222 protein-coding genes, 1 other RNA gene, 1 pseudogene, 3 riboswitches and 5 other annotated features (2 of these 232 only partly in view) are annotated in these 230,686 nt (G+C 32.3%); of the genes and pseudogenes, 180 read left to right on the plus strand and 44 right to left on the minus strand.

The window, feature by feature from the left end:
* Nucleotides 1-542 carry the 3' portion of an alpha/beta hydrolase family protein gene (locus tag LQ598_RS00435; protein WP_182475367.1) on the plus strand. It extends 223 nt beyond the left edge of the window, so only the last 542 of its 765 coding nucleotides appear in the window; its start codon lies off the left edge, out of view; its stop codon occupies nt 540-542.
* A gap of 96 nt (nt 543-638) precedes the next feature.
* On the opposite strand, the gene pckA is transcribed toward LQ598_RS00435, so the two are convergent.
* A complete protein-coding gene (pckA, locus tag LQ598_RS00440) occupies nt 639-2,237 on the minus strand; it encodes a phosphoenolpyruvate carboxykinase (ATP) (RefSeq protein ID WP_016912168.1) in 1,599 nt (532 codons plus the stop codon).
* Between the two features lie 181 nt (nt 2,238-2,418).
* Nucleotides 2,419-2,532, plus strand: a riboswitch (SAM riboswitch).
* Nucleotides 2,533-2,635: 103 nt separating this feature from the next.
* Here pckA and metK point away from each other — a divergent pair.
* The 4 genes from metK to LQ598_RS00460 all read left to right on the plus strand — a co-directional run bounded on the left by metK (nt 2,636) and on the right by LQ598_RS00460 (nt 7,272).
* A complete protein-coding gene (gene metK / locus LQ598_RS00445) occupies nt 2,636-3,829 on the plus strand; it encodes a methionine adenosyltransferase (RefSeq protein ID WP_107557141.1) in 1,194 nt (397 codons plus the stop codon).
* 215 nt (nt 3,830-4,044) lie between these two features.
* The gene (locus tag LQ598_RS00450) at nt 4,045-4,956 is read left to right on the plus strand and encodes a nuclease-related domain-containing protein (protein ID WP_016912166.1); all 912 of its coding nucleotides are present in this window, start codon (nt 4,045-4,047) and stop codon (nt 4,954-4,956) included.
* Between the two features lie 60 nt (nt 4,957-5,016).
* The gene (locus tag LQ598_RS00455) at nt 5,017-6,399 is read left to right on the plus strand and encodes an NAD-dependent succinate-semialdehyde dehydrogenase (RefSeq protein ID WP_107557142.1); all 1,383 of its coding nucleotides are present in this window, start codon (nt 5,017-5,019) and stop codon (nt 6,397-6,399) included.
* A gap of 30 nt (nt 6,400-6,429) precedes the next feature.
* Nucleotides 6,430-7,272, plus strand: coding sequence for an aldo/keto reductase (locus LQ598_RS00460; protein WP_107557143.1), 843 nt, complete (start codon nt 6,430-6,432; stop codon nt 7,270-7,272).
* Nucleotides 7,273-7,532: 260 nt separating this feature from the next.
* Here LQ598_RS00460 and LQ598_RS00465 read toward each other — a convergent pair whose 3' ends face one another.
* The 4 genes from LQ598_RS00465 to LQ598_RS00480 are packed head-to-tail and all read right to left on the minus strand — an operon-like array spanning nt 7,533 to nt 9,483.
* Complete coding sequence (locus LQ598_RS00465; protein ID WP_107557144.1) at nt 7,533-7,880, minus strand: fluoride efflux transporter FluC; 348 nt, start codon at nt 7,878-7,880, stop codon at nt 7,533-7,535.
* A complete protein-coding gene (crcB, locus tag LQ598_RS00470) occupies nt 7,877-8,242 on the minus strand; it encodes a fluoride efflux transporter CrcB (protein ID WP_016913121.1) in 366 nt (121 codons plus the stop codon). The genes LQ598_RS00465 and crcB overlap by 4 nt, the downstream gene beginning before the upstream one ends.
* Nucleotides 8,243-8,285: 43 nt before the next feature.
* On the minus strand, nt 8,286-8,588 hold the full coding sequence (locus LQ598_RS00475; RefSeq protein ID WP_016913120.1) for a hypothetical protein: 303 nt from the start codon (nt 8,586-8,588) through the stop codon (nt 8,286-8,288).
* A 46-nt stretch (nt 8,589-8,634) separates the two neighbouring features.
* Entirely contained in the window at nt 8,635-9,483 is an 849-nt protein-coding gene (locus LQ598_RS00480) for an MBL fold metallo-hydrolase (RefSeq protein ID WP_016913119.1), read from the minus strand.
* A 196-nt stretch (nt 9,484-9,679) separates the two neighbouring features.
* Between LQ598_RS00480 and LQ598_RS00485 the strand changes: the two genes are divergently transcribed.
* From LQ598_RS00485 to LQ598_RS00495, 3 genes are all read left to right on the plus strand, one after another.
* Nucleotides 9,680-10,390, plus strand: a complete 711-nt coding sequence (locus LQ598_RS00485; RefSeq protein ID WP_016913118.1) for a transaldolase — start codon at nt 9,680-9,682, stop codon at nt 10,388-10,390.
* 179 nt (nt 10,391-10,569) lie between these two features.
* Nucleotides 10,570-11,427 carry a cation diffusion facilitator family transporter gene (locus LQ598_RS00490; protein WP_016913117.1) on the plus strand — a complete coding sequence of 286 codons (858 nt, stop codon included), beginning with the start codon at nt 10,570-10,572 and terminating at the stop codon, nt 11,425-11,427.
* A 96-nt stretch (nt 11,428-11,523) separates the two neighbouring features.
* A complete protein-coding gene (locus LQ598_RS00495) occupies nt 11,524-11,688 on the plus strand; it encodes a hypothetical protein (protein ID WP_016913116.1) in 165 nt (54 codons plus the stop codon).
* A 480-nt stretch (nt 11,689-12,168) separates the two neighbouring features.
* Here the strand turns inward: LQ598_RS00495 and LQ598_RS00500 are convergent, their stop codons facing one another.
* Nucleotides 12,169-13,512 carry a PepSY-associated TM helix domain-containing protein gene (locus LQ598_RS00500; protein WP_107557406.1) on the minus strand — a complete coding sequence of 448 codons (1,344 nt, stop codon included), beginning with the start codon at nt 13,510-13,512 and terminating at the stop codon, nt 12,169-12,171.
* 212 nt (nt 13,513-13,724) lie between these two features.
* On the opposite strand from LQ598_RS00500, the gene LQ598_RS00505 reads away from it, so the two are divergent.
* On the plus strand, nt 13,725-14,114 hold the full coding sequence (locus LQ598_RS00505; RefSeq protein WP_103323488.1) for a hypothetical protein: 390 nt from the start codon (nt 13,725-13,727) through the stop codon (nt 14,112-14,114).
* A 54-nt stretch (nt 14,115-14,168) separates the two neighbouring features.
* Nucleotides 14,169-14,801 (plus strand): HAD-IA family hydrolase, encoded by a 633-nt coding sequence (locus tag LQ598_RS00510; protein WP_107557407.1) that lies wholly within the window; start codon nt 14,169-14,171, stop codon nt 14,799-14,801.
* Here LQ598_RS00510 and LQ598_RS00515 read toward each other — a convergent pair.
* The gene (locus LQ598_RS00515; protein ID WP_107557408.1) at nt 14,792-15,478 is read right to left on the minus strand and encodes a helix-turn-helix domain-containing protein; all 687 of its coding nucleotides are present in this window, start codon (nt 15,476-15,478) and stop codon (nt 14,792-14,794) included. The genes LQ598_RS00510 and LQ598_RS00515 overlap by 10 nt on opposite strands.
* Nucleotides 15,479-15,576: 98 nt before the next feature.
* Here LQ598_RS00515 and LQ598_RS00520 point away from each other — a divergent pair, with 98 nt between their 5' ends.
* Nucleotides 15,577-16,032 (plus strand): hypothetical protein, encoded by a 456-nt coding sequence (locus LQ598_RS00520; RefSeq protein ID WP_016913081.1) that lies wholly within the window; start codon nt 15,577-15,579, stop codon nt 16,030-16,032.
* 21 nt (nt 16,033-16,053) lie between these two features.
* The gene (locus LQ598_RS00525) at nt 16,054-16,887 is read left to right on the plus strand and encodes a DUF5996 family protein (RefSeq protein WP_107557409.1); all 834 of its coding nucleotides are present in this window, start codon (nt 16,054-16,056) and stop codon (nt 16,885-16,887) included.
* Nucleotides 16,888-17,105: 218 nt separating this feature from the next.
* Here the strand turns inward: LQ598_RS00525 and LQ598_RS00530 are convergent, their stop codons facing one another.
* Nucleotides 17,106-17,504 (minus strand): competence protein ComK, encoded by a 399-nt coding sequence (locus LQ598_RS00530; RefSeq protein WP_239745110.1) that lies wholly within the window; start codon nt 17,502-17,504, stop codon nt 17,106-17,108.
* A 115-nt stretch (nt 17,505-17,619) separates the two neighbouring features.
* Entirely contained in the window at nt 17,620-18,024 is a 405-nt protein-coding gene (locus LQ598_RS00535) for a sigma-70 family RNA polymerase sigma factor (protein WP_239745111.1), read from the minus strand.
* Between the two features lie 317 nt (nt 18,025-18,341).
* Between LQ598_RS00535 and LQ598_RS00540 the strand changes: the two genes are divergently transcribed.
* Entirely contained in the window at nt 18,342-18,563 is a 222-nt protein-coding gene (locus LQ598_RS00540) for a hypothetical protein (protein ID WP_016912412.1), read from the plus strand.
* A gap of 186 nt (nt 18,564-18,749) precedes the next feature.
* A complete protein-coding gene (gene sagB / locus LQ598_RS00545) occupies nt 18,750-19,688 on the plus strand; it encodes a peptidoglycan release complex glucosaminidase SagB (protein WP_107559447.1) in 939 nt (312 codons plus the stop codon).
* Between the two features lie 67 nt (nt 19,689-19,755).
* On the opposite strand, the gene LQ598_RS00550 is transcribed toward sagB, so the two are convergent.
* The 5 genes from LQ598_RS00550 to LQ598_RS00570 form a co-directional block, all read right to left on the minus strand.
* Nucleotides 19,756-20,574: a DUF6612 family protein gene (locus tag LQ598_RS00550; protein WP_016912410.1), complete on the minus strand. Its 819-nt coding sequence runs from the start codon at nt 20,572-20,574 to the stop codon at nt 19,756-19,758.
* 169 nt (nt 20,575-20,743) lie between these two features.
* Nucleotides 20,744-21,433: an ABC transporter permease gene (locus tag LQ598_RS00555; RefSeq protein ID WP_107557009.1), complete on the minus strand. Its 690-nt coding sequence runs from the start codon at nt 21,431-21,433 to the stop codon at nt 20,744-20,746.
* Nucleotides 21,433-22,386, minus strand: coding sequence for an osmoprotectant ABC transporter substrate-binding protein (locus tag LQ598_RS00560; RefSeq protein WP_107557008.1), 954 nt, complete (start codon nt 22,384-22,386; stop codon nt 21,433-21,435). Before LQ598_RS00560 ends, LQ598_RS00555 begins: the two co-directional genes overlap by 1 nt.
* 15 nt (nt 22,387-22,401) lie before the next feature.
* A complete protein-coding gene (locus LQ598_RS00565; RefSeq protein ID WP_016912407.1) occupies nt 22,402-23,037 on the minus strand; it encodes an ABC transporter permease in 636 nt (211 codons plus the stop codon).
* 13 nt (nt 23,038-23,050) lie between these two features.
* Nucleotides 23,051-24,199, minus strand: a complete 1,149-nt coding sequence (locus LQ598_RS00570) for a betaine/proline/choline family ABC transporter ATP-binding protein (protein ID WP_107557007.1) — start codon at nt 24,197-24,199, stop codon at nt 23,051-23,053.
* A gap of 257 nt (nt 24,200-24,456) precedes the next feature.
* Here LQ598_RS00570 and LQ598_RS00575 point away from each other — a divergent pair, with 257 nt between their 5' ends.
* From LQ598_RS00575 to ribH, 5 genes are all read left to right on the plus strand, one after another.
* A complete protein-coding gene (locus LQ598_RS00575) occupies nt 24,457-25,971 on the plus strand; it encodes an FAD/NAD(P)-binding protein (RefSeq protein ID WP_107557006.1) in 1,515 nt (504 codons plus the stop codon).
* Nucleotides 25,972-26,057: 86 nt separating this feature from the next.
* Nucleotides 26,058-26,190, plus strand: a riboswitch (FMN riboswitch).
* A 146-nt stretch (nt 26,191-26,336) separates the two neighbouring features.
* The gene (gene ribD / locus LQ598_RS00580) at nt 26,337-27,383 is read left to right on the plus strand and encodes a bifunctional diaminohydroxyphosphoribosylaminopyrimidine deaminase/5-amino-6-(5-phosphoribosylamino)uracil reductase RibD (protein WP_107559114.1); all 1,047 of its coding nucleotides are present in this window, start codon (nt 26,337-26,339) and stop codon (nt 27,381-27,383) included.
* Nucleotides 27,384-27,387: 4 nt separating this feature from the next.
* The gene (locus LQ598_RS00585; protein ID WP_103323317.1) at nt 27,388-28,020 is read left to right on the plus strand and encodes a riboflavin synthase; all 633 of its coding nucleotides are present in this window, start codon (nt 27,388-27,390) and stop codon (nt 28,018-28,020) included.
* Nucleotides 28,021-28,028: 8 nt separating this feature from the next.
* Entirely contained in the window at nt 28,029-29,204 is a 1,176-nt protein-coding gene (gene ribB, locus LQ598_RS00590; RefSeq protein ID WP_275068113.1) for a 3,4-dihydroxy-2-butanone-4-phosphate synthase, read from the plus strand.
* Nucleotides 29,205-29,224: 20 nt separating this feature from the next.
* A complete protein-coding gene (ribH, locus tag LQ598_RS00595; RefSeq protein ID WP_107559113.1) occupies nt 29,225-29,695 on the plus strand; it encodes a 6,7-dimethyl-8-ribityllumazine synthase in 471 nt (156 codons plus the stop codon).
* A gap of 40 nt (nt 29,696-29,735) precedes the next feature.
* Here ribH and LQ598_RS00600 read toward each other — a convergent pair whose 3' ends face one another.
* A complete protein-coding gene (locus LQ598_RS00600) occupies nt 29,736-30,740 on the minus strand; it encodes a proline dehydrogenase family protein (RefSeq protein WP_107559112.1) in 1,005 nt (334 codons plus the stop codon).
* Between the two features lie 471 nt (nt 30,741-31,211).
* On the opposite strand from LQ598_RS00600, the gene LQ598_RS00605 reads away from it, so the two are divergent.
* On the plus strand, nt 31,212-31,547 hold the full coding sequence (locus LQ598_RS00605) for a hypothetical protein (protein ID WP_103322726.1): 336 nt from the start codon (nt 31,212-31,214) through the stop codon (nt 31,545-31,547).
* A 58-nt stretch (nt 31,548-31,605) separates the two neighbouring features.
* On the opposite strand, the gene LQ598_RS00610 is transcribed toward LQ598_RS00605, so the two are convergent.
* Nucleotides 31,606-32,112: a gamma carbonic anhydrase gene (locus LQ598_RS00610; protein ID WP_016911970.1), complete on the minus strand. Its 507-nt coding sequence runs from the start codon at nt 32,110-32,112 to the stop codon at nt 31,606-31,608.
* An 84-nt stretch (nt 32,113-32,196) separates the two neighbouring features.
* Here LQ598_RS00610 and LQ598_RS00615 point away from each other — a divergent pair, with 84 nt between their 5' ends.
* Together LQ598_RS00615 and LQ598_RS00620 are read left to right on the plus strand one after the other, a co-directional pair.
* Complete coding sequence (locus LQ598_RS00615) at nt 32,197-33,012, plus strand: alpha/beta fold hydrolase (protein ID WP_016911971.1); 816 nt, start codon at nt 32,197-32,199, stop codon at nt 33,010-33,012.
* Nucleotides 33,013-33,093: 81 nt separating this feature from the next.
* Nucleotides 33,094-33,501, plus strand: coding sequence for a transcriptional regulator, SarA/Rot family (locus LQ598_RS00620; protein ID WP_016911972.1), 408 nt, complete (start codon nt 33,094-33,096; stop codon nt 33,499-33,501).
* A gap of 54 nt (nt 33,502-33,555) precedes the next feature.
* Here LQ598_RS00620 and mnmM read toward each other — a convergent pair whose 3' ends face one another.
* Together mnmM and mnmL are read right to left on the minus strand one after the other, a co-directional pair.
* Nucleotides 33,556-34,113: a tRNA 5-(aminomethyl)-2-thiouridylate-methyltransferase MnmM gene (gene mnmM / locus LQ598_RS00625; protein WP_016911973.1), complete on the minus strand. Its 558-nt coding sequence runs from the start codon at nt 34,111-34,113 to the stop codon at nt 33,556-33,558.
* Nucleotides 34,110-35,069, minus strand: coding sequence for a tRNA modification radical SAM protein MnmL/YtqA (mnmL, locus tag LQ598_RS00630; protein WP_107556999.1), 960 nt, complete (start codon nt 35,067-35,069; stop codon nt 34,110-34,112). The genes mnmM and mnmL overlap by 4 nt, the downstream gene beginning before the upstream one ends.
* Before the next feature lie 120 nt (nt 35,070-35,189).
* Here mnmL and LQ598_RS00635 point away from each other — a divergent pair, with 120 nt between their 5' ends.
* The 3 genes from LQ598_RS00635 to LQ598_RS00645 all read left to right on the plus strand — a co-directional run bounded on the left by LQ598_RS00635 (nt 35,190) and on the right by LQ598_RS00645 (nt 39,374).
* Nucleotides 35,190-36,368 (plus strand): MDR family MFS transporter, encoded by a 1,179-nt coding sequence (locus LQ598_RS00635; protein WP_107556998.1) that lies wholly within the window; start codon nt 35,190-35,192, stop codon nt 36,366-36,368.
* 288 nt (nt 36,369-36,656) lie between these two features.
* Nucleotides 36,657-39,041, plus strand: a complete 2,385-nt coding sequence (gene leuS / locus LQ598_RS00640; protein WP_107556997.1) for a leucine--tRNA ligase — start codon at nt 36,657-36,659, stop codon at nt 39,039-39,041.
* Nucleotides 39,042-39,062: 21 nt separating this feature from the next.
* Entirely contained in the window at nt 39,063-39,374 is a 312-nt protein-coding gene (locus LQ598_RS00645; RefSeq protein WP_016911977.1) for a rhodanese-like domain-containing protein, read from the plus strand.
* 66 nt (nt 39,375-39,440) lie between these two features.
* Here the strand turns inward: LQ598_RS00645 and LQ598_RS00650 are convergent, their stop codons facing one another.
* The gene (locus LQ598_RS00650; RefSeq protein ID WP_103322719.1) at nt 39,441-40,697 is read right to left on the minus strand and encodes a BaiN/RdsA family NAD(P)/FAD-dependent oxidoreductase; all 1,257 of its coding nucleotides are present in this window, start codon (nt 40,695-40,697) and stop codon (nt 39,441-39,443) included.
* A 122-nt stretch (nt 40,698-40,819) separates the two neighbouring features.
* On the opposite strand from LQ598_RS00650, the gene LQ598_RS00655 reads away from it, so the two are divergent.
* The 10 genes from LQ598_RS00655 to LQ598_RS00700 all read left to right on the plus strand — a co-directional run bounded on the left by LQ598_RS00655 (nt 40,820) and on the right by LQ598_RS00700 (nt 51,143).
* Nucleotides 40,820-42,454, plus strand: a complete 1,635-nt coding sequence (locus LQ598_RS00655) for a putative polysaccharide biosynthesis protein (protein WP_016911979.1) — start codon at nt 40,820-40,822, stop codon at nt 42,452-42,454.
* A 3-nt stretch (nt 42,455-42,457) separates the two neighbouring features.
* On the plus strand, nt 42,458-43,159 hold the full coding sequence (locus LQ598_RS00660) for a pseudouridine synthase (RefSeq protein ID WP_026023226.1): 702 nt from the start codon (nt 42,458-42,460) through the stop codon (nt 43,157-43,159).
* Between the two features lie 69 nt (nt 43,160-43,228).
* On the plus strand, nt 43,229-43,654 hold the full coding sequence (locus tag LQ598_RS00665; protein WP_016911981.1) for a YtxH domain-containing protein: 426 nt from the start codon (nt 43,229-43,231) through the stop codon (nt 43,652-43,654).
* Nucleotides 43,655-43,988: 334 nt separating this feature from the next.
* On the plus strand, nt 43,989-45,404 hold the full coding sequence (gene pepV, locus LQ598_RS00670) for a dipeptidase PepV (RefSeq protein ID WP_239745112.1): 1,416 nt from the start codon (nt 43,989-43,991) through the stop codon (nt 45,402-45,404).
* The gene (dat, locus tag LQ598_RS00675; RefSeq protein WP_107556995.1) at nt 45,404-46,252 is read left to right on the plus strand and encodes a D-amino-acid transaminase; all 849 of its coding nucleotides are present in this window, start codon (nt 45,404-45,406) and stop codon (nt 46,250-46,252) included. Before pepV ends, dat begins: the two co-directional genes overlap by 1 nt.
* A 256-nt stretch (nt 46,253-46,508) precedes the next feature.
* Nucleotides 46,509-47,300, plus strand: a complete 792-nt coding sequence (locus LQ598_RS00680) for a phosphotransferase family protein (protein WP_239745113.1) — start codon at nt 46,509-46,511, stop codon at nt 47,298-47,300.
* 13 nt (nt 47,301-47,313) lie between these two features.
* A complete protein-coding gene (gene trmB / locus LQ598_RS00685; RefSeq protein ID WP_016911985.1) occupies nt 47,314-47,949 on the plus strand; it encodes a tRNA (guanosine(46)-N7)-methyltransferase TrmB in 636 nt (211 codons plus the stop codon).
* A 102-nt stretch (nt 47,950-48,051) separates the two neighbouring features.
* The gene (locus LQ598_RS00690; protein ID WP_107559109.1) at nt 48,052-48,933 is read left to right on the plus strand and encodes a nuclease-related domain-containing protein; all 882 of its coding nucleotides are present in this window, start codon (nt 48,052-48,054) and stop codon (nt 48,931-48,933) included.
* A 181-nt stretch (nt 48,934-49,114) separates the two neighbouring features.
* Complete coding sequence (locus LQ598_RS00695; RefSeq protein WP_107556992.1) at nt 49,115-49,957, plus strand: YtnP family quorum-quenching lactonase; 843 nt, start codon at nt 49,115-49,117, stop codon at nt 49,955-49,957.
* Complete coding sequence (locus tag LQ598_RS00700) at nt 49,947-51,143, plus strand: MalY/PatB family protein (protein ID WP_103322713.1); 1,197 nt, start codon at nt 49,947-49,949, stop codon at nt 51,141-51,143. The genes LQ598_RS00695 and LQ598_RS00700 overlap by 11 nt, the downstream gene beginning before the upstream one ends.
* Before the next feature lie 45 nt (nt 51,144-51,188).
* Here LQ598_RS00700 and LQ598_RS00705 read toward each other — a convergent pair whose 3' ends face one another.
* A complete protein-coding gene (locus LQ598_RS00705) occupies nt 51,189-51,503 on the minus strand; it encodes a hypothetical protein (protein ID WP_016912067.1) in 315 nt (104 codons plus the stop codon).
* A gap of 79 nt (nt 51,504-51,582) precedes the next feature.
* Here LQ598_RS00705 and LQ598_RS00710 point away from each other — a divergent pair, with 79 nt between their 5' ends.
* From LQ598_RS00710 to ccpA, 14 genes are all read left to right on the plus strand, one after another.
* A complete protein-coding gene (locus LQ598_RS00710; protein WP_016912068.1) occupies nt 51,583-52,659 on the plus strand; it encodes a M42 family metallopeptidase in 1,077 nt (358 codons plus the stop codon).
* A gap of 87 nt (nt 52,660-52,746) precedes the next feature.
* Complete coding sequence (locus tag LQ598_RS00715) at nt 52,747-53,529, plus strand: amino acid ABC transporter substrate-binding protein (protein WP_016912069.1); 783 nt, start codon at nt 52,747-52,749, stop codon at nt 53,527-53,529.
* Nucleotides 53,510-54,229 carry an amino acid ABC transporter permease gene (locus tag LQ598_RS00720; RefSeq protein ID WP_016912070.1) on the plus strand — a complete coding sequence of 240 codons (720 nt, stop codon included), beginning with the start codon at nt 53,510-53,512 and terminating at the stop codon, nt 54,227-54,229. The genes LQ598_RS00715 and LQ598_RS00720 overlap by 20 nt, the downstream gene beginning before the upstream one ends.
* Nucleotides 54,226-54,954 carry an amino acid ABC transporter ATP-binding protein gene (locus LQ598_RS00725; RefSeq protein WP_016912071.1) on the plus strand — a complete coding sequence of 243 codons (729 nt, stop codon included), beginning with the start codon at nt 54,226-54,228 and terminating at the stop codon, nt 54,952-54,954. The genes LQ598_RS00720 and LQ598_RS00725 overlap by 4 nt, the downstream gene beginning before the upstream one ends.
* 90 nt (nt 54,955-55,044) lie before the next feature.
* Nucleotides 55,045-56,061: a PTS sugar transporter subunit IIC gene (locus tag LQ598_RS00730; RefSeq protein WP_016912072.1), complete on the plus strand. Its 1,017-nt coding sequence runs from the start codon at nt 55,045-55,047 to the stop codon at nt 56,059-56,061.
* A complete protein-coding gene (locus LQ598_RS00735) occupies nt 56,058-56,372 on the plus strand; it encodes a thioredoxin family protein (RefSeq protein ID WP_107559108.1) in 315 nt (104 codons plus the stop codon). Before LQ598_RS00730 ends, LQ598_RS00735 begins: the two co-directional genes overlap by 4 nt.
* 156 nt (nt 56,373-56,528) lie before the next feature.
* Nucleotides 56,529-57,401 (plus strand): DUF1444 domain-containing protein, encoded by an 873-nt coding sequence (locus LQ598_RS00740; RefSeq protein WP_016912074.1) that lies wholly within the window; start codon nt 56,529-56,531, stop codon nt 57,399-57,401.
* A 29-nt stretch (nt 57,402-57,430) separates the two neighbouring features.
* Nucleotides 57,431-58,036 (plus strand): YtpR family tRNA-binding protein, encoded by a 606-nt coding sequence (gene ytpR / locus LQ598_RS00745; RefSeq protein WP_107536883.1) that lies wholly within the window; start codon nt 57,431-57,433, stop codon nt 58,034-58,036.
* Nucleotides 58,037-58,043: 7 nt separating this feature from the next.
* Nucleotides 58,044-61,349 carry a DNA translocase FtsK gene (locus tag LQ598_RS00750; RefSeq protein ID WP_142396870.1) on the plus strand — a complete coding sequence of 1,102 codons (3,306 nt, stop codon included), beginning with the start codon at nt 58,044-58,046 and terminating at the stop codon, nt 61,347-61,349.
* A 22-nt stretch (nt 61,350-61,371) separates the two neighbouring features.
* Complete coding sequence (gene murC / locus LQ598_RS00755; protein WP_016912077.1) at nt 61,372-62,679, plus strand: UDP-N-acetylmuramate--L-alanine ligase; 1,308 nt, start codon at nt 61,372-61,374, stop codon at nt 62,677-62,679.
* Nucleotides 62,680-62,769: 90 nt separating this feature from the next.
* A complete protein-coding gene (locus LQ598_RS00760; RefSeq protein WP_016912078.1) occupies nt 62,770-63,321 on the plus strand; it encodes a DUF948 domain-containing protein in 552 nt (183 codons plus the stop codon).
* 64 nt (nt 63,322-63,385) lie between these two features.
* Nucleotides 63,386-63,961, plus strand: coding sequence for a YtxH domain-containing protein (locus LQ598_RS00765; protein WP_016912079.1), 576 nt, complete (start codon nt 63,386-63,388; stop codon nt 63,959-63,961).
* A gap of 289 nt (nt 63,962-64,250) precedes the next feature.
* Nucleotides 64,251-65,330 (plus strand): bifunctional 3-deoxy-7-phosphoheptulonate synthase/chorismate mutase, encoded by a 1,080-nt coding sequence (locus LQ598_RS00770; protein ID WP_016912080.1) that lies wholly within the window; start codon nt 64,251-64,253, stop codon nt 65,328-65,330.
* 328 nt (nt 65,331-65,658) lie between these two features.
* Nucleotides 65,659-66,648 carry a catabolite control protein A gene (gene ccpA / locus LQ598_RS00775; RefSeq protein ID WP_016912081.1) on the plus strand — a complete coding sequence of 330 codons (990 nt, stop codon included), beginning with the start codon at nt 65,659-65,661 and terminating at the stop codon, nt 66,646-66,648.
* A gap of 282 nt (nt 66,649-66,930) precedes the next feature.
* Here the strand turns inward: ccpA and LQ598_RS00780 are convergent, their stop codons facing one another.
* From LQ598_RS00780 to LQ598_RS00790, 3 genes are read right to left on the minus strand one after another with little or no spacing between them, the layout of a single operon-like run.
* Nucleotides 66,931-68,079, minus strand: coding sequence for an acetoin utilization protein AcuC (locus tag LQ598_RS00780; protein ID WP_107559106.1), 1,149 nt, complete (start codon nt 68,077-68,079; stop codon nt 66,931-66,933).
* Entirely contained in the window at nt 68,072-68,716 is a 645-nt protein-coding gene (locus tag LQ598_RS00785) for a CBS and ACT domain-containing protein (RefSeq protein ID WP_016912535.1), read from the minus strand. The genes LQ598_RS00780 and LQ598_RS00785 overlap by 8 nt, the downstream gene beginning before the upstream one ends.
* Nucleotides 68,717-68,729: 13 nt before the next feature.
* Nucleotides 68,730-69,365, minus strand: coding sequence for a GNAT family N-acetyltransferase (locus LQ598_RS00790; protein ID WP_107537042.1), 636 nt, complete (start codon nt 69,363-69,365; stop codon nt 68,730-68,732).
* A gap of 148 nt (nt 69,366-69,513) precedes the next feature.
* On the opposite strand from LQ598_RS00790, the gene acsA reads away from it, so the two are divergent.
* Nucleotides 69,514-71,226 (plus strand): acetate--CoA ligase, encoded by a 1,713-nt coding sequence (gene acsA / locus LQ598_RS00795; protein WP_016912533.1) that lies wholly within the window; start codon nt 69,514-69,516, stop codon nt 71,224-71,226.
* 175 nt (nt 71,227-71,401) lie between these two features.
* Nucleotides 71,402-73,069 carry a formate--tetrahydrofolate ligase gene (locus tag LQ598_RS00800; RefSeq protein ID WP_107556988.1) on the plus strand — a complete coding sequence of 556 codons (1,668 nt, stop codon included), beginning with the start codon at nt 71,402-71,404 and terminating at the stop codon, nt 73,067-73,069.
* Nucleotides 73,070-73,147: 78 nt separating this feature from the next.
* Here the strand turns inward: LQ598_RS00800 and LQ598_RS00805 are convergent, their stop codons facing one another.
* Nucleotides 73,148-75,592, minus strand: a complete 2,445-nt coding sequence (locus LQ598_RS00805) for a transglycosylase domain-containing protein (protein WP_107559105.1) — start codon at nt 75,590-75,592, stop codon at nt 73,148-73,150.
* Between the two features lie 100 nt (nt 75,593-75,692).
* Nucleotides 75,693-75,880: a binding site (T-box leader), on the plus strand.
* A gap of 52 nt (nt 75,881-75,932) precedes the next feature.
* Between LQ598_RS00805 and tyrS the strand changes: the two genes are divergently transcribed.
* The 3 genes from tyrS (at nt 75,933) to LQ598_RS00820 (ending at nt 78,919) form a co-directional block, all read left to right on the plus strand.
* The gene (tyrS, locus tag LQ598_RS00810; RefSeq protein WP_107592744.1) at nt 75,933-77,195 is read left to right on the plus strand and encodes a tyrosine--tRNA ligase; all 1,263 of its coding nucleotides are present in this window, start codon (nt 75,933-75,935) and stop codon (nt 77,193-77,195) included.
* 303 nt (nt 77,196-77,498) lie between these two features.
* Nucleotides 77,499-78,077: a LemA family protein gene (locus LQ598_RS00815; protein ID WP_016912195.1), complete on the plus strand. Its 579-nt coding sequence runs from the start codon at nt 77,499-77,501 to the stop codon at nt 78,075-78,077.
* A complete protein-coding gene (locus tag LQ598_RS00820) occupies nt 78,077-78,919 on the plus strand; it encodes a TPM domain-containing protein (RefSeq protein WP_107559103.1) in 843 nt (280 codons plus the stop codon). Before LQ598_RS00815 ends, LQ598_RS00820 begins: the two co-directional genes overlap by 1 nt.
* 112 nt (nt 78,920-79,031) lie before the next feature.
* On the opposite strand, the gene LQ598_RS00825 is transcribed toward LQ598_RS00820, so the two are convergent.
* Nucleotides 79,032-80,285 (minus strand): S1C family serine protease, encoded by a 1,254-nt coding sequence (locus LQ598_RS00825; RefSeq protein WP_107559102.1) that lies wholly within the window; start codon nt 80,283-80,285, stop codon nt 79,032-79,034.
* A gap of 167 nt (nt 80,286-80,452) precedes the next feature.
* Here LQ598_RS00825 and LQ598_RS00830 point away from each other — a divergent pair, with 167 nt between their 5' ends.
* Together LQ598_RS00830 and LQ598_RS00835 are read left to right on the plus strand one after the other, a co-directional pair.
* Nucleotides 80,453-81,091, plus strand: a complete 639-nt coding sequence (locus LQ598_RS00830) for a lysophospholipid acyltransferase family protein (protein WP_107556985.1) — start codon at nt 80,453-80,455, stop codon at nt 81,089-81,091.
* Between the two features lie 167 nt (nt 81,092-81,258).
* Nucleotides 81,259-82,374, plus strand: coding sequence for an HAD family hydrolase (locus LQ598_RS00835; RefSeq protein ID WP_107559101.1), 1,116 nt, complete (start codon nt 81,259-81,261; stop codon nt 82,372-82,374).
* Nucleotides 82,375-82,549: 175 nt separating this feature from the next.
* On the opposite strand, the gene serA is transcribed toward LQ598_RS00835, so the two are convergent.
* The 3 genes from serA to LQ598_RS00850 form a co-directional block, all read right to left on the minus strand.
* Entirely contained in the window at nt 82,550-84,145 is a 1,596-nt protein-coding gene (serA, locus tag LQ598_RS00840; RefSeq protein ID WP_016912200.1) for a phosphoglycerate dehydrogenase, read from the minus strand.
* The gene (locus tag LQ598_RS00845) at nt 84,138-85,295 is read right to left on the minus strand and encodes a pyridoxal-phosphate-dependent aminotransferase family protein (RefSeq protein WP_016912201.1); all 1,158 of its coding nucleotides are present in this window, start codon (nt 85,293-85,295) and stop codon (nt 84,138-84,140) included. The genes serA and LQ598_RS00845 overlap by 8 nt, the downstream gene beginning before the upstream one ends.
* Nucleotides 85,296-85,406: 111 nt before the next feature.
* Complete coding sequence (locus tag LQ598_RS00850) at nt 85,407-85,850, minus strand: SACOL1771 family peroxiredoxin (RefSeq protein ID WP_016912202.1); 444 nt, start codon at nt 85,848-85,850, stop codon at nt 85,407-85,409.
* 73 nt (nt 85,851-85,923) lie between these two features.
* Between LQ598_RS00850 and LQ598_RS00855 the strand changes: the two genes are divergently transcribed.
* Nucleotides 85,924-86,676, plus strand: coding sequence for a glycerophosphodiester phosphodiesterase (locus LQ598_RS00855; RefSeq protein ID WP_107559100.1), 753 nt, complete (start codon nt 85,924-85,926; stop codon nt 86,674-86,676).
* 109 nt (nt 86,677-86,785) lie between these two features.
* Here the strand turns inward: LQ598_RS00855 and rpsD are convergent, their stop codons facing one another.
* Nucleotides 86,786-87,388 carry a 30S ribosomal protein S4 gene (rpsD, locus tag LQ598_RS00860; protein WP_107559099.1) on the minus strand — a complete coding sequence of 201 codons (603 nt, stop codon included), beginning with the start codon at nt 87,386-87,388 and terminating at the stop codon, nt 86,786-86,788.
* 225 nt (nt 87,389-87,613) lie between these two features.
* Nucleotides 87,614-88,078, minus strand: a complete 465-nt coding sequence (locus LQ598_RS00865) for a GAF domain-containing protein (RefSeq protein WP_103322694.1) — start codon at nt 88,076-88,078, stop codon at nt 87,614-87,616.
* Between the two features lie 137 nt (nt 88,079-88,215).
* Between LQ598_RS00865 and ezrA the strand changes: the two genes are divergently transcribed.
* The 4 genes from ezrA to LQ598_RS00885 all read left to right on the plus strand — a co-directional run bounded on the left by ezrA (nt 88,216) and on the right by LQ598_RS00885 (nt 93,382).
* The gene (ezrA, locus tag LQ598_RS00870; protein WP_016912206.1) at nt 88,216-89,910 is read left to right on the plus strand and encodes a septation ring formation regulator EzrA; all 1,695 of its coding nucleotides are present in this window, start codon (nt 88,216-88,218) and stop codon (nt 89,908-89,910) included.
* A 299-nt stretch (nt 89,911-90,209) separates the two neighbouring features.
* Nucleotides 90,210-91,355, plus strand: coding sequence for a cysteine desulfurase family protein (locus tag LQ598_RS00875; RefSeq protein ID WP_016912207.1), 1,146 nt, complete (start codon nt 90,210-90,212; stop codon nt 91,353-91,355).
* On the plus strand, nt 91,345-92,562 hold the full coding sequence (gene thiI / locus LQ598_RS00880; RefSeq protein ID WP_016912208.1) for a tRNA uracil 4-sulfurtransferase ThiI: 1,218 nt from the start codon (nt 91,345-91,347) through the stop codon (nt 92,560-92,562). The genes LQ598_RS00875 and thiI overlap by 11 nt, the downstream gene beginning before the upstream one ends.
* Before the next feature lie 46 nt (nt 92,563-92,608).
* Nucleotides 92,609-93,382 (plus strand): sulfite exporter TauE/SafE family protein, encoded by a 774-nt coding sequence (locus LQ598_RS00885; RefSeq protein ID WP_103322691.1) that lies wholly within the window; start codon nt 92,609-92,611, stop codon nt 93,380-93,382.
* A 506-nt stretch (nt 93,383-93,888) separates the two neighbouring features.
* Here LQ598_RS00885 and LQ598_RS00890 read toward each other — a convergent pair.
* On the minus strand, nt 93,889-94,692 hold the full coding sequence (locus LQ598_RS00890; RefSeq protein ID WP_016912744.1) for an NAD kinase: 804 nt from the start codon (nt 94,690-94,692) through the stop codon (nt 93,889-93,891).
* A gap of 85 nt (nt 94,693-94,777) precedes the next feature.
* On the opposite strand from LQ598_RS00890, the gene sppA reads away from it, so the two are divergent.
* The 6 genes from sppA (at nt 94,778) to LQ598_RS13745 (ending at nt 99,425) form a co-directional block, all read left to right on the plus strand.
* Nucleotides 94,778-95,773: a signal peptide peptidase SppA gene (gene sppA / locus LQ598_RS00895; RefSeq protein ID WP_016912743.1), complete on the plus strand. Its 996-nt coding sequence runs from the start codon at nt 94,778-94,780 to the stop codon at nt 95,771-95,773.
* A gap of 13 nt (nt 95,774-95,786) precedes the next feature.
* On the plus strand, nt 95,787-96,338 hold the full coding sequence (locus LQ598_RS00900; protein WP_016912742.1) for an RDD family protein: 552 nt from the start codon (nt 95,787-95,789) through the stop codon (nt 96,336-96,338).
* Between the two features lie 80 nt (nt 96,339-96,418).
* Nucleotides 96,419-96,919, plus strand: coding sequence for a thiol peroxidase (gene tpx, locus LQ598_RS00905; RefSeq protein ID WP_103322690.1), 501 nt, complete (start codon nt 96,419-96,421; stop codon nt 96,917-96,919).
* A 61-nt stretch (nt 96,920-96,980) separates the two neighbouring features.
* Nucleotides 96,981-97,925 carry a class I SAM-dependent methyltransferase gene (locus LQ598_RS00910; protein WP_107559334.1) on the plus strand — a complete coding sequence of 315 codons (945 nt, stop codon included), beginning with the start codon at nt 96,981-96,983 and terminating at the stop codon, nt 97,923-97,925.
* Nucleotides 97,926-98,000: 75 nt separating this feature from the next.
* The gene (locus tag LQ598_RS00915) at nt 98,001-99,197 is read left to right on the plus strand and encodes an acetate kinase (protein WP_016912739.1); all 1,197 of its coding nucleotides are present in this window, start codon (nt 98,001-98,003) and stop codon (nt 99,195-99,197) included.
* Between the two features lie 99 nt (nt 99,198-99,296).
* Nucleotides 99,297-99,425, plus strand: coding sequence for a hypothetical protein (locus tag LQ598_RS13745; RefSeq protein ID WP_016912738.1), 129 nt, complete (start codon nt 99,297-99,299; stop codon nt 99,423-99,425).
* 63 nt (nt 99,426-99,488) lie between these two features.
* Here LQ598_RS13745 and LQ598_RS00920 read toward each other — a convergent pair whose 3' ends face one another.
* Nucleotides 99,489-99,995 (minus strand): universal stress protein, encoded by a 507-nt coding sequence (locus tag LQ598_RS00920; RefSeq protein ID WP_016912737.1) that lies wholly within the window; start codon nt 99,993-99,995, stop codon nt 99,489-99,491.
* 233 nt (nt 99,996-100,228) lie between these two features.
* On the opposite strand from LQ598_RS00920, the gene ald reads away from it, so the two are divergent.
* Nucleotides 100,229-101,341 carry an alanine dehydrogenase gene (gene ald, locus LQ598_RS00925; protein WP_016912736.1) on the plus strand — a complete coding sequence of 371 codons (1,113 nt, stop codon included), beginning with the start codon at nt 100,229-100,231 and terminating at the stop codon, nt 101,339-101,341.
* Between the two features lie 309 nt (nt 101,342-101,650).
* On the opposite strand, the gene LQ598_RS00930 is transcribed toward ald, so the two are convergent.
* On the minus strand, nt 101,651-102,280 hold the full coding sequence (locus LQ598_RS00930; protein WP_107536620.1) for a copper homeostasis protein CutC: 630 nt from the start codon (nt 102,278-102,280) through the stop codon (nt 101,651-101,653).
* Nucleotides 102,277-103,332 carry a M24 family metallopeptidase gene (locus LQ598_RS00935; RefSeq protein WP_107559333.1) on the minus strand — a complete coding sequence of 352 codons (1,056 nt, stop codon included), beginning with the start codon at nt 103,330-103,332 and terminating at the stop codon, nt 102,277-102,279. The genes LQ598_RS00930 and LQ598_RS00935 overlap by 4 nt, the downstream gene beginning before the upstream one ends.
* A 111-nt stretch (nt 103,333-103,443) precedes the next feature.
* On the opposite strand from LQ598_RS00935, the gene LQ598_RS00940 reads away from it, so the two are divergent.
* Both LQ598_RS00940 and LQ598_RS00945 read left to right on the plus strand, forming a co-directional pair.
* Nucleotides 103,444-104,133: a metal-dependent hydrolase gene (locus tag LQ598_RS00940; RefSeq protein WP_107559332.1), complete on the plus strand. Its 690-nt coding sequence runs from the start codon at nt 103,444-103,446 to the stop codon at nt 104,131-104,133.
* A gap of 121 nt (nt 104,134-104,254) precedes the next feature.
* A complete protein-coding gene (locus LQ598_RS00945) occupies nt 104,255-105,550 on the plus strand; it encodes a DRTGG domain-containing protein (protein ID WP_239745114.1) in 1,296 nt (431 codons plus the stop codon).
* 30 nt (nt 105,551-105,580) lie between these two features.
* Here the strand turns inward: LQ598_RS00945 and LQ598_RS00950 are convergent, their stop codons facing one another.
* Nucleotides 105,581-105,931, minus strand: a complete 351-nt coding sequence (locus LQ598_RS00950) for a YtpI family protein (RefSeq protein WP_107559331.1) — start codon at nt 105,929-105,931, stop codon at nt 105,581-105,583.
* A 74-nt stretch (nt 105,932-106,005) separates the two neighbouring features.
* On the opposite strand from LQ598_RS00950, the gene LQ598_RS00955 reads away from it, so the two are divergent.
* From LQ598_RS00955 to pyk, 8 genes are all read left to right on the plus strand, one after another.
* On the plus strand, nt 106,006-106,932 hold the full coding sequence (locus tag LQ598_RS00955) for a DHH family phosphoesterase (RefSeq protein WP_107559330.1): 927 nt from the start codon (nt 106,006-106,008) through the stop codon (nt 106,930-106,932).
* A 12-nt stretch (nt 106,933-106,944) separates the two neighbouring features.
* Nucleotides 106,945-110,136 (plus strand): DNA polymerase III subunit alpha, encoded by a 3,192-nt coding sequence (locus LQ598_RS00960; protein ID WP_107559329.1) that lies wholly within the window; start codon nt 106,945-106,947, stop codon nt 110,134-110,136.
* Nucleotides 110,137-110,270: 134 nt separating this feature from the next.
* Complete coding sequence (gene ystJ, locus LQ598_RS00965; RefSeq protein WP_107559328.1) at nt 110,271-111,500, plus strand: NADP-dependent malic enzyme; 1,230 nt, start codon at nt 110,271-110,273, stop codon at nt 111,498-111,500.
* Nucleotides 111,501-111,520: 20 nt separating this feature from the next.
* A complete protein-coding gene (locus LQ598_RS00970) occupies nt 111,521-111,976 on the plus strand; it encodes a FadR/GntR family transcriptional regulator (protein WP_016910928.1) in 456 nt (151 codons plus the stop codon).
* Nucleotides 111,977-111,994: 18 nt separating this feature from the next.
* The gene (accD, locus tag LQ598_RS00975) at nt 111,995-112,864 is read left to right on the plus strand and encodes an acetyl-CoA carboxylase, carboxyltransferase subunit beta (protein WP_016910927.1); all 870 of its coding nucleotides are present in this window, start codon (nt 111,995-111,997) and stop codon (nt 112,862-112,864) included.
* Nucleotides 112,857-113,801: an acetyl-CoA carboxylase carboxyltransferase subunit alpha gene (locus tag LQ598_RS00980; protein ID WP_016910926.1), complete on the plus strand. Its 945-nt coding sequence runs from the start codon at nt 112,857-112,859 to the stop codon at nt 113,799-113,801. The genes accD and LQ598_RS00980 overlap by 8 nt, the downstream gene beginning before the upstream one ends.
* A gap of 240 nt (nt 113,802-114,041) precedes the next feature.
* A complete protein-coding gene (pfkA, locus tag LQ598_RS00985) occupies nt 114,042-115,007 on the plus strand; it encodes a 6-phosphofructokinase (RefSeq protein WP_016910925.1) in 966 nt (321 codons plus the stop codon).
* Nucleotides 115,008-115,037: 30 nt separating this feature from the next.
* On the plus strand, nt 115,038-116,798 hold the full coding sequence (pyk, locus tag LQ598_RS00990; protein WP_016910924.1) for a pyruvate kinase: 1,761 nt from the start codon (nt 115,038-115,040) through the stop codon (nt 116,796-116,798).
* Nucleotides 116,799-117,028: 230 nt separating this feature from the next.
* Here the strand turns inward: pyk and LQ598_RS00995 are convergent, their stop codons facing one another.
* Nucleotides 117,029-118,390 (minus strand): amino acid permease, encoded by a 1,362-nt coding sequence (locus LQ598_RS00995; protein ID WP_016910923.1) that lies wholly within the window; start codon nt 118,388-118,390, stop codon nt 117,029-117,031.
* Nucleotides 118,391-118,818: 428 nt separating this feature from the next.
* On the opposite strand from LQ598_RS00995, the gene LQ598_RS01000 reads away from it, so the two are divergent.
* From LQ598_RS01000 to LQ598_RS01180, 37 genes are all read left to right on the plus strand, one after another.
* Nucleotides 118,819-119,937: a citrate synthase gene (locus tag LQ598_RS01000; RefSeq protein ID WP_103322800.1), complete on the plus strand. Its 1,119-nt coding sequence runs from the start codon at nt 118,819-118,821 to the stop codon at nt 119,935-119,937.
* 48 nt (nt 119,938-119,985) lie between these two features.
* On the plus strand, nt 119,986-121,254 hold the full coding sequence (icd, locus tag LQ598_RS01005; RefSeq protein ID WP_016910921.1) for an NADP-dependent isocitrate dehydrogenase: 1,269 nt from the start codon (nt 119,986-119,988) through the stop codon (nt 121,252-121,254).
* Between the two features lie 61 nt (nt 121,255-121,315).
* A complete protein-coding gene (mdh, locus tag LQ598_RS01010; RefSeq protein ID WP_199183088.1) occupies nt 121,316-122,248 on the plus strand; it encodes a malate dehydrogenase in 933 nt (310 codons plus the stop codon).
* 142 nt (nt 122,249-122,390) lie between these two features.
* Complete coding sequence (locus tag LQ598_RS01015; RefSeq protein ID WP_016910919.1) at nt 122,391-123,101, plus strand: response regulator transcription factor; 711 nt, start codon at nt 122,391-122,393, stop codon at nt 123,099-123,101.
* Nucleotides 123,094-124,800, plus strand: a complete 1,707-nt coding sequence (gene pnpS, locus LQ598_RS01020) for a two-component system histidine kinase PnpS (protein WP_016910918.1) — start codon at nt 123,094-123,096, stop codon at nt 124,798-124,800. The genes LQ598_RS01015 and pnpS overlap by 8 nt, the downstream gene beginning before the upstream one ends.
* 191 nt (nt 124,801-124,991) lie before the next feature.
* Entirely contained in the window at nt 124,992-127,613 is a 2,622-nt protein-coding gene (gene polA, locus LQ598_RS01025; RefSeq protein WP_107592808.1) for a DNA polymerase I, read from the plus strand.
* 21 nt (nt 127,614-127,634) lie between these two features.
* The gene (mutM, locus tag LQ598_RS01030) at nt 127,635-128,507 is read left to right on the plus strand and encodes a bifunctional DNA-formamidopyrimidine glycosylase/DNA-(apurinic or apyrimidinic site) lyase (protein WP_107536690.1); all 873 of its coding nucleotides are present in this window, start codon (nt 127,635-127,637) and stop codon (nt 128,505-128,507) included.
* Nucleotides 128,508-128,515: 8 nt separating this feature from the next.
* A complete protein-coding gene (gene coaE / locus LQ598_RS01035; protein WP_107559253.1) occupies nt 128,516-129,106 on the plus strand; it encodes a dephospho-CoA kinase in 591 nt (196 codons plus the stop codon).
* Nucleotides 129,107-129,336: 230 nt separating this feature from the next.
* On the plus strand, nt 129,337-130,371 hold the full coding sequence (locus LQ598_RS01040; RefSeq protein ID WP_016910914.1) for a glyceraldehyde-3-phosphate dehydrogenase: 1,035 nt from the start codon (nt 129,337-129,339) through the stop codon (nt 130,369-130,371).
* A gap of 192 nt (nt 130,372-130,563) precedes the next feature.
* Nucleotides 130,564-131,022 (plus strand): transcriptional regulator NrdR, encoded by a 459-nt coding sequence (gene nrdR, locus LQ598_RS01045; protein ID WP_016910913.1) that lies wholly within the window; start codon nt 130,564-130,566, stop codon nt 131,020-131,022.
* An 11-nt stretch (nt 131,023-131,033) separates the two neighbouring features.
* A complete protein-coding gene (locus LQ598_RS01050; protein ID WP_107556780.1) occupies nt 131,034-132,413 on the plus strand; it encodes a replicative helicase loading/DNA remodeling protein DnaB in 1,380 nt (459 codons plus the stop codon).
* Entirely contained in the window at nt 132,413-133,333 is a 921-nt protein-coding gene (dnaI, locus tag LQ598_RS01055) for a primosomal protein DnaI (protein ID WP_016910911.1), read from the plus strand. The genes LQ598_RS01050 and dnaI overlap by 1 nt, the downstream gene beginning before the upstream one ends.
* Before the next feature lie 313 nt (nt 133,334-133,646).
* Nucleotides 133,647-135,575 (plus strand): threonine--tRNA ligase, encoded by a 1,929-nt coding sequence (gene thrS, locus LQ598_RS01060; RefSeq protein WP_239745115.1) that lies wholly within the window; start codon nt 133,647-133,649, stop codon nt 135,573-135,575.
* A 68-nt stretch (nt 135,576-135,643) separates the two neighbouring features.
* Nucleotides 135,644-135,816, plus strand: a riboswitch (Lysine riboswitch).
* A gap of 87 nt (nt 135,817-135,903) precedes the next feature.
* Nucleotides 135,904-137,397: an amino acid permease gene (locus LQ598_RS01065; RefSeq protein WP_016910909.1), complete on the plus strand. Its 1,494-nt coding sequence runs from the start codon at nt 135,904-135,906 to the stop codon at nt 137,395-137,397.
* Nucleotides 137,398-137,449: 52 nt separating this feature from the next.
* Nucleotides 137,450-137,575, plus strand: a sequence feature (ribosomal protein L20 leader region).
* Between the two features lie 24 nt (nt 137,576-137,599).
* The gene (infC, locus tag LQ598_RS01070; protein ID WP_016910908.1) at nt 137,600-138,130 is read left to right on the plus strand and encodes a translation initiation factor IF-3; all 531 of its coding nucleotides are present in this window, start codon (nt 137,600-137,602) and stop codon (nt 138,128-138,130) included.
* A 25-nt stretch (nt 138,131-138,155) separates the two neighbouring features.
* A complete protein-coding gene (gene rpmI, locus LQ598_RS01075; RefSeq protein ID WP_016910907.1) occupies nt 138,156-138,356 on the plus strand; it encodes a 50S ribosomal protein L35 in 201 nt (66 codons plus the stop codon).
* Nucleotides 138,357-138,398: 42 nt separating this feature from the next.
* The gene (gene rplT / locus LQ598_RS01080) at nt 138,399-138,758 is read left to right on the plus strand and encodes a 50S ribosomal protein L20 (protein ID WP_016910906.1); all 360 of its coding nucleotides are present in this window, start codon (nt 138,399-138,401) and stop codon (nt 138,756-138,758) included.
* A 151-nt stretch (nt 138,759-138,909) separates the two neighbouring features.
* Nucleotides 138,910-139,533, plus strand: a complete 624-nt coding sequence (locus tag LQ598_RS01085) for an NUDIX domain-containing protein (RefSeq protein ID WP_239745116.1) — start codon at nt 138,910-138,912, stop codon at nt 139,531-139,533.
* Between the two features lie 2 nt (nt 139,534-139,535).
* Nucleotides 139,536-140,462, plus strand: coding sequence for a hypothetical protein (locus tag LQ598_RS01090; protein WP_107556782.1), 927 nt, complete (start codon nt 139,536-139,538; stop codon nt 140,460-140,462).
* 96 nt (nt 140,463-140,558) lie between these two features.
* Nucleotides 140,559-141,839 carry a trigger factor gene (tig, locus tag LQ598_RS01095; RefSeq protein ID WP_016910903.1) on the plus strand — a complete coding sequence of 427 codons (1,281 nt, stop codon included), beginning with the start codon at nt 140,559-140,561 and terminating at the stop codon, nt 141,837-141,839.
* A gap of 124 nt (nt 141,840-141,963) precedes the next feature.
* Nucleotides 141,964-143,226 (plus strand): ATP-dependent Clp protease ATP-binding subunit ClpX, encoded by a 1,263-nt coding sequence (gene clpX, locus LQ598_RS01100; RefSeq protein WP_016910902.1) that lies wholly within the window; start codon nt 141,964-141,966, stop codon nt 143,224-143,226.
* A 178-nt stretch (nt 143,227-143,404) separates the two neighbouring features.
* Nucleotides 143,405-143,992, plus strand: a complete 588-nt coding sequence (gene yihA / locus LQ598_RS01105; RefSeq protein ID WP_016910901.1) for a ribosome biogenesis GTP-binding protein YihA/YsxC — start codon at nt 143,405-143,407, stop codon at nt 143,990-143,992.
* Nucleotides 143,993-144,066: 74 nt separating this feature from the next.
* Nucleotides 144,067-145,404, plus strand: coding sequence for a glutamyl-tRNA reductase (hemA, locus tag LQ598_RS01110; protein WP_016910900.1), 1,338 nt, complete (start codon nt 144,067-144,069; stop codon nt 145,402-145,404).
* 185 nt (nt 145,405-145,589) lie between these two features.
* A complete protein-coding gene (locus LQ598_RS01115) occupies nt 145,590-146,258 on the plus strand; it encodes a cytochrome C assembly family protein (RefSeq protein ID WP_237715657.1) in 669 nt (222 codons plus the stop codon).
* Between the two features lie 18 nt (nt 146,259-146,276).
* Entirely contained in the window at nt 146,277-147,200 is a 924-nt protein-coding gene (gene hemC, locus LQ598_RS01120; protein WP_107556783.1) for a hydroxymethylbilane synthase, read from the plus strand.
* Nucleotides 147,201-147,215: 15 nt separating this feature from the next.
* Nucleotides 147,216-147,899, plus strand: coding sequence for a uroporphyrinogen-III synthase (locus LQ598_RS01125; protein WP_107536683.1), 684 nt, complete (start codon nt 147,216-147,218; stop codon nt 147,897-147,899).
* The gene (gene hemB, locus LQ598_RS01130) at nt 147,896-148,879 is read left to right on the plus strand and encodes a porphobilinogen synthase (RefSeq protein ID WP_016910896.1); all 984 of its coding nucleotides are present in this window, start codon (nt 147,896-147,898) and stop codon (nt 148,877-148,879) included. The genes LQ598_RS01125 and hemB overlap by 4 nt, the downstream gene beginning before the upstream one ends.
* Before the next feature lies 1 nt (nt 148,880).
* Nucleotides 148,881-150,170 (plus strand): glutamate-1-semialdehyde 2,1-aminomutase, encoded by a 1,290-nt coding sequence (gene hemL / locus LQ598_RS01135; RefSeq protein ID WP_107536682.1) that lies wholly within the window; start codon nt 148,881-148,883, stop codon nt 150,168-150,170.
* A gap of 56 nt (nt 150,171-150,226) precedes the next feature.
* Nucleotides 150,227-151,297, plus strand: a complete 1,071-nt coding sequence (locus LQ598_RS01140) for an AbrB family transcriptional regulator (protein WP_107559256.1) — start codon at nt 150,227-150,229, stop codon at nt 151,295-151,297.
* A 48-nt stretch (nt 151,298-151,345) separates the two neighbouring features.
* Nucleotides 151,346-151,558, plus strand: a binding site (T-box leader).
* A gap of 43 nt (nt 151,559-151,601) precedes the next feature.
* Nucleotides 151,602-154,232 carry a valine--tRNA ligase gene (locus LQ598_RS01145; protein WP_107537363.1) on the plus strand — a complete coding sequence of 877 codons (2,631 nt, stop codon included), beginning with the start codon at nt 151,602-151,604 and terminating at the stop codon, nt 154,230-154,232.
* A gap of 8 nt (nt 154,233-154,240) precedes the next feature.
* Complete coding sequence (locus LQ598_RS01150) at nt 154,241-155,503, plus strand: bifunctional folylpolyglutamate synthase/dihydrofolate synthase (protein WP_107556784.1); 1,263 nt, start codon at nt 154,241-154,243, stop codon at nt 155,501-155,503.
* A gap of 542 nt (nt 155,504-156,045) precedes the next feature.
* Nucleotides 156,046-157,443 (plus strand): YfcC family protein, encoded by a 1,398-nt coding sequence (locus LQ598_RS01155; protein ID WP_239745117.1) that lies wholly within the window; start codon nt 156,046-156,048, stop codon nt 157,441-157,443.
* 177 nt (nt 157,444-157,620) lie between these two features.
* A complete protein-coding gene (locus LQ598_RS01160) occupies nt 157,621-158,346 on the plus strand; it encodes a prepilin peptidase (protein ID WP_107556786.1) in 726 nt (241 codons plus the stop codon).
* The gene (gene radC, locus LQ598_RS01165; protein WP_239745118.1) at nt 158,336-158,899 is read left to right on the plus strand and encodes a RadC family protein; all 564 of its coding nucleotides are present in this window, start codon (nt 158,336-158,338) and stop codon (nt 158,897-158,899) included. Before LQ598_RS01160 ends, radC begins: the two co-directional genes overlap by 11 nt.
* Before the next feature lie 113 nt (nt 158,900-159,012).
* Complete coding sequence (locus tag LQ598_RS01170; protein WP_000867971.1) at nt 159,013-160,098, plus strand: tyrosine-type recombinase/integrase; 1,086 nt, start codon at nt 159,013-159,015, stop codon at nt 160,096-160,098.
* A gap of 2 nt (nt 160,099-160,100) precedes the next feature.
* Nucleotides 160,101-162,014, plus strand: a complete 1,914-nt coding sequence (locus tag LQ598_RS01175; RefSeq protein ID WP_029658482.1) for a tyrosine-type recombinase/integrase — start codon at nt 160,101-160,103, stop codon at nt 162,012-162,014.
* Nucleotide 162,015: 1 nt separating this feature from the next.
* Nucleotides 162,016-162,381, plus strand: coding sequence for a DUF6262 family protein (locus LQ598_RS01180; protein ID WP_000619629.1), 366 nt, complete (start codon nt 162,016-162,018; stop codon nt 162,379-162,381).
* 282 nt (nt 162,382-162,663) lie between these two features.
* Here LQ598_RS01180 and LQ598_RS01185 read toward each other — a convergent pair whose 3' ends face one another.
* From LQ598_RS01185 to LQ598_RS01195, 3 genes are all read right to left on the minus strand, one after another.
* Nucleotides 162,664-163,080 carry an NAD(P)H-dependent oxidoreductase gene (locus LQ598_RS01185; protein WP_000855243.1) on the minus strand — a complete coding sequence of 139 codons (417 nt, stop codon included), beginning with the start codon at nt 163,078-163,080 and terminating at the stop codon, nt 162,664-162,666.
* Nucleotides 163,081-163,257: 177 nt separating this feature from the next.
* Entirely contained in the window at nt 163,258-164,685 is a 1,428-nt protein-coding gene (gene fexA, locus LQ598_RS01190) for a chloramphenicol/florfenicol efflux MFS transporter FexA (RefSeq protein ID WP_031795084.1), read from the minus strand.
* Between the two features lie 253 nt (nt 164,686-164,938).
* Complete coding sequence (locus LQ598_RS01195) at nt 164,939-165,082, minus strand: hypothetical protein (protein WP_002360221.1); 144 nt, start codon at nt 165,080-165,082, stop codon at nt 164,939-164,941.
* 450 nt (nt 165,083-165,532) lie between these two features.
* Between LQ598_RS01195 and LQ598_RS01200 the strand changes: the two are divergent.
* Together LQ598_RS01200 and LQ598_RS01205 are read left to right on the plus strand one after the other, a co-directional pair.
* A pseudogene (locus LQ598_RS01200) lies at nt 165,533-165,697 on the plus strand (JAB domain-containing protein); the annotation flags it as partial.
* Between the two features lie 44 nt (nt 165,698-165,741).
* Entirely contained in the window at nt 165,742-166,020 is a 279-nt protein-coding gene (locus tag LQ598_RS01205) for a hypothetical protein (RefSeq protein ID WP_103323231.1), read from the plus strand.
* A gap of 74 nt (nt 166,021-166,094) precedes the next feature.
* Here the strand turns inward: LQ598_RS01205 and LQ598_RS01210 are convergent, their stop codons facing one another.
* The gene (locus LQ598_RS01210; RefSeq protein WP_016911513.1) at nt 166,095-166,241 is read right to left on the minus strand and encodes a hypothetical protein; all 147 of its coding nucleotides are present in this window, start codon (nt 166,239-166,241) and stop codon (nt 166,095-166,097) included.
* A 133-nt stretch (nt 166,242-166,374) separates the two neighbouring features.
* Here LQ598_RS01210 and LQ598_RS01215 point away from each other — a divergent pair, with 133 nt between their 5' ends.
* The 24 genes from LQ598_RS01215 (at nt 166,375) to LQ598_RS01330 (ending at nt 189,407) form a co-directional block, all read left to right on the plus strand.
* A complete protein-coding gene (locus LQ598_RS01215) occupies nt 166,375-166,830 on the plus strand; it encodes a DUF4930 family protein (RefSeq protein ID WP_239745120.1) in 456 nt (151 codons plus the stop codon).
* Nucleotides 166,831-166,931: 101 nt separating this feature from the next.
* On the plus strand, nt 166,932-167,789 hold the full coding sequence (gene mreC / locus LQ598_RS01220) for a rod shape-determining protein MreC (protein ID WP_016911515.1): 858 nt from the start codon (nt 166,932-166,934) through the stop codon (nt 167,787-167,789).
* Nucleotides 167,789-168,292 carry a rod shape-determining protein MreD gene (gene mreD / locus LQ598_RS01225; protein WP_016911516.1) on the plus strand — a complete coding sequence of 168 codons (504 nt, stop codon included), beginning with the start codon at nt 167,789-167,791 and terminating at the stop codon, nt 168,290-168,292. The genes mreC and mreD overlap by 1 nt, the downstream gene beginning before the upstream one ends.
* Nucleotides 168,293-168,351: 59 nt before the next feature.
* Nucleotides 168,352-168,426, plus strand: a sequence feature (ribosomal protein L21 leader region).
* Nucleotides 168,427-168,438: 12 nt separating this feature from the next.
* Entirely contained in the window at nt 168,439-168,747 is a 309-nt protein-coding gene (rplU, locus tag LQ598_RS01230; RefSeq protein WP_016911517.1) for a 50S ribosomal protein L21, read from the plus strand.
* 3 nt (nt 168,748-168,750) lie between these two features.
* Nucleotides 168,751-169,071 carry a ribosomal-processing cysteine protease Prp gene (locus LQ598_RS01235; protein WP_016911518.1) on the plus strand — a complete coding sequence of 107 codons (321 nt, stop codon included), beginning with the start codon at nt 168,751-168,753 and terminating at the stop codon, nt 169,069-169,071.
* A 10-nt stretch (nt 169,072-169,081) separates the two neighbouring features.
* On the plus strand, nt 169,082-169,366 hold the full coding sequence (rpmA, locus tag LQ598_RS01240) for a 50S ribosomal protein L27 (RefSeq protein WP_016911519.1): 285 nt from the start codon (nt 169,082-169,084) through the stop codon (nt 169,364-169,366).
* Between the two features lie 78 nt (nt 169,367-169,444).
* On the plus strand, nt 169,445-170,002 hold the full coding sequence (locus LQ598_RS01245) for a Spo0B domain-containing protein (RefSeq protein ID WP_239745121.1): 558 nt from the start codon (nt 169,445-169,447) through the stop codon (nt 170,000-170,002).
* Between the two features lie 2 nt (nt 170,003-170,004).
* Complete coding sequence (gene obgE / locus LQ598_RS01250) at nt 170,005-171,294, plus strand: GTPase ObgE (protein WP_016911521.1); 1,290 nt, start codon at nt 170,005-170,007, stop codon at nt 171,292-171,294.
* Between the two features lie 12 nt (nt 171,295-171,306).
* Entirely contained in the window at nt 171,307-171,768 is a 462-nt protein-coding gene (locus tag LQ598_RS01255; protein ID WP_016911522.1) for an ACT domain-containing protein, read from the plus strand.
* A 14-nt stretch (nt 171,769-171,782) separates the two neighbouring features.
* The gene (gene ruvA / locus LQ598_RS01260) at nt 171,783-172,373 is read left to right on the plus strand and encodes a Holliday junction branch migration protein RuvA (protein ID WP_016911523.1); all 591 of its coding nucleotides are present in this window, start codon (nt 171,783-171,785) and stop codon (nt 172,371-172,373) included.
* Between the two features lie 28 nt (nt 172,374-172,401).
* Nucleotides 172,402-173,382: a Holliday junction branch migration DNA helicase RuvB gene (ruvB, locus tag LQ598_RS01265; RefSeq protein WP_371868264.1), complete on the plus strand. Its 981-nt coding sequence runs from the start codon at nt 172,402-172,404 to the stop codon at nt 173,380-173,382.
* 16 nt (nt 173,383-173,398) lie between these two features.
* Nucleotides 173,399-174,424 (plus strand): tRNA preQ1(34) S-adenosylmethionine ribosyltransferase-isomerase QueA, encoded by a 1,026-nt coding sequence (gene queA / locus LQ598_RS01270; RefSeq protein ID WP_016911525.1) that lies wholly within the window; start codon nt 173,399-173,401, stop codon nt 174,422-174,424.
* Nucleotides 174,425-174,439: 15 nt separating this feature from the next.
* Nucleotides 174,440-175,579, plus strand: a complete 1,140-nt coding sequence (gene tgt, locus LQ598_RS01275; protein WP_016911526.1) for a tRNA guanosine(34) transglycosylase Tgt — start codon at nt 174,440-174,442, stop codon at nt 175,577-175,579.
* Nucleotides 175,580-175,591: 12 nt separating this feature from the next.
* Nucleotides 175,592-175,855, plus strand: coding sequence for a preprotein translocase subunit YajC (gene yajC, locus LQ598_RS01280; protein WP_016911527.1), 264 nt, complete (start codon nt 175,592-175,594; stop codon nt 175,853-175,855).
* A gap of 168 nt (nt 175,856-176,023) precedes the next feature.
* Nucleotides 176,024-178,315: a protein translocase subunit SecDF gene (gene secDF / locus LQ598_RS01285; protein WP_107556789.1), complete on the plus strand. Its 2,292-nt coding sequence runs from the start codon at nt 176,024-176,026 to the stop codon at nt 178,313-178,315.
* A gap of 180 nt (nt 178,316-178,495) precedes the next feature.
* Nucleotides 178,496-180,790 (plus strand): single-stranded-DNA-specific exonuclease RecJ, encoded by a 2,295-nt coding sequence (recJ, locus tag LQ598_RS01290; RefSeq protein WP_107556790.1) that lies wholly within the window; start codon nt 178,496-178,498, stop codon nt 180,788-180,790.
* On the plus strand, nt 180,790-181,308 hold the full coding sequence (locus LQ598_RS01295; protein ID WP_016911530.1) for an adenine phosphoribosyltransferase: 519 nt from the start codon (nt 180,790-180,792) through the stop codon (nt 181,306-181,308). The genes recJ and LQ598_RS01295 overlap by 1 nt, the downstream gene beginning before the upstream one ends.
* A gap of 143 nt (nt 181,309-181,451) precedes the next feature.
* On the plus strand, nt 181,452-183,641 hold the full coding sequence (locus LQ598_RS01300) for a RelA/SpoT family protein (protein ID WP_107536705.1): 2,190 nt from the start codon (nt 181,452-181,454) through the stop codon (nt 183,639-183,641).
* Between the two features lie 13 nt (nt 183,642-183,654).
* Nucleotides 183,655-184,107 carry a D-aminoacyl-tRNA deacylase gene (gene dtd, locus LQ598_RS01305; protein WP_016911532.1) on the plus strand — a complete coding sequence of 151 codons (453 nt, stop codon included), beginning with the start codon at nt 183,655-183,657 and terminating at the stop codon, nt 184,105-184,107.
* Nucleotides 184,104-184,976, plus strand: coding sequence for an N-acetylmuramoyl-L-alanine amidase family protein (locus tag LQ598_RS01310; protein WP_016911533.1), 873 nt, complete (start codon nt 184,104-184,106; stop codon nt 184,974-184,976). Before dtd ends, LQ598_RS01310 begins: the two co-directional genes overlap by 4 nt.
* A gap of 320 nt (nt 184,977-185,296) precedes the next feature.
* Nucleotides 185,297-186,562, plus strand: a complete 1,266-nt coding sequence (gene hisS, locus LQ598_RS01315; RefSeq protein ID WP_107559168.1) for a histidine--tRNA ligase — start codon at nt 185,297-185,299, stop codon at nt 186,560-186,562.
* Complete coding sequence (gene aspS, locus LQ598_RS01320; protein WP_107536703.1) at nt 186,562-188,334, plus strand: aspartate--tRNA ligase; 1,773 nt, start codon at nt 186,562-186,564, stop codon at nt 188,332-188,334. The genes hisS and aspS overlap by 1 nt, the downstream gene beginning before the upstream one ends.
* Before the next feature lie 57 nt (nt 188,335-188,391).
* Nucleotides 188,392-188,584: non-coding RNA, 6S RNA (ssrS, locus tag LQ598_RS01325), on the plus strand.
* A 55-nt stretch (nt 188,585-188,639) separates the two neighbouring features.
* A complete protein-coding gene (locus LQ598_RS01330; protein WP_016911537.1) occupies nt 188,640-189,407 on the plus strand; it encodes a tRNA threonylcarbamoyladenosine dehydratase in 768 nt (255 codons plus the stop codon).
* Between the two features lie 42 nt (nt 189,408-189,449).
* On the opposite strand, the gene LQ598_RS01335 is transcribed toward LQ598_RS01330, so the two are convergent.
* Nucleotides 189,450-190,712, minus strand: coding sequence for a replication-associated recombination protein A (locus LQ598_RS01335; RefSeq protein WP_103323218.1), 1,263 nt, complete (start codon nt 190,710-190,712; stop codon nt 189,450-189,452).
* 90 nt (nt 190,713-190,802) lie between these two features.
* Here LQ598_RS01335 and cymR point away from each other — a divergent pair, with 90 nt between their 5' ends.
* Entirely contained in the window at nt 190,803-191,222 is a 420-nt protein-coding gene (gene cymR, locus LQ598_RS01340; RefSeq protein WP_016911539.1) for a cysteine metabolism transcriptional regulator CymR, read from the plus strand.
* 234 nt (nt 191,223-191,456) lie between these two features.
* The gene (locus tag LQ598_RS01345; RefSeq protein ID WP_016911540.1) at nt 191,457-192,191 is read left to right on the plus strand and encodes a trypsin-like serine peptidase; all 735 of its coding nucleotides are present in this window, start codon (nt 191,457-191,459) and stop codon (nt 192,189-192,191) included.
* 308 nt (nt 192,192-192,499) lie between these two features.
* Here LQ598_RS01345 and LQ598_RS01350 read toward each other — a convergent pair whose 3' ends face one another.
* Nucleotides 192,500-193,507, minus strand: coding sequence for an LLM class flavin-dependent oxidoreductase (locus LQ598_RS01350; RefSeq protein ID WP_016910815.1), 1,008 nt, complete (start codon nt 193,505-193,507; stop codon nt 192,500-192,502).
* Nucleotides 193,508-193,821: 314 nt separating this feature from the next.
* Here LQ598_RS01350 and sal point away from each other — a divergent pair, with 314 nt between their 5' ends.
* The 33 genes from sal to LQ598_RS01515 all read left to right on the plus strand — a co-directional run bounded on the left by sal (nt 193,822) and on the right by LQ598_RS01515 (nt 225,394).
* On the plus strand, nt 193,822-195,447 hold the full coding sequence (sal, locus tag LQ598_RS01355) for a Sal family ABC-F type ribosomal protection protein (RefSeq protein ID WP_239745122.1): 1,626 nt from the start codon (nt 193,822-193,824) through the stop codon (nt 195,445-195,447).
* A gap of 59 nt (nt 195,448-195,506) precedes the next feature.
* Nucleotides 195,507-196,655: a cysteine desulfurase family protein gene (locus LQ598_RS01360; RefSeq protein ID WP_103323215.1), complete on the plus strand. Its 1,149-nt coding sequence runs from the start codon at nt 195,507-195,509 to the stop codon at nt 196,653-196,655.
* A complete protein-coding gene (gene mnmA / locus LQ598_RS01365) occupies nt 196,648-197,757 on the plus strand; it encodes a tRNA 2-thiouridine(34) synthase MnmA (RefSeq protein WP_107556792.1) in 1,110 nt (369 codons plus the stop codon). Before LQ598_RS01360 ends, mnmA begins: the two co-directional genes overlap by 8 nt.
* A gap of 84 nt (nt 197,758-197,841) precedes the next feature.
* Nucleotides 197,842-198,510, plus strand: coding sequence for a tetratricopeptide repeat protein (locus LQ598_RS01370; RefSeq protein WP_016910819.1), 669 nt, complete (start codon nt 197,842-197,844; stop codon nt 198,508-198,510).
* Nucleotides 198,511-198,512: 2 nt separating this feature from the next.
* Nucleotides 198,513-200,891: an SF1B family DNA helicase RecD2 gene (recD2, locus tag LQ598_RS01375; RefSeq protein WP_016910820.1), complete on the plus strand. Its 2,379-nt coding sequence runs from the start codon at nt 198,513-198,515 to the stop codon at nt 200,889-200,891.
* Between the two features lie 40 nt (nt 200,892-200,931).
* Nucleotides 200,932-201,098: a binding site (T-box leader), on the plus strand.
* Nucleotides 201,099-201,141: 43 nt separating this feature from the next.
* Nucleotides 201,142-203,772 carry an alanine--tRNA ligase gene (gene alaS, locus LQ598_RS01380; protein ID WP_239745123.1) on the plus strand — a complete coding sequence of 877 codons (2,631 nt, stop codon included), beginning with the start codon at nt 201,142-201,144 and terminating at the stop codon, nt 203,770-203,772.
* Between the two features lie 67 nt (nt 203,773-203,839).
* Nucleotides 203,840-204,109 carry an IreB family regulatory phosphoprotein gene (locus LQ598_RS01385; RefSeq protein ID WP_103323211.1) on the plus strand — a complete coding sequence of 90 codons (270 nt, stop codon included), beginning with the start codon at nt 203,840-203,842 and terminating at the stop codon, nt 204,107-204,109.
* The gene (ruvX, locus tag LQ598_RS01390; RefSeq protein WP_016910823.1) at nt 204,102-204,530 is read left to right on the plus strand and encodes a Holliday junction resolvase RuvX; all 429 of its coding nucleotides are present in this window, start codon (nt 204,102-204,104) and stop codon (nt 204,528-204,530) included. Before LQ598_RS01385 ends, ruvX begins: the two co-directional genes overlap by 8 nt.
* 18 nt (nt 204,531-204,548) lie before the next feature.
* Entirely contained in the window at nt 204,549-204,854 is a 306-nt protein-coding gene (locus tag LQ598_RS01395) for a DUF1292 domain-containing protein (RefSeq protein WP_016910824.1), read from the plus strand.
* A 79-nt stretch (nt 204,855-204,933) separates the two neighbouring features.
* Complete coding sequence (gene mltG / locus LQ598_RS01400; protein ID WP_107592810.1) at nt 204,934-206,049, plus strand: endolytic transglycosylase MltG; 1,116 nt, start codon at nt 204,934-204,936, stop codon at nt 206,047-206,049.
* Between the two features lie 193 nt (nt 206,050-206,242).
* Entirely contained in the window at nt 206,243-206,887 is a 645-nt protein-coding gene (locus LQ598_RS01405; RefSeq protein WP_016910826.1) for an O-methyltransferase, read from the plus strand.
* Nucleotides 206,884-207,807, plus strand: coding sequence for a peptidase U32 family protein (locus tag LQ598_RS01410; RefSeq protein ID WP_103323210.1), 924 nt, complete (start codon nt 206,884-206,886; stop codon nt 207,805-207,807). The genes LQ598_RS01405 and LQ598_RS01410 overlap by 4 nt, the downstream gene beginning before the upstream one ends.
* A 23-nt stretch (nt 207,808-207,830) precedes the next feature.
* Entirely contained in the window at nt 207,831-209,099 is a 1,269-nt protein-coding gene (locus tag LQ598_RS01415; protein ID WP_103323209.1) for a peptidase U32 family protein, read from the plus strand.
* A complete protein-coding gene (udk, locus tag LQ598_RS01420) occupies nt 209,099-209,722 on the plus strand; it encodes a uridine kinase (protein ID WP_016910829.1) in 624 nt (207 codons plus the stop codon). Before LQ598_RS01415 ends, udk begins: the two co-directional genes overlap by 1 nt.
* A 29-nt stretch (nt 209,723-209,751) precedes the next feature.
* Complete coding sequence (gene greA, locus LQ598_RS01425; protein ID WP_016910830.1) at nt 209,752-210,228, plus strand: transcription elongation factor GreA; 477 nt, start codon at nt 209,752-209,754, stop codon at nt 210,226-210,228.
* A 152-nt stretch (nt 210,229-210,380) separates the two neighbouring features.
* Nucleotides 210,381-211,106, plus strand: coding sequence for a 5-oxoprolinase subunit PxpB (gene pxpB / locus LQ598_RS01430; protein WP_016910831.1), 726 nt, complete (start codon nt 210,381-210,383; stop codon nt 211,104-211,106).
* Complete coding sequence (locus tag LQ598_RS01435; protein WP_107556794.1) at nt 211,103-212,104, plus strand: 5-oxoprolinase subunit C family protein; 1,002 nt, start codon at nt 211,103-211,105, stop codon at nt 212,102-212,104. Before pxpB ends, LQ598_RS01435 begins: the two co-directional genes overlap by 4 nt.
* A gap of 3 nt (nt 212,105-212,107) precedes the next feature.
* Entirely contained in the window at nt 212,108-212,527 is a 420-nt protein-coding gene (locus LQ598_RS01440; RefSeq protein ID WP_107536992.1) for an acetyl-CoA carboxylase biotin carboxyl carrier protein, read from the plus strand.
* Nucleotides 212,528-212,540: 13 nt separating this feature from the next.
* Nucleotides 212,541-213,881: an acetyl-CoA carboxylase biotin carboxylase subunit gene (locus LQ598_RS01445; protein WP_107559165.1), complete on the plus strand. Its 1,341-nt coding sequence runs from the start codon at nt 212,541-212,543 to the stop codon at nt 213,879-213,881.
* Nucleotides 213,882-213,893: 12 nt separating this feature from the next.
* Nucleotides 213,894-214,652 carry a 5-oxoprolinase subunit PxpA gene (gene pxpA / locus LQ598_RS01450; protein WP_107559164.1) on the plus strand — a complete coding sequence of 253 codons (759 nt, stop codon included), beginning with the start codon at nt 213,894-213,896 and terminating at the stop codon, nt 214,650-214,652.
* Nucleotides 214,653-214,663: 11 nt separating this feature from the next.
* The gene (locus LQ598_RS01455) at nt 214,664-215,902 is read left to right on the plus strand and encodes an NRAMP family divalent metal transporter (protein WP_016910836.1); all 1,239 of its coding nucleotides are present in this window, start codon (nt 214,664-214,666) and stop codon (nt 215,900-215,902) included.
* Nucleotides 215,903-215,969: 67 nt separating this feature from the next.
* Nucleotides 215,970-216,659, plus strand: coding sequence for a 5'-methylthioadenosine/adenosylhomocysteine nucleosidase (locus tag LQ598_RS01460; RefSeq protein WP_107536996.1), 690 nt, complete (start codon nt 215,970-215,972; stop codon nt 216,657-216,659).
* Between the two features lie 231 nt (nt 216,660-216,890).
* Nucleotides 216,891-217,415 (plus strand): YqeG family HAD IIIA-type phosphatase, encoded by a 525-nt coding sequence (locus tag LQ598_RS01465; protein WP_016910839.1) that lies wholly within the window; start codon nt 216,891-216,893, stop codon nt 217,413-217,415.
* A 2-nt stretch (nt 217,416-217,417) separates the two neighbouring features.
* Nucleotides 217,418-218,518 (plus strand): ribosome biogenesis GTPase YqeH, encoded by a 1,101-nt coding sequence (yqeH, locus tag LQ598_RS01470; RefSeq protein ID WP_016910840.1) that lies wholly within the window; start codon nt 217,418-217,420, stop codon nt 218,516-218,518.
* 12 nt (nt 218,519-218,530) lie between these two features.
* Nucleotides 218,531-219,340: a shikimate dehydrogenase gene (gene aroE, locus LQ598_RS01475; RefSeq protein ID WP_239745124.1), complete on the plus strand. Its 810-nt coding sequence runs from the start codon at nt 218,531-218,533 to the stop codon at nt 219,338-219,340.
* A 2-nt stretch (nt 219,341-219,342) separates the two neighbouring features.
* Nucleotides 219,343-219,633: a ribosome assembly RNA-binding protein YhbY gene (gene yhbY / locus LQ598_RS01480; RefSeq protein ID WP_016910842.1), complete on the plus strand. Its 291-nt coding sequence runs from the start codon at nt 219,343-219,345 to the stop codon at nt 219,631-219,633.
* Nucleotides 219,634-219,637: 4 nt separating this feature from the next.
* The gene (gene nadD / locus LQ598_RS01485) at nt 219,638-220,210 is read left to right on the plus strand and encodes a nicotinate (nicotinamide) nucleotide adenylyltransferase (protein WP_107536998.1); all 573 of its coding nucleotides are present in this window, start codon (nt 219,638-219,640) and stop codon (nt 220,208-220,210) included.
* On the plus strand, nt 220,200-220,772 hold the full coding sequence (gene yqeK, locus LQ598_RS01490; protein ID WP_103323241.1) for a bis(5'-nucleosyl)-tetraphosphatase (symmetrical) YqeK: 573 nt from the start codon (nt 220,200-220,202) through the stop codon (nt 220,770-220,772). The genes nadD and yqeK overlap by 11 nt, the downstream gene beginning before the upstream one ends.
* A 12-nt stretch (nt 220,773-220,784) precedes the next feature.
* Nucleotides 220,785-221,138 (plus strand): ribosome silencing factor, encoded by a 354-nt coding sequence (gene rsfS, locus LQ598_RS01495; RefSeq protein WP_016910845.1) that lies wholly within the window; start codon nt 220,785-220,787, stop codon nt 221,136-221,138.
* Nucleotides 221,139-221,855: a class I SAM-dependent DNA methyltransferase gene (locus LQ598_RS01500; RefSeq protein ID WP_016910846.1), complete on the plus strand. Its 717-nt coding sequence runs from the start codon at nt 221,139-221,141 to the stop codon at nt 221,853-221,855.
* Between the two features lie 46 nt (nt 221,856-221,901).
* Nucleotides 221,902-222,549 carry a helix-hairpin-helix domain-containing protein gene (locus LQ598_RS01505; protein WP_107559163.1) on the plus strand — a complete coding sequence of 216 codons (648 nt, stop codon included), beginning with the start codon at nt 221,902-221,904 and terminating at the stop codon, nt 222,547-222,549.
* A gap of 61 nt (nt 222,550-222,610) precedes the next feature.
* Complete coding sequence (locus LQ598_RS01510) at nt 222,611-223,066, plus strand: ComE operon protein 2 (RefSeq protein WP_016910848.1); 456 nt, start codon at nt 222,611-222,613, stop codon at nt 223,064-223,066.
* 114 nt (nt 223,067-223,180) lie between these two features.
* The gene (locus tag LQ598_RS01515; RefSeq protein ID WP_237727772.1) at nt 223,181-225,394 is read left to right on the plus strand and encodes a DNA internalization-related competence protein ComEC/Rec2; all 2,214 of its coding nucleotides are present in this window, start codon (nt 223,181-223,183) and stop codon (nt 225,392-225,394) included.
* 41 nt (nt 225,395-225,435) lie between these two features.
* Here LQ598_RS01515 and LQ598_RS01520 read toward each other — a convergent pair whose 3' ends face one another.
* Entirely contained in the window at nt 225,436-225,573 is a 138-nt protein-coding gene (locus LQ598_RS01520) for a YqzM family protein (protein WP_016910850.1), read from the minus strand.
* Between the two features lie 91 nt (nt 225,574-225,664).
* Here LQ598_RS01520 and holA point away from each other — a divergent pair, with 91 nt between their 5' ends.
* The gene (gene holA, locus LQ598_RS01525) at nt 225,665-226,639 is read left to right on the plus strand and encodes a DNA polymerase III subunit delta (protein ID WP_016910851.1); all 975 of its coding nucleotides are present in this window, start codon (nt 225,665-225,667) and stop codon (nt 226,637-226,639) included.
* A 38-nt stretch (nt 226,640-226,677) separates the two neighbouring features.
* On the opposite strand, the gene rpsT is transcribed toward holA, so the two are convergent.
* Entirely contained in the window at nt 226,678-226,929 is a 252-nt protein-coding gene (gene rpsT / locus LQ598_RS01530; protein ID WP_016910852.1) for a 30S ribosomal protein S20, read from the minus strand.
* 234 nt (nt 226,930-227,163) lie between these two features.
* Between rpsT and lepA the strand changes: the two genes are divergently transcribed.
* The 3 genes from lepA to hrcA form a co-directional block, all read left to right on the plus strand.
* Nucleotides 227,164-228,987: a translation elongation factor 4 gene (gene lepA / locus LQ598_RS01535; RefSeq protein WP_016910853.1), complete on the plus strand. Its 1,824-nt coding sequence runs from the start codon at nt 227,164-227,166 to the stop codon at nt 228,985-228,987.
* A gap of 54 nt (nt 228,988-229,041) precedes the next feature.
* Nucleotides 229,042-230,160, plus strand: a complete 1,119-nt coding sequence (gene hemW, locus LQ598_RS01540; protein ID WP_107559160.1) for a radical SAM family heme chaperone HemW — start codon at nt 229,042-229,044, stop codon at nt 230,158-230,160.
* Between the two features lie 113 nt (nt 230,161-230,273).
* Nucleotides 230,274-230,686, plus strand: partial view of a heat-inducible transcriptional repressor HrcA gene (gene hrcA / locus LQ598_RS01545; protein ID WP_107559159.1) — the start only. The gene runs 562 nt beyond the window's last position; only the first 413 of its 975 coding nucleotides appear in the window; it begins with the start codon at nt 230,274-230,276; its stop codon lies beyond the right edge, outside the window.

The following is a 230,686-nucleotide window of genomic DNA, read 5'->3' on the forward strand; positions in this document are numbered from 1 at the left end:
CGCCATATTATCGGGGAAGCAACGGAAGTGAAGGTAGAGATCGTTTTTGTGGAGACGATTTAAATGATGTTGTTGTAGGTATAAATATATTAAAAGCGTTATATCCAGAAATACCGGTTCACATTGTAGGATTTTCTAGAGGTGGTATACAAGGTTTACTCACTTACCAATCAGTAAATGCAACGAGTTATATAATTTGGGGTGGGGTAACAGACTTGTTAATGATGTATGAAGAAAGAATTGATTTAAGAAATATGTTAAAAAGAATGATTGGACATCCAAAAAAGCAATCTGAAGAATATGAACAGAGAAATGCATTGAAACATATTCATAGTGATAGTCCGCCTATATTAATTGTCCATGGAGATCAAGATAAACAAGTTAATATTAATATGGCATATCATTTAGAAGAACATTTAAAAAAAGAACAAGTTAAATATAGAACGATTTATGAAAAAGGTGAAGGGCATGTTTTTAGGCCGAAAATAGAGCAACAAACATTGATTAAAATTAAAAATTGGATGTATGAATGCGAAAAATAAAAACATTTTTTAATCAAAAAGAAGCATATCACGCTATTTACTGAGTGAAATCAGTAGTGTGATATGCTTCTTTATTTGATGTTCTCAACTGTTTACTTAATGATTATAAGTAAATCCGCCTTCTTCTTGAATGTGTTCTGAAGATGCTCCGAACTTACTGAAGTTCTCTTTGAAGTCTTTAGCTAATTGTTTTGCTTTTTCATCGTATGCATCTGTTGATACCCATGTATTACGTGGATATAATACTTCTGAAGGTACGCCAGATACATGTTTTGGTATATTGAGACCGAATATATCATCTTTAATGAATTCAGAGTTTTTAATTTCTCCGCTTATTGCGCGACGAATCATTGAGCGTGTATGTTTTAAGTCCATTCTAGAACCTACGCCGTATTCGCCGCCAGTCCAACCAGTGTTTACTAAATAAACATCTACATCATGTTTGTCGATTAATTGACCGAGTAATTCAGCATATTCTGTTGCATGTAATGGTAAGAATGGTGAACCGAAACAAGTTGAGAATACAGGTTGTGGACTTGTTACGCCTCTTTCTGTACCTGCTAATTTAGATGTGAACCCACTTAAGAAGTGATACATCGCTTGTGATTTATTCAATTTTGATATAGGAGGTAAGACTCCGAAAGCATCTGCTGTTAAGAAGATAATCGTATTAGGATGACCAGCTATTGATGGTGTTACAATATTATCTATAAACTCAATTGGATAAGCTGCTCTAGTATTTTCTGTTAATGAAGTGTCGTCATAATCAACTGTACCACATGATTTAACGCCTACATTTTCTAATACTGTACCATATCGGATAGCATCATAAATTTGAGGTTCTTTTTCACGGCTGAGGCTTACAGTTTTGGCGTAGCAACCACCTTCAATGTTGAATACACCGTTTTCGTTCCAACCATGTTCGTCGTCTCCGATAAGTTTTCTGTTTGGGTCTGCAGATAAAGTTGTCTTTCCTGTTCCTGATAAACCGAAGAACAAAGCAACATCTTTATTATAGCCAACGTTTGCTGAGCAATGCATACTCATAATACCTTTTTTAGGTAATAAATAATTCATGACAGAGAAGATACCTTTTTTCATTTCACCAGCGTATTCTGTTCCACCAATTAATATCACGCGGTGTTTGAATGAAGTAATAATGAACGTTTCAGAATTTGTTCCATCCTTTTCTGGGTTCGCTTTAAATCCAGGAGCACTTATAACAGTGAAGTTAGGATTAATATTAAGTGCTTCTTCTTTCGTTTCTGGGCGAATAAACATGTTTTGGGCAAATAGGTTATGCCAAGGTAATTCATTGATTACACGTAAATCTAAACGTGAAGATTTATCTGCACCTGCATAGCCATTAAAGACATAAAGTTGTGATTTTTGGTTTAAATAGTCAATAACTTGATCATATAAATTTAAAAAGCTACTCTCTGAAATAGGTTGATTGACTGATCCCCAATCAATGTCTTGTTCAGTATCTGCTTCTTCAACAATGAATTTGTCTTTAGGTGAGCGTCCGGTATACTTTCCTGTTTCCATTCTGATAGCTCCAGATTCAGTTAGTACACCTTCGCCTGATTCTAGAATGTGTCTGTATAATTCAGTTCTAGAAAGTTGTTTGTGCGTAGTTTCTTTGTTAAGAAGATTAGAAAGTTCGATTGATTCTGTAATTGACTGTATTGCCATAAATGACGACCCCCATGTCTAATATTTAAATTGTAAGCATTTTCATGGAATTAGTATAACACATTAAAATATATAGTCTATACTAATCAGAAAATTTATTTAAAAAAATTATGACTTTTGAAATATATTCCGTTGCATTGACATAATCTGAAAACTCTAGTATCATCATTTTTGACGGATTCTCTTATCCTGAGTGGTGGAGGGACATGGACCCAATGAAACCCAGCAACCTCTTTCTATTTTGAAAGAAAGGTGCCAAACCGTTTGCAGACCAATATTGTCTGAACGATAAGAGCGAATGGACGAGTGTGCCTTCTCTCTATATGTTTATTGAGAGTGGGCACTTTTTATTTGCGCTGAGGAAGAGACCGTACAACTTTATTTAAAGGAGATTTTTTATGTTTAAGAATAGAAGACTCTTCACATCTGAATCAGTAACAGAAGGGCATCCAGATAAGATTGCGGATCAAATTTCTGACGCAATTTTGGACGAATTATTAAAAGGTGACCCTAAAGCTAGAGTCGCTTGCGAAACAACAGTAACAACAGGTATGGCACTAATTGCTGGTGAAATATCAACATCAACATATGTTGATATTCCAAAAGTAGTAAGACAAACTGTAAAAGATATAGGATATACGAGAGCGAAATATGGTTATGACTTTCAAACGATGGCAATTTTAACGGCTATTGATGAACAATCTCCAGATATAGCTCAAGGAGTAGATTGTGCTTTAGAAGATAGAGATGATTTAACAGATCATGAAATAGAATCTATTGGAGCAGGAGACCAAGGTCTTATGTTCGGGTATGCAACAAATGAAACTGAAACTTATATGCCTTTACCTGGTTATTTAGCACATCAATTAGCTAAAAGATTAACTGATGTACGTAAAGATGGTACGTTAGATTACTTACGTCCAGATGGTAAGACACAAGTGACAGTTGAATATGATGAGAATGAAAAACCTGTAAGAGTTGATACAATTGTTATTTCTTCACAACATCATGAAAAAATAGAGCTTGAAAAAATTCAACAAGATATTAAGGATCATGTAATTTACCCAATCGTTCCTAAAGAGTTGTTAGACGATGAAACTAAATTCTTTATTAATCCAACTGGTAGATTTGTTATTGGTGGACCACAAGGTGATGCAGGCTTAACTGGAAGAAAAATTATCGTAGATACATACGGCGGTTATGCAAGACATGGCGGTGGATGTTTCAGTGGTAAAGATCCAACAAAAGTTGATAGATCAGGCGCTTATGCAGCTCGTTATGTAGCGAAAAATATCGTTGCTAGTGGACTTGCAAATAAATGTGAAGTTCAATTAGCATATGCTATTGGTGTAGCACAGCCAGTTTCTATTTCAATAGAAACATTTGGTACTGGTAAAGTTGATGAAACAACTTTAGTGGAAAAAATAAGAGAAGTGTTTGATTTAAGACCTGCTGGAATTATTCAAATGTTAAACTTAAGACGACCAATTTATAAACAAACTGCAGCATATGGACATTTTGGAAGAACGGATGTTCAATTGCCATGGGAATCATTAGATAAAGTAGACTTATTAAAAGATTTACTTAAATAAGTTGTAAAAACTCTGTAAAAATCTTACCGATTTGTACAGAGTTTTTTATTGGTGTTTTAATTAATTTACCATTAAAGTGGGGAATAACTATTCAGATGTACGAAGTATTAAAAATAACATTACAATAATGGATATATTTAATGATAAATACTGAATTTATTTGTTTTTTTTACTATAATAGAAGTAATACTTATGAAAAGGAGCGATCTACAATTATGAGTCAATTAGAACCGATTCATTATGGATTAATCGCAGCAGTTATCATTGCGATATTATTTATTATATTATTCTTTGTTTCATTAAAACAAAAGAAAAAATCTTTGACTAAGATTCAAGAAGCTCATAAACAACAAAGCGAGTCGCTAAAATCTGAACACAAAGAGAAGTTAGATCATGAAAGAGTAGAGAATAAAAAGGTTCTAACTAAACAAAAAGAATCACATCAACAAGAAATTTCACAAAAAGAAAGAGAAATTGACTCATTAAAGTTATTTTCTAAGAATGAAGGGGAATATATAACTGATAGACATTTATTAGAGCTGAGAGATCAACTTGTCAATGAGCGTAGAATTAGACCTGAAGATATGCATATAATGGCTAATATCTTTTTACCGAAAGATCCTTTAGGTAAAGTGAGACAAATTGACCATTTAGTATTAACGAGAACAGGTATTTACGTAATTGACTCAAATCTAGTAAGTGGTCATATCTATCATGGTATTACCGAACAGCAGTTTAGTGATTTTCCAGTATTAGGACAAGTCTTTGAAACATTGGATTTAAATCCGAATAAAGAACAAACGTTATTACTAGAAAAACAATCAAATAATAAAACTGCAGCATTTCATTCATATACTAGTGAAGTTAAAGAAGTTGATGATACAACTGAAGAATTACAAAGACAACTTGAGCTTAAATATACACCAACACCAATCATCTACTTCCATCCTAATGAAGTGAGTGAAGCGACTATTAGCAATTACTCACAAGACCCTAACATTAAAGTGTTAGTAGGAGAAAAACAATTACAACATTTCTTTAATAAATTTGTTTTTCATGGCAGATTCCAGTATAGTGTGGAAGATCTTGAAAGAATTATGGATGAAATTGAAAAGTTTAATCCGTAATAACAAAGCGCTGCATAATATGTAGCGCTATTTTTTATATTATAAAAAGGTGGTTATAAAATGGGTAACGAAAAATTTGATGTTAAGAATCCTGCAACTGGTGAAGTGATTGAAACGTTAAGAAATAACAGTGAAGAAGAGATTAACGAAAAAATTGAACGTTCGCATAAAGCCTTTCAAACTTATAAGAAAAAACCGGCTCATGACAGAAGTGCTTTATTGTATAAATGGCATGAGTTAATTTTAGAAAATCAACAAGAAATTGCTTTAATTATGACTCGAGAAAGTGGTAAACCTTTAAAAGAATCTATGGGTGAAGTTAAATATGCGACTGACTATATTTTATGGTTTGCGGAAGAAGCGAAACGCACTTACGGAAGAACGATACCTGAACATGTAGAAAATAAGAGATTAGTTGTAACGAGAGCGCCAGTTGGAGTAGTTGCAAGTATAACGCCATGGAATTTCCCGGCAGCAATGATGACTAGAAAAGCGGCACCAGCATTAGCAGCAGGTTGTACATTTATATGTAAACCTGCACAAGATACACCTCTTACAACTATGAAGCTAGTTGATTTAGCACATGAAGCGGGATTTGATAAAGATGTTATTCAATATGTGAATGGGTCAGGAAAAGAATTAGGTCAAATATTTACTAAGCATCCATTAATATCAAAAATCACGTACACGGGATCAACGCCAGTTGGTAAACAATTAATGGAGCAATCTAGTTCAACACTTAAAAAAATAACATTAGAGCTTGGTGGTCACGCACCATTGATTGTTCATGAAGATGCAGATATTGATAAAGCTGTTAAAGGAACTATAACTTCTAAATTTAGAAATGCTGGTCAAACGTGTGTCTGTGCAAACAGAATTTATGTTCACGAATCCGTAAAAGAGGCGTTTGAAGAAGCTTTAAAAACAGAAGTAAGCAAATTAAAAGTAGGTAACGGTCAAGATGAGTCAACAGATATTGGACCCGTTATTAATGCGGATGGCTTTGAAAAAATACAATCACATATAGAAGATGCAACAAGTAAAGGTGCACGTATTGTAACGGGCGGAACAAGTTATAAAGACGGTGGTTATTATGTTACACCTACTGTACTAGCAGACGTAACAGATGATATGAAAATTATGGTAGAAGAAACATTTGGACCTGTAGCACCAATTCAAACTTATAAAGAAATTGATGAGGTCATTGAAAAAGCTAATGATACACCATTTGGTCTTGCAGCGTATTTCTTTACAGAAAACTATCGTATTGGTATACAATTGTATGAGAACTTAGATTATGGTGTAATTGGTTGGAACGATGGAGGTCCAAGTGCAGCTCATATACCGTTTGGTGGCATGAAAGAAAGTGGTTTTGGTAGAGAAGGTGGCTCTGAAGGTATTGAACCGTATCTTGAGACAAAGGTTGTTTCAATATTAATTTAAGTTTCTAAGAAAAAAACAGGAGGCAATACAATGACACAGAAATTAGTTGAGTTATACAACGGCAATACGATACCAGCGCTAGGATTAGGTACGTTTAGAGTAGAAAATAATGATGAGTGTCGAGAAGCGGTCAAACATGCAATCATCAGCGGCTATACACATATAGATACTGCTCAAATATACAATAACGAAGAAAAAGTAGGGCAAGGTATTAAAGAGGGCTTAGAAGAATCAGGCTTAAAAAGAGAAGATTTATTTATTACAACTAAACTTTGGATGTCTGATTATGGTAGAGAAAATGTTCAATTAGCATATGAAGCATCATTAAAAAGATTAGGATTAGATTATGTTGATTTATATTTAATTCATTGGCCTGGTCAAGACACAGCATTAATTTCTGAAACTTGGAAAGCGATGGAAGACTTATATAACGAAGGCAAAATTAAATATATTGGCGTTAGTAATTTTCATGTAAATCATTTAGAAGAATTGTTGAAACAAGCTTCTATCAAACCAGTTATTAATCAAATAGAATGCCATCCTTATTTAATTCAAAAAGATTTAAGAGCTTATTTAGAAGCACAAAAGATCGTTGCGCAATCTTGGTCTCCGCTCATGAATGGTCAAATTTTAGAAGACGAAGTTGTTAAAGAAATTGCAAATGAATTAGGTAAAACACCTGCACAAGTCATTATAAGATGGAATATTGATGAGAACATAGTCGTGATTCCAAAATCAGTTACACCATCTCGTATAGAAGAAAATTTAAATGTATTTGATTTTGAATTATCAGATAGTCAATTATCAAGATTGAATGCATTAAATAAAGATGAAAGAATAGGTCCAGATCCAGAAACATTTTCAGCAGAATAAAAGAAGCACTAAAATTAGTTTCTATAAAAAGCGTCTGGGACATAAATGTCCTAAACTATAATGATTTTGTAAAGTGCATGCTTGCCTGGGGGTATGGCTCGAGCCTGTAGTCTCTCGCTCATACTATTCCCCATGGCGTCAGCACTTTACAAAATCAGAAATATAAAATCACCCAATCCGAAAATGATTCCAACGGATTGGGTGATTTGTTTTAAGTTGGGATTTATGTCTCAAATTCTTCACTACTAATCTTAGTATATTTAAATGTGATAACCTAAATAACATGAACCAATTGAAAGTATGGCCGTTAATAATATGTAGATCGTCATTTTTTTATATGATTTTAATAAATATTGTTCGTACACTTCTAAAAAGTGTGTGGAAAATGTCGTGAATCCTCCACAAAATCCTATCGCTATAATTGCGTAACTATATGAGTCAGAGTTTAAATGTTGTGCAGCAAAACCGATGATTAAACTTCCAATTATATTTACAATTAAAGTTGCTATTGGAAAAGAAATTGTATAAACTTTTGTGAAAATCTCATTAACTAATTGTCTACAAACTGCGCCAATACCTGAACTCATCATAATAAATAGTAAAGTCATGAATGAATTGTTCCTTTCTTATAGCCTATTGCTATAAAGATAAATCCAAATATCATACTCAATATTAAATATAAGCTCGCTATGATAATATGACCATTTTTTAATAGGACAACTGTTTCTAAACTAAGAGATGAATATGTAGTAAAAGCACCGATGAAACCTGTTGTTATCATTTTTTTAATATTTGGATGTGTTTTAAAGTAACTTATAAAATAACTTGTCATAACGCCCATTAGTAAAGCGCCTAATACATTTATGATTATAGTAGATAGGGGAAATGTTGTATTGTGAATCATGACTGATGTTAAATACCTTAAGCCACCGCCAAAAGCACCACCTATAAAAATTGCAAGATAGACCATATATAAACCTCCTCATTAAAAAAAGAGAAACTTTACGTTTCCCTTAAATTATTCCAAAGAATCTTATAATAACAATAATATGATAAATAATGACGATGAATAAAGCAATTGGTAATAGTTTGTTCAATTTAGAAATTGTTTTGTGTTTATCAGTTTGGTACTTTATTGATTTGTCAGTCGTAATAACAGCAATAAATAATAATATACCGTTTAAAATACTGCTTATTAAAACGAGGGAAACTAATGATCCAAACATCGTTTCTACGAGTGGATTCTGTGCACTTAAAAATAAACTGATAATAATGAGTACAACTGATATATAAAAATAGCGTTTAGCTTTATCCATGATGCCCTCCAAAAAGTCTATATAATCGTTTATATTAACATATAAATTATTTTAATGCATCTAATAACTGCATGACTTCATCAAAGTCATCCATTTTTTTACAATGGCTAGGAATGATAAAAAGTGGAGGTTTCATATCAGTTTTTAAATCGATTAGTTTTGAGTGAGTTTCAATAAAAAGTTCTCCATTATAAGCTTTACGCAACAATCTTTTAGTTGGTAAGTTGTTTTTTTCAATATTTGAACGACACCATGCAGCGTCACTACACATGAAAATCATGAGGTTTGAAAACTTCATCATTAAACCAATCTGTCCCGGCATTGCTCCAGGTAATTCGTAACTGACTAACGCATCTTGATTAAAAACTTTAAAACCTTTACCTAAAATAGGATGGTCGGTTTGAACAAAATCTTCTACGAATTCAATCCGCTCTTTAAAATCATCAGGCATAACGTGGAAACTTAATTGTAGATTATTATTCGTCACTTGTTGTGTAATAAAGTTATGATATGCTTCATTAGAAGTGATAATAGTAGCATTTTTAAAAGCATTTAAATACCCTATGTGGTGGCTTGCAAAGTTTGTGATAATACAATAATCAATTTCATCAGGATGAACATGATCTTTTAATAATTGACTAGGCAAAGTTTCATATATTTTATAATCCTGCCTATGAAATAATTTTAAAGTTTTTAACTCTGTACTTGGCTTAACATGCTCAGAGAACCCCGTGTTAATTAATATTTTAAAATCATTTATTTCTAAATAATAAGAAAAAATATAATACCGTTCAACTAGACTTTTATTACTATTGAGGAGGACTGCTTCGTCACCTAAAAATGATCCAGTAGTATAAAGTTTGAACTGTTTTATTGTTTCTGAATTCTCAGCCATCAAAAATCACCACCTAAGTAACTATATTTATATTACTTACAATTATTTCAAAATATATATTTAAGTTAATTATGACATAAAACCATCCGAAATACATTTATAAGAACTCAATATTGTTAATTAAATCAAATGATTTAGTAAGCGATTGCAAACTGTGGTACGATAAATTCACATAAGTTAGAAAGGAATGAATTTCATGAGTAATCTTAAAGTACAAGTTTTTGCTGATGGTGCAGACATCAAAGAAATGAAGCAAGCGTATCAAAATAAAGAAGTAGACGGTTTTACAACTAATCCTAGTTTAATGAAAAAAGCGGGTGTAACAGATTATAAAACATTTGCTGAAGAAGTAGTTAAAGCAATTCCAGATGCTTCAATATCATTTGAAGTATTTGCGGATGATATAGAAACGATGGCTAAAGAAGCTGAAATATTAAAACAGTATGGTGAAAATGTATTCGTAAAAATTCCAGTAGTGAACACTCAAGGTGAATCAATGATTCCACTTATTAAACAGCTTTCTGAAAATGATGTAAAAGTTAACGTTACTGCTGTTTATACGATTGAACAAGTAAAAGAAATTGTAGAAGTAATTAAACCAGGTGTTGAAACATATGTTTCAGTATTTGCTGGACGAATTGCAGATACTGGAGTGGATCCACTACCACTAATGAAAGAATCAGAAAAAGTGTGTCATAGTAAAGAAGGCGTTAAATTGTTATGGGCTAGTTGTAGAGAGCTATTTAATGTAGTCCAAGCAGATGAAATTGGTGTAGATATTATTACATGTCCAAAAGATGTTGTTGCTAAAGTACCTAACATTGGCAGAGACGTTAATGAATTATCAGTAGATACCGTTCAAGGATTTGCTAAAGATATTAAAGCAAGCGGATTAAGCATTCTTTAAAATATAAATAAAAGCAACTCATAATCTTGAGTTGTTTTTTTATTTATATTTTAAAATGTAGGGATACCTAAAACTTAAATAAGCAGAATAATTTATATTATTTTACTATAACTAATTCATTAACTTGTCTTAAGTTTTGTTATATAATCAAATTTCAGTGAAAAAATGGAGTGTTGAATATGGCAAACAATTTAAGAATTGCTCAAAGAGGAGCATATATTAGTTTAGTTACTTATATAGTGCTATCTATTTTAAAATATATAGTCGGTACAAGTTATCATTCATCAGCATTAAGAGCAGACAGTTTAAATAATTTAACAGATATATTTGTTTCTGTAGCAGTTCTTATCGGTTTAAAAATTTCAATCAAGCCTGCAGATAAAAATCACCCGTATGGACATATGAAGACAGAAAATATTACGACTTTAATCGTTTCATTCATAATCATGTTTGTAGGGATTGAAGTTATTTCTACTAATATTCCTAAGCTTGTACAAGGAGATTATAGTGAACCAAGTACTTTAACAATTTGGGTAAGTATGGCAAGTGGTATTATCATGTTTTTCGTATATTTATATAACTCGAATCTATCTAAAAAAACAAAAAGTACATCGTTAAAATCTGCTGCTAGAGATAACCTTTCAGATGCTTTAGTAAGTATGGGGACAGGGATAGGACTTATTTTTACTCAATTTGGATATCCAATAATGGATATTATATTAGCCATTATTCTTGGTGGTATTATCGTTTATACAGGATTTACAATATTTAAAGAATCCATCTTTACTTTGAGTGACGGTTTCCATGAAAAAGATTTAAATAATTATGTAGAAGCAATAGAAGATATACCAGGTGTAATCGATATTCCATCTATTAAAGGTAGATATCACGGAAATAGCGTATTTTTAGATGTAACAATAGTTGTAGACAAAAACTTAACACTAGATGAAGCACATGATATATGTGATTTAGTTGAAAACCAATTAAGAGAAGCCGGCGTTTATTCTTCATATGTACATGCAGAACCAAATTTATAATTTATTTACTTAATAAATAAATTATTAAAATAATACAAATAAATATGATAGTATTAATGGATAAGTGTTTGGCAATATCTTAAGGGGATGTTATGAATGCAAATACTCGGAAAAGGCTATGAAAATGATCATCATTATTTTCATGTGATATCAGATCAAAATCACCTCATTAAAGTTCGAGTTCCAGAAGATATGGACGATGATGATTTGAGAAACTTGTTAAAAGCAGTTTGTAATGATTATGATGAGAGTAATAGCTAAATCACATAAATTATTTAATGAAGTCATATATATCATAAGGTTTATTAAAAGAACTATAGAAAAGAGTGGCGATAAAGTCTTAGACTTTGTCGCCATTTTTTTATAATATAGATAAAAATATAGATAAAATTTTATTTAGGAGTTGATTCTATGTTAAATTTTATTTTGAATTTATCAAGTCGAGGTCCACATGATAAATAGAGCCGTTGAATTTATCAAGTCAGGGTCCACATGATAAATAGAGCCATTGAATTTATCAAGTCAGGCTTCACATGATAAATAGAGGCTGTGAATTTATCAAGTCGAGGTCCACATGATAAATAGAGCTGTTGAATTTATCAAGTCAGGCTCCACATGATAAATAGAGCTGTTGAATTTATCAAGTCAGGCTTCACATGATAAATAGGAATAAGTTTTTAAAATAAAAAACTGCCAACAAGTTCACTTTAAGTGACTTTGTTGGCAGTCTGAGAGTTCCTTCTAAACTTTTTTCTTATTTTTTCTCCAAATAAAATATTCAACAATAGCAACGATGATAAGTGACGCGCCGAATAGTGGCATTATGATACCTAACACTATTAAAAATGCTATGAGTCCAATTGGAACTCTGCCTTTCATTTGAGGAGGTGCTCCAAAAGAACCAGCATTTTTTCGTCTCATCCAAGATAAGAATCCAAATACAATTCCTCCAATAAATGTTAAGCATACGAGTAGGTTAATCACTTTATTTGCTGTACCGAATAGGTGTCCTTCATGTAATGGGATACCAAAGCTAAACCATTTGCCGACAATACCATAGTCTTCGTAATCCACTTGATCAAGAAGTTTTCCAGAGTATTGATCGAAATATGCTGTTGTTTCTTCTTTAGGAGCTACATCTAAACCAGTAACACCTGTATTACTACTTTTCGAAACTGTAAATACGCCTTTATCATCTGCTGGATAAACGATTGAAAATGGCTTTTTAATATTTTTGTTTTCTGCTTGCATAATGATGTTTTCGATACTTTGTTGTCCTTCAGCACCTATTAAGCTATTAGATGCGCCGTGATGCTCTGCATGTGGATCTTTTTTAGATGTAGGTTTTTCTTTATTTCTAGTCGCCCAAGGTAATTCATTATCTTCAGATTGAGGTGGGTTAGATTTTAATGCTGAATAGCCTAACTTAGGATGGTCTTCTGCAAACTGATTAATCTGTTTACCCATAAATGCTGACCAAGGTAATCCCGTTAAGACGATAACAAAAATAGGGGTCGCAATAATTAATCCTAAAATTGCATGTACACGTCTATTAAACAAAAATGAAGTTTTCTTGTTTGTTTTTTTCAATGCTTTAGATTTAAACGTTAAGTAAACACCAGAAATAATCATAAAAATAGTCCAACATGCTGCTAATTCAACTAAATAGTTTACAAAGCTACCACCAACCATAAGTGAACTATGTGTTTCACGTAGTACGTTGGCATATGTATATTGAGCATTTTGGTTAGCAACTCTTTGGTTATGTTCATCTAAAAATATATATCTAGAATCACCATCATCATTCCCAATTGTTACTCTATTATTATATGGTTCATCCATTATACTGATCTTTTGAATTTCATAACCTTTATAAACCTCTTTTATTTCTTGTACAGCATCATCTAAAGATTGATGGCCTTTAGTATCACTATCTGAAAAGAATTCATGATGATATATGTTATTTTCAACATTAGTGTAAAATAAATAACCGATACCTGTAAGAGAGAGGGTTAACAATAAAGGTGTTATAAAGAAAGCTGCGTAAAAATGTAACCTTCTTAATGGATTAAAAATTTTATTCATAATTGTAACCTCTATTTCAATTTTATATATTAACTCTATCTAAAGTTATAATTTTTTATATCTAATTACAATACGGAAAATAAGTTAATTATGAACCTTTGGTGAATATCAGAAATATCATGTAACAAATGACTTGAAAATGTAATATTAAAATACTCTAAAAATTCAGTATAAAATGTTAAAATTGATGAAACGAGATGAGGTGAATAGCTTTGTTAAAAAATTTAGAATTATACAACGATAAAAAAAGTCGTAAACAAATAATTGATCAATTCTATAGTGGATTAAATCAAGAAAATATACATGAAGCTGTAACAAGTTTGGAAGAGAGAAAACATAAAGATTTTCCTCACGGCGCAGTATATTTTCAAAATGATTTATCTACAGAAAAACAAAATGATTTAAGCTTGAGCAAATTAGATGGTTTGTTTATAATCAATGAGGATGATACACAAAAAGGGGCAGTTATTCCTCTGCAAATCATTGTGCAATTTCTAGCTTCAAATAGAGAACAAATAGCACAAGAAAAAGCGCTGAGTCTAATTCAAATAGAGAATATTATCGACCGTTTAGAGTTGACGCTTAAATCAGAAGAACTATAATCAAATTAAGCCACGTTTAACGTGGCTTTTATTTTTTAGAATGGAGTGTAAAATATGTACGATGCAATAATATTCGATTTTGACGGTACAATTATAGATACAGAAATAAATTTATTTAACACTTTAAATAAACACATTAATGACAAGAATAATGAACCCATTAGTCTTGAGGAATACAAAGCTTCGATTGGCTCTGTCTCTAAAGAATTAGATCATAAAATCCTAACCGCTTTAGGCTCAGAATTAGCTTTAGAAGAAATGTTCAAAGATCATTATGAAGGAACAAAACGATTGCCTATGAAACCAGTAGTGAAAGAATTGGTAGAATACGGTCACCAAAATCAAATCAAAATGGGTATAGCAACAAGTAGTTATAAAGAACACATTATGCCAAACGTTTTAAGATTAGAATTAGATAAATATATAGATGTTGTCAAAGGACGTGAAGATGTCGCGTTTGTAAAACCAAATCCAGAATTATATATTCAGGCTGCTCATGAACTAAATGTTAAACCTAGTAAATGCTTAGCTATTGAAGATACTACAAATGGTGCCAAAGCTGCAATTGACGCTGGCATGGATGTTATTGTCATTACTCATGACATAACAGAAGATTTGAATTTTGATTCGTTAGACCTATTGCATAAAAATATAGAAGCTAAAGAAATTATTAATCTTTATTTATAATGTTTGAAGAAAGCATGTCGTTGTCTAAATGCATGTGGCGTTATGTTTCGATATTTTTTAAATACTTTTGTAAAATGAGCTTGATCGTAAAATCCAAACTCAGTAGCAATATGTGCAATGGATTTTTGAGGATTGTTAAGTAATTCAACTGAAGCATCAAATAATTTGCGGCGTTTAATATTTGTGTAGTTTAAACTATATGGTTGTTGATGGATTGTTTGAGATGAGTATAAATTAAATGCTTTTCGAATATTCTCTTGTAGAAGATAGAGTAATGTGTTGATACTATATGATATTTCAGTACTTAAACTGGAGTCTTTAAAAGGTGAATATTTAGCTAAAAAGTTTAAATGATATTGAGTTATATACTCATTTTTAGAAAAAGGTAAATTAGTATAATCTTTTGAGATGAGGTTATTGTATAGATTATTGGCGATCGTATAAATGAGAAGATAGTTTAAGGTTATTATTTTCACATCGCCATTTAAAGCATTGATATAACCATATTCATCAAAAGGTACGATGCTATAAAAGCCTTTTTTTACATAAGAATATTTATTGAGTGAATGGTAGAACACTTGGATTTCTCCATCTGTTACATAGAGTAGTGATAAATTTTCACAATTATAAATACATGAATGCTCTTTGTTTAGATTATACACTTGAAACGAAAACATAATATCAAATCCTTCATAGTCTGATTTAAGAAAAATTAACAACGCTTACTTTATTTAATGTTATAATTAAAATATTAATGACTTTTTAGAGGTGTACAATGAATAATGAACAATACAAAGCCATTGTTTATAAAAAATTATGGTTCATAAATAAAAAAGAAAAAAATAGAGCTCATGAAAAGTTGAATAGCACTGATCAAGAACTTTTATATGAAAAATATGGTAAACCAAGCAAATTTGTTAATCATTTTGTAGAAAATGAAATTATAGATAAAGCTGCTCCACCAAGTAGTTTATATAAAATCATAACTTTAGGTGGATTGTTATTCGGCAATGTATTGATGGCAGGTATACTTATTACTGCTACGTTATTAATATTGGGGACGTTCACTTTATATTTCACTAAATCCATGAGCGAAGCATTGACTTTACAACTATTATATCTCGTTATCGGTTTAGTATTGTTGTTCATAGGATATAAAGGGATTAAGTGGATTAATGCTTATTTTACTAGGCGTTTACTTATAGCTAGAAGATTTAAAGATATTACGTAGATTAACTAGGGGGGTTCATAGATGAGCTTGTTATATTTTGATGAATGGCGTGATACACGTGCAACAATAAGGTATATCGCACAAATTATGGGGAAATGTTGTTTAACTGTAAAACAACCTGAACCATTGTATAAACACGTGATGTTAACCGTTAATCAAGTTGGGTTATCTACAGGCGTATTAAAAAAAGACAATCATGAATTTGAAATCAGTTTAGATTTATTAGATCAGCTATTAGTAGTTAAAGTAGATGGTAAAGAAGAAACGATCATCGTTAAATCTGGACGAACAATAAAAGAATATTATGATTTTGTGTTTGATACGTTATTGGATAATGATATTGAAATTAAAATTAATACGAAACCTTACCATATTCCTTACGAAAAAACATTGGATAAAGATGATAAAGAACGAACATTTAATCCTAAAACTGCTTACCATGCATTAAGGTTGATGCAACAAGCTCAATATGATCATTATCAATTTTTACATTCAAGAAATATTAAAGATGTAAAAACAGGATTATTTTGGGATAAATTTGATGTAACATCTATATTTTATGTAGAAGGTAATCATGAATATACAGTTTCACTATGCTATTACTTTGGGGATAAATATAGAGAGTCTCCTTATTATGTTATTAAGATTAATCCATTTAAGCAAGATAAAATTAACTTGAAACAAGTAGAACCATCGTATGCGGAATACAATGGTAAAGATGGTAGCTTTTTAATTTATGAAGAAGACTTAGAAAGTATTATAAGAAGAGACGAAATGTTGCTTACTTTCTTTAACAGCGCTTATCAAGCATTGTTATCAGGCGTGAGTAGTAAACTGTCACATCATGAAAAATAAAATAAAATGATTCCGGACATAAATGTCGTAAACTGTAATGATTTTGTAAAGTGCGGACGCCCGGGGGAATAGTATGAGTGAGAGACTACAGGCTCGAGCCATACCCCCAGGCAAGCATGCACGAACAAAATCGTAGGTTTTATAAAAAAACAACTCATTTCTAGCTGAATAAATCAGTGAAATGAGTTGTTTTTTATTTTGAGAAAGGGAATAATGTCCTAGTGTTTTTCATCGAATGAAGCATCATGAGTTGAATATGTGATGTTTTTGATAAACAGAAGCCTCGTATAACATTTATACGCTTCAATATTTGCGATGTGTTTACTATTTATGAGCATATAATGAATATGATTTTTAGCACTCGTTGGAAATAGAACAAAGTCTTGAGTAGCATAAATCATAATAGGAATAAGTTTAGAAATTCTGAGAACGTATTTTGCGTATTGTTCTCTAGTCTTCATGCTAGCACCTTCAATTTTTAAAGCATCATTTATAAGTAGATGAATTGAAAGGTTCGTATTGAGGATTGATTGATCTAAATATTCGATTTGGAATTTATATTGAGGATCTTCTAAGTGTTTAATGATTGTCATATTCGGATTAATTTTGGATATCATATAGCCACCCCTAAATATCATTATACTAAATGAACAAAATAGGTGATTGTAAAAAGAAGTTATATCGTTGTAACTAAAATAAATAATGTGACTTTAATTTGTTTCTAGCATTTTTTCAATAATATTTGATAGTAGATTCACTTTTATTCATATATATTGCAATTTCTTGCGTAGAAAAACCTTGTAACGTTAAATTAAACCACGTCAGTTCCTCAGGTGATAAAAATTCAAGCATACTATACAATTCACAATGATAATGTTCGACATAACTTTGATCGAGCATAATATTGTCCGAAGTAGGAATGAAGCGGTCCATTTCTTTGCTGTATTTTCTAATACAATCAATTAAGTAAAACTTTAGTTTAGTATAAATATATTTATCCATCGCATTTGTTTTTAACTCATCAAAAGTTTGTAATAACTCCCATAGTTTTATAAGCATGAGTTGAAAATAATCATCATAAGCATATTTTATATTGTAACGATGCAATAAATAATGTATCATCTTTTCATATTTCATATAGTAGTGATTAAAATTATTGTTTTCCATGTTGTCCTTTGAGGTGAGCATGCACACAATTATTTCCGGATAGAAGTATTGTAAGTGATAATAAAAAAGCTTTAAAATTTGTGATTAATGATAAAATCGAAGTAAAATAACAATAGTTGTAATAAATACAACCAATATTATAAAAAAGTGCATTTAAAGTTACGAATATCAAGAAAATAAGTGCTGAAAATATAGATTTAAATGATTTACAATTCTTATATAAACGTGTATATTTGGGTATATATGGACATATGTTTTATTGGGGCAAAGATTAGGAGGCTCATCATATGGATTACGAACATCTAAATTTGGAACATTTTTTTGCAAGAAACAATGAATTAAATAAAATTAGAGATAATGCAGATTTTGTTATGATTAATAATGTAAACAGATTTATGAATTATAGAAATGGCGAAGAAGAAGGAACGATAAACCTTAGTCATTATAACTATAAAAATAGATCAGCAGCAATGTCATTTATATTTATGGATTACACACCTTATAAATAAGCAAACATACTTTTAAAGCATGTTTGCTTTTTTTGTTGAAATATAATAGTAATTAAAACGTAACATATTTATTTTTGAATAATAAGTAGTAATCCTATAGAATATAGAGAGTGAACTTTTTGCGATTATAAAAACAAGTTAATAGATTATAATTGGTCGTTGGTTTACAAATTTTGAGGTGAAACGATGAAAAATGCCAGGCTAGAAACAATTAAGAATATAGTTGTATTATTATTAGTTTTATCAATTATTGTTGGCCTGTTTTATTATTTGATTTCAGATCATTTGAAGTTTTATGAAGTAGATAAACAAGAAGATAATGTCGAAGTACTATTAACTTTAAGTAAAGCAGTAAATAAACAATATAAAAATGATACTAGAATGCAAGTAGCAACAGAGTCAGGCAATTGGAAAAACGCTTCGAGAAGTGAAATTCATGAAGTGATGGATGTAGAAAAAATCTTGAACGATGAAAAGCAAGTCTATCAATTCTTGAATCTATCAGAATATCAAGGTATTGAAGAAAAAAGAATACATCATATGCTAAGAAAACAAGAAGTACTTGAGCAATATACAACAGAATTTTTAAAAGCAGCGAAGAAAGAGCATGTGAACGAAGTGTATTTAATTTCTCACGCTATTTTAGAAACTGGTAATAACAACAGTGAGTTAGCGAACGGAGTATTACTTACGGATAAAGGTAAAGTAACGAAGTCCAAAGAGAAATCTGATGGTAAAAAGTACTATAATTTTTATGGTGTAGGTGCATTGGATAATGATCCAATTGGAACTGGTGCTAGATATGCTAAAAAACGTGGCTGGGATTCGCCACAGAAAGCCATTTCTGGTGGTGCTAAATTTATACACGATCATTATCTATCTAATCCAGAACAAAATACACTATATAGTATGAGATGGAATCCAGAGAAACCAGGCGTCCATCAATATGCTACAGATATTAAGTGGGCTCAAAGTAACGCACGTATCATTGCAGACTTCTATAACGAGCTGAAGACAGAAGGGAAGTACTATATCGTTTATAAATATAAAGATACAGACAAGAACCTTTCAGTAAAAGCTTTAGATGCAAAGCTTGATAAAATAGAAAAACAAAAACAAAAATAAAGACCAAGTAAAAAGAGCGTAAATTCTTAAAAAGATAAGAATTTACGCTCTTTTATATTGTTTAAAATTATGAAGCTTTGTCTGAACTGCTACCTGATGAAGGTGAGTTTGAAGAACCGCCTTGTAAGTCTTCAATTTTCTTAGCATCTTTCGCTTCGTCTGGAATTTTAATTTCATCGATATCATTTAGTTTGTCATAAGTGACATTTGTTTTCATATTCGCTGTTTCATCATCTTTAGTTAATTTTGCATTAAGCTTATATGAATCAATTTCACTATCTTTATTTACTTTTAATATTGCTTTACCTGAGACTTTATCAACTTCAGATTCAAATTGTTTAAGTTGGTCTTTGTTTCCTGAAGCATTCGCTAATTTAGTGAAATCTTCTTTGTTTTTGATGTTGTATGTAAGTTCATATCCATCATCAACTTTTTTAGCTTTAGCGTCTTTAAATGCACTTAAAGTTTTAGCGTATTTTTCATAATTTAACTGATCTAATGAGCTATCTATGTTCATGTTTTCAATTTGTGATGAAAGGTCTACCCATTGATCATCAACTTTTGCTAACATTTTTTTACCTTGAACATAAATCGTCATTTTTTGACCTTCTTGATCCATATTTAATTTTGCTGTGTTTTTTTCATCGACATCCATGCCAACTTTAACAGCTTGACCTTCTTGATCTTTAGCAGAAACTTTAATCTTGTTATCAGTATGATAACTTTTTACATCTTTAGCATTGCTTTGTAAGTCTTTTACAACTTGACTAGAACTCTTTGTTTCTTCTTTCTTCTCAGATTTATTATCTGAATCAGATCCATTTCCACAAGCTGCTAATATTAATGATGAAGATAAAAATAAACTACCTAATATTCTAAATTTCATTTTACTTCCTCCTTTTATTTAAACAATGTTAACATTAAGCATTTATTAATAGCAAAGTTTTGTATAATGACCTTTGCTATTAATAAAAGTTATTTAATTTTTTTCTTAGGTGAAAGTAATAAAATAGCAATTATTGCTACAATAACTTTAAATAAAAATTTCATTTTAATCACTCCGAAAGTGTTTGAGGTTGTGGTCCTTTTTGTTTTCTCTTAGTTGGATCAAGCTTCTTCTCTATATATCCTAATAGTAAATCACTTAATACTGCTAATAAAGCAGTAGGTATTGCACCTGCTAAAATAAGTGATGTACCGTCCGTAGCATTTGTACCTCTAATGATAATATCACCAAGTGTTGATGATCCTATAAATGAACCAATTGCTGTAACACCAATTGCAATAACAAATGCAATTCTTATGCCACCAATCATGACTGGTAATGAGAGGGGGAGTTCGACCATTGTCAAAATTTGTTTAGACGTCATACCCATTCCTTTACCGGCATCTTTTATACTTGCATCTACATTATTAATACCTGTATAAGTATTTTTAATGATTGGAAGCAATGCGTATAAAAATACTGTCATAACAACAGTGTTAGCGCCAAGACCCATTACGAGCATTAAAATTGCGAGAAGTGCAAGGGCTGGTACGGTTTGAATGATGTTCGCTATAGAAATAACAAAACCTGACAACTTGGAATATCTAGCAATAAAAATTCCAATAGGTATACCTATTATAACCGCAAATAGTACACCATAAACTGAAATGAGTAAATGATTTAGAAACAGTTGAAATATATATCCGCCATTTGTTGAATAATAACTTACTAATTGTGACCATACATTTCCATCAACCATTATGACTCACCATCCTTTTCATCATCAAAATAATTATGCTTCTCTAAAAATTCTTCCGCAACTACAGCAGGTTCTTTAAGATTATTGTCTGCTTCATAGTTTAATTTTTGCATTTGTTCAGTCGAAATTTTTCCTTTTAATTTGTTCATAGCACGATCTACGTAAGGTTTTTCTTTAATTAAAGATTTTGAAACTAATGGACTTGCGTCATAAGGTGGGAAGAATTTTAAATCATCTTCTAGTACAACTAAATCATAACTTGCAATTCTACCATCTGTTGTATAACCTAACACGACGTCCATTTTACCTGTGTTGAGTGCATCATATACTAAACCTATTTGCATCGGTCTTGTACGTTTAAAGTCAAAGCCATATTTTTCTTTAAACGCTGGATATCCGTCACCTGGACGTTTCATCCAAGATGAATCAACGCCTGCTTCTAACTTATTCGCAACTTTTTTCATATCTGAAACTTTTTTAAGATTGTACTTTTTTGCAGTTTCTTTAGTAACCATCATGGCATAAGTGTTTTCGAAGCCGTATGACCCATACCATTTTTGATCATAATCTTTATCAAAAGCATTTCTAACTACATTTAATGCTTTTTCACGATCAGTTATAGGGTCTTTATCTAATGCACCCGTTAAATCTGTTCCAGTATATCTAGCACTTGAAATGTTAACGTCGCCACTGTTCTGTGCATTAAATGTCACTGTTGATGAACCTAAATTATTTATAAGTTGAATATTTTTTTCAGTAACATTATCTTTTTTTGCTTCATGTTCAATCATCAGTTTATCTATATGTCCTACTATTTGTGATTCACTCGTATTTTGCATGCCAATCTTTATTGAATTTTTATCACCTGAAGCTCCAAGGAAAGGTAAGGAACATCCAGATAAAATGACTGATAAAGCCATGATTGGCAATAACAATTTTAAATATCTTTTCATGTTTCTACTTCCTCCTTATCTTGAAACCTTTAATCCTTTAGGTGTTACCCAATATTCTATTTTAGATAGTACAAAGTCCATAATAAGTGCAATTAATGTAACGCTTATAGCACCACCAATGATTAAATCAGGTTGGTATAAATTTAAACCATTAAAAATAAAGTCACCTAAACCACCGGCGCCGATGAAACTCGCTAATGTTGCCCAGCTAATTGCATAAACGCTCGATAAGCGAACACCACTCATAATAACTGATATAGCTAATGGCAATTCAATCATGTACATCTCTTGAAACTTAGTCATACCCATACTTAATCCTGCTGCTTTTACATTTTTATCTACATTATTTATGCCTATAAAAGTGTTGTTTAAAATAGGTAATAATATGTAAATGAATAGTGCAAGTATTGCAGGTAGTTTACCTACACCTAAGAAAGGTATCATTAAAGCTAATACTGCTAATGAAGGGACTGTTTGTAGAACACTAGCTATAGATAATACCACTTTGGCAAGCGTTTTAGTTCTCGTTAACAATATGCCTAAAGGTATCGCTACAAGAATAGCTAATAGTAAAGCGAATAATGAAATATAGAAGTGTTCTAGTGTTTTTTGTATAAGTTCATTCCCATTAACTTGTAAAAATTCAATCACTAATATTCACTCCTTATTGTATTTCATTCTTTTGTGCTTCTTCTTCTGATAATCCCCAAATTGAATCGTAAACGATATCTACTAAACTAGATCTTGTAATAACGCCTTTTATGTAATAATGATTGTCCACGACAGGAATTAACCTAACATTTCGTTTTAGTATTGTACGTACAGAATCTTGAAGCATCGTACCAGTTTTTACAGTGTATATATCACGATGCATAATATCTATGATGTCAGAACCTTTACGATAACCTTCATTTAAATCTTCAACATCAAGATAACCAACCAGTTTACCTTTATCGTTTGTAACAAATAGCGTATCGACACGTCTATCTCTCATAACTGTTACAGCTTCATCGATTGTTTTCTCTGAAGTAATTGTGATAGGGCTCTTCATAGCATCGTCAACAACTCTTAAGTTAGGTCTGTCTTGGATTAATCTGTTTTGTCCAATAAATTCACGAACAAAATCGTTTGCAGGGTTTTTTAAAATATTATTAGGTGTATCAAATTGAATGATTTCACCTTCAGACATAATGCAAATCCTGTCAGCTAATTTAATCGCTTCATCCATATCATGTGTTACAAATATAATCGTTTTGCCTAATTTTTGTTGCAATGTTTTAACGAGGTCTTGCAACGTGTCTCTTGTAATAGGGTCTAAAGCCCCAAATGGTTCATCCATTAAAATGATATCTTGGTCAGCAGCCAAAGCTCTTACAACACCAATACGTTGTTGTTGCCCCCCAGATAATTGAGTAGGGTATAAATCTAAATAAGACTCAGGCAAGTCAACGAGTTTAATAAGTTCTTTTGCTTTTTTCTCTTTTTCTTCCTTACGCCATTTAAGTAGTTTCGGAACTAAAACGATATTCTCACGAATGGTCATATGAGGCATTAATCCGATTTGTTGGATAACATAACCTATATTTCTTCTTAAATTCACTGAGTTCATTTTACTTAAATCTTTTCCGTTTAACGTGATAGTACCACTCGTAGGTTCTATCATACGGTTGATCATTCTCAATGCAGTAGTTTTCCCGCTACCACTAGTACCGATAAATGCTATAAATTCCCCAGTTTCAACTTCCATGTTGATACTGTTTACAGCTTTTTTACCGCCACGATAAACTTTAGTCAAATCTTGTATAGATAACATAACACTTCTCCTTTTTCAAAAATTCAAAATATTAACGCTTACAATTATAACATATTTGTTGCATAATTATAAAAGCTACTCCCAACACGATCATTATGTTTATCGTTATTTGAAAAAGGAATATTTACGTAAATGCGCGATTATGCGAATCAAAATTATGATAAATTTATATAAAGAGAGATTTTTGTTTGTGAGTTCATTTTTTGTATATGCTTAATTTTGCATATCATACGTTTTAAATTATGGAGGCGATTAATTTGAAAGTTGCAATTATTGGTATGGGAACAGCAGGCGTTAGTACGCTCAATCAATTATCAAAGCATAAAAAATTTAAAAATATAACTGTAGATATTTTTGATAGTGCTGAAGATATGGGAATGGGGAAGCCATTTCAAAATGACAGTGATAGATTATTGATTAATTTACCTGCAAATCAAATGTCTTTAAATCCAAATAATGAAAAAGATTTTAAGAAATGGTATAAGAAAAATGATGAATTTGATTATGGAAAAGCTAAATATTTACCTAGATTAGTATTTGGTCATTATATGAAGTCTATCTTAAATGATTTATTGGATAAGCATGATAATATTTTTGTTCATAAACATAAAGTAGACAGTTGTTATGTAGAAGAAATTAAAGATGAACGTGGACAATATAAAATAGATGTTTGTTATATAGAAGATGATGAAGCGGTTTGTCAAAAATATGATTATGTATTTTTAACACTGGGCATGTTACCTTACAAAGACCCATACGGTTTATCAGGGATAGAAGGGTATATTGAATCGCCTTATCCAACTACTCAAGCTTTACGTAATGTGAAAGAAAAAGATGATATCGCAATTTTAGGTACAGGGCTAAGTTCTATAGATGTCATTAGATATGTTATGGAGAATCATAAACGATTACCTATTGTGGTGACATCTAGAAGTGCACAATTTCCTACTGTACGTGGTATTAAACATGAAATAAATCTGAAATATATTAACGACGAGTCTATTGAGAAATTGCAAAAAACGCATAAAGGTATGGCGCCTTTAAAAGAAGTAGAAAAATTATTTGAAAAAGAATGCAATTATCAAAATATTAACTTGCATAAGATGCTGTACCGATTTAAGAAAGATAATGTTTATAATCTGAAATATGATTTGAAACACGAAGATGAAGTAGGGCATTTTCAATCTTTCGTTGAAGAAGTAAAACATCATATGATTCCAATTTGGAATGCCATGACCATTGATGATAAAACGACATTTTTAGAAAAATATGGCCAACATTTCAAGCGCAATACTAATCCTATGCCTCAATCTTCAGCTAAACAATTAATTGAATGGATTGAAAATGGTGATATTGTCGTCAAAGAAGGTTTAGAAAATGTGCGAAAATACTATGGTAAATTCAGATTGAAATATAAAGGTATAGAAGAGGAAGATCGTTACCATTATGTGATCAATGCAACAGGACCGAAAAAGAATTTATCAGAGTTAAGTGAAGATGAACATTTTATAAAAGGTTTAGAAAACAAACAAATAATTGCTGCGCATCCATTTGGAGGCATTCTTGTATTACCATATTCAAATGAAGTTATCAGTCCGAAGTTTGGCACAATGCCTAATTTAAAAGTAATAGGTCAATTAACGAGTGGGGTAAACTTTGATGCGAATGGTGTTTCATTATTAGTAGATCAATCGGTTAGAGCAGTAAATGATTTATATATTGAATTAAAAGAAAGAAAAAATACTCAAAAGATTCAATCTAAAAAGAAATAAATATATAAGAATCTTCATTTGTAATTCTTAGTTAAATGGTATAGAATGACTACATCAGTGATTACTGATGCATATAATTAAATAAGATATTCTTTCGGGGCAGGGTGAAATTCCCAACCGGCGGTATTAAAGCCCGCGACCCATAAATGAAATTTTGTTTATGGCTGATTCAGTGTAATTCTGAAGCCGACAGTATAGTCTGGATGGGAGAAAGAATAAACGACAGCGTATTTATACGTTTATTTCGTTATATTAAAATGTTAATGTCTTTAATTATAAAGGCTTATTTCTTGATACATTTTTTACTCCCAACCACCGAAAAATTAATTTTTTGGTGGTTTTTTTTAATTTTAGGAGGAAGTTAAATGAATCAATATTTAGATTTTGCTATAGACTTAGCAGAACGTTTGCAAGGTCAGACCGCAACGAACCCTTCAGTAGGTGCTGTAATCGTTAAAAATAATAGAATTATTGGATTCGGTGCACATTTAAAAAAGGGTGAAGCTCACGCAGAAATACAAGCTTTAAAAATGGCAGGTGCTGAAGCAACTGATGCAACAATATATGTATCGTTAGAACCTTGTTCGCATTATGGCTTAACACCGCCTTGTTCTAAAGCAATTATAGATAGTGGCATTACTTCAGTAGTATATGCAGTAAAAGATGGTTCCCTTAAATACAGTGGACACGATATGTTACAAGAAGCTGGTATTGAAGTGACTTACGAACCAACGGAAAGAGCACAAGCTTTATATAACGACTTTTTTCATCAGCAAGAAACGAAATTACCCTATATAACAGTAAAAGTTTCTACAAGTTTAGATGGGAAAGTGGCAACTGATAACAACGAAAGTAAATGGATTACTTCTAAAGAAGTGAAACAAGATGTTTTGAAACTAAGAAGTCAACATGATGCTATCATGACTGGTGGTATGACGGTTCGAATAGATAATCCTTTATTAACTACTAGAAGTAAAGGATTAAAAGAACCAAAACGTTTCGTCTTAACACGTCAATCAGAATTTGATGACAACCTGGATATCTTTAAAGATCACGATAATCCTGTAGTTGTGATAACAGAAGGTTCCAATTTTGAAGTGAAAGAAAACCAAAACATCGAAGTCGTTCATAAAGATTTATCGAATCTAAAAAATGTTCTGAAACATTTATATGATGCTGGATATACACAAGTTATGGTAGAAGCAGGGCCAAAACTTGTAAGTGAATTTATCGAACAAGATTTAGTAGACCAATTGATTATTTATCAAGCCCCGAAAATGATTGGTGGTCAAGGGAAATATCAATATTATCGAACAGATGATGTTTACCCATTATCCAATAGCAAGTTATTTAAAATTATATCAACAGAAATCATTGGTGGAGATCTTAAAATAATTTTAAGAAAGAAGTGACAAGATGTTCACAGGAATAATCGAAACAGTTGGTGTAATAAAAAACGCAACGACACAAAGTGGTGTTAAGACTTTAATAATTGAAGCTCCTGAAATAACTGATGATTTATCTCTTGGTGATTCAGTAGCAATAAACGGCGTTTGCTTAACAGTTACTGAAAGACAAGCATCAATATTTAAAGTAGAAGTTATTACAGGTACAATCTCTGTCACATATTTAGAGCACTTAAAAACAAATGACAAAGTAAATCTTGAAAGAGCGATGTTAGCTAATGGTAGATTTGGTGGTCATTTTGTAAGTGGTCATGTAGATGGTAAAGGTGTCATAAAACATATCTCTAAAAGAAAAGATGAATGGATAATTGAAATAGCTACTGACGCACAATTGTTAGGACAAATGATTGATAAAGGTTCTATAACAGTTGATGGCGTTAGTTTAACGATATTTAAATTGTATCAGCACAAATTTGAAATTCATTTAATACCTGAGACAAGAGAGCGTACCGTTTTTGTTCATAAAAAACAAGGTGATGAAGTCCATATCGAAACAGATTTATTGTTTAAATATGTCCAAAAAATAACGCATCAAAATAACTCGAATTTATCACAAGAGAAATTATTAAATCTAGGATTTTAGGAGGCTTTATAATGTTTGATAATGTTGAAGATGCTATAGAAGAATTAAAACACGGTAAACCAATCATTGTAGTAGATGATGAAGATAGAGAAAATGAAGGTGACCTTATAGCAATATCTGAATATTTAACAGCAGATACAATTAATTTTATGGCTACTCGTGCTAGAGGATTAATATGTGCGCCTGTCAGCCGAGGCATAGCTGAACAATTAAATTTAAACTTAATGACTGAAACAGGAGATAAGTTTAAGACAGCATTTACTGTAAGTGTTGACCATGTGTCTTCTACAACAGGTATAAGTGCTTTTGAAAGAACCGACACTATAAAAGGTCTTATTGAAGAAACGTCACCAAGTGCATTTGTGAAACCTGGACATGTTTTTCCATTAATCGCTCAAGATAATGGTGTGCTTGAAAGAGTAGGGCATACTGAAGCATGTGTTGATTTAGCAAAATTATCAGGTGCCAAACCTGCTGGCGCTATTTGTGAAATTATGAATGATGATGGCACAATGGCTAAAAGAGAAGATTTATATCAATTTAAACTTAAACATCAATTAAAAATGATTACGATAGAAGCACTCGTACAATTCAGAAAAAGAAATGATCAAATTATAAAATTTGAATCAAAAGTTCAATTACCAACAGCTTTCGGTGAATTTGATATGTATGGATTTACATCTGAATTAGATCAAAAGGAATATTTAGCAATAAGTGCTGGCAAAATAGAAAATGGTATGAATGTTCGCATACATTCTGAATGTGTAACAGGAGATATTTTCCATAGTGCGAGATGTGATTGTGGTGAACAATTAGAATATTCTATGAAATATATACAAGAACACGGTGGTATGATTTTATATCTACCTCAAGAAGGTCGCGGTATAGGATTGATTAACAAGCTTAAAGCGTATGAATTAATTGAACAAGGTTACGATACGATATCTGCTAATAAAGCTTTAGGGTTTGAAGCGGATTTAAGAGATTATACTGAAGCTAGTCAAATATTGAAATACTTTAATATAGAAGAAATACAACTTATCAGCAATAATCCTGATAAATTTAATCAAATTGAAGAGCTCGGTATTAGCATTACAAATAGGGTGCCGGTCGTTATGAAACCAAATGAAACAAATGAATCTTATATGAATACAAAAAAAGACCAAATGGGTCACTTATTATAAAAAGAATGGGGCAAATTAAAATGAACTTTGAAGGTAAAATGAACGGATCAGAATTAAAAGTAGCAATAGTAGTGAGTAGATTTAACGAATTTATTACAGGACGCTTATTAGATGGTGCTAAAGATACATTAGTACGACACAATGTAGAAGAAGATAACATTCATGTTGCATACGTTCCAGGTGCATTTGAAATTCCATTAGTTGCTAAAAAATTAGCTAAGTCAGGTAAATATGATGCTGTTGTTACATTAGGCTGTGTTATTCGTGGTGCTACAACACATTATGATTACGTATGTAATGAAGTGGCTAAAGGCATATCTAAAGTAAACGATGAAACAGAAGTGCCGGTTATCTTTGGCGTTGTTACTACTGAAACAATCGAACAAGCTATTGAAAGAGCGGGTACTAAAGCAGGTAATAAAGGCGGAGATGCTGCATTAGCTGCAATTGAAATGGCTAACTTGCTTAAAAATATTGAAAGCCAAGTATAAATTATAAAAGCGACAAACATATGTTTGTCGCTTTTATGCATTATTTTTTCTTTAACAATGAGATGCCACCTACGATTAAAATAGAAACACCAGCTAGTAGTGTTGCTCCAAATGTAATTTTGCCTTTGTTTTTCTTATTAAAGATATCTAATAGCATTAAGTTAATATTTTGTGGTCTTTCTGCTAAACGTCTCATGAAATATCCGAACCAATCTTGCCCGAATGGAACATACATACAGAAGTTATAACCTTCACTAGCTATTTGATACGCATAATCTGTTCTGAATCCAAATAACATTTGAAATTCAAAGGAATTTCTATCTATATTATTATCTTTTACAAATTGTTTAACATGATTAATGATATTATGATCATGTGTTGCAATGGATGTAAAAGCTTTAGCAGTTAGCAGTCGTCTTTCAATTAATTTAATGTAATTTTGGTCGATTTCTTCTTTAGTTTGGTATGCAATATGTGAGGCTTCTTTATATGCACCTTTTACTAAACGTAATCTGACGTCTGAATATTTTCCCATGATATTCATTGAATCGTATAAATAAGCTTGGATAACAGTACCGACATTTTTAAATTCGCCTTTAAGTCTATCAATTATTTCAGTAATACCTACTAAATCTTCGAATTTTTCAGCATCTATGTTAACGAATGTATTCCCGTATTCATGTGCTTTTAATAAAATTTCTCTTGTATTTTGATAGGCAAATTCTCTATCAATATTGAGGCCTAATTGCGTTAGTTTGATTGAAACATGCGCATCAATATTTGCATTATAATTTCTTCGCATAATTTCGACGATGTTTTGTTGTGCTTCTAATGCTTCTTGACGAGATGTAACGAATTCTCCTAAATTATCTAACGTACATGATATTCCCTTCATATTTAATTTTTCAACTGTCTCGATTGTTGAATCAATATCAACTCCCGCTACTACCTTGTTTGCACCGAGTGCAGGACCCATTCTCTTAGCTGATTCATTCATGAATTTATTGTTAGATAATGCAATAAAAATATCTTTTACGACAGGCATAGCAAGTCCTCCTTAATGATATATGTAATTTCTTATATTTTATCACGGAAACAATGAATTAGTTAAGCGTTTACATTTTGAATATAATGTAAAAATATTCATTTAATGAATTCTAACACAAAAAATAACCCCTTTAAAAGGAGTTTACTTATTTACCTGTTCATATGTAGGTGAAATTGGTTCGGCAGCGATACTCATTGCATGGGGAAGAAGTGTAAGTATTAACATTGATATAAGTAGTTTTTTAAAGAAATGCATTTGATCATGCTCCTTTAAATAGTGTCGTTGATTACAGTTTCAATATAACATCATTATATGAAGTGATTGCTAATTCAATGTAAAGTTTCAATATGTATTAATATTAATTTAATGTTAAGAAAAGTGATAAATCTTTAAAGTTTCTTAATAATTATAAGGGTTTTATCATGATATAATTGTATTATTAGAAATGACTATAAAGGAGTTATTATAATGTTTAGGGATATGGCATTTTATATGTTCGGGAAACCGTTAGACAGCTTCGTACAATTATTTATTTTTGAACCTATTGTAATCGGCATTCTTGCAATTTTGATTGCTATGATTACAAAAAGGTCATGGACAGTATTTGTTACAATCATTGCATTAAATATCATTGATAATTTCTTACTCGTTAATTATCAATTTAGTGGGCAAGGATTTGGAACAATTTTTACACAAAATATTGTATTCTTCTTTGAGAAATTTTTCTCTATGTTTTATGAGATCATCATTGCATATATTATCGTGAAATTACCAATTATGCATAGCAAATTTAAAATAGCTTAAATTAAAACGCACCCTTTAAAGTGAAAGATTTAAAGGGCGCGTTTTTAATTTTGTAATATCAATCTTCTTTATAGAGTTTTGCTTTTTCTATATATGAATCATTGATTCTTTTTAATTCGTTATAATCTTCCTCAGTTAATGATCTAACTACTTTAGCGGGACGACCAAAAGCTAAAGTGTGTGGCGGAATTTTTTTACCAGGAGGTACTAGTGAACCAGCGCCGATAAATGCATATTCTCCAATTTCAGCTCCGTCTAGAATTGTGGAATCCATACCTATTAGTGCATGTTTACGGATAATGCTAGAATGTAAAGTAACTTTATGTCCAATAGTTACGTAATCTTCTAATATGAGAGGTTGATCAGGACTTTGATGAAAACAACATAAATCTTGGACATTGACACCTTTACCGATAATCGTTGGCGCAACATCTCCTCTAATCACAGCATTAAACCATACTGAACTATTTTCGCCAATATTTATATCACCAATTAATGTAGCATTTTCAGCTATGTAACAACTAGGGTCTATAATAGGGCTTTTGCCTTTGAAAGATTTAATCATGTAAGATTCTCCATTCTTTTGAAAAAATTTGTTATACTAAGTTTAACAAAAATGTAGCGATATAAGTAAAAGGAGTAAAATATTATGTGGAAATGGGAAACTGAGAAAGAAGCTAAAGGTATTGTTGTAATTGTACATAATATGCTTGAACATACAGGAAGATATGCATATGTCATTACTAAGCTACGAAGAGAAGGCTACCATGTAATAATGGGAGACCTAAGGGGACAAGGCCAAACTTCACGTGTACATAGAGGACATGTTGATAATTTTGAAGAATATCATGAACAAGTTTTGGAATGGCTAGCAATTGCTGAAGAATATCATTTGCCTGTATTTACACTTGGTGTAGGTTTAGGAGGACTGATTTTACTTAACTTGTTAGAAAAAGTAGACATTAAAGTTGAAGGTGTACTATTAATATCTCCACTAGTTGCTTTCCAACAAAATATATCTACAAGAAGAAACTTTTTAGCTTCAAGTTTCGGAACAGTTGCTAAAGATGCAAAGTTTGATACAGGAATTAAAGTAGAAAGTTTAACACGTAATAAAGAAGTAATTGATGATACAAATAAAGATGCTTTAATGTTAAATAAAGTAAGCTATCATTGGTATAAGACGATTCTAGAAACGATGAAGAGTACGATGGAAAACATTCATCATATCTCTCCAATACCTACATTACTTATGTTAGGTACTGATGATAAAATAGTAGATACAGAATCTATAAGAACAATTGGAAAAACAATCAATACGAATGAACTTTATTTTAAAGCATGGCATGGCTTGAATCATGAAGTACATAACGAACCAGAGCGTGATAATGTCATGAAATATATCATTTCATTTATGAATAATCGTATACATTATGTTGGTTTATTAATAGATGATGAAGCGTAATGGTTATAAAATATTGTGATTGAGCTTAAACGACTCTAATACGGGTATATTGTAGATATAGAGAACGTTGGAGGCGAGTTTATGACTGAAAAAGTAAACAATGTGAGTGACTTAATTCTATTAGATGATATTCAGAAAAATATTAATAATATATTTTACGAAATTGAAGAAAAGTTTGGAATTGAAAAAGAAGAATTTCTAACATTAATCATGTTGTGGAATAATGGATCGATGAGTCTTAAAGAATTAGATAGCTATATCGATATCAAGACATATAAGCGAACAAGACTATATAATAATTTAGTTAAAAAGGGTTGGATTAAAAAAGTCCGTCCTGAAAATGATGAAAGAACTGTAATTGTTGAAGTAAATGAAGAATTTGCTGAGAAAAAAGAAGCGATTATTGACTTCGCATGTGAAGAAATTAAGAAGAGAAAAGGTCATTTTGAAAAACAATTTGAATCAATTGTGAATAATTGTAACGTATAAAAAGAAAATATCTCTTCATTAGGTTATTACCTAGTGAAGAGATATTTTTATATTTTATCTTTTTTCGATAGCAATAATATAAGGTGGGTTATTCTTTTGATTAATGAATTGATAATGCAGTACATGGGCTGTTTGTTGATCGATTGATTTTACAAATTCCATTACTTCATTAGACTCTACTTGACCTTCGGGATGTCCAGGATATACTACCAACACAATAATGCCATTTTTTTGAGTAATTTCAAAGAGTGATTCTATCGCTTTAATAGTAGTTGATGGATTAGTTGTAATTTTTTTATCGCCTTTAGGCAAGTATCCTAAATTGAAAATTGTTGCATCTATATAATTATGATCTTTACTTATAATAGAAGCAGCGTTTTCATGTCCTGTTTGATAATAATGAATGTGATTAAAAGTCTTTGTTTTTTCTTTAGCATTATTTATAGCATTTTCTTGTATATCGAATGCATAGACTTCACCATCTGTAACTTGGTTTGCAAGGAATAAAGTGTCGTTACCATTACCACATGTGGCATCTACAACAATGCTTTTAGTAGTAATATGAGAAGCTATTAGTTTTCTCGCGTATGGAAGAATACCATCAACGATCATGATTTAATTTGTTCTGCCTTTATAAATTTAGACCCTTGCATTGTGCCACGTTCTTTTAGTTCATTATCAATAGCATTTAATACTTCCCATTTATTAACACTCCACATAGGTCCAACCATCAAGTCGATTGGTCCATCTCCAGTTATACGATGAATAATCATTTCTTCAGGTAATATTTCGAGTTGATCGCAGACTAATTGTGTATAGTTATCTTGCGTCATAAATTCAAGCATACCTTTTTCATACTGTTTAACCATAGGCGTTCCTTTTAATAAATGGAGTAAATGAATTTTAATTCCTTGAACATCCATTTGAGCAACTTCTTTAGCTGTTTCCATCATCATATCGTAATCTTCACCTGGTAAACCGTTGATGATATGTGTACAAATATTGATATTATGTTTTCTAAGTTTAGCTATACCTTCGTAGTAACATTCCATATCGTGTGCACGGTTAATCAAATCGGATGTTTCTTGATGTACAGTTTGTAAACCTAATTCAACCCATAAATAAGTTCTTTCATTTAATTCAGCTAAATATTCTACTACATCATCTGGTAAACAATCGGGTCTTGTAGCAATTGACAAACCAACTACATTTTCTTCGGCTAAAGCTGCTTCATATTTCTCTCTTAAAACTTCTACTGGTGCATGTGTATTCGTGAAAGCTTGGAAATAAGCGATATATTTTCCTTCAGACCATTTTTCATGCATTTTATCTTTTATTTGTTTGAATTGCACATGTATTGGTTCTGCTCTATTACCTGCAAAATCACCACTGCCGGCTGCTGAACAGAAAGTACATCCGCCGTGTGCAACTGTGCCATCACGGTTAGGACAATCAAATCCACCATCTATAGCAATTTTAAATATTTTTTCACCAAATCTATTTCTTAAATGATAATTCCATGTATGATATCTTTTGTTATCAAACGCAAAACGGAATTGTTCTGTCATTTTATTTCACATCCTGTTCTACAAACTTATCTAAAGCATTTTAACATATTATATTGAACTTTTGCAGAAAAAGGTTTAGACTATTCGAATTGACAAAATCTGAGAGGAGGGTTGAAACCCTTGAAAATGCCTAAAATCGTTAAAATGTTAATTATAGGTATGGCTATCAATATTACGGGATCGAGTTTTTTGTGGCCGCTTAATACTATATATATGAATGAAGAATTAGGGAAGAGTTTAAGTACTGCTGGTGTCGTTTTGATGATTAACGCATTCGGTAGTGTTATTGGAAATTTATTAGGTGGAACTTTATTTGATAAAATTGGAGGGTTTCGATCTATTATTTTCGCCTCTATATTAAATATTTTGAGCTTAGTTGGTTTGAACTTCTTAAATGATTGGCCATGGTATCCATTTTGGTTAGTCATATTAGGGTTCGGCGGCGGTGTTATTGTGCCAGCTATTTATGCGATGGCAGCTGCAAGTTGGCCTAATGGAGGTCGTGCAACATTTAATGCAATTTATTTAGCTCAAAATTTAGGTGTATCCATCGGTGCAGCAGCTGGAGGGTTTGTTGCTGATTTCAGCTTTAGTTATATTTTTATGGCTAATTTATTATTATATGTTGTCTTTATCATCATAGCGCTTAAATATTACAATATTGATTTAGACATCCATGTAAAAAATGATGAAGGCATAACAAGTGCCGTTCATGTAAGAGACAAAAGGAAATTCACTGCACTTATATTATTATGTACGATGTTTAGTTTATGTTGGATCGGTTATGTTCAATGGCAAACGACTATCGCTACATATACTCAATCTGTAGGTATCTCTTTAAAACAATACAGTTTATTATGGACGATTAATGGTGTGCTTATTTTAGCTGGTCAACCTTTAATTGCACCAATCATAAACAGACTTAAAGAAAAATTGAAATTACAAATGTTTATAGGACTTACGATTTTTATTGTCAGTTACTTAGTTACAAGTATTGCAGAACAATTTACGATGTTTGTAGTAGGAATGGTAATTTTAACTTTGGGTGAAATGTTTGTATGGCCGGCAGTACCAGCTATCGCAAATCAATTAGCACCGAAAGGAAGAATGGGCGCTTATCAAGGAATCGTCAATGCTTTTTCAACAATAGGTAAAGCGTTTGGTCCAGTTGTCGGTGGTGTACTTGTCGATGTATTCGATATGAAAGCGATGTTCTATAGTATGATATTACTTATTCTAATTGGATATTATTTCTTATACATTTATGATAGAGGAATTTCGAAACAAGATTTGTCATAAAGTTAAATAAAACTTGCAAAATATATAGAAATTGCATAATATTAGGATGTATATAAGGCGTAGTCGCTTTAATGTGAATCTTAAGAGAGTCAGTGGTGCTGAGAACTGATGATATCCATTAAGTGAACTTATGAACAATTAATTATTTCTTAAAAGCAATCTTAAACCATATAAATGAAGTGCACTTTTTAGTGAATTCTGGGTGGTACCGCGGCATAATCATTAAAGTCGTCCCTACTGTTATTATGGTTGGGATGGCTTTTTTTATTTTATAGGAGGAACAAATAAATGAATTATAATCATCAAAAAATTGAAAAAAAATGGCAAGGATTTTGGGAAGAAAATAAAACATTTAAAGCTGACGATAATGTTGGACAGAAAAAATTCTATGCATTAGATATGTTTCCTTATCCATCTGGATCTGGCTTACACGTAGGTCATCCAGAGGGTTATACAGCTACTGACATTGTTTCAAGATATAAAAGAATGCAAGGCTATAACGTACTTCACCCTATGGGCTGGGACGCATTCGGTTTGCCAGCAGAACAATATGCTATAGATACAGGAAATGATCCTAAAGAGTTTACAGCTAAAAATATAGCTACATTTAAACGCCAAATTCAAGAATTAGGTTTCTCTTATGATTGGGACCGTGAAGTAAACACTACAGATCCAGAATATTATAAATGGACACAATGGATATTCATTCAATTATATAATAAAGGATTAGCTTATGTAGATGAAGTAGCAGTTAACTGGTGCCCAGCATTAGGAACTGTACTATCTAATGAAGAAATTGTTGACGGTGTTTCTGAACGTGGTGGACATCCAGTCGTGCGTAAACCTATGAGACAGTGGGTATTAAAAATTACAGAATACGCTGATCGTCTATTAGAAGACTTAGAAGATGTTGATTGGCCAGAATCTATTAAAGATATGCAAAGAAATTGGATTGGTAGATCAGAAGGTGCAGAATTAACATTTAATATTGATGATACTGATCTTTCATTTGATGTATTTACTACAAGACCTGATACAATATATGGCGCTACATTTGCCGTTCTTTCTCCAGAGCATCCTTTAGTAGATCAAATTACAAGTGAAGATGAAAAAGAAATAGTAGAAGCATATAAACTTTCTGCATCTCGTAAATCTGATTTAGAAAGAACAGATTTAGCAAAAGATAAAAGTGGTGTGTTTACAGGTGCATTTACTACTAATCCATTCACTGGCAAGAAAATGCCTATTTGGATTGCAGATTATGTATTAATTAGTTATGGTACAGGTGCTGTAATGGCTGTTCCTGCTCACGATGAGAGGGATGCTGAGTTCGCTGAGAAATTCAATTTAGACATCATAACTGTTTATAATGAAGACGGTAAAATGATTGATTCAGACGTGCTTAATGGCTTAACTAAAGAAGAAGCGGTGCCAAAAGCAATTGAATTGTTAGAAGAAAAAGGTATCGGTCAGAAAAAAGTAAGTTATAAATTAAGAGATTGGTTATTTAGTAGACAGCGTTATTGGGGAGAACCAATTCCTGTAATACATTGGGAAGATGGTACGATGACAACTGTTCCAGAAGAAGAATTACCACTGTTACTTCCAGAAACAGATCAAGTAAAACCATCAGGTACTGGAGAGTCACCACTTGCTAATATTGATGAGTTTATTAATGTAGTCGACCCTAAAACAGGAATGAAAGGTCGCAGAGAAACAAATACGATGCCACAGTGGGCAGGTAGTTGTTGGTATTATTTAAGATATATTGATCCACATAACGATGAACAATTAGCAGATCCAGAAAAACTAAAACATTGGCTGCCAGTAGATTTATATATCGGTGGAGTTGAACATGCAGTTCTTCATTTATTATACTCAAGATTCTGGCATAAAGTGCTTTACGATATCGGCGTTGTACCAACAAAAGAACCATTCCAAAAATTATACAATCAAGGAATGATTCTTGGTGAAGGTAATGAAAAAATGAGTAAATCTAAAGGCAATGTTGTAAATCCAGATGATATTGTTCGTTCACATGGTGCAGATACATTACGTTTATACGAAATGTTTATGGGACCACTTGATGCAGCAATTGCTTGGAGTGAAAATGGATTAGATGGTTCACGTCGTTTCTTAGACCGAATTTGGCGTTTACTTGTTTCTGAAGACGGGAACATTACAAGTAAGGTCGTAGAAGAAGCGACACCAGAGTTAGATAAAGTTTATAACCAAACTGTTAAAAAAGTTACAGAAGACTTTGATACATTGAACTTTAATACAGCAATCAGTCAAATGATGGTATTTATAAATGACTGTTACAAACAAGATCATATAAACAAATCATATGTTGAAGGATTCTTGAAAATGTTATCACCAATTGCGCCACATATTTCTGAAGAATTATGGCAAAAATTAGGTCACGCTGACACAGTAACATATGAAGAATGGCCAGTATTTGACGAAGCGCTATTAGTAGATAACGAAGTAGAAATAGTTATTCAAGTTAACGGTAAATTGAAAGATAAAGTAAAAATTTCTAAAGATTTAACTAAAGATGAAATGGAAGCAGTAGCTTTAGACAATGATAAAATAAAAGAAGCTATTGAAGGTAGGACAATACGTAAAGTGATTGCCGTACCTCAAAAATTAGTTAACATCGTTGCAAATTAATCAATTAGGAGTGTTCTAGCTATGAAAGAAATTACAGTAACAGAATTAGCGAGCAAAATAACATCTAATAATCCAATAAACATTGTTGATGTACGAGAAGATCATGAAGTAGCATTAGGTATGATTCCAGGTGCGAAACATATACCGATGGGCGAAATACCAAATGAATTAAACCATTTTGATAAGAACGAAACATACTACGTTGTATGTGCAGGTGGTGTTAGAAGCGCTAATGTTGTCGATTATTTAAACGACCATGATATTGATGCTGTTAATATAGAAGGCGGCATGAATGAGTGGGGCGATGACGGTTTAGAAAATAAAAGAGTTTAAATAAAATAAATCACCCAATCCGTTGGAATCATTTTCGGATTGGGTGATTTTATATTTCTGATTTTGTTATTCATATATTGAAGCATTATATCCTGCTACATAACCCGTGACTAATGCGCTCGTTATATTATATCCACCTGTATACCCATGAATATCTAAAACTTCTCCAGAGAAAAACAACCCAGAACATATTTTAGATTGCATCGTATGAGGTTCTATTTCTTTAATATTTACGCCACCACCTGTTACAAATGCTTTATCAATAGGTAAAGTTCCGTTAACAGTAAATGTAAATGCTTTAAGATTTTGTACAAACGTTTTGATGGCTTGCTGTGATAAATGATGATATGTCACATCTATGTCTACTTCAGACTGTTCTAATATAAAGTGTAAATATCTTTCTTGAACGAGACCTTTTAAAGCATTTTTTATTGCTTTATTAGGCTCATCTTTTAATTTTTTGACGATTTGTTGCTCTAACTCGTGTGCACTTATTTCTGGAAAAGCATCGATAGACATCTGTATTTCATTTTTCTTTTGTGATTGTTGTTCTTTGTAAATAAATTGACTACATCTCAAAGCTGCTGGCCCTGAAACACCAAAGTGTGTAAACAACATATCCATGTGATGTGTGATTCTAGGTTTGCCATTTTTCTTTAAAACAGAAAGTCCTATATTTTGCAGGCTTAGTCCTTGTAATGTTTTGTTTTTAATGAAGGGTTCACTAGATTTTATAGGGACTTCTGTTGGGAAAAGATCAGTTATTGAATGTCCAATATGTTCTGCGAATTTATAACCATCACCTGTAGAACCTGTGTGTGGTACGCTACATCCACCTGATGCAATAATGACAGTGCGTGAGGGGATAAACGTTCCGTCTTGTAATGTCACACCTGTAATTTGTTGATTTTCACTTTCTATTGATGATACGGTAGTTTCTTGACGTATTTCTACACCATTTTCTTTAATGGCATTCACAAGCGCTTCGACAACGTCTTGTGCACGGTTAGATACGGGAAACATACGACCATGATCCTCTTCTTTTAACTTTACTTCACGAGACTCAAAAAATTGTATGATAGACTCATTGTCAAAAGTTGAGAAAGGGCTATATAGAAACTTTCCATTTCCGGGAATGTTTTTTATAATTTCTTCATAAGGTAAACGGTTTGTAACATTACATCTACCGCCACCTGAAATACGAAGTTTACGACCTAGTCCTTTTTTCTTTTCGATTAATAAAACGCTGTTCCCTTGAGCACTTGCACTATAAGCAGCCATTAAACCACTAGGTCCAGCGCCAATTATTATTGTATGATACATAAGTTACCTCCATAAGTCGATGTAATAATATTTTAACGAATAATGTGTCTTTAAAAAAGTAGTAGAATAGAAATAAACCTGTTATTATTAAATTTAAAAGTAAATTAGATAGGGATGAAATTATGTCAGAAAGTAAAGCGCTCGTAAGAGGAACCTTCCTTCTTACAGCTAGTATTTTAATAACGAAAGTCATAGGTATACTTTATTTAATACCTTTCTACGCGATTATTGGCGACGAAAAAAATCTTGCACCATTTACATATGCTTATCAACCATACACAATCATGATAACAATCGCAACTGCTGGCGTACCTTTAGCAGCAGCAAAATATGTATCTAAATATAATGCGCTCGGTGCATATAAAGTAAGTAGGAAACTGTATCAATCAAGTTTTATTGTTATGTCCATTTCAGGTATTATCGGATTTCTACTTCTATACTTCTTATCACCTACAATTGCTCAATTAACATTAGCAAATAAAGGTGGAATAGAAGGCGGTTGGCAAATAGATGATATTACGACTGTTATTAGAACAATCAGTTTCGTAGTATTATTCATTCCTTTGTTAGCAACATGGAGAGGTATTTTCCAAGGTTTCAATTCAATGGGTCCAACAGCAGTTTCAGAAGTTACTGAACAAGTTGCACGTATTGCTTTTATTTTGGGCGGTAGTTACATCGTATTATATGTGATGGACGGTTCAGTCCTAATGGCTAACCAAGTTGCGACATTCGCAGCAGGAATAGGTGCCATAATAGCCCTATTAACATTACTATATTTTTGGGTTAAAAGAAGACATTTCATTAAAGCTGAAGTTGAACAAGATACGAGTGATATTGATGTTTCGTATTTCAAAATTTATAAAGAAATTATTAAATATAGTATACCGTTTGTTATTGTCAGTTTATGTTTCCCAATTATTAATTTAATTGATCAATTTACGCATAATACTGGATTAGCTATGGCAGGTGTGAATAGTGAATTGCACGATATATACTTCACGATGTTGAGTATGACTACAAATAAAATTGTTATGATTCCAACTTCATTAGCAGCTGGTTTTGCGGTTAGTTTAGTTCCTTTTATAACAAACACTTACAACTCGGGTAGAATCGATGCTATGCATCATCAAATAAGGAAATCTTTAGGCGTATTACTTTATTTAACTGTACCTGCTTCATTGGGCATTATGGTACTTGCACAACCTTTATATAACGTGTTTTATAGTTATAGCCCAATGGGAACTGAAATTCTATTTTGGTATGCACCAGTCAGTATTTTAATCGCCTTATTATCTGTAACAGCTTCAATGTTACAAGGAATCGATAAACAAGCTTTAACAGTATGGATTGTAATCGTATCTTTAATTGTAAAAGCTGTAATTAATTTACCATTAATTATGATGTTCCATACTTTAGGTGCGGTGTTAGGTACTGCAATTGCATTACTCATTGCAGTGATTTTAAACTGTTTAGTACTTTGGAAATATGCAGACTTTAAATTTAACATTACAATTTATCACACGTTAAGAATTACTTTCTATACGATTATAATGGTTCTCTTAGTAGAATTAAGTTATTTTATCGTATCACTATTTATTGACCCAACAACTAAATTAGGTGCGTTAATTGTACTTATTGTCGGAGGTTGTGTCGGTGTAGTTGTATATGGATTTTTAACAATGCGCGCTCGACTAGCAGATGAATTTTTAGGCGAAGTCACTTCTAAAATTAGACGTAAAATTAAGTGGGTGTAAATGATGAGATTAGATAAATTTTTAGCAAATTCAGGAATTGGTACACGTAAAGAAGTGAAAAAATTCCTTAAGAAAAACTTAGTAAAAGTAAATGATGTAATCGCTAAAAAACCTGAAATGCATATTAATCCTGAAGAAGATATTATAACATTTGATGATATTCCTATTGAATATGAGCCAGTTGTTTACTTAATGATGAATAAACCAGCAGGGTATGTATCAGCTACAGAAGATGACGAGCATGAAACAGTGATCGATATTGTTCCTGAATATATGCACTTAGATTTGTTCCCTGTAGGTCGATTAGATAAAGATACTGAGGGATTACTGTTGTTAACGAATGATGGCAAGTTCTCTCATCAGCTTATGAGTCCAAAGCATAGAGTTCCTAAAAGATACTATGCAGAAGTTGATGGACATATTAACGAAGATGCAATAAAGAAATTTGAAAAAGGAATTGATTTAGGCGATTTCACATCTTCACCTAGTGAATTGGAAATAATCGAGAGTGGGGAAAGTTCCAAAGCGATTGTGACAATTTATGAAGGTAAGTTCCATCAAGTTAAAAGAATGTTCCATTCAATAGACTGTGAAGTCACATATTTAAAACGACTACAAATTGCAAGTTTAGAACTCGATGAGCAATTAGAATTAGGGGAATATAGACATTTGATGGAAGAAGATTTCAAACTTTTAAATTTATAAGGTTAAAATGTTTATAACTATATTGTAAGGGTATATTAATTAATATTAACTAAATAGAGGTGGATACAAATGGCTAAAAAAGCAGGATTATTTAGAACGTTAGTTGTATTAGGAGGAACTGCAGCAGCAGTCGTATTATCTAAAAAAGATAATAGAGATAAATTAAAAGATGAATACGGTAAGTACAAAGAAGACCCAGAGAATTACAAAGAAAACGCTAAACAAAAAGCAAATGATTTAAAAGGGAAAGCACAAGACGAATATTCTAAATATAAAGAAGACCCAACTTCTTACAAAGAATCAGCTAAAGTAAAAGCTAAAAGTGAATTACAAAAAGCAAAAGAAAATCCTAAAGGATATGCTTCTAATGCTAAATCTCGTCTTAAAAAAGAAGATCAAGAGCCAATCGATCAAAGAGAAGCTAAATTTGATGATGAAGGCGGAACAGCTAATAACAATTTAAGAGTTGTTACAGAAGAAGACTTAAAAAAATAATAGAATAACGAAAAGACCGATAGTTTTTCCGGTCATAGACTGTCAACAAAGTCACCGACTTTGTTGACAGTTTTTTTATCTATAAGCTTTGAACAATCATATTGTCATCTCGTATTTTAGTCAACAGAGGTTGTGTTGGTAGATTTGTTGGCAAATTTCTTATGGGAAATAATTTTAATAAAATTATTTCGTTATAAATGACCATAGCCGTACGTAAAAGGAAATAACTTTTGAATCAAAAAAATAGAAAATTATCAGTATTTCTATTTCATATTTACAAAAATATCATGTATTATATAGATAACTATTCAACTTAAGAAAGAGATGATTTTCGATGTGGAGAAATAAAGTTAAAGAATATGAAGAAGATATTATTAATGATTTAAAGGGGCTCTTAAGCATCGAAAGCGTTAGAGATGATGCAGCAAGTACATACGACGCGCCAGTTGGATCTGGTCCAAAAGAAGCATTGAATTATATGTATCAACTAGGTGAAAGAGATGGATTTTCTTATGTAGATATCGAAAATATTGTCGGGAGAATTGAAGCAGGTAAAGGTGACGAATTATTAGGTATACTTTGCCATGTTGATGTTGTACCTGCTGGAGCAGGTTGGGATACTGATCCATTTGAACCAGTTGAAACAGAAAACACAATAATAGCTCGTGGTACTTTAGACGATAAAGGGCCAACAATAGCAGCGTATTATGCAGTTAAAATACTGGAAGATATGAAAGTTGATTGGAAGAAAAGGATACATATCATTGTAGGTACAGATGAAGAATCTGATTGGAAATGTACAGACAGATATTTTGAAACAGAAGAAATGCCTTCTGTTGGTTTTGCACCGGATGCTGAATTCCCATTAATTCATGGAGAAAAAGGTATCGTAACATTTAATATATTGCAATCAGGATATGTTGAAGATAATGATGAACCAGAAGTAGAATTAAAAGCATTTTTCTCAGGAGAAAGATTTAATATGGTTCCTGATACTGCTCAAGCTAAATTACTCATTAAAGAACAAATGACGAATGTTGTACAAAAATTCGAATCATTTTTAAATGAGCATGAAATTGAAGGAGAAACTTCAATTGATGAAGGGTTCTTAACTTTAATTGTACACGGTAAATCAGCTCATGGTATGGATCCTACGCTAGGAATCAATGCAGGTTTATTACTGATTCAATTCTTAAATGAATTAAATTTAGATAAATATGCGAGTTCATACGTTAAATTTGCTAATGACTATTTAGTTGATTCTCCAAAAGGCGAAAAAATGGGTATGAAATTTGCTACTGAAGAAATGGGAGAAGTAACAACTAATACAGGTATAATGAGTTATACAGATGTAGACGGTGGTCAATTTGGCGTTAATTTAAGATATCCAGAGGGCTTTAACTTTGATCAGTCTTTAACTCGTTTCTCTGAAGAAGTCACTGAAAAAGGCTTTGAAATAGAAATGGACAAACACCAATTACCTCATTACGTTGATAAAAACGATCCATTTATAGAGAAGTTATTATCAGCTTATAGAGAGCAAACTGGGGATCAATCCGGACCATTCACAATTGGTGGCGGAACATACGCTCGAAATTTAGATAAAGGTGTCGCTTTTGGTGCAATGTTTAAAGAATCAGAAGATTTAATGCATCAAAAAAATGAATATATTACAAAAAAACAGTTATTTAATGCAACTGCAATTTATTTAGAAGCAATATACAATGTCTGTGTAAAGGGTGAAGAGTAATGACATATATTTTTATAAACGATGAATTTGTTGACGAATCAGAAGGAAAAATCAATTATTCTGACAGAGGATATAACTTTGGTGATGGTATATATGAATATATACGTATTTATGACGGCAAAGTATTCACATCTAAAGAACATTATGAAAGATTGTTTAGAAGTGCGAAAGAAATCGGTTTAAACTTAGAAGGTTATTCTGTTGAAGGATTAACAGAAGTAACAAAAACGTTAGCGGCAAAGAATAACGTCGTAAATGGTGGGGTATACATCCAAGTTACACGTGGTGTTGCACCTCGTAATCATCCATTTCCTGATGCAAGCACTAAACCAGTATTTTCTGCTTTTTCAAAAAGCTATGATAGACCATATGAAGAATTAAAAAATGGTGTAAAAGCGATTACTGTAGATGATATTAGATGGTTAAGATGCGATATAAAGAGTTTGAATTTACTAGGTAACGTGTTAGCTAAAGAAAAAGCGGCACAAAATGGTGCTGCCGAAGCAATCATGCATAGAGATCAAACTGTTACAGAAGGTAGCTCAAGCAACGTATATGCTGTTAAAGGCGGCAAAATATATACACATCCTGCAAACAACTTAATATTAAATGGTATTACGAGACGTATTATTAAAAAATCAGCAGAAGCATTAAATATTCCATTTATTGAAGAAGCATTTACATTAGATTTCCTAAATGATGCTGATGAAGTGATTATTTCAAGTACATCTATTGAAGTTATGCCTGTTATTCAAGTAAACGATAACAAAATCGGTGACGGTAAAGTAGGTCAAATTACGAAACAATTACAAAAATCATTTGATAATTATATAGAGTCGGAAGCATAAAAATATTTTAGTGTAAATTTAAAATCTCAACCAAACCACATGAATACTGAATTTATTAGACATATTATATATGAATAGGTTCAAAATACTCGAAAGTTTTCATTTATGAGGTTGAAATCTTAACCAAAAGATAATAAAATTTAATACAAGCGCACTAAAATAACAAAAATTAAACGAAATTTTTAAGATTAAAATATGACTCTTGAAAAGTAATATTCTTGAGTCTTTTTCTTTTTCTGAAAGTGAGGTGGATAGGTTGGAACATTTTTATCAATTAGGATGGACGTTAGACTCAGCAGGTGGAGCATCTGGTGAAGCATATATGGCAGAACAAGATGGCCGCAAGCTCTTCCTAAAACGTAATTCAAGTCCTTTTTTAACAGCGTTATCTGCTGAAGGTATCGTACCTAAATTAGTCTGGACTAAAAGGATCGAAACAGGAGAAGTTGTAACTGCACAACATTGGAAAAATGGTAGAGAGTTAGTCCAAGATGAAATGAATTCTAACCGTGTTGCCAAACTTCTTAAAAAAATACATTCTTCTAAACAATTATTAAATATGCTTAAACGCATGGAAATGAAACCTATGCATCCAGAGCTATTATTTAAGAAAATCAATAGTTCTTTATCTAGACATGTCTTAACAAATAGAACTGTAAGAAAGGCATTGCTATATTTAGAAGATAATATGCCTACACTTGATAGCAGATTTTATACTGTTATACATGGCGATGTTAATCATAACAATTGGTTATTATCAGACCAAGATGAACTGTTCCTAGTCGATTGGGAAGGTGCAATGATTGCAGATCCAGCTATTGATATCGGCATGATATTGTATACTTATGTCGATGAAAATGACTGGGCAGATTGGTTATGTAAATATGGAATTAACGATACTCATGATTTGAAAAAACGTATGAAATGGTACACGTTAATTCAAGCTATCGCGATGATAGAATGGTACGAAGAGAAAAAGCGATATAATGATATGAATGATTGGTTAAACTTCTTAAATGAAGTGATGACAAGAAATGTATTTATATAAGGAGCTACTTTGAATGAGAATGAGAAATAAACCTTGGGCTGATGATTTTTTGAAAGATCATCCCAATTTAGTAGATGTAGATCAAAATCATCAATATAAAATGGCTGAATGGTTTGATAAAGATCAGCCAATTCATATTGAAGTTGGAACTGGTATGGGAAGGTTTATCACTGAAACAGCCAAGCAAAATCCTAATATTAATTATGTAGCAATTGAAAAAGACAAAAATGTTATGGTCAGAGTTTTAGAAAAAGTTAAAGAAATGGAATTAGACAATCTCAAATTAATCAATCAAGATGCAAAATTGTTAACTGAGTATTTTGTCGAAAATGAAGTTTCAAGAATATATCTTAACTTTTCTGACCCATGGCCTAAAACACGTCATGCAAAACGTAGATTAACACACTCGTCCTTTTTAGAAATATATCAGCACATTTTGAAAAAAGACGGTCAAATACACTTTAAAACTGATAATCAAAAATTGTTTGAATACAGTTTAGAAAGTATGTCGCAGTATGGTATGTCATTTGATTATATAAACTTGAATTTACATGAAGAAGAACCAGAAGATAATATTCGTACAGAGTATGAAGATAAATTCTCAAACAAAGGATTTAGAATTAATCGAATGGAAGCAAGCTTTAAATAAAAATAAGAGGTTGGGACAATTAATTTGTTCCAACCTCTTATTTTTATTTATTCTTTTGCCAATCTTGAATATAATAATGTTATTCAAGATGGAGGTGGAATAATGAACAGTCATAAATACTTATTAGCATTGCAAAACCGAATTATCCAAGAAGACCTTGATGGAGAATTGAAAAATTATATTAAAGGTCTTGAAGGGGAAAATTATTTTAAGATGATTTTAGAAGAACATGAAGTAAAAAATTTTATTCATGATATAAACTTGAATATAAAGAGTAGAGTACAAATCGATTTTTTAGTCGTCACTGACACAACAATTTTCCATTTAGAGATCAAACACTATTCAGGAGACTATAGTATACAAGACGGACAGCTACTTAATGATTACGGTAATATGTTTTACAGTCCTTTCCAACAAATTCAGCGAGCAAACTACGAAATTAGCCACATTATATCTCACTATAATATTAAACGAGCATTAAAATCTTTTCTCATTTTCACAAACCCACAATTTACATTAAAAACAGCTAAACCAAGTAATTTTAATATTTTATTGCCAACAGAATTACACAAACTAGCATACATGTTTAAAGATGACTACTCAGAAGAAAATTCCGAAATTATAAATATATTTAAAAAAGAAAATAAAGACTTTTCTAAGTTCTATAACAATATTAATAAAGTACCGTTGAAACATTTACGTCCAGGCCTAAAATGCCCTCGCTGTAATAAGTTAAACCACATGTTAGTTGAGGACAATAAAAAGACAATCATTTGTCAAAGCTGTCACTATAGAGGAGATAGACAATACGTTTATTTATACAATTTAAAAGAACTATATATATGTAAAAAAGAACCATTTACTTTAGACGATGCTCAGAAATGGTGTGGAGTAAGTAATAACCTCACTATTAGAAGAGTTTTGGATAAATATTTTAAGTCATATAATAAAAAGCCAAAAATTTATTACTTAAGTAACGAGTAATGATAGAACTTTTTAATGTTTTTGGGGTGAATTTATCAAGTCAGGGTCCACATGATAAATAGCACCCCACATATTATATTTCTCCTCACAACTTTATTAAATATCCAGGCTACTAATCTTGAAAGATGTTCGATAAACCAATTAATGATAAAATAAAATTAAATGATTGGAGGGGAAAATTATGTTGAATATAGGTGATTTTAAATTGTATCCATTACAAGGTGGTATTACTCAAATGGATGGTGGTGCGATGTTTGGTGTTGTACCTAGAGCTTTGTGGTCGAAAAAGTATCCACCTAATGATCTTAATCAAATACCTCTCGTTACACATCCGATATTTGTTCAAACTGAAGGACACAATATTATTATTGATGCTGGTATGGGTAATGGTAAGTTAACTGATAAGCAAAAAAGGAACTATGGTACGACTTATGAAAGTGATATCGAACATTCATTAAAACAATTTGATATTGGCATAGACGATATAGATATTGTAATTATGTCACATATGCATTTTGATCATGCGTGTGGTCTGACTACTCCTGATGGTCAATCTGTATTTAAAAATGCGACGATTTATACGTCTCAAATTGAATGGAATGAACTAAGGTCACCAAACATTAGAAGTAAAGCTACATATTGGGAAGAAAATTATAAAGGCATTGAACATCAAGTTATAACATTTGTTGGTAGTATGGAAATTATTCCTGGTATAACTATGCGTCATACGGGTGGACATAGTGCTGGTCATAGTGTTATTGAATTGGAAAGTAACGGTATGAAGGCTGTTCATATGGCAGATATTTTGCCAACATTAGCCCATTTAAATCCGTTGTGGGTTACAGCTTATGATGATTATCCAATGGATTCCATTGATGCTAAAGAAAGACTTCTACAAAAATATATTAAAGAAGATTATTGGTTTGTATTTTATCATGATGCAAATCATTTTGCTGTCCGTATTGATGAACAAACAAGGGGAATTAAAGAAGACATTAGAAGGGATGATTTAATTGAAATATAACTTTGATGAAGTAATAGATAGAAGGGGTACTGCAACAATAGCGTATGAAGGTCAACGGAAAGTATATGACTACGAAAATTTAGAGCCATTCTGGATTGCCGATATGGATATTAAAACGCCTGACTTTATTATCGATCATTTAAAAAACAAATTAGATCAAGCGCATTTTGGTTATTTAGTATGGAAACAAGAAGAATACTTAAATGCAATTAAGCATTGGTACAAAACGAGATTTTCTGTGAACGTCCAGAAAAATGATATTTATTATGTACCAAGCATTTTGTTTACGGTAACTGAAGTCATTCGTGAATTTACAAAAGAAGGTGAAGGCGTATTAATTCATACACCTGCATATAATGCATTTTTAAATTTGATTGAAGGTAATAAAAGAGTAGCAGTCGAATCACCATTAATAACAACAGACAATGGATATGAATTGGACCATGAACAATTTGAAAAGGTGGCAGCACGAGAAGATGTTAAAGTACTTGTTCTCTGTAATCCACATAATCCTACTGGTAAAGTATGGACGAAAGAAGAATGTGCCTTTATGAAAGAAGTTTGTGAAAAGCACGATGTCTTTATTGTATCTGATGAAATCCATATGGACTTTGTAAGAAGTGATAAAGGATTTTACTCAATGGCAAATGAGATGAAATTAGATTCACCGATAGTAGTTGTAACGGGGTTAGGAAAAACATTTAATTTAGCTAGTTTAGCAAGTAGTTTTATGATGACAAAGCATAGATACTTCACATTACAATTCAATAGAAAGCTTGCAACTTACTATGGTTTAGCTGCTGCTAATACACTTGCAGTTGAGGCTGTAAAAGTAGCGTATACACAAGCAAGTGATTGGGTAGACCAATTAAATCAGCATATTGATAAAAACATGACGCTATTAGAGGAATTTATAAAGAATGAGATGTCCGACCAATTAAGCTTCATTAAACCAGAATCTACATATTTAGCTTGGATTGATTTTGCTAAAAGTGGATTTAACGAAAGTGACGTTCAAAAAGCGTTACAATCGGTAGGGAAATTAGCAACCGGTATTGGAAATTCATATGAACTTGGTGAGAGTCATCACTTTAGAATGAATTTAGCTTGTAGTGAAGATAAATTGATCAGTGGATTAGAAGCTATTAAAAAATCGTTTGATGCTTTAGAAAATGATGAAATATAAAAAACATGATGTACAATTAAGTACATCATGTTTCATTAAATGATATTAAATTTCGTAAATATCAATGACTTGGCCATTAAAAGCATCAGCAATGAATTCGTAGTGTACAAGTTTGTCATCTTTATTTACAGAAATGCCACCATGTACTACTTTTGTTTCAATACCGAATTTTTGGTAGGTCTTTGGGATATGTAAGATATAAGATGCTTCAACATTGTTAAATTCTTTTTTTACTTGTTTAAGTATTTCTTCACAATTATAAAGTTTAAACTGTTTGAAGTAGATGATACTAGCAAGAACACTTATTCCTGTAAAAACAGAAAAGATTAATATGACGAAGCGTAACTTATTATTTTGCATGACCATGCCTCCTTTTTCTTAAATTTAGTTTAACACAAAGCTAGTATGATAGATAAATATTTAAATGAGGAGATTCATAATGACACAAATTAGACAAGAAACACTTACTAGAATGAAAGAACTCACTGAATTACACGCAGTTCCTGGATTTGAAAATGAAGTACGTGAATACTTAAAAGAAAAAATGGCACCATATGTTGATGAAATCATTGGAGATAATATGGGGAGTATTTATGGTGTTAAAAAATCTAAAAAAGAAAATGCACCTAAAGTATTAGTAGCAGCACATATGGATGAAATCGGGTTTATGGTTACTGAAATGACAAAAGAGGGTATGTTAAAATTTACAGCACTTGGTGGCGTTTCATCAGATGTGTGGTTATCTCAAACTTTACAGTTAAAAACCCGAGAAGGTCGTTACTATAACGGAGTAGTTGGAAGTATACCTAAACATTTTAGAACAGGTAAAGAAACAGGCGTTTCTATTGCTGACATGTTATTAGATGTTGGAGCTGAGAGTTTAGACCAATTAAAAGAAATGGGTATTAAAATTGGTGATACGATAGTTCCACGTACAGATTTTGAAAGATTAACTGAAAATAGGGTGTTAGCTAAAGCTTGGGATAATAGATATGGATGTCTCGTCGGCTTAGAGTTGTTAGAACAATTGAAGGATAAAGAACTAGATGTCGATTTATATGTTGGCGCAAATGTTCAAGAAGAAGTTGGTTTAAGAGGTGCTTCAGCAAGTGTTAACCTTATTCAACCTGATTTAGCTTTAGTAGTAGATTGTTCACCTGCAAATGATATGAAAGGTCATATCGGTTTATCTGGAGCTTTAGGTAAAGGTGTGTTAATTAGAATACTAGATCGTACGATGATTCTTTCAGAAAGAATGAGAGATTATTTAATTGATACTGTTGAAGAAAAAGAGATTGAACATCAATATTTCCAATCACCAGGTGGTACAGATGGAGGAGAAATTCATAAATCTTTAACAGGTATTCCAACAGCAGTAATAGGTGTATGTGCAAGGTATATTCATACAAGTAAAGCTATTTATGATGTAAGAGATTACTTAAGTGCAAAAACATTGCTCGAAGAATTAGTATTAGATTTAAGTTCAGAAAAGATTGAATATTTGAAATTTAATTAATCCAGATTATAGTAATTGACAGTAGTTGGATTTCGGTCTAAACTATGTTTATTCCGATTAGGATACTAAGAATAGAGGGATGTATAAATGAAAAAAGGTATATTTTTAATTATTGCATTAATAATAGTGTTAGCTGCTTGTGGGAACGGCAATGACTCTAAAGAAAGTAGCAGTAAGAAAGATGATAAAACATTAGTAGTTGGTACAGAAGGTACTTACTCACCGTTTAGCTATCATGATAAAAATGACAAGTTAACGGGTTATGATGTAGAAGTTACTAAAGCAGTAGCAAAAGAAATGGGTTATAAAGTTAAGTTTAAAGAAACACAATGGGATTCAATGTTTGCAGGTTTAGATGCAGGACGCTTTGATATGGTTGCGAACCAAGTAGGTATTAATGATGAGAGAAAAGCTAAATACAAATTCTCGGATCCATATACTTATTCAAAAGGTGTATTAGTAGTTAATGAGAATAATACAGATATTAAGTCATTTGATGATGTAAAAGGTAAAAAGCTTGCTCAAACTTTAACATCTAATTATGGTCAACTTGCTAAATCTAAAGGTGCAGATATTACGAAAGTAGATGGTTTCAACCAAGCTATGGATTTATTACAATCTAAACGTGTTGAAGGTACATTTAATGATAATGTTTCATATTTAGATTATAAAAAGCAAAAACCAAATGCTAAAATCAAAGCTATTGAAGGCGATGCAGAACAAAGTCAATCAGCATTTACTTTTAGTAAAAAAGAAGATGACAAAGTTATTAAAGACTTCAATAAAGGCTTGAAAACATTAAAAGATAATGGCGAATTAGAAAAAATAAGTAAGAAATGGTTTGGCGATAATGTTTCAGAGCCTAAATGATGAACAACTTCATGCATTAAATGCTGCCAAACAAGCTTTTTTACCTATGCTAGAAGGTTTAGTTAAATATTCTATACCTATAACGTTAGTTACTTTTGTTATTGGTTTAATTTTAGCTTTACTTACTGCTTTGATGCGTATTTCTAGTAGCAAAGTACTTAAAGGGATTGCCCGTTTTTATGTTTCAATCATTAGGGGTACACCTATGATTGTTCAATTATTCATTATCTTTTATGGTATCCCCGAATTAGGTAGATTGGTAACAGGTAATGCAGAGAATCAACTCACCTTGTCACCGGTTATAGCTGCAATTATAGGTCTGTCACTTAATGTAGGTGCATATGCATCTGAAATATTAAGAGGTGGCATTATGTCGATACCTAAAGGACAGACAGAAGCAGCGTATTCAATTGGTATGAACTATAAACAAACAGTGCAACGAATTATACTACCTCAAGCAATTAGAGTGTCCATACCAGCTTTAGGTAATACTTTCTTAAGCTTAATAAAAGACACTTCATTATTAGGTTTCATTTTAGTAGCTGAAATGTTTAGAAAAGCGCAAGAAGTGGCATCTACTACGTATGAATTTTTAACAATTTATGTATTAGTTGCGATTTTATATTGGATCGTATGTTTCATTATATCAGTCATCCAATCTTACTATGAATCTTATATTGAAAGAGGGTATCGCTCATGATTGAACTTCAAAATATAAAAAAATCTTTTAATGATGTAGAAGTAATCAAAGGGATTAATCTTTCAGTAGATAAAGGTGAAGTGATCACTTTAATAGGTAGATCTGGTTCTGGTAAAACGACATTGTTAAGAATGATAAATGCTTTAGAGATTCCAACTGAAGGTACAGTGTTTGTAAATGGCGAAACATATACATCCAATAATAAAAAAGCTCAAATTAAAGTTAGAAAACAGTCTGGTATGGTTTTCCAAAATTACAACTTGTTTCCACATAAAACAGCGATTGAAAATGTAATGGAAGGCTTAATCACTGTTAAAAAAATGAACAAGCAAAAAGCTTATGATGAAGCACTCCAACTTTTAATAAAAGTTGGGTTAGAAAGTGTTAAAGATCAAAGACCACATGCTTTATCTGGAGGACAACAACAACGTGTTGCAATTGCACGAGCATTAGCTATGAACCCTAAAGTTATGCTTTTTGATGAACCGACATCAGCATTAGATCCTGAACTTGTTAATGATGTACTTAAAGTTATTAAAGATCTAGCTAACGAAGGTATGACAATGGTCATTGTTACGCATGAGATGCGATTTGCAAGAGAAGTTTCAGATAGAATGATATTCATAAATGATGGATTGATAGGTGAAGAAGGTGAACCAGAAACATTGTTCACTCAGCCTAAAACAGATGCATTAAAAAAATTCCTTAATGTTATAGAAGTATAGTGAATTCTATAAAAGTACATGTAATTATTTGAAATTAAATAATTACATGTACTTTTTTATAGTATAATCTTTTTTAAGGAGTGTGAATAAATGGAGAAAGTAAAATCATTTTTCAATAGAACAATAATCGATGGTCTTAGTTTTATGGCTTTAGGTTTATTTAGTACTTTAATTGTTGGACTCATTATAGAAACGCTAGGTCAGACTTTAAATACATACTTCGATACATCGATTATGATAGAGATAGGAAAATTAGCTCAAACATTAACTGGAGCTGGGGTAGGGGTAGCTGTTAGTTATGGATTAGGCGCCTCACCATTGATTATATTTACAACAGCTGTTACAGGAATGTATGGTTACGAGCAAGGTGGCGCTGTAGGTAGTTATTTAGCTTCAGTAGTTGCAAGTGAATTAGGTAGATTTTATTCTGGTAAAACTAAAATTGATATTATTTTGTCACCAATTTTAACGCTATTTATTGGTACATGTATTGCGAAATTTGTAGCACCTTTTATAGATATATTTATGAAAGAATTGGGTAGTTGGATTCAATTAAGTACTGAACAGCAGCCTTTGTTAATGGGGATGTTCGTAAGCTTTTTAGTAGGTATCACTTTGAGTAGTCCGATTTCCAGCGCTGCGTTAGCTTTAATGCTCGGCTTAAGTGGCACTGCAGCAGCGGCGGCGACAATTGGCGGATGTTGTCATATGATTGGCTTTGCAGTAACGAGTTATAGAGACAACGGCATTTCAGGGGTAATTGCTCACGGTATAGGAACAAGTAAATTACAAATTCCTAATTATTTAAAACAACCATTTATATTAATTCCCCCTGTAGTTGCAAGTTTAGTAGTGGCACCGATTATGACGGTCTTTTGGCCGATGGAAAATAATGCAGCAGGCGCAGGTATGGGGTCAAGTGGGCTTGTAGGTCAAATTATGACGATCAAGACAATGGGCAGCTCAACTGAAGTCTTGTTACAAATCGCATTTTTCCACTTTTTATTACCGGCAGTAATCTGTTTATTTGTTTATCAATTATTAAGAAAGTATCATATAATAAAAGATGGTCAACAATCTCTAATGATAGGAAGTGTCAAAAAATGAAGCAATTGACTTCAATTGAAGAATTTAAAACTTTAATTAATGAACCAACTATATTTATGTTTACAGCATCTTGGTGTCCAGATTGTCACTTTATTGATCCGGATTTACCAGCACTTGAAGAAAAGTATAAACAATATCAATTCGTATCTGTAGATAGAGATGAGTTTATTGATTTATGTAAAGAAGTGGATGTTATGGGTATTCCGAGTTTCATCGCTTATGATAAAGAACAAGAATTAGGAAGATATGTAGGCAAAGAACGTAAAACAATTCCTCAAATCAGTTCATTTATTGATGGATTAAGCGAATAAAATAATAGAAAAAAAGCAGGTCGAAAAAAAGTTTCTTTTATTTTCGATTTACCTGCTTTTTTATTTTATTTAAGTTGATTTATATATGTTTATCACTGTTACATAACTGTGTTTTGTTGTAAACTATATAGAGGTATAAAAATAGGAGTGTTAAGTATGAACGTCTTTCAAATGAGAGATTTATTAAAAGATCGCTTGAAATCATTAGATGCAAATTTCAAGTTTGATAGAGAAAATGAAAGTTTAAGAATAGAAAGAATCGATAATCAAAAAGGACTCTCTGTAAAACTAGCTCCGATTATTGCTAAATATAAGGATAAAGGTGATAAAACAATAGAAGAAATTGTTTATTACGTAACAGAGACTATAAACGCAATGCAAGATGAATCTACTAAAGAAATTAATAAAATTGAAATTTTACCGGTTATAAGGTCTACAAGTTTCCATAAAGAAACTAAAGAAGGTAAACCTTTTTTAATTGATGAACACACAGCTGAGACGAACGTTTATTATGCATTAGATTTAGGGAACACTTATCGCTTAATTGATGAATCTATGCTAGAAGAACTTAAATTAACTAAAGAACAAATTAAAGAACAAGCGCTATTTAACATTAAAAAAAGAAAAACAACATATAAATCTGATGAAGTCCAAGGCAATACATTTTATTTTGTAAATACAAATGATGGTTATGATGCTTCTAGAATCTTAAACCAGACATTCTTACAAGATGTTTATAAAAACATTGAAGGGGAAATGTTATTAGCTACGCCACATCAAGATGTATTAGTTATTTGTGATATAAAGAATGAAATTGGCTATGATATCGTTGCTCAAATGACGATGTCATTTTTCCAAAATGGACTTGTTCCAATCACTTCTTTATCTTTCTCTTATACACCTGAAAAGCCTTTAGAACCAATCTTTATCTTAGGTAAAAATCATTCGCGTAAGAGAAATCAAGAAGTAATTGATCGTCTTGAAAAGAATAGAGAAATATTTAAAAATATGAAAAATAATAAAAAATAAACAATACAAACTGTAAGGAGTTTACAAAAATGAATTTATTTTATAACAAAAATGGCGTTGGCGATGTTCTAATGGTTACGATAGACCCTGTAACAGAGGGATTAGTGTATGAATACGAAAATGATATCACGATTATTAAAAGTGAAAGTAATGTTGTAGGTTTCAATATATTTAATGCTTCTAAATATGTTCAGTTAGAAGGTAATGGAAACATTAAAGTTCAAGAAAAACATATCAATAGTATACAAGATTTATTAGAAAAGAATCATATCGACTATAAGCTAGAAGCTGATTTATCACCTAAATTTGTAGTAGGGTATGTAACAGAAAAATCAAAACATCCAGATGCTGATAAATTATCTATCTGCCAAGTTGACGTTGGAGATGAAACATTACAAATTGTTTGTGGTGCACCAAATATTGACCAAGACCAAAAAGTAGTAGTAGCTAAAGTAGGAGCTGTTATGCCTAGTGGTATGATTATTAAAGATGCAGAATTACGCGGTGTTCCTTCTACTGGTATGATATGTTCTATGAAAGAACTTGATTTGGAAGGTGCTCCAAATGAAAAAGGTATAATGGTATTAGAGGATAGTTATACTGTAGGAACACCATTTTTTGAAGACGAAAGGTAGTGAGCCTATGAGTTGGTTTGATGATATATTCGGACAATCCAAAAGTAATCAAAAAAACGAAAAACCAAAAAATGATCAAGAGTCTTTAGATCATAATCCAGAAGACGAGTCTCAAAACGAAGAAATATATAAAAGACCTAAAGGCAAATTTAGATTCCCAATTCAAATGGAATATGAAGAATCGACTGATGAAAATGAAGAACAACAGTATCATTCAGAAAATGAAACAGAACATAAATATCATGATCACAGATTTTATGATGAAAATGAAGCTTCATTTTCTTCTAATAGAAGAAGACGTAGAAGAAATCAAAATGTTGAACAAAAACCTTCGAAAAACACATCGAAAAACCATTATGAAGATGTAAGTAAGGATTATAACAAAAATAAAAATACATCTACTCATAATAATAAAAAAGCTAACAAGAACAATGAAGATAAATTGTTTGAAGAAAGACTGAATTCTTTACATCAACCTAAGTTTAGAGCCACTGAAGTGCCTTCAGCTATTTTCGGCATGCGCAAACAAAAAGAAGTGCCAAATAGTGGACTGAAAGATCATAGCTCATCAAGTCATTCTGATGAACCTAACAAAGAAAATCATGACAATAGTCATAAAAAGCAAAGTAGTGAAATCATCCAAGATGTCCCTACTTATTCAAAGATGGACAACACAATTAACATAGAAAATATATATGCGTCACAAATTGTTTCTGAAATTAGAAAAGAACGTGAAAAGAAACTTCAAAAGAAAAAACAGTTTGAAAAAGCATTAAAAGAAAAAAGAGAACAAGAACTCAAAAATCTTGAATCACTTGAATCAGATGAAGAAAAGTCACAAATTAAAAATCAAGATTATTTCTTTAAACAACAAGCTTCATTCATTAAAAATAAGCCGACTGAATATCCTGTTAATGAAAATGTTGAAATGGAATCAGAAAGTGAAATTAACAGTGAAAATGAACAAAATCAAAATGAAGTGGATTCTACTAACGATGAAATCAAGATGTCATTACAACCTGATGTAAATGACCTAACTACATATGAATTTAAAGAAATTGATTTAGATTTTGATGAAGAAACAAATAGTGAACAACAAGCAGAGAATGATCAAGATAAGGCTGAACCAGAACTAGAAGAAGAGAGATATCAGGATAAGACTGAGACAGAACTAGAAATAGAAGCAGAAAAAATTGTTAATGATTTTGATGAAGAAAAGGTAGAAGATTCTACATTCGAAGAAGTCGAATCAGTTGAGCAAATAGATAAACAACAGAGCAATGAAAATGATAGTCTTTATCAAGAAACAATTGAACCAAGTTCTGATGCAGAGATGTATGAGCTACCAGACAAAGAACAAGATGTAATCGAAACAGTAGAAACAAATGATAATGAAACATTGAATGATGCTGAACTTCAAAATGAAGACAATACATTAAATTCAATAGATGAACATAATCAATTTGTAGAAGATGATATAAGTTTTGAAGATTTTGAAGAAGATGAACCTGAACAAGCAACTTCTGATGATGAAACGTTGGAATTATTAGATGAAAGCTTACTGGTAGATGCTCAAGATATAGAAGAGTATGAACAACAAGAAGAATTTGAACATCCAGAAGATATAGAAGAGCGTGAACAACCAGAGGTAGTTGAAGAAGCTGAAGTAGTAGACCAACAAGAAGAAGTTGAGAAACCTGAAGAAAAAGCTTCGCATGAACCTGTACTCAAACCTAAATCAACAAGAAAAACTTCACCATTTAATGTTGTGATGACACCTTCAGATAAACGAAAACATCAAACATTTAAAAAAGATGTAATGACGAGAGATACAAATGATACAAAATCTCATGATGACAAAGATAACGATTCGAACAATGAAGTTGAACAAGCAACTAAGCGTAAAGGACCATTATTTGTTCTTCCACCAGTATCAATATTAGATGATATTGTGGAACAAGAAGATAATAGTGAATGGCTCGCAGAAAAGAAAAAAGAATTAGACGAAGCTTTTTATCATTTTAATGTACCAGCTCACGTTGTAAATATGATACAAGGACCGACTGTAACAAGATTTGAATTATCAGTTGAAAAAGGCGTAAAAGTGTCAAAAATTACAGCACTTCAAGATGATATCAAAATGGCTTTAGCTGCTAAAGACATTAGAATTGAAGCGCCCATTCCTGGTACAAGTTTAGTTGGTATAGAAGTTCCAAATCAAAGTCCCAAAAAAATACCTTTAGGACAAATGATTACTTCTAAAGCTTTTCAACAATCTGAAAGCAAGTTAACTGTTGCAATGGGCTTTAAGATTAATAATGAACCATTATTAATGGATATATCTAAGACACCACATGCGCTTATAGCTGGCGCGACAGGTTCTGGTAAATCTGTGTGCATAAATGCAATTTTAACGAGTCTATTATATAAAAATCATCCAGATGAACTAAAATTATTACTTATTGATCCTAAGATGGTGGAACTTGCACCATATAATAATTTGCCGCATTTAGTAGCGCCAGTTATAACAGACGTGAAAGCTGCAACAGCTAGTCTAAAATGGGCTGTTGAAGAAATGGAAAGAAGATATAAGCGTTTTGCAGAATTACACGTCAGAAATATAACTGCGTTTAATAAGAAAGCAAATTACGAGCAAAGAATGGCAAAAATCATTATAGTTATAGATGAATTAGCAGATTTAATGATGATGTCTCCACAAGAAGTGGAACAATCTATTGCTAGAATTGCGCAAAAGGCTAGAGCCAGTGGTATTCATATGATTCTTGCGACGCAACGACCTTCAGTTAATGTAATTACAGGTTTAATAAAAGCCAATGTACCGACTAGAATTTCCTTTATGGTATCATCTTCGATTGACTCTAGAACTATTCTTGATGTTGGTGGAGCAGAAAAATTACTTGGTAACGGTGATATGTTGTATCTTGGTAATGGTATGAATAAACCAATAAGAGTTCAAGGTGCATTTGTATCAGATGATGAAATTGATGAAACAGTCTCAAATGTAAGCAATCAGATGAAACCTAACTATTTATTCAAAGAAGAAACATTGCTGAAAAAAGTTAACGAACAACCGGCAGATGCGCTCTTTGATGATGTGTGTGAATTTATGGTTAATGAAGGTCACATTTCTACTTCGCTGATACAAAGACATTTTCAAATTGGATACAATAGAGCCGCTCGAATGATAGACAACCTTGAAGAAAGAGGTTTTATTTCGGGACCTAATGGCTCTAAACCAAGAGATGTTTTAATTACTAAAGATATGATGGAAGAAACAGAAACTAACATTTAAGAAATAGAAGGAGTGACATGAAATGACATTATTTCATTTTGTTGGAATTAAAGGAGCGGGTATGAGTTCACTTGCACAAATCATGCATGACATGGGACATAAAGTCCAAGGTTCTGATATAGAAAATACCGTTTTTACAGAAATAGCATTAAAAAATAAAGGCATAAAAATATTACCTTTTGACGTTGAGAATATTCAAGAAGGTATGACAATCATTGCAGGTAACGCTTTTCCAGATTCACACCCTGAAATCGCTAAAGCATATGAGTTAGGTTTAGAAGTTAAACGATATCACATCTTTCTCGGTGATTTTATGTCTCAATACACATCTGTTGCAGTTACTGGTGCACATGGTAAGACATCAACGACTGGTTTATTATCACACGTTATGAATGGAGACCAAAAGACTTCATTTTTAATTGGTGATGGTACTGGTATGGGTATCCCTGATAGTTCTTACTTTGCATTTGAAGCGTGTGAATATAGAAGACACTTTTTAAGTTACTATCCAGATTATGCAATCATGACTAATATTGATTTTGATCATCCAGATTATTTTAAAGATTTACAAGATGTAACGAACGCTTTCCAAGAAATGGCTAAAAATGTTAAAAAAGCTATTGTGGCATGGGGACATGATAGCGAACTTAAAAAAATTCAAGCAGATGTTCCTATCTATTTCTATGGATTTGATGACGATAACGATGTATATGCTAAAAATATACATACTTCATCTAAAGGTACAACGTTTGATGTGTACTTTAAATCTAAAAACGAGCTAATTGGTACATTTACGACACCTATGTATGGAGATCATCATGTGCTTAATGCGTTAGCAGTAATTGCTATATGCCATTTAGAAAACTTAGATATTGATAATATAAAAGAAGCATTGTTAACATTTGGTGGCGTAAAAAGAAGATTTAGTGAAAGTTTTTACGATAACCAAATTTTAATTGATGACTATGCACATCACCCTAGAGAAATTAATGCTACAATTGAATCAGCTAGAAAAAAATACCCAGAAAATGAAGTCGTAGCAGTATTTCAGCCACATACATTTTCAAGAACTGAAACATTCTTGAATGAATTTGCTGATAGCTTGAACCTTGCAGATAAAGTATATTTATGTGATATATTTGGATCGATTAGAGAACAGCAAGGTGAATTAACGATTCAAGATTTAAAAGCTTTAAGTCCAAATTCAGATTTAATTAGTGAAGATACAGTTTCACAACTACAAAAACATACCAATGGTGTTATACTATTTATGGGTGCTGGAGATATTCAAAAAATTCAAAAAGCCTATGTTTCTACCCTGTCAGTTTAATATTGATATGTTTATATTTAGTGAGTGAGGGTATTAAATATTAGTAAATCAAATAAAGATTAGTTTTATAATTATTAGGAGGCGTTCAGTATGGATTGGATATTACCAATAGCAGGAATTATTGCTGCTGTTGCATTTTTAGTAATATGTGTCGTTTTAGCACTATTCTTAATGCAACTATTAAAAACAGTTAAAGGAATTAATGAAACATTAGATGGCATTCAAGGCCAAATACAAGGTATTACACGTGAATCTACGGATTTACTTCATAAAGCAAATCGCTTAACTGAAGATATCCAAGATAAATCATTACGTTTAAACTCTGTTGTAGATGCTGTTAAAGGTGTTGGAGATTCTGTTCAAACACTTAATAATTCAGTAGATAGAGTGACTAATTCAATTACTCACAATATCTCACAAAATGAAGATAAAATCTCTCAAGTAGTTCAATGGTCAAATGTTGCAATGGAAGTTGCAGACAAATGGCAATTAAGAAGAGATCGTAGAAGTAATGTATCATACAAAAGTGATGTAAAATCTTCTGAAGAATTCGAAACACAAGTGCCAAAAGACTACAATGAAAAAACAACATCAGGTGATAACTTGGATGAAGATAAAATTGGTGCAGGATTGAAAAAATAAACTAAATGCACTTATAATCTAGGTTATAAGTGCATTTGTTTAATTTAATTAGGGGGAAATAAAGATGGAAAACAAATATAATAGAGATTTATATACACATGGTTTAGAAACGTACGAAGCAGAATATAACAAGAATACAAACGGTAGAGACTTTGTATTTGGCGTAGTTTTAGGTACAGTTGTAGGTGGAATTGTTGGTTTATTACTTGCACCTAAAGCAGGTAAAGAATTACAAGATGACTTAAGTGAGAAATCAAATAAAATATTAGATGATGTAAAAGCTAAAACTGAAGAAAAGAAAGTGCAAGCACAATCAAAAGCAGAAGAAATTCGTACACAAGCAGAAGATAAAAAAGCAGAAGTACAAACAAAAGTTGAAGAAAAGAAAGTACAAGCTAACGAAAAAGCTGAAGAAGTAAAAGCGAAAGCTGATGAAAAGAAAACAGAAACAAAGAAAAAAGCAGAAGAAGTTCAATCAAAACAAGCTGAGAAAAAAGCTAATAAAGGTGTCGTAACAGCAGATGATGTTGAAAACGAAGAACTTAAAGCTCAAAAAGGCGCAATTAAATCAGAAGTAAAAGACGAAGATTTAAAAGGTCCTAAAACAGTTGTTGAGAAAAAAACTTTTGACAAAAAATAAATAGTAATAGTGAAACTACCAAAAAGTCATTTTATGACTTTTTGGTAGTTTTTTGTAAAAATTATTGTCAGTATTAGTATTTAATGAGTCAAGTCGTTGTTTTTATATTGTAAAGATGCCATTTATAACTTAAAATATAGTATAATAATTTGAATAATAAGAAATATTTAAAAAATTTAGATGTTAGGGTTGAATCAACACATTTATATTGTTATACTAACATCTAATTACTTATATATTTTATCGCTTTAAAGTATGTGAGTTAAATTGTTTACATGAGGTGAATAGGATGTCAAATGAATTAGAAAGTTTAAGAGAAAGAATTGAAGTCATTAATGATGAAATATTAGCTTTATTGCAAGAGCGTGGTAGTTTAGCTAAAAAAATAGGTGAAGAAAAACGTAAACAAGGTACTCAAGTATATGATCCACAACGTGAAAAAGAAATGTTGAATCATTTAATTGATAATAATAAAGGACCATATAACGATAATACTATTAAGCAACTATTTAAAGAAATCTTCAAAGCATCTACAGACTTACAAAAATCAGAGAATGAAAAACATTTATATGTTTCTCGTAAATTGAAGCCAGAAGATACAATTGTTCAATTTGATAATGGCGCAATTATCGGTAACAATAAAAAAACATTCGTATTTGGACCTTGTTCAGTAGAATCACAAGAACAAGTTGATACAGTAGCGAAAGACCTTGCGGATAGAGGCGAGAAATTCATTAGAGGTGGCGCATTTAAACCTCGTACTTCACCATATGATTTCCAAGGTTTAGGCGAAGAAGGATTAAAAATTCTTAAAAATTCAAAAGATAAATATGGTTTAAACGTAGTAAGTGAAATTGTTAACCCAGCACACTTTGAAATGGCTGATGAATACTTAGATGTATTCCAAATTGGCGCAAGAAACATGCAAAACTTTGAATTATTAAAAGAAGCAGGTAAAACAAATAAACCGATCTTATTAAAACGTGGACTTTCAGCAACAATCGAAGAGTTTATATATGCAGCAGAGTATATTCATTCTAAAGGTAATAATAATATTATACTTTGTGAACGTGGAATTAGAACTTATGAAACAGCAACAAGAAATACATTAGATATTTCTGCTGTTCCAATTTTAAAACAAGGTACACACTTACCAGTAATGGTTGATGTAACACATAGTACTGGACGCAAAGACATTATGTTACCATGTGCTAAAGCAGCATTAGCAGTAGGTGCAGATGGTGTTATGGCTGAAGTACATCCAGACCCATCAGTAGCATTGAGTGATGCAGGACAACAAATGGACTTAAATGAATTTGATTCATTCCATAAAGAAATTGTTCAAGCAGCTAAATTATACGAAAAATAAAATACTAAACCTTTCTATAAAATGATTAATGAGTAGGTTGAGACTGTCGAAAAGTGATTCAAACTTTTCGGCAGTTTTTTTGGTTTCAACTACAAATAAGTTAACTAGAATTTCTAGCTATCGTAACAATTATGTCATATGTTCATTTGTTTTCTGAAAAAGAATATACAATTTACACATTTCCTAAATTTCTTGGAGCAATTATGTCGACAACACTGCTGTAATCTCTTATAATGGGTAATTGTGAGTTCGCTTTCATATGTTTTGAAAACAACATGAAAACGTGCTAGAATGAACTGGAAAACGTTTTCAAAGATAGGAGGATATTATGACTATAACAATATATGATGTTGCAAGAGAAGCTAAAGTATCTATGGCAACAGTTTCTCGTGTTGTAAATGGTAACCAAAATGTTAAACCGACGACACGCGATAAAGTAAATGAAGTAATTAAAAGATTAAATTATCGACCAAATGCGGTCGCTCGAGGATTAGCTAGTAAAAAAACGACTACTGTAGGGGTTATAATTCCTGACATTTCAAATGTTTATTATTCTGAGTTAGCTCGAGGCTTAGAAGATATTGCTACTATGTACAAATATCATACGATTATCTCTAATTCTGATAACGATAGTGATAAGGAACAAGAGATTTTTAATAACTTATTAAGTAAACAAGTTGATGGCATTATTTTCCTTGGTGGTACGTTAACTGATGAAACAGTTGAACTTATTGATAAATCATCTGTTCCTGTTGTCGTATCAGGTACAAATGATAAAGATTCAAAGCTTGCTTCAGTTAATATTAACTATACAGAAGCTAGTAAACAAATTGCTGAAACACTTATCAATAATGGTGCTAAGAAATTCGCATTTGTTGGTGGCGGTTATTCTGAAAAAGCGCAAGATGATGCAATTAAAGGTTTAGAAGTTGCACTTCAAAATGCTGGTCTTGCTATTGAAGATAACGCTAAATTTGTTGGTAATGAAACTTATAAAGATGGTAGCCGTGCTTATGAAGCAATTTCTAAAGATAAGCCTGATGTCATTTTATGTATTAGTGATGAGCAAGCAATTGGTATTGTACATGCTGCACAAGATGCAGGGGTTAAAATTCCAGAAGAATTACAAGTTGTCAGCTTTAACAATACGAGATTAGTTCATATGGTTAGACCGCAATTATCAAGCGTTACGCAACCATTATATGATATTGGTGCAGTTGGTATGAGATTGTTAACTAAATATATGAATGACGAACAAATTGATGAACCTAATGTTATTTTACCGTATAGAGTTGAATACAGAGGTACTACTAAATAAATTATAATATAGCTTGGGACATAAGTACCCATGTTCAAAATAAAAGACATCTTCACTAGGCTAAAGTCTAGTGAAGATGTCTTTTTTAGTAAGTAGCGTGATCTGTTTTAAAATCTTACGATTTTGAAAGTGCATGCTTGCCTAGGGGTATGGTTCGAGCCTGTAGTCTCTCTCACATACTATTCCCTCGGGCGTCAGCACTTTACAAAATCGTGGAGAATATTATAAAGATTGTTTGCTATTTATCATGTGAGCCCTGACTTGATAAATTCAATGGCTCTATTATTTTTTAAACCAATCTAATATTCTGATCTTAGTGTTATTGTTCTTCTCGGATATTTCAGTTCTTCTTGGTATATCCATATAATCTTCTTTTTCATCTATCCAAGTTGTTGGAAGTGGCACGGGGGCAAGCTTCTGATATTTTTGTAACCATGTTTGAGGAATTGGCTTATTGGGTGTTTCTAAATCATTTAAAGCAAACCAAACATGAGACCATGCTCTAGGTACAACTCGCCAAATGTTATACCCACCGCCACCAATCATAATTATTTTCCCATCACAATATTTATCTGCTAAGTCTTTGACGATATAAGGTATTTTATATAATGTATCTAAAGTACAGCTTAAATGTGTGAGAGGGTCTAAATAATGGATGTCTACACCGTTTACACTGAGTATAATATCAGGTTTGTAGGCTTCGCATACTGCTTCGATTGTTTCTTTAAAAACATCAATGTATGAGTCGTCTTCTGTATATGCGTCTAATGGCACATTAACAGTTGTTCCAAATCCTTTACCATCTCCACGTTCTGTCAGAGCACCTGTACCTGGAAACAAGTATCTTCCAGTTTCATGTATAGAGTAATTCATTACATCTTCATTTGTATAAAATGACCATTGTACGCCATCTCCATGATGCGCATCTGTGTCTATATACAATACGCGTTGATTATATTTTGATTGCATATACTGTATTGCAACTGCACTATCATTGTATATACAAAATCCACTTGCTTTACCTTTAAAACCATGATGGAGCCCACCACCTAAATGACAAGCTCTTACTGCATCACCAGTCATTACAACATCTACAGCAGTTAATGTACCACCAACAACTCTTGCGCTATTTTCATGCATGTTTATGAATTGAGGTGTATCTTCGCTATTCAATCCATATTTTTCATATTCATCTAAAGGTAATTCGCCATTGCCAGCTTTTTTGATTGCTTCTATATAGTTAGGTTCATGTACGAGTTGGAGTTCTTCATCAGTCGCCACTCTTGGTGCAATGATATGTTCTGAAGTTAAAACATCTAAATCGAATAGAAGATCTGTTGTTAACTTTAAACGCATTTGATTAAAAGGGTGACTATCAGAAAAACGATATTTCAACAAATCTTCCGAATAAACATATTTAACATTAGTCATTTTTTATACCAAATGGATAGATGACATGGTAATTTTTTTCTTCTAATAGTTGATATATTTTTTCGGGATTCATTGATTTAACTCGTAACATGAGATACCTTTTGTTAATATCATTTTGATCAGCATAGGCAAGGACATTCAAAATATCGATATTTTGTTCTTTAAAAATATGTGTAATATCATGAAGCGCACCAACTTTATCGTCAATGTGAACTTCGATAATGGACCCTGGCATTGTAACGCCAGTAAGTTCTAAAAATGTATTAAGCATGTCTTTTTGAGTGACAATACCTATCACTTTATTATCTCTAATAACTGGAATAGAACCTATAGACATTTCATAAAAATCGAGTGCGATATCTTCTACAAAATCTAATGGGTGACAGCGTATGACATTACGTCTCATAATTTTTGAAACGGATAACGATAAACTTTTATTAGGTTCATCGTCCGATAATATACTAGGTAATGCCATTTTAATATCTCTATCTGAAATTATCCCAATCAGTTGGTTTTCTTCATCAACAATTGGTAAGTGTCTAATTTCTTTTTGCGTCATAAGTACTAAAGCATCTTCGATAGATTGATCACCTTGGATAGTAGTGCAAGGCGATGTCATAATTTTTTCAACTAACATAAATTTACCTCCTCTAAAAGAAAAATCTATTCATAAATCTTAATTTATCAAATGCTTCCATTTGCTCTTGTTTAATATTTTTACCAATTCTAGCCATTAAACTGTTGGCAGGATGACTGATAATTTCAGGGTCATCAGTAGCAAATACTTCTAATCCACCTTCAGCCATCATTTTATGCATGATTTTTTGATATTGATATACATCTAAACCACTATTTTTTAAATCCCAATGCCAATAATATTCTGTTGTGATAACAATGAAATCTTCCATTTCAGGCGCTTTCATAGCTAATTTCAACATTTTTTTACCTAAGCCATACTTTCTATATTTTAAAGAAAGCTCAATTGCACCAAGTTCTATAATATAGGGTAAATTACCATCTGACCATCTCTCTAGAGGGTCGGGATAAAGGTAAGTTGTATAACCAATGATGTGTTGATCAACGCGTGCAATGATGATTCTGCCTTCTGGAAGTTCTGAAATTTCAATGATGGCTTCAAATTGTTCTTTAGGAACTCTGAAACTGTTCAGACCTTCGTCAAAAGTCATGTTCTTTAAACTTTCTGAATTTACCGGACCTTCTATAATGATGTTAACGTCTTTATTGTATGTAACCGTATCAGATATAAAAGTCTTTTTATGTTTCATGTTGTACCTCCTCTCTTTAAATATGATATCCTATATTTGTAAAGTTTATTTTGAATAATCAAATTTTTTTGAAAAGTATCATCTATTTATATTATAATAGAAATAGGCTTTATTGGAAACGATTACATTTGTAAAAGGGGAGATTTAAATGAAAGTCGAAGTATACGAAGCATTAAAAGATAATTATAACCTTGCTGATTATGATGAAGCAGTTAAAAATCATAATTGGAAAGATATTGAAAAGAATTTCAGTTGGAGTGAAACTGGAAAAATAAATATGGCCTATGAGTGCATCGACCGTCATGTCGATAATGGTAAAGGGGACAAGACTGCACTTCATTATAAAGATCAAAATAGACAAGAGAGTTACACTTTTAAAGATTTACAAATCGCTAGTAATAAAGCCGCAAACGTTTTGAAAAATAAAGCAAATGTTAAAAAAGGTGATAGAGTATTTGTTTTCATGCCTAGAACACCTGAATTATACTTTTCATTATTAGGTACTTTAAAAATTGGTGCAATTGTTGGACCGTTATTTGAAGCATTTATGGAAAAAGCAGTTAAAGATAGACTTGAAAACAGTGAAGCAAAAGTTATTATCACTACAAATGATTTAGTTGGAAGAATTCCGAAAGATGAATTACCTAATCTTGAACATATTGTTGTTGTAGATGATGAAGTAAGTGATGAATATATTGATTTTAATAAAGAGTTTGAACAAGCTGACGAAAGCTTTGATATTGAATGGTTAGATAAAGAAGATGGCTTAATATTGCACTACACATCAGGATCAACAGGACAGCCTAAAGGTGTTCTTCATGTACAAGAAGCGATGGTAGTACATTATATCTCTGGTAAATATGTATTAGACCTTAAAGAAGACGATATTTATTGGTGTACGGCTGACCCAGGTTGGGTAACTGGAACATCATATGGTATTTTTAGTCCATGGTTAAATGGTGTAACGAATTGTATCGTAGGTGGTAGATTCTCTCCTGAAGGCTGGTATGATTTTATTCAAACATATGGTGTAACAATATGGTACACGGCTCCGACAGCTTTAAGAATGTTAATGGGTGCTGGTGATGATATCGTGAACAAGTATGATTTGTCATCATTGAGACACGTGTTATCTGTTGGTGAACCTTTAAACCCTGAAGTTATCAAATGGGCACATCATGTGTTCAACCATAGAGTACACGATACTTGGTGGATGACTGAAACAGGTGGACATATGATTGTCAATTATCCATCTATGGATATTAGAGCGGGTTCAATGGGTAAACCGTTACCTGGTATTGAAGCAGCAATCGTTGACGATCAAGGCAATGAATTACCACCGAATAGAATGGGTAATTTAGCATTGAAAAAAGGTTGGCCATCAATGATGAGAACGGTATGGAACAACCAACCTAAATATGATTCGTATTTCATTAATGATGAATGGTACGTTTCAGGTGACTCAGCTTACAAAGATGAAGATGGTTATTATTGGTTCCAAGGTAGAGTTGATGATGTGATTATGACTGCTGGTGAACGAGTAGGACCATTTGAAGTGGAATCTAAACTCGTAGAGCATCCTGCAGTAGCAGAAGCTGGCGTTATCGGGAAACCAGACCCAGTGAGAGGTGAAATCATTAAAGCCTTTATCGCTTTAAGAGATGGCTATGAAGAATCTGACGAACTTAAAGAAGAAATTAGAATTTTTGTTAAAGAAGGATTAGCTGGTCATGCAGCACCTCGTGAAATTGAATTTAAAGATAAATTACCTAAAACACGTTCAGGTAAAATTATGAGACGTGTATTAAAAGCTTGGGAATTAGATTTACCTGCTGGAGATTTATCTACATTAGAAGATTAATATTAATAAAGTTCACGTCATTTAAATGGCGTGTTCTTTTTTGAGTTTAAATGAATTAAAAGTTAAATAATATGTGATTATATATCGACTTTTTGCTATGAGTTGTTTATTCTAAAGTTGTTAGACTAAGTCATGATACATATAATTTGTAATATAAATTTAAGGAGTGAACGTATTGAGTCATTTAACAGATTTAGAAATTGCAAAACAAAGTACTTTAAGACCAATTAGTGAAATAGCTGAAAAGGTAGGTATACCATATGAAGCATTAGAACCTTATGGTCACTATAAAGGAAAAGTTGATATTACAAAGTTAAAAAATTTAAAAGAAAAAGGGAAAGTTGTATTAGTTACAGCTTTAAGCCCAACACCAGCTGGAGAAGGAAAATCTACAGTTACGGTTGGTTTAGCAGATGCTTTCAATCAATTAAATGAAAATGTAATGGTTGCATTAAGAGAACCTTCATTAGGTCCAGTCTTTGGAATGAAAGGTGGGGCTACTGGAGGCGGTTATGCTCAAGTATTACCTATGGAAGAAATTAATTTACATTTCAATGGTGACTTACATGCTATTACAACTGCAAATAATGCCCTTTCAGCATTTATTGATAATCACATATATCATGGCAATGAATTGAATATTGATTCAAGGCGCATAGAATGGAAACGTGTACTTGATATGAATGATAGAGAATTACGTCAAGTAATTGTTGGACTAGGTGGCCCGACACGTGGTGTACCGAGAGAAGATGGATTTGATATTACAGTTGCTTCTGAAATAATGGCGATTTTCTGTTTATCAAAAAGCATTAAAGATTTAAAAGAAAATTTAGCGAACATTACAATAGGTTATTCTGTTGATCAAAAGCCTGTTACAGTAAGAGATTTAAAAGTAGAAGGTGCATTAACTTTAATCTTGAAAGATGCAATTAAACCTAATATTGTACAAACTATAGAAGGTACCCCAGCATTTGTACATGGTGGACCATTTGCGAATATTGCTCACGGTTGCAACTCCATTATTGCGACAAATACGGCTAGGAAATTAGCGGATATCGTTGTCACAGAAAGTGGATTTGGCTCAGACTTAGGTGCAGAAAAATTCATGGATATTAAAACACGTAAAGCAGAGTTTGACCCTAGTGCTGTTGTTATTGTCGCGACAATTAGAGCGTTAAAGATGCACGGTGGCGTTGAAAAAAACGAACTTAAAAATGAAAATGTTGAGGCAGTTAAAAAAGGTCTAGTCAATCTAGAAAGACATGTCCAAAACATTAAGCAATTTGGTGTTGAACCTGTTGTCGCTATTAACGCTTTTATACATGATACAAGTGAAGAAGTTCAAATTGTGTTAGATTGGTGTCGAGAAAACGGCGTTAAAGTTGCGCTTACAGAAGTATGGGAAAAAGGTGGAGAAGGTGGCATAGAACTTGCTAAAGCCGTGTTGCAAGTATTAGAAGAGCCACAGCAGTTTGCACCGATTTATGATTTGAATATGTCTATTGAGGAAAAAATTGAAACAATTGTTCAAAAAGTATATGGTGGAAATTCTGTGCACTTTAGTGACAAAGCGTTAAAACAGCTAAAAACGATTAAAGAAAACGGATGGGATAACTATCCAGTATGCATGGCCAAAACACAATATTCATTTACTGATGATCCTAAAAAAATGGGAGCACCTTCAGATTTTGATATCACAATAAGAGAATTATCTCCTAGAACTGGCGCAGGATTTATCGTTGCATTAACAGGGGATATTATGACGATGCCTGGTTTACCTAAAAAGCCAGCAGCATTGAACATGGATGTTAATGAAGATGGATCTGCAGTTGGTTTATTCTAAATGATTTATTAGCATAAAAAAAGAGTCTGGACAAATTAATTGTCTCAGACTCTTTATTTTTTTAGCTACTTTTTTAATTTAGTCGCTACTTGGTGGTGCAGTGCTTGTACCACTGGATGGTTTACTATTACTTGAATTACTACTTGATTTGTATGACCACGCTTCTTTAGAATTCTTAGAAACTTTTTCTTTAGGTTTAACTTTTGATGATGTATTCGGATCAATAGATTGACCTAGACGTTTTAATACGTAGTCTGATTGAATATCTTTCTTAGATGTATCAACCTTATCTGATATTAAAGTAGATGAAGCTTTAGGTTCACCACTACTACAACCGCCTGTTGAATTAGTGTATTGGCAAATTGTATCTTCTTTAACTGTACTTGGTCTAGTGAATTCACTATCATAACCTAGTTTTTCTCTATCAGTAGAAGACAATGCGTTAACCATATCTCTCCACATAAATAATTGATAGTGACTATCTTCATCAAATGTAATAGGTTGATCATAACCCATCCATATACCAAGTGTTACTTTTGGTGTGTAACCTACAAATAAACTATCTTTAGCGTCTTGTGATGTACCTGTTTTACCAGCCCAATTACCATCAAATGTATCTTTAATTTGATAACCAGAACCGTCGTCAAGGACACCTTCTAAGATGTTTGTCGTTAAATATGTTGTAGATTCACTAAATATACGTTTAGGATCTTTCTTATGCTGATAAATGACTTCACCGTCACGTGATTTAATAGATTCAATCATGTAACTGTCATTATATTCACCTTTATTAGCTAATGAGCTATACCCATTTACATCTTGTTCTAGCGTGAAATCAGCTGTACCAAGTGTAAGAGCTAATCCATCTTGCACATCTTCAGGTACTGTCATACCCATTTTATTTAAGTTTTCCCAAGGTTTATAGTCTTGTACGTTACTATATAACCTCAATGTACTTAAGTTCAATGAATTTCTTAATGCATAGTCTACTGTTACTGGACCGAATTCTCTTCTATCGTAGTTATCAGGTGAATACCCTAGATAATCGAATTTTTTGTCCAATAGTGCAGTATTTGGTGTGATTAACCCATTTTCAAATGCAGGTGCATAAGTTAATAATGGTTTCATCGTTGAACCTGGTGAACGTTTAGCTCTAGTAGCATGATTGATTTGTGATTTTTCATAATCTCTACCACCAACAAATGCTAATATTTTACCAGATTGATTTTCTTTCAGAAGGGCACCAACTTCATGTTGGAATTCTTTAGAAGCTTTTTTACCTTCACTATTAGTATAATCTGCTTCTCTATCCCATGAATATCTTCCCGAATTGTTTTTGACGTCTTGAAGTTTGTCATACATATCTTTTTCAATTGTTGTATCGACACGGTAACCTTCATTACGCATAGCTGTATTTGCTTTTTCGGTATATTTTGTCATAAGGACAGGTGTTTGATCTAATTCTTTTTTAGAGATGTTGTCCTTTTTAGCTAAATGATACTTAAGTATATCAATTGTACGACTTTCCACTTCTTCAGTTAAGAACGGATATTTTTGATTCGGTTCTTCAACTTTATCAACAAAAGCTTTTTTGATGTCGAATTTTAAAGCTTCATCGTATTCTTTTTTAGTGATTTTTTCTTCTTGATACATTCTTTTAAGTACATAGTGTTGTCGGTTTATACCGTATTGTAAAGATTCATCATCTTTTAAATCACCATTTGGTAAGAAAGGTGTGTAAGTATATGGATTCTGTGGTAATCCTGCTAGATATGCAGATTGCGCTATGTTTAAATTTTTAGCTGACTTACCAAATACACCTTGAGCTGCAGATTCAATCCCTGCTATATTCGAACCATTAGAATTACGGCCAAATGAAACAACGTTTAAATAACTATCAATAATTTCATCTTTTGATAAATTCTTCTCAACATTCATTGAAAGCAACATTTCTTTAGCTTTACGTTCAAATGATGTTTCATTCGTTAAAAGTTGATTCTTAACAAGTTGTTGCGTTAACGTACTACCACCTGAAGAATTAGCACTACCCAAAACTTCTTGAACTGAAGCTCTTAAAAAAGCTTTAGGTACAATACCGTTATGGTTATAAAAATCTTCATCTTCTGTTGAAATAAGGGCGTTTTTAACGTTGTCACTTATTTCATTTCCTTTAATAACATCCCTTTGGACATCACTTTTTAATCGACCAAGTGACTCTCCAGAACCAAAATAAACAGATGTACTTTCGGTCATTGAATAAAGTTGTTGCTTAATTTCTTTCTTTGACATCACTTTTTCATCTTTGACAAGTCCTGCAAAGTATCCGCCACCAATACCCAATCCTAATGCTAACAATAGACAACTTATAAATGCGATGATGAAAAATAAATTGCTTATAACATTGTAAGTCGTATGGAATATTAACTTTGGAGACCATTTTGTTTCTTTAAAAGTATCTTTATATTTCTTACTTGAACGATTAAATTGATCTTTGAATTTGTTTTTAGACTGATTTGAACTCAAATTTTTACCTCCAATCTAATCATTATTATTATAACATATATACATAGTGTTGACTTTTAAAAAAGTAACGTATATACTTTGTAATTAATTACATAAGGTAATGAACTAAAGGAGAAGTAAGTGTTATATTCTTTTAAAGAGAGTCAGTGGTGCTGGGAACTGATAAAGCGATAACGGTGAATACACCTTTCAAAAAAAGTTCAACGTTTTAATGTACGTAACATTAATAAGCGATAATGTATTATACATTATAAGTATGGTGGTACCGTGTACTCAAGCACCCTTACATTTTATTGTAAGGGTGCTTTTTTATATTATATTTTATGAGGAGGACTTAATAATGGCAAACGCACTTTTAGAAGATTTAAAATGGAGAGGTCTAATTTATCAACAAACAGATGAAAGCGGAATTGAAGAATTATTAAACAAAGAGTCTGTCAAAATATATTGTGGAGCAGATCCAACTGCAGATAGTTTGCATATAGGGCATTTACTACCATATTTAACTTTAAGAAGATTTCAAAATCATGGACATACACCTATTGTATTAGTGGGTGGCGGTACTGGTATGATTGGTGATCCTTCTGGTCGATCAGAAGAGAGACAATTACAAACTGATGAACAAGTTGAAGAGAATGTACGTGGAATTATGAATCAAATGCATAAAATATTTGATTTTGAAGGTGAAGATTCTGCGATATTAGTAAACAATAAAGATTGGTTAAAAGATATTGATTTAATTTCATTCTTAAGAGATTATGCTAAACATGTTGGCGTAAATTACATGCTAGCTAAAGATTCGGTAAAGTCAAGATTAGAAATGGGTATTTCATACACTGAATTTACGTATATGATTTTACAAGCGATTGATTTCGGTTACTTAAATCAAAACTATAATTGTAAAATGCAAATCGGTGGCTCTGATCAATGGGGCAACATCACAACAGGATTAGAATTAATGAGAAGAATGTATGGAGATACTGAAGCATACGGTTTTACAATTCCATTAGTGACAAAAGCGGATGGGAAAAAATTCGGTAAGTCGGAATCAGGTACAATTTGGTTAGATAGAAGTAAAACTTCAGCTTATGAGTTATACCAATTCTGGATTAACGCTCAAGACGCAGATGTTGTGAAATACTTAAAATACTTTACATTTTTAGATCGAGAAGAAATTGATAGATTAGAAAAAACAGTTGAAGAAGCACCACATTTAAGAGAAGCACAAAAAGTATTAGCTGAAGAAATGGTTGGATTCATACACGGTAGTGAAGCAGTAGAAGAGGCGAAAAGAATTACTGATGCGCTATTTAAAGGTGATATTAAATCATTAACAAAAGCTGAAATAGAAGAAGGTTTCAAAGATGTACCAACAGTTCAAGTAAGTCCAGAAACAGTACAATTTGTTGATTTCATCATTGAAGCTGGCATATCGTCTTCTAAACGACAAGCTCGTGAAGATATTAATAATGGTGCTATTTATATTAATGGTGAACGTATACAAGATGTTAATCATGAAATAACAAGTGAAGATAAAATTGAAGATGAGTTTACAATTGTAAGAAGAGGTAAGAAGAAATATACGATGGTTAAATTTAGTTAATTTGAGATTAAAGAGTCTAGGACATAAATGTCCTAAACTATCATGATTTTGTAAAGTGCATGCTTGCCTGGGGGTATGGTTCGAGCCTGTAGTCTCTCTCATACTATTCCCCCGGGCGTCAGCACTTTACAAAATCAGAAATATAAAAACACCCAATCCGAAAATAATTCCAACGGATTAGGTGTTTTATTTTAAGTTAGGATTTATGTCCTAAACGCTTTCTTTTATTCATTGACCTGTATTAGGTATGGTATTTATTGTATAATTAAATAGATATATTTATAGAGAAAGGGAGAAAATTAAATGAAAAAATATTTAGGACCCATTATTGCTGTAGTAGCAGTAATCGTAATTGTAGGTTTGATAATGATCGGACCATATAATAGATTGGTAGGTTTAGAAGAAGAAGCAGATAAATCTTTATCTAATATTGATAACCAATTGCAAAGACGTGTCGATTTAATACCTAATTTAGTTGATACTGTTAAAGGTTATACTAAACACGAAGAGAAAGTGTTTAAAGACGTATCTGATGCACGTAGTAAATTAGCTGGAGCGAACTCACCAGAAGATAAAGCACAAGCTAATGATGAAGTGAATAGTGCGTTAAGTCGTTTAATTGCGATTAGTGAAAATTACCCTGATTTAAAAGCAGATAAGCAATTTACTGGTTTAAGAGACGAACTAGCTGGAACTGAAAATAGAATTGCAGTAGCTAGAAAAGATTATAATGAATCAATCAATGAATATAATCAAGCTACTCGTAGATTCCCATCTAGTATCGTTGCAGGATTGTTTAATTTTGATAAAAAAGAATATTTCCAAGCTAAAGGTGAAGCTAAAGATGCCCCTAAGGTAGACTTTGGCGGAGATGAATCTTAATGAAGTCAATGTTTAAACGATTTTGCGTATTGCTTATCATAAGCTTTTTTTCACTAAGCTCAATTGTACAAGCAGCAGATGACAAGTTTCCTAAGTTAGAACAACCTGTTTTTGTCCAAGATCATGCGCATTTAATCAATGATAAGGATAAAGATAAAATCAGCAAAAAGGGTCAAAAATTGCAAGGTGGTACGGATGCAGATATTTTGTTAATGACAATGAAATCTATCGGGCAAACACCTAGACAAGATTATGCTTTAGAAGCGGGTAGACATTACAAAGTTGGTGACCAAAAACATAACAGAGGTATCGTGATACTTTTGAATATGGACAACGGTAATGAATATAACAATAGAGGCATCGATATTGCAGTTGGAGATGGTTTAGAAGGTGTTCTTAGTGATGCTAAAGTCGGTGAATTAATTGATACTAACTTTATGCCTTATCAAGAAAAAGCTTCTAGAACAAACGATGCAAAAAAAGCGAAAGCTTATTATAGTCAAGGATTAACGAAATTATATGATGCTGTTTGGGATGAAATTGCTAAAAGTTATGGTTATGACGGTAAAGAATTTACTGAAGATGAACCTCAAAGTAGTGGTTTAGGTAAAATTCCATTTGTATTCTTCATATTATTCATCATTGTGTTCTTCATTATATACTTGAAAAATGGAGGCGGAAAACCGCCTCGTGGTGGTAGTGGAAGAGGAACAAGACGTGGAATGGCAGGACCATTTATATTTGGAGGATCATCAGGTAGTTCTGGTGGTGGATTCTCCGGAGGTGGTGGCTTCGGTGGTGGCGGTGGATTCTCTGGCGGCGGAGCCGGTAGAGGATTCTAGCAAGCTATAAATGAGTTTAGGTCATCATTATCCAATCTCAAAATAAAAGATCTCTTCATTAGGTTATAGCCTAGAAGAGATCTTTTTACGTTCTGAAATATTAGGTATATATTTAATTTTGTTCTTTTAAAGTTATATTTGTATTATGTTCTTTACCATTTCTTATATATTTAATTGTGATTTTAGCTCCAGGTTTCTTCTCTTTATATATATAATTTTTGATATCTGACACATCTGAAACATTATGCCCGTCTACTTCAATAATAACATCATCTTTTTTAAGACCGTTATCTGCCTTTTCATCAACTTCCGAAATGTATACACCTTTATCGGTTGTTAATTTTAATTCTTTTTTGTATTGGCTTGGAATATCATTAATAGAAATCATACTTATACCAATATAAGGTCTTGTCACTTTACCATCATCCATTATGTCTTTAATGATATTGTCTACTTCATTACTAGGTATTGCAAAACCGATACCTTCTACATCAGAGCGAGATATTTTCATTGAGTTAATACCAATTAAGTTACCATTTAAATCAATTAATGCACCGCCAGAGTTACCAGGGTTGATGGCTGCATCTGTTTGTATAACAGTTGCTTCAGTAACACCTTCAGAAGTTTGTACGTTCATTGTACGTTCTTCAGATGAAATGATACCTTGTGTAACACTGTTAGCAAATTCTAAGCCTAATGGATTACCTAAAGCAAACACTGTTTCGCCAGCTTTTACTTTAGAAGAATCTGCGAATTTAAGTGGTTTAATGTTATAGTTTCCTTCTATTTTTAAAACAGCTAAATCTGTCATGACATCAGTACCTACAAGTTTAGCTTTAACGGATTTATCATTGTGAAGTCGTACTTCAATTTCGTTTGCACCTTCGATAACGTGGTTGTTCGTAACGATATAAGCACTGTTTTTATCAGATTGATAAATGACACCAGTACCAGTACCTGTTTCTTGAGAGTCGCCAGATTCACCTGAACTTTTACCCCCGAAGAATGATTCTAATCCACTTGCTTTTTGCTTGTTAATCACACCAACAATCGACGGAGATACTTCCTCAATCATTTTGGATACGGATTTATTACTCGATTTATTATCTTTAATATTACCGCCTTTTTCATTCGCTGGAGCTTTCGTTATTTTTGCTTCGTCATTGTAATTATTGACGACATCCATAATTTTAGTACCGCCGATATATAAAGCAAGTATTAAAACGGCACCAACAATTCCTGATAAAAATGGTATAAGACAACTTTGGTACCAAGGAATCTTATTTTTCTTCTTATAATAATAATCATTAGAAGTTGTTTGATTTAATTTTGGATTTTGGTTATCTCCATTATGATTCTGATCCATTTACATGCCTCCTTAAACATTGTCCATAAAATAATTATTATAGATATTGCATTAAATTGCCAATGATATGATGTTTTTTAATTGTTACAATATTTTGTATGAAAACTTGAGACTATAGTAGTAGAGTGATAAAATATGAATATCATTAAGAAGAGAGTGGTCAATAAATGTATAAATTTGCTAGTACTGTTTTACATATTGTTTTCCAAAAGTTTGGTAAACAAGTTATAACAATCAATAAAGAGAAGGTTCCAGATGAACCGTATATCGTAACTTGTACACATACAGGTTATGTGGAAGTCATCATGTTAGCGTTAAGTTTGTATCCAACTGAAATTAATTATATGGCTAAAAAAGAATTATTTTCTAAAGACTGGTCAAATAAGTTCTTTCATTCTGTAAATGCTTTTCCTGTAGATAGAGAAAAGCCTGGACCAAGCACATTAAAAATTCCAGTGAAACTACTTAACAAAGGTAAAAGTGTTGGTATTTTCCCTTCAGGTCATAGAGCTGAAGCAGGAGGAGCACCATTAAAAAGAGGTGCAGCAACAATAGCAGTATTAAGCAATAAACCGATTGTACCTGCAGCTTTTGAAGGTCCTAGTCAAGTGAAATCAATGTTTGGCTTTAGACAAAAATCATTTATAAAATTCGGAGATCCGATTGATCCAAGTACTTTTTCAAGTGATTTAAAGAAAAGCGAAAAGATTGCAAAAGTAATGGAGTTATTAGAAGAAAGAACGAATACATTACAAAAAGAAGTTACATATATAGCAAGTAAAGCGCAGCAAAAATCATTAAAATAATATAGGGAAAAAGCTCGTATACTTTCTGAAGTGTATGAGCTTTTTTTCTTTTTAGAGCGTAAATATATATAAAGCGTTTACATTGCAGAGTTGCTATAATTCTACTGTTTTCATTGAGAAACTATGCTAAAATTATAATCAGAATGTTCAAAAAATGGAGGCATATTATGAAACAAGTATTATTTGATGTAGATGGTGTGTTTTTGAGTGAAGAAAGATGTTTTGATGTATCAGCATTAACAGTTTATGAGTTGTTACATAGTGAATCATTTTTAAACTTAAAAGGGTCTATCCACTTAAATGATTTAAAAGAAAATGATATCGAGCAAATAAGAAAAGATATATTTATTGATGATAAAATTTTAAATCAACTTAAATCATTAGGCTTAAATTCAAATTGGGATATGCTTTTCATTGTGATTAGTACACACTTAATTGAATTGTTAAAAAAAGAAAATGTTACAAATTTAGATTTGAGTCATGACAATTTTAATGAAGAAACATTACAAAGCTTCGCAAAAGATTTAGAAGGAGCACAAATTGATTTTGAAACACCACTTCAATTTTTATCTAAAGCAACATCAGGTAAAGAAAATATTTATCAAGATTTGATCGCTTATGCAAAAGATCAATTAAATGTAAAAGATGCTTCAATTTTTGAACTTAAAAGTAAATTCTGGGATATTGCTCAAGAAGTATATCAAGAGTGGTATTTAGGTACTGAATTGTACAAAGAAGTTGAGCATAAGACACCTAGAACAACATACAAAAACGGTTATATTAAAGAAGAAGTCGTGTTGGCAGATATAGACGCAGTTACACAACTACTTGAAGATTTAAAACAAGCTGGTTATCAAATAGGGATAGCTACTGGAAGACCTAGAACAGAAACATTAGTACCATTCGAAACAATAGGGTGGTTAAAGCAATTTGACGAGTTCCATATCGGTACTGCTTCAGAAGTGTTAGAAGCTGAAACAACATACCCAGAACTTAAACCATTAGGTAAACCTAATCCATTTAGTTACCTTATTGCAAATAGTGGTAACAATGCAGACAAGTACTTAACGTATATAGAGAACCAAGAAAATATCTTTGAAAATGAAGACATATATATTGTTGGTGATTCATTAGCAGATTTATTAAGTGCTAAAAAGACTGGCGCTACATTTATAGGTACATTAACAGGCTTAAAAGGCCAAGCAGCTAAAGCAGAATTGGAAGCAAATGATGCTGAACATATTGTAGATAATGTATTAGATATTAGAAGCGTATTATTATAATAAGCTAGATTAATGTAAAAGAGCGTAAATTCTTATTCTTTTAAGAATTTACGCTCTTTTTATGATATATAATATTTCTTTAGGCAAGCATGCACTTTCAAAATCGCAAGATTTTAACCTAATAAAAATATCTCTTCGCTAGACTATAACCTAATGAAGAGATATTTTGTTTGAATTACAATGAATTATTAAGTTCTACTTTTTTAATACTTTGGAATCCATCTATCGCAAATAAATCAGCGATTGTTTCGTCTGAAGCTTCATCATCGATTGATAATATCATCAATGCTTCTCCGCCTATAGAATGTCTTCCTAAATGCATAGAAGCGATATTAATACCATGTTCTCCTAAGATTTGTCCCATTTTACCTACGATACCTGGACGGTCGTTATGATGTATTAATAACATATGTTTTTCTGGTTTAAAGTCTACAGGATAATCATTGATACGGACAATTCTCGGACCATATCCATTTAATACAGTAGAACCGATTTTTATAGAATGATCTTTATTCACTAATTCTAATTCAATATAGTTACTGAATCCGTGTTTTTTACTATTTTTTTCAATTTGGTAAGTTACACCTTGTTCATTCAGAAGTACAAGTGCATTGATCAAGTTAACGTGATCGCCTAAATCTTGTTTTAAGACGCCCATTACAAGTTGTCTTGTAATTAAACTCGTATCATCCAATGCTATTTCACCATGATATTTAATTTTTAATTCTCGTGGTCCTTTTTCGAATAGTTGAATACCAACTTCACCGGTAGTTCTACTTAATTCAACGAAAGGTCTTAATTCTTCTTCAACTTCACCTGTCATTTGCGGAGCATTAACTGCGTGAAAAACGTTGTTGTTTTCAAAAATATCTATAATTTCATTAGCAACAGATACAGCAACTTTTTCTTGAGCTTCGATAGTAGAAGCACCTAAATGTGGTGTTACAATAATTTTCTCATGTTGTGTTAAAGGTGTATTATTTGCTGGTTCTTCAGTAAATACATCAAGTGCTGCTTTTGCTATTTTACCTTCATCAAGTGCTTTAATCAGTGCATCTTCATCGATGATACCACCTCTAGCAACGTTGATGATTTGTAAGTTTGGTTTAGCAATATTGAAGAAATCTTCATTTACAAGACCTTTTGTTTTAGGTGTAAGAGGGGTATGAACAGTTATGAAATCAGCTTGTTCAGCTATTTCTTCAACTGTTGCTCTCGTAATATCTAATCTTTTCGCATCATCACTTGATAAATATGGATCAAATGCAAGGATGTTCATACCGAAACTTTGAGCGCGCTTAGCAACGCCAAGTCCGATTCTACCTGCACCGATTACACCAAGTGTTTTTTTGTATAATTCAGTTCCGCGATATTTTTTTCTATCCCAATTGCCTTCTTGTAAAGAGCGGTGTGCTTCTGGAATGTTACGAGCCATTGATAGAATCATTGCCATTGAATGTTCAGTAGCTGATATTGTGTTTCCATCAGGAGCATTAATAACTAAAATACCTTGTTTAGTAGCGTGGTCGATGTCGATATTATCAACACCAACACCAGCTCTTGCTACAACGCGTAAATTCTTCGCTGCATCTAAAATAGGTGGTGTTATTTGCGTTTGGCTTCTTACGATTAAAGCATCATAGTCACCTATAATGTTAATAAGTTCTGATTCACTTAGACCGGTATTGATATCTACTTCGAATTGTTCATGGTCTGTTAAACTTTTTAAACCTTCTTCTGATATTGGATCTACTACGATTACTTTAAACATATTGATTAACTACCTCCTGGAATTTTGTAACACCTTTACCGAGTACTGATTCTTCACGTATTTCTGTAAGTATCACTTCTAATGCACTTATAAATTGCAGCATATCATTTGGAGAAACTTTACCCATATGACCAACTCTTAAAATTGTACCTTTTAAATGTTGTTGACCACCTGCGATTGTTATGTTGAATCTACTAAGTAATTCGTCTTTAATTTGTTTAACTTCATTTTTGTTTGGTACAAAAGCAGTTACTGTTGGAGAAGCAAATTGATCTTCAACTAATAATTCCATATCTAAAGCTTTTAAACTTTCTCTTACTGCTGTTTTACAAACTTCATGTCTTTTAATTGTGTTTTCAAATTTTTCTTCGCTAATTAAATCACAATAAGCTTGAACACCTCTTATAAGAGATACAGCTGGTGTGAAAGGTGTTGAATCATCATTTAAAGAAGTTATGTATTTATTTAAATCTAAATAAAATCTTGAAGTCGTCACTTCTTTAAAACGTTCAATTGCTCTATCGTTATACGCTACAAAAGCAGCTCCAGGAGGTAACATAATTGCTTTTTGACTACCTGAAACGAGTACGTCGATATGATCTTTTTCCATATCTACTTGAACTGCGCCGATAATACTTACACCATCTACTACAAAATATGTATTAGGATTAAATGTTTTTACTAATTTTCCTAATTCATGAATAGGGTGCTTTACAGAAGTTGAAGTTTCACAGAATTGTGTAAATACCGCTTTAATATCCACATTAAGTGAGTTTAAATATGTTTCAAATTCTTCTAAATCGACACCTTTTCCCCATTCAACTTCAAAAATATGTGCATTGAAAGGATAAGAAGAAGCTATTTTTCTGAATCTATCGCCAAAAGCGCCTGAAACGATAATGACAATATCATCTTCTGGATTAACTGTATTAACCATAGCTGCTTCTAAAGCACTCGTACCTGACGAAGTAAGAATAGCTACAGGGTGCTTGGCCCCAAAAATTATTTGTAAATCTCTTGATGCTTGATGAATGATTTGACTAAATTCTTTCGTTCTATGCCCTGTCATAGGTAGATTCATTCTTTCTAAAATCTCCCTTGGAACAGTGGTAGGACCTGGTGCGAGTAATAAAGAATCGTGCTGATACATATATATACACTCCTTACTGAATTTATGTTCTATATTGTAGCAAAGAAAATAATAAAATAATAGTGAATATATTGAAAATTCAGATTAAAACGCTTTCATTTTGAAAACTTATTAAAATCTTATTTCACCTGATGCTACAACTTGAACATTTCCAGCTAAAGCACGTGTAACCATACATGATTCTTCTGCTTTTTGAACAAGTCTATTTAACCGTTTTTGTAAATTTTCATCCGGTTCTTCACTTAAATAAATAATAGGGAAATGTTCAATTTTTTTATAAGTAATGATGTCATTTTCAACTTCAACATGACCTTTAGATTCTACTTCAATTCTTTCGATTTCAATTTCTGAACGCTCGATCATAGCTGCTAAAGTAATCATATAGCAAGTAGAAGCAGCTCCAAGTAACATTTCATCTGGATTAGTACCAATTTCTGGTCCATCCATTACTTCTGGAATAGATACGCGTGTTGATAAGTTATTTGTAGTTATATGACCAGAAGCATTTCTGCCTTTAGTCCAAGTTCCTTTTAAGTTAAAAATATGTGTTGTCATAGTCATGTTCCTTTCTTTAAATAAAAATATTTGGGTATAATCTATAGTATGACTGATTATTAAGGAGTAAACAATGAATCTGTATAATCCACATTCTATAATTAAAGTAGCACATAGAGGTGTGCCATCGCTAGTCCCAGAAAATACAATCGCATCTTATAAACATGCACTTACATTAAATATCGATATGCTCGAAATAGATATACATAGAACGCGAGATAATAAACTCGTTATTATTCATGATCCTACAACAGATCGTACTTCATTAGAAAAAGGCATAATCAAGAACTTAACATATAAAGAACTGGAAAAATACGATGTAGGTAAATGGAAAGGGGAATCTTTTATAGGAGAACGTATACCGCTTTTTGAAGATGTTTTACAGTTAATTGAAAATGTAGATATTAAATTATTAATAGAAGTCAAACAGCCGGAAAAATATCCAGGTATAGAAGAACAAATTCTTAAATCTATAGATGAAAATGGCATCAATGAAGAACAAATTATCATACAGTCTTTTAACAAAAAATCAATTCAGAAATTCCAAGCATTAAGACCAGGAATTAAATTAGGCGTCCTCATAAAAAAGAAAGATAAGTTTATAAGTAAAAGTACTATAAGAAAAATAGGGGCGTATGCGAACTATATCAATCCAAATTACAAAATCGTCACAAAAAGATTTGTAGAAGCGGCACATCAATCCAACATGAAAGTATTACCATATACTATAAATGATAAGCAGGCAGCTCACGATATGCTTGCGATACATGTCGATGGCATTATAACAGATTACGCTCAAAGTTTAGAAGAATGGTTAGAAGAGTAGGTGAGGTTGATAGGAGACCTTTGAAATATGAACATATTAAAAAAAGCTTTTTATAAATTTAGACACAAAAAAACCACTTTCATTTTGAAAGTGGTTTTCACAATAACGATTAACGAGAGTAGTACTCAACGATTAATTGTTCATTGATTTCAGCTGATAATTCGCTACGTTCTGGAACGCGTACGAAAGTACCTTCTAATTTGTCAGCATCGAATGTTAAGTAATCAGGAATGTGGTTACTTAATTCTGTTGATTCTAACACGATGTTTAATTTTTGTGATTTCTCACGAATACCAATAGTTTGACCTGGTTTTAAAGAGTAAGATGGGATATCTACACGAGCGCCATCTACAGTTACGTGACCATGGTTAACTAATTGACGAGCTTGACGGCGAGTACGAGCTAAACCTAGTTCGTATACTACTGCGTCTAAACGAGAAGCTAATAGTGCCATGAAGTTATCACCATGAACACCTTTCATGTTACCAGCTTTATCGAAAGTGCTGCGGAATTGACGTTCAGTAATTCCGTACATGAAACGTAATTTTTGTTTCTCTTGTAATTGTTGACCATACTCAGATAATTTAATACGTTGAGTTGGACCGTGTTGTCCTGGTACGTAAGGACGTTTTTCTAATTCTTTACCTGTGCCGCTTAATGAAATACCTAAACGACGTGATTTTTTCCAGTTTGAACCTCTAAATCGTGACATAATGAAGTTCCTCCTTTTTCTTGTTTAAATGTTATGAAGAAACAAGAAAGAATGTTAAATGCTCATAAGGATATGTTATGTTTTTGTGTCTTCACCTTGCAGCCGCGGTTACACAACACACCTTCTTTGGGAATAACATAGAGCCCTATAATATTTAACTGCTACTTTCGTTAATTCACACAAACGATATTATACCTTTTTGGCAAGGTGATGTCAATTTATATTTTATATATGAATATGCTTTTCAAGAATTTGAACGAGTAACTCTAAACCTTCAAGATCCGCTTTATCAAATCTTGATTTAATCGGCGCATCAATATCTAACACACCAATAATTTCTTTGTTATAGTATATAGGTATAACGATTTCAGATTGGCTGTTAGCATCGCAAGCTATATGTCCGGGGAATGCATTAACATCTTCTATAAGTTGGGATTTCTTTTCAGCAACTGCTGTACCACAAACACCTTTTCCGATTTCAATATCAACGCATGCTGGTAATCCTTGAAATGGCCCAAGCTTTAGTGCATTATTTTTTATAAGATAGAAACCTACCCAATTTATATTAGGTAAGAATTGATTAATAAATGCTGATGAATTACTTAAATTAGCAATTAAATCTTTCTCACCTGATAATAAGCCGTCAAGTTGTCTACTAAGTAATGTATAATTTGGTTGATTTTCCGGCATTTTTTATTCCTCATTTCATCATTTTTTTGAATTATATATCTATTTTATAATTTTGGATATATTTTGCATAGAAAAAGGTTTGTTGGATAATTATTTTACGTTATAATAAAGAGAACGATTTAGGAGGAGAATACATAATGGCAATTTATATAACACTTGCAATTATTATCATTATATTAATTGGTATTGGTATAATGTTATGGTTACGTACATCAAAGCGAAATTTGATTACTGAAACCGAGCAGCGTAAGCAAAAAATTAAACAATTACCTTTTCAAGATGAATTAGCTAAACTTAAAAAATTAAACATACATGGTGAAGCTAAGGATAAGTATGACCAGTTTAAAAGAGAGTGGCAAACTGTCTTACAAGAAGATTTAAAAGTTGTAGATGCAAAAATTCAAGACGCTGATACAGAGTTGGATAAATTTAAGTTTTCTCAATCAGAAGAAAGCATTGCAGATGCTAACAAAATCATGGATGGTATAGAGAAGAAATATACGCGTTTAGCTCAGAGTGTTACAGAATTAATGACAACAGTAGAAACAAGCGACCGATTATATGACGAATCTAAACAAATTTATAGAGAAACAAAAAGAGAAGTATTGGCTAACAGACATCAATTTGGAGATGCTGCAGAGCTTATCGAGAAAAATATAGAAGCATTCCTACCTAGAATTGAGCAATATGAGGAGCTTGTTGCAGATGGACATTATATTAAAGCGAGCGGCCATATAGATCAACTCAACACTGATATGAAACGCATGCAAGAAGATATGAATGAAATTCCATTGTTAATCAAGGATGTCCAAAAAGAATTGCCAGGTCAATTCCAAGACTTGAAATTTGGTTGCAGAGATTTAAAGGTTGAAGGATATAATCTTGAACATGTTAAAGTGGAAGGTACATTACAAACTTTACGTGGCAAACTTAACTTAGTTGAACCATTAATTGGTAGACTAGAGTTAACTAAAGCTGACAGAATTATTAATGAAATCAATGATACTTTAGATGATATGTATGATCTGATTGAACATGAAGTTAAATCTAAAAATACAGTAGAACAATCTAAAGAAATCATTACAGATGAATTATTCCACGCTAAAGATATGAACTACACACTTCAAACTGAAATTGAGTATGTTAAAGAAAATTACTACATTTCCGAGGAAGATGTTCATAAAGTAAGACAATATGAAAATGAAATTCAAAATCTTATTAGCGTGTATGATGAAATCTTAGGAGAAATGGCTAAAACTAATGTTCGTTATAGTGAAGTGGAAGACAACTTACTATATATAGAAGAACATGTTCAAGTGATAAATGATAATCAACAAAAAATTCAAAATCACTTAGTATCACTTAGAGAAGATGAAGCGGCGGCTCAACAAAATACGTTACGTGTTCAAACTAAAAAAGAAGAAATATATCGAAATTTATTGGCTTCGAATTTACCAAGTGTACCTGAAAGATTTGTTATTATGAAGAATGAAATCGATCATGAAATTCGTGAGGTTAATAAAATTTTCAGTCAAAGACCGATCAATGTACAATATGTTAAAGATAAAGTCAGCAATATTGTACTACAAATGAATAAATTCGAAGATGAAACTACGGATGTGTTAATCAACGCAGTTCATGCAGAGACTTTAATTCAGTACGGTAATAGATATAGAAAAGAAAATAATGAATTGAATAAGAGTCTTAATGAAGCAGAAAGACTTTTTGCTAACAATAGATATAAACGAGCAATAGAAATTGCAGAGACAGCACTTGAAAAAGTTGAACCTGGAATTAGTAATAAAATTGAAGAAGATGTCAATAAACGATAATAAAAGTTAATCTCTTCATTAGGTTACGGCCTAATGAAGAGATTTTTTTATATCTCGATTTTGAAAGTGCATGCTTGCCTTATGAATATGGTTCGAGCCTGTAGCCTCTCTCTCATACTATTCCGCCGGGCGTCAGACTTTGCAAAATCGTGGAGAATAATCCAAGTGAAATCCGGGCAAAACGCACGAAGAATTGATATTGTGCGATTCTTGTTCCACTCCTTTTTTATGAGCTGATAGGTATATCTATAGCAAATGAGTTGTGGTATCATTATATAATGAAAAAAAGAGGTGACAGTATGATATATCTTGATAATGCTGCAACTACAAAGCCTAATGAGGATGTTATTCAATCTTATACGCAGATGAATACACAATATTATTTTAATCCTAATAGTCCTCATACAGCAGGTGTGAAAATTGCTCATTTAATTGATAAAGCAAGAGAAAATATTAAACAATATTTAAACTTGAACGACAAGTTCGACATAATTTTTACAAGTGGTGCTACTGAATCGAATAATATAGCATTGCAAGGCATGGCCCAAATGAAAAAAAGGTTTGGTAAAACGATATTAACAACTAAAATCGAACATCCTTCTGTATTGGAAACGATGAGAGCGCTTGAGGATCAAGGGTTTAATTTGAAATATATCAATACAACAAAAGATGGCAAACTGGATATTGAATCTTTAAAAAAATTACTCAATGATGATGTTGTACTTGTTACATGTATGCATGTGAATAATATAATGGGACAAATTCAACCAATTGAAGAAATTAGCGAAATTTTACAGAAATATCCTAAAGTTCATTTCCATGTAGATGGGGTTCAAGGCTTCGGTAAAGTACCTTTGAATATAAATCTAGCAGATAGTTATAGTTTGAGTGCACATAAATTTCATGGTTTGAAAGGATCTGGCATTTTAGCCATTACGCAAATCAAGATGATTCAACCTATTATTTTTGGTGGTGGACAAGAGTATGGCGTAAGAAGTGGTACTGTAAACGCACCAGTAAATATCGCTTTAGCAAAAGCTATGAGACAAATGAATGATCGTAAAGATGAAAATATGAAAGCATTAACGCAAAAGGGCACTGAAATACGAAGCTTTATTGAAAAATATGAAGGTGTGCGCATTAATTCACCTAAAGATGCTGTTCCATATATTTTAAATGTATCTTTTCCAGGCGTAAAAGGTGAAGTATTAGTTAATGCGTTTTCTAAATATGAAATTTATTTATCTACAACGAGTGCATGTTCTTCTAAAAAAAGCTCTCATAATGAAACGTTAAAAGCGATGGGTTTGAGTAATATGATCATCGAAGGAAGCATAAGATTGAGTATCGCACCTGATTTAACAAATGAACAAATAGAAGCATTTAAAGATGCCTTTAACAAAGTATATAAAGAGGTAAAGGAGTTATTAAAATATGAATTATGATCACATATTAGTTAGATATGGTGAATTGACTTTAAAAACAGGTAACAGAAATATGTTTGTTAATAAATTAAAAGCAAATTTAAAAAGTAGGTTAATGCCACTTCAAGGCTATAATGTGCGTGCTAATCGTGACAGAATGTATATCGATGTACATGAAGGTGCAGATATTGAAGAAATGATGAGCCGTATTCAGACTGTATTTGGCGTACACTCTGTAAGTCCAGTTGTAAGAATTGAAAAAGAATTAGATGCGATGAAAGAAATAGCTTCAAAGTTTGCTGACGACTTTAAAGATGGCGATACATTTAAAATTGAAGTAAAAAGAGCTGATAAAACATTTGAGCTTGATACATTTCAACTGCAACAAGAATTAGGTGGACATGTTCTTCAAAACACTGAAAATGTAACCGTAGATGTTAAACAGCCAGATCACAGAATAAAAGTTGAAGTTCGTAAAGATGCAATTTATATGTATAATCGTGTGCTTGAAGGTGTCGGAGGATTACCAGTTGGAACAGGTGGTAAAACATTACTCATGTTATCGGGTGGTATTGACTCACCAGTAGCAGGTATGGAAGTTATGAAAAGAGGCGTAACAATTGAAGCTATTCATTTTCATAGTCCACCATATACAAGTGAGCAAGCGAAACAGAAAGTTATTGATTTAACAAAACAACTTGCAAATTTAACAAATGATATTAAACTTCATATTGTTCCTTTTACAGAATTGCAGAAACAAATTCATAAAGTAGTAGAAGAAAGCTATACGATGACGAGTACTAGAAGAATGATGTTAAAAGTTACTGAAAAATTAGCGCATGAGATTGGTGCTCAAGCAATTGTTAATGGAGAAAATCTTGGCCAAGTTGCGAGTCAAACGTTAGGTAGTATGTATGCAATTAATAGTGTGACATCTATGCCGATTTTAAGACCGTTGCTTACATTTGATAAAGAAGACATAGTTAGAAAAGCGAAAGCAATTAATACTTTTGATTTATCAATACAACCATTTGAAGATTGTTGTACAATATTTACACCTAAAAATCCGAAAACTAATCCGAAACTTGAAAAAGTTGAATACTTCGAGTCTAAATTTGATTTTGAAGATTTAATTGAAGAAGCGGTTAAAAATGTAGAAACCATTACAATTTCCAAGCATGATGATATGCAACAACAAAAAGATGAATGGATGGATGAACTACTTTAATATTAACGTTGGGATGTCGTTATCTTAAAGTAGAGGAGATATCCAGATGGAATTTGATTTAAATATTTTACTCATAGTCATTATATTTGGTTTAATAGCATCATTTATAGATTCAGTAGTTGGTGGAGGAGGACTCATTTCTTTGCCAGCGCTGTTAGCTGTAGGTATGGATCCTGCTACAGCATTAGGTACAAATAAATTAGCGAGTTCATTTGGTACTTTTACAAGTACTATGAAATTTATAAAAGCTAAAAAAGTAGATTTTGATATAGTAGGCAAACTATTTCCGTTAAGTTTTATAGGTTCAATATTTGGTGCGATTACCGCTACATATTTACCGCCAGAATATTTAAAGCCGCTCGCAATTATAATATTAGCATTAGTAACGATTTACTCAATTGTTAAGAAAGACTGGGGAGATATTAATAAATATAAGAAATTGTCACTTAAAAAAGCCATTTTATTTATTATAGGCGTCGTTATTATAGGGTATTATGATGGATTTATAGGTGGCGGCACAGGGTCATTTTTCTTATTTATGTTGTTACTAATAGGTCTAGACTATTTACATGCAGCGGGTAATGCGAAATTTTTAAATTTAGCTTCTAATCTAGGCGCATTGCTCTTGTTTATGGTATTAGGTCAAGTAAATTATGTTTATGGATTTAGCATGGCTGCTTCAATGGTCATAGGATCATACTTAGGTGTTACTTTTGCTATTAGAAAAGGTGTTTCTTACGTTAAAGTTTTATTTATCGTCGTTACAATTTCATTAATACTTAAAAATGTGTATGACTATGTTAGCAGTCACTTCCTATAAAAAAAACCAGCGAATAGAATCGCTGGTTTTTTTGTGTCGACAAAGTCACTTAAAGTGAACTTGTTGGCAGTTTTTTTATTTTAAAATCTTACGATTTTGAAAGTGCATGCTTGCCTGGGGTATGGCTCGAGCCTGTAGTCTCTCACGCATACTATTCCCCCGGGCGTCAGCACTTTGCAAAATCGTAGAGAATAGTATAAAGATTTATTGCTATTTATCAAGTGGAGCCTGACATGATAAATTCAAGGATTCTATTTATCAAGTGGAGCCCGACATGATAAATTCAAAATAAAATTTAACAAAGAATCAACTCCTAAACAAAATTTCATCTACTCTATAATATGATTTTTTAATATTTGGCATTTTTTAGCGCTGACTCCTGCGGGAACAGCATGATTCGAAGACTACAGGCTGAGAACATGCCCGCGGAAAGCATGCGCATAAAAAATGCCGGCAAAGTTTAAGACTTTGTTGAAAGTTTAAGACTTTGTTGACAGTCTAAATATTTATAAGAATTTTCGTTGGACTTTACTCCAAAATGAGTTTTGAGGTAATTTAAGCGTTCGTATATATTTATCTTGAATTTTTAATGTTATAAAATCAGTTTCTTGAATACTTAGTGCTTCGTTATCAAGACCCATTATCGGGTAATAATTACCTTCTTTGTCGAGTGTAATTTTCAGTGTTCTTGTATCACCTAAAACAACTGAACTACTAACGGTTCTGAAATTATTATTATTTAAAGATGCAATTTCTGTCAATTGCATACTTCTTATTTTAGGATCTATAATTGCGCCATCTAAAGATTTGTTATACCCTGTTGAACCAGTAGGTGTAGATATTAACAAGCCATCACCGTTAAATGCTTCAAAATACTCATCATCGATAAATATTTCCATTTTCATAGGCTTGATGACACTGGATTTAATATAAAAATCATTTAAACACATATAAGACATTTGATCGTTTAAATTCACTTCTAAGATTGGGTATTTTCTTACCATAACCTCTTCTGAATCTATAGAGTTTATTAAATGTGGAATATCATCTACACTGAAATCAACATATAAATAGTTTTGATCTAATCTTGTCTTTATACCAATGTAAACTTTGTCTTTGCTGAAATTCGTTTTTCTACATGCTTGTAAAAAACTCCCGTCACCTCCGACTGAAGCAATAATATCTGCATGATCATAGTTTGAAACAAATTCAAATCCATGTGGTTCCATTTCATTTTGAATTTTTTCTCGAGTCTCTAACACGTCCCGATCTTTTGAAGTGAATAGATAAATTCGTTTACTAGAAGTCATAATTTGTTCCTCCCAAATGTTACAGTTACTATTAAAGTCTGTTATTATTATATATGTAAATATATAAAATAGAAAGGAAGATAGTATGTCTAAAAGAATTATAGCCATCATCATAGCAGCTATTTTAGTAATAGGCGGTATAGTTGTGAGTGCTGTTGGCATATTTATGGATGATTCATGGAAGAAAACAGCGACTGATTCAGATGGGATTAGTGAATCTGTTCAATCTGGTAGCGATAGCAGTAGTAAAATTGTTAAACTATCCGTAAATGGAACCATTGAAGATACAGGCCAAGAAGAATCATTGTTCGGCGGTGGAGGTTACAATCATCAATCATTTTTAAAACAATTAGATAAAATTAAAAAAGATAAAGATGTTAAAGGTGTACTCCTTGAAGTGAATTCTCCAGGTGGAGGAACATATGAAAGTGATGAAATACATAAGAAATTAGAAGAAATAAAAGCTAAAGATAAAAAAGTTTATGTTCAAATGAAGAATATGGCTGCTTCAGGTGGTTATTACATTTCGACACCAGCAGATAAAATTTATGCAGGTTCTCAAACATTAACAGGTTCTTTAGGTGTTATTATTTCTAGTACGAATTATGCGGAATTAGCTGATAAATTAGGTGTTAAAGATGAATCTGTTACATCAGGTAAGCATAAACAAATATTAAATCCTATGAAAGATATGACTAAAGAAGAACGTAACATAATGCAATCCATTATTGACGATAGCTATAAGCAATTCGTAAATGTCATTAAAGATGGTAGACATATGTCTGAATCAGATGTTAAGAAATTAGCTGATGGTAGAATTTATTCAGCGCAACAAGCTAAATCTAATGGTTTAATTGATGAAATTGGCTATGAAGATGATGCGATTAAAGCTTTAAGAGGCGACATAAAATCTAAAAACGCACAAGTTGTAACTTATGGTGCATCATCTGGATTTTTAAACTTCCCAATGGCAGCGAAAAGTAAATTGTCTTCTATGATAGGTTTAGATGATTTAAGTAAATATGAATCTTTAGTTAAAGCAAATAATTCACCACAACCAATGTACTTGTATGGTGAGTAAGGAGAGATTTTAAATGACTGAAGCAAGTTACGAGCAAATCGCTACAACGCGTGAACAAAGTGATATTGAGCGTACAGTAAATAAATATATGTCTGAAATAAAATCCATCGTATTTGCAGGATTCTGGATTCGTTTTTTCGCGTATATCATCGATATATTAGCTTTAGCAGGATTTAAAGGTATCGTCTTAAGTCCTTTATTTGCATTAACGAACATTCAAGATGAATATTTATTTGTACCATATTTCAGTGTTGAAAATATCATAAGTGCTTTAATATTTTATTTATATTTTGTACTTATGACTTACAAGTTTAAAGGAACACTCGGTAAAATGTGCTTAGGATTGAGTGTTTATCGTGAAGATGCAAAACCTCTCAAATTTACAGATGTGTTATTTAGAGAATGGATTGGAAGAATCATTTCAGGTGCATTGTTAGGATTACCATATTTAGTAGTTGCTTTTACTAAAAAACATAAAGGTATACACGACTATTTTGGTGACACTGTTGTGCTCAAAAACAAATATATTCAATTGAGAAATGACTTCCAAAAGGCAGCAAGATAATCATATTATAATCAAAAGAATTTTAAAGTCTCTTTAATCATGATAAAATATATTTATCAAGATTAAGGAGGCCTTTTTTTATGGCGCAAGTTACATTCAAGAATGAACCAGTTACGATATTAGGTAAGGAAGTTACAGTAGGTTCAGTAGCACCAGATTTTACTGTATTAGCAAATGATTTATCTGAAAAGACTTTAAAAGACTATGAAGGTAAAAAGAAACTTATTAGTGCCGTACCTTCTATAGATACAGGAGTATGTAGTCAACAAACTCGTAAATTTAATGAAGAAGCTGCAAACGAACAAGATGGTGTTGTTTTAACAATATCTAACGACTTACCATTCGCACAAAAAAGATGGTGTGCAGCAGAAGGTTTAGAAAATGTTATTACATTAAGTGATCATCGCGATTTATCATTCGGTGAAAACTTTGGTGTTATTATGAAAGAACTTCGTTTATTAGCGCGTTCAGTATTTGTTTTGGACAAAGATAATAAAGTTGTTTATGCTGAAGTAGTGAGTGAAGGTACTGACCACCCTGACTATGATAAAGCTTTAGAAGCTTATAGAAATTTAAACTAATTAACAACCATAAATCGCTGTCCATTACATTGGGCAGCTTTTTATACGAAAGAGGGCAATTATGACTGAAGAAAAGAATATAATGGAAGTATTATTTGAAAAACTTGATGTAAAAAGTAAAGACCTCCACGATGAAAATGGTCAAAGCTATATTGAAAACTTAGGTTTGGCTTTGGAAGAAATTTATACTAATCAAAGAGATTTATTAGAACAATCTACTTTACAAGAACGTAGAAAAGCCTTCCAGTTTGCTTATTTAAGCTTATTAAAGGAAGAAGTTATTCAGCCAAATCACCAAATGACGCCTGATTCTATCGGGTTTATATTAAGTTATCTCGTAAACTTGTTTAACAAAAACAAAAAGGAACTTAATATAGTCGATATCGCAAGTGGAACAGGGCACTTAAGTGCAACTATAAATGAACAAAATCAAGAGAAAAAGGTTATGCATCATCTCGTTGAGGTGGATCCTGTCTTACAACGTTTGAGCATCCATTTAGCTAACTTTTTAGAAATACCATTTGATGTATATCCACAAGATGCCATTATGCCGTTACCTTTAGAAGAAGCAGACGTTATAGTAGGTGATTTACCAGTTGGTTATTATCCAGTCGATGAACGCAGTAAAGAGTTGAAATTAGGCTTTAGTGAAGGACACAGTTATAGTCATTACTTATTACTAGAGCAAGCAGTTACTGCAACTCGACCAGGAGGATATGTCTTTTTAATTGTTCCTACAAAATTATTTGAAGGCGAAGAAGTGAAACAGTTACAAAAATATATTGCTACAGAGACAGAAATGCAAGCATTTTTAAACTTCCCTAACTCATTGTTTAAAACAGAACAATCTCGTAAATCACTCTTAATTTTACAAAAGAAAGATCCTGGAAATACTAAGAGTGTTGAGGTATTGCTAGCAAACATCCCAGACTTCAAGGCACAAACTCAGTTGCAAACGTTTTTAGCTGAAGTAGATGAATGGATGAAAGAAAATCATTCTCTATAAACTGTATTAATGCTTGATTCATATCTGTATTAGTGTTTAAATAGTATAGAAAAGTATTATCAGGAGGAAGTCTAAATGACAAAAATAATAGCAATTAATGCCGGTAGCTCATCTTTGAAATTTCAATTATTTGAAATGCCTGAAGAAAAAGTTATAACTAAAGGGCTAATCGAGCGTATCGGGTTAAAAAATTCAGTTTTCTCAATTTCGGTAAATGGAGAAAAAATAACTGAAACATTAGATATTGAAAATCATGATGTTGCAGTTAATATTATGTTAGATGCATTAAAAGAACATAATATCATCAATGATATTAATGATATTCAAGGTTCAGGACACCGTGTCGTACATGGTGGGGAACTATTCCCAGATTCAGCCCTTGTAACAGACGAAGTATTGGCTGAAATGGAAACATTAACGGATTTAGCGCCATTACACAATCCTGCCAATATAATGGGTATTAAAGCTTTCAGAAAACTGCTACCAAATATTCCGCATGTAGCTGTATTTGATACATCATTCCACCAAACGATGCCTGAAGAATCTTATTTATATAGTTTGCCATATCACTTTTATAAAGATTATGGTATTCGTAAATATGGTTTCCACGGTACAAGTCATAAATATGTATCACAAAGAGCATCAGAATTATTAGATCGTCCTTTAGATCAGCTTAGAATTATTTCTTGTCATATCGGTAATGGTGCTTCTATCGCAGCGATAGATGGTGGTAAATCAGTAGATACATCAATGGGCTTCACACCATTAGCAGGTGTTACAATGGGAACGCGTTCAGGTAACCTTGATCCAGCTTTAATTCCATATATCATGGAGAAAACCGGGAAAAATGCAGAAGAAGTATTAAACATTCTTAACAAAGAATCTGGACTACTAGGTATATCTGGATCTTCAAGTGATTTAAGAGATATTCAACAAGATGCAAATGAAGGTAATGAACGTGCTAAATTAGCATTAGATGTATTCGCATCTAGAATTCATAAATACATGGGTTCTTATGCAACGAGAATGCACGGCTTAGATGCGATTGTCTTTACAGCAGGTGTAGGTGAAAACTCTGATACAGTGCGCGCTAAAGTATTAGAAGGTTTAGAGTTTATGGGTGTTTATTGGGATCAACGCTTAAACACTGGATTACACGGTGAAGAAGGATTTATTAACTATCCACACTCACCAGTTAAAGTTATTGTAATTCCAACTGATGAAGAAGTTGTCATTGCACGTGACGTATTGAAATTTGGTAAATTAGCATAATAAAAAGAGTCTCACATATCAATGTGAGGCTCTCTTTTTATGTTTAAAGTTAATTCAAGTGGATATAACTAATTAATACCTATATTGAGGAGGGTACTTATGAGACCAGAAAGAGCGCTAATGCGATTAGTTAGAATAGTCACACGAAGAGTCGTTAAAGAACAATCGAGAAAACAAAAGCAAAAAAATAATCAAAATTCAAAAGATCAAAATGGAGATAACAAATAAGTCGTTTGCATATAAAAAAGCGTTCAGCTTAATGGGCTGAACGCTTTTTGTAATTGTATTAAATTATTTACCTTCGTGATGTTCATCGAATAATTCTTTAGTAGCTACAACTGGTTCGAAATCATCAGGCATTGTTTCAGTTCTAATAACTAAAACATCACATGGTGAGTTTCTTACGATTGATTCAGAAACTGAACCGACTATAAATCGTTCAACAGCATTTAAACCTGAAGTACCACACATGATAAGGTCTACATCAAATTCAACGGCTAATTTTTTTGGAATAACAGTTTTAGGTGAACCGAATTCAAGTTTAGTTGCTACATTATTTACACCATTTTTTTCAGCAAATTCTTTATATCCAGATAATAAACTTTCAGCAAAGCTTGTTGCCTTATTTACTATTTGAGTATCGTAGGCTTCGACACTTGCATATGAACGAGAGTCTACAACGTTGACGATTGTTAATTTAGCATCATTACGCTTAGCGACAGCTACAGCTTTGTTGAATGCCCATTCTGACTCAGTTGAACCATCTACAGCTATTAAAATATTTTTGTAACTTAACATTGAAACCGCCTCCTAGTTCTTTTGTTTAATTATATCATAATTTTCTGAAAATATAACGATATAAACTTTTAAATAATAGAATTTCTTGTCCAACTTTATGAAAAATGTGTTAAGATATCAATGTAGTAAGAAGATTTAGAAAATTAAGAAAATATTGATAATATAAAAATTGAATAATAATGATTGCGCTTTCAAATTAGTGGCGTTAAGATTGAATCAAGGAGGAATGTAAAATGATTATAGGGGTACCAAGAGAAATTAAAAATAATGAAAACAGGGTGGCATTAACACCTAGTGGCGTAGCTAGTTTAATAGCACAAAAACATGTGGTTAAAGTTGAAACAGAAGCTGGAATTGGTTCACAATTTACTGATGAAGATTATAAACAATCTGGTGCAGAAATAGTTAACCAACAAGAAGCGTGGAATGTAGATATGGTTATGAAAGTTAAAGAACCACTTAAAGAAGAATATCAATTTTTCAAAAAGGATTTAATTTTATTTACATACTTACATTTAGCAGCAGAAGAATCTTTAACAAATGCATTGTTAGAAAAAGAAGTGACATCAATAGCATACGAGACTGTACAGTTAAGCGATCGTTCATTACCATTATTAGCTCCAATGAGTGAAGTTGCAGGTAGAATGTCGACACAAATCGGCGCTCAATTTCTTCAAAAAACTAATGGTGGAATTGGTATACTATTATCGGGTGTTCCAGGTGTTAAACGAGGCAAAGTGACAATAATCGGAGGCGGTCAAGCTGGAACAAATGCAGCTAAAATGGCAGTTGGTCTAGGTGCAGATGTAACGATTATCGATTTAAATCCAACACGCTTACAACAATTAGATGATTTATTTGGTTCTAGTGTACAAACTATGATGTCATCACCATTAAATATTGAAGAAGCAGTAGTGGAAAGTGATTTAGTAATTGGCTCAGTACTTATTCCAGGAGCAAAAGCACCAAAGCTTGTAACTGAAGATATGGTTAAAAAAATGAGACCAGGTTCAGTATTAGTAGATATCGCAATTGACCAAGGTGGTTCATTCGAAACGTCAGATAGAATTACAACACATGATGATCCAACTTACGTTAAACACGGTGTTGTTCATTATGCAGTTGCTAATATGCCTGGAGCTGTACCTCGAACATCTACAATTGCGTTAAACAATGCAACTACACCATATGCAATTCAACTAGCAAACAAAGGCTATGTGAAAGCATGTCAAGATAACGAAGCATTAGCAAAAGGCTTAAATACGATTCATGGTAAATTAACTTATGAAGAAGTAGCTAAAGCATTTGATAAAGAATATACACCTTATCAAGAAGTATTAAAATAAAACAGAGTCTAGACATAAATAACCTAGATTAATATAAAAGAGCGTAAATTCTTAAAAAATAAGAATTTACGCTCTTTTTATTATCATGATTAAAGTTAAACCAATTTATTTACTTTAGATTTCGTCCGAATCGCTCACTGAACATTGTAATCCTAATTTTACTTAGTTATTCCTCGCGATTTTGTAAAGTGCTGACGCCCGGGGGAATAGTATGAGAGAGAGACTACAGGCTCGAACCATACCCCTAGGCAAGCATGCACTTTCAAAATCGCAAGATTTGTAAACGAATAGTTATGGATGTTAGCAATTCTATACGATTTGTGTACCGTGTACTTCATCGAAAGGGATGTCTTCTACAAGTGTTGATAGGTTATCTCTATTTAATCCGCCACCTGGCATGATTGTGATATTTCCTTTAGAGTGAATTAACAATTTGCCAAGATGATTTAGATTATCAAATATCGAACTTTCACTTGGTCCGCCATGTGTTAATAAACGTTCGAATTGCTGATTAATTAACCAATCTAATGATTTAAGCTGATTGTAAGGATTGATTGTATCAAATGCCATATGACAAACGGCTGGAACGTTGCCAGATGTTTCTTTTAAAGCTTTCATTTTCCATTCATCTAAGCGTCCGTTTTCATCTAAGCATCCAAATACAAATGCATCAACATTTAATTCCTTTAGCTGAATAATATCTTGTCTCATGACTTCGTATTCATAGTAGCTATAGTTGAAATCTCCGCCGCGTGGTCTAATCATAATTGCGACTTCTACATTGTTCTGATGACACATTTCTACTGCGATTTTAACCATACCGTAACTTGGCGTTGTTCCTCCTACTGATAGGTTGTCACATAGCTCTATTCTATTTGCGCCATTTTTAATAGCGTGCTCAATTTGAGAGATTGTTTCTACACAAGATTCTTTGATCATTTTTGATAACTCGTTAAAATTTTATGACCATCTTTAGTTACAACAATATCGTCTTCAATTCTAACGCCAGCAACACGAGGAACATAAATGCCAGGTTCAATCGTTAAGACCATTCCTTCTTTGAATTCATCTGCATTCGTACTAGAAATGTCAGGGAATTCGTGAACGCTTAATCCAAGTCCATGACCAAGTCGATGAGGGAAGTATTCACCGTATCCAGCATTGCTTATAATGTCTCTTGCTACTTTATCGCAATCTGAAATTTTAGCGCCAGGCTTAATCATTTTTATAGCTTGTTTATTAGCATCAAGTACGACATTGTATATTTCTTTAGCTTTATCTGATGGTGTACCAAATGGAACTGTTCTTGTTATATCAGAACAATAACCTTTATAAATGACACCTAAATCAAAGAGTACATATTCATTGTTGTTTAATGTTCTATCTCCAGGTGTACCGTGTGGGGCAGCTGCATGATCTCCAAATAGCACCATAGTATCGAAACTCATTTTAGAAATGCCATGTTGTTTCATTGTTGTTTCAATGTGGTTTAATACTTCGATTTCAGTTACGCCTTCTTCTAATTTATCTACACCAGCTTGAATAGCTAAATCTGCATACTTAGCCGCTTCTTGTAACAATTCAATTTCATTATCTGCTTTAACATTTCTAATGTCTTTCATTACTTGGTCAATATCAATGATCGTTTCTACATTAAAAGCTTTTTCAACTTCGCGAAGTCTTTTTACTGATAAGTGCTCAGATTCAATTGCGAATGTTTTATAAGATTGCTGATCGATTAAATCAAAAGCTGATTCAGTATCTAAATAACCTACAATATTGCCTGTAAATCCAGCATTTTTAGCTTCTTCAACTTCCATTTTTGGACAAAATAAAGTTTCATCGCCATCTTTAGTAATTAATAAACTAAATAGACGCTCATGAGGTTCTGATAAATATCCCGTTAAATAAAATATGTTTAATGGTGTTGTTATCCATGCTGCATCAGCACCTTTTTCATTTAAAAATGTTGTAATTTCATTACGTTTCATAATTTTGCCTCCCAGTTCTCTTTCTTACAATATTATTTTAGACTTCTTGATTCATTAATTCAAATTTAGGGTATATAATATACGGAAAAGACAATGTGAGGAGGGAGATTCATGAAAGTATCATTTCATGGACAATCAGTAATCTATTTTGAAAGTAAAGGACATAAAGTGATTGTGGATCCATTTATTACAGGAAATCCACTGTCGGATTTAAAGGCAGATGAAGTAGAAGTTGATTATATCATTTTAACTCATGGTCACGGAGATCATTTAGGTGATACGGCAAGTATTGCAAAAAGAACTGGTGCAACAGTAATTGCGTTACCAGAAGCACTTGATTATTTATCAAATAAACATGGTCTTGAAAACGTACATCCAATGAACATTGGTGGTAACGTTGAATTTAATTTCGGCAAAGTTAAATATGTACAAGCATTTCATAGTAATAGTTTCACAGAAGAGAATGGTGAAATTGTATATTTAGGTATGCCAACTGGTATTGTTTTAGAAACGGAAGCTGGTACCATTTATCACACAGGAGATACTGGGTTATTTAGTGACATGAAGTTAATCGCTGATAGACATCCAGTAGATTTATGCTTTATTCCGATTGGAGATAATTTCACAATGGGAATTGACGATGCTAGTTATGCAATTAATGAGTTTATCAAACCTAAAAAAGTCGTTCCGATACACTATGATACTTTCGATTATATTAAACAAGATCCAAAAGATTTTGAAAAAGCTGTAACCGAAGCGGAAGTAAGTATTTTAAAACCTGGTGAATACGTTGAATTATAATATAGATATCCAAAATGGCTGCTTATAAAAGCAGTCATTTTTCTTTTGTAAACATATCATTTAAGTGCTTAAGAATGTATAATAGTAAGTAATTCATTAAAATTTGATAGAGGGTATAAACATGACGAAACATGAACAAATTATTAAGTACATTGAGTCGTTATCTGTTGGACATAAAATCTCTGTCAGGCAGATTGCAAAAGATTTAAATGTATCAGAAGGAACAGCTTATCGTGCAATAAAAGAAGCGGATAACCAAGGACTTGTTGCTTCAATCGATAGAGTAGGTACCGTTAGGATTGAACGCAAGACTCGAGAGCAAATTGAAAATCTAACGTTTAACGAAATCGTTAAAATAGTAGATGGACAAGTATTAGGTGGAAAGCAAGGTTTATATAAAACGCTATCTAAATTCGCTATAGGTGCGATGGAGCTCAATGATGTTGTAAAATATTTAACGAAGAACACTTTGCTTATAGTTGGTAACAGAGCTGATGTGCAAATGGAAGCTTTAAAAAGAGGTTCTGCTGTACTTATCACTGGAGGATTTGAAGCAAACGAGGAAATCATTGAATATGCTGATGAATATGAACTGCCCATTATTTCATCAAATTACGATACCTTTATAGTGGCAAATTTAATTAACCGAGCTATATATGACCAAATGATTAAAAAAGAAATACTCATGGTTGAAGATATTATGATACCGATAACATCCACATCTTATCTTGATGACACACAAAAAGTTAGAGATTGGAATGAATTATCACAGCTTACTTCACATACTCGTTTTCCTATAGTTGATAATGAAACGAAAGTTGTTGGTATTTTAACGAGTAAAGATATTGTAAATGAAGAGCCAGATAAAAGTGTTAAAACATTAATGACTAAAACACCAATAGTTGCACATTTGAATACAACTATTGCGACATGTGCACATTTAATGATTTGGGAAGGTATTGAATTATTACCGGTTGTTTCAAATTCTAAAGAATTAATTGGTATCATTTCAAGAGAAGATGTATTAAAAACGATGCAGTTAATGAGTAGACAGCCACAAATCGGTGAAACGATTCATGATCAAATTGCAAAACAAATAACGATGAATAATGGTAACGTTATTGTAAACATTTCTCCTCAACTGACAAATCAGTTTGGGATGATGACGAAATCAGTATACCTCGCAGTTATTGAAGAAGCTTTACGTTATGAAATAAGGAAAATGAAAAAATCAGAATTTATGATTGAACATATAGATATATATTATTTAAAAACCGTACAAATTGATGATGATGTAGAAGTTAAGGTTACGACATTAGATATAGGTCGGTTGTTCGCGAAATTTGAAGTAACGATGGTGAGTGGAAGTGCGACTGTAGCTAAAGCGTTGCTCATGTGTCAAATTCTCGAAAAATAAAAAAGCGTTATAATAACGCTTTTAAATGTATTATTTATGCTTTTGTTGTTCGAACACTTCCCATGCTTTATTTTCGATGGGTAAGTTACCTTTAAAGTATTTGCTCGCTTTATAACCATAAATCATATTCAAAATACCAAAGAATAATAATACTAAAACAATAATATACGTTACTAAAGTTGGAAATAACAATACTTGATCAACTGCAAATGCAATCATAAATATACCAAAATAAAACCTTGAGCGAGCTTTATGATAAGCTTTTCTAACGTCGCGCTTAGTTCTAAGTGAACGAGCAAGATTTAAAATAGCAAATATTAAAGCTAGTATCATGACTGTTACTGCTAAAGCAACGAATGTAGACATAATTTCAGGTGACATTTTCGATTCCTCCTACCAAGTCGAATTATATCAATTAATAAAATATAAGTAAATATATAGAAAGAAGGATAACAATGGAAGAAATATTAAATAAAATTAAGCAATACGAAACAATTATTATACATAGACATGTGAGGCCAGATCCTGATGCTTACGGTTCACAATTAGGATTGAAATATATTTTACAAGATACTTTCCCTGAGAAAAAAATATACGCAGTCGGGCAATCGGAACCTACGTTGGAGTTTATAGGTGAGTTAGATGATATATCTGATGATACTTATAATGACGCATTAGTTATCGTATGTGACACGGCTAACGCTCCTAGAATTGACGATGAGCGCTATAGTACAGGTAAAGCATTAATTAAAATTGATCATCATCCACCAGTTGATTCATATGCGGACATTAATTTCGTGAATACAGATGCATCATCTACAAGTGAAATGATATTTGATTTAAATACAGCGTGGAATTTGAATGATTCAAACGTAAGTGAACGTGCAAGTAGAGTATTATATTTAGGTATCGTCGGTGACACTGGAAGATTCTTATTCGACAATACGACGACACATACGATGGAAGTAGCCGCTCAATTAATGACTAAAGAATTTGAACGCAATAAACTACTCAATCAATTAAGCGAACGTGATCCTGAGTTATTACATTTTCAAGGTTATATACTTCAAAACTTCAAATACGATGGCGAAGGTTTTTGTTCTATTAAAATTACGAAAGACATTCTTGAACAATTTGATTTAAAACCTAACGAAGCATCATTATTTGTTAATACTGTTTCCGACATTAAAGGACTTAAAGCTTGGGTATTTGCAGTAGATGAAGGTAAAGAAATTAGATGTAGAATCCGTTCTAAAGGTATTCAAATTAATCATATAGCTGCTAAGTATAACGGTGGAGGACACCCTAATGCTTCTGGCGCATCAGTGTATAGCTGGGAAGAATTTGAAGCATTAGCAGCTGACATTAAATCTGAAATATAGGAGGTATAGCGCATGGTAAGTCATTTAAATATTCATTCGTCTTATGATTTGTTAAATTCAAGCATTAGAATTTCGGATGTCGTAAAAAAAGCTAAAAATGAAAATTATCAAGCGCTTGCTTTAACAGATTTAAATGTCATGCACGGCGCATTACAATTTTATGATGAATGTATCAAAGAAAATATAAAACCGATTTTTGGTTTAACGATATATTTAGATGACCAACTTAATCAAGTTGAATGTGTTGTATTAGCCAAAAATAATATTGGTTATCATAACCTCATAAAGCTGTCTTCAGCCTTATCTATAAAAGAGCGTTTCTCAACACCTGTTGAATGGTTAAATACTTATTCAGAAGGATTAATCATTATTGCAAAACATCTTGGCCCAGATAATGCTTATTTATTCAACGCCATTAGTATAGAAGATGAAGATAAATATCTTTCTCATGATTCTACAGTTGATTCAATGCATAAAAACGTCTATATAAAATCTACGCTATATTTAAATCAAAATGATGGAGGTAGTTTGATTGGGTTAAAAGCTATTAAAAATAATGAAAAGTTAACAATGAGTGACTTTAATAAAAATTTGAACCACCATTTTTTAACGAACGATGAGATAGCCGCACTCGATGTTGCAGACGATTACATACAAAACAGTGATGAAATAGCGCAAAAGTGTCATGTTGAAATTACATATCACCAAGATTTATTACCAAAGTTTAAAACACCAGAGAATAAGACGAGTAATGACTATCTATGGGAGTTGCTCTTAATTAACAAAGAAAAATATCCCCAGTTTAATGAAGTATATGAAAAAAGATTAAAATATGAATATGACATCATTATTTCAATGGGGTATGCAGATTACTTTTTAATTGTTAGTGATTTAATTCAATATGCGAAAGAACAAGGTGTACTTGTTGGTCCTGGACGTGGATCATCGGGTGGTTCTCTTGTGAGTTATATTTTAAATATAACAACTATTGATCCTATAGAATTTGATTTGTTATTTGAACGATTTCTAAATCCTGAACGTGTAACAATGCCTGATATTGATATTGATTTTCAAGATACAAAAAGAGATAAAGTCATTCAATATGTTCAAGAAAAGTATGGAGATAATCGTGTAGCAGGGATTGTTACATATGGTCACTTACAAGCAAGAGCGGTTGCTAGAGATGTTGGAAGAATACTCCAATTTGATGATGCAACGTTAAATTATATTTCAAAATTGATACCTCATAAACTCGGCATTACTTTAGATGAAGCATATGAGAATGAAGAATTTCAACAATTTGTTAGTCAAAATCATTTACATGAAAAGTGGTTTGAACTTAGCAAACAACTTGAGGGATTACCTCGACATACTTCTACACATGCCGCGGGTATTATTATAAATGATCAATCATTACATCAGTTTGTACCTACTATGATGGGTGATACAGGTGTGTTAACACAATGGACAATGACAGAGACTGAAAAAATTGGTTTGTTGAAAATAGACTTCCTTGGATTGAGAAATTTATCCATCATCCAGCAAGTTGTTAATCAAGTTAAATATCAAGAAAAGCAAAGCGTTGATATTGAAAAAATACCTTTTGATGATCCTAAAGTATTTCAACTTTTATCAAAAGGGGAAACGACAGGTATATTCCAACTTGAGTCTCAAGGTGTGCGAAGTGTATTAAAAAGATTAAAGCCTGATCATTTTTTAGATATCGTCGCTGTAACTTCTTTATATAGACCTGGTCCAATGGAAGAAATTCCGACATATATTAAGAGACGTAGACAAAATGAAAAAATCGAATATTTACATCCTGATTTAGAAAGTATTTTGAAATCAACTTATGGTGTTATTATTTATCAAGAACAAATTATGCAGATTGCGAGTAAGTTCGCAGGTTTTTCATATGGTGAAGCGGATATTTTAAGAAGAGCGATGAGTAAGAAAAATAGAGCGGCATTAGAAAATGAAAGAAAGCATTTCGTTAATGGAAGTATAAAACGAGGTTATGAGGAATCCACAGCAATTAAAATATTTGATTTAATACTTAAATTTGCTGACTATGGTTATCCGAAAGCGCATGCTGTTGCATACAGTAAAATAGCTTACATTATGACATTTTTAAAAGTCCATTATCCGACATATTTTTACGCTGCTATCTTGTCGAATGTAGTAGGTAACGAAGTGAAAACAGAACAGATGGTTACTGAATTAAAAAGAATTGGTGTTAAAATTTATCCACCATCAATTAATCATAGTGAATGGTTCTATAAAGCTACTTCAGACGGTATTTACACATCACTTGGTGCTATAAAAAGCGTCGGTTATCAAAGTGTTAAAAGTATCGTTGATGAAAGAAAGACAAATGGTCAGTATAAAGATATGTATGATATCGTCCATAGGCTACCTAGTAAAGTGAAAAGCAAAAAGATGATACAAGCACTGATTTATGCTGGTTCATTAGATGATTTTGGCCAAACTAGAGCTACAATGCTTCAGTCGATTGACGATATATATGAAAGCAGTGAATCAGTTGGAGATGCCAATAATTTACTTGCTGAATTAGGATTGAATGTAAAAAAAGAATTCAAAGAAGTTGAAGAAATGCCTGATCTCATGAAAAGTGAATATGAGAAAGAGTATTTAGGATTTTATGCAACAGAGCATCCGATACTTTCTTTATTTAAGCAACACCAATACTTATCCATTTATCCAATTGGCATACAAAATGATAAAGTACCTATGTTGGTCATGATATCTTCATTACGAAAAATCAGAACTAAAAAGGGTCAAAATATGGCTTTTGTCAATTTAATAGATGGTGTCAATGAAGTGGAAGGTGTCATATTCCCTGATGCGTATAAACTGATTGAATCAACTGAAATTACAAATGTGCCGATTATTATTAGAGGTAAGTTTGAGAAAAGAAATGGCAAAACTCAAATTATCATAAATGGTATTGAAACTTTAGACGCATTTAAGCAACAAAAATTAGAAACGACAAAAGAAGTTGTCGTTCGAAATATTACCACGCTTGATGAATGGGTAACACGTTCAGAGGCGAGTGATATTAAAGTCACATACTTTAATGATGATAATTATACTTCAAAATCACTTGGATATTTAAATTTAAACAAGGGTAATTTTGAAGAATTTATTAATATAGTAGGATATGAAAATGTGCGTCTTTTATAGTCTTTATTAATTAAATAATGTATGATATAGTATTCTTCATGGTGGTCTGACCACTGCGAAGAATTTTTTAATTTAAATAATAAAATTTCATGTATAATAATAGGATAGATACATATTATGAAGGGATGATTATTTTGTCATTAAGAGACGATGCTTTATATATGCATAAAGAAAAACAAGGTAAATTAGGCGTTTACGCAAAAGTTAAAGTTACAAACAAAGAAGAATTAAGTCTTGCTTATTCACCAGGTGTAGCTGAACCTTGTAAAGATATCCATGAAGATGTACGCAAAGTATATGATTACACGATGAAATCTAACGCTGTTGCAGTAATAACTGATGGAACAGCCGTATTAGGGCTTGGTGATATTGGTCCTGAAGCGAGCATTCCAGTAATGGAAGGTAAAGCTGTATTATTTAAAAGCTTTGCTGGCGTAGATGGTATACCAATTGCGTTAAACACAACGGATGTAGATGAAATTGTGAATACTGTTAAACTTTTAGAGCCAAACTATGGTGGCGTTAACTTAGAGGATATTTCAGCTCCAAGATGTTTTGAAATTGAAGAAAGACTTAAAAAAGAAACTAAAATACCTGTATTTCATGATGATCAGCACGGTACAGCCATTGTAACAGTTGCTGGATTAATAAATGCACTCAAAATTACTGACAGAAAATTATCCGATATAAAAGTTGTTTTAAATGGTGCTGGTGCTGCCGGTATCGCGATTATAAAATTATTATATAGTTATGGCGTAAGAAATATGATTATGTGTGATTCCAGAGGTGCAATTTATGAGGATCGACCATATGGAATGAATCCAACAAAAGATTTCGTAGCTAAATGGACAAACAAAGATAACGTCGAAGGAAAATTAGAAGATGTGATTAAAGATGCTGATGTTTTTGTAGGTGTATCAGTTGAAGGTGCACTCACTAAAGATTTAGTTGAGACTATGGCAGAAGACCCAATTATATTTGCTATGGCTAATCCAGTTCCTGAAATTATGCCTAATATTGCAAAAGAAGCTGGTGCAAAAGTAATTGGTACTGGACGTTCAGATTTTCCAAATCAAATTAACAACGTATTAGCATTCCCTGGCATTTTTAGAGGTGCTTTAGATATTAGAGCAACTCATATTAACGAAGAAATGAAGCGTGCTGCAGTTGAGGCGATCGCTAATTTAATTTCAGAAGACGAATTGAGTTCTGATTATGTTATTCCTGGACCATTTGATCCGAGAGTTGCACCATATGTCGCTAGAGCTGTTGCTAAAGCTGGTATGGAATCAGGTGTAGCACGTATCGAAGTCGATTTAGATGAAATTGAACGTAAAACTTATGAAATAGCAGATTTATCATAATTTCGGAAGGAGACTCCACATTGGATAAAGAAAAGCAAAAAGGATTAATCAAGATTGTTGAACAAATTCAATCAATTATTGTTGAAGAAAATATTCAAGTGGGCGAAAAGTTACCTTCTGAAAGATTTTTAAGTGAGGCACTTAATGTAGGACGTTCAAGTATTAGAGAAGCACTTAGAGCTTTAGAACTTTTAGGTGTGATACACACAAGAAGAGGTGAAGGTACATTTTTAAGTGATATGTACCAACACCAACTTTTTGATTTAATCGGAAGATTTTTGATTCATAACGAATCGCAATTAGATGAAATAAATGAGCTTAAATGGATGATAGAAAGCTTTTGTGAAGAACATAGTACTACTGAAGCGAAGTCAAAAGAAGAACTTGTTTCTTCTAATAATAATCAAATTATGTATATGATTTGGAAACTACTCTCTCAATATAGTGATAGATTTGAAAGAGACAATTGTAAATAAGATCAGGGGGATAGTGACATGTTTAAAGACTTGTTCAATCGAAACCAAAAAAAGAAGAAATATGTAACTGTTCAAAACAGTAAAGATAATGACGTGCCTGAAGGTATTATGACTAAATGTCCCAAATGTAAAAAAATTATGTACACGAAAGAACTCGTACAAAATTTAAATGTTTGTTTTAATTGTGATCATCATATTTCTTTAACCGCTCATGACAGAATTAAAGCTGTAAGTGATGAAGATGCATTTAAAGAATTTGATGTAGGTATGACTGCTTCCAATCCATTAGAATTTCCTGGATATGAAGACAAGCTTGAAAAAGATAGACAAAAAACAGGTCTAAATGACGCCGTTGTAACAGGTGTTACTAAAATAGAAGGTATCCCTTATGGTATTTGTGTTATGGATTCTAGATTTAGAATGGGTAGTATGGGTGCAGTAGTAGGGGAGAAGATTTGTAGAATTGTAGATTATTGTACAGAACATAACTTGCCTTTTGTATTATTCACAGCCAGTGGTGGCGCTAGAATGCAAGAAGGTATTATTTCGCTTATGCAAATGGCTAAGACAAGCGTTTCAATTAAACGACATAGCGATAAAGGATTGCTCTTTATTTCTTATATGACACACCCAACAACAGGTGGCGTTTCAGCAAGTTTCGCATCAGTTGGAGATTTGAATTTTGCAGAACCAAAAGCATTGATAGGATTCGCTGGTAGAAGAATTATTGAACAAACGATAAGTGAGAAACTACCTGATGATTTTCAAACTGCAGAGTTTCTGTTAGAACATGGACAGCTAGATAAAGTTGTACATCGTAAAGATATGTATAAAACTTTAAGTACTGTTCTTAAGATGCATTATAACGAGGTGAGTAACAATGCTTGAATTTGAAAAACCTTTAGAAGAAATTAAAGAAAAAATAGTTTCACTAAAAGCTTATCAAGAAAAACATAGTGTCAATTTAGCAGATGAAATTGAAATATTAGAAGCGACTTTAACTAAAGAAACAGAACAAATCTATAAAAATTTAAAGCCTTGGGATAGAGTACAAGTTGCTAGGTTACAAGAACGACCAACAACTTTGGATTACATTCCATACATATTTGATGAGTTCATAGAACTACATGGTGACAGAACATTTAGAGATGATCCTGCTTTAATAGGTGGATTGGCTTATTTTAATGGCTTACCAGTAACCGTTATTGGTCACCAAAGAGGTAAAGATACGAAAGATAATATTTACCGAAACTTTGGCATGGCTCATCCAGAAGGTTATCGTAAAGCTTTACGCCTTATGAAACAAGCAGAAAAATTCAACCGTCCTATCATCACATTTATTGATACTAAAGGTGCTTATCCAGGTAAAGCTGCTGAAGAACGAGGTCAAAGTGAGTCAATTGCTAAAAATTTAGTTGAAATGGCTTCTTTATCAGTTCCAGTTATATCTATCGTGATAGGCGAAGGTGGAAGTGGCGGAGCACTTGGTTTAGGTGTAACAAATCGTTTACTAATGTTGGAAAATAGTACGTATTCCGTAATCTCTCCAGAAGGTGCAGCAGCATTGTTATGGAAAGATTCTGGTTTAGCTCAAATGGCAGCAGAGACGATGAAAATTACAGCTCCTGATTTATTCAAATTAGGTGTAGTTGATGAAGTTGTAGAAGAGCCATTTGGTGGTGCGCATAAACATTTAGAAAATCAAGCTACGCTTATTAAAACGTCACTTGAAAATCATCTATCTGAACTGAAAGCTTTAACTGGTGAAAGTTTAGTTGAAGACCGCTTTAATAAGTATCGTAATATAGGAAGTTATGTTGATTAATAATATATTAGAAAAAGAAAAGTCTTTTTTATTAAGACTTTTCTTTTTCTTTGTTATATGTATATATGCATAATAGAAATAAATATTAAGCGTTTGCAATTTTTGAAAAGTTACAAAAGTTGAAATCTTTGTACAAGAAGACGTTTACATATTTAAATAACAGTAGTTTTAATGGAATCAAGCAATTATTTGTGTTATTTTTAAATTAACAAACATATAACAAGAGAGGTCTGTATATTTATGAAAAAAATTGCAGTATTGACGAGTGGTGGAGATTCACCAGGGATGAACGCAGCAATTCGTGCGGTTGTTCGTAAAGCTATTTATCATGACATTGAAGTTTATGGTGTTTACCAAGGCTACTTAGGCTTAATAAATGATAATATTGAAAAGCTTGAATTAGGTTCAGTAGGTGACATGATTCAAAGAGGTGGAACATTCCTTTATTCTGCAAGATGTCCAGAATTTAAAGAGAAAGAAGTTCGTGCTAAAGCTATCGAGAACCTTGAAAAAAGAGGTATTGAAGGTTTAGTTGTTATTGGCGGCGATGGGAGTTACCGAGGCGCACAAAGATTAAGTGAAGAAGCTAAAAATCTTCAAACTATCGGTGTTCCAGGTACAATTGACAATGATATAAATGGTACAGACTTTACAATCGGATTTGACACGGCTCTTAATACAATTATTGAGTCTGTTGATAAAATTAGGGATACAGCATCAAGTCATGAACGTACTTTTATTATCGAAGTTATGGGAAGAGATGCAGGAGATTTAGCATTGTGGTCAGGACTTGCTGCTGGAGCTGAAACAATTTTAATTCCAGAAGTTAAAGCTGATATTGAAGAAATTGCTGAAAAAATCCAACAAGGTATGGATCGAGGCAAAAAACACTCTATTATTGTATGTGCTGAAGGTGTTATGAGTGGCAATCAATGTGGTGAAGAGTTGAAGAAATTCATCAACATTGATACGCGCGTTTCATGTCTAGGACATATTCAAAGAGGTGGAACACCTTCTGGTATGGATAGAGTGTTAGCTTCAAGGTTAGGTGGATATGCAGTGGAACTGCTTATGCAAGGAGATAGTGCAAAAGCAGTTGGTATCCAGCAAAACAAGCTAACTTGCACACATTTTGATGAAATATTCCAAGCTGAACATAGTATTGATAACAAAATGTATGAATTAGCGCATCAATTATCTATTTAAATAAAGAAAATTTACGGAGGTCATTTTAAAATGAGAAAGACAAAAATTGTATGTACGATAGGTCCAGCATCAGAATCAGAAGAAATGTTAGAAAAATTAATGCTTGCAGGTATGAACGTTGCGAGATTAAACTTCTCACACGGTAGTCATGAAGAACATAAAGGTCGTATTGATACAATTAGAAAAGTAAGTGCAAGATTAAATAAAAACATTGGTATTTTATTAGATACTAAAGGCCCAGAAATCAGAACTAATAATATGAAAAATGGTTTGATTGAACTTACTAAAGGTAGTGAAGTTACAGTTAAAACAACTGAAATAGAAGGTACACCTGAAGCATTTTCTGTTACTTACGAGAAATTAGCTGAAGACGTTGAAGTCGGTTCAACAATTCTTCTTGATGACGGTTTAATTGAACTAACTGTAAAATCTGTTGACGTTAATACAGGCGATGTAGTTTGTCATGTAGAGAATACAGGAGAATTAAAAAATAAAAAAGGCGTTAACTTACCAGGTGTTAAAGTAAATCTACCAGGTATTACTGATAAAGATGCTAGTGATATTCGTTTTGGTATCGACCAAAATGTTGATTTTATCGCGGCAAGTTTCGTTAGACGTTCATCTGATGTTTTAGATATTCGTTCAATTTTAGAAGAAAAAGAAAATAACACAATTAAAATTATTCCTAAAATCGAAAATGAAGAAGGTATCGATAACATTGATGAGATCCTTCAAGTTTCAGATGGTTTAATGGTAGCTCGTGGTGATATGGGTGTTGAAATTTTACCAGAAGCAGTTCCTATGGTTCAAAAACAATTAATCCAAAAATGTAATAAATTAGGTAAACCTGTTATTACAGCTACTCAAATGTTAGATTCAATGCAAAGAAATCCTCGTTGTACAAGAGCTGAAGCGAGTGACGTTGCAAACGCAATTTATGACGGTTCAGATGCAGTTATGTTATCTGGTGAAACAGCAGCTGGATTATATCCAGAAGAAGCGGTACGTACTATGCAAAATATCGCAGTTGCAGCTGAAGAAGCACAAGATTACAAAAAATTATTATCAGATCGTTCTAAAATGATCGATACGAATTTAGTTAATGCTATTGGTGTATCAGTTGCACATACGGCTTTAAACTTAAATGTAGAGTCAATCGTTGCTGCAACTGAAAGTGGTGCTACTGCACAAACAATCTCTAAATATAGACCACAATCACATATTATTGCAGTTACACCAAACGAAACAACTGCTCGTCATATGACATTAGTATGGGGCGTATTACCAGTAGTTAAAAAAGGTAAACAAACGACTGATGAACTATTAAATAATGCAGTTTCAACAGCAGTTAATACTGGATTAGTTGATAATGGTGACTTAATCATCATCACAGCAGGTGTACCAACTGGTGAATCAGGTACAACTAACTTAATGAAAATACATTTAGTTGGTGATGAATTAGCTAAAGGTCAAGGAATTGGTCATAATTCAACAGTAGGTAAAGCTGTCGTTGTTAATTCAGCAGAAGACTTAAAAGGTAAAGATTTAAGTGAATCAATCGTCGTAACACAATCAACTGATGCAGAAATGGTTCCTTATTTAGAAAATGCTAAAGGAATTGTAACTGAAGAAGGTGGATTAACTTCTCACGCAGCTGTAGTTGGACTTAACTTAGGTGTTGCAACGATCGTTGGCGTAGAAGAAGCTCGTCAAAAAATAGTAGATGGCACATTAATCACATTAGATCCAAAACAACATAAAATTTATGAAGGATATGCTAACGTACTATAATTTCATATCAAAAATAAAAGCGTCTAGGACATTAACATCTTAGATTAATATAAAAGAGCGTAAATTCTTGGTTTTCAAGAATTTACGCTCTTTTTACTATAATGATACAAGAAACAGCATATTAGTTTGGGTAGTCTTGCAACATACAGCATGCACTTTCAAAATCGTAAGATTTTATAAAAATAACGTCTCATTTCACTGAATAAATCAGTGGAATGAAACGTTTTGTATTATTGAGGTTTAAACCCTTTTCTCTTCTGATTAAAATACATCAAAGTTAAAAAGATGAACCAAATAGGTGTAATCAATATAGCAATTAAAGTAACTTTATTCGTCATTAATAGTACGAATACAAATATAAAGAAGATTAAAGTTATCCATGCTACTGGAACACCGCCAGGTAATTTAAACTTTGATGATTTATTTAACTCTGGAGAAATTTTACGATATCTAATATAAGCAATAATAATCAATGACCATACGACTAAAAATAATACTGTTGATACAGAAGTTACATATTTAAATACTTCTCCAGCATCTTTAATCATATAGTTTAGAAGAACAGATATCATTAATAAGAAACAACTGAAAAATGTTGCTTTATAAGGGACGCCTGATTTATTTGTTTGCCCAAACCTCTTATTAGCTTGTCCATTTTGAGAGAGACCATATAGCATTCTACTATTAGAGAATATACCGCTATTACAAGATGAAGCTGCAGCTGTAAGCACAACGAAATTAATAATTGCTGCTGCAATTGGTATGCCTATAAGACCAAATAATTTAACAAATGGACTCTCTGCAGGATCTATTTGATCCCATGGTGTAATAGACATGATGATAATTAATGACCCTACATAAAAAATCATAATGCGGATAGGTACGCTATTAATCGCTCTAGGAATTGTTTTGTGAGGGTCTTTCGTTTCTCCGGCTGTTACACCGATTAATTCAATTCCTACAAATGAGAATGCAGCCATTTGGAATGATAGGAAGAATCCATTCATACCATTTGGAAAGATGCCATCATGATCCCATATGTGCGTGATAGATGCTGTACCATATGGTGTGTTATAAGCCATGACAATCATGATAACACCTACAATTATTAATGCTACGATTGTCGTAATTTTGATGATTGAAAACCAAAATTCTAATTCTCCAAATAGTTTAGCAGTCATTAAGTTCATCGTCATTAATACGAGTATTGTAAATAATGCTGTAATCCATGTCGGTATGTCTGGAAACCAAAAGCTTATGTATTTTGCTACTGCTGTAACCTCTGCCATACCTGTAACAATCCAACAGAACCAATAAGTCCATCCTGTTACGTATCCAGCAAAGGGACCTATATATGTATGCGTAACATCTGCGAATGAGTGGAAATCAGTATTTGAAAGTAGTATTTCACCTAAAGCTCTCATAAATAAAAATAGAATTAATCCTATAATAATATAGGTAAGTAGTATTGAAGGACCAGCTGAATGAATGGTTTCGCCTGCGCCTAAAAACAAACCAGTACCAATTGCCCCGCCAATTGCAATAAGCTGTACATGCCTATTGCTTAATTCTCTTTGTAAATTGTTAGACATAAATCAAAATACCTTCTTTCATATTCAATTTTTTATGTTTTTATTATGCGCTTACTGTCAGAAAATAGCAATTAAAAATTGAGCTAAAATCGAGTATAAATAAGCTATAAGAGTGATTTATTATTTTTATCATATATAATAATAAAAATGAATGGTTAATGAGCAATTATGTATAAATCTGATTTATATGGTAAGATATAATTAACTTAAAAATCCTTTATTGTTCACGTTTTGAAGGCGTATTTAATTTATTATATGAATATTATAAAAATGATAAATTTACATTGGTTTATTTTTATTCATATACAATTACTAACTTTTTTAAAGTTTCAAAGGTCTTCGCATTCACAAATGACCAGAAATTATATATAATGTAATATGAAAGCCATTACATATATGGGCAATTATTTAGTAAGGGGGATAAATTTATGGCACAAGTAGCAAAAGGATTAGAAGGTATCATTGCTTCTGAAACTCAAATTAGTTCAATAATAGACAATCAATTAACTTATGCAGGTTATGAAATAGATGATCTAACTGAAAATGCATTGTTTGAAGAGGTAATGTTTTTACTTTGGAATTTAAGATTACCTAATAAGGCAGAATTAGAAGAATTGAACAAGAAGTTATTTGATTATATGACTTTAAATCCAAGAATGTATAGTCATTTTGAAGATTATGCAACGGATAAAATTCACCCAATGACAGGGTTACGTACTTCATTATCATATTTAGCGCACTTTGATCCAGAAGCAGAAGTGTTTGATGAAGAATCTAATTATGAACGTGCAATTCGTATTCAAGCGAAAATAGCTTCATTAGTAACGTCGTTTTCACGAGTAAGACAAGGTAAGCAAATTGTGAAACCTAAACAAGACTTAACATACGCAGCAAACTTCTTGTATATGTTAAAAGGCGAAGTTCCTAGTGATGTTGAAGTTGAAGGTTTCAATAAAGCGTTAATTTTACATGCAGATCACGAATTTAATGCTTCTACATTTACAGCAAGAGTTGCCGTTTCAACATTATCAGATATGTATTCAGGGGTAACTGCAGCAGCAGGCGCGCTTAAAGGACCATTACATGGTGGTGCAAATGAGCAAGTTATGAAAATGTTAACTGAAATTGGTACTGTAGATAAAACAGATGATTATATTAAAGAAAAAATAGCAAACAAAGAAAAAATTATGGGCTTTGGACATAGAGTATACAAAAACGGAGACCCTAGAGCTAAATATTTAAAAGAAATGAGTCGTCGAATAACGGACGAATCAGGTCAAAAAGAATTATTCGAAATTTCATTACGTATAGCTGAGATCATGAAAGAAGAAAAAGGCTTATTACCTAACGTTGACTTTTACAGTGCTACTGTATACCACAGCATGGGTATTGATCATGATTTATTTACACCAATCTTTGCAATTAGCCGCATGTCAGGTTGGACAGCTCATATTTTAGAACAATACAGAACGAATAGAATTATGAGACCAAGAGCTGAATATACTGGTGAACGCAACCGTAAATACGAAGCGATTGAAAAAAGGTAATATAGTTAATATAATATAAATAACACATTTAGATGGAGGAATAATATAATGACAGCAGAAAAAATCACTACAAACCAAGGCGTATTAAATGTTCCAAACAACCCAATCATACCGTTTATTATCGGAGACGGTATCGGACCAGATATCTGGAATGCAGCAAGTAGAGTATTAGATGCAGCAGTAGAAAAAGCGTATAACGGTGAAAAGAAAATCGAATGGAAAGAAGTTTTAGCTGGTCAAAAAGCATTCGATGAAACTGGCGAATGGTTACCAAATGAAACTTTAGAATCAATTAGAGAATACTTAATCGCTATTAAAGGGCCATTAACAACTCCAATCGGTGGAGGTATTCGTTCACTAAACGTTGCTTTACGTCAAGAGTTAGACTTATTTACTTGTTTACGTCCTGTACGTTGGTTTAAAGGTGTTCCTTCACCAGTGAAACGTCCAGAAGATACAGATATGGTTATCTTCCGTGAGAATACAGAAGATATTTATGCTGGTATAGAATTCCAAGAAGGCTCAGATGATGTTAAAAAAGTTGTAGACTTCTTACAAAATGAAATGGGCGCTAAAAACATTAGATTCCCAGAAACTTCAGGTATCGGTATTAAACCAGTTTCTAAAGAAGGTACTGAAAGATTAGTAAGAGCAGCTATTAACTATGCGTTTGATAATAATCGCAGAAATCTTACTTTAGTTCATAAAGGTAATATCATGAAATTTACTGAAGGTGCATTCAAACAATGGGGTTACGATTTAGCTGAACGTGAATTCGGAGATCGTGTATTCACTTGGCAACAATATGATAAAATTGTTGAAGAACAAGGTAAAGATGCAGCGAATAAAGCACAAGAGAAGGCTGAAGCAGAAGGTAAATTACTTGTTAAAGATTCTATTGCAGATATCTTCTTACAACAAATCTTAACTCGTCCAGCTGAATTTGATGTTGTTGCTACTATGAACTTGAATGGTGACTATATCTCTGATGCGTTAGCAGCTCAAGTTGGTGGTATTGGTATTGCACCAGGTGCGAATATTAACTACGAAACTGGACATGCTATTTTTGAAGCAACACATGGTACAGCTCCAAAATATGCTGGTTTAGATAAAGTGAATCCATCTTCAGTATTATTAAGTGGCGTATTAATGTTAGAACATTTAGGTTGGCAAGAAGCTGCAGATAAAATAACTCAATCTGTTGAAGCAACGATTGCTTCTAAAGTAGTAACATATGACTTTGCTCGTTTAATGGATGGCGCTACTGAAGTTAAATCTTCAGAGTTTGCTGACGAATTAATTAAAAATTTACCATAATATAGTGTTAATTGAGGAAGGTTATTTATAACCTTCCTTTTATTATAAGGAGATGATCAATATGACAAGAAAAAAGATATCAATAATAGGAGCGGGATTCACTGGTGCAACAGCAGCTTTTATTGCAGCTCAAAAAGAGTTGGGTGACGTTGTTCTAGTCGATATGCCACAATCAGAAGATCCAACTAAAGGAAAAGCGCTCGATATTGCTGAAAGTGCACCTGTCTTAGGGTTTGATTCTAAAGTGATTGGTACATCTAATTATGAAGATACTAAAGATTCTGATGTTGTCATTATTACTGCTGGTATAGCGAGAAAACCTGGTATGTCTCGTGATGATTTAGTACAAACAAATCAAAAAGTTATGAAATCAGTAACAGAGCAGATTGTGAAATACTCGCCTAACACGATTATTTTAGTATTAACAAATCCAGTAGATGCGATGACGTATACTGTATATAAAGCATCAGGTTTCCCTAAAGAACGCGTTATCGGTCAGTCTGGTGTATTAGATACTGCTAGATTTAGAACGTTTGTTGCAGAAGCTTTAGGTTTATCTGTCAAAGACGTTACAGGTTTTGTATTAGGTGGACACGGAGATACAATGGTGCCTCTAATCAGATATTCTGCAGCTGGTGGTGTGCCATTAGAAAAATTATTATCTCAAGACAAAATTAAAGAGATCGTAGATAGAACTAGAAAAGGTGGCGCTGAAATCGTAAACCTTCTAGGAAATGGTTCAGCATATTATGCGCCTAGTGTAGCTTTAATAGAAATGACTGAAGCAATTTTGAAAGATCAAAAAAGAGTGTTGCCATCAATAGCTTATTTAGAAGGTGAGTATGGCTACGAAGATATATATTTAGGTGTACCTACAGTTTTAGGTGCCAACGGTATAGAAAGCATTATTGAATTAGATTTAACTGACGATGAGAAACAGTTATTGGACGAATCTGTAGAATCTGTCAAAACTGTTAGAGATATTTTGCAATAAACAATAAGATGAAGGCTGGTTCTGTAAAGAACCGGCCTTTATGTGTAGATAGTGTTAACTTTTTGTAAAGTTCTCTAAATATGCATTATTTTTTTAATAATTTAAGTTATAATTGTATTAAATCGCTTAAGGAGGACCTTGCATGTCACAAAAAGTATTGGTAGTAGACGATGAACAATCAATCGTCACATTGCTGAAATATAATATAGAACAAGCTGGTTACCAAGTAATCGTAGCTTATGATGGTGTTCAAGCATTAGAGAAAGTGAACGAAGAGAAACCTGATTTAGTCGTATTAGATGTCATGTTACCTGAGAAAGACGGAATTGAAGTATGTAAAACGATTCGTTCTGATAAAAATCAAGTTCCTATTTTAATGCTTACTGCAAAAGATGACGAGTTTGATAGAGTATTAGGTCTAGAATTAGGTGCAGATGATTATATGACGAAACCTTTTTCACCTCGTGAAGTGGTTGCACGTGTTAAAGCTATTTTACGACGTGTCGGTCAAGTTGAAAGCCGTAACTCAGATGACGATGAAGATATTGTTTTGGGATCTATTAGAATTAGACCTGACTTTTTCGAAGTATACAGAAACGAAGAATTATTAGAATTAACACCGAAAGAATTTGAACTTTTACTTTATCTAATAGAAAGACAAGGTCGTGTCATAACACGTGAGCATATGTTAAATTCAGTGTGGAATTATGAATTTGCTGGTGACTCTAGAATAGTCGACGTACATATTAGTCATTTGAGGGATAAACTTGAAGAAAACCCTAAACAACCTCAATTTATTAAAACAGTTAGGGGTTTAGGCTATAAGTTAGAAAGACCAAAGAACAATGATTAAATTTTATAATAAATTATTAATTATACTTACAACGGTCACTGTTGTAAGTTTTCTTATATTAGGGTTTTTCCTACATAATTCTAGTTATGATTTAATTTCTAAACAGCAACAAAAATCATTAAAGACTGAATCTAAAAATATATATGATATTGCTAAAAAAAATCCGGAAAATATAGATGAAATATTAGATGTATTTAATCAAGATATTATTTTAGAAAAAAATGATAAAATGATTTACCATTCTAATAATGTTGATACAAAACTATTTAAAAATGAAAAAGAACAAGCACTTTCAGATGCAAAAACTTTTGATGAGTATTTTGCTGTTGATAAAACAGATTCTGAAGTTATGTTTGCTAAAAAATATGGTGATTATACTATAGCTATAGCTAAACATACTGACACTATATCCATTATTCAAAAAGATATTTGGAAGTATTTATTGCTTGTCCTATTCTTCACATTACCACTTATATATTTCGTAGTTAGGTATATCAATACATCTTATATTCATCCAATTAAAGAAGTGACATATGCCACAAAATTATTAGCGTCTGGAAAATATCGAGTTAGAGTTCCTGAAAGTAATGTTAAAGAAACTAAAGAATTGTTTATTAATACAAACGAACTTGCTAGAACTTTAGACGATTTAAATAATGAACAAAAATTACAAAGAAATAGATTAGAAACAACATTAGAAAATATACCTAGTGCCACTTTGATGGTAGATAGAGAAGGCGTTATCGTCATTGCGAACAAAACATATCATGATTTATTTGATAGAGTAAGAAATGCTGAAGGTCAACTGTTTAAAGATGTTATGCCAAACGTTGAAATCACACAAATGATGAACGAGGCATTAAAATTAGAAAAACCTATGTTTGAACAAGTTGAACTCTATATTAACAATGTTCACAATAAATTCTTCGAAGTTTCAGTTATACCTGTATTATCTAGAAAAAAACGAAACTTGTTAGGTTTAGTAGTTGTTATGCATGATATAACAAAATTGAAAAAATTAGAGCATATGAGAAAAGATTTTGTTGCTAACGTTTCTCATGAATTACGTACACCTATCACATCTATAAAAGGGTTTGCTGAAACATTGTTGGACGGTGCAAAAAATGATCCAGAATCATTAGATATGTTCTTAAATATTATGCTTGATGAGTCTAATAGGATTCAATCGCTTGTTCAAGATTTATTAGATTTGTCAAAAATAGAACAAAATGACGAAATACCTAAAGAACCTATATCTTTAACAGAAATAGCTGAACATTCCATAAATACGGTTTCAACCGTTGCAACGAAAAAAGATATAGAATTGGTTAACAAAATAGAGCAAAATGTTGTTTCATTAGGTGATAAAGATAAAATGACACAAGTTATGATTAATTTATTATCAAATGCTATTAGTTATTCACCGAGATCAAGCCAAATCATCTTAACGGTTAAGGATGTAGGAGATGGACAAATTATTTCAGTTCAAGACAATGGTATTGGAATATCAGAAGATGAACAAAAACGAATATTTGAAAGATTTTATAGAGTGGATAAAGCAAGAAGTAGAGATTCAGGTGGAACAGGACTTGGATTATCGATTACAAAGCATATAATTGAAGCACACAATGGACAAATTAAAGTGGAATCAGAAGTTGGACAAGGTTCTCATTTTATCGTGAAGCTATTTAACGAATAATCTTCATACAAAATTTACAATCTATTCATACTGAATTAATCATTGATAGATAGAATAAATATAGACCCCTTCATTTTGATGATTGAGCGAAATACATATGTATTTCGCTTTTTTTATTTTATGCTAAACAATCTGATTATAGTGTGAGATATGATAAAATGAAATCAATATAGTGATGGAGGTATCCTACAGTGGAAAAATTGGTACTTATCGATGGTAATAGTTTATCATTTAGAGCGTTTTTTGCATTGCCCTTATTAACAAATAAAGCAGGCGTTTATACAAATGCAATTTACGGCTTTACGATGATTTTAGATAAAATTATAAAAGAAGAAGCGCCTACGCATTTCATGGTTGCGTTTGATGCAGGGAAGACAACGTTTAGAAATAATATGTATAGCGAATATAAAGGTGGTCGTGAGAAGACACCTGATGAGTTAAGAAGCCAATTACCATATATCCGTCGGTTGGTAGAGAGCTATCATATTAAACATTATGAGTTAGAAAATTATGAAGCGGATGACATCATTGGCACACTTTCTAAACAAGCTGATGAGAAAAATTTAAAGACGATCATTATTACGGGTGATCGTGACTTAACACAGTTAGCAAGTGAAAATGTAACGATTTATTATACTAAAAAAGGTGTAACTGACATTGATCATTATACGCCTGATTTTATTGCGGAAAAATATGATGGTTTAGTACCAAACCAAATTATTGATATGAAAGGTCTCATGGGAGACAAGTCTGATAATATTCCTGGTGTTCCTGGTATTGGAGAAAAGACTGCTATTAAATTATTGAAACAGTATGAAACAGTAGAAGGTGTTTATCAAAATATTGATGAATTAAAAACATCTAAAATGAAAGAAAAACTTATAGATAATGAAGATAATGCGAAGCTAAGTAAAGAGCTTGCAACAATTAATAGAGATAGCCCGATAGAAGTATCGATAGAAGACTTAAAGTTAACTGACGATAATGATGAAGAAAAGATTAAACTATTTAAAACTTTAGAATTCAAACAGTTACTTGATCAAATGGATACAAGTACTGAAGCTTATGATGATCGCGTAATAGAATATCAAGAACATTTAAATGATTTTGATTTTGAAAATATTACTGAAGCTGCTATACATTTTGAAACTAATGAAAATAACTATTTAAAAGCTGATGTTCTTGGCTTTGCGATTCATGCTAACGATCAAGCTTATGTTGTTTCGGCAGAAGAATTAAAAGAAAATAAAGCGTTACATGCTTGGTTAGAAAATGAAAATGTTCATTTTTCAGTTTATGATGCTAAAAAGACGATTATATTGTGTGAAAGATTAGGCATTAAAGTGAATGGCATTCAATTTGATACGATGTTAGCGAGTTATATATTAGATCCTTCAAGAGCAATTGAAGATATATATTCTGTTGTATCAGAATTTGGTGTTTATTACGTTCCTAATGATGAAAGTATATATGGCAAAGGTAAGAAATTGCATGTTCCTGAAAACGAAGTTCTTTTTGAAAGTATTGCCAAAAAAGTGACTGCAATATATGAGTCAAAAGAAAAAATGATTGAATTGCTCAAAGAAAGAGATCAATTTAGTCTTCATGATGATTTAGAGTTGCCGTTAGCTAGAGTGTTAGCTGAAATGGAACATATCGGTATTACAGTCGATAAAGAAACGTTAAAAGAAATGCAAGAAGACTTAAAAACACGACTTGATAAATTAATTGAACAAATTCACAGTCATGCTGGAACTGAATTTAATATAAATTCACCAAAACAGTTAGGTGTCGTATTATTTGAAGATTTAAAATTACCTATTATTAAAAAAACGAAGACTGGGTACTCTACAGCAGTTGATGTTTTAGAACAATTAAGAAATGAACACCCAATTATTGAAGATATTTTAGTGTATAGACAACTTGCTAAGTTACAATCGACTTATATCGAAGGTTTACAAAAAATGATTACTTCTGAAGGTAAAATTCACACAAGATTTAACCAAACATTAGCTCAAACTGGTAGATTAAGTTCAATAGAACCTAACTTACAAAATATACCGATAAGACTAGAAGAAGGCAGAAAGATTAGAAAAGCATTTCGTCCTAGTAAAGAAAATCACGTTATATTCGCTGCCGACTATTCACAAATTGAATTGCGTGTCTTAGCTGATATAACGGGTGACGAACATATGAAAGAAGCCTTTACTGCAAATGAAGATATCCATACAACTACTGCAATGCGTGTGTTTAACGTAGATAAAGACGAAGTAACGTCGAATATGAGAAGGCAAGCAAAAGCAGTAAACTTTGGTATTGTATATGGCATCAGTGATTATGGTTTAAGCCAAAGTCTAGGCATTACGAGAAAAGCTGCTAAGAAGTTTATAGATGATTATTTAGATAGTTTTCCTAAAGTAAAAGAATATATGGATACTATTGTTCAAGATGCTAAACAAAAAGGTTATGTTGAAACATTGCTTCATAGACGTAGATATACGCCAGATATTACGAATAGAAACTTTAATTTAAGAAGTTTTGCTGAAAGAACAGCAATGAATACACCTATTCAAGGTAGTGCAGCTGATATTATCAAATTAGCTATGGTTCAATTTTCTAATAAAATGAAAGATACTGACTTTAATGCTAAATTATTATTACAAGTGCACGATGAATTAATTTTTGAAGTACCTGAAGAGGAACTAGAAGCATTTAAACCATTTGTAGAAGATATCATGGATAATGCTCTCGAATTATCTGTACCTTTAAGTGTAGAGTCTAGTTATGGTGAAACTTGGTACGATGCAAAATAAGTAATAGAAGGAAGACTGAATATGCCTGAATTACCAGAAGTTGAAAGTGTTAAAAGAGTCATCACACCTAAAATATTAGGTGCGACGATACAAAAAGTAACTTTTTCAGATAAAGTTAAAATTGGAAAAGAAATTGGTAAAGAAACAATTGTTAAGGGAACTTCTTTAGAATTATTTAAAGAAAGAACTGAACATTATAAAATTGCTAGTGTATATAGAAGAAGTAAATATATTTTTATAGAAATTGAGAATGAACAAGATAACAAAATTATTATGTGTCATTTTGGTATGACTGGCGCTTTCTTTACCGTTCCTGACTTATCTAATATTGAAATAGATAATCATAGAAAGCATTGGCATGTCATTTTTGAACTAGATAATGGTTTACAACTTATTTATACAGATATACGCAGATTTGGTGAGTTAAGAGCATTGGATGAGTTAACTGAATATCCATCAGTACTTAAAATCGCACCAGAGCCTTTTGTTCAAGAGGCGTATGAATATTATCTCGACAAAATCACATCAAAGAAATTTATAAACAAGCCAATCAAAGTTGGTATTTTAGACCATACGGTTATTGCGGGTTGTGGAAATATTTATGCTTGTGAAGCTTTGCTAAGAGCAGGTGTGTTACCAACGAGAACGGTAAAAGATTTAAGTCAAGAAGAGCGAAAAAATGTATTTGATGAAGTGGTCAATGTTTTACAAGAAGGTATAGACAACGGTGGATCGAGTATATCGGATTATTATAATGCTGATGGTGAAAAAGGAACGATGCAAGATAAGCATAATATATACGGTAAAAAGGTTTGTGGTCAATGTGGAGGCCCAGTAGAACAAAAAGTGATCGCAACTAGAAATACGCATTATTGTCCAAATTGTCAAAAGTAGGTGAAACAATGGCGAGTGTAATAGGGTTAACAGGTGGAATTGCCACTGGAAAATCGAACGCTTCAAACATATTAAAAGAGCATGGATTTTATATAGTAGATGCAGATATCGCAAGTCGAAAAGCTGTCGAAAAAAATAGTACAGGACTTAAACAAGTACAAGAAGTATTCGGTGATCAAGCAATAATAGATGGAGAAATGAATAGGCAGTATGTAGGATCGGTAGTTTTTAAAGACGAATCGATGCGACTAAAGCTCAATAATATCATCCATCCAATTGTTAGAGAAATTATGGATGCAGAAAAGAAATTGGGATTAGAAAAAGGTAAAAATGTAATTATGGATATACCTTTACTGTTCGAAAACAAATTGCAAGATACAGTAGATGAAACGTGGTTAGTTTATACTACAGAAGAAACGCAAATTTCTCGTCTGAAACAACGCAACCAATTGAGTGACGACGAAGCAACTTCTAGAATACAATCACAAATGCCAATTGAAGAAAAAAAACAATTAGCAGATGAAATAATAGATAATAATGGAACATTAGAAGAATTAGCACAAAACATAGAAACATTAATTGAAAGCAAACATTTATGATGCACTTTTTTAAAAAATAGAACGCCTAATCTGTTTGAATTATCATACGGATTAGTCGTTTTTATATTGTAGATTTTGTAGTGTATATGTAGAGATGCTGCTTTATGTATACATAGATAAGCTATTTAAAAATTTTCTCAAAAACATAATAGAAAACGTTTTCAATAAACTTTTAATGTGATATACTAATTGCAATAAATAGTATATCACATTAAAAGGGGTTCTCGACTATGAAGAAAAATATTGCAATTAATGGTTTAGGAAGAATTGGAAGAATGGTATTAAGAGGTTCACTTAAATCAGATTATTTAAACATTGTGGCTATTAATGCTTCTTACCCACCTGAAACAATTGCACATTTAATAAAATATGATTCAACACATGGTAAATTAGATGGCGATATTGAAGCGGTTGAAGATGGTATTGTTATAAATGGTCATAAAATATTACTTGTTTCTGAAAGAGATCCTAAATTATTACCGTGGAGAACTTTAGGTATTGATATTGTTATTGAAGCGACTGGCAAGTTTAATCATGGAGATAAAGCTATCTCTCATATTGATGCTGGTGCTAAAAAGGTTATACTAACTGGACCTTCTAAAGGTGGGCAAGTTCAAACAATCGTTAGAGGGGTAAATGATGATTCGCTTGATTTAAAAGAGTATGACATTATTTCTAATGCGTCATGTACGACAAATTGTTTAAGCCCAGTTGCAAAAGTTCTTAATGATTCATTTGGTATTGAAAATGGATTAATGACAACAGTGCATGCTTTCACGAATGATCAAAAAAATCTAGATAATCCTCATAAAGATTTAAGAAGAGCGCGTTCTTGTGCAGATAGTATCATACCTACATCAACAGGCGCAGCGAAAGCTTTATCATTGGTACTTCCTGAATTGGAAGGCAAGATGCATGGTATGGCATTAAGAGTACCAACTTCGAATGTCTCTCTAGTAGATTTAGTTGTAGATTTGAAAACAGATGTAACTGTCGAAGATGTAAATGATGCTTTACGTCGTTCAAGTAAAGGTGCATTAAAAGGCATTATGGATGTGAGTGATGAACCGCTTGTTTCTATAGACTTTAACACAAATCCTCATTCAGCAATTGTTGATGAACAATCTACAATGGTTATTGGCTCAAATAAAGTTAAAGTGTTAGCTTGGTATGATAACGAGTGGGGCTACTCAATGAGAGTTGTTGAATTAGCTGAACAAGTTGCTAATATACTATCAGAAGTTAGAGAACAAAAAATTTCATAATAAATATAGATTGCGCAAAGAACGTAATGTGGTAAATTTAATGCCACGTTACGTTCTTTTTGCTTAAAAATTATCTTTTATAGCGTAAATGTATTAATGTATACCATATGTAAAATAGTGAGCGTTTAAAAAAATACGAAACTACTGTATAATTTGTATATGAATAATAAAAGTATATAAGAGGTGAAACGAATGAGATGTCCTAATTGTAAATATGAAAATTCTAAAGTAGTAGACTCTAGACACGCTGATGATTTAACTGCGATTAGAAGAAGAAGAGAATGTGAATCATGTGGATTTCGTTTCACAACTTTTGAAAGAGTAGAACTAACACCTTTAATTGTTGTTAAAAAAGATGGTGCTAGACAAACTTTTAATAGAGATAAAATATTGAACGGACTCGTTCGTTCATGTGAAAAAAGACCTGTGGCTTACCAAAAGCTTGAAGAAATTACAAATCAAGTAGAAAAAGAATTGAGATCTGAAGGTATAACAGAAGTATCTTCTAACGATATAGGTGAAAAAGTAATGGAACACTTAATGGAAGTGGATCAGGTTTCATATGTAAGATTCGCTTCAGTATATAGAGAATTTAAAGATGTAGATCAATTATTAAAATCGATGCAAGGAATATTGAAAGACCGAAAGTAAGGTGAGTATTAATGGCGGAATATTTTAATGGCGTAAAACCTAGCGATGGATTTTACGTTAAATCAAATTATAATTATACACATGTCCATCAAGATATATTAATCAGCTTATACACGCCATTAATTGGGACAGATGCGATTGGTGTTTATTTATATTTATCACAGTTTAATTTTCATAATGAGACAGAAGCATATAATCATTACACAATAATGAATGATTTGAAAATAAATTTATCTAGCTTTAGAGATTCATTAGATTTATTAGAAGGTATTGGTTTGCTCAAGACTTACTTTAAGACTAATCAAGAAGAGCAAACATTTATATATATGTTGGAACAACCTGCAACTACTGAGCAATTTTTCAATGATCCTTTGCTATCTGTATTTTTATATCAACAAATTGGCAAATCTAGATATCTTTCACTGAAAAATAGATATAAGGATAGCAGTATTTCAACATCTGCATATCATGAAGTTACAAAAAGTTTTACAGATGTGTTTAAAGTGCCTAAACTATCAGAAATAGGACAGCAAGATGATATTCAAATCAAACCGGATGTGAAAAATAAAGGGCTAGATTTATCAGATGTGCGATTTGACTTTGAAATGTTAGAGCTGTTATTAAACAATCATTTGATATCTAAAGAAATATTGAATAAACAAACGAAAGAAGTCATTATTCAAATTGCAACTTTATATGGCATTACGCCTGTAGAAATGAAATCAATTATTTTAAAATCTATTACGGAAAACCAAACTATTTCGTTACAAGATTTAAGAAAGCACGCGCGCTCCATTTATCAAATTGAACATGAGGGAGAACTTCCAACATTAGATTTGAAAAAAGAGAGCGTGAAAGCTAAACAAAATGATGCTAAACAAGAAGTAGATTCTTTATTATCGTGGTTTGAACTGTTAGACACTACAAGTCCAATTGAGATGTTGGCGTCATTTACAAAGTCAGAACCAACTATTTCACAAAAAAGAGTTGTAGAAGACGTTGTAACGAGAGAAAAATTGCCATATGGTGTCATGAACATATTATTGCAGTATGTAATGTTTAAAAATAATATGCAATTACCTAAAGCATACATTGAAGAAATTGCTTCAAATTGGAAGAAGTTAAAACTAACATCTGCTGAAGAAGCGTATCATTATATTAAAAATCTTGATAAACAAACAGCTGAAAAGAAAAAAGAACGAAATAATAAAGCGAATAACACATTTAAATTGAAATCAATTGAAAAAACACCTGAATGGTTATTAAAACAAAAGTCAGCTGAAACGCCAAAAGAAGAACAGAAAAATAATGAATCTGATGCTGCTTTTGAAAAACGAAAACAAGAGCTTCAAAAAGAAATGGAAGCTTTTTGGAAAGAAGGTGATCATTAATGGAACCACTAGGCCAACATTTGAAACAAAATAAAGATTTTCAAAAGAGACTAGAAAAAATAAAAAGAGAAACGTTAACGCATAAAGAAGTTAAAGCATTTTTAGATGAGCATCGATCAGAATTAACGAATGAAATAATTGAAACAGATTTAGATCAGTTACAAGCCTATAAAGACCAATCAAAATGCTGCGAAAAATGCAGTAGTTACCGTAATTGCATTAATTTTGTTAAAGGGCATGTCCCGGAATTATATATTCAAAATGATCACATAAAGACAAGGTATTTACCTTGTCCGAACAAAATTGAATATGACGAACGTAAATTTGAATCAAATCTTGTGACATCATTCCAAATGCCTGAAGAAACGTTGAAGGCAACGATTAAAGATATATACGTTGATAATGAATCTAGAATGGTTATTATTAAAAAAGCTATGGAAATATGTAATAAAATCGTTTCAGGCGAAGACACTAAAGGCCTCTATATTCATGGACCATTTGGATCGGGTAAATCATATATTTTAGGGGCGATATCTAACCAGCTTAAGTTGAAAAAGCAAGCTTCTACGATTATTTACTTACCTGAATTTATAAGAGTGTTGAAAAATGGTTTTAATGACGGTTCGTTTAGTGAACGATTTGAGTCTGCTCGTGAAGCGAAAGTGCTCATGCTAGATGATATCGGGGCAGAAGAATTAACACCGTGGGTAAGAGATGAAATTTTAGGACCTATATTACACTATAGAATGGTTCATAAACTTCCTACATTTTTTAGTTCTAATTTTAACTTCGACGAATTAGAGTTTCACCTTAGTAAAACAAGACAAGGTGCTGAAATTACGAAAGCGAGTCGTATTATGGAAAGAATCAAAACCATTACTGAAGATTATGAACTAGAAGGCAAAAACTATAGAGCTTAATTTTAGCTTGATATTTTAGATTAGAGTTGTATAATTGAGTTATCTTAAATGAATATAAAAATTTAGAGGACATGACGTCTATAAAGCATTCACAGAGAGTCTCATATCGCTGGAATTGAGATAATGCAATATAAATGGTTACTACCTCATACATGATGCGTTAATCCGCATTCGGCTCAAGACCGTTATCTTATGTAGAGTTATCGTGCTTAAATAAGCGCGTTAATGAGGGTGGTACCGCGAGAGATTTCGTCCCTTTGGATGAGGTCTCTTTTTTATGTTCTTTAATAGAAAAAATGAGGAGGAAGTCGTTATGAGTGAAATAAACATTAAATTTCCAGATGGTAGTGTGAAAGGGTTCGAGCAAGGCACAACTACAGAAGAAATAGCCCAATCTATTAGTCCAGGTTTAAGAAAAAAAGCTGTTGCCGGTAAATTTAACAACCAATTAGTAGATTTAACAAGACCTTTAGAAAATGATGGAGAATTAGAAATTGTTACACCAGGTAGCAATGAGGCATTAGAAGTATTAAGACACTCTACTGCACATATAATGGCTCAAGCTTTACAAAGATTGTATGGTGACGTGAAGTTTGGTGTTGGTCCTGTTATTGAAGGTGGATTCTATTATGACGTAGACACTGAACATAAAATATCTAGTGACGACTTCGAAACAATTGAAAAAGAAATGAAACAAATCGTGAATGAAAACTTTAAGATTGAGCGTAAAGTTGTAAGTCGTGATGAAGCAAAAGATTTCTTTACAAATGATGAGTACAAATTAGAATTAATAGATGCAATTCCTGAAGATGAGAACGTAACACTTTATTCTCAAGGTGAATTTACTGATTTATGTCGAGGCGTTCACGTACCTTCAACTTCAAAAATTAAAGAATTTAAACTTTTATCAACTGCAGGTGCTTACTGGAGAGGCGACTCTAATAACAAAATGCTACAACGTATTTATGGTACTGCTTTCTTCGATAAAAAAGAATTAAAAGCTTATCTAAAAGTATTAGAAGAAAGAAAAGAACGTGACCATAGAAAAATTGGTAAAGAGTTAGAGTTATTTACTACGAATCAAGATATTGGTGCTGGTTTACCATTATGGTTACCAAACGGTGCAACAATTCGTCGTGAATTAGAGCGTTATATCGTGGACAAGGAAGTCGCAATGGGTTATGACCATGTTTATACACCAATTATGGCAAATGTTGATTTTTATAAAAAATCTGGTCACTGGGATCATTATCATGAAGATATGTTCCCTACAATGGACTTAGGAAACGAAGAACTTGTTCTTAGACCGATGAACTGTCCTCACCATATGATGATTTATAAAAATAGCCGTCATTCATATAGAGAATTACCAATTCGAATTGCAGAATTAGGTATGATGCATAGATATGAAGCGAGTGGAGCAGTATCTGGTTTGCAACGTGTCCGCGGTATGACTTTAAATGATGCGCATATCTTTGTTAGACCTGATCAAATCAAAGAAGAATTCAAACGCGTTGTAAACATGATTCTTGATGTATATGATGATTTCGGATTCGAAGATTATACATTTAGATTAAGTTTACGTGACCCAGAAGATAAAGAGAAATATTTTGACGATGATGATATGTGGAATAGAGCGCAAGCTGTTCTTAAAGAAGTTATTGACGAAATGGAATTACCATATGAAGAAGCAATTGGTGAAGCGGCATTCTACGGTCCTAAATTAGATGTTCAAGTGAAAACAGCAATGGGTAAAGAAGAAACTTTATCTACTGCGCAACTTGATTTCTTATTACCAGAAAAATTTGATTTAACTTATATCGGTAATGACGGTGAAGAACATCGTCCTGTTGTCATCCATAGAGGTGTTATTTCAACTATGGAAAGATTCACTGCATTTTTAATAGAAGAAACAAAAGGCGTGTTCCCAATTTGGTTAGCGCCGAAACAAGTAGAAATTATTCCTGTTAATGCTGATTTACATTATGATTACGCTAGAACATTACATGATGAATTGAAATCTCAAGGCGTACGTGTTCACATCGATGATCGTAATGAAAAGATGGGTTATAAAATACGCGAAGCTCAAATGAAAAAAGTTCCATATCAACTCGTTGTTGGTGACAAAGAAGTGGAAAATCAAGAAGTAAATGTCCGCCAATATGGTTCTAAAGATTCGAAAACTGTCGAAAAAGATGAGTTCATCTGGAGCTTAGTAGATGAAATTAGATTGAAAAAGTAATAAGCTATTGAAATTCACTGTGTCATCGGGTATAGTTTTAATAGTAAATTTAATTAAATATTCCTCAGTAATGAGTTAGAGGTTGCAATATTCAATAGTAATTATTCAGAAGCGTAATGGCGCATATGTTGAAATAATGAAAGGGGATATTGCCGAAATAAATAGTAACCATGATGCTATTTATTGGGCCAGTGTTTAATAAATACTGGACTGTCACACTAAGTGATGTGCTACCAATTTGTATGGAATGAACATATATAGGTCGCATATCTTGAGGATATGCGACTTTTTTAGTGGCTCGATTGTGGAATGGAGAAAGGAAATAACAATGTCTCAAGAAAAATCAACAAACAATGTTCAAAGAAAGCTTAAAGATAGACATATATCAATGATCGCTATTGGCGGTTGTATAGGTACAGGTTTATTTATGACTTCTGGCGGTGCTATTAGAGATGCTGGACCAGGAGGGGCGCTATTAGCATATGCAATAGTCGGATTAATGGTGTTCTTTCTTATGACATCTCTAGGAGAAATGGCAACGTATTTACCGGTTTCAGGATCGTTTAGTACGTATGCGACTCGATTTGTAGATCCTTCATTAGGATTTGCGCTAGGTTGGAATTACTGGTTCAACTGGGTTATTACAGTTGCAGCTGATATTACGATAGCTTCTCAAGTTGTCAGCTATTGGGAACCGCTTGAAATTATTCCATCGTGGCTATGGAGTGTAATATTTATGGCCATTATATTCGGTTTAAATGCTCTTTCTGTTCACGTGTATGGAGAAAGTGAATATTGGTTTGCCTTCATTAAAGTTGCTACAGTTATTATCTTTATTGGAGTCGGTTTATTAACAATATTCGGTTTGTTAGGCGGAGAATATTTAGGATTCAATAACTTCGTAGCAGGTGATGCACCATTCTTAGGTGATTCTAATGTTAATACATTCTTGCTCGTGTTAGGTGTATTCTTAGTAGCAGGATTCTCCTTCCAAGGTACAGAACTCATCGGTATTACAGCTGGTGAATCTGAAAATCCTGAGCGCGCTGTACCTAAAGCGATTAAACAAGTATTCTGGAGAATTTTATTATTCTATATTTTAGCAATTTTTGTAATTGGTATGATCATTCCTTATACGAACCCTAATTTAATGGGTGGAGATGAAGTGGCTAAATCGCCATTTACACTCGTATTCGAAAACGCTGGTTTAGCATTTGCAGCTTCATTTATGAACGCAGTAATTTTAACATCCGTATTATCAGCTGGTAATTCTGGTATGTATGCTTCAGTGAGAATGCTCTTCTCTATGAGTAAAGATAAACTTGCTTCACCTGTATTTTCAAAAACAAATAAATTCGGTGTTCCTTATACAGCGCTTATGGCTACAGCAGTCGTTGTTGTCATTATATTTGCGATTGAGCACTTAAGTGGTGGTGCATATGAATATATTATCGCTGCTTCAGGTATGACAGGATTTATTGCTTGGTTAGGTATAGCAATTAGTCACTATAGATTTAGAAGAGCTTTTGATATTCAAAATTATGATAAAACAAAATTAAAATATACAGCTAAATTGTTCCCATTCGGACCACTATTCGCTTTTGCACTTTGTGCGGTTGTAATTGTTGGTCAAGATGTTGATTTCATTCAAACAGGTGAGTTTGAACCTAGAAGATTCTTTATCACATATATGGGTATTCCAGTATTTTTAGCATTCTTTATATTCCATAAAGTGAAATATAAAACAAAAATGATTCCACTTAAACAAGTTGATTTAAGTCAAGACGTGGATATGAAAGTATTTGAAAAGAATATTAAATAAAGATTGACATGAACGTTTATAATTGGTAAGATAAGTCTTGTTGAATACGAAACGGACCAAGTAGAAGCATACCCGCTTCTCACCTGTAGTGACGCGTAAAGCTGTTAGCAGGTACAATAAACCTTTAATGTTTATGGATGAGAGCGGGTGCATTGTGCATTCGTTCTTTTTTTTCTTGGACGACTTCGTAAAATTCTAGGAGGTGTCAACCATAGCTAAAGATCAGACTCAAATTAATGACAAAATTCGTGCGAAAGAACTTCGCCTTATAGGTCAAAATGGTGAACAAATTGGTGTTAAATCTAAAATTGAAGCAATTGAAATGGCTGAAAGAGTAGATTTAGACGTAGTAATCGTAGCACCAACTGCAAAACCACCTGTTGCAAGAATTATGGATTATGGTAAATATAAATTCGAACAACAGAAAAAAGAAAAAGAAATGCGTAAGAAACAAAAAGTAGTTAATGTTAAAGAAATTCGATTAAGTCCAACTATCGAAGAACATGACTTTGAAACAAAATTAAAGCATGCTCAAAAATTCTTATCTAAAGAAGATAAAGTTAAAGTATCTATTAGATTTAGAGGTCGTGCGATTACGCATAAAGAAATTGGTCAACGTGTGTTAGAACGCTTTGCAGAATCTTGTAAAGATATAGCAACAGTTGAGCAAAGACCTAAAATGGAAGGGCGTTCAATGTTCTTAATGTTATCGCCAATTTCAACTGAAAAATAAACCGAAATAATAGGAGGAAATCTCAATGCCTAAAATGAAAACTCATCGTGGAGCAGCTAAACGTGTTAAAAGAACTGGTTCAGGTCAATTAAAACGTTCTAGAGCGTTCACTTCACATTTATTTGCAAACAAATCTACTAAAGCGAAACGTAAATTACGTAAAGCTTCATTAGTTTCTAAATCAGATACAAAACGAGTTAAACAAATGTTAACGTACGTAAAATAATAAACATAGCGGACTAATGGTCCATTTTAAGGAGGAATTATAATGCCACGTGTTAAAGGTGGAACAGTGACGAGAGCTCGTCGTAAAAAAGTTTTAAAATTATCTAAAGGTTACTTTGGATCAAAACATACATTATATAAAGTTGCTAAGCAACAAGTTATGAAATCAGGTAACTATGCTTACCGTGACCGTCGTCAGAAAAAACGTGAATTCCGTAAATTATGGATTGCACGTATCAATGCGGCATCTCGTCAAAACGACATCAGCTATAGCCGTTTAATGAATGGTCTTAAATTAGCTGGTATTGATATCAACCGTAAAATGCTTTCTGAAATCGCTGTTTCAGATGAAAAAGCATTTGCTGAATTAGCTACTAAAGCTAAAGACGCTTTAGCTAAATAATAGCTGTTCATATATGCAATTTAAACTGTCGATAAAGGATTGAACTTTATCGACAGTTTTTTTATGAAAAAAGGGAGGAATAGCCCCATCTCCTTTACGCTTTATATTCCCTTTGATAAAATAGTGTAGAAAAAAGAATAAGGAGAATAATATGTCTAAATTTGATGAAATGATAACAGTTGTACTAAGAAAGACAATTTTTAATGATGAAGCGTATCAATTCGATGGCTTTAAATCAATTCAAGATGAAGAAACAAAATATATTTATGAAACAATTAATCAATATGAAACAAAGAGACGTGGAGATATGGAGGAAGACCCTTCGTATAAACAATTGATTTCGTATTGCATATTAGAAAATGAGAATGACGAAGTATTGGTTTATGAACGTTTAACTGGTGGTGGTGAAGGTAGACTTCATGGCTTAAGTTCAATTGGCGTAGGAGGACATATGAATGATGTTCCTGGCGCTACTAATGTTGAAGAAGTCATAAGAGAAAACGCAGCACGTGAACTAGAAGAAGAAGTTGGTTTAAATAAACAAGATGTAGAAAATATGGAATTAATCGGCTTTATCAACGATGATCAAAATGAAGTTGGAAAAGTTCATATAGGTGTTGTCTTTAAATTAAAAGTTGATAAAGAAAGTGTAGAAGCTATCGAGACTGATACATTGAAAATCAATTGGGTTAATCAATCAGAATTGTCGCATAATGAAAACTATGAAACATGGAGTAGTCTTATTATAGACGGCATATATAGAAGAGGTGAGTAACCTTGAGTGAAATCATTCCATTTCCAAAATTGAAAAATCAGCTCATTACGAGTATTAATCAAGCAATAAAAAATGGACAGTTTGATGAAGCTTATCAAACGTTTGAATTATATGAACAACATTTTGCGATGGATGAAGAACTTTCATTAAAAAAATGTGAAGTCTTAAAAGAGTGTGGCCATTATTTAGAATTAAGAGAAGAAGCAAGTATATTGTTAAATCAAGGACATGATTATTACGATAAAATTGTTGTTTATTTTGTCGAAAGCTTATATTATTTAGAACAGTATCAAACAGTAGTTGAAATCATTAATCAAATTAAAGATGAAAACATTGAACATTCTACTAGAATGTCGCTACTTCCAATTCAAGATATGGCAAAAGATAAACTCGACCAAAGACAACTTAAAGCTTCAGAGGTATTAAGAACGTTTCAAGAAACACAATTTGAAGAGCAAATTAATCTATTGATAGATTTAATTGATAATCACTTAGGTGTATTTAACTTAACGTTAGCTCAAATTATAGAGAACGAATCACTGCATCCTAATGTACAAAGTTTAATTTTAGAGTATTTGAGATTAGGCGAATGGTCTGCAGATGTAAAATTTGAAAAGCTAAACGAGATTATAACCGTTAACCCCATCGAATTAGATGGCATTGAAAGAACGAGCATTAACAAAAATATCATTCCTAAAATAATAGATCAACTTGAAATTGATAGTCCTTCATCAATTGAATTAGCTAAAAGTTTACTGAATCAACACGCTATAGTAATGTATCCAATTACGTTTAGTGAGATAAAAGATGAAAATTTAATTGCGTGTTACTTGAAACTTTTATCAGAACGTTTTAATATAGACGCTAACTACAAAAGTGTAAATCAAGATGATTGGCAAAAATTTATTGATTTTATTCAAAAATTGTAATGAATATAAACACTATAGTTGAAACATCAGAAAGCTATGTTATAATTAAAGAGTTGAAAATTAATAAAATTAGGATAATCACGGAGGTTTTTATTCATGACAGCAACATGGGAAAAGAAAGAAGGTAACCAAGGTTTATTAACTGTTACGGTTCCTACAGAAGAAGTAAATAAAGGTTTAGACAAAGCATTCAAAAAAGTTGTTAAAGAAATTAATGTACCTGGCTTCCGTAAAGGTAAAATGCCAAGACCATTATTCGAACAAAGATTTGGTGTTGAATCATTATACCAAGACGCATTAGATTTCATTTTACCTGAAGCATACGGTAATGCAGTTGAAGAAGCAGAAATCAATCCAGTTGATCGTCCGGAAATTGACGTTACACAAATGGAAAAAGGTAAAGAACTTATCTTTGAAGCTACTGTAACAGTTGAACCAGAAGTTGAATTAGGTGACTATAAAGGTCTAACTATAGAAAAACAAGATCGTGAAGTAACTGACGAAGAATTCGACAAAGCATTAGAAGACGCAGTGAGTCGTCAAGCTGAATTAACAGTTAAAGATGGCGAAATCGCTGAAGGCGACGTTGTAAACATTAACTTTGATGGTTATGTTGACGGTGAAGCTTTTGAAGGCGGACAAGCTGAAGGTTACGATCTTGAAATTGGTTCTGGATCATTTATTCCAGGATTTGAAGAACAACTTATTGGTCTTAAAGCGAATGATAGCAAAGATGTTGTTGTCACTTTCCCTGAAGAATATCACGCTGAAGAGTTAGCTGGTAAAGAAGCAACATTCAAATGTGAAATTAATGATGTGAAATCAAAAGAAATTCCAGAATTAGATGATGAATTAGCTCAAGAGCTTGATGAGTCAATTAAAACTGTAGACGAGTACAAAGAAAAATTACGTAAAGATTTAGAAGATGCGAAAGTAAATCAAGCGGAAGCAACTGAAAAAGAAGAAGCGATCACTAAAGCTTCTGACAATGCTAAAGTTGAAATTCCTGAAGCTATGATTAACACTGAATTAGATCGCATGATGCAAGAATTCGAACAACGTATATCACAACAAGGTTTAAACCTTGAATTATACTATCAATTCTCAGGTCAATCAGAAGAAGAACTTAAAGCACAAATGAAAGAAGACGCTGAAAAACGCGTTAAAACTAATTTGACTTTAAAAGCTATCGCTGATGCAGAGAATATTGAAGTTTCTGATTCAGATGTTGAAGCAGAATTGACTAAAATGAGTGAACAATTTGGATTATCTGTTGAAGATATTAAATCAACATTAGGTAATAACGACATTTTAATTAACGACCTAAAAATCCAAAAAGTTATTGACTTATTAGTTGCTGAATCAGTTGGAGAATAATTGTTATTCAGTATTAAATTAATTATAGTAGCAGAATTTTTCTGCTACTATTCTTTTTTTAGTTCGTTTAATTTGAAAAAGTAAAAAACATTTAGTATAGTCTAAAAAGAATAGGGGTGTAAAAATGTTTAAATTTAACGATGGTGAAGAAAACTTAAAATGTTCTTTCTGTGGTAAAGAGCAGGATCAAGTTAAAAAACTTGTAGCTGGTAGTGGTGTATATATTTGTAATGAATGTATAGAACTTTGTTCTGAAATAGTAGAAGAAGAATTGAAGTCACAAGAGCCAGAACAATTTACTGAAGTTCCTACACCTAAAGAAATTATGGAACAATTAAATGATTATGTTATTGGACAAGAAAATGCTAAAAAATCATTAGCAGTTGCTGTCTATAACCATTATAAACGTGTTCAACAACCTTCAGAAAGTGAAGATGGTGTTGATTTACAAAAAAGTAATATCGCATTAATTGGACCTACTGGTAGTGGTAAAACATTACTAGCTCAAACATTAGCTAGATCTTTAAATGTTCCATTTGCTATTGCAGATGCAACGAGTTTAACAGAAGCTGGTTATGTAGGTGAAGATGTAGAGAATATATTATTAAGATTAATCCAAGCAGCAGACTTTGATGTTGAAAGCGCTGAAAAGGGTATTATATATGTTGATGAGATTGATAAAATCGCACGTAAATCTGAGAACGCATCTATAACAAGAGATGTTTCCGGTGAAGGTGTTCAACAAGCATTGCTTAAAATATTAGAAGGTACTACAGCAAGTGTACCGCCACAAGGTGGCAGAAAACATCCTAACCAAGAGTTTATTCAAATAGATACAACTAATATTCTATTTATTCTTGGTGGTGCGTTTGATGGTATTGATGAAGTTATCAAACGTAGATTAGGTGAAAAAATAATTGGTTTCAGTAGTTCAGGTGAAGAAATTAGCGATGAAGAATCATTGTTATCACAAATCAGACCGGAAGATTTACAGTCTTATGGTTTAATCCCTGAATTTATCGGTAGAATTCCAATTGTAGCTAATTTAGAAACGTTAGATGTTGACGCATTGAAAAACATTTTAACTCAACCTAAAAACGCATTAGTAAAACAATATACTAAAATGCTTGAATTAGATGATGTTGAATTACAATTCGATGAAGAAGCACTAACAGCGATAAGCGAATTAGCTATAGAACGTAAAACAGGCGCGCGTGGATTGCGTTCTATTATTGAAGAAGCTTTAATTGATATCATGTTTGATATTCCATCAAGTAGCGATGTTAGCAAAGTTGTCATCACAGAAAATACAATTAGAGATAATAAATTACCTAATTTATTTGATAGTGAAGGTAACTTAATAAATGATGAAAAGACATCAGCATAACTATAAATGATCTATAAGAGGCTGGGACAAATTATTTGTCTCAGCCTCAATCATTTATAATGGGTGGTACAATGAAATCTTATTTCAACATTAGATTTCTGTTTCGCTCCGTTTTGCTTTGTTTAAAATATAAGCAATATAAGATATAATAAAAGAAACAAACTTGTAGGAGAAAACAATGAAAATTAATCCGAATAACGTAGATATTATAATAAGCGCAGTTGATCCAAAGCAATATCCTGAAACTGGTTTACCTGAGATAGCGCTTAGTGGACGTTCTAATGTTGGTAAATCAACGTTCATTAATACACTAATCTCAAGAAAAAAAGTAGCAAGAACTTCATCTAAACCAGGGAAGACGCAAACATTGAACTTCTTTAACGTAGATGAACAACTTATTTTTGTAGATGTGCCAGGCTATGGTTATGCAAAAGTAAGTAAAAAACAAAGAGAACAATTTGGTAAAATGATAGAACAATATTTAACGACTAGAGACGAATTGAAATGTGTAATTCAGCTAGTAGACATTAGACATAAACCAACACAAGATGATGTATTGATGTATAATTACTTAAAACATTTTGAAATTCCTACAATCATTATCGCAACTAAAGAAGATAAAATACCTAAGGGCAAAGTTCAAAAACATTTAAAAATTATACGACAAACTATGGAAGTTGATTCTGAGGATAAGTTAATAAGTTATTCATCTGTTAAAAAAGAAAAGACAGACAATATTTGGGCGTTATTGTCACAATATATTTAAACAAAATCCTCACATTCCTAGATTAGAAATGTTATAATTTAGGCATTGGACATAAATTAATGGGGGCGTTAGAAGTGCATGTTGTTGTAGTAAGTGTAAACTATAAGACTGCAGACGTTGCGATGCGTGAAAAATTAGCGTTTAATGATCAAGAAATAGAGAACGCGCTCGTAGCTCTAAGTAATAAAAAATCAATATTAGAATGTGTAATCTTATCAACATGTAATAGAACTGAAGTATATGCTGTTGTAGATCAAATGCACACAGGTAAATATTATATTCAGTCATTTTTAGCTGACTGGTTTGATCAATCATTAGACACAATTAAAGCTTATACAAATGTGTTAACTGAGAATGATGCAGTGGAACATTTGTTTAGAGTGACATCAGGTTTGGATTCAATGGTCCTAGGTGAAACACAAATATTAGGACAAATGAAAGATGCGTTTCAAATTGCACAAACTGAAGTTACAACAGGTACGATGTTTAATCGATTATTCAAACAAGCAATTACGCTAGCTAAGCGTGGTCATCATGAAACAGATATTGCATCTAATGCTGTGTCGGTTTCTTATGCTGCAGTAGAGTTATCTAAAAAAGTGCTAGGTAAATTAGACAATAAGAAAGCACTGATCATTGGTGCTGGTGAGATGGCAGAATTAGCAGTTGCAAACCTTAACGGTAGTGGCGTAAATGACATTACGGTAATCAATCGTACTGTTGCTAAAGCAGAAGCATTAGCAATGCAGTATAAAGGCGTAGCTAAAGGCATCAATGAATTACAATGTTCATTGATGGAAGCTGATATTGTTATTAGTTCTACAAGTGCAGAACATTATGTCTTAACTAAAGAAATGATGCAAGATGTAGAACGTTTTAGAAGAAACAAGCCACTTGTATTAATCGATATTGCTGTGCCTAGAGATATTGACCCTGCAGTAAATGATCTAGATTTAATGTTTAACTATGATGTAGATGATTTAAACGGACTAGTAGACGCAAACCTAGCAGAACGTGAACAAGCAGCTCGTGAAATTGAATTACTCATTGCAAAAGAAATAGATAAACATGAAGAATGGGTAAACATGTTAGGTGTTGTACCTATTATTACAGCGCTTAGAGATAAAGCGTCACATATACAACAAGATACTATGGAAAGTGTAGAAAGAAAGCTTCCTGATATGACTGAAAGAGAAAGAAAAGTTATATCTAAACATATGAAGAGTATCGTTAATCAGCTATTAAAAGACCCGATTACACAAGCTAAAGAATTATCAACGGATAAAAAATCAAAAGAAAAATTAGAATTATTCCAAGAAATTTTTAATATCACAAATGAAGTAGAGCAAATTAATGAAACTAAGAAAGAAATAAAGAGAGGTCAATTGTCTACAAGCACAGTTGAATCTTAATTTAAATATATGGTGATGCTATGCAAGATATAATTGCGGTACGTTTGCATGAAATTGTATTAGTCATTTACATGATATGTTTAGGGTGCTATTTCTATGACTTTATTCAAAAAAATTCTAAAGTAAGAACGTTTGGGTACTACGCACTAGGGATTGTTTGGATTTTTCAAACAATCTTTTTGTGCATGTATATTGTGACAACAAAACAATTCCCAATCTTGACTATATTTGAAGGTTTTTATTTTTATACATGGATGATTATTACAGTTTCATTAGTTATAAACTATTTTAAATCAACAGATTTAACAGTATTTATTATTAATCTAATTGGATTTGTATTCTTAGTTATTCATACATTTAGACCTGAGCAATATGATACAGAAAATACTGCTTCTAATATTATGAATGAATTGCTATTAATACATATATCTTTAGCAATTTTAAGTTACGTTCTTTTTGCATTAAGTACATCACATGCAATATTGTATTTACTTCAAAGAAAGAACTTAAAAGAGAAAAAGTTTAACCAAAAGTTCTTTAGAATGGGTAGTATTGAACAATTAGAACAAAATGTTTTTAGATTCTCTTTAGTAGGATTTTTAGTACTGCTCATCAGTTTAATATTAGGCATTCAATGGGGCTTAATTATAATTGGTAGTGAGATTTGGATAGATATGAAAGTGATAGGATCATTAATAGTCTTGTTATTATACGGTGTTTATTTATTTTTAAGAGTGAGAAAATCTGTTAATACTAAAACATTAGTCATAGCGAATATTATGATATTTTTAGTGTGTATGATAAATTATTTGGTGGTCTCAAAATTTTCAGGATTTCATCAATGGTTTAACTAAACAATGATGGAGGAAGTTATGCGTAAAATTATTGTAGGTTCTAGAAAAAGTAAATTAGCAATGACGCAAAGTCAGCAATTTATAGATAAATTAAAAGAAACATATCCAGAATTAGATATTGAAATCAAAGAAATTGTTACTAAAGGTGATAAAATAATTGATGTTCAATTGTCTAAAGTTGGAGGTAAAGGTTTATTCGTAAAAGAAATCCAACAAGCATTATTTGATCGTGAAATTGATTTTGCGATTCATTCGCTAAAAGATGTTCCTAGTGAATTGCCTGAAGAGCTCACACTTGGATGTGTACCTGAACGCGAAAATCCTTTTGATGCTTATATCGCTAATAATCACGTAAAACTTTCAGATCTAAAGCCAGGTAGTATAGTAGGCACAAGTTCTTTAAGACGTGGTGCACAAATATTAGCTAAATACCCTCATTTAGAAATTAAATGGATTAGAGGTAACATTGATACACGTTTGAAAAAATTAGAAACAGAAGATTTTGATGCGATTATCCTTGCCGCTGCAGGATTAAAACGAATGGGCTGGAGTGAAGACATCGTTACTGAATATTTAAAAGAAGATACGATGGTTCCAGCTATTGGTCAAGGTGCGTTAGGTATTGAATGTAGAAGCGATGACAAAGAATTATTAGATATTCTGAAATCCGTTCACGATGATACAGTAGAAACATGTGTTACATGTGAAAGAACATTTTTAAGTGAAATGGATGGAAGTTGTAAAGTTCCAATTGCAGGCTATGCAACTAAAGAAGGAAATGAAATTTCATTTACTGGATTGATAATGTCACCTGATGGTAAAGAAAGATATGAATGTACGAAAGTAGGCACCGATCCAGTAGAAATCGGTAAACAAGTGTCTGAAGAATTAAAAGCTCAAGGTGCATATGAAATTATTAAGAAATTAAATGAAGAAGCATAATAAGGAGTCGTTAAAATGAAGCCGATTATAGTGGTTACAAGTACAAGAACTGTTCAACGCGAAGATGTAGAGATTCGACATTATCCATTTATAGATATTGTTCCTATCCAATTTGAGCAGTCTTGTTTAAAACCCCACTATGATTGGCTTATTTTTACGTCTGTTAATGCTATTAAAATTTTCGAACCGTATTTAGCGAGTATTCGTGTGAATCATATTGCAGTCATTGGATCTAAAACTAAAAAGATGGCTGAGAAGCTGAATATTACAGTTGATACAATGCCGGAATCATACACACAAGAAGGTTTAATAGATGAATTTAAAAATAAACTATACAATCAATCTGTATTGATTCCATGTAGTAAACTTGCGAGAGATAAATTAACGACGCAATTATCTGAATGGAGTAATCAAGTACAAAGGTTGCACATCTACGAACCTGTGACAAATACCGAAAATGTTAATAAAGTTCACGAACTTATTAAAAATAATGAAGTGACACACGTTACTTTTTCAAGTTCATCAGCAGTATCAAGTTATTTTGACAAACATAAAGTAATCAACGATGCAGTAAAGGTTTATGCAATTGGAGAAATTACACAACGAAAATTAAATACATATCATCAACCTTCTAAAATAGCATCAGAATACACTTTGGAAGGTATGATAAATACAATTTTGAAAGAGGTAGAATTATGAAATTTGATAGACACAGAAGACTTAGATCATCACAAGTAATGAGAAATATGGTGAAAGAAACATATGTCCATAAATCTGATTTAATTTATCCAATATTCGTAATCGAAGAAGACAACATTAAGAATGAAATTACATCAATGCCTGGTATATATCAATTAAGTTTAAATCTTTTAGAAGAAGAACTGAAAGAAGCTTATGATTTAGGTGTTAGAGGTGTTATGTTCTTTGGTATACCTAATGAGAAAGATGCATGTGGTACGGGTGCATTTATTGATGATGGCATTATTCAAAAAGCAACTCGACTATCTAAAAGTAAATTCCCAGATTTATTAGTTGTAGCAGATACGTGTCTTTGTGAATACACTGATCACGGACATTGCGGTGTTATAGATGAAGAAACAAACGATGTAGATAATGATAAATCATTAGAATTACTTGTTAAAACTGCAGTTTCACAAGCGAAAGCAGGAGCAGATATCATTGCGCCAAGTAATATGATGGACGGATTTGTAGCTGAGATTAGAGAAGGATTAGATCAAGCTGGATTTATAAATATCCCTATTATGAGCTACGGTATCAAATATGCATCTAGCTTTTACGGTCCATTTAGAGAAGCAGCTGATGGCGCGCCTTCATTCGGTGACCGCAAAACATATCAAATGGATCCAAGCAACCGTTTAGAAGCATTTAGAGAACTAGAAAGTGACATTAAAGAAGGTTGTGACATGATGATTGTTAAGCCAGCTTTAAGTTATTTAGATATTATAAGAGATGTACGTAATCGTTCTGACTTGCCTATTGTTGCATACAACGTAAGTGGTGAATACAGCATGACAAAAGCTGCAGCATTAAACGGTTGGATTGATGAAGAGAAAATCGTTATGGAACAAATGATATCAATGAAACGTGCTGGAGCAGACATGATTATAACTTATTTCGCAAAAGATATATGTAAATATCTAGATGGAGGAGAATATTAATATGAGATATGAACAATCGATAGATGCATATAAAGAAGCAGTAGATTTAATGCCAGGTGGCGTCAATAGTCCGGTTCGTGCATTTAAATCAGTAGATACGCCACCAATCTTTATGGATCACGGTAAAGGATCAAAAATTTATGATGTAGATGGTAATGAGTATATAGATTATGTATTAAGTTGGGGACCTTTAATTTTAGGCCATACACATGAAAAAGTTAAAGCTGCATTACATGAAGCGGTAGATAAAGGATCTTCATTTGGCGCTTCAACAGAACTTGAAAATAAAATGGCTCAGCTTGTAATTGACCGTGTACCATCTATTGAAATGGTAAGAATGGTTTCTTCAGGTACGGAAGCAACATTAGCAGCTTTACGTCTTTCAAGAGGTTTTACTGGTCGAAATAAAATTTTGAAATTTGAAGGTTGCTATCACGGACACAGTGATTCATTACTTATTAAAGCAGGTTCAGGTGTAGCAACTTTAGGTTTACCTGACTCTCCAGGAGTACCTGAAGGAACTGCTAAAAATACTATAACCGTTCCTTATAATGATATTGATGCAGTAAAAGTTGCATTCGAACACTTCGGTGATGATATTGCAGGGGTTATCGTTGAACCTGTTGCAGGTAATATGGGTGTAGTACCGCCAGTAGAAGGATTTTTAGAAGGACTACGTGAAATTACAACAGAATATGGCTCAGTCTTAATATTTGATGAAGTTATGACTGGATTTAGAGTTGGATATAACTGTGCACAAGGTTATTACGGCGTTACACCAGACTTAACTTGTTTAGGTAAAGTAATTGGTGGTGGATTACCAGTCGGTGCATTTGGTGGTAGAAGAGATATCATGGAAGAAATAGCACCAGTAGGAAATGTTTATCAAGCTGGTACATTGTCAGGTAATCCATTAGCTATGACGAGCGGTTATGCAACATTAAATGAATTAACAGAAGATAGCTATCGTTATTTCAATGAATTAGGAGATTTACTTGAAAATGGTCTTAAAGAAGTTTTTGCTAAACATGAAGTGCCAATTACGGTAAATCGTGCTGGCTCAATGATTGGATACTTCTTAAATGAAGGGCCAGTAACAAACTTTGATGAAGCTAATGCATCAGATTTAGAATTATTTAGCAACATGTATAGAGAAATGGCTCAAGAAGGCGTATTCTTGCCACCATCTCAATTCGAAGGAACTTTCTTATCTACTGCTCATACTAAAGAAGATATAGAAAAAACAATTCAAGCGTTTGATACTGCGCTTGCTAGAATTACAAAATCATAAAAGATGCCTCAATTTATATTTTTAAAATATTTTAATTTCACATGAGGTGTTAATTAATGAATAGTAATAAGTGGAACATTATAATCGTAAGTTTGTTAGCTATAATACTGGGTTATTTACTCCAAAGTATTCATATGATTTTACCTTGGTTGTTTGGTCCAATATTCGCGAGTATTATCGTTATAAAACTATTGAAACGTTCGATTAAATGGCCAAATTGGCTAGGTAATATAGGATTGCTCATTCTTGGTGTTCAAATGGGCTCGACTTTCACACGTGATGTACTTCATGATGTGAAAGATGAATGGCTACAAATTGTATTAATGACCGTATTGATTTTATTACTCGCTTTAATTATATCAATCGTCTTTAAAAAAATAGCCAATGTAACATTTGAAACAGCATTGTTAAGTGCCATTCCAGGTGCTTTAAGTCAAATGGTCGTTATGGCTGAAGAGAACAAAAAAGCAGACTTACTTATCGTTACACTTACGCAAACATCGCGAATTATGTTTGTTGTAATACTTGTTCCTATTATTTCTTCAATATTTGGTAGTCATGGCGATAGCTTAAGACATGCGGACTCAGCACCTTCAATATTTACAGTGTTAGATCTAACAGGATATATCACTTTAATAATAGGAATAGCGATTCTCTTTTTAATATTTTACAAAATAAAATTTCCTGTTCCACATTTACTGGCACCTATTCTTGTGCTTCTTATTTGGAATTTATACACCGAGCAAGTTTTTGCTTTAGATTATCCATTAATCGTTATTGCTCAAGTGTTATTTGGGATAAGAATAGGTGTTCAAATATCTGATTTAATCAATAATCTAACTAAAAAGACAGTGTTTGCAATAGCATTTCAAAATGTGTCATTAATTATTGGCGCATTTTTACTTGTATTTATATTTGATCTTTTTATGGATGAAAATATTAATGATTTGTTTTTAAGTGCTGCACCTGGTGGCATGGCACAAATTATAGTTGTTGCCCTTGAAACCGGGGGAGATGTTGCAATGATTTCAAGTTATCATATATTTAGGATATTCTTTATATTATTATTTGTTGCACCGTTAATAAAGATTTTCTTAACATCTCGATCTAAGAAATACAGGAATTAAGATGAATCAATATTGACTTATATAGAAAGTGCTTATATTATTAAAGTAATTAAATATTTAACAAGGAAGAGTAAATCATTAATTATTAACAGAGAGTGCATGGTCGGTGTGAATGCATATTAATGATGATTGAAGGTAGCCTTAATTTGAACGTTAATTGAAACTAAGTAGGTTAATGCGTGTGCGAGCGATAATCGTTAAAGTGCAATATAAGAAATTATATTGAATTTAGGTGGTACCACGGTTTAACCCGTCCTATATTTATAGGACGGGTTTTTTATATTTTAAAGAGGAGTGATTATTAATGGAAATGGAACCTAAATATAACCCAAAAGAGGTTGAAGAAGGCCGTTATCAACATTGGCTAGATAAAGATTATTTTAAACCAAGTGAAAATAAAGACAAAGAGACATACACTATTGTCATTCCACCGCCAAATGTAACGGGTAAGCTACATTTAGGTCATGCTTGGGATACAACTTTACAAGATATTTTAACTAGAATGAAGAGAATGCAAGGGTACGACACATTGTATTTACCTGGTATGGACCATGCTGGTATTGCAACGCAAGCTAAAGTAGAAGGAAAATTAAGAGAACAAGGCTTAACGAGACATGACTTAGGTAGAGAAAAGTTTCTTGAACAAGCTTGGTCATGGAAAGAAGAATATGCAGATTTTATTCGTGCACAGTGGGCTAAATTAGGTTTAGGATTAGACTATAGTCGTGAACGTTTCACTTTAGATGAAGGACTATCACAAGCAGTTAAAAAAGTGTTTGTTGATATGTATAATAAAGGTCTTATCTATCGTGGTGAAAGAATTATCAACTGGGATCCACAAACAAAAACAGCTATTTCTGATATAGAAGTAATCCATGAAGATATAGCAGGACATTTTTATCATATTAAGTATCCTTTTAAAGAAGGAGAAGGTGCAATTGAAATTGCGACGACACGTCCTGAAACGATGCTAGGAGATACAGCAATTGTTGTTAATCCTAACGATGATCGTTACAAACACTTAATCGGTAAATCAGTTATTTTACCTATAATTGGTCGTGAACTTCCTATTATCGGCGATGAATATGTTGATATTGAATTTGGTAGTGGGGCAATGAAAGTAACACCTGCTCATGACCCTAATGACTTTGAAATCGGTGAAAGACACCAACTTGAAAAAATCAATGTTATGAATGAAGACGGCACAATGAATGAACTTGCTGGTAAATATAATGGTTTAGATCGTTTTGAATGTCGTAAACAATTAGTAGAAGATTTAAAAGCTACTGGTGAATTGATTAAAATAGAAGACCATGAGCATTCAGTTGGTCATTCTGAGCGCAGTGGTGCTGTAGTTGAGCCGTATTTATCTACACAATGGTTTGTGAAAATGGAACCATTAGCAAAACAAGCTTTAGATAACCAAGAGACTGATGGACGCATTAATTTTGTTCCAGATCGTTTTGAAGGTACATTTAATAGATGGATGGAAAACATTCGTGACTGGACTATTTCTCGCCAACTATGGTGGGGACATCAAATACCAGCATGGTATCATAATGAAACGGGTGAAACTTACGTAGGAGAAGAACCACCTTCAGATATTGAAAATTGGACTCAAGATGAAGACGTACTAGATACTTGGTTTAGTTCTGCATTATGGCCGTTTTCTACATTAGGATGGCCAGATGAAAACAACGAAGACTTTAAACGTTATTATCCAACTAATTCATTAGTGACAGGTTATGACATTATTTTCTTCTGGGTATCAAGAATGATATTCCAAGGACTAGAATTTACTGGACAAAAACCATTTAACGATGTGTTATTACACGGTTTAGTTAGAGCTGAAGATGGCCGTAAAATGAGTAAATCACTAGGTAATGGTGTTGACCCAATGGATGTTATCGAAGAGTATGGTGCGGATAGCTTGAGATATTTCTTAGCTACTGGTTCATCACCAGGACATGACTTACGTTATTCAACAGAAAAAGTTGAAGCTGTATGGAACTTTATCAATAAGATTTGGAATGCTTCTAGATTTAGTATCATGAATATCGGCGAGTCATTTAAATTTGAAGATATTGATTTATCAGGAGAAAAATCTGTTGCTGATGAATGGATTTTAACACGTTTAAATGAAACGATAGCGAATGTAACAGACTTGAGTGATAAATATGAATTTGGTGAAGTTGGCCGCGTGCTATATAACTTTATTTGGGATGAATTCTGTGATTGGTATATTGAAATGAGTAAAATACCTATGAGCGGTGAAGACGAAGCTAAGAAGCAAATGACGCGTTCAGTATTAGCTTATACATTAGATCAAACAATGAGAATGTTACACCCATTAATGCCATTTGTAACAGAACATATTTGGCAAGCTTTACCTCATCAAGGTGAAACAATCATTCAAGCTTCATGGCCAGAAGTTAAGCCAGAATTGTCTAACGAAAACAGTAAAGTTTCAATGCAACTATTAGTTGAAATTATTAAGTCAGTTAGACAAGCTAGACGTGAAGTAAACACACCAATGTCTAAAGAAGTACCAATTCATATCGAAGCAAAAGACGAAAAAGTGAAAGCACAACTTATAGATAACAAAGATTATTTAATGCGTTTCTGTAATCCAAGTGAGTTGATCATCGACACTTCTATAGAAATTCCTGAAAAAGCTATGACGGAAGTTGTATTTGGTGCAACAGTTGTATTACCGCTAGAAGGTTTAATCGATATGGATAAAGAAATAGAACGTTTAGGACAAGAACTTGAAAAATGGCAAAAAGAATTAGATCGTGTTAATAAAAAATTGAGCAATGAGAAATTCGTTGCTAATGCACCTGAAAAGATTATTAACGAAGAGAAAGATAAAAAAGTTAATTATCAAGAAAAATACGACGGTGTTTTAGCTAGAATTGAACAATTGAAAGGCTAGGAAGGCTTATGAATTATTTAGATAGTTTACATTGGATACACGAACGTACTAAATTCGGCATTAAACCAGGCGTTAAAAGAATGAAATGGATGCTAAGTAATTTAGACCACCCAGAAGAAAAGATACACGGCGTGCACGTAGTTGGTACAAATGGTAAAGGTTCAACTGTTAGTTATTTAAGAGATGCCTTAGTAGCAAATAATTATGAAGTCGGCACATTTACATCACCGTATATTGTTACTTTCAATGAAAGAATCAGTATTAACGGTGTGCCGATAACTAATGATGACTTAGTGGACTTAGTTCAAATAGTGAAACCTATATCTGAAAGGCTTGAAGCTGAAACAGATTTAGGTCCTGCTACTGAATTTGAAATTATCACACTTATGATGTTTGTTTACTTTGGTACAATACACCCAGTTGATTTTGTGATTGTTGAAGCGGGCTTAGGGGCTCTTAATGACTCGACAAATGTATTTCAACCTATTATGACTGTATTAACGAGTATTGGGTTAGACCATACAAATATATTAGGCGACACTTACATGGATATCGCAAGAGAAAAAGCCGGTGTGATTAAACCTAGTGTACCTTTAGTTTATGCCATTAAACCAAAAGATGCCCTTCATTTTGTACGAGAAGTTGTGGAAAGTCATCATAATAAAGGCCTAGAATTAGATAGAGATGTTCATGTGCTTTCTGATGAAACAGAGTTCACTTACAGATATGAAAGCTATGAGCTAGAAAACATTCAATTAAAAATGTTAGGTCAACATCAACATGAGAATGCAGCGCTAGCTATAACAACTCTTATCGAAATGTATCAAAGAGGTATCATTCAACTAGATTTTAATAAGATGATTGATGCTATCGAAAATACGAAATGGTCAGGACGTATCGAAAAAGTTAAAGACGAACCACTCGTATTGGTTGATGGTGCTCACAATAAAGAAAGCATCGATGCATTAGTTGATACTTTAAATCAGTATTATTCTGACGAGAAAATTGATGTATTGTTCGCTGCGATTGATGGAAAACCAATTGGTAAAATGATGAATCGTTTAGAAGAAATAGCAAATAGGTTCTATGTTACAACATTTGATTTTCCTAAAGCATTGCCAATTGATACCGTTTATGAACATTTAGAACATAAACATATCGAAAAAGTAGAGCATTACAATGACTTTATAGAAGAGTATGATGGAGAATTACTTGTCATAACTGGTAGTTTGTATTTTATAAGCGAAGCAAGAAAATTATTCATTAAATAACATATAATTTATAGAGACTGGGATATGTATCTCAACTCAAAATAAATAACAACTCATTTCACTGATTTATTCAGTTAGAAATGAGTTGTATTTTTTTATAAAATCTACGATTTTGAAAGTGCATGCTTGCCTGGGGGTATGGTTCGAGCCTGTAGTCTCTCTCTCATACTATTCCCCCGGGCGTCAGCACTTTACAAAATCGTTATAAGTATTCATTTTTCTTATATTTTTTCGTTTGTTCTTTTAAGTATATGCTGTAAGTTGCAAGACTGACTAAACAAGCAACATAGAAGCACTGTAAGTTGCAAGACTGACTAAACAAGCAACATAGAAGCACTGTAAGTTGCAAGACTGACTAAACAAGCAACATTCAGACCCCAACCTCATCCAATTATAAAAATATGGGATATAAATTCCAACTTATAATAAATTAAAGCTAACGACAATATAATCATTGTCGTTAGCTTTTTTTTGTATAAAATATTCATTATATTCTGAATAATAGGGTATGAGTAATACATATTCTTAAAGGGGAGATTATTATGAAAGAAAATGTGAAGCGCAAAATCCAATTTAAAAATCCTCATACATATGCCATTTTACTATTTATTATTGCGATTAGTTGTTTGCTGACATACGTTATACCATCAGGTGAATTTGACCGTAAGACTGTAAATGATCGCGAAGAAGTTGTATCAGGTACTTACCATTTAGTGAAGAGTGAACCATCTGGATTTCTAGAAATATTTAGAGCGATTCCTGAAGGTTTAATTAGTGGGGCCGATATTATATTTTACATATTTCTTGTAGGTGGCGCTTTCGGTATTATACATAAGACTGGCGCAATAACGACGGGTGTCAATGCTGCGATGAACAAGTTAGGGAAAAATGGAAAACTGATGATACCTTTTACAATGTTTATCTTCTCATTACTCGGTTTTTCTATTGGATTAGCAGAAGAAACGATTATATTTGTTCCAATAGGTATTGCGATTGCAAGAGCACTTGGCTATGATGCAATGACCGGTGCGGCAATGGTTATAATGGGTGCGGCGGCTGGATTTCTAGGAGGCATGCTCAACCCGTTTACAGTAGGTGTAGCTCAAAAGATCGCTGAAATACCATTGTTTTCTGGGTGGGAATTTAGAACGATTATCTATATTTGTGTGTTGATTGTTGGTATTGCATATGTAATGATGTACGGTAGAAAAGTAAAGAAAAATCCAACAAAAAGTTTAGTTTACGATTTAGAGCAAGAAGAGCAGCATCAAACTGAGAACCAATCTGAGATAGGTAGATTTACTAAGCGACAGTTGTTCTGTTTAATTTTATTAGTGAGTGCGATCTGTTTTAATGTTTTTGGTATTTTTACATTCGGTTGGTCATTTAATGAAATGAGCGCTAATTTCTTATTAGCAGGATTATTAGCTGGATTTATTGGTGGACTAGGGTTTAATGGAACTTTTGATGCATTAGTCGAAGGTATGAAATCAATTCTGTTTGGAGCATTAATTGTTGGTTTTGCTAAAGCTATAGTTGTCGTGTTAGAAAACGGTAAAATTATCGATACAATCGTTTATTATTTAACTAACGTCATTCAAGATCTGCCAACAGGTGTTACGGTTGGTATGATGTTTATCATTCAAATGATTTTGAATTTCTTTATCCCATCAGGATCTGGACAAGCAATGACTACAATGCCACTGATGGTACCTATATCTGACTTGTTAAGTATTAACAGACAAATGGCCGTCCTTGCCTTTCAATATGGAGATGCAGTGAGCAACAGTATATTCCCAACATCAGCTTCGTTAATGGGTGGATTAGCTGTTGCTGGAATACCTTATACTAAATGGGTTAAGTTTATATGGAAATTGTTAGTTCTATGGGTTGTTATATGTGTGGTAGGTATGTTTATTGCATTAGGATTAGGTTATTAAAATTTATAAATATTACAAAACTTGAAAAATCCCTTTAACTAAAAGGGGTTTTTCAAGTTTTTTTATGATGATGAATAAATTTAGTATGAATTGCAATCATATCTTTAAAATATAGAATTATATGTTTAACTTAATGTTTTGGTATATTTATATATATCAAAAAAGGAGAATGAGCGAATGTTTTTATTCTTTTTATTAGGAGCTATACTCGCTAGTTATATGTATCAACTCGTCTCTACGTCAAACATTAACTTTAAAATGTTCTACAGCCGTTCTAAATGTGAATGCTGTCATAACAATATTTTAGTGAAAGACCTCGTACCGATAGTTAGTTATTTATATTTAAGAGGTAAATGTCGATTTTGTAAATCTACAATTCCATTTGAGTTATTCTTGTGCGAACTCCTCCTCGGGTTACTCTTTTTAATTCCCTTATCATGTGATGCGTCTTTTGATACCCTTTTATTTTATTACTTACTGATTTTTCTAGTCCCTTTGTCTATATACGATGCTTGCCATTTTACTATTCCAAATCACATTTTGGTTGTGATGGTTATAACAACTTTTGTACTTTTTGATATTTCTATCCGTCATATATCAGTTTCAATTTTTATTATCCTTTTACTGAACTGTTTGTATTTTGTTTCAAACGGTGGGATTGGCTATGGTGATATTAAACTTTTTGGACTTTTGAGCTTTTTACTATCCAGCTCACAATTTTTATTAACGTTTATGTTTACATTTATTATAGCGGGTATATTCGTTTTAATTTATATGTGTGTAAGTAAAAAACAATTCAAAAAAGTTCCATTAGTACCGTTTATCACGATTGCAATACTGCTTGTTTTAATATTTAATCATCAACTTAATTATTACTTTTTAGGAGGGTCATATGGTCATTAAAATTAAAGATTTACAACATGAGGATAAGCCTAGGGAAAGATTAAAATCCTACGGTCCAGACAAATTAACAAATAGAGAATTGTTGGCCATAATCATCAATTCTGGGAGTAAACAATATTCGAGTTTAGAATGTGCAAACAAAGTATTGAATTTAGTAGAAAATACGAGAGAATTAAGGCATCTTACGTTACCAGAATTATTAACAGTTAATGGCATAGGGGAATCTAAAGCCATTACAATTTTAGCTGTTATAGAATTAGCAAAAAGAATGCATAGCAATACAGTGTTGGATAAAGTAGAAATTAACGAACCACAAGATGTAGCAAATTACTTAATGGAGAAGTTAAGGTATTTAAAGCAAGAACATTTTGTTGCCTTGCTACTAAATACTAAAAATCAAATTATCCATGAACAATCTATTTTTATAGGATCCTTAAACATGGCCGTTGTTCATCCGAGAGATTTATTAAGGGAAGCTATAAAACATTCTGCTGCATCAATTGTAATTGCACATAACCATCCTAGTGGAGATCCGTTAAACATAGTATCCTAAACTAGAGTACTCTAAGTACTCGAAGTTTAGGATTTTTTAATTACAGTGCTTTAACTATTAAATATATAAGGGTATTATTAATAGTAGTTAAAGTATTTAAAGGTGGTGGAAAGATGAAGGTTCAGAAAGTAATTGTGGAGGAAAAATCATATCCGTTATACATACTGCTAGATAAAGAATTTGAAGTGATAGAACCGGTTAAGCGATTTATAAAGTACTTGGATAATACGGGCAAAGCTCCAAATACCATTAAAACATATTGTTATCATCTCAAGCTGTTTTATGAATTTATGAGCCAAAGTAGAATCGAATTAGGAGATTTACAATTTGAGGATTTAGCAAACTTTGTAGGATGGTTAAGAAATCCAGCAGGGCATTTAAAGGTAATAGATATACAACCAAAGAAGGCTAAAAGAGAGGAAACATCAGTTAATTCCATACTTAACGCTGTAACTAGTTTCTTAGAGTATTTAAATCGCACAGAAAATTTTAAAGCTATAGATATGTCTAAAGAAGCAAGAGGAAGAAACTTTAAGGGGTTTCTTCACCATATTTCTAAAGGTAGATCCTATAAAAAAAATATTTTAAAGCTTAGGGTCAAAAAGAAACTTGTACAAGTATTAGAACATGGACAAGTCAAAGCAATAATTGAGGCATGTCATACCAAAAGAGATAAGTTACTTATTATGCTTATGTATGAAGGGGGACTTCGGATAGGAGAAGCATTATCCCTTCGTATTGAAGATATTTCAACATGGGATAACCAGATTAACATCAGGCCAAGAGATCATAATGAAAATGGAGCTTATATTAAACTTAAAAAAGAAAGAACTATTGATGTAAGTAAGGAATTAATGGCATTATATACCGATTACTTAGTACATGAATATGGGGAAGATTTAGATCATGATTATATATTTATTAATCTTAAAGATTCTTATTTTGGCCACCCTCTAAAATATCAAAGTGTATTAGACTTAATAAGAAGACTAGGAAAACGGACAGGGATTACTTTCACTGCCCATATATTACGTCATACGCATGCCACAGAGCTTATTAGAAGTGGATGGGATGCTGCATATGTACAAAAAAGATTAGGGCATGCCCATGTACAAACAACACTTGATACGTATGTTCATCTTTCTGATCAAGATATGAAGAATGAATATAAAAAGTATCTTCAAGGGAGAGAAACATGACAATGAAATTTCCAAGTGTAGCAACTAATCGAAAGCTTATCGCTAGTACAGAGATTAATAAAAAAATAGCTAATATGACAAGTGTTTTAAAAGGTTATTGGGCAGCAGATAGATGGGATATAAGAATTTGTCCGCATCCTAGTGCAATTGAGTTAAGTAAGAATCCGTCACTAAGAAATCGTTGGGTAAATTTCGATAAGGTGGAAAATGTCTGGTTGAAAACAGAATTAAAATATTTTTATTACCTTCACTTGAATAATGGAGCTTGGAATGCAAAATCCGTTTGGATTAGAAAGGGAACAGTGATAAGCCGGATGATGGGATTTTTAAATTTAAAATATCCTAATATTACATCGATAACCGAAGTGCCTATAAAAAAAGCTTTGACAGAATACCGGACCTACTTAACAGAACAAAAAGTAAAAACTACGACTACTAATTACAAACTTGATGTAAATCAGCAGAAAGTTACTGTACATGCGAATTCCTATTACGTTACTCATCTTAAGCAGTTTATGGAATTCTATGAGGACTTCTATTTTGATGGGGAAGAATGGGAAAAAGATGTTTGGAATCGAAGAAAATTATCATTACCGGAAGATAAGGTAAACCCAACATCCTACGAATATACGATCAACTTTAAGGGTTTTAAGAATAATTATTTTAAAGAAATAGTTAAGCGATATTGTAAACTAATGTTAAACACAGCTAGCTTTTCTCACGTAGTAGATATAGCTTCAAAATTAAAAGAATTTTTTAATTTCATGAACAAAAATTGTGAAGGTATACAAAGGATTCATCAATTAACTAGAAATGAAATTGAGCAATATTTTAATTATATTAATTTAAAAGGTTTAAAACCCAGTACTGTAACTGGACGAATATCTACTTTAGACGTTTTTTTTACTACAATTCAAAGATATGACTGGAAGGATACACCTTCTAAGATCCTTATCTTTCAAGAAGATTACCCTAAAGTGCCGAAGGCACTACCACGTTATATTGATGAACATATACTTGAACAATTAAATGGGAAATTAGATAAATTGGAACCTTATATTGCTACAATGGTTATGGTACTTCAAGAATGCGGGATGCGTATCAGTGAACTTTGTACATTGAAAAAAGGGAGCGTCATAACCGATAAAGAAGGGGATTGCTTTTTAAAGTATTATCAGTGGAAAATGAAGAAAGAGCATATCATTCCTATTTCTAAAGAAATTGCTGCATTGATATTAGTTCAAGAGCAAAGGGTGGCTGATGAACTCGATGATGGATGTGTATATGTGTTTCCCCGAAAAGATTGCTCACCATTGAAACAAGATACCTTTAGGGTTAAATTAAATGAACTAGCTTATGAAGAAAAGATAACGGACAGCAACGGAGAAATTTTTCGTTTTCATGCTCATGCCTTTCGGCATACAGTTGGCACTAGAATGATAAATAACGGAGTGCCACAACATATTGTCCAGAAGTTCTTGGGTCACGAATCACCGGAAATGACGGCAAGATATGCACATATTTTTGATGAAACCCTAAAGAAGGAATTTACGAAATTTAAGGAAACCTTAGTAACGAATAACGGTAGCATTCTGGATTTAAGTGAGGAAAATACTGAAGCTGACAATACAGATCTTCAATGGTTTAAAAAGAATATCAATGCACAGGCACTTCCTAATGGCTATTGTCGGTTACCAGTAATTGCAGGACCATGTCCTCACGCAAATGCATGTTTAGATTGTACGAATTTCTGTACAAGTAAACAATTTCTTACTGAACATGAAGAGCACTTAGAGCGAACTAAAGAAATACTAAATAGGGCTAAACAAAACCAATGGCAGCGTCAGGTTGAAACCAATGAACGTGTTAAAAATAGATTAGAACAGATTATTCATTCGTTAAAGGAGACGAATTAAAATGATTAGAAAAGGTAACACAACTGCCATAGTTCAGCTAGCTAAAGACAAGTCGGAGAAAACAAGAATTAGGGTTGAAAAGACAATTTCAGAGATGGCATTGAAAGAAGAGAAGATTAATTTTAATTCCGTTGCACAAAAAGCAAATGTTTCAAAGTCATGGCTTTACAAACAAAAAGATATTAGAACTAGAGTGGAGACATTAAGAGGGATGCAGATAAGTGAGTTAACCCCCCGTAAACCTAGTAAAAGCCCTCGTTCAGAGGACGTATTAATAAAAACCTTAAAAAGCCGTATAAAGGCGTTAGAAGAAGAGAATGAACGGTTAAAGGATCAAGTTCAAAAATTACATGGCAAGCTGTTTTAGCAGATTTGTGTTTCTTGGAATTTATTGGGCACTTTGAATTGGCTACCTAAAATGAAATCGCTAAAACCTTCAATAACTTCAATAGCCCATTTCCCTAAATGTGTTAAGGGGAAATGGGCTTTCTTCTAGTATTGTTGGCATGATCGCAGAAGTGTTTTATGCTCTTAAATAATACTTTTTAATATATTGCAAATACTCATTAGCACTTTTCTGTATCTCTTCGCCCTTCATATCCGAATTAGCACCGTAAAGTACAAACTCTGGTACATATTCAGCATGAATCTATGCACATAAAGATTTGAATGGTGTTAACATCTGGGTTAATGTATGCTTGTTTTTACCCATACTTGTAAATTCACCTTTTTTTACGCCAGCTGATATAGCTAATCCTAATTTTCGATTATAAAATATTCTTTTACCCTTTGATCCGTAAGCCCATCCATATATAATCACTTCATCGATCCATTTTTTTAATAATGAAGGAGAACTATACCAATATAATGGAAATTGAAAAATAATATTATCATGATTTTCAACTAATTCCTGCTCTCTTTTTACATTTATAATAAAATCAGGATACTCTCTATAAAGATCATGAATGGTAATTTCGTTTGAATAAGACGCTGCTTTTTCTACCCAAACTTTATTGATTCGAGAATTTGGCATATCTGGGTGAGAAACGATCACCAATGTTTTCATTGTTTCATCCTTAACATACTCAACTTTCGCACCAATAAAACAGTGTACGAAAGTTGAGTTACTTAAAAGTATTCTATTCTAAGAAATTCAAATTTGCGTGATTCCTAAGCTATTTATTTACAGCTTAAACTATAGAAGATGAACTAAACAATAACTAATCTTTACATAACTAAGTTATTACCCACGCTTTTTTAAACCTAATCCAGCTATTAAGGCAATGAGTATTGCCCCTGTAGCTGCAAGGAACGCATCTGAGTAGGACATAGCGTCCAATATATATAATGGATTTATCGGCTCAGTAGCATCACGTCGAGCGGATAATAATGCTCCAATCATACCTGCTCCAGTTCCTGCTCCAAGGTACAAAGCACCTTGGAAAATCCCCATTCCGACACCAACCTTGTCTGCATCGAGTGCACTTACTGCGGCGTTATTTGCGGGAGAATTCGTGAATGCAAAAGCAATCCCTACTCCGAGGACCCCCACGGAAACTAACAGAGGTGAAGCACCAGATGCATAGGTGGACAAGAATAAGGTAGACAGCCCCATCAGAGTCATCCCAGTAATTATCAGACGTTTATCCCCAAATCGATCAGAAAGACGGCCAACGAAGGGAGATAAGATTGCAACAGCCACACCACCTGGCAACAATATCATTCCAGCCTGTCCAGAAGAGAGTCCATTCACCTCAATGACTAGTAATGGGACGAACACAAGAACAGCGAAATAAGCAAACATCGAAAAAAATGCAATTATGACCGTATTGACATAATCCTTGTTATTGAACAGGACAGGTGGTACAAATGGATTTTCTGCGGTAACAATTCTCCAAATAAATCCCACCAAAGCTACAACAGAACCAATTAGGCTAGTTAACGATGAGAACGAAGAAAAACCAGAAGTTTCTCCTTGAGTGATGCCAAAAAGGAGTAATCCTACTGTGAGGCCGAGGAATAAACCACCAATGAAATCAAAGTTCTTATTGCTTCCTACGGATTCTGCCGGTTTAATTGTCGGTAACGCGTAGTAGGCACCAATAACAATCATAATGGCTAACAAAAATGTGAACCAAAACAAGGCATTCCACCCTAAATATTGACCAACTACTCCACCAAATATTGGACCAGCAGCAGTTCCAACACCAATACTTCCTGCGATAATTCCCAAAGCTCCCCCACGTTTTCCTTGTGGGAAAACCTTCGAAATTGCAATGACTGATAGAACTGGAATTGCGGACATCCCAGCACCCTGAACCATTCTTCCCAAAACCAACAATGGGAGGTTCGGGGCAATTGCACATAAAAGACTACCACTTGCCAGAATCATAATGGCAAAGATATATAGCTTTCGTAACTCAAAAAAGTCTGAGATTCGACCATAAATCGGAACTCCAATCGCAAGAACAAGTGCAATACCACTAACTATCCAACTCACTTGAGATTTCGAAGCTTCTAAATCTTTGCTTATTAGTGGAAGTACGGGATTGACTAAATCAGCCGTAATTGCACCTACAAGTACAGATAGGGAGAGTACCATCATTAAAAGCCTAGTAGAACCCCTTTTTTCAGATTGAATCATTTCTTTAGATTTACTATCCTTTTTCATTTTATTTCCTCCTAAAATATATTGTGATTTTAGGAGGCTAAATCCACTGCTTTCACCATAAACCTCACCTCATATCTATTTATATTGTAAAACCAAATCAACGAACTCACCATATTTCTACAGCATGATTAAAGATTCGGTTCTCCAAACTAACTGAACTGATCAAACAAAAAAAAGGCACCAGTTTAACAACCGGTGCCTAATCATTCGTATGCATTTTTACAAATGCAATAGATTCATAAATTTTTGCCCATTATATAAAAGGAGGCAAAAAGTTTTCCGGTAGTGTTTCCATTTTTTGTTTTTGTGAAAAAGGACATACTGATCCCGTTGTACCTAAATCCCCTGAAACTTTTACATGCTTTCTAAACTCGACATTAATGAAATCAATTCCCATTACTTTTTGCCTCCTTTCTCATATTGTGATAATAACACAATAATAATTGATGAAAAAGAAATAATCAACCCTACTTTTTTGAAAACCAATTTAAAGCTTTACTACTTTTACTTACATAATAAAGGCAGGTGCAGTATAAACTTTTTTAAATAGGTCTTCTTTAACGAGCAGGTAGCGTCAGTTAAAGTAGATAATTTAAGATCGAAATCATATTATAGATATTCCGAAATTGGGCGTGATTGTTGCAGGTCAAAAGCTTAATTCCTCGATAAAATAAAAAGGAATTAGTTTTTTTATTTGTGGTACATTCTTCTGACCGTAATCAATTGTCATCTAATAATTACATTGTATTTTTTCATTTGATTTAACACGTTAAATATATGTTCTTAAAGTAAAAACATTGATGTTAATGGATTTTTAGTAATTTACTCTTGATAAGATCCGACACCCTCGTTAGAAGACATTAAAACAACTAAACGTATACTATATTGCTGCGATTTAATGGGTATAGATTTACTTGATCATATCATTATAGGTGATGGAGAATTTATCAGCATATTCGAAAATGACTTTATTATGCGTGAAGACATGGAAATTAATGATTTTAATGAATAATTCAATGTTATAATGTAATTAAAAATGAGTCAGGAGTTTTTAGTTTGCAAATCATTACATTTATTTTAGTTGTTTTACCACTATTATTCATTATATCTATTTTTCAACGAAAAAATAAAAGAGCAATCGTTAAAAAAGATTACGGGATTATTATGGTGTTAGGTATTATCGGTGTCTTTTTAGCATCAATATTACTCACTTTAACAAATGATGAATCATCACTTTCATTTAACGTGATACTCGGGTCAATAGGTGCAGGAATCGTATGGGGTGTTTTAGTTTCAGTTACTTTATTCGTATTAAAAAAACTATTAAACAAATAAACACAAAAAGAGCCAACTCGTATTTAATAATGAGTCCGCTCTTTTTTATTTGTCATTAAAATTATTTAATTGGATCACGTAAAGTAAAGAAAACCTTGATAAATGAAGTAAATGACTAATGCAATAATGGCTAACTTTATGACCACTCTTAATAAGCCAACAAAAAATCTGAAAAAGATAATTAAAAACAAGATAGCTAAGAATATATATAATAATTCCATTTTTTTCACCTCTTTGACAAATTATATAGGACAATGAATAAAAATGCATCAGACTACAGAATGATTAAAGAGTTCAGTCCAAAGCCCGATGATGATTTATATGATATTTTTGTATAATATAGATGAATGAGAGGTGTCTATAATATTGAGATGGTTGTTCAGATTAATTAGAAATTTATTAGCGTTATTAGCTATTGTAATTATAATCGTAATTGTATATAGAAATGTTCCTGCTATAAGTGATTTGAATCCTTTTGATCATAGTAGTGATCAAGAGACTGGAGAAATGTCTCCTCAACGTGCAAATTCTACTTATACTATAGAAGATAATCCGTTGTTACAAAATGTGCCTTTAGGCCAAACTAAACAGGCTTTTAAATGGATCAACAAGAGTGAGTTTATGGACGTTTCAGGATTAGAACGTATGGGGTATGATGAGGATTATGTAGCAGGGCAACGTGGTACCGAGTATATTCTATATAAGTTTGGTGAACCTAAGATGTATGTATACCAGACTGAGCAAGATTTAATTAATGATTTAAGTGAAATGAACTCAAATATAAAATTATTACCAAAAACTGCATATTAAATTGTTTTTTCGGCAGTCTCTCACTTTATTTAAAGTGAAGTGTAAGCTAAAATAGTAATATCATTGTTATTTAGACATTTGAAGATTAAGAGGTGTTTAGATTGTCGAATTTTTTAAAAAATAATAAATTGATGTTTTTTCTTATTTCTATGGTCTTATTAATTGTGATAGTTGGTTATTCAGTGAGAGCACAATCTGCATCGCTTAGTGAACAATATGCGAGTGATACATCTTCCTTTGGTGGAAGAGTCATTTCATACCCAGTTACATTTGTATCTGACTTTTTCTCAAACATTTTCACATCTGATGAAGATGTTGATAAATTAAAAGAAGAAGTTAAAAGTACAAACCAAATTAAAGCAGATAAAGCACGATTAGAAAAAGAAAACAAAGCATTGAAAAAAGAGCTAGATATGAAAGATATTTCACAATTCAATCCAATATCTGCAACTGTTATTGCGAGAAGTCCTGATCAATGGATGAACACAATTATTATTGATAAAGGTAAAAAGAGTGGAATGAAAGAAAATATGGCTGTTCTTACGAGTGAAGGCTTAGTAGGAAGAATAAAAAAAGCTAATCAATTTTCATCACAAGTAGAATTGATATCTACAAGTGTAAAAACAAGTAAACTGTCTGTCGATATTCAACAAGAAGAAGAAAATATCTTTGGTATGATCAATCGATATGATGAAGACAAAGATTTACTTGTTATCAGCGATATTGATAATAAGTACAATATTAAAAAAGGGTCTAAAGTTGTTACAAACGGTTTAGGCGATCAACTTCCTAAAGGTATATTAGTAGGGAAAGTTGAAAAAGTAGAAAACGATGAATATGGTTTGTCTAAAGTTGCGTTTATTAAGACATCAACAAATATTAAAGATATCAGTCATGTATTTGTCGCGAAGAGAGATCCTCAAACAATACCTTCTTCAGAAGAAAGTGGTGAGGAATAATGAGATTTTACGTTATTCCTTTAATTGGCGTTATATTATTTTATTTAGATTCTTTATTAACACGACTATCACCTATACATTTATTTGGTGAAACTTTTATAATCGTTCCAAGATTAACATTTTTATATTTATTAATCATTGCAGTATACAAAAATCCTAAAGTAGCCATTATATTAGCAATAGTTACAGGTATTTTTACAGATATTTATTTCGGTGGCATTTATGGCGTGTATACTTTCGGTTATGCTATTTTTGTGATTATGATGGATAAATTATTTAAAGTATTTTATAGAGACATATTAATGATGGTTATACTTTTAATATCTTCAGTTGTATTGTTAGAAATATGGGTAATGGTCTTTTATGGATTTTTAGGTATTACGTCTTTAAATATTGGTCAGATCATTCTGTTTAGATTTATACCAACTGTTATTTTTAATTTAATATGTTTAATCATAATCTTTCCTTTTATACTTAAATTATTAGAAAGAAATACAAATTAGTTGGAGAATATTGACATCAATAGCTGTAGGTGGTACTCTATTGAAGTTGAGTAGTTTCAAGCTACATACAACCGCTCGCTTATAGGTCTTTAAAGTACGAATGTCACCTATAAATGGCGTGACTTAAAAAATTAGGAGGTGCAAGTATGTTTGCTATAATTGAAACTGGCGGAAAGCAAGTTAAAGTAGAAGAAGGTCAAACAATTTGGGTTGAGAAATTAGACGTAAATGAAGGTGATTCATTCACTTTTGACCAAGTATTATTTGTAGGTGGAGACTCAGTTAAAGTTGGATCACCTGTTGTTGAAGGTGCTTCAGTTACTGCTAAAGTTGAAAAACAAGGACGCGGTAAAAAAATCACTGTATTCAAATACAAAGCTAAGAAAAACTACAAACGTAAACAAGGTCATCGTCAACCTTACACTAAATTAACTATCGAAAAAATCAACGCGTAAGCAATGATTAATGTAGATATTAGTTTGAATCAAGAAGGGCAAGTTACAGATGTTGAGATGTCTGGGCATGCCGATTCAGGTGAATATGGCAAAGACTTAGTCTGTGCCGGAGCTTCAGCAGTAGTCTTTGGTGCTACAAATGCAATCATTGGCTTAACTGATGAAACACCTGATATAGATTACAGTGACGACGGTGGATATTTTCATATACGTAGTGTAAACTTAGAAAATGAACAAGCACAAACATTATTACAAGGCCTCATCATTTCTTTGAAAACAATCGAAGAAGAATATGGGCAATATATTAAACTAAATTACAAGTGAGGTGTAACTCATGTTAAAATTAAACTTACAATTTTTCGCATCGAAAAAAGGGGTAGGTTCTACAAGAAACGGACGTGACTCTGAATCAAAACGTTTAGGTGCTAAACGTGCTGACGGTCAATACGTTACAGGTGGTTCTATCTTATATCGTCAACGTGGAACTAAAGTTTTCGCTGGTGAAAACGTAGGTCGTGGCGGAGACGATACATTATTCGCTAAAATCGACGGCGTTGTTAAATTCGAACGTTTTGGTCGTGACAAAAAGAAAGTATCTGTATACGCAGCTGCTGAATAATCACTATATTGAGACACCAGAATTTTTTTCTGGTGTTTCTTTTTTTAATCGTATAGCGAAAATGTTATAATGTATTTTATGAATATTGATAATATGGGTGGTAAAATGAACAATTTAGATGTGTATTTAAAGTCTAGACATGATTTTGTGAATCAATTCCAGTTGTTATATACATATAAACAATTAGGCAAAGACGATGAAGTTAATTCATTACTTGATGAATTGTACAATAATCTAAAGCAAGAACAGTTGTTTTTAAATGCACCTTGTAGAAAATTTGTTCAAGAAGTATTTGAACACAAAATATCTACGTCAGGCTCTAAATGGACATTTGAAATTGAATGCTCATATGACAAATATTATCAAAAGAATCTAGAATTATCAGATAGTGTAATGTTGGATATTTATCAAACTTTAAAAAGTGTCATTAAAGAGCAATGTGATGATATTCAGTTAGGCTTGCGCTTAACAGTTGAAAAAGAATTTGTTATTTTAAATATATTTCTTAATGAAATGAATTTAAATGATGAACAATTAAAAATTATGTTTTCTGAGTATAATGTAGAGATTTTATCAGAAGACGATAATGACAAAGAAATAGAATTTTTTATTAATATAAATGAATTAGAGGTGTAAACATGTTTATAGATCAGGTCAAGGTTTCGTTAAAAGCTGGTGATGGTGGTAACGGTATCGTTGCGTTTCGTCGTGAAAAGTATGTTCCATTTGGTGGTCCAGCTGGAGGCGATGGAGGTAAAGGTGCGTCTGTTATATTTGAAGTAGATGAAGGTTTACGTACGTTGTTAGACTTTAGATTTCAAAGTAAATTTAAAGCGGAAAAAGGCGGAAATGGCCAAAGTAGTAACATGCACGGTCGCGGTTCAGACGACTTAGTATTAAAAGTACCACCTGGTACAATTGTTAAAAATTCAGAAAATGAAGAAGTTATAGCAGACTTAGTTGAACATGGTCAACGTGCTACAGTCGCTAAAGGTGGACGCGGAGGTAGAGGAAATTCTAGATTTGCTTCTGCAAGTAACCCTGCGCCAGATTTTTGTGAAAATGGTGAACCAGGCGAAGAGCTGGATGTCGTATTAGAACTTAAACTAATGGCAGATGTAGGACTTGTAGGTTATCCAAGTGTTGGTAAATCAACATTACTATCTATTGTGTCAAAAGCAAAACCGAAAATTGGTGCATATCATTTCACAACAATTAAACCTAATTTAGGTGTCGTTCAAACAAATGATGGTAGAGGATTTGTAATGGCAGATTTACCTGGTTTAATTGAAGGTGCATCAGAAGGTGTTGGACTAGGACACCAATTTTTAAGACATGTCGAAAGAACAAGAGTCATCGTTCATATAATTGATATGAGTGGTATGGAAGGAAGAGATCCATACGATGATTATGTTACAATTAATCGAGAATTAAAATCTTATAACGAAAATCTTTCTAGAAGACCACAAATAGTAGTGGCTAATAAAATGGATTTACCAGATTCAGAGACACAATTAGACATGTTTAAAGAGCAATTAGAAGAGGAAGTCAAAATCATTCCGATAAGTACTGTTACGAGAAAAAATGTTGATCAGTTACTGTATGAAATTGCAGATTTATTAGATGAAACTGAAGGCATGGACTTTGACAGTGTTGAAGAAGAAACAGGCGTTCATAGAGTTGTTTATAAACATGAAAAATCAAGAGATCATTTTGTTATTACAAGAGATGACGATGGTGCGTATGTTGTGTCTGGTAACTCTATAGAGAGATTATTCAAGATGACCGACTTTAACCAAGATTCAGCTGTAAGAAGGTTTGCGAGACAAATGCGTTCAATGGGTATAGATGATGCATTAAGAGAACGTGGCGCTTCAAATGGAGATATCGTAAGAATATTAGGTGGAGAATTTGAATTTGTCGAATAGGGCGTGTTCCAATTGAAAAAATCAAATGAATCAACAAAAAGGTTTTATTTAATTAGAGAAGATGTTTTACCAGAATCTGTTCAAAAAACAATTAAAGTTAAAAATGCTTTATTAAAAAATAACAATCTTACAATTTATGATGCAGTTAAAGAATTTAATTTATCAAGAAGTGCGTTTTATAAATATAAAGATACAATATTCCCGATTGATAGACTGGAAGAACAAACAAGAAATTTAACTTTGATTTTATACGTACAAGATGAAGTTGGTATGCTGGCGACTGTCTTGAATAAAATAGCTGAAGTTAATGGTTCTGTTCTGACGATTCATCAAAGTTTACCAATGAAAGATAGAGCTACTATTACAATTTCATTAAATGCTACAAATATTGAATTATCGTTAGAAGAATTAATGGATGCAATAAAAGAAAGCCCGTATGTAGATGAAGTAGAAATCATCGGAATGAGTATGTAAAGGAAGTTATTTAAATGTATGCATATATTAAAGGTAAAGTTTCACAGTTATATCCATCCCATATTGTTGTAGAAGCAAATGGTATTGGTTATGAAATTCAAACACCAAACTCTTATCGTTTCCAGTCACAATTGGAACAAGAAACACAAGTTTATACACAATTAATTGTTCGTGAAGACGCACAATTATTGTATGGCTTCGTCAATCTTGAAGAAAAAGATATGTTTTTAAGCTTAATCAAAGTTACTGGAATAGGACCTAAATCAGCTTTAGCTATTTTAGCTTCTAGCACGCCAAATGAAGTGGCAATTGCTATTGAAAATGAAAATGAAGCTTATTTAACGAAGTTTCCTGGTATTGGTAAAAAAACTGCAAGACAAATCATATTAGATTTAAAAGGGAAATTAATTATAACTGAAGAGTCAGAGTTATTCCCTGAAAGTAATCAGTCAGATTATGATTTGTTAGATGAAGCTTTACTAGCATTAGAAGCTTTAGGATATTCTAAGCGCGAAATAAGCAGAGTTAAAAAAGGGTTAGAAAAAGAATCGTTTGATACAGTTGATGCATGTGTTAAAAGAGGTTTAGCATTACTTATTCAGTAAATGAGGTGATTTTTTGGATGAGCGATTAATGGATGAACATGAGCATGATGAAGATATTCAAAGTGAATTGTCATTAAGACCTGACACTTTAAACCAATATATAGGTCAGCATAATATTAAGTCTAACTTAGATATATTTATTAGAGCAGCAAAATTAAGAGAAGAACCATTAGACCATTGTTTACTTTATGGTCCTCCAGGGCTTGGTAAAACCACTTTAGCACATATTATTTCAAACGAGATGGACGTTAACTTGCGTACAGCAAGTGGCCCTTCTATTGAAAGACCAGGTGATTTAGCGGCGATACTTTCTGCTTTACAACCTGGTGATGTACTTTTTATAGATGAAATACATCGTCTCAGTAGAGTGGTTGAAGAAGTGTTATATCCGGCAATGGAAGATTTCTTCTTAGATATTGTTGTTGGTAAAGGTGAAGAAGCGAGAAGTATTAGGATTGATTTACCGCCATTTACGTTAGTAGGCGCAACTACTAGAGTAGGTAGTTTATCAGCGCCCTTAAGAGATCGTTTCGGTGTGCATTTGAGATTAGAATATTATGATGATGAAAGTTTAAAAGAAATCATTAAACGTACTGCTGAAGTCTTTAATATTGAGATTGATGATAGAAGTACGAATGAACTATCTAAACGTAGTAGAGGTACGCCTCGTATTGCAAACAGGTTGTTGCGTAGAGTTCGTGATTTTGCTCAAGTAGAAGGCAAGCAATCTATATCAATGGATATAACAAAACACGCGCTTGATTTGTTACAAGTAGATAAAGAAGGGCTGGACCACATAGATTATAAAATTATGCACTGTATATTAAATAATTATAAAGGTGGACCAGTTGGATTAGATGCAATAGCTGCGACTATAGGAGAAGAGCGTATAACGTTAGAAGATGTTTACGAACCTTATTTAATTCAAAAAGGATTTATAGAAAGAACACCTCGTGGTCGTCGTGCTACAGCAATCAGTTACGACCACTTCGAATTTAAAAAGGATTAGGAAAGAGGAACAGTTTGTGAATATTGAAGATTTCGATTTTGATTTACCTGAATCGTTAATTGCACAAACACCACTGTTAGATAGAGAAAGCAGTAGGTTGCTTAAATGTAATAAAAAAACGGGTGAATTAGAAGATTTAACATTTAAAGATGTTGTAAACGAGCTTATGCCGGGTGATTGTTTAGTTTTAAATGATACTAAAGTTATGCCGGCTAGATTGTTTGGTCTAAAAGAAGAAACAGGCGCTAAAGTTGAAATGTTAATGCTTACTCAACATGAAGATAATGAATGGGAAGTGTTAATAAAGCCTGCTAAAAGAATAAAAGTAGGTCAGTCAGTATCTTTTGGAGAAGGGAAAATAATTGCGACTTGTGTTAAAGAATTAGAACAAGGCGGAAGAATAATGAAACTTTCTTATGAAGGTATTTTACAAGAAAGGCTAGACGAACTTGGTGAAATGCCTTTACCTCCATATATTAAAGAGAGATTAGATGATCAAGATAGATATCAAACTGTTTATGCTAAAGAGGTAGGTTCTGCTGCTGCGCCAACTGCGGGATTACATTTTACTGAACATTTATTACAAGAAATAGCTGCAAAAGGTATTCATATTGCGTTTATTACGCTACATGTTGGATTAGGTACGTTTAGACCTGTAAGTGTAGATAATATTGATGATCATGAAATGCATTCTGAATATTATCAGATGACAGCCGAAACAGCTGAATTATTAAATCGCGTTAAAGCAAATGGTCATAAAATCATATCGGTTGGTACAACCTCTACTAGAACTTTAGAAACAATTCGTTCTAAAAACGAAAAATTTGTAGAGCAAAGTGGATGGACAGATATCTTTATTTTTCCGGGATATGAGTTTAAAGCGATTGATGGCCTTATTACAAATTTCCATTTGCCTAAATCGACATTAATTATGCTTGTTTCAGCACTTTCAACTCGAGAGAATATACTTAATGCATATAATCATGCAGTAGAAGAAAAATATAGATTTTTTAGTTTTGGAGATGCAATGATTTTAATATAGAAAAGGAGTAACGACATGCCTGCAGTAACATATGAGCACATAAAGACTTGTAAGCAGTCTGGTGCAAGATTAGGAATTGTTCATACGCCACATGGTTCATTTGAAACACCAATGTTCATGCCAGTCGGAACAAAAGCAACTGTTAAAACGATGAGTCCTGAAGAACTTAAACAAATGGAAGCTAAAATCATACTAAGTAATACCTATCATTTGTGGTTACAACCTGGAAGTGATATCATTTCTAAAGTGGGTGGATTACATAAGTTTATGAATTGGGACGGACCTATTCTTACCGATTCTGGAGGATTTCAAGTATTCAGTTTAAGTGATATGAGAAAAATCGAAGAAGAAGGTGTACATTTTAGACACCATTTAAATGGGTCTAAATTGTTTTTAAGTCCTGAAAAAGCAATGCATATTCAAAACGATCTTGGTTCAGACATTATGATGGCATTTGATGAATGTCCGCCTATGCCTGCTGAATATGAATATGTAAAAAATTCTATCGAGAGAACATCGAGATGGGCAGAAAGATGTCTTGAAGCACATCAACGTCCTGAAGATCAAGCTTTATTCGGCATAATCCAAGGTGGAGAATACAAAGATCTTAGAGAGCAAAGTGCTAAAGATTTAGTTTCACTTGATTTCCCCGGCTATGCAATTGGTGGCTTGTCAGTAGGTGAACCAAAACCTGTTATGTACAAAATGGTTGAACATACTGCACCATTAATGCCATTTAATAAACCAAGATATTTAATGGGAGTAGGTTCTCCAGACGCATTAATCGAATGCTCTATTAGAGGAATCGATATGTTTGACTGCGTATTACCTACACGTATAGCTAGGAATGGTACGTGCATGACTTCTCAAGGTAGAGTTGTGATTAAGAATGCTAAATATCAGCAAGATTTATCACCACTAGATCCTGAGTGCGATTGCTACACATGTCGAAACTATACTAAAGCATATTTGCGTCATCTGATTAAAGCAGATGAAACATTTGGAATTCGTCTTACTACATATCATAATTTATATTTCTTATTAAAACTTATGGAGAATGTTCGCCAAGCAATAAGAGAAGATCGATTACTTGATTTTAAAGATGAATTTTTTGAACAGTATGGACTGAATGTAGATAACCCCAAAAACTTTTAAAGGAGCTTGAATATGGAAGTATTAGTACAATTATTACCTATTATTTTAATTTTCGCACTTGTATGGTTCTTAATGATTAGACCACAACAAAAACGTGCAAAAGAGCATCGTGAATTATTAAACCGTTTAGAAGTTGGTCAAAAAGTTACTTCAATCGGTGGCATTAAAGGAACAGTTAGAGCAGTTGACGAATCAATCGTTGTTGTATCTGTTAATGACAAAGGACAAGAAATTACATTTGAAAAACCAGCTATTAAACAAGTAGACCCTTCATAAAATAGTTTACTTTTTAAGGAAATTGGTTTAATATTATGTATCATATTTAATGTTAAAAGACATGGTTATCCATGTCTTTTTTTGATAGATAAATGTTTTGGCTATTCAATCACTGTTAATGTATGCTATAACATATATAGTGAATTAAATTAAGTAAGAGGTGTTATCGTGAAAAAGCGGAGTAGAATTATAGCCTTTTTGCTTCTTGCAGTGTTGGTCTTTAGTTTAATAGGAACAACTACAAAAGATATAACAAAGAATGTAAATTTAGGTTTAGACTTACAAGGTGGATTTGAAGTATTATATCAAGTTAATCCTTTAGATAAAGGTGACAAGATAGATACTGATGCGGTTAAATCTACTGCGAAGACTTTAGAATCGCGTGTCAACGTATTAGGTGTTTCTGAGCCGAAAATACAGGTTGAGGAAGGTAACAGAATACGAGTTCAATTAGCTGGTATAAAAGACCAAAATGAAGCTCGTGAAGTACTTTCTACACAAGCGAATTTAACGATCAGAGACGCTAAAGATAGAGTTTTATTATCTGGTAAAGATTTAGTTCAAGGCGGCGCTAAACAAGGATTTAAAGATAATACAAACGAAGTTGCAGTGACACTGAAATTAAAAGACGCTAAAAAATTCAAAGAAGTAACTGAAAAAGTTTCTAAGATGAATCCTAATCTAATGGTAATTTGGATGGATTATGAAAAAGGTGACAGTTACGCTAAAGAAGCTAAAAAAGAACAAGAAGGTAAAAAACCGAAATTTATTTCAGCAGCAACTGTAAGCCAACCAATCAACTCAGAAAACGTTGAAATTTCTGGTGGATTTGATGGTGAAGAAGGCGTTAAAGATGCTAAGCAAATCGCTGATTTATTAAATTCAGGATCCTTACCTGTTAAATTAGATGAAGTTTATTCGACATCGGTTGGTGCTCAATTCGGTAAAGATGCATTGAAAGAAACTGTACTGGCTTCATCAATCGGTGTAGGTATCATTTTCTTATTCATTCTTGTATATTATCGTCTGCCAGGTATCGTAGCTGTTATAACGCTAAGTGCTTATGTTTACTTAACATTATTGGCATTTAACTTTATATCCGGTGTGTTAACACTTCCTGGACTTGCAGCCTTAGTTTTAGGTGTAGGTATGGCAGTCGATGCTAACATTATTATGTATGAACGGATTAAAGATGAGTTGCGGATAGGAAGGACATTGCAACAAGCCTTCAAAAAAGGTTCGGGATCTTCATTCATTACGATTCTGGATGCTAACTTAACGACAATTTTAGCAGCCTTAGTGCTATTCGTATTCGGTGAAAGCTCTGTAAAAGGATTTGCTACAATGTTATTATTAGCAATCTTAATGAGTTTTGTTACTTCTGTATTCTTTACAAGAGTCTTGTTATCACTACTTGTTAACTCAAACTATTTCAAGAAAAAATATAATTGGTTTGGTGTTTCTAAGAAAGATAGACATGATATCAGCGAAAGATTGGACGTACATGATTTAAAATCTGTATACGACAAAATTAATTTTGTTAAACTAGCTAAACCATTACTGACGTTTAGTTTAATCACCATCATTGTCGGTGCGATTATTGTATCCATATTTAGATTGAATTTAGGTATCGACTTTACTAGTGGTACGAGAGTAGATTTACAATCTGATCAAGCAATCAAAACTGAACAAGTCTCTAAACAGTTTAAAGATATGGGATTAGAACCGTCACAAGTTACAACAAGTGGCAAAGGTAGCAAGATGGCAACAGTCCAATTTAAAGATGCGTTAAATAAATCAGAAATACAAAAAGTCAAATCAGACTTCGACAAATCGTTAGGTCATGATCCTAACGTCAGCACAGTTTCTCCAGTTGTTGGTCAAGAATTAGCTATGAATGCACTTAAAGCTATGGTTTATGCAGCGTTAGGTATTGTTCTATACGTGACATTCAGATTCGAATGGCGAATGGGTACGACTGCAGTGTTAGCATTATTACATGATGTGTTCATGATAGTAGCGGTATTCAGTCTGTTTAGACTTGAAGTAGACATTACATTCATAGCTGCAGTACTTACGATTATCGGTTATTCCATTAACGACACCATCGTTACGTTTGACCGGGTGAGAGAGAACTTACGCAAAGTTAAAGTCATTGAAAAGCCAGAAACAATTGATATGATTGTTAACTCTTCAATTAGACAAACTATGACGAGATCGATTAATACAGTGTTAACCGTGGTTATTGTTGTAGTTGCATTATTAATACTTGGTTCACCAAGTATCTTCAATTTCTCATTAGCATTATTAATTGGTTTAGTGTCAGGTGTATTCTCATCTGTATTCGTTGCTGTCCCACTATGGGGTATGTTGAAAAAACGACAACTTAAGAAAACAGACAACGGCAAATTAGTTGTTTATGAAGAAAAGAAATCAAACGACGAAAAAATACTTGTATAAATCAATAAAGAATCCTGTCCTCGAATATGAGGCAGGATTTTTTTGTTTTTTAATGCAAATAGATTTTATGAATAGTTAACAATGGTCGTAAGCGCTAGCTTTTGTTATGCTTAATTTGTTTAGTAGAGAAAGTACTATTTTTCATGTATAATGTTTTGAGTAGAAATGAGGAGATTTGTTATGACTAAAGCGCGTTATCAATGGCTTGTATCTGAAAATAATCAAGATATTGATCAACAAATTATAAAAAAATTTAATATTTCCCCACTGTTAGAAAAAACATTAATTTCTAAAGGCTATACAACAGAAGATAAAATTGAAAAATTATTATCTAAAGAAGTTTTGTTCCATGATCCTATGTTATTAAGTGATATGGAAAAAGCGACTTCAAGAATACATAAAGCAATTGAAAATGATGAAAGAATATTAGTTTATGGAGACTATGATGCAGATGGTGTAACCTCTACGACAATTCTTGTAAAAACTTTAGAATCTCTAGGTGCGACTGTTGGATGGTATATTCCAAATAGATTTACTGAAGGATATGGTCCTAGTGAAGCGGCATTTAGAAATGCGCATGATGAAGGCGTAACTTTAATTATCACAGTAGATAATGGTGTGCAAGGTCATCATGAAATAGATGTGGCTAATGAATTAGGGATTGATGTTATCATTACAGATCACCATGAATTTGGTGAAACAAAACCAAATGCATACGCAATTGTTCATCCTATGCATCCAGACTTTGATTATCCATTCGAGTTCTTAGCTGGAGTCGGTGTTTCTTATAAACTGTCAAAAGCACTTAAAAATGATTTGCCTGAATCATTCCTTGGACTCGTTGCAATAGGGACTATTGCAGACTTAGTGAGTTTAACGGATGAGAATAGATACATGGTTAAACAAGGGTTGCGCATATTAAATGAAGATCCATCACCAGGTATTAAAGCACTTTTAAGTGTAGCTGACTTTAATGACGAAGTGAGTGAACAAACAGTTGGCTTTATTATAGGACCAAGGTTAAACGCTGTTGGTAGACTCGATGATGCTAGATTAGCCGGTGAGCTACTGATGAGTGAGGATTATGATGAAGCGACATTTCTTGCTGAAGAAGTGGATCATTTTAATACTGAAAGAAAGGCTATTGTTGAAACAATTACAGAAGAAGCCATGCAATTGGCAGAAGTCGAAATTCAACAAAATGCTCAATTTTTAATTCTTGCAAAAGAAAATTGGAATGAAGGCGTACTTGGAATTGTTGCTTCTAGAGTTGTTGAAAAATTTAATTTACCGACAATTGTTTTAAACGTAGACATCGATCAAAATCATGCTAAAGGGTCAGCAAGAAGTATTGAGCAAGTTTCAATGTTTGAATTCCTTCAAGCACATGGAGATCTTATTCAAAAGTTCGGTGGCCACCATATGGCAGCTGGTATGACTTTAGAAATCGATGCGATTGAACCTTTAAAAACAGCTTTAAATGAAGAAATGTCTAAATTAACTGACGGTAAACCATTATTGCCGCAATTAATAGTTGATGCAGAAATAGACACTTCGGATATTACAGTGGATAATATCTTTGATTTAGAAAGGTTGAGACCTTTTGGTACTGATATAGCGGCGCCAATATTTTCAATAAAGAACGTGCAAGTTAAATCTGCTAAAGGTATTGGTCAAGGTGAAAAACATCTTAAATTAACTTTAACTGATAAAAATATTGCAGCTTTGCATTGGAATTTTGGCAATTTAGTTCATGATATATCAAATGATACATCTATAAATGTTGCAGGAAGTTTAAATGTTAATGAATGGAATAGTCATCAGTCACCTCAAATCATTCTTAAAGATTTAGAATTAAGTAATGAACATACAATTTTTGATTATAGAAGTAAAAACAAACATGATTTACTTAAAATAAATCAAGACAATGCATTGTTTGTCATTAATAAATCTGAAGAAAAAGTGAATGATCAATATATTTATTACGGTGAAGGTTATGACAATGAAATCGAAACATGTGTTTTAAGAGATTTACCTGAAGATATAGAAGCGTTTAAACGTACTTTGAGTTCAATCAATGCCGAGAAATACTATTTAGTGTTTAAAGGACAATCTAATTCATATTTTGAAGGTATGCCTAATGATCAGAAATTTAAAGCAGTTTACAAAGCATTATATACTAAAAAAGAAACAAACATTCAAAGTGAAGGTATGAAGCTATGTGAAGCTGTAAAAATAAAACCTGATCATTTAAAGTTCATTTTAAATTGCTTTTACGAGCTTAACTTTATTACAATAAATAATGGTATAATTGAAATCAATAAAGATGCGGAAAAGAATGAGATTCAAAACGCACCATTATATCAAGCAAAAAAACAACAAATAGAAATAGAGAAGACATTGTTGTACAATGACAGTCAATCAGTTATTAACTGGGTTCAATCATTGTTAAACAACACTGAGGAGGAAGTATAATGGATTTAAAGCAATACGTTTCAGAAGTACAAGATTGGCCTAAAGAAGGCGTGAATTTTAAAGATATTACAACAATTATGGATAATGGTGAAGCATACAAATATGCTACAGATCAAATTGTTCAATATGCACATGACAAACAAGTGGATATAGTAGTTGGACCTGAAGCAAGAGGTTTTATCATTGGATGTCCAGTATCTTACGCTATGGGCATCGGGTTTGCACCAGTACGTAAAGAAGGTAAATTACCACGTGAAGTGATCCGCTATGAATATGATTTAGAATATGGATCTAACGTTTTAACGATGCATAAAGATGCTATTAAACCTGGTCAACGTGTGTTAATAACAGACGATTTATTAGCAACTGGTGGCACAATTGAAGCAGCGATACATTTAATTGAGTCATTAGGAGGCATAGTCGTAGGTATTGCTTTCTTAATAGAACTAAAATATTTAAACGGCATTGAAAAACTTAAAGGCTACGATGTTGTTTCTTTAATTTCGTATGACGAATAAAATAACACAGTAATAAATAAAATAGTCACAACGTGACTATTTTATTTTTAATTTAATTATCACAATTAACTGTGGCGTATTACTATTAATAATTGCTATAATAGTAATATTAAAGAGAAATTATATGATGAGGTGGTGTCCCTATGAATAAAGAATATCCTTATAGTGCTGATGATGTATTATATAAAGCTAAAAGTTACTTATCTAAAGACGCATATCGTCTTGTTGAAAAAAGTTATGATTTAGCTTTTAAAGCGCATCAAGGACAAATTAGAAAGAATAATTTGCCATATATCATGCATCCTATACAAGTTGCTGGTATTTTAACAGAAATGAAACTAGATGGCCCAACAATTGTTGCAGGCTTCCTTCATGATGTTATTGAGGATACACCTTATACGTATGATGATTTAGTAGAGATGTTTAATGAAGAAGTCGCAATTATCGTTGACGGTGTTACAAAATTAAAAAAAGTTAAATATAAATCTAAAGAAACGCAACAAGCTGAAAATCATCGTAAATTATTTATAGCCATCGCAAAAGATGTGCGTGTAATTTTAGTTAAATTAGCTGATAGACTACATAATGTTAGAACTTTAAAGGCAATGCCTAAAGAAAAACAAAAAAGAATTGCTAAAGAAACGCTTGAAATTTATGCACCACTTGCTCATAGATTAGGTATTAACACAATTAAATGGGAATTAGAAGACATTTCATTAAGATATATTGATAGTGTTCAATACTTCAGAATAGTTAATCTTATGAAAAAGAAAAGAAGCGAGCGAGAAACATATATAACAAATGCCATTAAAGATATAGAATCAGAAATGGGCATTATGAGTATTTCTGGTGATATTAGTGGTAGACCAAAACATATCTATAGTATTTATAGAAAAATGGTCAAACAAAAGAAACAATTTGAACAAATTTTTGATTTATTAGCTATTAGGGTAATTGTTCCATCCATTAAAGATTGTTATGCAGTATTAGGACTTGTCCACACTTTATGGAAACCTATGCCTGGTAGATTTAAAGATTATATAGCTATGCCTAAACAAAACATGTACCAATCATTACATACAACAGTTGTAGGCCCAAACGGGGATCCTTTAGAAATTCAAATAAGAACATTTGAAATGCATGAGATTGCTGAACACGGGGTTGCAGCACATTGGGCATATAAAGAAGGTAAAAACTTAAGCAATAAGTCAGAAGTGTACTTACAAAAAATGAGCTGGCTACAAGAAATCGCTGAAACGGATAATACATCTCCTGATGCTGAAGAATTTATGGAATCATTAAAATATGATTTGCAAAGTGATAAAGTTTACGTGTTTACTCCAGAAAGTGATGTTGTTGAATTGCCGTATGGTGCAGTGCCAATTGACTTTGCGTATGCCGTTCATAGTGAAGTAGGTAATAAAATGATCGGTGCGAAAGTTAATGGGAAAATAGTGCCAATCGATTATAAACTTTCAACTGGTGATATCGTAGAAATTAGAACGAGTAAACATTCATACGGACCAAGTAGAGACTGGTTAAAAATTGTACGTTCATCTAGTGCGAAAAGTAAAATTCGCAGTTTCTTTAAAAAGCAAGATCGTTCTGCCAATATTGAAAAAGGTAAATTTATGATAGAAGCAGAAATTAAAGAACAAGGATTCAATGTAGATGATGTCCTTACATCGGAAACCATCAAAATTGTAAACGATAAATATAATTTTTCTAATGAAGATGATTTATACGCTGCGGTAGGTTTTGGAGGTATTACAGCACTACAAGCTGTTAATAGACTTTCTGAAAAAATTAGATTAGAACGCAAAAGACAGTCGCTTAATCAAGTTCAAGAAGTGAGTAAATCTATTCCTATTAAAGAGGATATTAGAACAGAAACTGGCGTTTATGTTGAAGGTTTAGATAATATGCTTATTAAACTTTCTAAATGTTGTAATCCGATACCTGGTGATGACATCATAGGATATATCACTAAAGGTCATGGTGTTAAAGTTCACCGTAAAGATTGCCCAAACATTATAAATGAAACGGAACGATTAATTGATGTTGAATGGGTTAAAAATTCAAACGAACAGAAGAGTTATCAAGTAGATTTAGAAATTACTGGATATGACAGAAATGGCTTACTTAATGAAGTGCTTCAAGTTGTCAATGCAATTAAAGTTCAGTTAGTGAAAGTATCTGGAAAAGCTGATATTGATAAGAATGCTGTTATTAATATAAGTGTTATGGTAAAAAACGTGAACGATGTATATCGAATCGTCGATAGAATTAAACAATTAGGTGATATCTATACAGTAAGCCGTGTATGGAATTAAGAGGTGAATATTTTTGAAAGTTGTTTTGCAAAAAGTAAGTCAAGCAAAAGTAACATCTGAAAATAGTCAAAATGAAATTAATCAAGGATTTTTGTTATTAGTCGGTGTTGGACAAGAGTCAACTTATACAGATGCAGAAATATTAGCTAAAAAAATTGCTAAAACGAGAATTTTTGAAGATAGTGAAGGAAAAATGAATTTAGATATTCACCAAGTTGAAGGTGAAATATTATCCATATCACAATTTACAATATATGCTTCTGTTAAAAAAGGGAATAGACCTGGCTTTTCAAATGCTAAAAGTCCCGACGAAGCTTTGAAAATCTATGAGTATTTTAATGAGCAATTAGCATCATATAATATTAAAGTTAAAACAGGTGAATTTGGCGCACATATGGACGTGTCATTAACGAATGATGGACCAATTACAATTATTTTTGAAAGTAAGGATGGTAACATTCAATGAACCGAATTAATTTATGGTTTAAAAAAAGGAGAATAAAGCCTGTCCCAGTCATTGGTGTAGCGGTCTTACTGATTGTATTATTAATTATTATTATAAGCTTGTTAATACCAAATGAAGATGAACCTAAAACGTTATCCATGAAAGAAGATGGGGAACTTAGGACGGGACCAGCAGCATATTATCCTATCATTTTTGATGTGAAAAAAGGTGACAACTTTGAAATTACCGATCGAAAAGGTAAATGGTTTGAAGTGAAAAATGATGACAATGAAAAGGGTTGGATTGCAGGTTGGCATACTAATTTAGATATAAAAGAAGATGTGAATCCAGTCTTAAAACCATTGAAAGATAAAGTAATCGTATTAGACCCTGGTCACGGTGGCAGTGATCAAGGAGCAGCCAGTTCTAAACATAAGGATGTAACTGAAAAAGTGATTACTTTAGAAACAGCTAAAGAACTTAAAAACATGTTAGAAGATGAAGGCGCCAAAGTTAAAATGACGAGAACAACAGATGAATATGTTAAATTAAAAGATAGACAAGAAGATGGTGACGTATTTATTAGTATTCATAATGATGCACTTGATTCTTATGCACCACATGGTTTAACAGTTTATTATCATCATGATACTCAAAAAGATTTTGCGAAGACGTTACACACATCTATAAACCAAAAATCAATTCTGTCAGATAGAGGCGTTAGAAACGAAAACTTCCAAGTTATTCGTCAAACTAAAATGCCAGCTGTCTTACTGGAATTAGGTTATATCAGTAATCCAACTGATGAAGATTTAATAGTAGATCGAAAATATCGACATATCGTAGAAACAGGGATTGTTGATGGCTTGAAAGTTTACTTTTCAAATTAGATATTGACTGTTTCTGCTTATGAAGGTAATATTAATATAAATTACGAAATAACTTATACACCGCATATTCTTGAATAGTGTACAATTTAGGTGATAAACAGAGATTATAACACATGCTGAGAGTTATAAAGATACCGCGTATACTTTTGAACACAAGAAGAGGGAACCTTATGAAAGTAAGGTCGGTTAACACCCGTTACAATGTTGTGAAGTGAGTATTCATATATAATGAATACTAATTAGGGTGGCAACACGGAAAATTCGTCCCTTGTATGTATATGCATACAAGGGGCTTTTTTTATTTTAAAGGAGGAAGTTTTATGATAAATATACCACGTGGTACACAAGATTTATTACCAAAAGATACTTATAAATGGCAATACATTGAAAATAAATTACACGAATTAATGAAATTATATAATTATAAAGAAATTAGAACACCTATTTTTGAAAGTACAGAATTATTTAGTAGAGGCGTTGGTGATTCAACTGATGTTGTACAAAAAGAAATGTACACTTTTCAAGATAAAGGTGATAGAAGTCTTACATTAAGACCTGAAGGCACAGCAGGTGTTGTGAGAAGTTATATTGAAAATAAAATGCAAGGTGAACCTAATCAACCCGTAAAATTATATTATAGCGGTCCGATGTTTAGGTATGAAAGAAAACAAAAAGGACGCTATCGCCAATTTGTTCAATTTGGTGTAGAAGCAATTGGTTCAGAAAACCCGTCAATAGATGTTGAAATTATTTCAATGCTCGTACACATCTATCAATCATTTGGATTAAAAGATTTAAAATTAGTTATAAACAGTATTGGTGATGCTGAATCAAGAGCGGACTATACGAAAGCATTACAAGCTCACTTTGAGCCGGTTATTGATACGTTCTGTAGTGATTGTCAAAGTAGATTACACACTAATCCGATGCGTATTCTTGACTGTAAAGTCGATAGAGATAAAGAAGCGATTAAAAATGCACCGAAAATTACAGAATACTTAAATGATTATTCTAATCAATATTTTGATGATGTTAAACACTTATTAGATGAATTAGGTATTGAATATGAAATCGATACGAATCTTGTTAGAGGATTAGATTATTATACGCACACTGCTTTTGAAGTTATGAGTAATGCAGAAGGATTTGGAGCTATTACGACATTGTGTGGTGGCGGTCGTTATAATGGATTATTAGAATTGTTAGATGGCCCTAAAGAAACAGGTATAGGGTTTGCATTGAGCATTGAAAGATTATTACTTGCGCTTGAAGCAGAAGGTATTGAAATAGAACAAGAAGACTCAATTGATTTATTTATAGCTACGATGGGTGAAAAAGCCGATCAATTTTCAGTACAATTGATTAACAAATTAAGACTTGCTGGTATAAGTTGTGATAAAGATTATCTTAGCAGAAAATTAAAAGGGCAAATGAAACAAGCAGACAGACTTAATGCTAGAAATACAATTGTTATTGGTGAAAACGAATTAGAACAAGAAAAAGTTGAAGTAAAAAATATGGAAACTGGTGAACAAACACTTGTTTCATTATCAGAATTAGAGAATTATATAAAGGTGGAATCATAATGGATAAGAGAACAACATACTCAGGAAAAATTACAGAAGAATATATTGGACAAACAGTTACATTAAACGGATGGGTACAAAAGCGACGTGACTTAGGTGGTTTAATTTTCATCGATTTGCGTGACCGTGAAGGTGTTGTACAAATAGTCTTTAACCCAGACTTTTCTGAAGAAGCTTTACAAGTTGCTGAAAAAGTACGCTCTGAATATGTTATTCAAGTTAAAGGTTTAGTAAGCAAAAGAGACGAAAAATCAGTCAATGACAAAATTAATACTGGTAAAGTAGAAGTACAAGTTTCTGATATTCTTATTTTAAATGAATCAGAAACACCACCATTTTCTATAACAGATATGAATGACATTGATGAAAATGTACGTTTGAAATATCGTTATATAGATTTAAGAAGAGAAAGTTTAGCTCAAACATTCAAAATGAGACATCAAATTACACGTTCGGTTAGAAATTATTTAGATGAAGGTGAATTTTACGAAGTTGAAACACCTGTTTTAACAAAATCTACACCTGAGGGCGCTAGGGACTATCTTGTACCATCACGTGTTCATGATGGTGAATTCTATGCTTTACCTCAATCACCTCAAATATTCAAACAGTTATTAATGATAGGTGGATTTGATAAATACTACCAAATCGTTAAATGTTTTAGAGATGAAGACTTAAGAGCAGATAGACAACCTGAATTTACTCAAATCGATATTGAAATGAGTTTCGTTGATCAAGAAGATGTTATAACAATGAATGAAGGTTTAATGAAGCGTATTATGAAAGATGTCAAAGGCATTGATATTACAACACCATTCCCACGTATGACTCATGCTGAAGCTATGGAAAGATACGGAATTGACAAACCGGATACTAGATTTGGTATGGAATTGATTAATTTATCTGACCTTGCATCAAAAATGGACTTTAAAGTATTTAAATCTGCTGTTGAAAATGGCGGCGAAGTCAAAGCGATTGTTGTAGAAGGTGCAGCAAATGATTACTCAAGAAAAGATATAGATCAGTTACAAACTTTCGTAAGTATTTATGGTGCAAAAGGTTTAGCTTGGGTTAAAGTTACTGAAGAAGGTTTAAATGGACCTATCAGTAAATTCTTTACTGAAGATAATGTAGCCGAGTTGTTAAGTAGTACAGAAGCTACCAATGGTGATTTAGTATTATTTGTAGCTGATAAAAAAGACGTTGTAGCAGCAAGTTTAGCTCAATTAAGAAATAAATTAGGTAAAGAACGTGGATTAATTGATCCAAATAAATATAATTTCTTATGGGTAACAGATTGGCCATTATTTGAATACGATGAAGATTCAAAACGATATGTAGCAGCCCATCATCCATTTACTGCGCCTAAAAAAGAACATGAATCGATGTTAGAAACTGATCCTACAAATGTTGAAGCAAATGCTTATGACATCGTTCTTAACGGTTTTGAACTAGGTGGAGGTTCTATTAGAATTCATAAATCAGATCTTCAAGAAAAAATGTTTAAAGCACTTGGATTTACTGATGAACAAGCGCAAGATCAATTTGGTTTCTTAATTGAAGCATTCAAATATGGTGCGCCACCACATGGCGGTATTGCTTTAGGTCTTGATAGATTAGTCATGCTCTTATCAGGTAGAACGAACTTAAGAGATACGATTGCATTTCCTAAGACTGCAAGTGCTTCATGTTTATTAACAGATGCACCAAGTGAAGTATCTAATAGTCAACTACATGAATTACATTTGCAACTTGATTTAGATGAAAAATAATTAAAAGTTTAAATACTTGTTATTTAGAAGAATTATGATAAAATAAATTTATAAGGTAGTCATCTGAAGTGTTCGTAATAAGCTTTTAATATTTTGACCTAACACTTTTGATCAAGGGAGCTTAATTGGTTTTCTTAATAGCGCATACGCCTCGTAAGGAGGACATGCAAAATAAGAAACAGAGCACCCACCTGTATATAGCAGGCCAAAATGATCTAGCACTTAATATTACGGCACAATTGGATTCTATCGGTACGCAAGACTTTATGTCTTGCGTATTTTTGTGTAAAGGAGTTAATTAAACTATGAAGCATCAATTTTCTAGAAATGAATTAGCAGTAGGTAAAGAAGGTTTAGACTTATTAAAAAGTAAAACAGTAGTTGTGCTTGGTGTAGGTGGCGTAGGTTCGTTTGCAGCTGAAGCACTCGCAAGAACTAATATTGGTCACATTATATTAATAGATAAAGACGATGTAGATATTACAAATGTAAATAGACAATTACATGCGTTAACAACAACAATAGGTCAATCTAAAGTTGATTTAATGGAAGAACGTATTAAGCTCATTAATCCAGATTGTAAAGTAACATCACTTCATATGTTCTATACAGAAGAGACGTATGAGGCGTTATTTAATGAATATGATATTGATTATTTCGTCGATGCTAGTGATACGATTATGTATAAAGTACATTTAATGAAAGAATGTTTAGAAAGAGACATTGATGTTATTTCAAGTATGGGTGCTGCTAACAAGACAGATCCAACTAAATTTGAAATTGCTGATATTTCTAAGACACATACTGACCCAATGGCAAAAATAATACGTCTGAAATTAAGAAAAATGGGCATCCATAAAGGAATTAATGTCGTATTTAGTGACGAAAGTCCGATTATGATTCGTGAAGACGTTAAAGAAGTTATCGGAGATAAAAATGCAAAAGTAAGAAAAGCTCAAATGCCACCATCATCAAATGCATTTGTACCAAGTGTTGTCGGCTTAATTTGTGCGAGTTATGTTATTAATGATATTTTGAAAGATATACCAGTAAAAAGAGTCAAAGATAAATAACAACGACTTTGATATAAAAAATGAGACTGGACGTATCCAGTCTCATTTTTTTAAGTTTTTATATATTTCTGCTAGCTTTTGTTCAGATTTAGAAGTGAGCTTTGGCTGATAGTACTGTTTATCTTTTAATGTATCAGGTAAATATTGTTGTTCTACATAGCTATTTTCGTAGTTATGTGGATATTTATAACCAATCGCATTTCCTAATTCTTGAGCACCTTGATAGTGGCCATCTTTTAAATGTTTAGGCACTAATCCAGCTTTTCCATTTCTAATATCAGACAATGCACTGTCAATAGAGACAATAGCTGAATTTGATTTTGGAGATAGACATAATTCAATTACGGCTTGACTCAGTGGAATGCGTGCTTCTGGAAAACCAAGACGTTCACTTGCTTCAATAGCAGATAACGTTCTTGCAGCGGCACCAGGTGATGCTAAGCCGATATCTTCATAGCTAATGACAAGCAAGCGTCTTGCAATCGTGGGTAAATCCCCAGCTTCAATGAGTCTTGCTAAATAGTGTAAAGCGGCATCAACGTCGCTACCTCGAATGGATTTTTGGAAGGCACTCATTACGTCATAGTGCTGATCACCGTCTTTATCATGTTGAAAAGCATTTTTTTGTATGCATACTTTAGCATCTTCAATCGTGACATGACGTTTTTCATTTTCAGTATCGGCGCTAAGTACGGCTAGTTCTAACGCGTTCAAAGCACTTCTAACATCACCATAACTTGCTTTTGCAAAATACTGAATGGCTTCATCATCTACAACGGGTGCGTAACTGGCTAAACCGTTTTCCGAATCTTCAAGTGCTCTGTGTAAAGCAATTATGATATCATCTTCTTCTAATGGGAAAAGTTCAAAAATTTGCGTTCTGCTTCGTATAGCTGGATTAATAGCATGATAAGGATTTGATGTCGTTGCACCGATGAGTACAATTTTACCAGACTCTAAATGAGGTAATAAAAAATCTTGTTTAGCTTTATCAAGTCTATGAATTTCATCTAGTAATAGAATAACTTGGCCAGACATTTTGGCTTCTTCAACAACTAATTGCATATCTTTCTTAGTATTGGTAACGGCGTTTAGTTGTCTGAATTTATATTGAGTACTGCCTGCTATAGCTTGCGCAATACTTGTTTTACCAATTCCAGGTGGTCCATAAAAAATCATAGAAGTTAATCTTTTAGTATTTACCATTCTTCTAATAATTGCTTTTGGACCTACTAAATGCGATTGACTGATAACATCGTCAATCGTTTTTGGACGCATTCTATAAGCTAATGGTTCGTTTTTCATTTGTGATCAACCTTTCTAATTACTCAAAGTGTACAAAAAATGATAAAATAAGTTAACAATATTCTTTAAAGAAAATAAGAGGTGTAGTACATGAAAATTTCTACTAAAGGACGATACGGCTTAACACTTATGATATCGTTGACTAAGCGTTACGGTCAAGGATGTACATCGTTAAAATCTATCGCAGAAGAAAATAATTTAAGTGATTTATATTTAGAACAACTAGTAGGACCACTACGTAATGCTGGTCTTATTAAAAGTGTAAGAGGGGCCAAGGGGGGCTATCAATTACAAAAAGCACCATCAGAAATAACAGCGGGTGATGTTATTAGATTGTTGGAAGGACCTATTACACCTGTCGAAGGTATAGAAGATGAACCTCCAGCACAACAGCAATTATGGATACGAATTCGTGATGCTGTTAAAGAAGTACTTGATAATACAACATTAGAATATTTAGCAAACTATACAAACCAAGATGAACTTGAAGGGTATATGTTCTACATTTAAATTTAACAAGACTGTCCATTAGATGAATAACTGATGGATAGTCTTTTATTTTTTTTTTTTTTTTGAATAGTTTAAACAAAATAATGCTCAACTGTATGCATTTCATGCTTAACTGTATTAATAAAAGTTATATTATGACAGTTAAGCATGAAATTTGATAATGTAGTGTAATTTTCTCCTCTGTATAATTTTTCATATTAAGATAGTTGTAGACTCAAATAAAGGGGAGATTATATGAAAAAATTCAAAGTTTACATATTGACCGTAGTTTCAATTTTATTATTAAGTTTCGTAGGTTTACCTTTAGAAGCAAATGCTAAAACGGATGAACCTTCATCAAGAGTTATACTACCTAATAATGACCGAGAACAAATAACAAATACAACATCGGCACACTATCAATCCATTGCTTTTGCTGATATTGGAGGGACTTCAATAGCCTCAGGAGTTGTAATCGGTAAAAATACAGTATTAACAAACAAACATGTTGTAGATGCAACTAACGGAGATGCATCAGTATTAAAATTTTCACCGGCTGCAAATGGAGATGGAAATTACCCAGCAGGAACATTTACAGCGACTGATTATAAAACAGCTCCAGATGGAGAAGATTTAGCTGTCGTAACAGTTGGTGAAAATAGTGAAGGACAATCAATAGGGGATGCTGTTCAACCAGCAACAATAGCTGATACATCAACTGTTAAAAAAGGTGATGATATTACTGTTACAGGATACCCAGGAGACAAGCCAATCGCAACATTATGGGAAAGTAAAGGCAATATCTTGTCAGCTTCAGGAAGTGATGTAACTTATGATTTAAGCACATATGGTGGGAACTCAGGTTCTCCAATATTTAATGCTAGCAATCAAGTAATCGGTCTACATTACGGTGGCGTACCAGATAGTCATAACAGCGGTGTATTATTTAATAGTAGCGTTCAAGAATTTATCAATAGTAACTTGAAATAAATAAAAGCTGCTGGGACATAAATGTCCTAAAAACTTAAAAAGAGCAGAAGTCCATTTTTAAAATCGAACTTCTGCTCTTTTTTTGTATAAAAATGGATATCCTTCACGATTTTGTGAAGTGCTGACGCCTGAGGGAATAGTATGAGAGAGAGACTACAGGCTCGAACCATACCCCTAGGCAAGCATGCACGAACAAAATCGTAGATTTCATAAAAATAACAACTCATTTCTAGCTGAATAAATCAGTGAAATGAGTTGTTATTTATTTTGCGTTGGGATTTATGCCCTAAGATCTTTGTTATGACTTTTTATTCACCGTAAACGTCATCGACGATTTTTTTGAATGATTCAAATGATTTGTATTGTTTTTCTAAATCATAAATATAACTTACAGCCATTATTTCATCTACATTATATTTCTTTTGGAAGTCTAATAATTGTTTTTTAACTGTTTCTTCACTTCCAATGAATGATGTGTTTGTTTTAGATTGAGCCATATATTTTTCTTGAGGTGACCAAATGTTTTCTAATTGATCTGTTGGTGGTTGTAAAGGCAGACGTGAATTTCTCACGATTCCTAAGAACATTAAGTGCATTGTTGATGATAAGAAAGTTGCTTCTTCGTCTGTTTCACCTACAATGACATTTAAACAAATAGTGACATATGGTTCATCTAAATACTCTGATGGTTCAAATAAGTCTCTATATATTTCAATAGCTTGTGACATTTGTTCAGGCGCAAAGTGTGCGGCGAATACGTAAGGTAATCCTAAACGTGCTGCTAAATGTGCAGAATCCGTTGAAGACCCTAAGACATATATCGGAATATTTGTATCAACACCCGGATAAGCTCTTACATAAGATTGATTTTCTTCTGGTCCAAAATATTTAAGTAATTGATTAATATCGTCGCCAAAAGTATATACACCTTTATGAGAATCACGTCTTAATGCAGAAGCTGTCATCATATCTGTACCTGGCGCTCTTCCTAATCCTAAGTTTAGTCTGTTAGGAAACATTGTTGCCATTGTGCCGAATTGTTCTGCTACAACGAGTGGGGCATGGTTAGGTAGCATGATACCACCAGAACCAACTTGTATAGATTCTGTATGTTCTAATGTATGTTGAATCAGTAATGCAGTAGCTGAACTTATAAGGTTAGGTGCATTATGATGTTCTGCAATCCAGTACCTTTCATAACCGAGTTCCTCTACATTTTGTGCTAATGTGACCATGTTTTTAATGGCCTCTTGCTCTGTTTCTCCCTTTCTTAATGGAACGAGATTCAATGCAGAGACTGGGAATTTAGATTTCATTTTATGACTCTCCTTACTTAATTATATATTGGAAGTATATCAAGCGTCATCGCAATGCACTATTTAATTGCTCAACAAAAGTTGACTAACTTACAAGTTAAAGATATAATAAACCCAAATTTAATGAGAGGTGGCATCAATAATAGGCATGGATATCCAATAATTTTTACGACATAAAGTTATAACGTAAAAATACCATTGTATTACACAATGATGATTGGAAGAGTATGTCTATATTTTGATGTTGCCATTACATAATAAATAGTGTAATGGTGTGTCTTCCTGTGTAATGCATGGATCGAGGAGGCAACATTATGCTATTTTTATTTGAAGAAAAACCTTTAGAGATTGAACAAAAAGTCCTTATACCTTCATTAACTTTTAACATTGAAGATAATGAACATATGGCAATTGTAGGTGTTAACGGTATCGGAAAGACCACATTATTAAATGAAATTCATTTTAATGAAAATATTGATACAGCAATGATGGAACAAGATTTGAAGGCATTTGAGAATTTAAATGTCATGCAATTTATTATGCTAGCATACCCAGAGTTATCAAGATTAAGAGAAAATTTAAGTGAACTAGATTATCTAAATCGCTTTATTGAATTAGATGGTTATGATATTGAACAAAATATTATTATAGAAGGTAAAAAGTTAGGTTTAACAGAAGGTCATTTTGATCAATTGATTTCTACATTAAGTGGCGGAGAACAAACGAAAATTTCATTTTTAAAAGTTAAATTAGATAAAGCATCATTATTATTAATAGATGAACCAACTAATCATATGGATCAAGAAATGAAAGTATGGTTAACAAAAGCTTTTAAACAAGAGCAACGGGCAATATTATTTGTGTCTCACGATAAAACATTCTTAAATGAAACGCCAGATTCAATATTAGAATTAAATAAGAATGGTGCAACAAAGTATCCTGGTCAATTAGGGCATTATAGACAACAAAAAGAAATAGAATATGAAACAGTTAAACAACAATATGAAAGACAAGAGAAAGAACAACAAGCTATAGAAGAAACAATTAAAAGATATAAAGAATGGTATGAAAAAGCATCAAAAAAAGCATCTGTAAGAAGTCCTTACCAGCAAAAACAATTGAGTAAACTGGCAAAAAAATTCAAATCTAAAGAACATCAAATGAATAAAAAGCTAGAGCAAAATAACATTATGAATCCTGATGAACAAGAAAAATCATATTCGATTCAACATCATACTTTTAAACCACAGTATTTAGTTAAATTCGATAATGTAACATTTTCATATAAGGAGAGAGTTATTTTTGAAAATGTATCGTTTCATATAAAAAGAAATCAAAATGTTATTATTGAAGGGCCAAATGGCTCGGGAAAATCCACTTTAATAAAATTAATATTAGGTCAATTAGTACCTGATAAAGGAGAAATAATCATTCACCATGAATTAGAAATAGGTTATTTTTCTCAAGATTTTAACAATTTAACGATGGAAAATACAGTGTTAGAAGAAATTATGTGTATTCCTGAAATTAAAGAAACAGATGCGCGAACAATACTAGCAAGTTTCTATTTTGACAAGGATAGAATAGATGATGTTGTTAATACTTTATCAATGGGTGAAAAGTGTAGACTACAATTTGTTAAATTATATTTCTCAAATCCTCACATACTCATATTAGATGAACCGACAAATTACTTTGATATTGACATGCAAGAAAAAATTATACAATTAATACAATCATTTCAAGGTAGTACGCTTATTATTTCACATGATAAACACTTTAAAGAAAAACTTAAAGATCAAGTGTGGACTATAAATGAACGAAATTTAACTCATGAAAATTTAAAAATTGATAATCCATTAAATGCTGAAAATATGAAAAAAAATTTAAATGAATTAGAACAATATACTCATGAAAGAAATCGAGAAACAGAGTTCTAGTCATTTTATGAAAATGGTGCTAGAATAGGTACATTGAAAACTAAGAAAGGACGTTCAACATGAAAGTATATGCAGATTATGCAGCAACTACTCCCGTTAAACCGATTGTTACAGAGAAGATAACCGAAATACTATCTGAACATTACGGAAATCCATCTTCAATTCATTCTATTGGTAGAGATGGTAGAAAGTATTTAGATCAATCTAGAAGAGAAATTGCTACATTATTAGGAGCAAACCCTAATGAAGTCATTTTTACTAGTGGTGCAACAGAGTCTAATAATACAGCTATTAAAGGAATCGCAAGAAAACGCAAGCACTTAGGAAAACATATTATTACGAGTAGAATAGAGCATCATTCTGTATTACATGTTTTTGAAGAACTTGAACGTGAAGGTTTTGAAGTTTCTTATATAAATGTAAACGATGAAGGGCTTGTTGATTTAGATGAGTTGAAACAAGCTATCAATCCTGAAACAACATTAGTATCGATTATGTTAGTTAATAACGAAGTAGGTACTGTACAGCCATTATATGAAATCGCTGAAATTTTGGAAGAACAAAACATTGCTTTTCATGTTGATGCCGTTCAAGCAATTGGTCATATGCCGATTGAATTTGATGAAATGCCTATAGATTTATTGAGTATGACTGCTCATAAGTTTGGTGGACCAAAAGGAATTGGCGCCTTACTTGTCAAAAAAGGTATACAATTAGATACGTTTATTCAAGGCGGAGAACAAGAACTCAAGAGAAGAGCTGGTACTGAAAATGTACCTTATATATGTGGGATGGCTTCAGCTTTAGCAGTTGCAAATGAACATATGGATGAGAACAATGTTCATTTGATGAATTTAAAAGAAAAACTCATTGTCGGTTTACAACAACATGCTATTCCATTTGAGCTAAATGGTAGCATGGTAGATACAACAGGGCATATTACGAATTTGTATTTTCCATTTATTGAAGTGGAAACAATGCTTACATTATTAGATATGGCCAACATATATGTATCAAGTGGTTCAGCTTGTACAGCAGGCTCAACACTACCATCACATGTTCTAGAAGCTATGTATGGTGAGCATGAAAGAGTTAAGCAATCTGTGAGATTTAGTTTTAGTGATTTAACAACAGAAGAAGAAATAAACTATATTGTGGACGCAATTATGAAAATATACAATCAATTTAAGGAGGAAGAAAATGAATAATGAAACTACCCGTGTAGTCGTTGGTATGAGCGGGGGCGTAGATAGTTCTGTTACTGCGCATATATTGAAAGAACAAGGTTATGATGTAGTAGGCATATTTATGAAAAATTGGGACGATACGGATGAAAATGGTGTGTGTACAGCTACTGAAGATTATAATGATGTAATAGAAGTTTGTAATCAATTAGATATACCATATTATGCTGTAAATTTTGAACAAGAATATTGGGATAAAGTCTTTACGTATTTCTTAGATGAGTATAAAAAAGGAAGAACGCCTAACCCTGATGTGATGTGTAATAAAGAAATTAAATTTAAAGCTTTCTTAAATCACGCTTTGAAACTTGGTGCTGATTATGTGGCAACTGGTCACTATGCACGTGTTAACCGTGAAGGTGACAAAGTTGAAATGTTACGTGGCGTAGATAATAATAAAGATCAAACTTATTTCTTGAATCAACTTACTGAAGAACAATTATCTAAAGTAATGTTTCCTATCGGTGAATTAGAAAAAAGTGAAGTAAGAAGAATAGCTGAAGAACAAAATTTAGCAACTGCTAAGAAAAAAGATTCAACAGGTATATGCTTCATAGGAGAAAAGAACTTCAAAACATTTCTATCTCAATATTTACCAGCACAAAATGGTAAAATGCAAACATTAGATGGTGTAGATATGGGTGAACATACCGGTTTAATGTATTACACGATTGGACAAAGACACGGACTAGGTATCGGCGGAGATGGAGACCCTTGGTTTGTAGTTGGTAAAAACTTAAAAGAAAATATTCTATATGTAGAACAAGGTTTTCATCATGATGCTTTGTATAGTAATTACTTAATCGCATCTGACATATCATTTGTGAATGATATTGATTTTTCACAACCTGTAAAATGTTCTGCTAAATTTAGATATAGACAAAAAGATACAGATGTAACAGTTGAAAAAATTTCTGACAATCAAATTAAAGTTACTTTTGATCAACCAGTTCGTGCTATTACACCTGGTCAAGCCGTTGTGCTTTATGATGGTGAAGTTTGTCTAGGCGGCGCAACAATTGATAAAGTATACAAAACTGAAAAACAATTAGATTATATGGTATAAATCTCTAGAGGTGTTATCTTTTCTGATGCACCTCTATTTATTTTTGTTATAATTAAAAGTAATGATATTTAAAGGAGTTACAACATGCATAGTGAAGAACAAATAGTTGAACTAATACAAGATAAAAAATTCGATCAAGCACTTTCATATTTATTTGAAAATATTGAAGCAGATCCGAACGAAGTTACGAATTATATTAATGCTGGTACAATTTTATCAGAGGCAAATGACATTGAAAGAGCAGAAAAATTCTTCCAAAAAGCGATTACGGTTAACGAGAGTCATGGTGGCGCGTATTACAGCCTTGCAAATTTATATTACAATCAACAACGTTTTGAAGAAGCGGTTAAATTATATCAACACGCATTGAAAAGAGGGCTCAATGACGCAGATACAAACTTTATGCTAGGTATGAGCTTTAATGAATTAGGTGCGCATACAGAAGCATTACCATATGTTATGAGAGCGTCTGAACTTAATAACGAAGATGTAGAAATCGGTTTTCAATACGGTTTAACATTGTGTCAACTTGAAATGTTTGAAGAAGCGGTTAAACAGTTGGAAATTGTCTTAGCAAAAGATCCTAAACATGTAGATGCTTTATATAACTTAGGTTTAGCAAAATATATGAAAAATGAAGACCCACACGAAGCGCTTACTTATTTTAGAAAAGCAGTAGACATACAACCAGATCATTTATTAAGTGGGCATGCGATAAAAATGTTTGAACAATTAGCTGAAGAGGAGGACTAACATTGGAAAACTTATCTTTATTTGATCTTTCACATGTAAAAGGTGAAGTTATTAGAATCTTATTTCAAAATAGTGATAACTATTATACCGTTATAAAAGTTGATGTGATGGACTCAAATGAAGATTTCGATCAAGAAGTCACAATTGTTGGTTATCTTCCTCAAATAGTAGAAGGCGAAACATATCTTTTTAAAGGTAAAGTAATTAATCATCCAAAGTATGGTAAGCAATTACAAGCTGAAACATTCGAAAAAGAACTGCCACAAACTAAACAAGGCGTTATTCATTATTTATCTAGTGATTTATTTAAAGGTATAGGAAAGAAAACTGCAGAAACAATTGTTGATAAATTAGGCGAAGACGCACTTAAAAAAATAATTGAAGAGCCAGAAGTATTGAAAGAAATACCTAAATTAAACAAACAAAAACGAGATACGATTGCAGCAGCTATACGTGAGAATCAAGCTATAGAACGCATCATGATTAAACTGAATGAACTTGGTTTTGGACCGAAACTTGCTATGTCTATATATCAAGTTTATAAGGAAGAAACGCTTAATATTATTAAACAAACACCCTATCGATTAGTTATGGATATTAACGGTATTGGCTTCCAAAGAGCCGACCAAATTGCCGAACAAGTAGGTATTTCAAAAGACCATCATGATCGACTTGTCGCTGGAATTAGCTATTTCTTAGATCAACAATCTTTACAAAATGGTCATACATTTTTGCCTGTTGATATATTAATTAATGGTGCATATGAATTGTTAAATCATAATCAACCAGAAGTCGTGAATAAAGATCAGCTGAACAGTGTTATTTTAGAGATGAGTGAAGAAAACAAATTAATAATTGAAGATAATAATTGTTTTTTACCTTCTCTATATTATTCTGAAGCTAAAAGCGTTCAAATTATCCATCGTCTTTATCAACATCAAGAAGAACTTAAAGATATTGAAAAAAGTGATTTGCAATTACACATTGGTGAAATTGAAGATATGAATGACGTGTCATATGCTGATGGTCAAAAATTAGCATTAGAAACAGCGATAAACAACAAGATGATGCTACTAACAGGTGGACCTGGTACTGGTAAGACGACAGTTATAAGAGGGATTTGTGAATTGTATTCTGAAATTCATGGTGTCAGTTTAAATTATGATGATTACCAAGAAGGTACTGACTTTCCTATCGTATTAGCTGCACCTACAGGACGTGCAGCAAAACGACTGAGTGAATCAACAGGTTTAGAAGCTATGACCATTCATAGGCTAATAGGTTGGAGCAAAGATACACAACCGGATGATGTGCTTGATAATGATATACATGCGCATTTAATTATTTTAGATGAAATGTCCATGGTAGATACTTGGTTAATGTACCAGTTTCTACGTGCGGTGCCAGATCATGCTCAAATAATCTTTGTAGGTGACGAAGATCAGTTACCTTCAGTTGGACCAGGACAGATTTTCAAAGATTTGATTGATTCTAAAGTGATACCTAGAGTTAATTTAAAAGAAGTTTATAGACAGCAAGAAGGTTCTTCAATTATTGATTTAGCACACAAAATAAAAAACGGTTTACCAGTATCAATTAATGAAAAACATCATGATCGATCCTTTATCCCGTGTAGTAGTAATCAAATTGCAACAGTAGTTGAAAAAGTTGTCCAAGGTGCAGTGAATAAAGGTTATAACATGCAAGATATACAAGTGTTAGCCCCAATTTATCGCGGCCCTGCAGGTATTAATAAACTGAATGAGTTATTACAAGATATTTTGAACCCGAAAGATGAAACAACTCGCTATCTTGAGTATGGAGATATCGAATATAGAGAAAATGATAAAGTGTTACAGCTCATAAATCGACCAGACGATAATGTATTTAATGGTGATATTGGTGTTGTAACAGGCGTTTATAAAGCAGAAGAAAATGCGTTAGGTAAAGATGTAGTCATTGTAGACTATGAAGGAAATGATATTACTTATACGAAACAAGATTTATCAGAAATAACACATGCTTATTGTTGTTCCATACACAAATCGCAAGGTTCTGAGTTTCCAATTGTAATCATGCCTATAGTTAGACAATACTTTAGAATGTTACAGAAGAACATTTTGTATACAGGACTAACCCGAGCTAAACAATCATTGGTCATTTGCGGAGAAGAGAATGCTTTTAATCAAGGTATACAAACGTTAGGGCATGGACGAATGACGTCATTTGATACTAAATTAAAAACATATTTTCAAACGGATACTGAAAATACAAACGAACCTAGTGAAATGAAAAACTTAATTTTAACAGAAGATAATATGTATGAAATTGACCCGATGATTAACATGAAAGATAAAACACCTTATGATTTTATGAAATAATTGACATCTAAAAATCCAGTGCTTATAATCTAATAGAATGCTAATAAAGAAGCCGAGTAAATAATATATTGTTTAAAGAGACATGTTGGTTGGTGTGAAACATGACAATATATATTGAACGCTACTTCTTATATTTAAATTGAATAAACTTAAAGTGATGACATTTTGTCATAACTAGGGTGGTACCGCGATACGTTCGTCCCTTTTTTGAGGGAGGGGCGTTTTTTATTTTATTTGAGGAGTGAAAGCGATGAAAAATTTAAAAGCAAGTGAAATTAGACAGATGTATATTGACTTTTTTGTTGAAAAAGGACATATGGTAGAACCATCAGCACCATTAGTACCAATTGATGACGATACATTACTATGGATTAACTCAGGAGTTGCGACTTTAAAAAAATATTTTGATGGTAGAGAAATACCTAAAAATCCAAAAATAGTGAATGCACAAAAAGCGATTAGAACAAACGATATTGAAAATGTAGGGTTTACAGCAAGACATCATACTTTCTTTGAAATGTTAGGTAACTTTTCAATCGGTAACTACTTCAAACGTGAAGCGATTGAATATGCTTGGGAATTTTTAACGAGCAATAAATGGATGGCAATGGATCCTGAAAAATTATATGTAACAATTCATCCTGAAGACACTGAAGCATATGATTTATGGCATGAAGTGATCGGTTTAGAAGAAAGTAGAATTATTAGAATCGAAGGTAATTTCTGGGACATTGGTGAAGGCCCATCTGGACCAAATACAGAGATTTTCTATGATAGAGGCGAAACATACGGACAAGAAGATCCAGCCGAAGAAATGTATCCAGGCGGTGAGAACGAACGTTATCTCGAAGTTTGGAACTTAGTATTCAGCGAATTTAATCATAATGCAGATCACACTTATACACCATTACCAAATCAAAATATTGATACAGGCATGGGCTTAGAACGTATGACGTCAATCGCACAAGATGTACCGACTAACTATGATACAGATTTATTTATTCCAATCATTCAACAAGTTGAAGAGGTTAGTGGATTGAAATATTTACAATCTAAAGAACAAGATATCGCATTTAAAGTGATAGCTGACCATATTAGAACAATATGTTTTGCTATAGGAGACGGTGCATTACCAGCAAATGAAGGTAGAGGCTATGTTTTAAGAAGATTGCTTAGAAGAGCAGTTCGTTTTAGCCAAACTTTAAATATTAACGAACCATTTTTATACAAACTCGTTGATGTTGTTGCAGAAATAATGGAACCATATTATCCAAATGTTAAAGCACAAAGTGATTTTATTAAAAAAGTTGTTAAGTCTGAAGAAGATCGTTTCCATGAAACATTAGAAGAAGGTTTAGCAATTCTTAATACAATGATGGATAGAGCTAAACAAAAAGATCATGTATTATCTGGCTCAGATGCATTCAAACTATATGACACATATGGTTTTCCAATTGAACTGACTGAAGAAATTACTGCACAAGAAGGTATTACAATTGATAGTGATGGATTTGCAAATGAAATGCGTCAACAACGTGATAGAGCGAGAGCAGCACGTCAAAAAACGCAATCTATGCAAGTGCAAAATGAGGTCTTAGGTAAAATAACGACACCTAGTAAGTTTGTTGGATATGAACATACTGCAATACAATCTGAAATCACGGATATTATTTTAAATGGACAATTAGTTGAAGAAGCAGAAAGCGGAGAAGACATTCAATTTGTGTTAAGAGAAACGCCGTTCTATGCAGTATCTGGTGGTCAAATTGCAGATAAAGGTATTATTAGACATGATCAATTTGAAATTGAAGTAACTGAAGTTATTAAAGCGCCAAACGGTCAAAACCTACATGCTGGTCATATTACATTTGGACAAGTTCACGTTGGAGAGACAGTTGAAGCAATTGTTAATAAAGCTGATCGCAAATCAATCGTTAAAAACCATTCAGCTACACATTTATTACATGCAGCTTTAAAAGAAGTACTAGGCTCACATGTAAACCAAGCAGGTTCTTTAGTTGAAAGTGAAAGATTACGTTTTGACTTTTCACACTTTGGACAAGTAACAAATGAAGAACTTGAAACAATTGAACAAATTGTAAATGAAAAAATATGGCAAAACATCCCAGTGTCCATTCAAGAAATGCCGATTGAACAAGCGAAAGAAAAAGGTGCAATGGCGCTATTCGGTGAAAAATATGGCGATGTTGTAAGAGTTGTTGAAATGTCATCATACTCTATCGAGCTATGTGGTGGTATACATGTTAGAAACACAAGCGAAATTGGCTTGTTTAAAATCGTTTCAGAATCAGGTACTGGCGCAGGTGTGAGAAGAATTGAAGCGGTGACTGGTAAAAAAGCTTATGAAACATTAAAAGCTACTGAAACAATACTGAAAGACGTTATGCAACATGTGAAAGTTAAAGATCAAACGAGAACAATTGAAAAAATTGATCAAATTCAACAACACAATAAAGACTTAGAAAAAGAACTTCAACAAAAAAATAAAACAATAACTGAATTAAAATCAGGTAACATTGAAGATAGTATTGAAGAAATTAATGGTAAAAAAGTACTTTCTGTATTAGTAGAAGCTGAAAATCCTAAAGTGCTCAGATCAATCATGGATGATTACAAATCAAGAATGCAAGATACTGTATTATTATTAGCAAGTGTTAATGGAGAAAAAGTTTCATTAGTATCTACAGTACCAAAAGAATTAACAGATAAAGTTAAAGCTGGGGATATTATAAGAGAAGCAGCTCAAATTACTAACGGTAAAGGTGGAGGTCGCCCAGATATGGCTCAAGGTGGCGGAACAGATCCTTCGAAAGTAACAGAAGCGTTACAGTTTGTTAAAGACTACATTAAAACTCTATAATTTTAAGTATTAATAGAATATGATATAATTAATACTAAGTTAATGGAGTTAGGGAGTGTAAATATAGATGAATAATTTTGATAAAACCATGAAGTTTAACTATGATGATTTTCCGAAAGAAGATGTCAAAACAGTACTACAAAATGTTTATCGCACATTAGAAGAACGAGGATACAATCCAGTTAACCAAATAGTTGGATACCTACTGTCTGGTGACCCAGCATATATTCCTAGACATAACGAAGCAAGAAATCAAATTAGACGCTTAGATAGAGATGATATTATGGAAGAATTAGTATCCCATTATTTAAAGCAAGAAAATGAATTCAATGCTTAAAAATAGGATAATAGGTTTAGACGTAGGAAGTAAAACAATTGGTGTAGCTGTCAGTGATGCGATGGGTTGGACAGCTCAAGGAATCGATACACTCCGAATTAACGAAGACAAAGAAGAGTTTGGAATTGATGAATTAATTAAAATAATAGATCAATATGATGTTGATACTGTCATTATTGGATTGCCTAAAAACATGAATAATTCTATCGGACCACGTGGAGAGGCATCAATTCATTTCAAGGAAGTACTTGAACAAGAAAGACCGGATTTAAAAATGGTGATGTGGGATGAAAGACTGAGTACAGTCGGAGCTGAACGTACACTATTAGAAGCAGATGTTTCTCGAAAAAAAAGAAAGAAAGTTATAGATAAAATGGCTGCTGTATTTATTTTGCAGGGGTACTTAGATTCTATTAAATAAAGATGAGGAGAATGAATAATGACTGAACATAATCATGAAGAACATTTAGATATCAACAACGAGGAAGAATTATTAACGTTAATCGACGAAGATAATAACGAAGTTTTATACCGTAAAGTTTTAGAATTTTATCATCCTGAATTCAAGAAAGAATACATTATTCTAGCTGAAGAAGGAACTGAGAACGAAGAAGAAGTTGAATTAATTCCTATGATTAATGAAGCTAACGATGATGGTGAAGGTGGTAAATTATTACCAGTTGAAACTGACGAAGAGTGGGAAATGATAGAAGAAATCGTTAATACTGAAATGGATGACGTTTAAAAATTAATATGTAATAGTACACGATGCCCCTAATGTGATATAATCATTAGGGGTATTTAATTTACATAAGGAGTTACATATGGGAAAAAATAGTATATATAAAGATGCTAGATTATTATCGAAGTATATTAGTATAACGATAATCGGTATCCTCTTTTTATTATTTTTATTAATAACTATAGTCGGCTTAATTTTTGTGGGAATTAATATAAAGCCAGTAAATGCTGATAGTAATGAACAAGTCATTGTTGAAGTTAATCCAAATACAACAACTGAAATGTTAAGTCATCAATTAGCAGATAAAAAAATTATTAGAAACGTCACTATTTTCAAATATTATTTAAAATTAAATAACATTTCTAGCTTTCAAGCAGGGGAATATAAATTTTCACCATCAATGTCACCTAGAGAAATAGCTAAAAGTTTAGAAAGTGGGAAAGTATATTTAAAAACTGCCATCCAATTTGATGTTAAGGAAGGTTCTAACTTAGAGCTTATTGCAGGCATAATTGAAGAAAATACTTCTATTAGTCGTGAAGCATTTTTGAAAAAAATGCGAGATCTAGATTATATTAAAAAATTTCAAAAAAAATATCCCGACATGTTAACAGATGAAGTGTTAAATAAGAACTTGCGCTATCCTTTAGAAGGATACTTTGCGCCTTCTACTTATCAATTTTCCAAAAGTGATGTATCAATTGATGATATTACGAATGAAATGCTAAAAGAAACTTACAATAGTACATATAAAATTTATAAAGATAATGGCGGATTTAAATTTACGTCAAATTATGAAGAAAAGAAAATTACTTTTCACGAGTATTTAACATTAACATCCATGGTTGAGTTGGAAATGAAGAAAATGACAGATAAATCAAGATATGTTTCTATGCTTATAAATAGAATCGAAAATAATCCGCAAATTGCTTTGAATTCCGATGCAACTGTACGCTATGCAACTAAGAAAGAGCCAAATGAGTCTATTTCAGAAGAAGACTACAAAGATAATTCTAAATATAATACTTATGTAAATAAAGGTTTACCAAGTGGACCGATAAGTAATGTTTCTGACGAAACGGCAAGAACGATAATTAATCCACCTAAGACAGAGTATTATTATTATACAAAATCGAAAAGTGGTAAAATTTTATTTGCTGAAACATTAAAAGAGCAAGAAAAAAATAGAGAAAAATAGGTGGATACAAAGCAAGAACGCAATGAGATGTCGTATAAGCGTTCTTGTTTTGTATTTATACTTACTATTTATTCGAAAATATGGTAAAATATCTAATGTTTATAAAACATATTACGGATATGACTGATACATACTAACTAGCCAATGGACTAGTTGGGTTTTTTATTATATTGAAGTGTAAGGAAGTTGTAACATGGACAAAGATATAGAATATATCGAACAATTACTTTTTCAAAATTCATCTCAAATAGATGAATTAAGATCATATGCTACTGAGCATAATGTTCCAATAATGGATAAAATATCAACAGAATTTGTTAAACAAATCATTAGAATTAAAGATGTGAAAAATATTCTTGAAATTGGAACGGCGATTGGATACAGTGCTATGCATTTTGCTTCATGCAATCCTAACTTGAAAGTTTGGACTATTGAAAGAAGCGAGGAAATGTATGAACAAGCATTATCAAATATTAAACATTATCAATTTGATAATCAAATTGATGTGATATTTTCTGATGCTTTAGAAGCTTATGATTTATTGCCACCTAACGAAACGTTTGACATGATTTTTATTGATGCCGCTAAAGCCCAGTCACAAAAGTTCTTTGAACTGTATGAACCATTGCTAAATAATGAGGGTATTATCATTACGGATAATATTTTATATCATGGTTTTGTAAGTGACATAGATATTGTGAGAAATAGAAATGTTAAACAAATGGTTAAGAAAGTTCAAAACTATAATCAATGGCTTATGAATCATTCTGACTATACCACTACATTGATTAACATTGGCGATGGCATGGCTATTTCTAAAAAGGAGCATACAAAATGACAGAATTATTAGTGACGCCTAAATCCGTTCAACATATTGAGAAACTAATAGAATTAGGTGCTGATGCGTTTGTCATAGGTGAAGAGAAATTTGGTTTGAGACTTGCAGGCGAATTTAAAGAACCTGAACTTCGCGAAGCAATTAAACTAATTCATAAACATGGCAAAAAAGCATATATAGCTGTAAATGGTATTTTTCATAATGAGCATATTGATGATTTAGAAGCTTATATCGATTTATTACATGAGTTGAAAGCAGATAGAATTATATTCGGTGATCCAGCCGTTGTCATGGCTATGAAACATCGTGAAAATCCTATCCCGTTAAATTGGAGTGCCGAAACGATTGTAACAAATCATTTTCAATGTAATTACTGGGGAGATAGAGGATCTCAGAGAGCCGTGCTTGCACGTGAATTAAGCATTGAAGAAGTGCTGGAGATTAAAGAAAAAAGTAATGTTGAAATTGAAGTACAAGTACATGGAATGACCTGCATGTTCCAATCAAAAAGGAAATTGCTTGGTAATTATTTTATGTATCAAGATAAAGTTATGAAGATTGAAAACAGAAAAGAAAATGACAATATGCTTCTGTATGACGAAGAGCGTAGCAATAAATATCCGATTTATGAAGATGGTAATGGTACGCATATTATGAGTCCGAACGATATTTGTTTGATCGAAGACTTAGAAGAATTATTAGAAGCTCAAATAGACTCATTTAAAATTGATGGTGTTCTTCAAACAGAGGAATATATTAATATTGCGACTGAGCAATACAGACAAGCTATTGATTTATTTAACGAAGACCCAGAATTATACGAAGATGAAAAGTTTATGTTACTTGAACCAATCGAAGAAGTTCAAAAAGATTATCGTCCTATGGATCAAGGATTCTTGTTTAAACAAACAGTTTATTAAGATTAATTAAAGGAATGATTAAAATGAAGGTTTTAGAACCTATAGGAGCTAGTCGTCACACTAAGATTAAGAAACCTGAATTACTAGCACCAGCAGGCAATTTAGAAAAACTGAAAATTGCTGTCCATTACGGGGCAGACGCAGTATTTTTAGGTGGTCAAGAATATGGATTAAGGTCTAACGCCGATAATTTTACTATGGAAGAAATTAAAGAAGGCGTTGAGTTTGCTGCTAAATATGGTGCAAAGATTTACGTCACAACTAATATTTTTGCACATGACGAAAACATTCCAGGTTTAGAAGACTATTTAAGAAATTTAAATGATACTGGCGCACATGGAATCATTGTTGCAGATCCGCTTATTATTGAAACATGTAAACGCGTTGCGCCAAGTTTAGAAATTCATTTAAGTACTCAACAATCATTGTCTAACTACCGCGCTGTACAATATTGGAAAGAAGAAGGCCTCCAACGTGTCGTACTTGCCCGAGAAACAAGTGCTGAAGAAATGCGTGAAATGAAAGAAAAAGTTGATATAGAAATAGAAACATTTATACATGGTGCGATGTGTATTGCATACTCTGGCAGATGTACGTTAAGCAATCACATGACGGCAAGAGACTCTAACAGAGGGGGATGTTGTCAAAGTTGTCGTTGGGATTATGATTTAATTTCAGTGGAAAAAGACGGTGAATTAGAGCCATATTTCGATGATAAAGACACCACGCCATTTGCAATGAGTCCAAAAGACTTGAAATTAATTGAATCTATACCTACAATGATGGACATTGGTATTGATTCATTAAAGATTGAAGGTCGCATGAAATCTATTCATTATATTGCGACAGTCGTATCAGTATATCGTAAAGTCATTGACCGTTATGCTGAAGACCCTGAAAACTTTAAAATTGATCCTAGATGGTTAATTGAATTGGATAAATGTGCTAATAGAGACACTGCACCTGCATTTTTTGAAGGTGTTCCGCATTATGAAGAACAAATGTTTGGACAACAATCAAATAAAAAAACACCTTTTGATTTTTGTGGATTAGTGTTAGACTATGACGCAGAATCTCAAATAGCTACCATTCAACAAAGAAATTATTTTAAACCTGGACAAGAAATTGAATTTTTCGGTCCAGAAATTGAAAATTTCACACAAGTCATCGATAAAATTTATGATGAAAACGGTGAGGAATTAGACGCAGCAAGACATCCACTTCAAATTTTACAAATAAAAGTGGATCGTCCGATTTATCCAAAAAACATGATGAGAAAGGGAATCGTTTGATGGGAAAGACTACAATCATAGGTATTGCAGGGGGTTCTGGTTCAGGAAAGACTTCTGTAACATCCGAAATAATGAAAAATTTAGATGGATATAGTGTTGCATTAATTGAGCAAGATTACTATTATAAAGATCAATCACATATGTCGTTTGAAGATAGACTTAAGACAAACTATGATCATCCATTTGCTTTCGATAATGAAAGATTAAAGCATGACTTAAAGAATCTAAAAGAAGGACAAGCAATTGAAGTACCAACGTATGATTATTCTAATCATACAAGAAGTGATAAAACGATTAGATTCGAACCTAAAGATGTTGTTATACTAGAAGGTATTTTCGCTTTAGAGAACGAAAGTTTAAGAGATTTAATGGATGTTAAGATTTATGTTGATACTGATGCTGATTTGAGAATATTACGTCGTTTAGCAAGAGATATAAAAGATAGAGGACGTACTATGGAATCAGTAATTGATCAATACCTATCAGTTGTAAGACCGATGCATATCCAATTTATAGAACCAACGAAAAAGTATGCGGATATCATCATCCCTGAAGGTGGTAGCAATAAGGTAGCGATTGATATCATGACAACGAAGATCCAATCACTCGTTAAAAATATTTAAATAATTACAAAGTAAAGGAAGATGGAAGAATGGAAACACAAAAAGAATTTCCTATGACACAGGAAGGTTTCAACAAATTAGAAAAAGAATTAGAAGAATTAAAAACTGTAAAACGACCAGAAGTCGTGGAAAAAATAAAAGTAGCGCGTAGTTTTGGAGATTTATCTGAGAACTCTGAGTATGATGCTGCTAAAGACGAACAAGGATTTATCGAACAAGAAATTCAAAAAATCGAAAATATGATTCGTCATGCTCAAATTATTGAAGACAACGGATCTAAAAATGATATCCAAATTGGAAGAACTGTAACATTTACTGAAATTCCAGGTAATGATGAAGAAAGCTATAAAATTGTAGGTTCAGCAGAAGCAGATCCTTTTGAAGGAAAAATTTCTAACGAATCTCCAATTGCTAAAGCGCTAATTGGTAAAAAAGTAAATGACGAAGTTAACGTGCCATTACCAAATGGTAATGAAATGAAAGTCAAAATTGTAAAAATAGATTAATTATTTTGCAATTTAGTAAAAAATACTGTAAAAACATTGAAATTAAATGTTTTTACAGTATTTTTTTAATATATAAAGCATGTTATTATGATAAGGTAAAATTGTTTTAATAATCTGTTTATTTAATAATTTTTGAAATAAGGGTGGTAAAATTGAATATTCGTCAAATTAGCGAAACTCATTTTATGATTTACGAACAAAATGAAATTAATCCTGAAGTTAGGGATAAAATTTCAAACATAGTATCACATATTGAGTCATACAAGCATCCTGCCATATTAAGTGTAACATCTTCATATAGATCCATTATGGTGGCGTTTGATGCTACAACGTATACATATGAAACGTTAATTAAAGAATTGAATCTTCAAAACATTAATTTTGAGTCCGACAGTGGCAAGAAATCTAAAAAAGTGATTACATTACCTGTTGTCTATGGAGAACAATATGGGCCAGATTTAAACATTGTGGCAGAACATTCACAATTAACAAAAGAAGAAGTGATTAAATTGCACTCGGACGAGAATTACTTGATTTATGCAATTGGATTTTTACCAGGATTTCCATTTTTAGGGGGATTAAATAAACAGTTATATACACCGAGAAAAGAAACGCCTAGAAGCAAAATCAAATCAGGATCTGTTGGTATAGCTAATAATCAAACAGGGTTATATCCGAAAGAATCACCTGGAGGATGGCAAATTATTGGTCGTACACCTATTGATGTATTCAACCTAGAGAGAAACCCAATGATTTTATACGAAGCAGGAGATTACATATCTTTCAAAGCGATTGAAGAACAAGAATTTCAAGAAATTGAGCGAGAAATTGAAAGTGGAAAGTTTGATTACAGCAGATTAGTAGGTGAATTAAATTGAAATGTATAAAGCCAGGTTTGTTTACAACCGTTCAAGATTTAGGTAGAACAAAATATGAAAAAGATGGTTTTTCTGTAGCAGGCGTTATGAATCAATATTTCTACAACATTGCAAACGCACTAGTTGATAATGAGGGCGCATCAGTATTAGAAATCACGATGAATGGTCCTGTTCTTCAATTTAATGCTTCAAATATTTTTGCTTTTGTAGCGCTAGATGCTGAAATATTTTTAGATGATCAACAAATTCCAGTGAATACTGCGATATATGTTGAGAAGGGACAAGTGCTCAATATAAAAAGTATTACAGCTGGAGCGAGAGGCTACTTAGCATTTCATAAACCATTAAATATTTTACCCGTTTTAGAAAGCGCTTCCACACATACGAGAAGTGGTATAGGTGGGTATAAAGGAAGAACATTAAAACGAAATGATGTGTTTTATTTCAAGGATAAACCCATTAACTATGACATTATAGGTAACACATTTAACTTAAACAATGTTCATGAACCTAATACGATACCCATTATTGAAGGTCTTCAATTCGAACAATTCGAACCAGAGTCCAAGCAGTTATTAGTGAGTCAAACGTATAGCATCTCTGACATGTCAGATCGCATGGGCTATCGATTAAATGGGGAAAATTCTTTAGTTCATATAGATAGTGCTGATATCATTTCAGAACCAATTGCACCAGGAAGTGTACAAGTACCTAATAATGGCCAACCCATTATTTTGTTGAATGATCGCCAAACTATCGGTGGATATACTAAAATTGCCACTGTAAGTTTTGTAGGACGAGAAAAACTAGCACAATTAAAAGCTCAAGATCATTTGCAATTTAAATGGATTACAGTAGAAGAAGCAACGAAAGAATATAAGGCGTATATCAAACAAATGAGACAAGATATCGAAACAATCAAAATGAAGAAATATAAAGACTTAAGCATTGTTAGACCGAAATCTAAGAAACTAGCAAAACTTATAAAAGGGGAATAAAACGTGAATATCGAAAAAATAGAAGATGTAATTAAGTTAATGAAAAATAATGGCGTTTCATATATGAAATATAAAGACGAATCAGTGGAAATAGAATTAGATTTGAAAACGACGGTAACTGAATCAGCGAGTCCTACAACAGTTCCAACGAATGAGACTCAAACTAGTCATAATAGCACTGAGCAACATACTACAATTGACGCAGAAATTCTAGGAACTTTTTATTTACAAGATGAAGAACAGTTAAGTAATCCACTTGTTAAAGTTGGGGATGAAGTTAAAAAAGGTCAAATAGTCGGTTATATAGAATCTATGAAAGTATTAAATGAAGTCATAAGTGATCATGATGGAGTTGTTGAAGATATTCTGATTAGTCATGGAGATCCCGTTGAATATGGACAAACAATTATGACATTAAAGTAAAGGGGTGATTCGAATGATAAAACGTTTGTTAATTGCTAACAGAGGGGAAATAGCCGTTAGAATTATTAGAACATGTAGGATGATGAATATAACGACAATCGCCATATATTCAGAAGCTGATAAAAATAGTTTGCACGTACAATTAGCTGATGAAGCAATATGTATTGGCCCTAATCAATCTGCTGAAAGCTATTTAGATATCGATCGTATATTAGAAGCTTGTAACATGAGTAAAGCAGATGCAATTCATCCAGGGTATGGCTTTTTATCTGAATCAACTACTTTTAGACAAAGGGTAGACGAGGAAAATATTATTTTCGTTGGTCCAAGCTTCAAAACGATGGATTTAATGGGAGATAAAATAAAAGCGAGAGAAACGATGTATCAAGCTAATGTTCCAATTATACCTGGCTCTATTGGCGAAGTTAAAACTGTAGAAGAAGCTCGACAAATAACTGAAAAAGTTGGCTTTCCATTTGTTATAAAAGCTGCTAGTGGTGGTGGCGGTAAAGGTATAAGAATTGTTCATGAAGCATCAGAACTTGAGAAAAACTTTAAAGAAGCACAATCAGAAGGCGAAAAATATTTCGGCGACAAGCGTGTTTATATAGAAACATTTATTGATAAAGCAAGACATGTAGAAGTTCAAGTGTTAGGAAGTCGTCATGGTGAGGCCATTCATTTAGGTGAAAGAGATTGCTCCATTCAACGAAAAAATCAAAAGCTCATTGAGGAAGCGCCTTGTACAGCTCTTGATTCTAAGACGCGTGCCTCTTTACATGCAGATGCAGTAAAAGCTGCTAAAGCTTGTAATTATGAAAGTGCTGGCACAATTGAGTTTTTATTAACAGATAATGGTTATTATTTTCTAGAAATGAATACGCGAATTCAAGTAGAACATACGGTAACTGAATTGCTTACAGGTGTGGATTTAATTAAACAACAAATATTAATGGCAAATGGTGAGCATTTATCACTTAAACAAGAAGATATAAAATTTGAAGGCCATGTCATTGAATGCAGAATAAATGCTGAAAATCCTGAAAAACAATTTAGACCGGCAGCTGGTAAAGTCCTAGCTTTACATTTACCTAACGGCTTTAATACAAGAGTCGATAGCATGCTCTATGACGGATATATGATACCGCCATACTATGATTCTTTAGTAGCGAAAATTTTAGTAAAAGGTACAGATAGACTTGAAGCAATTGAGAAGATGAAAGGGACTTTAGAAGAAACCGTTATAGATGGTTTTCCGACGACACTCGATTTCCTTTATCGCGTCTTAAGTTATGAGCCATATATAAATAATGATATAACGATTAAGTTTTTACATGAACATAAAATAGTTTAAGGAGAGAGCTAAATGGTACAAGTAGATTTGAATTGCGACTTAGGGGAAAGTTTTGGTAACTATAAAGTTGGTAATGATGAACTTATTTTACCTTTGATTACATCTGCTAATGTAGCTTGTGGTTTTCATGCGGGTGATCAACATGTCATGAATGAAACAGTCAAAACGGCTGCTAAATATAATATACATATTGGCGCACATCCAGGATTTCAAGATTTGAATGGATTTGGTCGTAGAAATATGGATTTAACACCACAAGAAGTTTATGACTTAGTGATTTATCAGTTAGGTGCATTATCTGGATTTTGTAAAATTCATAATACTAAAATTTATCATGTTAAACCACATGGCGCTTTATATCAGATGGGCGCGAAAGTTCCTGAAATAGCGGATGCTATCGTTAAAGCTGTTAAAGATTTTGATGATCAATTGTTATTCGTAGGTCTATCAAATAGCGAACTAATTGAATCTTGTAAACGTCACAATTTGACGTATAAAAGTGAGGTATTTGCTGATAGAGCATATGAAGATAATGGACAGCTTGTATCTCGTAAAAAAGAAGGTGCGCTCATTAAAGATACAGATCAAGCAGTGGCGCAAGTGATTAAAATGGTCAAAGAATCTAAAGTTAAAACAATAAATGGAAAAGAAATCTCAATTGAAGCGGACACAATATGTGTTCATGGAGACGGACAACATGCGCTAGACTTTGTTAAAGAAATTATCGCTCAGTTCGAATCTGAAGGTATACAAATCAGTGCAATGAAGTAGGAGGAATGTATATGAGTCAAAATAAAGGGTATGAGGATTTAAATAAACCGTTTGAATATACTAACAAACATAGAAGAATATTATGGGGCGCTGTTTTCTTAATGGCAACTTCTTCTATAGGTCCAGCATTTTTAACTCAAACAGCAGTGTTTACAGAACAATTTCTAGCAAGTTTTGCATTTGCTATTCTTGCATCGATATTGATTGATATAGGGGCTCAAATTAATATATGGCGAGTTATTACTGTTGTTGGTAAAGGCGGACAAGATATAGCGAACGATGTCTTCAAAGGACTAGGTACATTTATTGCGATATTAATTGCTATAGGTGGTTTAGCTTTTAACATTGGGAATGTAGCTGGAGCTGGACTTGGATTAAATGCGATATTTGGTATTGATGTGAGAATTGGTGCTGGTATAACCGGCGTCTTAGCAATTTTGATCTTTATCGTTAAAAACGCACAAAAAGTTGTGGATATTATTACACAAATTTTAGGTGTGCTCATGATTGCTATTGTTGCTTACGTAATGATTTTAACAAAACCACCAGTAGTAGAAGCGGCGCACAAAATGGTTGCGCCAGATGATATAAGTAAACTTATTGTACCAATCATTACTCTAGTTGGTGGTACGGTTGGTGGTTATATTACTTTTGCCGGTGCACATAGATTGCTTGAAGCAGGTATCACTGGGAAACATTACATACCTTTTGTGAATAGAGCTGCCATATCAGGTATTTTAACAACTGGTATTATGAGAACATTTTTGTTTTTAGCAGTTTTAGGTGTAGTCGTAACTGGCTTTGCTTTAAATCCAGACAATCCTCCTGCATCAGTGTTTGAGCATGTACTTGGTCCAATAGGTAAACAAGTGTTTGGTGTTGTATTATTTGCAGCGGCATTGTCATCAGTTATTGGCTGTGCTTATACAAGTACAACTTTCATTCAATCTTTACATCCATCAATTAAAAATCATAGAAACTTAGTTATTATTATTTTCATAGTTATTTCATCAATCATTTTCTTAACAATAGGTAAACCGATAAAATTATTAATCATTGCGGGTGCTTTGAATGGTTTAATATTACCAATTACTTTAGGTACAATACTTATAGCTTCTCGTAAAAAAAGCATTGTTGGTGAGTACAAACATCCAACTTGGATGATTGTAATGGGTGTTATAGCGGTGATAACAACATTGATTGCTGGTATATTATCGTTGCAAGGTTTACAAGATTTATGGAATAGCTAAAAACATGTTTCAAAGCGTACTAATTATGTTAATATAAATATGAATGAATATGATGGAGTGATAAAGCATGATTGGTATTATTGGAGCAATGGAAGAAGAAGTAGAAATATTAAAGTCATCTATTGAAAATATAGAAACAATCCAAAAAGCACATGTTATTTTCTATAAAGGTCAAATAGAAGGTAAAGAGATTGTATTAGCTCAAAGTGGAATTGGCAAAGTCAATGCTGCAATAACGGCTACATTATTGATTAGTGAATTTAATCCTGAACTTGTTATCAATACAGGTTCGGCAGGATCAGTTGACAATCAATTGAATATTGGAGATATCATTATAAGTAATAAAGTTTATTATCATGATGTTAATGCAACTGCATTTGGATATAAATTCGGACAAGTTCCGAGTATGCCAGAATATTATGAAACAAATGAAGCGTTAATATCTATAGCGAAATCTTCAATAGAAGAACTTGAGTTAAATGGTATTGTTGGTGAAGTTGCTACAGGTGATAGTTTTATAGGTTCATTCGAACAACGTAAAGAGATTAAATCAAATTTCCCTTCATCGAGTGTCGTTGAAATGGAAGCTGGTGCAATTGCTCAAACTTGTTATCAATATAATATGCCTATAATTGTTACGAGAGCTGTTTCAGATTTAGCTGATAAAGAATCCGACGTTACTTTTGAAGAATTTTTAAAAGTAGCTTGCGTGAATTCCAGTAAAATTGTAAAATTATTATTAAATAGAGTGGCATAAGGAGGCAGTTTCATGTTAATATTAATGGCTATCGCTGTCATTGCTACAGCACTTGTTGGTTTTGTGATTTATGCGAATACGGATGTTGAAAAAACATCTGACCGTGAAATTACTGAATAATATTTAGTGTTGCGAATCTAATTTGATTTGCAACACTTTTATTTTGTATTCAACTAAAAGGAATGTATACATAATTTATGTTAAAATAAGAAATAATATTGAGGTGTAATAATGGGAATATTTACTAAATACTTTTTGCCAAATGAATATGTTCAGTCTGTTTTCGATATAAATCCTGAACATTTAAAATCTAAAAATATAAAAGCAATCATTACAGATTTAGATAACACTTTAGTTGGTTGGGACGTGAAAGATCCTACTGACGAAGTAAGAACATGGTTTGAAAAAATGAAGGAAAATGATATAACTGTAACGATTGTCTCTAATAACAATCAAGAACGTGTAGAATCCTTTTCATCAACGTTAGATATAGATTATATATTTAAAGCACGTAAACCTAGAGGAAAAGCGTTTAGACAAGCTTCAAATTTAATGGATGTTAATAAATCTGAAGTAGTTGTCATTGGTGATCAAATGTTGACTGACGTTTTCGGCGGTAATAGGAATGGACTTTATACAATCATGGTTGTACCAGTGAAAAAGACAGATGGTTTAGTTACAAAATTCAATCGTTTAATTGAGAGAAGATTCCTAAACTATTTTAAGAGAAAAGGTTTAATTAATTGGGAGGAATAAATTTGACAGAAATAGCTAAATGTATTGGTTGTGGTGCCATACTGCAATCTGATAATCCGGAAGCAGCAGGTTATGTACCACAATCTAGTTTGAATAAAGAAGATGTGATTTGTAAAAGATGTTTTAGACTTAAAAACTATAATGAAGTTCAAGATGTTGATTTAACAAGTGAAGACTTTTTAAATATGCTTAAATCATTACATAACGAAGATGGTTTAATCGTTAATGTTGTTGATGTATTTGATTTAGAAGGTTCGATGATACATCGTTTGAAAGATATTGTAGGTAAGAAAAAAGTGGTACTTGTAGCCAATAAAATGGATATTTTACCTAAAGCTATTAATAAAAAAAGAGTGGAAATATGGCTTAGAAATAGAGCTAAAGATTATGGTTTAAACCCTGACGAAGTCGTGCTTATATCTGCCTATAAAAATCAAGGTATTGATGAACTGCTTAATACGATTGAAAAAGTTAGAGAAGGTAAAGATGTCTTTGTAGTTGGGACGACAAATGTTGGTAAATCAACTTTGATTAATAAATTAATCGAAAAAAGTGTTGGTGAAAAAGACGTTATAACAACAAGTCATTTTCCTGGAACAACTTTGGATATGATTGATATTCCGTTAGATGACGATTCATATATGTTTGATACGCCAGGTATTATACAAAGCCATCAAATGACGCATTATGTAACCGACAAAGAATTAAAGGTTGTTATGCCTAAAAAGGAAATAAAACCAAAAGTTTATCAATTAAATGAAGAACAAAGTTTGTTTTTAGGTGGTTTAGTTAGAGTCGACTATGTTAGTGGTGGTAGACGTTCTTTAACATGTTTCGTATCTAACGATTTAAATATCCATAGAACAAAGTTGTCAAACGCTGATGACTTATGGAACCGTCAAATTGGTGAATTACTTAAACCACCATATAATCCGGAAAATTTTGATTTTGAACGTTTGAATAAAACGGAAATTGTAACTGAAAACGAGCGACAAGACATTATGATTTCTGGTTTAGGATTTGTGACTGTAGATGCAGGTGCAGAAGTACACATTATTGCGCCTGAAGAAGTAGAAGTTACATTGAGAACATCAATTTTATAAGAGGTGAATTAAATGAAATTTGGAGTTATTGGTCATCCCATTGACCATTCTCTTTCGCCTATTATGCATTCTGCAAACTTTGAAGCTTTAGGCAGAGACGATCAATATCATGCGTTGAATGTACCACCTCAGCACTTTCAGCGCATTAGAGAAATTATTAAAGAACAAGAATTCAACGCCTTTAATATTACAATACCGCATAAAGAATCTATCATTCCGTATTTAGATGAAATTTCCCCAAGCGCTCAATATATAGGGGCTGTAAATACGGTGTTAGTTAAAGATGATAAGTGGATAGGCTATAATACTGATGGTATTGGATTTGTTAAAGGTTTAATAGATAAGCATGGTCCAATTGATGAAAAGAATATTTTAGTACTTGGTGCAGGTGGTGCAAGTAAAGGTATCGTTTCTGAAATGATAAAATTTACTAATCATAAAATAACTGTAGCGAATCGCAGTGTTGATAGATTTGATAATTGGCAACTAGAAATCAAAGCAATGAGTTTAACGGAAGTTAAGCCTTTGATTCATACGTTTGATATGATTATTAATACAACACCTGTTGGAATGAATGAAAAAAGTAGCGAGCTTATTATACCAATAGAAAAAATAAGTAAAAAAGCTTTAGTATGTGATATCATTTATATTCCTAATAAAACACCTCTATTACAAGCATGTGAAAGAGAAGGTTTAGCAATATACAATGGATTAGATATGTTCGTTTATCAAGGTGCAGAAAGCTTTGAAATATGGACGGGTCAAGAAGCAAATATAGAAGTAATGAAAAATAGAGTAAAAGATGAACTCAAAAGGAGATAATTATGTTAACAGGTAAACAAAAGAGATATTTAAGAAAAGAAGCGCATCATTTAGATCCAATTTTCCAAATTGGTAAAGGTGGACTAAATGAAAATATGATAGAGCAAGTGAAAGAAGCGCTTGAAAAAAGAGAATTGATTAAAGTGCATATTCTACAAAATAATATGGATGATCGTAAAGAAGTAGCTGCAAGCATATCTGAACAAACTGATAGTGAACTCGCACAACTTATTGGCAGCATCATAGTATTATATAAAGAATCTAAAGAAAACAAGAAAATAGAACTACCTTAAATCCATGAAAAAGTTAATGATATATGGTGGTCAGTTTAACCCTATACACATTGGTCATATGCTAGTTGCGAGTGAATCGTATCAATTTGTTCAGCCAGACGAATTTTTATTTTTACCTAGTTATCAATCTCCACTTAAAGAACATAACGAATCTTATCTCATAGAATCTGAACGTGTAAACATGTTAGAGCTAGCGATTAAAGATTTACAATTCGGTGTAGTGGATAGAAGAGAACTAAATAGAAAAGGTACAAGTTACACATTTGATACAATTAAAGAAATTCAAAGTGAATATCCGGAACATCAAATTTATTTCATAATAGGCACAGATCAATATGAAAATTTGAATAAATGGAAAAACATAGATGAATTGAAAGAAATGTTAATTTTCGTAGTTGTTAATAGAGAAGTTGATAGACAAGATGTTCATGAAGGCATGTTGGCATTACACATTGCAAGAATTGATGTTAGCTCAACAGATATCCGTAATAGATGTAAAAATCGTCAATCTATCAAGATGCTAGTTACACCACGTATTGAAACATATATCAAAAGGGGACGATTGTATGAAAATTAAAAAAGCGGTAAAGCTAGTAGAAGAAACTTTACCTTCAAAAAGATATAATCATTCAATTAGAGTTGCTGAAACAGGTAAAAAAATGGCTGAAATTTTTGATGGTGATCCTAAAAAAGTCGAACTAGCTGGCATATTACATGACTTATGCAAATATGAAGAACTATCAGATTTATATCAAAGTGTGACTCAATATGATTTAGGTCAAGATTTATTAAGTTATGGTTCTGAAATTTTACATGGACCAGTTGCTGCTGCGCGTCTTAAAGATCAATATGAAATTGATGATGAAGAAATTTATTATGCAATTTATAGTCATACGACTGGTAGAGCGCAAATGAATAAGACTGAAAAAATTATATTTATTGCAGACTATATAGAACCTAAAAGAACGACACCAGGTGTTGAAGAAATTCGAGATATCGTATTTAAAGAGCGAGATTTAGATAAAGCTGTTTATGAAATTTCAAAACGTACTGTTTTACATTTAATTAATAAAGATAAAACAGTACATTTAAAAACAATAGAATGCTTAAATTATTATAATTTGCATTCAGAACAATAAAGGAATGGTTAAATGAACTCAAATGAATTAATGAAAAGAAGTATAATAGCGTGTGATGATAAGCGTGCAGAAGATATTGTAGGGATTGATGTGGAAGGTATTAGTGATATTGCGGATTATTTCGTTGTTTGTCACGGTAATAGTGATAAACAAGTTCAAGCAATCGCTAAAAATGTTAAAGATGAAGCTGAAATAAATGGTGTTTTAGTTAAAAGATTAGAAGGTTTTAACGAAGCGAGATGGATATTAATCGATTTAGGTGATGTTGTTGTTCATGTGTTCCATAGAGAAGAACGCGATTACTATAATTTAGAAAGATTATATAAAGATGCACCGTTAATCACTTTAACTGAGGATGTAAATTAAATGGCATACAATCGTATGAGTAATTTCTATGATTTGTTAACGGATGATCAACCATATGATAAATGGAAAGCAATCGTTGGTCATTTTACAACAGGTCACGACAATGAAATTTTAGACATTGGCTGTGGTACTGGAAGACTGACGACTCAACTTTTAGATTATGGTAATGTTAGTGGTCTGGATTTGAGTGCAGAAATGTTAGAAATAGCAGAAAGTCGAAACGCTGATATTAAGTGGTATTGTCAAGATATGAGAGATTTGGACTTACCTCAAAAATATGACGTTGTTACGATATTTTGCGATAGCTTAAACTATATAACTGATCCAGAAGATGTGCTTCAAGTCTTTAACTATGTTAACAGTTATTTAAATGATGGTGGTTTACTTATTTTTGATGTGCATTCAATTTATAAAATGAATCATCAGTTTAATAATTGTAATTATATTGATGAGACAGAGCAATTAACATTGGCTTGGCAAGCAATTGCTGGAGAAGAACCAAATAGTGTATACCATCAAATGTCATTTTTTGCAGAAAGAGAAGATGGGTTATATGAACGGTTTGATGAAGAGCATTACCAAGTTACATTTGAAATTCAGCTTTACAAACAACTTTTAGAGTTTGCTGGATTTGATGTTAAAAATGTTTTTACAGATTTTAATATCGACGATTTTAATGACGAAGGCGACAGACATTTTATTGTTGCTCAAAAATAAGTAATCATGAACACCTCTTACGTTTAATAAAGTAGGAGGTGTTTTTTTGAACAATTTAATGAGATTGAAAGAGTGGTTAATGAACCATTATCAACTTGTGTTAATTGCTGTTATTGCACTGTTTGTTATATTTAAGTTTCTATTTATAGGAGCAGATTCAGAACAGTCGAATATTGAAGAGGACACACGTAAAGAAATAACTCAGGAGGCTTCTCAAGATAAAGATGTTAAATCTGAAATGACTAAGTCAACGCAAGATATCAACATAAATAAAAGTGTTACTGTTGATGTAAAGGGTGCTGTCAATTTTCCGAATACATATAATATGAAATCTTCTGACAGAGTTAATGATGTATTAAAGAAAGCACAAACTAAAAACGATGCGGACTTAAGTCAAATAAACTTGTCGGAAAAGTTAAAGGATCAAATGTATATTTATGTACCTGTAAAAGGGGAAAAAGTACTAAAACATTCGACAAATCAATCCTCAGATAACAAAGTAGAAGTTAATATAAACACCGGTGATAAAGCTGAAATTGAAAAATTACCTGGGATAGGTCCAAGTAAGGCTGAAGCAATATTACAATATAGAGAAACTAAAGGAGAATTCAAGAAGATTGAAGACTTGAAAAATGTTAAAGGATTTGGTGAAAAGACAATTGAGTCGTTAAGTGATTATATAGTGTTAAATTGAAATTGCAATTCAGCTTTTTAGTTATTACAATAAGGATATATGAAAGGTAGGTCGATATGAAATGGAAAGAATTGAATGGAAAGAATATTTTATGGCTCAAAGTCATCTCTTATCATTAAGATCAACATGTGAGAGGCTATCAGTCGGTGCTACTATAGTGAAAGATAACAGAGTGATTGCCGGTGGCTATAATGGGTCTGTCTCAGGTGAAGAACATTGTATCGATAACGGCTGCCTTGTAGTTGATGGACATTGTATTAGAACGATACATGCAGAAATGAATGCCATTATACAATGTGCTAAGCTTGGTGTTTCTTCAGAAGGTGCAACAATATACGTTACACATTTTCCTTGCTTAAATTGTACGAAATCAATCATTCAAGCAGGTATTAAACAAATTTATTATGCGGACGATTATCATAATCATACATATGCAATTCAACTATTAGAACAATCAGGTGTTCATTATGAAAAAATAGATTTTCACCCACAAGATATCATTAAATATTTGAATTAAAGGATATGTCTTTGTATGTGGTTTTATTTTGCACTGCATTTATTAAGTGGCTACATTTTGCATTTGAGCGCTTATGTAGGGATATTAATGCTCATGATCATTTTTTTGAGTTGTATGATTAAATTTCAATCATATAAAATAATGATGATGAGTTTATTATTTATCGTCATAGGTTATTTAATTTATCCTAAAATGTCATTGCATTATATGGAATCATTCAATCTATCTAAAGAGAACAAAGTTTATACTCATACAATACAATTTGGTGATAAAGTGCTTATAGATGGTGATCTTTTTCAAGCTAATGGTGAGATTAACGGTCTAACTTATAAAGTGTTTTACACTTTAAAAAATGAGCAAGAAAAAATGACATTATTAAAAGCGATGCCATTCATGAAGAATTGTAGAATTACATATAATAGAACGGACATTTTACCTAATACGAATGATTTGAAATTTAACTATAATGAGTATTTAATACAACATGAAATAGCTGGCGTATTGAAAGTGAAAGCATTCTCTATTGAGAGTTGTAAAAAAAGATCTCTAAACATAATTGAAGAGGCTCAATTATACAGAGAGATTTTAATACAAAAGTTAAAGACATTAGACGTAAAGAACATTGACGATATCATTGCATTAACTTTAGGTGAAACGCGTTATTTATCACCTGAACGAATAGAACAATTAAAGAAGCTAGGAATTTATCATTTATATGCAGTGAGCGGTTCTCATGTAGCATTGGTTAACGTATTCTTGTTTCGATTACTATTGAGGATGAATGTGAAATATCATCATTCTGAGTTAATTATTTTTATATTATTACCGTTATATGCTATTTTGACAGGATTAAGCCCGAGTGTGTTAAGGGCTGTTGGAGTCGTAATGGTATATATGGTCATTAAAAGAGTTGTGAATATTGATTCACTGCAAATCCTCTCAATAACATTTATATTATTTGTACTTTTCAATCCTTATGTTATTTTTGACATAGGCTTCCAATTATCTTACATTATTTCCACTTTTATTATTTTAAGTATTCCACTCATCAAAACATTTAGTATGACTCGTAAAACTTTTACGATTAATATGATTTCACAATTATCCTCTTTTATTATTTTGATTTTTCACTTCAATACTTTTCAATGGCTTGGATTTATAAGCAATTTCATTTTTATTCCACTTTTTGAATTAATCATATTTCCGTTAGTCATGTTATTTTTAATGCTATTTATTATTTTAGGCAAAGTCCCTATGTTGTTAAGTCATATTATCGAATTTGTATTTGGTAAAACACTTGAATTAATTGAAGCATTGAACAAAATACCTATTAATGATTTAGTAATATCGAATTTACATGCAATTTTTTACTTTTTAATTCTAGTGGCTATTATCGTTATCGTAGTATCAATTTTGAAGCTACAATATATAAAAGCCATTACTTTATTTTCTGTATTAATGCTCATGTTATCAATTAAGCATAACCATGATGCCATTATTTTGGAGTTTTTAGACATCGGACAAGGGGATGCTATGATTGCTTACCACCAAGATGTAAATAGTGTAGTTATGATCGATACAGGTGGAAAAGATCAGCATCATAAAGAAAAATGGCAAATTAGAAATAAAGAACTCAATTATACTGACTCAGTTCTTGTGCCAGATTTATATGAGAAAGGATATAATCAAATTGATTATTTAATTATTTCACATCCTCATGCTGACCATATGGGTGAATTAGTGAATTTAAGTAAAAAAGTGAAGATTAAAAATTTGATTATTAATAAGAAGACGTGGGATAGTCATGCACTAAAATTAATATTAAATGAAGTTGCTCATTCAAATACACATATTATTGATAGTACGCATATTAAACAATTCAAAATTGGGGCAACTGTATATCAGTTATATAATCAAGATAGTGAAAATCATGCAGATAAAAATGATACATCGATTGTTACGGAGATTAGAGCATATAATAAAAAGATATTAACTGCAGGAGATGCAACTGAAAGAATTGAAAACCATATTTTAAATGATTTAACATCGAACTACGATTTGTTGAAAGTAGGTCATCATGGTAGTTTAACAAGTACTAGTGATAACTTTATATATAAAGTAAAGCCTAAATTATGTGTAATCAGTTCTGGGCGTCATAATCGATATAAATTACCGCATCCTAAAATTGTTCAAAAGCTCGAGAATAATCAATGTAAAGTTTTTAATACTCAAGACTATGGTGTGATCAAAGTCACAATTGATAAAGAGGATATGAATATAACTAGCGGATTATCAGAATATAATAAAAAAGCTTACAAAAATCATTAGATTTTTGTAAGCTTTATATAAATAGATTTGTCATTTATATCTTAATTTGGAAGTAAGCTAAATACTTGAGCAATAATATATATTACTGCTAAGAAAGCGAAACCAATTATAAATCCAAATCCAGAGTCTTTAACATCATTGTTACGCCCTTGAGTATTTTCACCTTCAAATCTGTTCATATGACTCCCTCCTATACTTACATTCATTATATGATAATAAACTTAAAAATGCTATACTTAATTAGAACTTTATAAGAGAGGGAGACTTATTTTGGAAGATAATATTGTGTTGAATTATGGTGCAGTAAATGCACTAATAGAGAAAAAATCAGACGAAATCATTAATGAATATTTAAACGGGGAACGCGACGAGTTCAACTATGTTAAATATGATTTATATGAAGCATCCATTTCGAGCGCAATTGAAGAAGCTTTAACTTTACCATTCCTCTCAGACAAAAAAGTAGTACATATTAAGAATGCATACTTATTTACAGGAGAAAAAGTAACTAATAATATTAATCAAAATATTGATCAATTAATGGGTTTTCTAGAACAATACGATGGTGAAACATTAGTGGTCTTTGATGTATTCAATGAAAAGCTAGATGAACGGAAAAAGTTAGTCAAAACTGTTAAGAAAAATGCGAGATTAAATAAAATTGACCAGATGACAGAGCAAGAAATTAAACAGTGGATTAAATCATATTTAAATGAGCAGTATAAGGATATTAAAGAAGATGCTTTAGTAGAATTTATAGAACTTACAGGCATTCAGTTCAATATTATAAAAGCTGAACTAGATAAATTAATTTTATTTATTGGTGATGAAGCTGTTATAAACAAACAAGATGTGAAAGATATTGTAAGTCGTTCATTAGAACAGAATGTATTTTTACTTACAGAATATATTCAAAAGGGTCAAAAAGAGAAATCTATCAATTTGTTGAAAGATTTAATCAATATGAAAGAGGAGCCTATTAAACTATTAGCATTGATAACGAGTAACTATCGACTATATTATCAATGTAAAATATTAGCGAACAAGCATTATAGTGAACAACAAATAGCTAAAACAATAGGTGTTCATCCGTATAGAGTTAAACTTGCACTTAGAATCGTTAGGAAATTATCTTTAGAAAGATTGCTTGCAACAATCGATATATGTGCAGAGACAGATTTTGATTTAAAATCATCATATATGGATAAAGTGCTTATATTAGAACTATTCATTCTAAAAATTTAAAAATAAAAAAGCTACAGAAAAATCTGTAGCTTTATTAATTAGTTAGCTTTTGACATTAAGCTTGATTTAATTCTATCAGCTTTATTTGAATGAATTAGATTGTTTTTAGAAGCTTTATCAACTTTTTTAATAGCTAATGAAACTAATTCACCTTTGTTATCAGCATTGTTTTCGATAGCAGTTCTTGCAGCTTTAACAGCAGAACGCATATCATTTTTTTGTGAAATATTTGCAGCGTCTTTCTTTTCAGTAACAGAAACACGTTTAATTGCAGATTTAATGTTTGGCATGAGAGTCACCTCCTAAATATGTTGTCCGTGATCAAAGATTTTTTGATTGCAACAAAAAATATTTTATCAAATGTAGGGCATAAGTGCAATCATTATTTGCACATTCCTTATATAGCATAACACTTTATTGACAGTTTGATAATACGTTTGCATTTATTTCGTAAAGACGGTATCATATCAAAGATGCGACTTACATTTAGAAGATGTAAAATTAACGAGAAAGTTGGAGTTCAAATGGACAGAACTAAACGCCTAGAGCGCCAAAATAAAATTAGAAACTTTTCAATCATTGCTCACATTGATCATGGAAAATCAACGTTAGCTGATAGAATATTGGAAAACACTAAAAGTGTAGAGACAAGAGACATGAAGGCACAGTTGTTAGACTCTATGGATCTTGAAAGAGAAAGAGGCATTACGATTAAACTTAATGCCGTTTGTTTAAACTATACAGCAAAAGATGGGGAAACTTATATTCTACATCTTATTGATACACCTGGACACGTCGACTTTACATATGAAGTTTCACGATCTTTGGCAGCATGTGAAGGTGCTATATTAGTTGTCGATGCCGCTCAAGGTATAGAAGCTCAAACTTTAGCTAATGTTTATTTAGCGCTAGATAATGATTTGGAATTAATTCCAGTTATTAATAAAATTGATTTACCTGCAGCTGAGCCTGAACGTGTTAAACAAGAAATTGAAGATGTTATCGGTTTAGACACGAGTGATGCAGTTCTTGCTAGTGCTAAGGCGAATATTGGAATTGAAGATATTTTAGAAAAAATAGTAGAAATGGTTCCACCGCCTGAAGGTGACCCTGAAAATCCTTTACAAGCACTTATATTCGATTCTTCATTTGATGCATATAGAGGTGTCATCTCATCAATAAGAGTGGTTGAAGGAACTGTTAAAGCAGGAGATAAAATTCAAATGATGTCTACTGGTAAAACTTTTGAAGTTACAGAGGTAGGTATTAACACACCTAAACAACTGCCAGTCAAAACTTTATCTGTTGGTGATGTAGGCTATATTGTAGCAGCTATCAAAAATGTTGGAGATTCAAATGTCGGTGACACGATAACGCTAGCTAACAGACCTGCTGAGAAACCATTACAAGGGTATAAGAAGATGAATCCAATGGTGTTCTGTGGTTTATATCCTATTGATAATAGTAAATATAACGATTTGAGAGAAGCTTTAGAAAGATTACAACTAAATGATGCTTCACTTGAATTTGAAGCTGAGACATCTCAAGCTTTAGGTTTCGGTTTTAGAACAGGATTTTTAGGCTTATTACACATGGAAATTATTCAAGAGAGAATAGAAAGAGAATTCAATATTGAGTTAATTGCGACTGCACCTTCAGTTGTATACGAATGTGAATTAACAGATGGAGAAAAGCTTCAAATTGATAATCCATCACAATTTCCAGATCCTCAAACAATCAATAGAATTTATGAGCCATTCGTTAAAGCGACAATGATGGTTCCTAATGACTATGTTGGTGCTGTTATGGAATTATGTCAGAAAAAACGTGGTAACTTTAAAACAATGGACTATTTAGATGATATTCGAGTTAATATTATTTATGAAATTCCGTTATCTGAAGTTGTTTTTGATTTCTTCGATCAGTTGAAGTCTAATACGAAAGGTTATGCTTCATTTGATTACGAATTGATTGGATATCAAGAAAGTACATTAGTTAAGATGGATATCTTGTTAAATAATGAAAAAGTAGATGCATTAAGTTTTATCGTTCATAAAGATTTTGCATATGATCGCGGTAAAGCAATAGTAGATAAATTAAAAACATTAATCCCAAGACAACAATTTGAAGTGCCGGTTCAAGCAGCAATTGGTAATAAAATAGTAGCACGTACAAATATTAAATCTATGGGTAAAAATGTATTAGCAAAATGTTACGGTGGAGATATTAGCCGTAAACGTAAATTGCTTGAAAAACAAAAAGCAGGTAAAGCTAAAATGAAATCAGTAGGTAATGTTGAAATACCTCAAGATGCATTCTTAGCAGTACTTAAAATGGATGAAGACTAATTTTGAAGCAGCTGCATAATATGTAGCTGTTTCTATTTTTAAAGGAGAATTTAAATGGCTAAAAGTGTATATATTCATATACCTTTCTGTGTGAGAATTTGTACTTATTGTGATTTTAATAAGTTTTATATAGCTAATCAACCCGTGGATGAATATTTGGATTGTTTGATTAAAGAGATGTCAACGAGGGAAGATAAAGTAGTTGAGACAATGTTTGTAGGTGGTGGTACACCAACAGCATTATCAGAAGAGCAATTGGAAAAATTACTTCGAGCAATCAACGATTTGTTTGTTATAACGAAAGAATATACTTTTGAAGCTAACCCTGATGAACTAACTGAAGCTAAAATAAAATTATTAAAACAATATGGCGTAAATAGATTATCGTTAGGTGTCCAAACGTTTGATAATGAATTACTAAAAGTATTGGGCAGAACGCATCATAGTGAAGATATTGAAAAAGCGGTCAATTTATCTAGAAAACATCAAATTGAGTCAGTTAGTTTAGATTTAATGTTTCATTTACCTGGCCAAACATTAAAGCAATTTGATGACTCGTTGAATAAAGCTTTAGCTTTAGATGTTGATCACATTTCGAGTTACGCATTAATACTTGAACCAAAAACACAATTTTATAACCTATATAGAAAAGGTAGATTAAAGCTACCAAACGAAGATTTAGGAGAAGAAATGTACCAACACCTTAAAGAAACGTTAAAAGCCTCTCATTTAAATCAATATGAAATATCTAACTTCGCTAAAGAAGGACGTGAATCACTTCATAATATGGTTTATTGGAAAAATGAAGAATATTATGGTTTCGGTGCAGGTGCACATGGCTATATAAATGGTATCCGTTACGGCAATATAAACCCGGTGAATCAATACATTAAGAAGATTCAAAACAATGAATTGCCTAAATTGCAAAGTAGCGAAGTTTCTATTAAAGAGCAGATGGAAGAAGAAATGTTTCTTGGGCTCAGAATGTCTAAAGGTGTATCGAAGACTAAATTTGAAAGCAAGTTCAATAGAACAATTGAAGATGTGTTCGGCGAGCATGTTAAAGAACTAACTTCACAAGCATTATTAATAGATGAGAATGACTTTTTACGTTTAAGTAACCGAGGTCAAATCATTGGGAATGAAGTGTTTGAAAGATTTTTATTAAGCTGATTCATAATTAAAAAAGATTTAAAAATTGAATGCTTTAACGTTGACTTTCTTTGACCATTTTGATAAATTATAATTAGCACTTGGGAACAGAGAGTGCTAATCGAGGTGATGACATGATTACTGAGAGGCAATTACAAATATTAAATGTGATTGTTGAGGATTATGTTGAGTTAGGACAGCCAATTGGTTCTAAGTCGATTATCGAAAGGCATCAATTGCCTTTAAGTCCGGCTACAGTTAGAAATGAAATGAAACAACTTGAAGATTTGCAACTTCTTGAGAAGACGCATACGTCATCAGGGCGTATACCTTCCGAAAGAGGCATTAGACATTATGTAAATCAATTATTAAAGTCTAAATCTCTAAGCAATAAAAGTGTAAATTGGTTTGATCAATTTCATGATGAAAATCAATATGATGTCAATGCAATGCTTAAATGGCTAGCTTTAGAGATATCAAATCGTTCTCATTATACAACTGTGGTTCTTGGACCAAATAAATTTTCAAGATATATTTTTGAAATTCA

This window comes from Mammaliicoccus sp. F-M27 (assembly GCF_022387115.1).
Taxonomy (GTDB): domain Bacteria; phylum Bacillota; class Bacilli; order Staphylococcales; family Staphylococcaceae; genus Mammaliicoccus; species Mammaliicoccus vitulinus.

Coding starts and splice junctions, on each gene's coding strand:
- pckA (WP_016912168.1), bottom strand. CDS start 2,237: ATGGCAATACAGTCAATTACAGAATCAATCGAACTTTCTAATCTTCTT.
- metK (WP_107557141.1), top strand. CDS start 2,636: ATGTTTAAGAATAGAAGACTCTTCACATCTGAATCAGTAACAGAAGGG.
- LQ598_RS00450 (WP_016912166.1), top strand. CDS start 4,045: ATGAGTCAATTAGAACCGATTCATTATGGATTAATCGCAGCAGTTATC.
- LQ598_RS00455 (WP_107557142.1), top strand. CDS start 5,017: ATGGGTAACGAAAAATTTGATGTTAAGAATCCTGCAACTGGTGAAGTG.
- LQ598_RS00460 (WP_107557143.1), top strand. CDS start 6,430: ATGACACAGAAATTAGTTGAGTTATACAACGGCAATACGATACCAGCG.
- LQ598_RS00465 (WP_107557144.1), bottom strand. CDS start 7,880: ATGACTTTACTATTTATTATGATGAGTTCAGGTATTGGCGCAGTTTGT.
- crcB (WP_016913121.1), bottom strand. CDS start 8,242: ATGGTCTATCTTGCAATTTTTATAGGTGGTGCTTTTGGCGGTGGCTTA.
- LQ598_RS00475 (WP_016913120.1), bottom strand. CDS start 8,588: ATGGATAAAGCTAAACGCTATTTTTATATATCAGTTGTACTCATTATT.
- LQ598_RS00480 (WP_016913119.1), bottom strand. CDS start 9,483: ATGGCTGAGAATTCAGAAACAATAAAACAGTTCAAACTTTATACTACT.
- LQ598_RS00485 (WP_016913118.1), top strand. CDS start 9,680: ATGAGTAATCTTAAAGTACAAGTTTTTGCTGATGGTGCAGACATCAAA.
- LQ598_RS00490 (WP_016913117.1), top strand. CDS start 10,570: ATGGCAAACAATTTAAGAATTGCTCAAAGAGGAGCATATATTAGTTTA.
- LQ598_RS00495 (WP_016913116.1), top strand. CDS start 11,524: ATGCAAATACTCGGAAAAGGCTATGAAAATGATCATCATTATTTTCAT.
- LQ598_RS00500 (WP_107557406.1), bottom strand. CDS start 13,512: ATGAATAAAATTTTTAATCCATTAAGAAGGTTACATTTTTACGCAGCT.
- LQ598_RS00510 (WP_107557407.1), top strand. CDS start 14,169: ATGTACGATGCAATAATATTCGATTTTGACGGTACAATTATAGATACA.
- LQ598_RS00515 (WP_107557408.1), bottom strand. CDS start 15,478: ATGTTTTCGTTTCAAGTGTATAATCTAAACAAAGAGCATTCATGTATT.
- LQ598_RS00520 (WP_016913081.1), top strand. CDS start 15,577: ATGAATAATGAACAATACAAAGCCATTGTTTATAAAAAATTATGGTTC.
- LQ598_RS00525 (WP_107557409.1), top strand. CDS start 16,054: ATGAGCTTGTTATATTTTGATGAATGGCGTGATACACGTGCAACAATA.
- LQ598_RS00530 (WP_239745110.1), bottom strand. CDS start 17,504: ATGATATCCAAAATTAATCCGAATATGACAATCATTAAACACTTAGAA.
- LQ598_RS00535 (WP_239745111.1), bottom strand. CDS start 18,024: ATGAAATATGAAAAGATGATACATTATTTATTGCATCGTTACAATATA.
- LQ598_RS00540 (WP_016912412.1), top strand. CDS start 18,342: ATGGATTACGAACATCTAAATTTGGAACATTTTTTTGCAAGAAACAAT.
- sagB (WP_107559447.1), top strand. CDS start 18,750: ATGAAAAATGCCAGGCTAGAAACAATTAAGAATATAGTTGTATTATTA.
- LQ598_RS00550 (WP_016912410.1), bottom strand. CDS start 20,574: ATGAAATTTAGAATATTAGGTAGTTTATTTTTATCTTCATCATTAATA.
- LQ598_RS00555 (WP_107557009.1), bottom strand. CDS start 21,433: ATGGTTGATGGAAATGTATGGTCACAATTAGTAAGTTATTATTCAACA.
- LQ598_RS00560 (WP_107557008.1), bottom strand. CDS start 22,386: ATGAAAAGATATTTAAAATTGTTATTGCCAATCATGGCTTTATCAGTC.
- LQ598_RS00570 (WP_107557007.1), bottom strand. CDS start 24,199: ATGTTATCTATACAAGATTTGACTAAAGTTTATCGTGGCGGTAAAAAA.
- ribD (WP_107559114.1), top strand. CDS start 26,337: ATGAATCAATATTTAGATTTTGCTATAGACTTAGCAGAACGTTTGCAA.
- LQ598_RS00585 (WP_103323317.1), top strand. CDS start 27,388: ATGTTCACAGGAATAATCGAAACAGTTGGTGTAATAAAAAACGCAACG.
- ribH (WP_107559113.1), top strand. CDS start 29,225: ATGAACTTTGAAGGTAAAATGAACGGATCAGAATTAAAAGTAGCAATA.
- LQ598_RS00600 (WP_107559112.1), bottom strand. CDS start 30,740: ATGCCTGTCGTAAAAGATATTTTTATTGCATTATCTAACAATAAATTC.
- LQ598_RS00605 (WP_103322726.1), top strand. CDS start 31,212: ATGTTTAGGGATATGGCATTTTATATGTTCGGGAAACCGTTAGACAGC.
- LQ598_RS00610 (WP_016911970.1), bottom strand. CDS start 32,112: ATGATTAAATCTTTCAAAGGCAAAAGCCCTATTATAGACCCTAGTTGT.
- LQ598_RS00615 (WP_016911971.1), top strand. CDS start 32,197: ATGTGGAAATGGGAAACTGAGAAAGAAGCTAAAGGTATTGTTGTAATT.
- LQ598_RS00620 (WP_016911972.1), top strand. CDS start 33,094: ATGACTGAAAAAGTAAACAATGTGAGTGACTTAATTCTATTAGATGAT.
- mnmM (WP_016911973.1), bottom strand. CDS start 34,113: ATGATCGTTGATGGTATTCTTCCATACGCGAGAAAACTAATAGCTTCT.
- mnmL (WP_107556999.1), bottom strand. CDS start 35,069: ATGACAGAACAATTCCGTTTTGCGTTTGATAACAAAAGATATCATACA.
- leuS (WP_107556997.1), top strand. CDS start 36,657: ATGAATTATAATCATCAAAAAATTGAAAAAAAATGGCAAGGATTTTGG.
- LQ598_RS00645 (WP_016911977.1), top strand. CDS start 39,063: ATGAAAGAAATTACAGTAACAGAATTAGCGAGCAAAATAACATCTAAT.
- LQ598_RS00650 (WP_103322719.1), bottom strand. CDS start 40,697: ATGTATCATACAATAATAATTGGCGCTGGACCTAGTGGTTTAATGGCT.
- LQ598_RS00655 (WP_016911979.1), top strand. CDS start 40,820: ATGTCAGAAAGTAAAGCGCTCGTAAGAGGAACCTTCCTTCTTACAGCT.
- LQ598_RS00660 (WP_026023226.1), top strand. CDS start 42,458: ATGAGATTAGATAAATTTTTAGCAAATTCAGGAATTGGTACACGTAAA.
- LQ598_RS00665 (WP_016911981.1), top strand. CDS start 43,229: ATGGCTAAAAAAGCAGGATTATTTAGAACGTTAGTTGTATTAGGAGGA.
- pepV (WP_239745112.1), top strand. CDS start 43,989: ATGTGGAGAAATAAAGTTAAAGAATATGAAGAAGATATTATTAATGAT.
- dat (WP_107556995.1), top strand. CDS start 45,404: ATGACATATATTTTTATAAACGATGAATTTGTTGACGAATCAGAAGGA.
- trmB (WP_016911985.1), top strand. CDS start 47,314: ATGAGAATGAGAAATAAACCTTGGGCTGATGATTTTTTGAAAGATCAT.
- LQ598_RS00690 (WP_107559109.1), top strand. CDS start 48,052: ATGAACAGTCATAAATACTTATTAGCATTGCAAAACCGAATTATCCAA.
- LQ598_RS00695 (WP_107556992.1), top strand. CDS start 49,115: ATGTTGAATATAGGTGATTTTAAATTGTATCCATTACAAGGTGGTATT.
- LQ598_RS00705 (WP_016912067.1), bottom strand. CDS start 51,503: ATGCAAAATAATAAGTTACGCTTCGTCATATTAATCTTTTCTGTTTTT.
- LQ598_RS00710 (WP_016912068.1), top strand. CDS start 51,583: ATGACACAAATTAGACAAGAAACACTTACTAGAATGAAAGAACTCACT.
- LQ598_RS00715 (WP_016912069.1), top strand. CDS start 52,747: ATGAAAAAAGGTATATTTTTAATTATTGCATTAATAATAGTGTTAGCT.
- LQ598_RS00720 (WP_016912070.1), top strand. CDS start 53,510: ATGTTTCAGAGCCTAAATGATGAACAACTTCATGCATTAAATGCTGCC.
- LQ598_RS00725 (WP_016912071.1), top strand. CDS start 54,226: ATGATTGAACTTCAAAATATAAAAAAATCTTTTAATGATGTAGAAGTA.
- LQ598_RS00730 (WP_016912072.1), top strand. CDS start 55,045: ATGGAGAAAGTAAAATCATTTTTCAATAGAACAATAATCGATGGTCTT.
- LQ598_RS00735 (WP_107559108.1), top strand. CDS start 56,058: ATGAAGCAATTGACTTCAATTGAAGAATTTAAAACTTTAATTAATGAA.
- LQ598_RS00740 (WP_016912074.1), top strand. CDS start 56,529: ATGAACGTCTTTCAAATGAGAGATTTATTAAAAGATCGCTTGAAATCA.
- ytpR (WP_107536883.1), top strand. CDS start 57,431: ATGAATTTATTTTATAACAAAAATGGCGTTGGCGATGTTCTAATGGTT.
- LQ598_RS00750 (WP_142396870.1), top strand. CDS start 58,044: ATGAGTTGGTTTGATGATATATTCGGACAATCCAAAAGTAATCAAAAA.
- murC (WP_016912077.1), top strand. CDS start 61,372: ATGACATTATTTCATTTTGTTGGAATTAAAGGAGCGGGTATGAGTTCA.
- LQ598_RS00760 (WP_016912078.1), top strand. CDS start 62,770: ATGGATTGGATATTACCAATAGCAGGAATTATTGCTGCTGTTGCATTT.
- LQ598_RS00765 (WP_016912079.1), top strand. CDS start 63,386: ATGGAAAACAAATATAATAGAGATTTATATACACATGGTTTAGAAACG.
- LQ598_RS00770 (WP_016912080.1), top strand. CDS start 64,251: ATGTCAAATGAATTAGAAAGTTTAAGAGAAAGAATTGAAGTCATTAAT.
- ccpA (WP_016912081.1), top strand. CDS start 65,659: ATGACTATAACAATATATGATGTTGCAAGAGAAGCTAAAGTATCTATG.
- LQ598_RS00780 (WP_107559106.1), bottom strand. CDS start 68,079: ATGACTAATGTTAAATATGTTTATTCGGAAGATTTGTTGAAATATCGT.
- LQ598_RS00785 (WP_016912535.1), bottom strand. CDS start 68,716: ATGTTAGTTGAAAAAATTATGACATCGCCTTGCACTACTATCCAAGGT.
- LQ598_RS00790 (WP_107537042.1), bottom strand. CDS start 69,365: ATGAAACATAAAAAGACTTTTATATCTGATACGGTTACATACAATAAA.
- acsA (WP_016912533.1), top strand. CDS start 69,514: ATGAAAGTCGAAGTATACGAAGCATTAAAAGATAATTATAACCTTGCT.
- tyrS (WP_107592744.1), top strand. CDS start 75,933: ATGGCAAACGCACTTTTAGAAGATTTAAAATGGAGAGGTCTAATTTAT.
- LQ598_RS00815 (WP_016912195.1), top strand. CDS start 77,499: ATGAAAAAATATTTAGGACCCATTATTGCTGTAGTAGCAGTAATCGTA.
- LQ598_RS00820 (WP_107559103.1), top strand. CDS start 78,077: ATGAAGTCAATGTTTAAACGATTTTGCGTATTGCTTATCATAAGCTTT.
- LQ598_RS00825 (WP_107559102.1), bottom strand. CDS start 80,285: ATGGATCAGAATCATAATGGAGATAACCAAAATCCAAAATTAAATCAA.
- LQ598_RS00830 (WP_107556985.1), top strand. CDS start 80,453: ATGTATAAATTTGCTAGTACTGTTTTACATATTGTTTTCCAAAAGTTT.
- LQ598_RS00835 (WP_107559101.1), top strand. CDS start 81,259: ATGAAACAAGTATTATTTGATGTAGATGGTGTGTTTTTGAGTGAAGAA.
- serA (WP_016912200.1), bottom strand. CDS start 84,145: ATGTTTAAAGTAATCGTAGTAGATCCAATATCAGAAGAAGGTTTAAAA.
- LQ598_RS00845 (WP_016912201.1), bottom strand. CDS start 85,295: ATGTATCAGCACGATTCTTTATTACTCGCACCAGGTCCTACCACTGTT.
- LQ598_RS00850 (WP_016912202.1), bottom strand. CDS start 85,850: ATGACAACACATATTTTTAACTTAAAAGGAACTTGGACTAAAGGCAGA.
- LQ598_RS00855 (WP_107559100.1), top strand. CDS start 85,924: ATGAATCTGTATAATCCACATTCTATAATTAAAGTAGCACATAGAGGT.
- rpsD (WP_107559099.1), bottom strand. CDS start 87,388: ATGTCACGATTTAGAGGTTCAAACTGGAAAAAATCACGTCGTTTAGGT.
- LQ598_RS00865 (WP_103322694.1), bottom strand. CDS start 88,078: ATGCCGGAAAATCAACCAAATTATACATTACTTAGTAGACAACTTGAC.
- ezrA (WP_016912206.1), top strand. CDS start 88,216: ATGGCAATTTATATAACACTTGCAATTATTATCATTATATTAATTGGT.
- LQ598_RS00875 (WP_016912207.1), top strand. CDS start 90,210: ATGATATATCTTGATAATGCTGCAACTACAAAGCCTAATGAGGATGTT.
- thiI (WP_016912208.1), top strand. CDS start 91,345: ATGAATTATGATCACATATTAGTTAGATATGGTGAATTGACTTTAAAA.
- LQ598_RS00885 (WP_103322691.1), top strand. CDS start 92,609: ATGGAATTTGATTTAAATATTTTACTCATAGTCATTATATTTGGTTTA.
- LQ598_RS00890 (WP_016912744.1), bottom strand. CDS start 94,692: ATGACTTCTAGTAAACGAATTTATCTATTCACTTCAAAAGATCGGGAC.
- sppA (WP_016912743.1), top strand. CDS start 94,778: ATGTCTAAAAGAATTATAGCCATCATCATAGCAGCTATTTTAGTAATA.
- LQ598_RS00900 (WP_016912742.1), top strand. CDS start 95,787: ATGACTGAAGCAAGTTACGAGCAAATCGCTACAACGCGTGAACAAAGT.
- tpx (WP_103322690.1), top strand. CDS start 96,419: ATGGCGCAAGTTACATTCAAGAATGAACCAGTTACGATATTAGGTAAG.
- LQ598_RS00910 (WP_107559334.1), top strand. CDS start 96,981: ATGACTGAAGAAAAGAATATAATGGAAGTATTATTTGAAAAACTTGAT.
- LQ598_RS00915 (WP_016912739.1), top strand. CDS start 98,001: ATGACAAAAATAATAGCAATTAATGCCGGTAGCTCATCTTTGAAATTT.
- LQ598_RS13745 (WP_016912738.1), top strand. CDS start 99,297: ATGAGACCAGAAAGAGCGCTAATGCGATTAGTTAGAATAGTCACACGA.
- LQ598_RS00920 (WP_016912737.1), bottom strand. CDS start 99,995: ATGTTAAGTTACAAAAATATTTTAATAGCTGTAGATGGTTCAACTGAG.
- ald (WP_016912736.1), top strand. CDS start 100,229: ATGATTATAGGGGTACCAAGAGAAATTAAAAATAATGAAAACAGGGTG.
- LQ598_RS00930 (WP_107536620.1), bottom strand. CDS start 102,280: ATGATCAAAGAATCTTGTGTAGAAACAATCTCTCAAATTGAGCACGCT.
- LQ598_RS00935 (WP_107559333.1), bottom strand. CDS start 103,332: ATGAAACGTAATGAAATTACAACATTTTTAAATGAAAAAGGTGCTGAT.
- LQ598_RS00940 (WP_107559332.1), top strand. CDS start 103,444: ATGAAAGTATCATTTCATGGACAATCAGTAATCTATTTTGAAAGTAAA.
- LQ598_RS00945 (WP_239745114.1), top strand. CDS start 104,255: ATGACGAAACATGAACAAATTATTAAGTACATTGAGTCGTTATCTGTT.
- LQ598_RS00950 (WP_107559331.1), bottom strand. CDS start 105,931: ATGTCACCTGAAATTATGTCTACATTCGTTGCTTTAGCAGTAACAGTC.
- LQ598_RS00955 (WP_107559330.1), top strand. CDS start 106,006: ATGGAAGAAATATTAAATAAAATTAAGCAATACGAAACAATTATTATA.
- LQ598_RS00960 (WP_107559329.1), top strand. CDS start 106,945: ATGGTAAGTCATTTAAATATTCATTCGTCTTATGATTTGTTAAATTCA.
- accD (WP_016910927.1), top strand. CDS start 111,995: ATGTTTAAAGACTTGTTCAATCGAAACCAAAAAAAGAAGAAATATGTA.
- LQ598_RS00980 (WP_016910926.1), top strand. CDS start 112,857: ATGCTTGAATTTGAAAAACCTTTAGAAGAAATTAAAGAAAAAATAGTT.
- pfkA (WP_016910925.1), top strand. CDS start 114,042: ATGAAAAAAATTGCAGTATTGACGAGTGGTGGAGATTCACCAGGGATG.
- pyk (WP_016910924.1), top strand. CDS start 115,038: ATGAGAAAGACAAAAATTGTATGTACGATAGGTCCAGCATCAGAATCA.
- LQ598_RS00995 (WP_016910923.1), bottom strand. CDS start 118,390: ATGTCTAACAATTTACAAAGAGAATTAAGCAATAGGCATGTACAGCTT.
- LQ598_RS01000 (WP_103322800.1), top strand. CDS start 118,819: ATGGCACAAGTAGCAAAAGGATTAGAAGGTATCATTGCTTCTGAAACT.
- icd (WP_016910921.1), top strand. CDS start 119,986: ATGACAGCAGAAAAAATCACTACAAACCAAGGCGTATTAAATGTTCCA.
- mdh (WP_199183088.1), top strand. CDS start 121,316: ATGACAAGAAAAAAGATATCAATAATAGGAGCGGGATTCACTGGTGCA.
- LQ598_RS01015 (WP_016910919.1), top strand. CDS start 122,391: ATGTCACAAAAAGTATTGGTAGTAGACGATGAACAATCAATCGTCACA.
- pnpS (WP_016910918.1), top strand. CDS start 123,094: ATGATTAAATTTTATAATAAATTATTAATTATACTTACAACGGTCACT.
- mutM (WP_107536690.1), top strand. CDS start 127,635: ATGCCTGAATTACCAGAAGTTGAAAGTGTTAAAAGAGTCATCACACCT.
- coaE (WP_107559253.1), top strand. CDS start 128,516: ATGGCGAGTGTAATAGGGTTAACAGGTGGAATTGCCACTGGAAAATCG.
- LQ598_RS01040 (WP_016910914.1), top strand. CDS start 129,337: ATGAAGAAAAATATTGCAATTAATGGTTTAGGAAGAATTGGAAGAATG.
- nrdR (WP_016910913.1), top strand. CDS start 130,564: ATGAGATGTCCTAATTGTAAATATGAAAATTCTAAAGTAGTAGACTCT.
- LQ598_RS01050 (WP_107556780.1), top strand. CDS start 131,034: ATGGCGGAATATTTTAATGGCGTAAAACCTAGCGATGGATTTTACGTT.
- dnaI (WP_016910911.1), top strand. CDS start 132,413: ATGGAACCACTAGGCCAACATTTGAAACAAAATAAAGATTTTCAAAAG.
- thrS (WP_239745115.1), top strand. CDS start 133,647: ATGAGTGAAATAAACATTAAATTTCCAGATGGTAGTGTGAAAGGGTTC.
- LQ598_RS01065 (WP_016910909.1), top strand. CDS start 135,904: ATGTCTCAAGAAAAATCAACAAACAATGTTCAAAGAAAGCTTAAAGAT.
- rpmI (WP_016910907.1), top strand. CDS start 138,156: ATGCCTAAAATGAAAACTCATCGTGGAGCAGCTAAACGTGTTAAAAGA.
- rplT (WP_016910906.1), top strand. CDS start 138,399: ATGCCACGTGTTAAAGGTGGAACAGTGACGAGAGCTCGTCGTAAAAAA.
- LQ598_RS01085 (WP_239745116.1), top strand. CDS start 138,910: ATGTCTAAATTTGATGAAATGATAACAGTTGTACTAAGAAAGACAATT.
- tig (WP_016910903.1), top strand. CDS start 140,559: ATGACAGCAACATGGGAAAAGAAAGAAGGTAACCAAGGTTTATTAACT.
- clpX (WP_016910902.1), top strand. CDS start 141,964: ATGTTTAAATTTAACGATGGTGAAGAAAACTTAAAATGTTCTTTCTGT.
- yihA (WP_016910901.1), top strand. CDS start 143,405: ATGAAAATTAATCCGAATAACGTAGATATTATAATAAGCGCAGTTGAT.
- LQ598_RS01115 (WP_237715657.1), top strand. CDS start 145,590: ATGTATATTGTGACAACAAAACAATTCCCAATCTTGACTATATTTGAA.
- hemC (WP_107556783.1), top strand. CDS start 146,277: ATGCGTAAAATTATTGTAGGTTCTAGAAAAAGTAAATTAGCAATGACG.
- LQ598_RS01125 (WP_107536683.1), top strand. CDS start 147,216: ATGAAGCCGATTATAGTGGTTACAAGTACAAGAACTGTTCAACGCGAA.
- hemB (WP_016910896.1), top strand. CDS start 147,896: ATGAAATTTGATAGACACAGAAGACTTAGATCATCACAAGTAATGAGA.
- hemL (WP_107536682.1), top strand. CDS start 148,881: ATGAGATATGAACAATCGATAGATGCATATAAAGAAGCAGTAGATTTA.
- LQ598_RS01140 (WP_107559256.1), top strand. CDS start 150,227: ATGAATAGTAATAAGTGGAACATTATAATCGTAAGTTTGTTAGCTATA.
- LQ598_RS01145 (WP_107537363.1), top strand. CDS start 151,602: ATGGAAATGGAACCTAAATATAACCCAAAAGAGGTTGAAGAAGGCCGT.
- LQ598_RS01150 (WP_107556784.1), top strand. CDS start 154,241: ATGAATTATTTAGATAGTTTACATTGGATACACGAACGTACTAAATTC.
- LQ598_RS01155 (WP_239745117.1), top strand. CDS start 156,046: ATGAAAGAAAATGTGAAGCGCAAAATCCAATTTAAAAATCCTCATACA.
- LQ598_RS01160 (WP_107556786.1), top strand. CDS start 157,621: ATGTTTTTATTCTTTTTATTAGGAGCTATACTCGCTAGTTATATGTAT.
- radC (WP_239745118.1), top strand. CDS start 158,336: ATGGTCATTAAAATTAAAGATTTACAACATGAGGATAAGCCTAGGGAA.
- LQ598_RS01170 (WP_000867971.1), top strand. CDS start 159,013: ATGAAGGTTCAGAAAGTAATTGTGGAGGAAAAATCATATCCGTTATAC.
- LQ598_RS01175 (WP_029658482.1), top strand. CDS start 160,101: ATGAAATTTCCAAGTGTAGCAACTAATCGAAAGCTTATCGCTAGTACA.
- LQ598_RS01180 (WP_000619629.1), top strand. CDS start 162,016: ATGATTAGAAAAGGTAACACAACTGCCATAGTTCAGCTAGCTAAAGAC.
- LQ598_RS01185 (WP_000855243.1), bottom strand. CDS start 163,080: ATGAAAACATTGGTGATCGTTTCTCACCCAGATATGCCAAATTCTCGA.
- fexA (WP_031795084.1), bottom strand. CDS start 164,685: ATGAAAAAGGATAGTAAATCTAAAGAAATGATTCAATCTGAAAAAAGG.
- LQ598_RS01195 (WP_002360221.1), bottom strand. CDS start 165,082: ATGGGAATTGATTTCATTAATGTCGAGTTTAGAAAGCATGTAAAAGTT.
- LQ598_RS01210 (WP_016911513.1), bottom strand. CDS start 166,241: ATGGAATTATTATATATATTCTTAGCTATCTTGTTTTTAATTATCTTT.
- mreD (WP_016911516.1), top strand. CDS start 167,789: ATGAGATTTTACGTTATTCCTTTAATTGGCGTTATATTATTTTATTTA.
- rplU (WP_016911517.1), top strand. CDS start 168,439: ATGTTTGCTATAATTGAAACTGGCGGAAAGCAAGTTAAAGTAGAAGAA.
- LQ598_RS01235 (WP_016911518.1), top strand. CDS start 168,751: ATGATTAATGTAGATATTAGTTTGAATCAAGAAGGGCAAGTTACAGAT.
- rpmA (WP_016911519.1), top strand. CDS start 169,082: ATGTTAAAATTAAACTTACAATTTTTCGCATCGAAAAAAGGGGTAGGT.
- LQ598_RS01245 (WP_239745121.1), top strand. CDS start 169,445: ATGAATATTGATAATATGGGTGGTAAAATGAACAATTTAGATGTGTAT.
- obgE (WP_016911521.1), top strand. CDS start 170,005: ATGTTTATAGATCAGGTCAAGGTTTCGTTAAAAGCTGGTGATGGTGGT.
- ruvA (WP_016911523.1), top strand. CDS start 171,783: ATGTATGCATATATTAAAGGTAAAGTTTCACAGTTATATCCATCCCAT.
- ruvB (WP_371868264.1), top strand. CDS start 172,402: ATGGATGAACATGAGCATGATGAAGATATTCAAAGTGAATTGTCATTA.
- tgt (WP_016911526.1), top strand. CDS start 174,440: ATGCCTGCAGTAACATATGAGCACATAAAGACTTGTAAGCAGTCTGGT.
- yajC (WP_016911527.1), top strand. CDS start 175,592: ATGGAAGTATTAGTACAATTATTACCTATTATTTTAATTTTCGCACTT.
- recJ (WP_107556790.1), top strand. CDS start 178,496: ATGACTAAAGCGCGTTATCAATGGCTTGTATCTGAAAATAATCAAGAT.
- LQ598_RS01295 (WP_016911530.1), top strand. CDS start 180,790: ATGGATTTAAAGCAATACGTTTCAGAAGTACAAGATTGGCCTAAAGAA.
- LQ598_RS01300 (WP_107536705.1), top strand. CDS start 181,452: ATGAATAAAGAATATCCTTATAGTGCTGATGATGTATTATATAAAGCT.
- LQ598_RS01310 (WP_016911533.1), top strand. CDS start 184,104: ATGAACCGAATTAATTTATGGTTTAAAAAAAGGAGAATAAAGCCTGTC.
- hisS (WP_107559168.1), top strand. CDS start 185,297: ATGATAAATATACCACGTGGTACACAAGATTTATTACCAAAAGATACT.
- aspS (WP_107536703.1), top strand. CDS start 186,562: ATGGATAAGAGAACAACATACTCAGGAAAAATTACAGAAGAATATATT.
- LQ598_RS01330 (WP_016911537.1), top strand. CDS start 188,640: ATGAAGCATCAATTTTCTAGAAATGAATTAGCAGTAGGTAAAGAAGGT.
- LQ598_RS01335 (WP_103323218.1), bottom strand. CDS start 190,712: ATGAAAAACGAACCATTAGCTTATAGAATGCGTCCAAAAACGATTGAC.
- cymR (WP_016911539.1), top strand. CDS start 190,803: ATGAAAATTTCTACTAAAGGACGATACGGCTTAACACTTATGATATCG.
- LQ598_RS01345 (WP_016911540.1), top strand. CDS start 191,457: ATGAAAAAATTCAAAGTTTACATATTGACCGTAGTTTCAATTTTATTA.
- LQ598_RS01350 (WP_016910815.1), bottom strand. CDS start 193,507: ATGAAATCTAAATTCCCAGTCTCTGCATTGAATCTCGTTCCATTAAGA.
- sal (WP_239745122.1), top strand. CDS start 193,822: ATGCTATTTTTATTTGAAGAAAAACCTTTAGAGATTGAACAAAAAGTC.
- LQ598_RS01360 (WP_103323215.1), top strand. CDS start 195,507: ATGAAAGTATATGCAGATTATGCAGCAACTACTCCCGTTAAACCGATT.
- mnmA (WP_107556792.1), top strand. CDS start 196,648: ATGAATAATGAAACTACCCGTGTAGTCGTTGGTATGAGCGGGGGCGTA.
- LQ598_RS01370 (WP_016910819.1), top strand. CDS start 197,842: ATGCATAGTGAAGAACAAATAGTTGAACTAATACAAGATAAAAAATTC.
- alaS (WP_239745123.1), top strand. CDS start 201,142: ATGAAAAATTTAAAAGCAAGTGAAATTAGACAGATGTATATTGACTTT.
- LQ598_RS01385 (WP_103323211.1), top strand. CDS start 203,840: ATGAATAATTTTGATAAAACCATGAAGTTTAACTATGATGATTTTCCG.
- ruvX (WP_016910823.1), top strand. CDS start 204,102: ATGCTTAAAAATAGGATAATAGGTTTAGACGTAGGAAGTAAAACAATT.
- LQ598_RS01395 (WP_016910824.1), top strand. CDS start 204,549: ATGACTGAACATAATCATGAAGAACATTTAGATATCAACAACGAGGAA.
- mltG (WP_107592810.1), top strand. CDS start 204,934: ATGGGAAAAAATAGTATATATAAAGATGCTAGATTATTATCGAAGTAT.
- LQ598_RS01405 (WP_016910826.1), top strand. CDS start 206,243: ATGGACAAAGATATAGAATATATCGAACAATTACTTTTTCAAAATTCA.
- LQ598_RS01410 (WP_103323210.1), top strand. CDS start 206,884: ATGACAGAATTATTAGTGACGCCTAAATCCGTTCAACATATTGAGAAA.
- LQ598_RS01415 (WP_103323209.1), top strand. CDS start 207,831: ATGAAGGTTTTAGAACCTATAGGAGCTAGTCGTCACACTAAGATTAAG.
- udk (WP_016910829.1), top strand. CDS start 209,099: ATGGGAAAGACTACAATCATAGGTATTGCAGGGGGTTCTGGTTCAGGA.
- greA (WP_016910830.1), top strand. CDS start 209,752: ATGGAAACACAAAAAGAATTTCCTATGACACAGGAAGGTTTCAACAAA.
- LQ598_RS01445 (WP_107559165.1), top strand. CDS start 212,541: ATGATAAAACGTTTGTTAATTGCTAACAGAGGGGAAATAGCCGTTAGA.
- pxpA (WP_107559164.1), top strand. CDS start 213,894: ATGGTACAAGTAGATTTGAATTGCGACTTAGGGGAAAGTTTTGGTAAC.
- LQ598_RS01455 (WP_016910836.1), top strand. CDS start 214,664: ATGAGTCAAAATAAAGGGTATGAGGATTTAAATAAACCGTTTGAATAT.
- LQ598_RS01460 (WP_107536996.1), top strand. CDS start 215,970: ATGATTGGTATTATTGGAGCAATGGAAGAAGAAGTAGAAATATTAAAG.
- LQ598_RS01465 (WP_016910839.1), top strand. CDS start 216,891: ATGGGAATATTTACTAAATACTTTTTGCCAAATGAATATGTTCAGTCT.
- aroE (WP_239745124.1), top strand. CDS start 218,531: ATGAAATTTGGAGTTATTGGTCATCCCATTGACCATTCTCTTTCGCCT.
- yhbY (WP_016910842.1), top strand. CDS start 219,343: ATGTTAACAGGTAAACAAAAGAGATATTTAAGAAAAGAAGCGCATCAT.
- nadD (WP_107536998.1), top strand. CDS start 219,638: ATGAAAAAGTTAATGATATATGGTGGTCAGTTTAACCCTATACACATT.
- yqeK (WP_103323241.1), top strand. CDS start 220,200: ATGAAAATTAAAAAAGCGGTAAAGCTAGTAGAAGAAACTTTACCTTCA.
- rsfS (WP_016910845.1), top strand. CDS start 220,785: ATGAACTCAAATGAATTAATGAAAAGAAGTATAATAGCGTGTGATGAT.
- LQ598_RS01500 (WP_016910846.1), top strand. CDS start 221,139: ATGGCATACAATCGTATGAGTAATTTCTATGATTTGTTAACGGATGAT.
- LQ598_RS01510 (WP_016910848.1), top strand. CDS start 222,611: ATGGAAAGAATTGAATGGAAAGAATATTTTATGGCTCAAAGTCATCTC.
- LQ598_RS01515 (WP_237727772.1), top strand. CDS start 223,181: ATGATTAAATTTCAATCATATAAAATAATGATGATGAGTTTATTATTT.
- LQ598_RS01520 (WP_016910850.1), bottom strand. CDS start 225,573: ATGAACAGATTTGAAGGTGAAAATACTCAAGGGCGTAACAATGATGTT.
- rpsT (WP_016910852.1), bottom strand. CDS start 226,929: ATGCCAAACATTAAATCTGCAATTAAACGTGTTTCTGTTACTGAAAAG.
- lepA (WP_016910853.1), top strand. CDS start 227,164: ATGGACAGAACTAAACGCCTAGAGCGCCAAAATAAAATTAGAAACTTT.
- hemW (WP_107559160.1), top strand. CDS start 229,042: ATGGCTAAAAGTGTATATATTCATATACCTTTCTGTGTGAGAATTTGT.